Below are 166,645 nucleotides of genomic sequence, written 5' to 3'. Positions count from 1 at the left end.
TCCCGGCCTCCTTGGGAGCGGGACTGGCGCCGGCCAATGCCGCGGCCGCCGCGCCGGCGGCCATGCCCGCCGCGCCGACGGCGCCATCGCTGGCGCTGTCGCGCCCGGCGCCCGCTTGCTTCAAGGCCTCGACGTTCGATTGCAGCGTATCCACCCGCTCGCGGGCATCGGCCAGGGCATGAGCATCCGAGGCCTTGCTATCACGCTTGGCGTCGGCGGCGCTGTCGGCCGGCGCGCCAGACAGGCGCAGGCGGTCCTGGGACGAGGCGGCGCTGGCGCCGGCCGGCGTGTCACCGCTGCCGATCTTGCCCGCGCTGGCCGCGCCGGCGCTCACGCGAGTCCCGCCCGCGGCCTGGCCCAGGCCGGCGCGGTAACGCGCATAGGCCTCGACCTGTTCGATATAGATCCGGCGCGCCTCGGCCGGGTCGATGGCGCGCACGGTGTCCGCATCAGGCAGGGCCAGATCGGCGCCAGCCTTCAGGCGGTTCATGTTGTCGCCGATGAAGGCATTGGGGTTGGCGCGCCACAAGGCCACCAGCATCTGGTGGATATTGGCGCCGGCCACCGGATTGCGCTGGGCGATGTTGTAAAGCGTGTCGCCGCGGCGTACATGCACGCTGGCGCCCGCGGCCTGCCCGGTCGCCGGCCGCGCCGTGCCGAGCTGGGCCGGCTGCACCTTGGGCGCCCCCTTGGGCACGAGCACCGTCACCTGGACCAGGCGCTGTCCGGCGCTGGTGCGCAGATTGAGCAAGACATCGACGGCATCGCCCTGCATGGGCTGGGGCGAGACCATGAGCAGATCGCGGCGTGAGCTGTCGCGCGGGACCTGGGTCTGCAGGCTGAGGGAAGACAGGGGCGCGGGCGGTGTCAGGCCGGCACGCTGCCAATCGGCGGCATCGGCCAGGGATACCTGCAGGCTCTGCGCCTCTTCGGGACTGAGTTCAGTCAGGGGCAGCGCCACGCGCAAGGGCTCGCCGGGGGCGGACACCACCCTGGCATGCCCCAGCCGGGCCGCCTGCGCACTCCACCCCCATGTGGTGCCCAGGGCCATGGCCAGCGCGAGGGCCAGGCCGCGCTGGCGGCAGATCTGCGGAGAAAGGCGGTGCTGCGAATGGCGCGAACTCATATGGTGTGATTTCCGTGTTCTATACCAGGGCAATGCAGGGGAAAAGTGTAATGGATCAAGGACGATTCATAAACCGAACATATTCATTCGACGTATAAGATAGTAAACACCTGTGGCGTCGCGCCCAAAAACAAAGGGCACCCCGGGGTGCCCTTTGCTGCACGGCGAACCCTCGCGGGCTCAGGCCTCGGCCAGCGCGATGCGCAGCATGCGGCGCAGCGGCTCGGCGGCGCCCCACAGCAATTGGTCGCCCACCGTGAAGGCGCCCAGGTACTGCGGGCCCATGGAGAGCTTGCGCAGGCGGCCGACCGGGATATCCAGCGTGCCGGTCACGGCCACCGGGGTCAGTTGCTCGACCGTGGCTTCCTTGGTGTTGGGCACGACTTTGGCCCACTGCGTGCCGGCGGCGATCATGTCCTCGATCTCGTCGAGCGGCACATCGCGCTTGAGCTTGATGGTCAGCGCCTGGCTGTGGCAGCGCATGGCGCCAATACGCACGCACAGGCCGTCGATCGGCGTGGCGGGCGTGCCGAAGGCTTCGCCGCGGCCGAGGATCTTGTTGGTCTCGGCCTCGCCCTTCCATTCTTCGCGCGACATGCCGTTGCCCAGGTCCTTGTCGATCCAGGGAATCAGGTTGCCGCCCAGCGGCACGCCGAAGTGTTCGCGGGGCAGGCTGGCGTCTTTCTGCTTGGCCAGGATGCCGCGGTCGATGTCCAAGATGGCCGAGGCCGGATCGTCGAGCAGCGGCTTGACGGCCTGGTTGAGGATGCCGAACTGATTGAGCAGTTCGCGCATGTGCTGCGCGCCGCCGCCCGAAGCGGCCTGGTAGGTCATGGAGGTCATCCATTCGACCAGGTCGTTGTTGAACAAGCCGGCCAAGCCCATCAGCATGCAGCTGACGGTGCAGTTGCCGCCAATGAAGTTGCGCACGCCACGCTTGAGGGCAGCGTCGATGACGGGACGGTTGACCGGATCCAGCACGATGATGGCGTCGTCGGCCATGCGCAGCGTGCTGGCCGCGTCGATCCAGATGCCCTTCCAGCCCGCGGCGCGCAGCTTGGGATAGACCTCGGTAGTGTAATCGCCACCTTGCGCAGTCACGATGATGGGCAGTTTTTTGAGGGCCTCGATATCGTTTGCGTCTTGCAGCGGGCCGGCGCCTTCGGCCCATTTGGGCGCGGCACCACCGGCGTTGCTGGTGGAGAAGAACACGGGGTCGATCAGTGCGAAGTCGTTCTCCTCACGCATGCGCTGCATGAGAACCGAACCGACCATGCCGCGCCAACCGACGAGGCCTACTGCTTGCGTCATTTCTGGGCTCTTTAGGGGTCTGGAATGAAAAAAACGGGAATGAACTACTGCAATTTATCAGAATGCGAGGCGCAATGCTGCATTGCACCCTCGCAATTCGGGGACGTGTCGCGCCGAACCGACGGCGGCCCGCCGGCCCGGCCGACGGTCAGGCCAGCGCCTTCAGGACGGCATCGCCCATTTGCGCGGTGCTGACCTTGGTGGTGCCCGCCTCGTGGATGTCCGCCGTGCGCAGGCCCTGGGCCAGCACCTTGCGCACCGCCGCCTCGATGCGATCGGCCTGGGCGGCCTGGTCCAGGGAATAGCGCAGCAGCATCGCGGCCGACAGAATGGTCGCCAGCGGATTGGCGATGCCCTTGCCAGCGATGTCGGGCGCCGAACCATGGCTGGGCTCGTACAGGCCTTGGCCGCTGGCGTTCAGCGAGGCCGAAGGCAGCATGCCGATGGAACCGGTGAGCATGGCGGCCTCGTCCGAGAGGATGTCGCCAAACAGATTGCCGGTCACGATGACGTCGAATTGGCGCGGGTTGCGCACCAGCTGCATGGCGGCGTTGTCGACGTACATGTGCGACAGCTCCACGTCCGGATAGTCGCGCGCGGTCTCGATGACCAGGTCACGCCAGAATTGCGAGGTCTCCAGCACATTGGCCTTGTCCACGCTGCACAGCTTCTTGTTGCGCTTGCGGGCCGTCTCGAAGCCGACGCGGGCGATGCGGCGCACTTCGGACTCGGCATAGCGCATGGTGTCGTAGCCTTCGCGCTCGCCGGCGAACTGGCCGTCGGGCGAGCTGCGCACGCCGCGCGGGGTGCCGAAATAGATGTCGCCGGTCAGTTCGCGGATGATGACGATGTCCAGGCCGGCCACGATCTCGGGCTTGAGCGATGAGGCGCTGGCCAGCTCGGGGTAGAGAATGGCCGGACGCAGGTTGGCGAACAGGCCCAGGGCTTTGCGCAGGCCCAGGATGGCCTGCTCGGGGCGGAACTCGCGCGGCAGGCTGTCGTACTTCCAGTCGCCCACGGCGCCGAACAGCACGGCGCGCGAGGTCTTGGCCAGCTCCAGCGTGGCCGGGGGCAGTGGATGCTCGAATTCGTCGAAGGCGGCGCCGCCGACCTTGGCTTCGCTCAGTTCCAGCGGCAGGTCCAGCGCCTTGAGGACGCGCACGGCCTGCTCGACGATTTCCGGGCCGATCCCGTCACCGGGAAGGACTGCGATTTTCTGGGTCATGGGAATTCCTGTAGATAGCAAAAAAAAAACGCCGGGCATCGCGGCGATGCCCGGTCCGCGCGGCAAGGACGGCGCGACGCTCAGGCCACCGGCCGGCTTTCCAGCCAGGGATGGCGGGCCAGGCGCTCGGCCTCGAACGCGCGGATCTTGTCGGATTGGCGCAGGGTCAGCCCGATGTCGTCAAAACCATTGAGCAGGCAATACTTGCGGAAGGCATCGATCTCGAAACCCATTTCGCGGCCATCGGCGCCGATGACCACTTGGCGCTCGAGATCGATCTTCAGCTTGTAGCCCGGGAAGGCCTTGACCTCGTCGAACAGGCGCGCGACCTCCAGCTCCGTCAGGATAATCGGCAGCAGGCCGTTCTTGAAGCTGTTGTTGAAGAAGATATCGGCATACGACGGCGCGATGATGGCGCGAAAACCGTATTGCTGCAGCGCCCAGGGCGCGTGCTCGCGGCTGGAGCCGCAGCCGAAGTTCTTGCGGGCCAGCAGCACCGATGCGCCCTGGTAGCGCGGCTGGTTCAGCACGAAATCCGGATTGAGCGGACGCTTGCTATTGTCCATGCCGGGTTCGCCGTGGTCCAGGTAGCGCAGCTCGTCGAACAGGTTGGGGCCGAAACCCGAGCGCTTGATCGATTTCAAGAACTGCTTCGGGATGATGAGGTCGGTGTCGACGTTCTCGCGATCCAGCGGCGCGACCAACCCTTCGTGAAAAGTGAATGCTTGCATGAATATCCCCGCTCAGCGATAGCTGCGCACGTCAACGAAATGGCCGGCCACCGCGGCAGCCGCGGCCATGGCCGGGCTGACAAGGTGGGTGCGTCCGCCCTGCCCCTGGCGGCCCTCGAAATTGCGGTTGGAGGTCGAGGCGCAGCGCTCGCCCGGCTCCAGGCGGTCCGCGTTCATGGCCAGGCACATGGAGCAGCCCGGTTCGCGCCACTCGAAGCCGGCGTCGGTGAAGATCTTGTCCAGGCCTTCGCGCTCGGCCTGCTGCTTGACCAGGCCCGAGCCGGGCACCACCATGGCCTGGCGCACATTGGCCGCCACGCGCTTGCCGCGGGCCACCGCGGCCGCGGCGCGCAGATCTTCGATGCGCGAGTTCGTGCAGGAGCCGATGAACACGCGGTCGACACGGATATCGACCAGCGGGGTATTGGGCGTCAGGCCCATGTACTGCAGGGCGCGCTCCATGCCACTGCGCTTGACCTCGTCCTTCTCGCGCTCGGGGTCGGGCACGCGGCCATCGACCGGCAGCACCATTTCGGGCGACGTGCCCCAGGTCACCTGTGGCTTGATTTCCTTGGCGTCGATGCGGATGACGCGGTCGAACTTGGCGCCCTCATCGGAATGCAGGGTGCGCCAGTAATTGACGGCCTGGTCCCACAGCACGCCGACCGGCGAAAAGGGCCGATTGCGGAAATATTCGATGGTCTTGTCGTCGACGGCCACCATGCCGGAACGCGCGCCCGCCTCGATGGCCATATTACAGACCGTCATGCGGCCTTCCATGGACAGGCCGCGGATGGCGCTGCCAGCGAATTCGATGGCATGGCCCGTGCCGCCGGCCGTGCCGATGATGCCGATGATGTGCAGCACGACGTCCTTGGCGGTACAGCCGAAGGGCAGCTCGCCGTCCACGCTGATCAGCATGCTCTTGGCTTTTTTCATCAGCAGCGTCTGGGTCGCCAGCACGTGCTCGACCTCGGAGGTGCCAATGCCGAAGGCCAGCGCGCCCATGGCGCCGTGCGTGCTGGTGTGCGAGTCGCCGCAAACCACCGTCATGCCGGGCAGCGTGGCGCCCTGCTCCGGGCCGATCACGTGCACGATGCCCTGGCGCAGGTCATTCATGCGGAATTCGGTGATGCCGTACTTATCGCAATTGGCGTCCAGCGTGTCGACCTGCAGGCGCGACACCGGGTCTTCGATGCCCTGCGCGCGATTCAGCGTGGGCACGTTGTGATCGGCCACCGCGAGGTTGGCGCTGATGCGCCAGGGCTTGCGGCCGGCGAGGGTCAGCCCTTCGAACGCCTGCGGGCTGGTCACCTCGTGCAGGAGATGACGATCGATATAGAGCAGACAGGTGCCGTCTGTTTCCTGGTGGACGACGTGGGCGTCCCAGAGTTTGTCGTAAAGGGTTTGGGCCATGGATCGCTCTGATGAGTAGGCAAACCGCCTCCGGTCGCTGTGACCGCGCGGCATGCAGCGATTATGCCCAGGCTATCAAGCTAGTACAATTCAACCAATTATCCTAGTACAAGCACTACCCCCCTGCCACCGGCGCGCTGTCGGTGCATCATTTAGGAAGATATACTTACGGAAGCATTAATCCGAATCCCGGAAAATATCGCCAGAAACATAATACGCAATTATGCGAAACATTTCGCATATGACGCAATATTATGATTTATTGAGGGATTTTTCGGGCAGGAACATTATCCCCGTGGCATGCTGGCAAAAAATTTCATGCATCCGGCCGAGAGTTTTCAAATAACTTAACAAATCTTGACTCGCGCCTTATGACATTTGCATACAAACTGTTCGCGTTTTGTATCATTTCTTGATCCCGCGAACCTCCCCACGCGACATTGGGCCCGACGTGCCTGGACCGCTCCACGGCCAACCGGAGTCCCCAAGATGAAACGCGCCAGTCCCGGGCAGTGTTTTCGAGACCGGGCGTGGCCTGAAAAGACCGGTGCCGCCCACGCAAGACCCGCAAGGCCTGCGCTGACGCCAAGCACTGAAGGAGCCATGAAACCGACGCCTGTCCTGTTGATCACGCATGACGACCTGCTCTGGCAGCACTGGCGCCAACTGGATCACCGTTGGCTGCCCGCGCGCGGCCGCAATATGGCCGATCTGGCCCGCTGGCGCGAACAGGGCCGTGGCGTGGCCATGATCGACGCGGACCTGCCGCGGCGTCCCGCCTGGCAGGATCCGTGCTGGCCGGAAATGACGCGGGACCTGGCCCTGTTGGTAGCCAGCCTGCATCCCAGCGACGAGCAAGGCACCCAGGCCCTGGGCGCCGGCGCCCAGGGCTATTGCCATGGTTATGCCAGCCCGGCGGCGCTGGGGCAGGCGCTGGGTGTCGTGGCCGAAGGCGGCATCTGGCTGGGCCGCTCGCTGGTGGAGCGCCTGCTGCAGCTGGTCCAGGAGCGTGCCTGCGTACAAGCCGACTGGAGCCGAGGCTTGCTGACCGAACGCGAGGATACAGTGGCCCGCCATGCCTCGGCCGGCCAATCCAATGCCCAGATCGCGGAATTGCTCGGTATCACGGAACGGACGGTCAAGGCCCACCTGTCGGCGGTGTTCGAGAAAGTGGGCGTGGCGGACCGGCTGCAGCTGGCGCTGCTGGTGCATGGCATATCCCAGCCCAAGGCAACCACGACGGGCAACTGATACCCCATCCTCAAGGAACAACACCTCTCGCGCCTTGGCCCACCCCTCGCGGAGAGCCGGCCCGCCAACAGGAAGATCAAATGGCCACCCCCTATCCTGCTGTTGTCACCTCCCTGATCGGCCGCGCCTGGATGCGCGGCGGCGATGGCTCGCTGGCCGAGCTGCGCGCGGGCAGCAAGATTCCCGCGGGGGTAGACGTCATGACCGATGCGGCCAGCACGATCGCGCTGCGCGCCGCGGGGATTCCTGTCGTGATCGGCGCAAGCCGCCTGGTCACGATGAGCGGCGAGGTCGGTGCGCCGGCGCTTGCCGACCCCACCGAAGCCTGCATCCAGCAGCCTGGCAAGGCCGGCTCGGATCCGCTGCGGGCGATGCTGGGCGATGCGCCGGCGCGCGGCGGCGCAGCGGACAGCGGCAGCCAGCGGCTGGCGCGTCTGCTGGGCACGCAACACGAACCCTCTCATGTCACGCGCGCCGGCGCGGCCGAAGAAGGCCCGGGCCACATTCTGGTTTTCCGGCAGCGTGATCAGGCCGCCCGCCAGCCGTCCCGGGCCACCGTCAACCAGTGGCTGCAGGCCGCCGGCGAATGTGTCGCCGCTTCGCTGCGGCAGCCCCATCTGCAATCCACCTTGCTGGCCCGCCTGGGCGGCGCGGATTTCGCCGTCCTGATGCCGTCCACCACGACAGCCCAGGCCATGCTGATCGCCAGGCAGCTGCATGCCGACCTCGGCAAGGCCGGCATCCCGGTCAATGACGGCCGCCTCTATCGCTGGGCGCCTCCGGAGGGGACCGAGGCCCTTGCGCAGGCGGCGGCCCCTGCCGGCCAGGGCATTGCCGACAGCGCCACCGCGCCGGACGGCGAGCAGGGCTGGCAGAAGGCGATTCTCGCGGCGCTGCGGACCCAGGGCTTCAGCCTGCAGACGGAAGTCCTGACCACGGCGGCTGGCGACCCCGTGCGCACCGAGGCCATGCTCATGCTGCAGCATGACGCGGCCCACATCCCTGCTACGCTGTTCATCCCGCCGGCCATACGCCTGGGCCTGGTCTCGGCCTGCGACCGGCAGGCCATCGGCCTGGGCCTGCGCTGGCTCGCCGACCACCCGGGCGAACTCACGATACGCCTGGCCCTGGCCTCGCTGCGCGACGAACGCTTCCTCAGTGAGCTGGCCGCGTCGCTGGCCGGCCATCCTCATCTGGCGCCGCGCCTGCTGTTGGAGGTCGATGCCCACGGCCTGGTGGCCTGCCAGGAGGAGGTCATGGCACTGGCGCGCACCGCGGCCGCCTACGGTGCGCGCATCGGCCTGCGCCGCCTCGCCCAGCAGTTTGACGCCGTGGCCCGTCTGCACACCCTGCCGCTGACCTACGTCAAGCTGGGCGGATGCTTTATCGACGGCATGTCGCGGAACCCGGCCAGCCAGCGGCTCACCGCCTCGGTGCAGCGCACCGCCCGTGCCCTGGACATCGAGGTCTATGCCCAGGATGTGCCGGATGAGCAGACGCGCAGCCTGCTGGCCCGGCTGGGCCTGCGCGTCATGCGGGATTCCGGCCTCATGCCGGCGCTGGGCAGTTAGCCCGCCGCGGCGAAGCCGCGAGATACCTAGCGCCGGGCCTGTTCATAAAGCGGCAGGACGCGCTGCGAAGCCTGCTGCAGGTCGGCGATGCGGGTGCTGGCCGAAGGGTGGGTGGAGAGAAACTCCGGCGGCGCGCTGCCCTGCTGGGCCGCGCCCATCTTCTGCCACAGCGTGACCGCCGCCCTCGGGTCATAGCCCGCGCGCGCAGCCAGTTCCACGCCCATCAGGTCGGCTTCGCTTTCATGGGTGCGGCTGTTGGGCAGGGTGAACATCACTTCGCTCAAGCGCCCGCCCAGGTCGGCCGCCTGCTGCGAGCCGGTGGCGATCGAGAGGATGGACAGGCCGACGCTGGTAGCCATCTGCTGCGAAACGCGCTCTCGCGCATGCTCGCGCAGCGCATGGGCGATTTCATGGCCCAGCACGGCGGCCAATTCAGCGTCGGTGGGCTTGATCTGGTTCAGCAGGCCGGTATAGACGGCGATCTTGCCGCCCGGCATGCACCAGGCGTTGACCTCATCGGAGGTCAGCACATGCACTTCCCAGGCCCACTTGGCGGCGTCCGGACGGAACACCGCGGTCTGGGCGATGAGCCGCTGCGAGATCGCCTTGACGCGGCTCAGCTGCGCGGCATCCTTGTCCAGCAAGCCCTTGGTCCTGGCCTGGGCAATGATGTCGCTGTATTGCTTGTCAGCCTCTTGTTCGAGCTGGGCCTCCGGCACCAGGCTGGACATGTATTGTGTGCGGTTGACGCCCACCGCGCCGGATTGCGTGGTGTTCATGCCGGCACAGCCGGCAAGCAGCGCCACCGCCAGCAGCGCGCAGGATCTCAACAGGGATGTCGGCATGGGGCACCCTCGCAAAGAAAAAGAATCAGCCGCACTGGCCGCGGTGGCGCAGGGCGTGGTCGATCAGCACCAAGGCCAGCAGGGCCTCGGCGATGGGCGTGGCCCGGATGCCGACACAAGGATCGTGACGGCCCAGCGTCTGGACATTGACCGGCTCGCCCGCACGGTTGACCGACCGGCGTTCGACCCGGATGCTGGAGGTCGGCTTGATGGCCAGCGATACCGTCACCGGCTGGCCCGTCGAGATACCGCCCAGCACGCCGCCGGCGTGGTTGGAGAGAAATCCCTCGGGCGTGATCTCGTCGCCATGCTCGGAGCCGCGTTGCGTGATGCTGGCGAAACCCGCGCCCAGGGCAACGCCCTTGACGGCGTTCAAGCCCATCATGGCGTGCGCGATGTCAGCGTCCAGGCGGTCATAGATGGGTTCTCCCCAGCCTGCCGGCAGGTTGTCCGCCACCACTTCGATGCGCGCGCCGATGGAGTCGCCATCGCGGCGCAACTGGTCCATATAGGCCTCAAGCTCGGGCACGATGGCCGCGTTGGGCGCATAGAAAGGATTGTTGGGCACATCGTCCCAGGACACGAAGGGGATCTCGATGGGCCCGAGCTGGCTCATATAGCCGCGCACCCGGGTGCCATGCTCGCGCGCCAGCCATTTCTTGGCGATGGCTCCGGCGGCCACCGTCGGCGCGGTCAAGCGCGCCGAGGACCGGCCGCCGCCGCGCGGATCGCGCTGGCCGAATTTCTTCCAATAGCTGTAGTCGGCATGGCCGGGCCGGAAAGTATCGGCGATGTTGGAGTAGTCTTTGCTGCGCGCATCGGTGTTGCGGATCAGCAGACCGATGGGCGTGCCCGTGGTCACGCCCTCGTAGACGCCGGACAGGATTTCAACCTGGTCGGCCTCCTGGCGCTGCGTCACGTGGCGCGAAGTCCCGGGCCGGCGGCGGTCCAGTTCGAACTGGATATCGGCGGCGTCCAGCGGCAGCCCGGGCGGACAGCCGTCGACGACGCAACCGATGGCCGGGCCATGGGATTCGCCGAAATTGGTAACACGGAACAGGGAGCCAAGAGTATTGCCGGACATAGCGGGTCTGCGAAATGCGGGATTTTGGGGCAGGCTCGATTATGACACCGAAGACGCCAGGACCCGGATCTGGTGGGCGGGGACGGGGCGGCCAAGCAGGAAGCCCTGCATATAGCGGCAACCCAGCCGGCTCAGGATATCGCGCTGGGCCTCGGTCTCTATCCCCTCGGCCACCACCATGAGGCCCAGCGCCCGGCACATGCCCATGAGCGCCGACACCACCTCCTGGCTGACGGCATCCGACTCCAGCTCGGCGATGAAGCCGCGGTCGACCTTGACCCAATCGATGGGCAGGCGGCGCAAATGGGTCAGGCTGGAATAGCCCGCCCCGAAGTCGTCCAGGGCCACTTGCACGCCCCGGGCGCGCAGGCCGTTCAGGGTGGCGACGTGACGCTCGTACTGGAGAATGAAAACGGATTCGGTGATTTCCAGCACCAGCCGGTGAGGCGCCAGGCGGGTGTTGGCCAAGGTGTGCGCCACCTGCATGGGCAGCTCGTCCGCATACATCTGGCGCACCGAGAGATTGACATGCAAACGCCAGTGCGACGGCCAGGTGACGGCGCGCGCGCAAGCCGTGTCCAGCACCCAGGCGCCCAGCGCCACGATCAGGCCCGTGCGCTCGGCCAATTCGATGGCGATGGCCGGCGAGACATTGCCGTGCACCGGATGGTGCCAACGCAGCAGCGCCTCGCAACCCTCGATGTTGCCGGTGCGCGTGTCGAAAACGGGCTGGTAATGGATCTCGAACTGGTCCATCGAAGACGAAGCCAGGGCCACGCGCAGATCGTGTTCCAGGCCCTGGTAATGGCGCTGGCGCTCCAGCATGGCCGGCTCGAAGACATTCCAGTGGGGGCCGTCCTCCTCCATCTGCATGAAGGCGATCTGCACCCCGCGCTCCAGTTCGTCGAAACTGTCGCCATGGTCCGGATACACGGCCGCGGCAATGCGGAAATCGACGATCAGGGGCTGGCCGCGCAGCTCATAGGGCCAGGAGAGCTGCTCAAGGATATGCGGCGCGAATTCCGGGATCTCCCAGGCATGCGCGGCGGGGGCCCAGATCAGGAAGGAATCGGTGGCGTAGCGCGCGACCAGGAAGTCGTCGGATTGCTGCTGCAGCCGATCGGCCACCATGGCGAGCAAGGCCCGGTTGTCCTCGACGGCCAACATGGCGCTCAGGGCGGGATGATGGATGAGCTTGACCAGGAAAACCGCCCCCTGGCCGACACGGCCCATGGAGCTTTGGGCGCGGATGCGCAGGCTGTCGGGCGTCAGGGCGTGGGTGGAAGAATCCCGCGAAAGGCGGCTGCGAAGCCTGCGCTCCCGTATCACGAAAAAAACCACGCAAATGGCGATCAGCACCACTCCCGGCAGCAGACACTGTCTCACCAGGTCATCCAAGCCCACGGAGCCCCCTCGTTTCAGCGAGCACAGCGTCCGTTTCTGTGGCACGGACCCATCCCTAGGGTGACCCCTAGCACCCCTAACGGGTATCAGCGGGATTATGCATGAATTGGCCCAAATAGGACTGCGTATTTGTCCCTAAATCCACATTCTTTCGATGGTGGGAGCGACATTTGCCAATACAATCAGTAATGTTTTGATTCTTGCTGTCCGCCCCCCGGACGGCGGGTCAGGGACCCTCCGGCGGCCACTTATGCGTCTTTCATTGCATCTTTTGTTCAGTATCGTCCTCCTGATGGGCTTGCTGCTGTTCGGCACCCAGCTCGCGGGTCTCTGGGCGGCCAAGGTCGATGCCGAGGCGTACCAGATCGGCCGTGCGCGGGATGCGGCCAGCAGCCTGGCCTGGGCGATCGGCCGCTTTGACGGCACGGCCCGGGATTGGGTCAGCCGGCTGCCGGCGCCCAGCGCCGAGGGGCCGCGCCTGCGCATCGACGAGACCTCCCTGGGCCGCAGCATCCCCTTGTGGCCCGCCGACGCCGAGCCCGCCCCCGACCTGGCCGTGCTGGCCCGCAGCCCCTACCGGAGCGCCGACGGCGCCAGCCACGGCCATGTCGTGGCCTACGCCATCCCCGACGACGCGGCGCCCGATGCCTATATCACGGGCGCCCTTGTCCAGACCGTGCTGTTCGTGCTGGCCACCCTGGCCTGGTGTCTCTATGTGCGGCATCTGATGAGCTGGATGCGCAAGGGTCCGCTGGGCTCGCTGGCGCGAGCCGCGCGCGGCCATGACGATGGCCAGAGCGCCGAGCTCACCGAGCTTGTGCCGGTGCGCGAAGCCCTGGCGCAGAACCGCCTGGAACACGAGCAGGTCGTGGCACGGCTGCAACAACGCATCGCCATGCTCGAGAACGAGACCATGCGGGACGCCGTCACCCGGCTGCCGAACCGCAAGACGTTTTTTGATCGCTTCCGCGACATTCTGCGAGGCGAGGATCCTCAGGCGGCCGGCCATGTGCTCATCTTCCGCCAGCGCGACATGGCGGAGATCAACCGGCGCATGCATCATGAGGCGACCGATCAATGGCTGCGCCTGAGCGCCGCCCAGCTTCAGCAGACCATCCAGGAGCAGGCCGGCCCGCAAGCCATGCTGGCGCGCCTGAACGGCTCGGACTTCGCCGCCCTGCTGCCGGGCCTGGCCGCCCAGCCGGCGCTGGCCTTGAGCGAACGGGTGCGCCGCGAGCTGCGCCTGCGCCGCCTGCCGCTGCGCCAGCAAGAGTGGTGCCGCTGGGCCATTGCGCTGGGACGCTACGAAGCCGGCGAAGAAGTCGGTTCCGTGCTGGCCCGCCTGGACAATGCGCTCATGCGCGCCGAGACCGCCAACAACGACGTGTTGCAAATGGCCGATATCGCCGGAGAACGGCGCATCGAGGGCGAATACCGCTGGCAAGATCTCATCAGCCAGGCCCTGGACGAGCATCGCTTCTACCTTGACGTGCAGCCGCGCAGCGACAGCCAAGGCCGGCCGCTGCACGAGGAGGCCCGGCTGATGCTGCGGGGCAGGGACGCCTTGCCAGCCTCGGTCTTCATGCCTCCCGCCTCGCGCCTGGGACTGGCCGCAGATTGCGACATCCAGGCTCTCCGCCTGGCGCTGGATACGCGCGCGCGGCAGACGGGCACACTGGTGGTCCCGCTGGCCCAGGCCTCCCTGGCTCAGGCGCATTTCCTGGCCCGGGTACAAGCCCTGCTCGAAGACCGCCCGGCCCAGGGCCGGCAACTCATCCTGGAGATCGACGCGCACAGCCTGGTCGATTACTACGAGACCGTGCGCGCCTTGTGCGAGATCGCCGCCGCCGTGGGTGCGCGAGTGGGCGTACAGCGCCTGTCCGAACAATTTTCGGCGATCGAGAAGCTGCACCAATTGCCCCTGGCCTATGTGAAAGTGGGCGGCGGTTTCGTGCACAGCCTGGCCGCCAGCCCGGGCAATCGCCAACTGGCCTCGACCATCGTGCGCACGGCGCATGCGCTGGACATCCCGGCCTACGCCGCCGACGCCAGGGAAGACGCCCAGGCGGCCTTGCTGTCATCGCTCGGCTTCATTGTCTTGCGGCCGCTGCCCTATGAGACCGCCGCGCTGGAGGAGTTCCCCACGCAGGCTGCCCCGTCCATCGAGCCGCCGCCGGTACCCGGGCCAAGCACCTTGCGCAAACGCCAGGAACGCAGCGACCGGCGCCTCACCGAGATGGCCGGGGCGCTGCAATCGCACCGCCAATTGCAGTCCTTGCTCTCGCATGAGCTGCGCACACCGGCGGCCACCATCAGCGCGGCCGCGCAATCGCTGGAAACCATCCTGGCCGGCAGCGGCCAGGAAGTGGACAGCCGCCTGGCGCGGATCCGCCGCGCCGTCGGCCGCATGATAGACATGATCGACCAGATGCTCAGCCCCGAACGCCGAGACGACCAAGCCATGGTGCCGCGGCTGGAAACCGTGGACCTGGGCGAACTGGCCCATGACGTCTGCGCGAGCATGCAGGCCGACAGCGCCCATCCGCTGATCGTGCGCAACGAAGAGGCGGTCCCGGCGCTATGCGACCCGCTGCTGACATCCCTGGTGTTGCGCAACCTGATCCAGAATGCGATCAAGTATTCGCCCGCCGACCAGCCCGTGCTGGTCGATGCCGGGCTGGCGACCACGGGGGCGCAGCATGCCATGGCCTGGCTGGCCGTGTCGGACAATGGCCCCGGCCTGGACGAGGACGAGATCGAGGCGATTTTCGAGCCGCATTTCAGGCGTTCGGCGCACCGCGAGACGCCGGGGTCCGGCCTGGGCCTGCATCTGGCGCGCCAGATCTGCATCAGCCAGGAGGGCAACCTCACGGCCCAGGCCCAGCCGGGCCAGGGCGCGCGCTTTGTCATCACCCTGCCGGCCAGCGGCCTGGCCGCGCTCTCGCCGCAAGGCGAGCCGGTTTGAACCGCCGCCTCAGGCTACGAACACATAGCCCTGCCCGCGCACGGACAGCACGGGCAGCTTGAAACCGGCGGATTGCGCTTTGGCGCGCAGGCGGCTGACCATGACGTCGACCCGGCGCGGCTCGAACTCGCCAGGGTTGTCGGGCTGGATGATCTCGGCCAGCACCTGGCGGGTCACGGCCTCGCCGGCACTTTGCATCAGCGTCATGAGGAAGACGCGCTCCTGGGCGTTGAGGTGCAGCGAACCGCCGTCCGGGCACGCCAGGACCCAGCCGCCCTCCAGCAGCGACCATTGCTGGCCGGGCGCGCGCGCGCTGGGCTCCTGCGCCGCCTGGCCATCCTGCGCCGCGGGCCGCGCCAGCCGCATCCGGCGGGCCAGGCTGCGGATGACGGAGCTGAGCTCGAGAAGATCGACGGGCTTGGTGAGATAGACGTCGGCGCCGCCTTCGAGGCCGCGCACGCGGTCTTCCAGGGCCCCGCGGCCGGTCAGCATCACAATCCCCAGGTGGCTGTGGGCGCGCAGCCGGGTCGCCACGGAAAAGCCGTCTTCGCCCGGCACGTTGGCATCGATGATGACGATATCGCAGGGTTGTGCCTGGACCGCCTCCTGGAAAGACACCGAATCACCACAGCCGAAGGCCACCTTGAAGCCGTAGCCTTCCAGGCCGAGCGTCAGTTCCTCGCGAAAGTCTTCGTCGTCTTCCAGAAGCCCAATACGCAATAAACCGTCCACTGACAGCATGTCTTCCCCCAAACTCCGATAATTGGACGCAACGCCGCCCCGCCCGTCCGGCATCACCCAATGACATAGTGTTGCCAAATTCTACCTGGGACCGAGGGATTTTCCCAAAGAGATTGGTATCGGTCTTCGTGTTATAGGCGCGCCGCGCCTTCAAGAAGAACAGCTGACCGAGAGGTCGGACGCCCAATCGGGAGGCAAGGCGGCGTAGGCTTCGGCGCCGGCCTGGGCGCGACAGGGCTGCCTGAGCAAGGTCAGCAGGCGGTCGATTTCGCTCGCGTCGCCCTGGGCGGCCGCCCGGATGGCCTGCTCGGCCAGATGGTTGCGCAAGACATATAAGGGATTGACCGCATCCATGCCGTCCGCCCGCTCCTGCGCCGCGCGCCCGTCGTCCGCATGGCGCGCCGACAGGCGCTCCCACCAGGCCTGCGCCGCCTCGCGGTCAATGAAGTAATCCAGGAACAGCCCGGCCTGGCCTCGCACCGCTTGTGCCAGGGCGCGGAACGTCAACGTGAAGTCGGAGCGGCTTTCGTGCATCAGCCGCAGCAGGTCATCGACCAGCGCCTCGTCGTCGGCCCGCCAGGCGGCCAGGCCGAGCTTGGCGGCCATGCGCTCATGGAAGGCCTGCGTGAACACGGCCTCATACTCGGCCAGGACGGCGCGTAAGGCCTCGGCGTCAGGCACCAGCGTGTGCAGGCTGCCGGCCAGCCGATACAGGTTCCAGAGGGCCACCGAAGGCTGGCGGTTCCAGGCGTAACGCCCCTCGGCGTCGGAGTGGTTGCAGACATGGCCCAACTGGAAGCCGTCCATGAAGCCATAGGGGCCATAGTCCAGGGTCAGGCCGAGGATGGACATATTGTCGGTGTTCATCACCCCGTGGCAGAAGCCCACCGATTGCCAGTCGGCCATCAGCCGCGCGGTGCGCTGGCTGACCTCGCGCAACAGCGCCAGCAGCTCGCCGTGTTCGCCGGGCGCCTCGCGGCATTGCGGGTAGAACTTGTCGATGACGTAATCGGCCAGTTGGCGCAGACGCTCGGGATCGCGGCGCGCGGACCAGTGCTCGAACGAGCCGAAGCGCACGAAGCTGGGCGACATCCGGGTGACGATGGCGGCGGTCTCGCGCGTCTCGCGCATGACGGGATCGTCGGACACCACCAGCGCCAGCGCGCGCGTGGTCGGAATACCCAGGCCATGCATGGCTTCGCTGGCCAGGTATTCGCGCACGGAGGACCGCAGCACCGCGCGGCCATCACCCATGCGCGAATAAGGCGTCAGGCCTGCCCCTTTGAGCTGCAGTTCCCAGTTGCCCTCGGGGCCGACCACCTCGCCCAGCAGATGGGCTCGGCCGTCGCCCAGCTGGCCGGCCCACACGCCGAACTGGTGGCCGCTGTAGACCGCCGCCAGCGTATCGCCGCCCGGCAGGGGCTGCTGCCCCGAGGCCACCGCCAGAAAGGCCGGCGTCCACAGCTCGGCGGGCGCCAAGCCAATCAGGGCTGCCGCCTCGGCATTGGCGTGCAGCAGGCGCGGATTGCCCGGCGCGCGCGGCAGCAGCCGGGTGTAGAAGGCTTCGGGCAGGGCCGCGAAGCTGTTGTCCAGCGTCAGTTCGTCAAGCTTGCGCAACATCAGGCGCGCTCCTGCCGGGCGGCGCGCTTGGCCGGCCGGACATAAAAAATCGCCGCCAGGAAAAATACGGCCGCCAGCGCCGCCTCCACGGCCCCCAGTCCGGCCGACAGCGGCGCCGGATCGGACATCGCGCGCACCACCCCTTCCATCAGGTAGAGCAGCGACAGCATGCTGGCCCATTGATAGGTATACACATTGCCCCGGATGATGCCTCGCAGCGGAAAGGCCAGCGGCACGGCCTTGAGCAGCAGCCAGGAGCCGCCGGGACGCAGCGGCGCCAGAAACGTTTCCCAGGCCAGGCAGAGGACTATCAGGGCCAGCAGGCTGGCCGTGGCCAGGCGGCGCAGGTTCGGATCGAGTTCGGGGCTCATGCTGCTATTATCACCCGATGGACCCGACCGCCGAAACCGCCGAAGGGGACTCCCCGCCCAGGCCGCGCCGCCGCTCCTGGATACGGCGCGTGGTGCATGCGCTTCGCTTCGCCGCGCACCGCGCCGATGAAGAACGCCTGCTTCAAGTCGCCTCCAGCCTGACCTTCACCACCGTATTGGCCATCGTGCCGATGCTGGCCGTCGTGCTGTCGCTGTTCACCGCCTTTCCGGTATTCCAGGACTTCCGCGTCGCGCTCGAAGACTTCCTGGCAAACAATCTCATGCCGCCGGCGGTCTCCGACAACATCATGAACTATCTCAACCAGTTCGCGCGGCAGGCCACGCGCCTGACAACGATAGGCGGCGCCTTCTTGATCGTGACCTCGCTCTTGCTCATCATGACGATAGACAAGACGTTCAACGATATCTGGCACGTCGGCCGCCAGCGGCCCTGGCCGCAGCGTGCCCTGGTCTACTGGGCCGTCATCACCCTGGGCCCGGTGGCCACCGGCGCCAGTCTCTGGGCAACGTCTTTCGTGGCGCGGGAATCGTTGGGGCTGGTCCGGGACGTGCCGGAAATCATCAGCCTGGCGATCTCTTTCATCCCATTGCTGCTCACCGGCCTGGGCTTTGCCGCCCTGTTCGTCGTGGTGCCCAATTGCCGCGTCTATTGGCGCGACGCCTTGACCGGCGGGTTCTGCACCGCCATCGCGCTCGAAGTCATGAAGTCGGGTTTCGCCCTCTACCTGACCCGGTTTCCCGCCTACACCATCATCTACGGCGCCTTCGCCACCCTGCCCATCTTCCTGCTCTGGATCTATCTCTCCTGGCTGGCCGTACTCTTTGGCGCCAGCATCGCCGCCAGCGCTCCGATGATCCGCCTGGGCCGCTGGGAGATCAACCGCGCGGCGGGCGCGCAGTTCGTCGATGCCGTGGGCGTGCTCCGCCTGCTGCTGGCCGCGCGCGGGCAGCTTCCGCCAGGACGCAGCACCCAAACGCTCTGCCGCCAGCTGCACCTGCACCACGACGAGCTCAATGCGGTCCTGGCGTCCCTGCATGCGATAGGGCTGGTCGCTCCGACCGGCGACGACCGTTGGATCCTGGCCGCCGACCCCCAGTCCACGGCGCTCACGCCGCTTTACGATCAATTTCTGCTCGACAGGCGGCAGCGGCGCGTCCGGCTTGATCCGTCCCTGACCATGCTGGCCGCCCGGCTGGCCGGGCCGGAAACGGCTCCCACGCTGGAAGAACTCGCCGGCCTGTCGCACAATAGAGACATCGGGCCAACGCCAGACGACGATTTCGAGCGCGAAACGCGCCCCATCACCGTGCTGCCGCTGGAAAATGCCAAGAAGCCCAGGTGATACGCCATCCGGACCACAGGCAGACAAAAAACCAGTACGCAATCGGGGCTGGCTTCGCGCCCCAAGGAGGAACACCATGTTGAAAGTCAGCGAAATTCTGCGCGTCAAGGGCGATACGCTGTACACCGCCACGCCGGACACGCTCGTGTCCGTCGCCATCCGCACCATGAGCGAGCAAGACATCGGCTCATTGGTCATCATGGAATCCGGCATGCTCACCGGCATGCTGACGTTCCGCGAAATCATGCGCCATCTGGATCTCAATGGCGGCCAGGTCGGCGAAACCACCATCCGCGCCATCATGGACGATGCCCCGGTCAGCGTCTCGCCCAACACCAGCGCCGACGAGGTCCAGCGCCTCATGCTCGATAAGCACGCGCGCTACATCCCGGTCATGGACGGCCCCACCCTGATGGGCGTGATTTCTTTCTACGACATGGCACAGGCCATCGTGGCGGCCCAGCAGTTCGAAAACAACATGCTCAAGGCCTATATCCGCGACTGGCCCATGGACAGCGCCTCGCCCAACTCCTGAGCACGGCGCGCCAATACAACAAGGGCCACCCTCGGGTGGCCCTTTGCCATGGGCTGGCGGAGTCAGATCGCCGGCTGGGCCAGCTCGGGCCGCGTCCGAGCTGCCGAGCGCAGATTGCGCCAGGCCTCATAGATGAGGCCGGGATCGTTCTCGGCCAGGCGGCCCGGATCGGAAAGCAGGCGGCGCCAGCCGCGCGCGCCGCTCTGGTTGTTCACCAGGCCCAGCATGGGCCGCAGCATCACTCGCAGCGGCACGCCGCGCGCGATCTGGCGGGCGGTGTACTCGGTCATCGCATCGACCACCTGGGCATCGGTCGGCAGGCGCGTAGCCGGCCACAGGCGCAGCGACACTTCGGACAGCACGCGAGGTGTATGCCAGGCCGCCCGGCCCAGCATCACGCCGTCAAAGCGGCCGGCCGCCTCAAGCGCCTGTGCCGCATCGGACAGGCCGCCATTGAGCACGATGGTGCAGTCCGGGAAGTCGCGCTTGAGCTGTTCGGCCACGTCGTAGCGCAAAGGCGGAATCTCGCGGTTGTCCTTGGGCGAAAGCCCCTTGAGCACGGCATTGCGCGCATGCACGATGAAGACGCGGCAGCCCGTGTCGTGGATCTTGCCCACGAAATCCCGCACAAAGGCGTATGACTCGTCGTAGTCCAGACCCAGGCGGTGCTTGACTGTCACAGGGATGTCCACCGCGTCCTGCATGGCCTTCATGCAGTCGGCCACCAGGTCCGGCTCGGCCATGAGGCAGGCGCCGAACGCCCCGCGCTGCACGCGCTCCGACGGGCAACCGCAGTTCAGGTTGATTTCGTCATAGCCCCATTGCCGGCCCAGCCTGGCCGCGGCCGCCAGGGCCTCGGGCTCGCTGCCGCCCAGCTGCAGGGCCACCGGGTGTTCGGCCTCGTCGAAATCCAGATGCCGCGCCACATTGCCGTGCAGCAAGGCGCCGGTCGTGATCATCTCGGTATACAGGCGTGCGTGCGGCGCCAACAGCCGGTGGAAATAGCGGCAATGGCGATCCGTCACATCGATCATGGGCGCGACACACAGTCGCCAGTCGGGCGGGGTCAAGAAAAAACCTTCCGGGCTTGGGAATACGGGAAACAGGTATTTTACGGCCCCGGGGCCGCCTTGGCCCGAAACAGGGGAAGCACTGGTCTAAAATTGCAGCGCCTCGCCCATTCGGCAGGCCCCGCCCCTTTTTTCCACTCCCATCCAACGCTCATCAATGGCCGTTTTCACTCCCGTATCCGACCAAGACGCCCGTGCCCTGCTCGCGACCTATGACATCGGGGAGCTGGTCTCCCTGCGGGGCATTACCGCCGGGATTGAAAACACCAATTTTTTCCTGCATACGACGCGAGGCGAATATGTCCTCACGCTGTTCGAAGTGTTGACCCAGCAGCAGCTGCCCTTCTACATCGAGCTGATGCACCACCTGGCCGAACGCGGCATCCCCGTGCCCCAGCCCCAGACCCTGAGAGACGGCAGCCGCCTGACGACGCTGCACGGCAAGCCCACCGCCATCGTCAGCCGCCTGCCTGGCGGCTATGAGCCGGCGCCGGGCGCCAAGCACTGCGCGCTGGCCGGCGCCACCCTGGCCCGCGTGCACAAGGCCGCCGCCGATTTCCCCATCCGCCAGCCCAATCTGCGCGGCCTGTCATGGTGGCTGGAAACCGCGCCCAAGGTCATGCCTTTCCTGACGCCCGAGCAGGCCGCCCTGCTGACCCGGGAACTGGCCGACCAGCAGGCCGCCGCGGCCCTGCCGGAGCGCGCCGAACTACCCTTTGGACCTTCGCATTGCGACCTCTTCCGCGACAACGTGCTGTTTGCCGGCACGTTCGATAGCCCGCTCATGGGCGGGTTCATCGACTTCTACTTTGCCGGCTGCGACACCTGGCTGTTCGACGTGGCGGTCTCCGTCAATGACTGGTGCATCGACCGCGACAGCGGCGAGTTCATCCCGGAGCTGGTCCAGGCTTGGCTGGGCGCCTATGCCCAGGAGCGCCCCTTCACGGACGCCGAGCGCCGCGCCTGGCCGCTGATGCTGCGTGCCGCGGCCCTGCGCTTTTGGCTGTCACGCCTGTATGACTATTTCCTGCCGCGCCCGGCCCAGACGCTCAAGCCCCACGACCCCCGGCACTTTGAAAGAGTGTTGCAAGCGCGCCACCGCAGCGCGCTGCCGCCCTTGCCCTGACCGCCACGACACGCATAATGGGTGTTGAACAAGCCATCCGTCCCCTGCGAATTTCCACGAGACCTATGCAAGCAGCAACCCTACCCGCGTCCTTTGGCTGGCAATGGGTAAGAGATGGGCTGAAAATTTTTGCCAAACAGCCCTTGCCCATGTTCTTCTGGGCCATGGCGCTCAGCCTTTTCGTGCTGTTCGCCACCCTGACCCCACCAGTCGGGCCGCTATTGTTCGTCGCGCTGATGCCGGTGTTCACCCTGATGACGCTGTCGGCCTGCAAGCACATCGAGGCCGGGCGAGTCATGCTGCCCTCCATGTGGCCCAAACCGCTGCTGCGCCCCGGGGTTTTTCGCAAGCTCTTCCTCATGGGGCTGCTGTATGCCGGCCTGAGCCTGGCCGGCGGCCTGCTTGCCTTCCTGCCCTTCTGGGGTGACCTGACCGAGGGGCTGCGGGCCATCCAGGTCGAGCACGACATCATGCCCTTCGTGGCCGCCGTGCGCATCCCGCTATTCTTGTTTGCCATCCTCTACGTCGTCATCGCCGCGCTCTTCTGGCATGCGCCCGTGCTGGTGGCCTGGCATGGACTGCGCATGGTGCAGGCGCTGTTCTTCTCGGGCGTGGCCTGCTGGCGCAATAAATGGGCCTTCCTGGTCTACGGCGCCGTCTGGGTCATGGTGTTCCTGTTCATCGACCTGTGCGCCGGCCTGCTGGTCGCCGTCGGCATCCCGGCCTCGGTCGCCAACATCGTGCAGATCCCCATCAACGTGGCGGCCGGCGCGGTGCTCTACAGCAGCTTCTACCCGGCCTATACCTCCGTCTTCGGCATCGAGGATTTCCACCCTGGTCTCGACCACGGCGACAGCGCCGCGGCATGAAGCCCAGCGCCAGGGATCCAGGCGCCGCGCCCGCAAGACCCGCCCATCGCGGCCGATGAACCACACCGCGATGGGATAGGCCATCCCCATGGTATGGACCGCATGACAGGGCCTGAGCAAAAGGCCGCTGCGCGGCCCCGGCGCGCGTCGCCTGCCCAACAGGCCGAGCAGCCGGCGATGCCATACGGCCGCCTCCCGCAGGCGCAGGCGGGCCGCCGGCAAGGCCCGCCTCAAGGCTGCCCCTGCGGCAGAAAATCCACCAGCAGCGGAAACGCCAGGATCAGGAAGGTGCACGGGAACATGCAGCTGACCAAGGGAAAGAGCATCTTGACCGGCGCGCGCATGGCGGCCTCCTCGGCGCGTTGAAACGCCTCCTCGCGCAATTGCCCGGCCAAGGCACGCAACATCGTGCCCGTCCCCCCGCCCAGGCGCTCGGCCTGAGACATGGCCGCCACCCAGGCATGCACGCCGTCGACCTCCAGGCTCGCCGCCAAGGCCTGCAAGGCCTCGCGCTGGGTGCGACCGGCACGGACTTCGTTCAGGGCTTGGAGCAAGGCGCGGGTCAACAGCCCCGGGGGGCAATAGCGCGCGGCCAGATACATGGCCTTGGCCATACCCTGGCCGGCCTCGATGCATAGCGTCATCACGTCCAGCAGAAAAGGCAGGTCGGCCGCGACGCGACGGCGATTCTCGTGTATGCGCCGACGCAATGCCCATAGCGGCAGTCCGGCGGCACCCGCCGCCCCAAGGCCCGCCCCGGCCGCTAGCGCCGTGGCGCCCTCCCCCGGGTAGGCCAACCACACCGCCCCCGCGCCCGCCAGGCCGCCCGCGGCCGCGCATAGCACCATGCGGGCAGGCAGCCAAGCTGCCGGCAGCTGGGCCGGCCATCCGGCCAGCAGGGCCAGCCGGCCCAGGCGGTCGCGCGCCCGCCAGCCCAGCATACGCTCCAGGCGGCGCGCCAGGCGCCAGGACAGCGGCCAGGCCCAGGCCTGCAGCCCCGAGAGCTCCGGCATGGGGACGGGCAGATCCGGGCCGCCACGCATCAGTCCCCTGGCGGCAAGGACGAGGCAGATCGCGGCACACGCCGCCAGAACGCTGGCCATGCTCATGACGCCGCAGCCAGAATGCGGCGTATCATCAGCCAGCCCAGCATCTGCAAGCCCGCGATGACAGCCATCAGCGCCCACCCAGTATCGGTCTGCCACAGGCGTGCCATCTGTTGCGGCCGCAGGAAATAAAGCGCCACGCCCAGCATCAATGGCAAGGCACTCAGCACCCAGGCCTGCATCCGCCCCTGCGCGGTCAAGGCTTTCAGGCGGCCCTGGGCGAGCAGCTGGCCGCGCAAGGCCTGGGCAATACCCTCCAACGCCTGGGCGAGATTGCCTCCCGATGTGCCTGCCACCCGGAAAGCCGCCGCCATCAGGCGTATCGCTGGCAGGTCCGCCCGCGTTTCCAGCCGACGCAGCGCATCGTCGAACGACACGCCGATACGCTGCTCGCGCAGCATCAGGCCGAGCTCCTGGGACAGCGGCGCCTGCGCCAGGTCGGCAAGCTGGCGCAGGGCCATGGGCAGGCTGGCGCCGGCTTTCAGGGCGGCCGCGAGACTGAGCAGCCCAGCCGGCAATTGCGCCTGCAGGCGCTGCTGCCGCCGCCGGCGCAAGCGTGCCAGCGACCAGGCCGGCAGGCGCCAGGCGATGCATCCGGCCACCGTGGCCAGCGCGAGATGGGCGCCCGCCGCCAGGACGAGGCCGAACGCCACGCAGGCGCAGGACATCGCCATGCCCCAGAGCTGCCTGGGATCAAGAAAGAGAAACACCTCCTGCAGGCCATGATGGGCGTCCTGCATATAGGTGTCGCGATAGCGCTGCCAGGCCGGCCTCAGGCTGCGCTGAAGCTGCCAGGCCAGCAGCGACGCGGCCAGCAGGGCAAGCAGCACGGCGAGAAAGGCGGCCGCTGTCACAGGCGCTCTCCCGATTGCCAGCAGGCCCATTCGGCGGCGACGAAGCCGCTGGCCGGCTCGTGGCGGAAGTGCTCCTGCAACTGGATGGTGCCGCTTTCGATACCGCAGACTTCGGCGATGGCGGTGATACGCCGCACGCCATCGGCGCCGCGCGCCTGCTGCACGATAAGGTCGATGCAGGAGGCCACGTATTCGCGCAGCGCCGAGACGGGCAGGTCCAGCCCCGCCATGAGCACCATGGACTCCAGCCTGCCCAGCGCATCCCTGGGGGAATTGGCATGCAGGGTGGTGAGCGAACCCTCGTGGCCGGTGTTCATGGCGGTCAACATGTCAAAGGCTTCCTTGCCCCGGCATTCGCCGACCACGATGCGGTCCGGGCGCATGCGCAGCGCATTGCGCACCAGGTCGCGGATCTCGACCGTCCCCCTGCCCTCCATGTTGGCGGGCCTGGCCTCCAGGGCGACCAGATGCTCGTGCGACAGCCGCAGCTCGGCCGCATCTTCGATCGTGATGATGCGCTCGTGCTCAGGAATGGCGCTGGAGAGCACATTGAGCAGGGTCGTCTTGCCCGCGCCGGTGCCGCCGGCAACCAGGATATTGCGGCGCTGCCTGACCGCTTCTTCCAGATAGCGGGCCATCTCGGCGCTCAGCGCCTGGCCTTGCAGCAAATCAGCCATGCTCAGGTGGCGCGCCGGAAACTTGCGTATGGTCAGGCAGGTGCCCCGGGTGGAGATGGGCGGGATGACCGCATTCACGCGCGCGCCATCGGCCAGTCGCGCGTCCACCATGGGCGCGGCCTCGTCGATCCGCCGGCCCAGGGGGGCGACGATGCGCTCCAGCACATGCCGCAAGGCCTGCTCGCTGCTGAAGGAAGAAGGATGGCGCTCCAGGCGCCCCTGCCTTTCGACATAGATGCGCTCGGGACCATTGACCATGATTTCGGAGATGGCCGGATCCTGCAGCAAGGGCTCCAGCGCCCCCAGTCCGACCGCCTCGTCCAGTACGCTCTTGCACAACGACTCCCTGTCCACGTCCTCGGGGACCTCCACCTCCTCGTCGCGCAGCAGGCGCGCCAGCAATGCCGAAGCCTCTTGGCGCAGCATCGCGTCGGGCATGGCGGCGACATCCCGCCGCCGCAGGTCCAGCGCCTGGATCAGGGCTTCGTGCAGCGCCACCCGGCAGGACTGCCATGCCTGTCCGACCGCCATGCGGCCGCCGCCGGAACCGGCGCTGTCGGGCTTCGACGGCACCGGCGCGAGAAGGCGCAGCCGGCAAGGCCCGATGACGATGACATCGGATGGCTGCAGCGGGCCATGCAGCGTCACGCGCACGCCGTTGACGAAGGTGCCGGACAGGCCACCCAGGTCTTCGATGACCCAGCCCTCCGGGCCGCGCTGCAGGCGGGCATGCTCACGCGCCACGCGCCAGTTGGAGATACGCAGATCGCAGTGCGCCGCCCGTCCCAGCAGCATGGGATCGGACAAGGCCAACTGCTCGGTGCGCCCGTCTTCATAGTGCAACTCCAACATCATGGCGTGGGCCCTCCCGGCAGTGCATGGTTCGCCTCCGCCCCCGCGGACGACCACTGGGATCTCGACCAAGCCGGCTTGCGCCCGCCCTGAACCGGTCCGGAAATCTCCGACAGCATGTCCGGCGGCTCGGGAAACGCGCGATGCAGTAACTGCCTGCCGCGCAGCGCCTCGCCCGCCAGGGCGGGATCATCCGGCTTGACGATGGTGGGCGTCACGAAGATGGCCAGTTCGGTATCGCGCGTCTGTTCGCGGCGCCCGCCAAACAAGGCACCGATGACCGGCAGCTCGCTCAGCCAAGGCAGCCCGCGCGTGTGCTGCGTCCGCTCACGGCCGAGAAAGCCGCCAAGCACCAGGGTCTGCCCGGAAGGCAGGTTGAACTCGGTCGCGGCGCGCCGGGTCCGCATGGCCGGCCCCGCGGCGACCGTGAGCGTGGGGTCGATGGAACTGGCTTCGACCTCGATGCGCGAACGTATCGTGCCGCGCGGATCGATCCGAGGCGTGATGGTGAGCCCCACCCCATAGGGCTTGAAGACTGTCGTGCCCTTGCCATCGCTATCAGCGCCGGGATAAGGCACCTCGCCGCCGGCCAGAAAGGAAGCCGATGAGCCGCTGCGCGCCAACAGGCGCGGGCGCGCCAGGAACACCGCCTCGCCGCGCTGCGCCAGCGCCTGCAGGCGGGCGCCCAGCGAGGCGTGCACGCCCAGCCATTGCACCGCGCCCCACGGCCCGGCGTGCGTGACACCGCCGGCGGTGTCGGCGCCCGTCTCCCAGTTCAGGCCGAGCTCCCACAAGCGCGTGCGGGGGATCTCGACCACCTGAACATCCAGCAGGACCATCTGCTCCCAGCCGACGTCTCCGGTGAGATCGAGCACTTCGGGATAGCGGGCGGCCAGCGCGGCGATGCGCTGCTTGTGGTCGTCCGTCAGGCCGCTGCCCTCGATGACGATCTGGTGGCCCACCACGCTGAAACGCAGCTGCGGCATGCTGGCCAGCAACTGTTCCACCTCGGCGCGCATACGGCCAAAGCCGGCCGGCATGACCCGCAAGGTGTAGGCCTTGGCGCCCTGCCTGCCGGTCCATACGTGGACCGAGGACACCCCCTCCTTGCGTGCAAACAGAATGACCTCTTTACCGTCGACAGCCTGCGCCTGCACCACCTGCCCGCTGCCCACGGCGATACGGCTCAAGCCAGGGGCTGGCAGCACATGGGTCTGGCCCACCTCGAGCAGGATGTCCTCGGCCGCGTACCCCGTGGCCGGCAGCGCATGGAGAACGGCCGCCAACAACAGCGAGACAACCCAGCATGCGGCGCGCCTGGCCCGAGCGTTTCGGCGGCCCAGCCGCCACCTGCGACACAGGCTCATGGCGCCTCCAGCACGGATGGCGGCAGTTCTTGCTGCCCGTCGCCATAGAGCACGGGCACGGTGCGATCGACCGGCGCCTGCAATCCCAGGATATCGCCCAGCTCCCCGGCAGGCAGGGCCTCGGACGTCGCGTCTTCGGGGGCACGCAGCGCCAGGGTGAGCGCGCCGGCCTGCCGTGCCGCGATCACCCTGAGGGCGTCAGAGGCGCTTGCCTCGAGCACGACTTGCGCGGCATCCGGGCCTGGGGCGGCAAGCACGCGGCCGTTCTGCAGCAAGGGCAAGGTAAGCCGCTTGTCGTTGTGCATCAGCGAAACATAGATGTCGAGATGATCGCCTTCGTGCATGTCCGGCGGCATCTCCGCCAGCTCGCGCAGGGACAGGGTCAGGGCGCGCTTGCCCGCGCCCAGGCGCGCCGCCGTGCCTGGCGGCGAAAGATCGAGGTCGGCGCGCAAGATGGGCTGCCCGGCCGGCACGGCGGCCTTGAGCCTGGCGCCCAACAGCTCGCCGAGCTGTTCGGGCGCCAAGGACTGGGCGGGCGCCCAATCTTCGGGAATATCGCGTTGCGCCACGTCGTCGGCATCCAGGACGTGGCCGGCCGGCAGATCCGTCCAGGCCACCAGCCGGGACAAAGTGGGGACTTGGCTGCGGCGTTGCATATCCCGCTCTTTGCCCTGGATATGCAACTGCACCGCCCAGGCGGCCCCGGCCCCGCAAGCGATGGCCAGCACCCACACGCCATGGCCGGACCACAGCCGCGCCCATAGCCGCGCGGCCACGCCCAAGGGCTGCTTGAGACGAGCGCGCGCTTCAGTCATGGTGGTGCACCAATACCAAGCCGCTGGCGGCCGCGGCGCCAGCGTCAAGCCGGGCCCAAAAGGTGTCCAGCCTTGCGTCTCCGCGAACCCAGGCCCCATCGGAAAGCGCCGGACGCCATCCGCGCGATTGCAGCTCGCTGTCCAGCCACCGGCTCGCGGCCCTATCAGCCAAGGGCAATGACCAGACCGAGACTGTCACGCGGTCTTCGGCGTGGGCATGCAGCAGCTCCGCCAGCTGGCCCAGCGGCTCCACGCCGGCGGAGGCGGCGGGCCGCGGCGCACACAGGCGTGACTGGCTGCCTGTCGTGCCGCCACCCGGGCGCGGCCGCAGGCTGAGGAGTACATGGCAGGCGTCGTTTTCTAGGACCATGAGCGTATGCCCGGGCCAGACCGCCAGCGCGGGCGACTGGGACTCGGGGCCCCAGGCCTGCGCAAGCACGGCAGCCATGTCCTGCGCGGCATCGAAATGCCGCCACTCGAGCCGGCTGCCCGACGGCAAGATCGCCGACAAGGCCGGCTCGGGCGGCAGCCCATGCACGGAGAGAGGCTCCGGGGCGGGCTGCGCTGCTGCATGGGCCGCGAACGCGGCCAGGCCCTGCAGGGCGAACGCCAGTGCGCATGCCCTCATCGGCGCCCTCTTGGAAGTCGCCGCCCGTCGGGCACGACATCGGCCCAGGGCATCAACCAATCGGTGTGGACGCGCCTTTGCCCCCAGGGCCGATCCAGCCCCCGCAAGGCCAGATCCAGCGCCCGGGCCTGACGCCGTGAATCGTCGGCGGCGTGGCCCCACCCATGCGTGGAGCGGCCCAGGCGCTGCTGCGCCGTCCGCGCATCGCTGGCGTGACCGGCGCCGGCGGCCAGAACGGTCTGTCGCGCCGGCATGCCCCGCCCCGCGTGGGCACGGACGGCCGCCCAGTGCGCCGGCAGGTCCAGCCACTCGGAGACCAGGGCCTGGCCCGAGGGCGACACCGCGCTGTCGCGGGCCTGCGCGGGCTTGAGCACCGACAGGCTGAGCCCCCGATCCGCGGTCGGCGGCGTCTCGGCCCGTGCCAGGGCGAAAGCCCAGCGCCGGCTGGCCTGCGCGGTTTCCAGCACCGCCATCCGCGATTCGGACAGTTGCTGGACGCCCAGCCACAGCAGCGCCAGGGCCCCGGTGATGACGAGCATCTCGGGCAGGGCTTGGCCGCGTTGGCGATGAAGCCGTTGCCAGGGGCGCTCCGCGCGCGCGGGCCATGGCGTATCGCGGCATGTGGGACCGGGCTTGGGCATGTCGGCATCCACTGGCAGTACCTTGCGCTTGTCCGGGGTCTGCAATAGACGCAGCTTGCCGGAACGCGGCTGACTGGGAAGACAAGGACGGCTGCGATATGGCGATCGCTTGGGCTTCATGGTCTGGCTCCGTGAGTGACGTTGTTTGTGGCAACCAGCCTGGCCTGCCAATAAGGGCGGAACAGGGAGGGCAGTTCTGCCTGGCCGCCGGTTGGCGCGGCCGGGGCTGCGAAGTAGGTCTCGGCCGCAGAGACGCGCGCCAGCCGGCGGGCGCGCCACCACGCATCGGCGTCCCCTAGACGGGGGATATGCCAGGCCTGGCCAAGATCGGACACGGCCAAGGACGTCCGCAGGCTGAGCCTGAAACGGGCATTGGGCTGCCGCAGGCCCTGGGCGGACAAGCCCAGGACATCGGGCAGGCCCGCGCCCTCGGGCGCTGCGTAGCGGTCGCGCACCGCATAGGAACTGGCCAGGGGATTGTTGCGCCAGGCACCCGCATGCAGACCCGAGTGCTGGCTGTACCAGCGCCAGAAGTCCTGGGATGAGAATTCGGCCAAGGGGCGTTCGACATAGTGGCGGCCCCGTTTCCAGCGTGTGGCGCCGGTCGTGGCCCAACCCATCGGGTACTCGCGGAAGTAGCAGCCTATCCAGCGATTGCTGCGCAGGGCATGAAAGGACAGGGTGTCGCTGGCCCCCCACCGGCCTTGCGCATCCAGGAAGGTATGCCCGCGCCGCCGCAGCTGGTGCCGGGTATTGGGGCAACGCGGCTGGACGATCCAGGCGCTGGCCCAGGTGAGGTCCCGGGGCCGCAGAAAGGCGAACCGCCGCGTGACCGTCTGCGTCAGCGCCTGCAGCCCTTGCACATCGGAGGGCGATTGCCATGCCAGAAGACGCGGGAAATTGTCGTCGTGCACGTGCATGACGGGAACCCCTGTGCGGCTTGAAGTTGATGAGACGTAGTTGGCCTGCAGCACCCGCGCCATGTGCGCATCGCGCAGCGGCACGGCCCTGCGCCATTGCTGGCGGGCGACCTCGGCCAGGATGCGGTGCACGACTGAATCATGCCGTTTCAGTGAGGCTTGCAAGGCCGCCGGATTGTAGGAATCGGACGAGGAGCCCGAAGGCGAGGCCCCATAGGCCTGGGCGAAGCGCGGCCCGAACAGGCGACCGATGAGGAAGGCGGGCGGATTGCCCATCGCGCGGCGGCGCGACTGTGTCAGGCCCAGCTGCTGCCAGGCGATGAGGGTGGCCAGATGCGCCATGGCGACCTGGTGGGCCAGCTGGGCGCGATGGATATAGGCCAGCAGGTTGAGTTGGCGCGCCTGCATCAGCGCGCCGCTATAGGCCACGGCATCGGCCACATGAGTGAGCCGTGCACTGGCGCCGGCCATGCGTGCCGTCCAGTGCGCGGCAACCCAGCCTCCCAGCAGCAAGACGAGGACGACCAGGCCCAGCGCCAGGGCCTGCCCGCCCTGGGCCGCGCGCCGCTGGAAGGCCGGCCTCATTTGGCCCCCGCGTTGCCGGTGAAGGACTTGAGTGTGCGCCCCTTGGCCTGCGAGGCAGCCTTGCCGGCCGCGCCCTGCGCCTGCTTGACCTGGGCCGTGCCGTCCTCGCCGGAGAGCTCGCGCGCCATAGCGGCGGTCTGGGCGCGCAATACCTGCCCGAAGTACTGGTAGACCGCGATCGCGGCCACGGCGACCAGGGCCACCACGATGATGTACTCGGTCATGGCTTGCCCTGCCTGGCGTCGTTTGTGTTGCATGTTGCACCTCGTCATCAAGATTCACGAGATGCCAGTCTGAAGAGGCCGAGGACAGGCCACAATTCGCATAAGCCGAGGCGCGCATGTTCAGCACGCCAGCCCCTGAAGCGGCCGGGCGACTGGAGTATATTGGTCAGGACGGGCGGCTCCACCGCCGTCCATCGAGTGCTTGAACCCGTGCCCTGCCCGCCCCCGGGCAGTGGCATCGCGAATCCGCCGCGGCCTGGCCCGGCAGAACTTCTTTGGGGCTTCGAGTTCAATGAAATCGCGCGACTTTTCTTCCTGGATCTGGGGCGACGCGCTGGCGCTGCTGCATCACGCCGAGCGCCTGCAACGCCAGGTCCTGCAGTCCGCGCAGGCCGCGGCCCACGCCTGGGAGCCGCCCGTGGACATCATCGAGAGCGAGGCGGCCGTGCTGGTCATCGTGGCGCTGCCCGGCGTCGGCCCCGGGGACGTCGTGGTGCGTTTCGATCCCGAGGGCATCACGGTCTCGGGCCTGCGCCCCATCCCCGCCGCCTACGACACCCGCATCCACCAGCTGGAAATACCCTACGGCCAGTTCCAGCGCCGCATCCGCCTGCCGCTGCATGCGCTTGAGCCGGCCACGCCGCGCCTGGCCGACGGCTGCCTGTTTCTCACCCTGAACAAACTTAGGGAGATCCCATGACTGACTTGCGCACGCTGCCCGAAGATGCGCGCATCATCATCCCCTTGCGCGACGCGGTGCTTTTCCCAGGCGTGCTGACCCCCGTGACGGTCAGCCGGCAGGTTTCGGTGGCCGCCGCCCAGGAGGCGGTCAAGGCGGAGCGCCCGGTGGGCTTTCTGTTGCAGCGGGACCCGCAGAAAGACGAAGTGCGGCCCGATGATCTTTATTGGGTCGGCACGCAGGGCCCTATCGCCCGCTACATCACCGGCCAGGATGGCGCGCATCATCTGCTGGTCCAGGGACAGAGCCGCTTCCGCGTGCTGGAGTTCCTGGAGGGCTGGCCTTTCATGGTGGCGCGCGTGGCCCTGGTCGAGGACGCCGGCCAGACCGACAGCGAGATCGAGGCGCGGTTTCTGCAGCTCAAGCAACAGACGCTGGAAGCCATCGCGCTGCTGCCCAATGTGCCGGACGAGCTGGGCGCCGTGGTGCAAGGCATCGAATCGCCCGCCCTGCTGGCCGACATGGTGACCAATCTCGTGGACATCAAGCCGGTCGAGAAGCAGGAGGTGCTCGAGACCTTCGACCTGGCCCGGCGGCTGGACAGGGTCATCGCCTTGCTGGCCGCGCGCATCGAGGTGCTGCGGCTGTCCAAGGAGATCGGCGAACGTACCCGGGCGCAGTTCGATGAAAGACAGCGCGAGACCGTGCTGCGCGAGCAGCTGCGCCAAATCCAGAAAGAGCTGGGCGACACCGAGGATACGGCAGCCGAACTCGAACAGCTGAAGACCGCGATCGAGTCGGCCAGCATGCCGGAGGACGTCCTGCGCCATGCGCGCAAGGAGTTCGGCCGCCTGCAGCGCATGGGCGAGGCCAGCGGCGAGAACGCCATGCTGCGCACCTATCTGGAATGGCTGACCGAACTGCCCTGGAAACAGGAGCCGCAAAAACCCATCGACCTGAACGAGGCGCGCGCCATCCTGGACGAAGACCACTTCGGCCTGGACAAGATCAAGCGGCGCATTCTCGAATACCTGGCGGTGCGCAAGCTCAACCCCCAGGGGCGCAGCCCCATCCTGTGCTTCGCAGGCCCGCCCGGCGTGGGCAAGACCTCGCTGGGGCAGTCCATCGCGCGGGCGACGGGACGCGCCTTCCAGCGCGTGGCCTTGGGCGGCGTGCACGACGAGGCTGAAATCCGCGGCCATCGCCGCACCTATCTGGGCGCCCTGCCCGGCAACATCATCCAGGCCATGCGCCGCGCCGGCACCAGCAACGTGGTGCTCATGCTCGATGAGATCGACAAGCTGGGCGCGGGCGGTTTCCATGGTGATCCGGGAAGCGCGCTGCTGGAGGTGCTCGACCCCGAGCAGAACCATAGATTCCGCGACAACTACCTCGGCGTGGACTTCGACCTGTCGCATGTCATGTTCATCTGCACGGCCAATGCGCTGGACACCATTCCCGGCCCCCTGCGTGACCGGATGGAGATCATCCAGTTGCCGGGCTACACCGAAGAGGAGAAAGTCCAGATCGCGCGGCGCTATCTGGTGCGGCGCCAATTGGAAGCCAACGGCCTGACGCCTGAGCAGGCCGACATCACCGATGCCGCGCTGGCCGCCATCGTGGGCGACTACACGCGCGAGGCCGGGGTGCGCAACCTGGAGCGCGAAATCGGCTCGACGCTGCGGCACGCCGCCATGCAGATCGCCGAGGGCAAGGCCGAGCATGTCTCGATCGACGTGGGCGACCTGGCCGCCATTCTCGGCCCGCGGCGCTTTGAAAACGAAGTCGCCTTGCGCACGAGCGTGGCCGGCGTGGCCACCGGCCTGGCCTGGACCCCGGTGGGCGGCGACATCCTGTTCATCGAGGCCAGCAAGGTGCCCGGCAGCGGGCGCCTCATTCTGACCGGGCAGCTGGGCGATGTCATGAAGGAGTCGGCCCAGACGGCCTTGACGCTGGCCAAGACCTGGAGCGGCGACTCGCTGGAAAAACTGGACATCCATATCCACGTTCCGGCTGGCGCCACGCCCAAGGACGGCCCGAGCGCGGGGGTGGCGATGTTCGTGGCGCTGGCCTCGCTTTTGAGCGGCAAGCCGGTCAGCGCCGATGTCGCCATGACCGGCGAAGTCAGCCTGCGCGGGCTGGTGCTGCCCATCGGCGGCGTCAAGGAGAAGACCTTGGCGGCGCTGCGGGCGGGCATCAAGATCGTCATGCTGCCCCGGCGCAATGAGCGCGATCTGGAGGACGTGCCCGCCGAAGCGCGCCAGAAGCTGCGCTTCGTGTTGCTAGACCGGGTGGAGGATGCCGTCAAGTGCGCCATCGAGGGCGATGGCGCATGCGCCGGCGAGCCTGCCGCCTAGCGTGATCCGGGCGCCTGAAGCCTGGACAGTTCGGTCTTGAGCTGGACCAGGCTGGGCGTGACGATGGGCAGAAAGGCCGCCTCGCGCCAGCGCCGGGCGAAGCCGCCCTCGCCTTGCAGATAGGCCGTGCCCCCGGTCGCCTGGAGTTCGAGTTCGACGGCCTGCTGGGCAGTCTCGGCCAGCGCGATGCGCAACGCGAAGAGCCGGGCCGGCTGCGTCACGAAACGCTCTTGCCTGACGCCCTGCAGCAGCTCGGCGGTGAGCGTGGCGAGGCGGGCGGCCAGCGCCTCGTGGGCCGGGGCGAGCACATCCGCCCTACCGGCCGAGGCATGCAGACCGGCACGGGCCAGGCCTATGGCAAAGCCGCACTGCAGCCCCACGAGCACCGGGCGCAGGCCGGGCAGGAACTGCCGGGCATCGGGGTGGATGACATCGGCCGGGGCCAGCGGCAGGTCGACGAGATCCAGCGCGGCGGTGCTGCTGGCGCGCAGCCCCATCAGGGGCAGGTCGGGATGGCGGGTCAAACCCTGGACATGGTCGCGCAGCGCCACGATGGCGATGCCGCCCTGGGGCGTCGCCGTGGCCGCGGTGGCCAGGAAACCCGCCGGGCGCAGATTGGTGATCCAGTCCACCCGGCCGGTGAGCGCCCAGCCCCCGGGCCGCTCGGCCGCCTGGATGCGCAGGCGGTCGAAACCACCCAGCGATTTGATGGCATTGGACAAGCCGGAAGCGCCGGCCAGCCGGCCGGCCAGCAGCTCGGGCAAGCAGGCCTCGGCCAACCGGGGATTGGCGCCCCGCAGCAAGGTTTCGATGACCACGCTTTGCCCCCAGCCGACGAAGGCCGCCGTGAGCGAATGGGTGGCAAGCTGGGCGATGGTCTCGATGGCATGACCGATGTCGCCGCTGCCTTGGCCGGCGGCCGTGCCCCGCGCGAACACGCCATCGGCCGCCAAGCGGGGCAGGACTTGCAGGCTGTCTATCGTGCCGCTGTCCAGCGCCTCGGCGTGGTCATGCAACCAGCCGGCCAGCGCCGGGCTCACGTGGGCAGAGGTCGAGGTCATGCATGCTCCTGCATCAGTAGGCCAGGGCGCATTATTGGCCAAAGCCGCCCGGACGGCGGCGAAGGCGAAAAAAAACCCTCCGCCCGGGCGGAGGGTCTGCAACGCGGCGCTGCTTATTTTTCGGCGGCGTTGGTAATGGCGTTGCCCGCCCGTGATACGTCCTTGCCCATGCCGGCCACGGTATTGCAGCCCTGCAGGACAAACCCGAACACCACGAAGGCGGTCAGCACGATCTTGCTACGCATGGGAACTCTCCGGCTCAGGCAATGCGGACACGCAGTTCGCCCAGGCCGTCGACGCCGCCGACCAGCTCGTCGCCCTTGACCACGGCGCCCACGCCTTCCGGCGTGCCGGTGAAGATGATGTCGCCGGGCTGGAGCTCGAACAAGGTGGACAGGTAGGCGATGCTTTCGGGGATGTTCCAGATCATCTGCGAGATGTCGCTGGATTGCTTGCGCTGCCCGTTGACGTCCAGCCAGATAGCGCCGTTTTCGAGGGTGCCGACCACGCTGCGCGGGTGGATGGGGCCCATGGGCGCGGAGAAATCAAAACCCTTGCCGACTTCCCAGGGACGGCCTTGCTTCTTGGCCTCGCCCTGCAAGTCGCGGCGCGTCATGTCCAGGCCGAGGGCATAGCCCCAGACGCACTCATTGGCCTGGTCCACGGGGATATCCTTGCCGCCCTTGGACAGCACCACGACCAGTTCCATCTCGTAGTGCAGGTTGGACGTGCGCGGCGGATAGGGCATGGCGCCGGTTTCGCCGTCGGCCACCGCGACGATGGCATCGGCCGGCTTGTTGAAGAAGAACGGATCTTCACGGCCGGTAAAACCCATCTCCTTGGCGTGCTCGGCGTAATTGCGGCCGACGCAATAGACGCGGCGCACCGGGAAGCGGGCATTGCTGCCGGCCACGGGCACCGAGACGGCCGGCAGGGGGGGGATGACGTATTCCATGATTGTTGGACCTCTATGGACGCATGGCCGGCCGGGCCGGCTGACACTGACAATGCGCGAGTTTATCCGGTTTTACGGAGTTTTTTAGCTCAGCCGGCTGTCAGCTAAAGGGCGGCACGTCACCGTCATAGACCACCAGGCGCTCGATGAAGCCGGCCATATAGGTCTTCATTTCCTGGTGGGCGGGCGAAACCTGGTAACGGTCGTGGGCCGGGCCGTCCTCGAAGGCGGCCACCACGGCATGGCCCAGGCCGTCCGAGCGGCTGGCCTGGTTGACGCCGAAGCTATAGCCCAACACGCCGTCGCACTCGGCCAATATGCGCCGGCAATAGGCCTGCACACGGGCATGGAAGGCGGCATCGGCCGCCCCGGAAAGTTGCAACATCACCACATGCAGAAACATCAAGCCTCCTTTTTCTGCCCGGCCACGGGCCTATGCGCCAGGGCCAGCCAGGCCCGCGCGATCAGGCCCATGATGCCATCACGGAACAACAACACACACAGGATGAAAATCAGGCCTTGCACGATGAGCACCCAGGATCCCAGCGGCGCCAGATAGTTCTGCAGCGACACAAAGGTGAAGGCGCCGGCCAGCGGGCCGAACACTGTGCCGATGCCGCCCAGCAGCGCCATGAGCACCACTTCGCCGTTGGCGTGCCAGTGCACGTCGGTCAGCGAGGCCACGCCGAAGACCAGTACTTTCAGGCCGCCGGCCAAGCCAGCCACCGAGGCCGATATCACAAATGCCATCAGCTTGTAGCGCGAGGTGGAATAGCCCAGCGAGCGGGCGCGCTGCTCATTGTCGCGGACCGAGCGGATGACTTCGCCAAAGGGGGAGTTCAGCACGCGCAGCACGAAGGCATAACCCAGGGCGAAGACCGCCAGCGTGAAGTAGTACATGGTCTTCACATCGGAGAGGTCGAACAGGCCGAAAAGCCTGCCCCTGGGCACGCTTTGCAGCCCGTCCTCGCCGCCCGTGAATCCGGCCTGCACGGCGATGAAATAGACCAGCTGCGACAGCGCCAGGGTGATCATGGCGAAGTAGATCCCCTGCCGGCGGATGGCGATGGCGCCGAAGACCAACCCCAGCAGGCCGCCGGTAAGCACGCCAGCCAGCAGGCCCAGCTCGGGCGTGGCCCCCAGCAGCTTCATCACGATGCCGGTGGCATAGGCGGCCGATCCGAAGAAAGCCGCATGGCCGAAGGACAGCAGGCCGACGTAGCCCACCAGCAGATTGAAGGCCGCCGCGAACAAGGCGAAGCAAAGCACCTTCATCAGGAAGGTCGGGTAGATGAACCAGGGCGCGACCAGGGCCGCGGCGGCCAGGATAAGCATGATGGTGCGCGAGGCATGGCGGCCGAGCTGCACGGGCTGGCGCGTCGCTTCGGCGGCCAGCACGTTCTGGACCTGCAAGGGCCGCCCGAAAAGCCCGGCCGGCTTGACCAGGAGCACCACCACCATGATGATGAAGATCGCCAGGTTGGCCGCCTCGGGATAGAACACCTTGGTCAGGCCCTCGATGATGCCCAGGCCGAAGCCGCTGACGATGGCCCCCATGATGGATCCCATGCCGCCGATCACCACCACGGCAAACACGACGACCACGAGGTTGGAGCCCATCAAGGGGCTGACCTGGTAGATGGGCGCGGCGATCACGCCGGCCACCGAGGCCAGCGCCACGCCCAGCGCGTAGGTCAGCGTGATGAGCAGCGGCACGTTGATGCCGAAGGAGCGCACGATGGTCGGGTTTTCGGTGGCCGCGCGCAGCATGGCGCCCACCCGGGTCTTTTCGATCAGCAGCCACACACCCAGGCAGAGCAGCAGCGAGATCAGCACCGCCCAGCCCCGATACCAGGGCAAGAACATAAAGCCCAGGTTCACGCCGCCACTCAGGGCCTTGGGGATGGTATAGGGCAGCCCGGAGACGCCATAGGCCTGGCGCAGGCCGCCCTCGATGAGCAGCGCGATGCCGAAGGTCAGCAGCAGCCCGTAGAGGTGGTCCATGCGGTAGGTGCGCGAGATCAGCAAGCGCTCCATCACCACGGCAAAGAGCGCCATGATGAGCGGCGCCAGCAGCAAGGCGGCCCAATAACCCACGCCGGCATAGTTCAAGAGCATCCAGGCCAGGAATGCCCCCGCCGTGTACTGCGCGCCATGCGCGAAATTGATGATGTTCAACAGCCCGAAGATCACTGCCAGGCCGATGGACAGCAGCGCGTAGAACGCGCCATTGATCAGGCCGAGCAGGAGCTGGCCGAACAGTGCCGTGGAGGGCACGCCAAAGATTTCAAACACGGTCTTCTCCCCTCAGACACCCAGGTGGCGCGCGATGCGCCGCGGATCCTCGTGCGCCTCTTGCGCGGACAGCCGGTCCACGACGCGGCCATGCTCCATGACGTAGTGGCGGTCGGCCACGCGCGTGGCGAAGCGGAAATTCTGCTCGACCAGCACGATGGTGAATCCCCTGGCCTTCAAGGCACGGATGGCCTGGCCGATCTGCTGCACGATGACCGGCGCCAGCCCCTCGGTCGGTTCGTCGAGCAGGATCAGCTGGGCGCCGGTGCGCAGGATGCGCGCGATCGCCAGCATTTGCTGCTCGCCCCCGGAAAGGTTGCCGCCCGAGCTGGCGCTGCGCTCGCGCAGATTGGGAAAGAGGGTGTAGATCTCTTCCAGCGTCATCCCGCCATCGGCCAGCTTGGGCGGCAGAAGCAGGTTTTCGGTGACGTCCAGGCTGCGAAAGACGGCCCGCTCTTCGGGGCAATAGACCACCCCCAGGCGCGGAATCCGGTGCGGCGCCATGCCGACCGTCTCCTGGCCATTGAGGACGATGGATCCTTGGCGCTTCTCGAGGATGCCCATGATGGCGCGCAGCAGCGTGGTCTTGCCCGCGCCATTGCGGCCCAGGATGGTCACCAGTTCGCCACGCTGCACCTGCAGGTCCACGCCATGCAGGACGTGCGACTCGCCATACCAGGCGTTGAGGTCTTTGATGGCCAGCATCAGTGCGCCTCCTCTTCAGAGCCCATGTAGGCGGCGATCACGCGCGCATCGGCCGAGACGGTGGCGTAATCGCCCTGGGCCAACACCGCGCCGCGCGCCAGCACGGTGATGGTATCGGACAGGTCGGCAACCACCGACAGGTTGTGCTCCACCATCAGGATGCTCCGATTGGCCGACACCCGCCGGATCAGGGCGGCAATGCGCGCCACGTCCTCCTGGCCCAGCCCGGCCATGGGCTCGTCCAGCAGCATGACCTCGGGCTCCAGCGCCAGGGTCATGGCGATTTCGAGCGCGCGCTTGCGGCCATAGGGCAGCAAGGCCGCCGTGGTGTCCGCCCACTCTTGCAAGCCGACATCGCGCAACAGCTCGCGGGCCCGGCCATTGAGCCGGTCCAGGCTGCTGCGATGACGCCAGAAGCGCATGCCGTCGCCATGCTGGCGCATCAGCGCCACGCGCATGTTCTGCAGCACGGTCAGGCCGAGGAAGACCGCGGATATCTGGAAGGACCGCACGATGCCCAGGCGCGCGATCTGCTCGGGCGCGAGCGCGGTGATGTCACGGCCCCGATAGCGGATCTCGCCCGCGTCGGGCGTGAGGAATTTGGTCAGCAGGTTGAAGCAGGTGGTTTTGCCGGCGCCATTGGGCCCGATCAAGGCATGGATGGACCCTTCGCGCAGCGACAGCGACACGCCGTCGACCGCGTTGAATCCACCAAACCGCTTGATCAATCCCTCGGCCGACAGCACGGTCGTCGTCATGGGCGCTCCCTCCTACATGCGGGCCAGCAAGCCGCCGTCGATGGCCAGCACATGGCCATTGACGAAGGCCGCCGCCGGCGAGGCGAGATAGACCACGGCTGGCGCGATGTCCCCGGGGCTGGCCCAGCGGCCGGCGGGCACGGCGGAATCCAGGAAGGACTGGAAATGCGGATTGTCCTGCAGACCCTGGGTGAAATCCGTGCGCACAAAGCCCGGCGCCAGCGCATTGCAGGTCACGCCCTTGCCGCCATATTCCACCGCCAGCGCCCGGGTGAAGGCCGCCAGGGCGCCCTTGGCGGTGGCATAGGCGGCGATATTGGGCATGGTGGCCTGTCCGGCCACCGATGACATCAGCACGATGCGGCCGAAGCCGCGCTCCACCATGCCCGGCAGGACGGCACGCGCGCAATGGAAAGCGCCGTTGACGTGCACATTCTGCAAGGCCAGCCATTCTTCCGGCTGCATGTCCACGATGGGCTTGCGGTTCTGGTTGCCGGCGTTGCTCACCAGGATGTCGATGGACGTCCCGTCGGCGGCCAGCGTGCCCAGCGCGCCGGCGACTGCCTCGGCATCGCCGACGTCGAAGGCGGCCGCCCGGGCGCTGATGCCCTCGGCGGCCAGGCCCTGGCACGCGCCCTCGCAGGCCGCGGCATCCAGATCGTTGATCACCACCCGGGCGCCGGCCCGCCCCAGGGCGGTGGCAATGGCATAGCCCAGACCGCGCGCGGCCCCCGTCACCAGCGCGGTGCGTCCCGCCAGGCCAAAGGTCTGGCCCAGATATTCCAGTTTCACGTTCTTGTCTCCTCGTTCTGTCCTGGACTGCCTGCTTCGTCTTGCGCGAAGGTTTGACATTAATCTCAATATACGCGACAATTCTTAAACACTCAATAACAAGATTATTCGTTTTTCTTTGATAACGACATAAGGAGAGGAGACCATGGCTATCGAAACCCCCGGCTATCCCCCGGCCAACGCCCTGCCGCCGCTGGCCTCGCGTTTCATCAAGGTCGATGAGCTGCCCTGGAAGCCCACCCAGGTCGCCGGCATCGACATGAAAATCCTGATGCAAGACAAGGAGTCCGGCCTGCTGACCGCCCTGTTCCGCTGGCAGCCGGGCACGGAGTTGCCTTTGCACGAGCACGTGGAGGTCGAGCAGACCTATGTGCTGGAGGGCTCCATCGTGGACGCCGAAGGCGAGGTCCGCGCGGGCGACTACGTCTGGCGTCCGCGCGGCAACCAGCACGTGGCGCGCGCGCCGCAAGGCGCGCTGGTGCTTAGCTTTTTCTTGAAACCCAATCTGTTCATCGACGCCTACGCCGGCCAGACGCTGGAATAGGCGCGTTCACGACCGCCCGATAGAGGCACCCCCAAGGAGACATACTCATGAAACTACGCAGCAAGCTTTTGATGGCCTGCCTGCTTGGCGCCTTTTCGACGGCCCAGGCCCAGGTCTCCGATGATGTGGTGAAGATCGGTGTGCTGGGCGACCAGTCCGGGATGATGGCCGACCTGTCCGGCAAGTTCGGCGTCGAGGCCGTCAAGATGGCGGTGGAGGATTTCGGCGGCACGGTGCTGGGCAAGCCCATCGAGGTAATCTCGGCCGACCATCAGAACAAGGTCGATATCGGCGTGTCCATCGCTCGCCGCTGGTATGAGAACGACAAGGTTGATCTCATCCTGGACGTGCCCAACTCGGCCATCGCGCTGGCGGTGCAGGACCTGACGCGCCAGATGAAGCGCGTGGTGATTTTCACCAGCGCCGGTTCGGCCGACCTCACGGGCAAAGCCTGCTCGCCCAATGGCATCCACTGGACCTATGACACTTATGCCTACGCCACCGGCGTGGCCAATGGCATCATGGACGATGGCGGCAAGAGCTGGTTCTTCATTGCCTCTGACTATGCCTTCGGCCATTCGTTGGAACGCGACGCCATGGCGGTGGTGAAGGCGCGCGGCGGCGAAGTCGTGGGCAGCGTGCGCCATCCCATCGCCAGCTCGGATTTCTCGTCCTACCTCTTGCAAGCCCAGGCGTCCAAGGCGCAAGTGATCGGCCTGGCCAACGGCAGCGGCGACACGATCAACAGTATCAAGCAAGCTTTCGAATTCGGCATCATGGGCAGCAAGCAGCGCGTGGCCGCCCTCTTCATGAGTATTGTCGATGTGCGCAGCGTCGGGCTGGAGTACGCCCAGGGCCTGAACCTGGTCGAGCCTTTCTACTGGGATCAGGACGACAAGGCACGCCAGTGGTCGGAACGCTATTTCAAGCGCACCGGCCGCATGCCCTCGATGGTGCAGGCCAGCAACTACAGCGCCGCCCTGCACTATCTGAACGCCGTGAAAGCCGCGGGCACCGACGCTTCGGAGGCCGTACTCAAGAAAATGCACGACATGCCCATCAACGATTTCATGACCGACAATGGCCGGATACGCGAAGACGGCCGCGTCATGCGCGACCTCTACCTCTTCCAGGTGAAAAAGCCCTCCGAATCCAAGCGCGACTGGGACTACTACAAGTTGGTGCGCAAAATTCCGGCCGAGCAGGCCTTCCGCCCGCTCAACCAGGGCAATTGCCCGCTGGTCAAGCCATGATGGGCGGCCTGCTGCAAGGCAAGCGCGTCATCGTCACCGGCGGCGCCAATCCGCGCGGCATCGGGGCGGCCATCGTGACGCGCTTTCTGGACGAAGGCGCCCTGGTCGCCGTGCTCGACCAGGCCTACCCTGACCGCGCGCAGCCGGCGCTGGCCGGCGGCCGGGTGGACCTGCACTGCGACATCTCGGATGCCGCCAGCTGCGAGGCCGCCGTGGGCCGGGCCGTGCAGGCGCTGGGGGGCCTGGACGTGCTGGTCAACAACGCCGGCATTGTCGCGGCCACCCGCCTCGCCGAGCTGTCCGAGGACGAGTTCCGCCGTATGATCGACGTCAACCTGACCGGCACTTACCGCGTCACGCGGGCGGCGCTGCCCGCCCTGCGGGCCAGCAAGCGCCAGCCGGCCATCGTCAACCTGGGCTCGACCGCCGCCTTGCGCGGCGGCGGGTTGCTGGGCGGGTCGCATTACGCGGCCTCCAAGGGCGGCGTCATCAGCTTCACCAAGGGATTGGCCCGTGAACTGGGGCCCATGGGGATACGCGCCAATTGCGTTGCTCCGGGCATCATCGAAACGGACATGACCCTGGGCAAGTTCGGCGAAGATTGGGAGCGGGAACTCAAACAGGGCATTCCCCTGCAACGCTTCGGCCTGCCGGCCGAGGTGGCGCAGGCCGCGCTGTTTCTCGCTTCCGATCTGTCATCCTATTCAACCGGCACCGTCGTGGACGTCAACGGCGGTTTTCACATTCATTAGGCATCACAACACAATGAGCACTCCAGACCGCATGCTGTCCATTCTTGATCTCTTCCGCGACGACACCACCGCCGCGTTCCAGGAAGATGTCATGGCGCATCTGGAGTGCTCGCGCGCCACCGCCTACCGCTATCTGAAATCGCTGACCGAGAGCGGCCTGCTCGCGCCGACCTCCGGCGGCGCCTATGTGCTGGGCTCCCGGATCATTGAACTTGACCGCCATCTGCGCCAGCATGATCCACTGATGCACGCGGCGCGCGAGGTCATGCAGCGCACCGGCGACGAGCTGCATGCCAATCTGATGCTGTGCAGCTATTACGGCGATAAGGTCATGTGCGTGGACCGCTACTGGACCGACCACAGCATCGAATCGAGCTACGCTCGCGGCCGCCCCTTCCCGATGTTCCGGGGCGCCACGGCCAAGCCCATCCTGGCCAACCTGCCGCCCTACCAGCTGCGCAATCTCATGCTCTGGCATGCACAGGAGATCCGCGAGGCGGGCCTGGGCGCCGATTGGGATGAGTTCCGCGGTAATCTCAAGCGCCTGCGCACCGCCGGCGTCTGCGTCTCGCACGGCGAGGTGGACCCGGGGCTGATGGGCATAGGCGCGGCCATCTTCAGCCCCGATGAGAAAGTCGTGGGCAGCCTGGTCTTCATCACCGCGCAAGCGCGCACGCCCGCCGACCGCCTGGAGCTGCTGCAGGCGCGCATCCGCCAGGCCGCCGCCGAGGTGTCGCGCAATCTGCTGACCCCGCAAAACAAAAGCGCGGCGGCGATCGGCATCATGCCGTCGCGGCCGCGCCGCAGTCGGCCGCGCGTGGCCAAGGCCGCGCGCGACTGAAGTCTTACTCGCCCTTGCCGTAGCGCTCCGCGCTGCGCAGGATTTCCTGGTGGGCGGCGTCAACGCCCTTCCAGCCCTTGACCTTGACCCACTTGCCCTTCTCGAGGTCTTTGTAGTGCTCGAAGAAGTGCTGGATGCGGGCGATGTCTTCGGCCGGCAGGTCCTCGTAGGACTTGATATGGCGGTACGGAGGATAGAGCTTGTCCACCGGCACGGCCAGCAGCTTGGCGTCGCCGCCGGACTCGTCGTCCATCTCCAGCACGCCCAGGGCGCGGCAGCGCACGACGGCGCCGACCTGGATGGGGAAAGGCGTGATCACCAGCACATCGGCCGGATCGCCGTCTTCGGACAGGGTCTGCGGGATGTAGCCATAGTTGCACGGGTAGTGCATGGCGGTCAGCATGAAGCGGTCCACGAAGATGGCGTCGCTTTCCTTGTCGACCTCATACTTGACCGGATCGGCATTCATCGGGATTTCGATGATGACGTTGAAATCGTCCGGCAGCTTCTTGCCGGCGGGGACTCGTTCGAAACTCATAGTGCAAACCTTGCTGGATGGTAACTGGGAGGGGAATTAGGACTTTTCGCCGGGCTTGTCCGCCGGCTTGCCGGCATCGCTCTTGAAGCTGCTGACCGGCGCTTCGATGGCGGCCGGAGGAATGGGCGCGCTGTCGAAGTACTCTTCGATATCGATGGCGGACCGCAAGGGCACGGCGGCCTGCGCCTCGGGCGGCGCATCGCGACCGGCCACCCGGGCGTCCGGGTCGAGCACGTAGTCCGCCGCGGCGGCAGCGGGCGGCGCCGCTTCGGCCTGCGGGGCGGCGGCAACGTAAGCGGGCTCTTCGCCATCGGCAAAGGCGCCTTCGGCATCCACGTGCAGCGGGTCGGCCTGGGTATCGGCCGCCGGCAGCGCCGCATCGGCGGCCAGGATGGGCAGCGCCATGCTGGCCGCGGTCGCCAGGCGCCAATGCTTGGCCGCCTCGCCCGGGCGGTTCAGGCGGTCATAGAGGCTGCCCAAGAGCGCATGCGTCTGGGCGTCATTGCGGCGAGACACGCTGCGCTGCAGATAACGTTCGGCTTGGCCCCAGAGCTGACCATTCAGGCACAGCAGGCCGAGCGCGGTCAGCATGCCGGCATCGGCGGGCCGCTGCTGCAGCCAGGTCTCGGCCTTGGCCAGGCGTCGCGGCACCTGGTCGGCCTCGCAGCGCGCATAGGCCGCCACCAGAACGGGATTGAACTTCACGGCGATGGCCGACTCGAGGATGCGGGCCGCCTCGTTGTGCTCGCCCGCCGCCTCGAAGGCCGCGGCGCCGGCCAGGGCGATATTGGGCAGCAGGCGCTCCTCGGTCTTGAGGTCCTTCCAGACGCCGCGCCACTGCTCGTCGGCCATGCCGGCTCGCAGACGGGCCGCGCCGGCGCTGTCGATCAGCTGCTCGGCCTCGGCCTTGTCCATGGCGTTGCGCCGCACCAGGCCGCGCGCCAGCACGAACACGCGCTCCTGGTGGCCGAGGGCTTTCTCGGCGCGCAGCAGCAGCCGCATGGTATGCAGATGGCGCGCGCCGCCGTCTTGCAGCGGCGCGAGCACGTCCAGGGCCTGGGCGGGCTGGCCCTGGTCCAGCAGCATGTCGGCGGCCACCGTGGCGGTCGCCTCGATCAGGCCGGCGTCGTCGCCGGCTTCCTCGCGGGCCTTGGCCAGCATCTGGTCGCGCCGCTCGAATTCACCCAGGCCGTGTTCGGCCCGCGCGGCCGACAAGGCGGCCAGCACGCGGCGGCCGCGCACCTTGGTCTGGTCCAGCAGCTTGACCATGTCTTTCTCGGCATGCGAGAAGCGCCCCTCCAGCAGGCTGATCCAGCCGCGTTCGAGCAGCTCGTGGTCACGCGCCTGGGCGCGGCGGCCGCGCCAGGCCCGCACGCGGTCCGGGATGGCCACCAGCCAGGCGAGCAGCCGCAAGCCGACATAAAGCGCGGCAAAGAGCACGACCAGCAGCAGCACAGCCAGCGCCAGCGACATCTCCAGCCGCCACGGCCAGACCAGGATGAGCACATTGCCGGGATGCGCCCGCAGCACGACCGCGACCGCGACGGCCACGCAGGCCAGAAGAAGAGTCCAGAACCAGGTACGCATGTGCTCAGTCCTGCTCGTCGGGCTTGAAGCCAGCCGCGCGCAACGCGGCGATGCCGTTCAGGCTGTCGGCGACGTCAGGCACGCGCACCGCGATATCGGTCTGGGCCAGCTCACGCGCCAGGGCCAGCGCGGCCTGCGTATCGGGCGAGCGCGCATCGAAATACTTGGACAGCGTGTCGTTGACGTTGTCCAGCTCGCTCTTCCAGACGGCGGGCTGGCGCATCAGCATGGCCAACTGCAGCGAGAGCAGGCGTTGGCGCAACACGGAGCGCAGGTCGGCGGCCTGGTCGGTCGACAGCAGCAGCGCGGCCGGCTGGTCCACCCGCTGCACGCGGATCAGGTCGCCCAGCTCATTGGCCAGGGCGGCGCCGGCGCGGCCCGGCCAGGAGCCGATCTCGGCACGCCAGCGCTGCCACCACGCGGCGTCGGCCGGCAGCGGCTCGGGCGCCGGCGGCGGCACCGCCACCCGGGCCGGGGCCTGCGGGGCCGGGGTGGGCGCGGCGCCATCGGGCACCAGCAAGGGGGCACGGCCCACCAGCGCCACCAGGCGTTCGATGCGGGCTGACAGCGCCGGGATGTCCACCGTGCTGACCGCGCGCAGGCGGTCCAGATCGCCGTTGATGGCCTGCTGCAGGCTGGCAAAGCGCGGCCGGTCGGCGCGGGCCAGCCGGGCCTGCGCGGACTCCAGCGCCACCACGGCGTTGTTGACGTTGCCGGCCAGCCGTAATTGCTGGCTAGCCACGGTGATCAGGCGTTCGACGTCATTGGCCAGCATCTCGTCGCTCGTGCCGTCATTGAGGTCCTGCATTGCCTGTTGCAGCGCGCTGTACTGGCTTTGGGTCTCGCGGACCTTGTTTTCCAGGTCGGCCACACGGCCGCTTTGCGCCTGCGCCAGGGACAGGGCCTCGCGCACATCGTTGCGGGCTTGCAGCAGTTCGCCGGAGAGGCGGTCCAGCCGGGCGGCGACCTCGCGGCCGCTCTTGGCCGATTGCTGGCGCAGGTTCCAGAGGGCCGCGCCCAGCCCGATGGCGATCAACAGGACGATGATGAGCGCCGTGGACAGCACGCCCCCCTTGCGGGCGGGTTTGGGCGGCTTGACGGTTTCCGGCGCGCGCTCGGCGGCGCCGCCCGCCGGCGGGCCCGGCGGAAGAGAAGAGGTATTGTCTGTCATGACGCGATTGTATTCGTTGATGGCATGAAACGACGACTCAAGCAGCACCAAAGGCCTCGAATATCGCCTCATCAGCAGGCATGCATTCTTTTACCATTGCGGCCGCGCCCTCGCCAGCAAGCGCCAGCCGCTGGCGCAATACAGGGTGTGTGATGACGTAACGGCACTGCGGCCACCACGATGGCAGGCCGGCGCGGGCCAGCTGCGCGGCAACGGCATCGATGCTCTCGCCGCTGGTCAGCAGCCAGGTGACTGCCCTGCCCTGCGCGGCCCACAAGCGCAGGGCATCGAGGCGCGAAGCCTCCCATTGCGCGGGCAGGCGGCGATAGACCGCATGCACGCTGACCTCGGCGCCGGCCTGGCGGAGTTGGCTGGCCAGCCAGTCGCGCCCGCGGGTGCCCCGCAGCAGCAGCACCTTGCGCGGCAGGGCGCCGCACGCCTGGATGCGCTGCCACAGGGCTTCGGAATCATGCGTCGGGGCATCGTCGCCGGGATGCAAAACTGTTGTATTCGCGCCAAAAAAGCCCGAACCGGTGAGCGCGCGGGCGCTGGCCGGCCCCACCGTGGCCGCCGTCGTGCCGGGCGGCCAGGCGCCGCCGTCGCCGAAGACCTGGCCCAGGTAGAGCCGGGCGGCATTGCCGGACACGAAGACCACCATGTCGAAATCCTCGGGGCGGGGCAGGCCCGCGCCCGGTGGCGGCAGAGTCTCGATGAGCAGCGCGGGCCAGGCATGGACCTCCCAGCCGGCATCGCGCAGGCGCGCGGCCAGGGCTTCGTTGCGCCCCGCGGGCCGCGTCAGGATGGCCAAAGGCGACATCACGCCCCCCTTGCTAGGCGCCGCGTCAAGGCGCCGGATCGTCTTGCAGCAATTCGGCCAGGATGGCCCCCGCCCCTTTATCGAGCAGGTCTTGCGCCACGGCCAGGCCGAGGCGCTCGGCTTCGGCGGCGGCGCCGGCGCGCGTGGCGCGCAGGATGCGGTTGCCGTCGACCGAGGAGACCAGGGCCTCGATGCGCAGCTCGTCGCCATGCAGCTCGGCATAGGCCGCCAGCGGAACCTGGCAGGAGCCGCCCAGCTTGCGGGACACCGCGCGCTCAGCGCTTACGCAGGCCGTGGTGGCCGGACTGGACAACGGCGCCAGCCAGGCGCGCATATCGTCGCGGTCATCGCGGATCTCGATGCCCAGGGCGCCCTGCCCGGCCGCGGGCAGGCTTTGCGCCGGCGACAGGCGATTGCGGATGCGATCGCCGTAGCCGATGCGCTCCAGGCCCGCGGCGGCCAGCACGATGGCGTCGTATTCGCCGCGATCGAGCTTGTCCAGGCGGGTGTCGAGATTGCCCCTGAGCGGCTTGACCACCAGGTCCGGCCGGGCGGCGCGTATCTGGGCCTCGCGGCGCAAGCTGGACGTGCCCACCACGGCACCGGCCGGCAAGGCCTCCAGTGATTCGTGGTGGTTGGAGACAAAGGCGTCACGCGGGTCGGCCCGCTCCAGCACGGTGCATAGTTCGAAAGGCGGCCGCATATCGACTGGCACGTCCTTCAGGGAATGCACGGCCAGGTCGGCCCGCCCATCGAGCAGAGCCGTCTCGAGCTCTTTGACGAAGAGGCCCTTGCCGCCGACCTTGGACAGCGTGCGATCGAGAATTTGATCGCCGCGCGTGGTCAGGGTGAGGAGTTCGACCGCGCACGCCGGGTAGAGCGCGCGCAGCCTGTCCCGCACATGCTCGGCTTGCCAGACGGCAAGCCGGCTCGCGCGGGTGGCGATGACCAGACGTTGTGGCAGGGACACGTTGTGGCGTCAGAGGAAAGACGACACGATGACCGTGGCCACCACACCGATGATTGCCAGGATGAACAGGCCTTGCAGCAGGCTGAGGCCCGACTCCGATTGTTGCAGATCTTCAGTCTTACGCAGACTCATTAGCGGATTCCTTGGAGGCGTTTTTCTTGCGGCTTGCCAGCCAACGTCCCAAGACTATGACCAACAGCGCGCCGATAACTTCGACGGTGATTTTAACCGCCTGCGGCTGTTCGCCAATTTGATTCACGACAAACACGTCGGTGACCAGCATTCCGCCCGCGATCCAGCCCAGCAAGCCCGCGCCGAAGGTGACCACCAAGGGGAAACGGTCGATCAGCTTGAGCACCAGGGTGCTGCCCCAGATGATGATGGGCACGCTGATGACCAGGCCGAATATCACCAGCCCGATCTGGTGGTCGGCATGGGCGTTCTGGGCCGCGCCGGCGATGGCGATGACGTTGTCCAGGCTCATGACGAAGTCGGCCACGATGATGGTCTTGACCGCCGCCCAGATCGAAACGCCGCCCTTGATGTTGCCATGGCCGTCGTCTTCGGGAATCAGGAGCTTGACGCCGATCCACAGCAGCAGCGCGCCGCCGACGATCTTCAGGAAGGGGATATTGAGCAACGTGAGCGCAAAGGCGATCAGCACGACGCGCAGCAGGATGGCCCCGGCGGTGCCCCACAGAATGCCCTGCATCCGCTGCTTGGGGGGCAGGTTGCGGCAGGCCAGCGCGATCACGACGGCATTATCGCCGCCCAGCAGGATGTCGATCAGGATGATCTGAAAGACGGCGGCCCAACTGAGGGTCTGGAAAAACTCGAGCACTTGTAACTCCCTTTGGCGTTCTTAGAGGTATTTCACCGCCAGCCGCCCCCGAGAACCAAGTCCCGAATATCAAAAGGGGCGGCCTTCCCTCCTTTTTCCGCGCTGCGGAGGGAGCGGCACAACCCCTTATTGTAGTTCAGCTTTCAGTCAGCTTTCTGACGAATCAAGAAAAACTTTCCGATTGCCAAAACCAGTAGCGCGCCCACCGCGCCGCAGAGCAGGGCGAACTGATGCTGCGTCACGCCCAGCATGGCGTCGATGCGCTGGACCGAATCCTGCAGCGCGGGATCGCCCACCAGCAGCTCGCCGGCGATAAAGCCCAGCAGCGCCGCGCCCACCCAGACGATGAGCGGAAAACGCTCGATGACCTTGAGCAGCAACGTGCTGCCGAAGATGACCAGCGGGATGCTGATGGCCAGGCCCACCACCAGCAGCGTGGTGTCGCCCATGGCCGCGGCGGCCACGGCCACCACATTGTCCAGGCTCATGACCAGATCGGCGATCATGATGGTGCGGATGGCCGCGAACAGCCCGCCGTTTTCCTTGCCGGCGCCTTCGTCCTCGCCTTCGGGCAGGAGCAGCGTAACGCCGATATAGACCAGCAGCACGGCGCCGATCAGCTTGAGCCAGGGCAGCAGGAGCAGCTTGGCCGCCACCAGGGTCAGCACGATACGCATGATGATGGCTGCCGCCGAACCGACGACGATGGCCTTCTTTTGCTGATGCGGCGGCAGCGAGCGGGCCGCCAGCGCGATCACCACGGCGTTGTCGCCGGACAGCAGGATATTGACCCAAATGATCTGGAGCAGCGCGATCCAGAATGCAGCAGAACTGAGTTCCATGCCTCTCTTTCCTAGAATGATCCCCTAGGTATTGTGTGTATAAGAGCGAAAAGCGCACCTGCCGTCTCTGTCGGTTGCGAGCCGGGACAGCCTCGTTTTTGAAATGCGCGGATTTGCGGGGTGGAGCCACCCTCGCCTTTCATTATAGTTTCTAAGACCTGTCCGACCGCTTTCCGGATGGCGCGGATACACAAAAAAGCTGTCTCGGAGTTGAAACGCCCCCTCTTGCGGCGCGCAGGGACGAAAAAAAGCCCGCCACAAGGGCGGGCTTTTCGCGCAAGGCGGCGGGATCGGCTTACAGCACCGACTTCAGCAGCTTGCCCATCTCGGAGGGGTTGCGCGTGGTCTTGATGCCGCAAGCTTCCATGACTTCGAGCTTGGCATCGGCCGTGTCGGCGCCGCCGGAGATCAGCGCGCCGGCGTGGCCCATGCGCTTTCCCGGAGGGGCGGTAACGCCCGCGATGAAGCCGACCACCGGCTTCTTCATGTTGTCCTTGGCCCACTGGGCGGCGGCAACTTCGTCCGGACCGCCGATCTCGCCGATCATGATGACGGCGTCGGTGTCGGGATCGTCATTGAACAGCTTGAGCACGTCGACGTGCTTCAGGCCGTTGATGGGGTCGCCGCCGATGCCGACGGCGCTGGATTGGCCCAGGCCCAGTTCGGTGACTTGCGCCACGGCTTCGTACGTCAGCGTGCCCGAGCGGCTGACGATGCCGATGCGGCCCTTGCGGTGGATGTGGCCCGGCATGATGCCGATCTTGATTTCGTCGGGAGTGATCAGGCCGGGGCAGTTCGGGCCCAGCAGCAGGGTCTTGCTGCCCTTTTCGCGCATGCGGTTCTTGACTTCGAGCATGTCGCGCACGGGGATGCCTTCGGTAATGCAGATCACCAGGTCCAGTTCGGCCTCGACGGCTTCCCAGATGGCGGCGGCGGCGCCCGCGGGCGGCACGTAGATCACCGACACGGTGGCGCCGGTGTCTTGCTTGGCGTCCTTGACCGAGGCGTAGATGGGGATGCCTTCGAAGTCTTCACCGGCTTTCTTGGGGTTCACGCCGGCCACGAAGGCGGCTTTGCCATTGGCGTACTCACGGCACATGCGGGTGTGGAACTGGCCCGTCTTGCCCGTGATGCCCTGGGTGATGACTTTGGTGTCCTTGTTGATCAGAATCGACATTTGTGAATCCTTGGCAATTTTTTACTTGGCAGCGGCGACGACCTTGGTCGCGGCTTCGGCCATCGTGTCGGCGCTGATGATGGGCAGGCCGGATTCGGCAAGCATCTTCTTGCCGAGCTCTTCGTTGGTGCCCTTCATGCGCACGACCAGCGGCACGCTGAGGTTGACGGCGCGGCAGGCGGTGATCACGCCTTCGGCGATCACGTCGCAGCGCATGATGCCGCCGAAGATGTTGACCAGAATGGCCTTCACGCCCTTGTTCTTGAGCATGATCTTGAAGGCTTCGGTGACCTTCTCGGCCGTGGCGCCGCCGCCGACGTCCAGGAAGTTGGCCGGTTCGCCGCCAAACAGCTTGATGGTGTCCATCGTGGCCATGGCCAGGCCGGCGCCGTTGACCAGGCAGCCGATATTGCCGTCGAGCTGGATGTAGGCCAGGTCGAACTTGGAGGCTTCGATTTCAGCGGGGTCTTCTTCGTCCAGGTCGCGGTAGGCGACGATTTCCGGATGACGGAACAGGGCGTTGGAGTCGAAGTTGAACTTGGCGTCCAGGGCGATGATGTTGCCCTTGCTGTCGCGGTTCAGGGGGTTGATTTCGACCAGCGAAGCGTCCGTGTCCATGTAGCACTGGTACAGCTTCTTGAAGACATCGACGGCCTGGGCGGTCGAGTCGGCCGGCAGGCCGATGGCGTCAGCCACCTTCTTGGCCTGGGCGTCGGTCAGGCCGGCGATCGGGTCGATGTATTCGGTGATGATCTTCTCGGGCGAGGAATGAGCCACCTCTTCGATGTCCATGCCGCCTTCGCTCGACGCGATCAGGGCCACCTTCTGCGTGGCGCGGTCGGTGACCAGCGACACGTAGTATTCCTTCTGGATGTCGGCGCCGTCTTCGATGTACAGACGGTTGACCTTCTGGCCTTGCGGGCCGGTCTGGTGCGTGACCAGCTGCATGCCCAGGATCTGCGAGGCCAGTTGACGGACTTCGTCCAGCGAGCGGGCGAGCTTGACGCCGCCGCCCTTGCCACGGCCACCCGCGTGGATCTGCGCTTTGACGACCCAGACCGGGCCGCCCAGCTTCTCGGCAGCCGCGACGGCCTCATCTACGGAAAAAGCGGGAATACCGCGCGGCACGGGCACGCCAAATTTCTTCAGCAGTTCCTTGCCTTGATACTCGTGGATTTTCATGTGTTACCTGTCAGGACGAATGAGAAAAAGAAGATGACTCGGATGTCGCGTCGGCCGTGTCTGGCGCCCCCGTGTACCACCGGGGATAGTGCTCAAGCACGACGGGCCCGTCGGTGCGCAATGCATGACAGCCATCCAGCTGGAAGGGACGCTGACCCTCGTTGACGGTTTCGCGCCGGCGATTGGCCATCATCTGCACGGCGGCCGTGGGCAGGACCTGGGACAGCTCGGTCATGTGCGTACAGCCCGCCACACGCCCGAAACGCTCCTTGACCCGGTTACGGAACCCTTTGAGCAGATTCAAGCCAACCAGGCCGCCATACGCCTGATCGATCGCCATACAGGACGCCCCATAGGGCGCCGCGTCATAGGCGGCCCGGGCCGCGACGACGTTGTACTCCTCGTCGATGGTCAGGCGCAGATGCATGTGATGGATGGGATCGCCGGCCTTGAAGATTTCGCCATCGCGTCTGGGGAAATCGTAGGCCTTCACATCGATGAGCTCGGCATCGAGGTCGAACAGGCCGTCTTCGCGCCCATAGCATTGCACGCGTATGGAACGCGTATGCAGGGGCTGACGAGGAACATCGGGCGGTGGCAGAGGCATAGGAAGGCCTGCGGGCGACTTTGGCGCAAGGCAGCAAAACCATCAAAGTATAACGCAGCCGTTCCGGATGACGCGGCAAGGTTTCGCAGTGCAAAAAAGGAACCGATCCCCGTGCCCGGCGCGGGGCCCGCCCGGCTTGCCGGGCCGCGGACAGCAAAAACCCGCGCCGGGGGAACGGCGCGGGCGGGCGGCGGCAGCCGCCGGTCAGCCGGCCTGGCGCAGGTTGCGGGCCGCCTGGACCATGCCGATCAGCGCGGCTTCGGTCTCAGGCCAGGCGCGGGTCTTCAGGCCGCAGTCCGGATTGACCCACAGGCGCTCCTTGGGCAGGCTCTTGGCGGCTTTTTCCATCAGGCCGACCATCCAGTCCACATCGGGCACGTTGGGAGAGTGGATGTCATAGACGCCCGGGCCGATGTCGTTGGGGTAGCGGAAGTCCTCGAAGGCCTTGAGCAGCTCCATATTGGAGCGCGAGGTCTCGATGGTGATCACGTCGGCGTCCATCGCGGCGATGGATTCGATGATGTCGTTGAACTCCGAGTAGCACATATGGGTGTGGATCTGGGTGTCGTCGGCCACGCCGGCCGTGCTCAGGCGGAAACAATCCACCGCCCAGTCCAGGTAGTGCTGCCAATCGGCGCGGCGCAGCGGCAGGCCCTCGCGGATGGCCGGCTCGTCGATCTGGATGACCTTGACGCCGGCCTTCTCCAGGTCGACGACCTCGTCGCGCAGGGCCAGGGCCAGCTGGCGGCAGGTCGCCTCGCGCGGCTGGTCATCGCGCACGAAGGACCACTGCAGGATCGTTACCGGGCCGGTCAGCATGCCCTTGACCGGTTTGTCGGTCAGGGACTGGGCGTAGGAGGACCAGCCCACGGTCATCGGCGCGGGACGCGCCACGTCGCCGAAGATGATGGGCGGCTTGACGCAGCGCGAGCCGTAGCTCTGCACCCAGCCGTTCTTGGTGAAGGCGAAGCCGGCCAGCAGCTCGCCGAAGTACTCCACCATGTCATTGCGCTCGGGTTCGCCGTGCACCAGCACGTCCAGGCCGACCTTCTCCTGGAAGCGGATGACTTCCTCGATCTCCTTGCGGATGGAGGTTTCATAGGCCGAGTCGCTCAGGGCGCCGGCCTTCCAGTCACGGCGCAGAGCGCGGATCTCGGCGGTCTGCGGGAAGGAGCCGATGGTCGTGGTCGGGAAGGCCGGCAGCTTCAGGTGCGCCTGCTGCCGGCTGATGCGCTCGGCAAAGGGCGCGCGGTCGCGCGAGACCTCGGCGGCGCCGGCCATGCGGCGGGCCACGGCAGGGTTGTGGATGCGCGGCGAGGCGCGGCGGGCGGCCAGCGCGGCGCGCTGGGCCGCCAGGCCGGCGCGGACCGAGTCATCGCCGTCCAGGGCGCGGCCCAGCAAGCTCAGTTCTTCGAGTTTCTGGGCGGCAAAGGACAGCCAGCTCTTGAGTTCGGCATCCAGCTCGGTCTCGGCGGCCAGGTCCACCGGCACGTGCAACAGCGAGCACGACGGCGCCAGCCACAGGCGGTCGCCCAGTTGCCGGGCGATGGGTTCGAGCACCTTGAGCGCCTCGTCCAGGTCGGTGCGCCAGATATTGCGGCCGTTGATCACGCCCGCCGACAGGACCTGGTCGGCGCCCAGGGCCTTGACCACATCGGCCAGCTGTTCCGGGGCGCGCACCAGGTCCACGTGCAGGCCAGCCACGGGCAGCGCGGCGGCGGTCGACAGATTGTCCTTCAGGCCATCGAAATAGCTGGCCAGCAGCAGCTTGACGGGGCTATCGGCCAGTTGGGCGTAGGCGTCGCGGAAGGCGTCGCGCCAGGCTTGCGGCAGGTCCAGCACCAGGATGGGCTCGTCGACCTGCACCCATTCCACGCCCAGCGCGGCCAGGCGCTTGAAGACCTCCTGGTAGACGGGCAGCAGATTGGCCAGCAGTGCCAGTTTGCCGGCGTCGGCCGGGCCTTGCTGGAAGGCATCGCCCTTGCCGAGATAGAGCCAGGTCAACGGACCGGGGATGACCGGCTTGACGGCGTGGCCCAGGGCCTGGGCTTCCTTGACCTGGTCAAACAGGTATTCGCGGGCGATGCGATAGGTTTGCCCGGGCACCAGCTCCGGGACGATGTAGTGGTAGTTGGTGTCGAACCACTTGGTCATTTCGCAGGCGGCGGCCGGCTTGCCGCTGGGCGCGCGGCCGCGCCCCATGCGGAACAGGGTGTCCAGGCTCACGGGCTCGGACTCGGGCTGGCCGAAGCGGGCCGGCACCGCGCCCAGCAGCGTGGTCCATTCAAGGATGTGGTCGTACCAGGCGAAGTCGCCCACCGGCACGAAGCGCAGGCCGTTGGCGGCCTGGCGCCGCCAGTGCGTGGCGCGCAGCTGCTGGCCGGTCGCCAGCAGTTCCTCGGCGGTTTGCTTGCCGGCCCAATAGGCTTCGACAGCGCGCTTCAGTTCGCGTTGGGCACCGATGCGCGGAAAACCCAGATTATGAATAATAGTCATATGAATATCCGGTCAAGACAAAAGAATCTCAAGTCAGGCCGCTATTCTGCGTGCAAAGCAAGCTGAGTCAAAATCAATCTCTACATGCATAACTTGAGAGATTTTCATAAACTAAGGTTTTTGGCCACTCGCCATGCTTGAAATCCGCCATCTTGAGACCCTCTCCGCCATCCGGGATGGCGGCAGCCTGCAGGAAGCCGCCGAGCGCCTGCACCTGACGCAGTCGGCGCTATCGCATCAGTTGCGCGACCTCGAAACCCGCCTGGGCACGCCGCTGTTGAACCGGCGCACGCGCCCGGCCCGGCTCACCACGGCCGGGCTGCGGGTGCTGGCGCTGGCCGATGAGGTGCTGCCGCGGCTGCGCGCCACCGAACGGGAATTGCTGCGCCTGGCGGCCGGGCGCACCGGCCGGCTGCATCTGGCCATCGACTGCCATTCCTGCTTTCAGTGGCTGATGCCGGCGCTGGATGCCTTTCGCGCGCAGTGGCCCGATGTGGCGCTGGACCTGTCGGCGGCGTTTTCTTTCGCGCCGCTGCCGGCGCTGGTGCGCGGCGACCTGGACCTGGTGATCACCTCCGACCCCCAGCCGCTGGAGGCCGTCGACTACCTGCCGCTATTTCGCTACGAGCTGGTGCTGGCCGTCTCGCAGAACAACCCGCTGGCCAGCCTGCGTCATGTGATGCCGGAACAACTGGCCGACCAGACGCTGATCACCTATCCGGTGGACCGCCAGCGCCTGGATGTCTTCACGGCCTTTCTGGACCCGGCCGATGTCGAGCCCGCGGCGCTGCGGCGCGCCGAGCTTACGCCCATGATCGTGCAGCTGGTCAACAGCAACCGCGGCGTGGCCGCCCTGCCCAACTGGGCGGTGGCGGAGTATGTGGAACATGCGCCGCTCAAGCTGCTGCACCTGGGGCCCCAAGGCGTCTGGCGGACCTTGTACGCCACCGTGCGCGGCGAGGACCGCGGCGCCTCGTATATTGATGAGTTTCTGACGATAGCCCGCGACGTCAGCTTCAAGACGCTGGCGGGAATCAAGCGCGCCAAGCACTGAACCGGGCTCAGTCCTCGTTGCCGCCCTCGCCCAGGAGGCGGCGGATGACCTCGTGGGCAAAGCCGCGGGAGGCCAGAAAGCGCGCCTGCTTGGCATAGGCGGTGCGATCCTGGGGTTTTTCTCCGTAGCGGCGGCGCCATACCTCCAGGGCCCGCTCGTATTCGGTGGCGCGCAGGGCGTCGCGCAGATCGGCGATGTCGGCATCCTCGACCCCGCTTTGCCTGAGCTCCTGGACGATGCGCGCCGTGCCTTGGCGCGGCGCGCGCCGATGCACCAGGCTTTGCGCAAAGCGGGCGTTGGACTGCCAGCCCTCTTGCTGCAGGGCATCGAGCACCGCTTCGATTTCCTCGGCGCTTTCGGCATGCGGCCGCAGCTTGCGCGCCAGTTCGGCGCGCGAGTGCTCGCGACGCGACAGATAGCCGACTGCGCGCGCCTTCAGGCTGGGGCCTGCGGGGCGCGGCGCATCGGCCGGCGTGGCCAGCGTTTCGAAGTCATCCTCGTGCCGCGGGCGCCGGGTGCCGGAGGGACGCGAAACCATGGGCGGCTGGCAAGAACGGGCGGGCCCGCTCAGTCTTCGGCGCTTTCTTCGGCGGTGGGCGCGAACTCGGCGGCGCGGCTGACGATGCCTTGGTTTTCGCGGATCTTGTTTTCGATCTCGATGGCCATGGCGGGGTGCTCCTTGAGGTACTCGCGCACATTGTCCTTGCCCTGGCCGATGCGGTTGCCGTTATAGCTGTACCAGGCGCCGGATTTTTCGACCACGTTGGCGGCCACGCCGAGGTCGATGATCTCGCCCTCGCGCGAGATGCCCGCGCCATACATGATGTCGAACTCGGCCTGCTTGAACGGCGGCGCCACCTTGTTCTTGACGACCTTGACGCGGGTTTCGTTGCCCACGACCTCGTCGCCCTTCTTGATGGACCCGATGCGGCGGATATCCAGGCGCACGGAGGAATAGAACTTGAGCGCATTGCCGCCGGTGGTGGTCTCCGGATTGCCGAACATCACGCCGATCTTCATGCGGATCTGGTTGATGAAGATCACCATGCAGTTGGTGCGCTTGATGGTGGCGGTCAGCTTGCGCAGCGCCTGGCTCATCAGGCGGGCCTGCAGGCCGGGCAGCGCGTCGCCCATCTCGCCTTCGATTTCGGCCTTGGGCACCAGGGCGGCCACCGAGTCGATGACGATGAGGTCGACCGAGCCGGAACGCACCAGGGCATCGGTGATCTCCAGGGCCTGCTCGCCGGTGTCGGGCTGGGAGATCAGCAGATCGCCCAGGTTGACGCCCAGCTTGGAGGCGTACTGGACGTCCAGCGCATGCTCGGCGTCGACGAAGGCGCAGGTGCCGCCGATCTTTTGCATCTCGGCGATGACCTGCAGCGTCAGCGTGGTCTTGCCCGAGGATTCGGGACCGTAGATCTCGACCACGCGGCCGCGCGGCAGGCCGCCGACGCCCAGCGCGATGTCCAGCCCCAGCGACCCGGTGGAAACGACCTGGATGTCGTGCTCGACCTCATTGTCGCCGTAGCGCATGATCGAGCCCTTGCCGAACTGTTTTTCGATCTGGGAGAGCGCGGCGGCCAGGGCCTTGGCTTTTTCCGATGCGGCCTTGCTGGTTTTGTCGTCCATGGAGAGTCCTATATGCGTGGCCGGACAGGAGCCGGCCAAACGGGTCGAGCGGGTCTATCGTGCCAACCGGCGCGGGCGCGGCCTGCGCGAACCCCGATTGGATGTGCGAACGCGGATTATGGCATCGGAGTATACTGGATAAACAAACAGTATGTACAGGTTTTCCACGTATTCCCTGAGTGGGCAAGGGCCGCGGCCTGTGACAGAATGGCCCGCACCGGGAGGCGGCGCGACAACCGGCAGGCGCGGCCATTGCCTGCCTGCGCCAGGCCGAACCGCCCGCCCGGCAATCCCGCCGGCGCCCGCCGGCCTACCACCGCCGTACCGCATGCGCATCCTGATTGCCGAAGACGACAGCATCCTCGCCGATGGGCTGTCGCGTTCCCTGCGACACAATGGCTATGCCGTGGACGCCGTGCGCGACGGACTGGCCGCCGACTCGGCCCTGGCCGCCCAGCCTTTCGACCTGCTCATCCTGGACCTCGGCCTGCCCCAGCTGACCGGCCTGGAGGTGCTGCGCCGCCTGCGGGCGCGCAATTCGCTGCTGCCGGTGCTCATCCTGACCGCGGCCGACAGCGTCGAGCAGCGCGTCAAGGGCCTGGACCTGGGCGCCGACGATTACATGGCCAAGCCGTTTGCGCTGTCCGAGCTCGAGGCCCGCGTGCGCGCGCTCACCCGCCGCGGCGCCGGCGGCGGCGCCACCGTGATCCGCCATGGCCGCCTGGTCTTCGACCAGACCGGACGGGTGGCCACCGTGGACGACCAGACCCTGGATCTTTCGGCCCGCGAGGTCAGCCTGCTCGAAATCCTGCTGGCGCGCAGCGGCCGCATGGTGAGCAAGACCCAGCTGGTCGACCATCTCTGCGAATGGGGCGAGGAAGTCAGCACCAACGCCATCGAAGTCTACGTCCACCGCCTGCGCAAGAAGCTTGAGCCCAGCGGCGTCAAGATCATCACCGTGCGCGGCCTGGGTTATTGCCTGGAACGTGATCAGGGTGCCGCGGCCTACCCCCTCGCCAGCTGATCCGGCGGCATCCGAAGCGGTCAACCACGAAGCGGTCGAGGCGCTGCGCGGCGGGGCCAAGGGCCCCAGCTTCGCCCCGCCGCAACGATCGCTGCTGGGCGAGATCCTGGACTGGATGCTCGCGCCGCTGTTCCTGCTGTGGCCAATGAGCGTGGCCATCACCTATGTGGTGGCGCAGAACATCGCCAACGCTCCCTACGACCGGGCGCTGGCCAATAATCTGCATGTGCTCACGCGCCAGGTGCAGGCCGAGGATGGCCGCGCCGTGCTGCACATGAGCGACGCGGCGCGCGAAGTGCTGCGCGCCGATGAGACCGACAGCGTCTTCTGGCTGGCCCTGGGCAGCCGGGGCGAATACCTCGGCGGCGACCGCGCCCTGCCCCTGCCGCCCTTGGCCGGCCAGCCGCGGCCCGGCCATGTGCTGTATGCCGATGACAACCTGCGTGGCTTCGACATCCGGCTGGCCTACACCTGGGTGGACCTGGGCCTGCCGGGCACCCAGCCTCCTCTGCTCATCGTGGCCGAGACCGGCGAGAAACGCGCCCAGCTGGCCAACGACATCATCAAGGGCGTGATCATTCCGCAGTTCGTGGTCCTGCCGGTGGCGGTGCTGCTGGTCTGGTTCGGGCTGTCGCGCGGGGTCGCTCCGCTCAATGCCTTGCAACAGCGCCTGCGCGCCCGCCGTCCCGACGACCTGTCGCCCATCGACGAGCACGCCGCGCCGTCGGAGATCGCGCCGCTGGTGGCGGCCATGAACGACCTGCTGGACCGCCTGTCCTCCAACGTCGAGGCCCAGCGCCGTTTCGTGGCCGACGCCGCCCATCAGCTGAAAACGCCGCTGGCCGGCCTGCGCACGCAGGCCGAGCTGGCCTTGCGCGATGCCAGTCCCGACGAAATGCAATCCAGCCTGAGGCAGCTGGTGACCGGGTCGGACCGGGCCACACGCCTGGTCAACCAATTGCTGCTGCTGGCCCGGGCCGAGACGCCGGACGCCGCGGGCATGTCGCGCGTCGACCTCAACGCCATCGCCTCGGAGCAGACCATGCACTGGGTGCCGCAGGCGCTGTCCATGAAGACGGACCTGGGGTTTGAAGGCTGCGACCGGCCGGTGGAAATCCTGGGCAACCCGATTCTGCTGGGTGAGCTGATCAACAATCTGGTCGACAATGCCTTGCGCTATACCCCGCGCGGCGGGCACATCACAGTGCGCGTGCGCCAGGCCGCAGGCCAGGCCGTGCTGGAGGTCGAGGACTCCGGGCCCGGCATTCCGCCCGAGGAGCGCGAGCGCGTGTTCGACCGCTTCTACCGTGTGCTGGGCACAGTGGCCGACGGCAGCGGCCTGGGCCTGGCCATCGTGCGCGAGATCGCGCAGAAGCACCGCGCCGATGTGCGCATCGAGGGCCATCCCAGCGAGCACTCCGACCTGCCGGGCACACGCATCGCCGTGATGTTCGAGCCGTACAACGCCCTGCCCCTCCTGGAGTCCGAAGCCTGACCTAGGGAATGCCCGCAAGCTCCCAAGGAGAGGTTTCAAATAGTTACATAATTAAGATTCAGGTAAGGGTTACGTCAGAACCTCGTCAGTCTTGCTCCTTACCTTGTCGGACAAGCTCAACGCCGCGACGGCCGAGGGTACGGAGCACGGTGGAGGACCACCGGCCAATAACGAGGAGACTTCATGAGCACAACGACGTTACCGGGCCGCGGCCCGCAGGCGGAGCCCCGCCCAATGTCAAAGGACGAGCGCAAGGTGATTTTCGCCTCGTCGCTGGGTACCGTTTTCGAGTGGTATGACTTCTATCTATACGGCTCGCTCGCTGCAATCATTGCGCAACACTTTTTCTCGGGCGTGAACCCGACGGCCGGCTTTATTTTCGCCCTGCTGGCCTTTGCCGCCGGCTTCGCCGTGCGCCCCTTCGGCGCCCTGGTGTTCGGCCGCCTGGGCGACCTGGTGGGCCGCAAATACACCTTCCTCGTCACCATCGTCATCATGGGCCTGTCGACCTTCCTGGTCGGTATCCTGCCCAGCTATGCCTCCATCGGCATCGCCGCTCCCGCCATCCTGATCATCCTGCGCCTGCTGCAAGGCCTGGCCCTGGGCGGCGAGTACGGCGGCGCGGCCACCTACGTGGCCGAACACGCGCCGCATGGCCGCCGCGGCTTCTACACCAGCTGGATCCAGACGACGGCCACCCTGGGCCTGTTCCTGTCGCTGCTGGTGATCCTGGGCGTGCGCAACTACATGGGCGAGGACGCTTTCAAGGAATGGGGCTGGCGCATTCCCTTCCTGATCTCCGTGGTGCTGCTGGGCATCTCCGTCTGGATCCGGATGCAGCTCAACGAATCGCCGACCTTCCAGCGCATGAAGGAAGAAGGCAAGGGCTCCAAGGCCCCGATCGCTGAATCGTTCGGCCAATGGCGCAACCTCAAGGTCGTGATCCTGGCGCTGCTGGGCCTGACCGCCGGCCAGGCCGTGGTGTGGTACACGGGCCAGTTCTACTCCCTGTTCTTCCTGACGCAGACGCTGAAGGTCGACGCCAACACCGCCAACATCATGATCGCGATCGCGCTGCTGATCGGCACGCCCTTCTTCGTGATCTTCGGTTCGCTGTCCGACAAGATCGGCCGCAAGCCCATCATCATGGCCGGCTGCCTGATCGCCGCCCTGACCTACTTCCCGATCTTCAAGGCCATCACCGCCTACGCCAACCCGGCCCTGGCCCAGGCCCAGGCCTCGGCTCCGGTCACCGTGATCGCCGACCCGGCCACCTGCTCCTTCCAGTTCAACCCGGTCGGCACGGCCTCGTTCACCAGCTCCTGCGACGTGGTCAAGTCCTTCATGGCGCGCAACTCGGTGAACTACCAGAACCAGACGGCGCCGGCCGGCTCGGTGGCCAAGGTCAAGATTGGCAATGACGAGTTCGCCTCCTTCGACGGCAAGTCGTTGCCGGCGGCCGAATTCAAGGCCAAGGTCGCGGAACTGGACAAGGCCCTGACCACCGCCATCCGCGCCCACGGCTACCCGGCCAAGGCGGATCCGGCCCAGACCAACAACGTCATGGTCGTGCTGCTGCTGACCATCCTGGTGATCTACGTGACCATGGTGTACGGTCCTATCGCCGCCATGCTGGTGGAGATGTTCCCGACCCGCATCCGCTACACCTCGATGAGCCTGCCGTACCACATCGGCAACGGCTGGTTCGGCGGCTTCCTGCCCCCCGTCGCCTTTGCCGTGGTCGCCGCCACCGGCAATATCTACGACGGCCTGTGGTACCCCATCATCATCGCGGTCATGACCCTGGTGATCGGCACGCTGTTCGTGCGCGAAACCAAGGACAACGACATCAACGCCTGACGCACCGTTCCCCCGCCGGATTGGACCGCTGCGCCAGTCCGGCCCTTCAAAAGCTCCCTCGTGGAGCTTTTTTTTTTCGGCCCCGGGATCCCGGGTTTTCAGGATGTTGTCAGACCACAACAGTAGACTGGTCGCTCAGATTACGGCCTTGCGCTGTACCCACGGACAAACGATCCCCTGGACGTGGGTTGCAGGGTAGTGCTCTGACACCGATGCCGCGTTCCCCGCGAGCCTTTTTTGACGCGGTATCGTGTGCCCCGTATCGGCCCGGCGCTTGCCGGGCCGCCTTTTTTTCCGCGCCGGAAAAAACAGAAGGCCGGCTGAGCCGGCCTCCTTTGGCGACAGCGCCCCGCGGGTTCAGCGGCGCATGCCGACACCGACCGCCAGCACGCCGACGACGATGGCCGCCACGCCGGCCCAGGTCGGGATGGCGACCGACTTCTCGGTCTCGGCGGTGGCCTTGACCGAGCCGACCTGCAGCACGGTTTCCTCCGATTTGTAGTTGAAGCCTTTGTAGATCAGGCCGGCCGCGCCCAGGACTATCAGGATCACACCCACGATGGTGGCAGGTTTCATCGCCTATCCCCTTTCTGCTGTTGACGATGGACGGGACCTTACCCCATGCCCCGCGGCCTGTCAGTGACAGAGCGTGTCATGTCAAACAATCCGGCCGGCAAGCGCCATGGAGCTTGCTGCTCGTATAGAATCTACGCTTTTGCCCGACGCCATGTGGTTCAAGAATCTCAAGATCTACCGACTGTCCGCCCCCTGGACGTTGACCGGCGAGCAGCTTGAAGAAAGCCTTGCGCGGCACGCCTATCAAAGCGGCAACAACCTCGAAATGCAAAGCCTGGGTTGGATCTCGCCGCGCGAGAATGCCAGCCTGGCGCACAGCGTCAACGGCCAGATCCTGCTGTCGCTGCGGGCCGAGAAGAAGCTGCTGCCGACCACGGTCGTCAACCAGGTGGCCCGCGCCCGTGCCCAGGAGATCGAAGAGCAGCAAGGCTACAAGCCCGGCCGCAAGCAGATGAAAGAAATCAAGGAGCGCGTCACCGACGAGCTCCTGCCGCGCGCCTTCAGCATCTATCGCGATACGCGCGTGTGGATCGATACGGTCAATCACTGGCTGGTCATTGACGCCGCCGCCTCGGCCAAGGCCGACGAGGTCATCGGCATGCTGGTCAAGACCGTGGATCCCCTGCCGCTGGAAAACCTCTACGTGGCCCAGTCGCCGGCCGCGGCCATGACCGGCTGGCTGGCCGCCGATGAGGCGCCGGCCAATTTCTCCATCGACCAGGACACTGAATTGCGCGCCTCCGGCGAAAGCCGCGCGGCCATCCGCTACGTCAAGCACAGCATCGACGCCGACGACGTGCGCCGCCACATCCAGTCCGGCAAGCAGTGCACGCGCCTGGCCATGACCTGGGCCGACCGGGTGTCCTTCGTGCTGACCGAGTCCATGGACATCAAGCGCGTGGCGCCGCTGGACGTGCTGAAGGAAAACCCCGACAGCGTGGCCTTCAATGACGACGAGAAGTTCGATTCGGACATGGCGCTCATGACCGGCGAACTGGCGAAAATGCTCGCCGAACTGGTCGAGGCCCTGGGCGGCGAAAAGCGCGACTGAGCGCTCGCGGCAGCGCGCCTTCCGCAGAAACAAGACCGCCCCTCGGGGCGGTCTTGTTTTGCGGGGCTCAATCCAGGCCGTGGAAGGACGAGTCGTCCGGCCCCACATGCGAGGGATGGCGCCAGGTGACGTCGCGCATCGAATGCTGCACCAGGCCCTCGACGCCCAGCAGCACCGCAAAAATCGCCATGCGCACGGGAATGCCGTTGTCGGTCTGGCGGAAGATGGCCAGGCGCGGATCATCATTGAGATCCACGCTCAGGTCATTGGCGCCGGGCCGGCTGTCGCGCGGCAGCGGGTGCATGACGATGGTGTCCGGACCGCAGTAGGTGTCGACGATGGCGCGGTTGACCTGGAATTCGGCCGTATAGCCCTCGCTCGATTCCTCGTTGGCGAAGCGCTCTTTCTGCACGCGGGTGGCGTAGATCACATCGGCGCCGGCCAGTTCGGCCAGCGAGGTCTTCTGTTCGATCACATTGTCGTTGCGGGCCGCCTGCTCCAGCACATAGTCGGGCATCTCCAGGCCGGGCGGCGCGATCAGGGTGAAGCGCAAGCCTTTGTAGAGCGACAGCAGCTTGATGAGCGAATGCACGGTACGGCCGTACTTGAGATCGCCCACCATCGCGATGTGGGCCCCATCGAGCAGCTTGCCCAGGCGCGAGAACTCGGTGAGGATGGTGTAGAGGTCCAGCAAGGCCTGGCTGGGATGTTCGCCGGGGCCGTCGCCGCCGTTGACGACCGGGATATTGGTCGCCGCCGCGAATTCGGCCACCGATCCCTTGTCCGGATGGCGGATCACCATGGCGTCGACATAGCCGCTCATCACGCGGCTGGTGTCGTAGATCGATTCGCCCTTGGCCATGGAAGAAAAGGTAAAGCCGGTGGTGTCGCAGACCGAGCCGCCCAGGCGGCAGAAGGCGGCGCCGAAGCTGACGCGGGTGCGGGTGCTGGCCTCGAAGAACAGATTGCCCAGCACCGCCCCCTCGAGCACGCGCGAGACTTTCTGGCGGCGGGCAATGGGCTGCATCATGTCGGCGACGCGAAACAGGTCTTCAACGGATTCGCGCGTGAACTGGTCCACCGAAATCAGCTGATGTTTGCCGTTGAGCGCGATGCGGTCCCGCAAGGGGCCGCCCTGTACGCTTTGCGTATATTTTTCGAGCAAGTCGCGATTCTGCACGATTTCGCTCACGAAGCGCTCGACCACCTCCGGCATGGCGCGGAACTCCTGCGAGCCCTCCGGCAGCAGCCAGGTATCAAGGGCCCGGCGCTTTACGCCGATGCGCGCGGCAAAGACGTCGCGCGTCAGGTTGAGGCGGCGCATGGCGTCGCGCAGAAAAGCTTGCTGGGAGATGGACATGGCGGGCGCCCCCTGTAAATATACGCATTGCGCATATTATTCCAGAGAAGTCCCCACGTAAAGCGGCTTTTTGCCCGCGCTCAGCTGCGGGTGTACTGGGTGTCGCCGGTGTCGCCGGTATCCCCGAGGGTGAGCCAGCACCCGGCGCCGAAGCCGGCCACGCTCCCTCCGTAGCTGGCCAGCGCCAGAAGCAGGACGGGCCAGAAGAGCCAGGGCCGCCTGCCGGGCGCCAGGGCCCGGGCCAGCGCCATGAGCACAAAGGCCAGGGCCGCGGCGGCGACGCCGGCAAGAAAACAGGCCAACGGCCAGGACAGATCGGGCGGCGCCACATCGCCGCCCACCATGCCCAGGGAAAACGCCATCAGCATCAGGGAGGCGATGCCATTGAGCCAGCCCGCCCAGCGCAGGGCCGAGGCGAGCAACAGGAAGACGCCGCTTACGGCCATATCGGGCATGGGCCGGCCTTATTGAAGCGCGCGGCAGGCCGGCGTGGCGGAGGTGATGGACTGCCTGGCCGCCGCGATTTCGGCCTGGTCCCAGATGCCCTCGCCCAGCACCGTGACCTCGACCTGGGCCTGGTTGGCGCGCTCAGCGGCCTGGGTATGGATGCGCTCCAGGATTTTGGCGGACTCGGTTTCCTTGTGCACCAGGATCTCGTTGGGCAGGCCGCGTTCGCCGACGGAGCGCTTGCCGACGTAGACCGCCCCATAGGGATGGGCGCGCGCCTCGTGACAGACGCGCACATATTCGCTGGCGCGCCGCAGGGCGGCCATCGGGTCCGCGTCCACGACAAAGCTCTGCGTGATCCCCTTGGCGTCCGGCTCCAGCAAGCCCTTGCTCGCGCAACCGCTCAACACGACGGCGACCGCCGCCAAACCCATCCATAGGCGCATGAGACTGCCCTCTGTCACAAAACCATCGAAGGCCCGATTATGCAACAGCCCGCGGCAAGGCCCCAGCCTTGCCGCGGGCCGGGCTTACTTTTTGGCTGCTCCCTGGATGGCTTCGCCGCCACGCTCAATGTCCTTGCCGGCACCGGCAACCGTATTGCAGCCGGCGGAAACCGCGGCCAGCGCCAGCACGATGATCATGAGGGCTTTCTGTTTCATGGGATCTCCTAGTCTTTGATAAGGACAGCAGGTCGCAACACTGGATGCCGACGGCTCCAGGCGCAGCCAGAATACCTCAGCCTTCGGTGCTTGTCGCGCAGGGCCTGGAGGCCTTGCCCAAATATTGAGCAAGGCCTCCAAACCCTTATGCGGAAAGCGCTTTTTGATATTGCGCGGCAGCTGTCCCAAGACTTATCCACCGCGGCGGTGCACAACCGCGCTCAGGCCGCCAGCGCCTGCAAAGGCCCGGTCCATGGCACCGCGTCGATACGAAAGCGCGTCTCCTGGTAGCCGCCTTCGGCGTCCACCAGCAGGCGGTCGGCGATGGCCTGGCCCAATGCGCGGCGGCAGAGGTTTTCCATGTCATCGGAGATCGATTGGAAAACGCCGTCGGGGATGCGCAGCCGCAGATTGGGCTCGGCGGCCGCACCGGGCTTGAAGCGCCCGATATGGATATGCGCGGGATAGCCGTGCGGACACCAGACGCCGATGACGAATTTGCCCTGCACGCCGGTGTCCGCGACAAAACCGGGATGATCGTACTTCGCCGTTCCCATCCTGTTGTTCTCCCTTGTGTGCTGGTTGTCCGTGCATGGTAGCGCAAGCGGGGCGATGGCGGCGATCCAAATGCAAAAGCCCTGATTCCGTAAGAAATCAGGGCTCTCAATTGGTTGCGGGGGCAGGATTTGAACCTACGACCTTCGGGTTATGAGCCCGACGAGCTGCCAGACTGCTCCACCCCGCGTCTGATGAAACGAATCATACACCATTTTGAAATGCGCTGCACGGCGCGCGCCATGCGCTCGCGCCAAACCGGTTGCGCATGCAAATAAACCAGGCGGCTGTCGCGCGCGGCGCTGAGCGTGACGACGCCGGCTTCATGGAAACAATACGCCTCGCCGGCGTAGAGCGCCGACTCGACGCGATGGCATGGATCGAGGCCGCTGGCGCGCGCCTCGCCGACCGCGATCCGGCCCTCCAGGCAGACGACATGGTCGCCCGAGCGGGCATAGAGGCTGTGGCACCCGCCGCCAGGCAGGGACAAAAGGGATGAGGCTGGCATGTCGTGGACTCCGTGTCGCTGATGCCTCCAGACTACGCAGCCTGGCGCGCGCACAACAGGCACACGCAAACCTTATCTGTTCCATAACAGCTCGCTGCCCGGCTTTCTGTTATGGTGGTTTTACCGCTGCTCTGTGCCTGTCCCATCCTTCTTTCGCGCGGCATCATGAAACCCATGCACGCCCAGCCGCTGTACCAACGCCTTGCCCAGTATTACCGCGACGCCATCCAATCCGGCGCGCTGCCGCCGGCCGCGCGCATGCCTTCGGTGCGCGCCATGGTGCGCACCCACCACGTCAGCCTGAGCACGGCCTTGCAGGTCTGCCGGCGGCTGGAAGATGACGGCCTGGTCGAGGCCCGCCCCCGCTCGGGCTATTTCGTGCGCCGCGCCGCCGCGCCACGGCTGGCGCCGGCCACGGAACCCGATATGCGGGCCCCGGCCGACCCGGCCCGCTATGTCGGCATCCATGACCGCGTGTCGAACTTTGTGGCGCGTTGCGAGCAGCATGCGCTGTCGACCAATTTCGCACTGGCCGCGGCCGAGCCCTCGGCCTATCCGCAGCATGCCTTGCGGCAGGCCATGAGCCGCGTGCTGCGCATGAACCCGGCGCTGCTCACCAGCCGCGCGCCGCCGCAGGGCGCCCTGGAATTGCGTACCGTGCTGGCGCGCCGGGCGCTGGATTGCGGCATCCGCGGCACGGCGCAGGATATCGTGGTCACCCATGGCTGCATCGAGGCGCTCAACCTGGCTTTGCGCGCGGTGTCGCAGCCCGGCGACACCATTGCCGTGGAGTCCCCGACCTATTTCGGCCTCCTGCAGATCCTCGAAAGCCTGGGACTGCGGGCGCTGGAGATCCCGACCAGCCCGCAGCGCGGACTGTCGGTCGATGCGCTGGAACTGGCCTTGCGCACCCAGCCTGGCATCCGCGCCGTGGTGGTGGTGCCGAACCTGCAGAACCCGCTGGGCTGCATCATGCCGGACGAGGACAAGCAGCGCCTGCTCGAAGTTTGCGTGGCGCACGGCATCGCGCTGATCGAAGACGACACCTATGGCGCGCTGGCCGATGGCGGACCGCGGCGGGCCATCAAGCATTGGGACCAGGCCGGCGACGTCATCTATTGCTCGTCGCTGCACAAGACGCTGGCGCCGGGCATGCGCCTGGGCTGGATCATGGGCGGGCGCCGGCATGCCCGCGTCGATATGTTCAAGTTCGCGCAGAGCCGGCCCAACGAAGCCGCCGGGCAATTGGCCGCCGCGACCTATATGGCCACCAAGGCCTTCGACCGCCACCTGGCCCGCCTGCGCCGCCAGCTCACGCAGCAGCGCCAGCAAGTCGCCGACGCCATCGCGCGCGAGTTCCCTGCCGGCACGCGCCTGAGCCTGCCCCCGGGCGGCATGCTGCTATGGGTGGAATTGCCGGGCGGCGTGTCCGGCATGGCGGTGTTCGAGGCCGCCTTGAGCGCGGGGATACGGGTGGCGCCGGGGGCGATGTTCTCCAACTCCGGCCGTTATGACCATTACCTGCGCCTGTCCTGCGCCGAGCCGGATCCGGGCCGCATCGAGCAGGCCATCCGCCGCCTGGCCGGGATCGTGGCCTCGCTCCAGAAATGACCCGGCGACACAAGCCTTTGTCGCATAAGGGAAATGCCGATTTATCGGGCAGCTATCCCAAGACTTATCCACAAAAGCAGTGGATAACCCGGGCAGCGGCGGCTTACTTCAGGGCCGCCTGCACCATGTCGCGCACGCTCTCGAAGCCCGCCATGTATTGCGGGTTTTCCGAGCGCGCCAGCAGCGTCGAATAATGCTTCTCGAGCTGGGCCTCGATGGCCTCTTTCAGGCCGGGAGACTCCTTGACCAAGTGCAGGGTGGCCGCCAGCGTGGCGTTCAGCGCGTCGATGCGCCCGCCCTGGTGCGATACCGTGTGCACGATGACGGCGATCTGTTCCTGAATATCCATGGCAAACCTCTGTGTAGAACACCGCGAGCGCGGACGATGGGCCGGATGCTAGCACGGCGCCCCGCGCCGGGACCGCGCCACGCTGGCATAAAATACCGCCATTGCAGCCTTGTTCCGGAAACCGACATGCATCTTCGTCTTGCCCTGCCGCTTTGCCTGCTCGTCCTGCTCACGGCTTGTGGCGTGAGCAGCGAAATCAAGCGTGTGGACAAGGATCGCTACCAGATCCGCTACAACGCCGGCGCCAAAGCCATGACCTGGGTGGAAATCAAGAACCAGGCGCGCCAGCAGGCCGAGGACTATTGCGCTGGCATGAACCGGCGCTACGCGCGGCCGGAAGTCAGCTCCAACCACGCGACCGGCCTCATGCCCAAGGAAGCCGTGGTCACTTTCAGCTGCGAGGACAAGCCGGCGCCCAGCCCGGCCAAGGGCGGCTGAAGCTTCAGCCGGCGTGCAGGCGGGCGGACGCCAGGGCGTGCGCCAGGATGCGCGCGGCCTCGGCCAGCACCCGTTCGCGTCCGGGCAGATCCAGCGGCGATTCGGTCAGATAGACGGAGATCACCACCGGCGTGGTGGGCGTGGGCCAGGCCACGCCGATGTCATTGCAGGTGCCATGGCCGCCAGCGCCGGTGCGATGGCCGAGGGACCAGCCGGCGGGCAGGCCGGCGCGCAGCCGCTGCTGCCCCGTGCGGCATTGCATCAGCCAGTCGCGCAGGCGCTCGCGCTCGGGCGCCGGCAGGGCATCGCCCAGCACCAGCTGCCTCAGGTTGCCCAGCATGGCCGCCGGCGTGGTGGTGTCGCGCTCGTCGCCGGGCCGGGCTTCGTTCAAGGCGGTCTCGAGACGGTCCAGCCGGGTCGCGCCATCGCCCAGGGCGCGGGCATAGGCCGTGACGCCCGGCGGCCCGCCGATGGTGGACAGCAAGAGGTTGGCCGCCGTGTTGTCGCCCCACAGCAGGGCCGCCTCGCACAGCTGGCCCAGCGTCATGCCCTCGTTGAGCCGCTGCTGGGTCACCGGTGAATAGTCCACGATGTCGGCCGCGCTCAGGCGCATCGGCCGGGACAGGTCATCCTCGCCGCGGGCCACGCGGGTGAGCACGGCGCCGACGGCAAGAAGCTTGAAGGTGCTGCACAGGGCGAAGCGCTCATCGGCCCGGTAGGCGATGGCGTAGCCGCTTTGCACATCGAGCAGGCTCACGCCCAGGCGCCCGCCCTCGCGCGCCTCCAGGCGCGCCAGCTGGCGCTGCGCGTCGTCACTGGCCGCGGGCAGGCTGTCGCGCACTCCGGCCAGGGCGGGCAGCCCCGCCGCCGAAGCGCCCAGCCAGGCCAGCACACCCGCGCCAAACGTTCTTCTGTCCATCGTCCAACCTCCAGGCAAACCGCCGCGCGCAAAACGCCATGGTACTGCGAATCAAGTTGACGCCAGCACGCCTAGCGGCGAGCATGGCCGGACATCCAGGAGACCATCCATGTCCGTGCCTATCCGCGCCCTGCAAGCCGACGACCACGCCCGCTGGCTCGAACTCTGGGAGGGCTATAACCGCTTCTATGAGCGCGGGCCCGACCCGGTCCAGGCCGCCCATACTTGGAGGCGCCTGCTGGCGCCGGACTCGCCCGTGCACGGGGTGGTGGCCTGCGACGCTTCGGGCCGGCCCATCGGGCTGGCGCATTACATCCTGCACGAGAACACCAATACCCTCACCCCGGTCTGCTATCTGCAGGACCTCTTCGTCGATCCCGCGGTCCGCGCCGCAGGGGTGGGAGGCCAGATGCTGGACTGGCTGGTCGCCCGGATGAAAGAAAACAACTGGTCGCGCCTTTACTGGAATACGCGCGAGAACAACTACCGGGCGCGGGGCTTGTACGACAAATACACGCCTCATAGCGGATTTCTGCGCTACGTGCTGGCCAACACGTCCCCGTCAGGGAAATGACAGCCCCTCGATTTGACGTTTTTTCGATGCCCGCATGGCTAGCATGCCCCTCGTTTCTCCGCCGGGTTTTGCCATGCAGCGCCACCGACTTCCGATTGACCCCTTCGCCTACGCCGCTATCTACGTCTTCGCCCTGCCGGGCCTGTTCGCCGCGGCCGCCTTCCTCGCCCAGCGCAGCGGCCTGGATATGGCGCTGGCCCGCCGCTTCTATGACGCGGCCAGCCGCGGCTTCCCGCTGCGCACCCTGCCCTCGCTGGAATTGCTCGGCCACAAGGCCATCCTGGGCCTGCCGATCGGCATCGCGGCGCTGGCCTTGATCGCCCTGGCGGTGGCGGCCTTCCGCCCGGCCCTGCGGCCCTGGGTCCTGCCTTGCGCGCTGTTGCTGGCCGCCATGGCCGCCGTGCCGCTGCTGATCGCCGCGCTCAAGAACATCACCGCCCTGCCCCGGCCCTACCGGCTGGCGCTGTTCGGGGGCGACCTGCCCATGCCCACGCACTGGTTCGCCGTGGGCGGCATGCCGGCCGGCGGCGCCCTGCCCAGCCATCATGCCGCGGCGGGCTATTCGGCCGGCCTGCTGTATTTCCTGGGCTGGGCCATGCAGCGCCCCGCGCTGCGCTGGGGCGGATTGGCGCTGGGCATGGTGCTGGGCATCCTGCTCAGCAGCGTGCGCATCATGCAGGGCGCCCATTTCCTGAGCCAGACGCTTTGGTCGGCCGCGCTGGTCTGCCTGGTCGGCGCCCTGTGTTTCCTGCCGCTGGCGGGGGCGCCGCGGACCCTGGCCGCGGCCTGATCCGGCACCGCCGCGGCCTCAGGCCTGGGCGCCGAGGCGGAACACCAGCGTATCAAGCCGGGTCACGCCGCGCGCGGCGAACTTGGGGTCCTTGGCGAGGATGTCGCGCCGGTCGATGAGACGGGCCTGTCCGCCATACAGCGCCAGCACCTCGGCTTCGTCGAGCGAGAACGGCGGGCCATCCATCTCGGCCTGCGGGTAGTCCAGCGTCAACAGCAGGCCGCGATAGGCCGCCGGCAGCTGGCCGTAGACATGCTTGACATAGTCGCGCCGCATCGCCGCCGGCAACGCCACCAGGGCGGCGCGGTCATAGGCGCCCTGGCAGCCGGCCAAGGCGGCCGCGTCCAGCCCGAAGATGTCGCCGCAGATGAGCTCCACGCCCTGGGCGGCATAGTGCTGTCCGTAGGCGCTTTCCCAGCGGCGCGGCGTCCAGCCCTGCTCGGCGAAGAATTGCTCGACCGCCAGTGGCGAGAGTTCCACGCCCAGCACCTCATGGCCTTGCTCGGCCAGCCACACCATGTCCAGTGATTTGCCGGCCAGGGGCACGAGCACGCGCGCCCCCCTCGGCAGGCCCAGCGTGGGCCAGTATTTCTGCAGCAGCGGCGTGACCCGGGTCTGGTGAAATCCCGTTTGTCCCTCGCGCCAGCGTTCCAGCCAGAAATCCGCTTCCATATGTCTCCACCTTGTCGTGCGCCGCCAAGGAGCGGCGGCCGGCCCATTGTAGGACGCGAAAGACCGTGCTGGCGGCAGGGCTGCCATGCGCCGCCGGGCAGCGGCCGCGATATGCTGGCCGCCACCCCCCTCTTCCGGAGACATCGATGGATCTGCAACTCGGCGGCAAGCGTGTCCTCATCACCGGCGCGTCCAAGGGCATAGGCCTGGCCTGCGCGCATTCTTTCGCCCGCGAGGGCGCGCTGCCCATCCTGGTGGCCCGCGATCGCGCGGCCCTGGCCGAGGCGGCCGAGGACATCCGGCGCCAGACCGGCGTGGCGGCCGGGTTCCTGGCCAGCGACCTGGCGCAGGCCGGCGCGGCCGAGGCCCTGGCGCGCGAAGCCGGCAACATCGATATCCTGGTCAATAATGCCGGCGCCATTCCGGGCGGCACGCTGGAGCAGGTCGACGAGGCGCGCTGGCGCGCCGCCTGGGAGCTGAAGGTCTATGGCTACATCAACCTGACCCGCGCCTGCTATCCGGCCATGCGCGAGCGCGGCAGCGGCGTGGTGGCCAACATCATCGGCAAGGCCGGCGTGGCGCCGCGCGCCGACTATATTTGCGGCGCCACCGCCAATGCCGGCCTGATCGCCTTTACGCGCGCGCTGGGCGGCGAGGCCCCCCAGCATGGCTTGCGCGTCTTTGGCGTCAACCCCACGCGCACGCGCACCGATCGCGTCATGACGCTGGCCAGGCAGCGCGCCCAGGCGCGCTGGAACGATCCGGAACGCTGGCAGGAAACGCTGACCGACCTGCCCTTCGGCCGCCTGACCGAACCGGCCGAGATCGCCGACATGATCGTGTTCGGCTGCTCGCCGCGCGCGGGATACCTGAGCGGCACCGTCATCGACCTGGACGGCGGCGAGCAATACACGGGCTAGAGCCTGCGCTGGTGCTGGCCCAGGCGCCGGGCCAGGCGGCGCAAATCGTCGATCACCGGCATGATGGCCAGCACGACCAGCAGCAGCGCCAGCGGCAAGGTGGCGGAAAAGCCGACACGCGCGAACGCCAGCGCGCCGCCCACGCCGCCCAGGAAGAATAGCGCCACCAGGGCGGCCAGCACGCGCAGCTTCTGGCGGTCGGCCGTGACCCTGGGCGCGTCGGCGGCCAGGGCGTTCCAATAAAACAGCTTGCCCAGTTCGATGCCGATGTCGGTGACCATGCCGGTGATGTGGGTGGTGCGTATCTCGGCCCGCGACACCTTGGTGATCATGGCGTTTTGCAGGCCCATGATGTAGCACAGCAGCGTGACGGTCAGGGGCAGGTAGAGCCATTGGTGCCGCTCGACGCTGGCGCCCATCAGGCCGAAGACCAGCAGGAGCCCGGCCTCCAGCAGCAGCGGCAGGGCGTATTCGCTGGCCAGCCGGGCGCGCCGGGCGAAATTGATGAGCCAGGCCGAGGTCGCCGCGCCGCACAGAAAGGCCAGCAGCGCCGCCAGGCCCTGCATGGCCAGCATCACGCTGCCCAGGACGAGGTGATCGGCCATCGCGGAGACGATGCCGGACATGTGCGAGGTGTATTGGGCGACCGCCAGAAAGCCGCCGGCATTGACCGCGCCGGCGATGAAGGTCAGGAAATAGGCCAGTTGCCGATTGGCCTTCGGGGTGCGCTGCGCCGCCGTCAGTTCGCGCAGGTAGGGAAACGCCACGTTGCCACCAAGACCATGACATCAACGCGGGGATTGTACGCCCGACGGGCTCCAGGGCTGGCGGATGGCCTGGGAAAAACCCGGCCCGTCGCCGGCCTGGGCCGCGCGCGCCGTGATATCGGCCTGCCGGCGTAGCTGCGCCAGCGTGCGGTCGTGGCCCAGCCCGCCATGGGCGTAGAGGTATTCGGGCAGATAGCCTGACAGCAGCAGGCGGTAGTCCAGCGGCAGGCCGGGCACGATGGCGCGCACCATTTCGTAGACCAGCGTGGTGCAATTGGCCGTCACCGTGTGGTAGAAGCGCGGTTGCTCGCGCAGGGCGTTGGCGGTGTCCACATAGGCCAGAAACAGGTCGCGCATGGCCTGGCGCGGCATGCTGACGGGATAGACCGAGACCTGCTCGCCCCGCAGCGCGGTGCGCACATAGAGGATGTCGCGCTCGTCGGCGGCCACCACGCTGAGCTCGAACTGCTTGAAGAAGCCGCCAAGCTCGGAGAATTGTTCGTGGCGCTCCTTGCGGATCTCGACCGAGAACACCACGCGCTGGCCGTCCGAGAAGCCGAAGGACACCAGGGTATGCGCGATGGCGGGCATGCCCCAGGTCGAGAGCACCATGTCCACCGACTCCAGCCGGTCGAGGTCGTAGCGGCGGCTTTCCCAGCGCACGGTGTAATCGTTGTCGCCGCGCCATCGGAAGTTGCGCACATTGTCCAGCGTCACCACGGATCCGGCGCGGCTGCCGTGCAGCATGCGGGCCACGTCGTCGGCCCATTGCCTGTCGTTGGAGGGCCGCAGGCCATGCCACCACGCCAGCAGCAGCACGGCCAGCAACAGATAGCCTCCGCCCGCAAGCCGGCGCCAGCCGGGCCGGGCCGCCAGGGCGTGGAGCGCGGCCGCCGCGCCGGCCAGCCAGAGCGTCAGGGCCAGGGCCTTGCCCGGCGCGCCGCCGGGGAACTGGTAGTACAGGGCCAGCGCGCCCCAGGCGCTGAAAAGCGCAACGGCCAGCGCGGCCGGCACCCGCCATGCGATGGACTTCCGCGACACGCCCTGCCTCCCTGTTGACCGATGGGAGACATTCTATGCCTGGCGGCGCAACACCCTGCCCGGCCGTTCGCCCGTGGTTTTGCCGTCCTGCCAGACCGGGCGGCCGTTGGTCCAGACGGCGTCGATGCCGGCGGACGGCGCCACGGGATGGGCAAAGGTGGCGCGGTCTTCGACCCGCAGGGCGTCCAGCAGCACCAGATCCGCATACGCGCCCTCGCGCAGCACGCCGCGGTCGGCCAGGCCGAAGCGCGCCGCCGTCAGCCCGGTCATCTTGTGCACGGCTTTTTCCAGCGGGAACAGCCCCAGGCCGCGGGCGTAGTGGCCCAGCACGCGCGGAAAGCTGCCCCAGAGACGGGGATGCGGCATCTCGTCGTGCGGCAGGCCGTCCGAGCCTATCATCGTGTCGTCAAAGCGCAGGATGCGCGCGACGTCTTCTTCGTGCATGCGGAAATAGATGGCGCCGGCCGGCTGCAGGCGGCGCACGGCCTCGGGGACGGCGCAGCCCATCTCGCGGGCGACATCGTCCAGGTCGCGCCCGGCATACTGGGGACTGGCCTTGGACCAGGTCACGATGACGCGGGCCGCGCCATCGACCAGCTCCTGCTCCAGGATGGTGGACGAGGCGTTGTAGGGATAGCAGTCCAGGCAGATGGGCTGGCGGCGCATCTGCTCGCCGATGCGCGCCAGCGTCTGCGCCGAACGGCCGTAGTTGGGCCGGCCCACCACCTTGTGGTGGGAGATCACCACGGGGACATCGAGTTCGCGGCCGATGCGGAAGGTTTCTTCGAGGCAGTCCATGATGGCGTCGCCCTCGTCGCGCAGATGCGTGGTGAAGATGCCGCCGTGGTCGCGCAGCGGCCGGCACACCTCGATGATCTCTTCGGTGCTGGCCGCCCGCGAAGGCGCATAGGCCAGGCCCGTGGAGACCCCGATGGCCCCGGCCTCCAGCGCCCGCTCCACCTGCTCGCGCATGGCGGCGATTTCGGCCGGCCGCGCCTCGCGCGCCAGGTCGGGGACCGCCGCCACGCGCAGCGTGATGTGGCCCAGCAGCATGGCGCAATTGGTGGCCGCCGGCTGGTCCCGCAAGGCCTGCATATAGTCGGCATAGCGCGCATAGCGGAACCACTGCCCGTCGCTGTCGAGCAGGTCCAGCGGCGGCACCACGCGCGGCGGGCGCGGCGCCAGCGAAATGCCGCAGTTGCCGCCGATGACGGTGGTCACGCCCTGGCTGACCTTGGGCGCCATGTCGCCATCGGAGAGCATGGCGCGGTCATCGTGCGTGTGGGCATCGATGAAGCCCGGCGCCAGCACGCGGCCGGCGGCGTCGATTTCGCGGCGCCCGCTGTGGCCCGACAGATCGCCCAGGCGCGTGATGCGCTCGCCGTCGACCGCCAGGTCGCCCGCAAAGCGCGGCGCGCCGCTGCCATCGATGATCTCGGCGCCGCGGATGAGCAGGTCATGGACTTGGGACATGCTTATTTCTCGCTTTTCTTGAGATTCCAGAACAGGGTGACGGGGGCTTCCAGGATGCCGGACAGCCGCGTGTTGTAAGCCGCCGGAATCTGGAACTGGCCCAGCGGCCCCACCACGCCTTCGTCGATGGCCACCTCCTGGATCTCGGTGGCGATGCGCTTGCGTTCGGCCGGATCGGTGGACTGCGCGTACTTCAGGCGCAGGGCCTCCAGGGCGGGCACGTCGGGCCAGCCGGCCCAGGCCTTGCGGCCATTGGCCTGCAAGGTCGTGTTGCCGAAGGGGTCGCCGCTGGTGGCCAGGATGCTGTAGGTCGAGAAAATGCTCCAGCCGCCTTCGGAGGGCGGATTCTGGTTGCCTTGCTGCGAAACCACGCTTTGCCAGTCCATGGCCTTCATGACCACCTTGAAGCCGGCCTTGCGCAGGGCCGCGCCCAGCACCACGGGCTGGGCCGAGAGCATGGCGATATCCGAGGGCTGCAGGATCACGACCGGCGTGCCGTCGTACTTGGCCTCCTTGAGCAGGGCCTGGGCGCGGTCCAGCCGGCCCGGCACCACCCAGTCCTCGCCCGTGGTGTCGCCCATGGGATTGCCGCAACCCATCACGGCCGCGCAGGTCCGGTAGTACTGGGGATTGCCGACCAGGGCCTTGAGCACATCCTCCTGGCTGACCGCCGCGATGGCGGCCTGGCGGATCAGCTTGTTGTCAAACGGCGGATGGAGGTGGTTCATGCGGAAGTAGGTCCAGGCACCCAGCTTGTCCAGCACCTTGACCTGCAGGCCCGGCTGGCCCTCGACCATGGGCAGCAGGTCGAACGGCACCTGCTGCATATAGTCCACCTCGCCGTTCTGCAAGGCATTGACCGCCGTCATCTGGTCGGGCATGGCGACCCATTCGACCCGGTCGACGTTGACCACCTTGCCGCCGGCCGTCCAGCTGGGCGGCTCGGCGCGCGGGACATAGTCCTTGTTCTTTTCGTAGACCACCTTCAGGCCAGCCTTGAACTCGCTGGGGACGAACTTGAAAGGGCCCGAGCCGATGAACTCCTTGATGGGCTGGGCGCTGGGCGTCTCGGCGATGCGCTTGGGCATCATGAAGGCCGGGCGCGAGCTGAGCTTGGCCAGGCCTTCGAGCAACAGCGTGGTCGGCTGCTTGAGCACCACGCGGAACTGGCGCGCATCGACGGGCTCGATGCCCTGGACCATGGTCATGAGCACCTGGCCGGTCGCGTCCACCTCGGCCCAGCGCTTGATGGAGGCGATGCAGTCCTCGGCCGTGACGGCCTGGCCGTCATGCCACTTCAGGCCTTCGCGCAGCGTGAAGGTGTAGACCTTGCCGTCTTCGCTGGCCGTCCAACTGGCCATCTGCGGCTGGATCTTGAAGTGCTCGTCCGTGCCCAGCAGCGTGTCGTAGATCATGTAGCCGTGGTCGCGCGTCAGGAAGGCCGTGGTCATGACGGGATCCAGCACGCGCAGGCCGGACTGCATGACCACGGACACCGTCTGCGCCGCGGCGCCGGCCGACAGGGCGGCCGACAAGGCCGCGCCCAGCAGCATCTGCCTGGCGCCACGGCGCAGGCTGTGCATCAACATCATGGCATTTCCCCTTTTGACTGGCCGGCGGCGCGGCCTTTTCCGGATGTCGGGCGCGCGGCTTCCAGCGCGCTCAACGGTTGTGATCGCAGCGGCTCGGGCAAGCCCTGCACCATGTCCTGCAGCGCCGCGTACAAGCGGCGCCAGCCTTCATTGCTGCGCAAGGGCACGCCCAGAAAATGGCTTTCCGTCTTGGAGCGCAGCATCAGATACAGTACGCCAGCCAGCATGATGCTGACCTGGGCCGGGACGTCGGCCTCCTCGGTCAGCCCGTCGACGCGGTCGATGAAGGCGCGCGCGGTCCGTTCGCGGCGCTCGGCCAGGCGCGCCGTGACCTCGTTGCGTTCGACCAGTTCCCAGCGGCGGATCTCGCGCAGCGTCTCGTTGCCGGCCAGCGCCTCGATCTGGGCGCGCAGCATGGCGAGGATGAGTTCGGCCGGCGCACGGGCGCTGGATTCGCTGTCGGCCAGCAGCCCGGCATGTCCGGTCCAATAATCCTGCTCCTTCATCCACGTCATCAGCAGGCCGGGCAAGCCATCGAAATAGCGGTAGATCAGCTCCTTGCTGACGCCCGCGCGTTTGGCGATGGCGTTGACGCCGACCCCGGCCATGCCGCTGTCGCGGATCTGGTCTTCGAGGGCCTGCAGGATCTGCTTTTCGGTCTGCTCACGCCGCGACATCCCGCCCCCGCATCAAAAGATGCCCGCCGCCGGGCGCGGGGTGCACGGTGCCGGCGCGCAGATCGGCATAGAGTTCGGTCTGGGCGCGTCCGACCCAGCGCCCGTCGCGCCAGACGCCGGCGCCGAGATAGACGGCGGTGCCGGGCCGGTTCAGGGTGCACAGGCGCGGATCGGCGCTCTCCAGGGCCAGGATGCGGCCTTGCGCGTCGATATGCACCCGGTCGGCCGGGCCGCCCTGGATGGCCACGGGCGCATCCAGCGTCAACAAGTGCAGCGCGCCGGCGCGGCCCGTCAGGCGGGCCCAGGCCAGCTCGGCGAGATCGGGCGCCAGCGGCGCGCGCGTATAGATGCTGTTGTGCAACAGGCCCAGGCTGGCTTCGTGGGTCCGGCGGCGCAGCTCGCCCAGGTCGTCGCGGCGCGTGACGCGCACGCTATTGCCCATGCCCAGGCGTCCGCGGCTGTCCAGGGCGATGAGGCCGGCATCCCACTCGGCATGCGCGGCCAACACCTCGTCGACGGCCTGCTGCGGCGCCTGGCCCTGCGCCATGCGCCCCAAGACCGCCTGGTTCAGCGCCACGCCGTCGGCGCCCGGCTGGTTGGGCAGGCGATGGCCGGTGACCAGCCCCAGGCCGGCCTCGCCGGCCAGGAACTGGACCAGCGGTTCGGGGCGGTCGGGGCCGCTGGAGATGGCCGCCGCCAGGCGGGCGGATTGCCAGTCCGGCGGCAGGTCCAGGGCGGTAATGCCGCCGCGTTGCGTCTCGCGGTAGTGGAGCGCGCCCCCCGCATCCACGACGGCCAGCACGGCGAAGCCGCCGATGGCGCCCCGCCCCAGCAGCTCGGCCCCCAGCACGGCGTCGCGCACCGCCCAGGCGGCCCGTTCGCCGCTTGCCGCCACGCCTATCGTCATATCGCCTCCGCAATGTGACCATGTGGTCACACGCCGATGCTAGAGCGCCGCCGGCCGCAGGGAGAACTAGTGAAAACCCGGCAAGGGAGAAAAGACAGGCCAGGCACGATCGTCATCGTGCCTGGCCATATCGCGCGGCGTCGGCATCAGAAGCGGTAGCGCAGGCCGCCGTTGAAGAGCCAGCCGCTCACGCCGGAGCCGCCCAGGGCCTCCATGCGGGCGACTTCACCGTAAAGCGAGAGCATTTCGCTGACAGTGCCGGTCACGCCCACCGAGTAGCGCATGGCGTCGCCGTACTGGCCGGTGCGGAAGGTGGCATCGCCGACGTCGACGCTGGAGGCGCCGTTGAAGGCGTGCAGCACGTGCACGCCGGCATACGGCGTGATGCGCCCGTTGGCAAGATCCACCGGGCGCGTCAGGCGCGCGCCCAGGCGGGCCATGCCCTGGGTTTGCGAACCGATGTCCACGTCCAGGCCGTCCGCGTCCTGCTTGCGGTCAAAGCGCAGGTGTTGCGCGATCACCTGGACCTGGGGCTCGAGGTTCATGCCGTAGCCGATGTCAAAGGGGTAGCCCGCTTCGACCGAGGCCGCATAACTATTGCCCTTGAGGTCCATGACCTTGCCGCGCGCGTCGGTGCGCACGTCGCCGTTGAACCAGCCCAGCGAGAGGATGCCGTCCACATACCAGCCGGCATTGCTCAGATAGGTGGCATAACCCGAGAGGCGGTAGGTGTCGGCCTTGCTGCGGCTGGCGCCGTCGGCGGCGTCGGGCCGGTAGTTCAGGCGGCCGATGGAACCGGCCGCGCCGAAGCGCCATACGCCGTTGTCCGAAGCCTGCTTGAACAGATTACCGCCCAGCTGCACGGCGCCGTAGTCGCCGCTGGCGTCATAGCCATAGGCGCGAAAGCCGCGGTTGGACCGGTAGCCGAAGTCGCCGCCATAGGCGCGGAAGAAGGCCTCGCCCTTGCCGTTGTCCAGCCCCATGGCGCGGTCATCGCGGATTTCGCCCAGGCGGCGATGCAGGGAGTCCAGGTCCGCATAGGTGGCGTATTGCAGCGCGATGGGCGCGGTCAGATAGGAAGCGACCTGCGGCACCACTTGCGGACGCACATCCGGCTGGGTGGGGTCGGGCGTGACCGGGCCGTCCGGGCTGACATAGGCGCTTTGCAGGCGATAGTCCCAATAGCCGCCGGCATTGCCGACCAGGGATTGGGCCGGGTCGGCCGCACCCAGTTCGGCGTCCGGGCCGTAGCTGAAGAGACGATAGGTATAGGGCGCTTCCGGGGCGTTGACGTAGCCGCCCTTGAGCGTGAAGGCGTTGCTCGTGGAAGCCCCGCCGACCTGCACCAGCGAAATGCCCTCATGGCTGAGATGGCTGCCATCGGGCGAGGTCAGCCCGCCGGGGCTGCCGGAAATGCCGTTGACGTGGACCTGGGTGGTGCCGCTGGCGTCGCCCGCGATCAACAGACGGTCGGTGTGCTGATTCGTCAGTTCGCCGCCGCTGTTCAGATAGGTGTTGACGGCGACGATGCCGTCGGCGCCGCTGTAGTTGCCCCGCACATTGAGCTGGCGATAGGCCGTCGCATCGGTGGGCCGCGAGACCACGTCGCCGGCGGCCTGCAGATCAATCAGGCTGTTGGCGTTGCTCAGCCCGTCCACGGTGGAGTCCTGCGTGACGTTCCAGCGGCTGGCGTCGTTCAGGTTGACATTGACCGTGCTGCCGCTGGCCGCGCCGATGCGGCCGGTGATGAGCGAGCCGCTGGCGTTGACCGTGCCGGTCCCCGGGCCCGCGGCATCCGCGCCCACCCAGACGGCGGCCGGGCCGCCGGTGACCGACGAGTCCGCCAGGTTGAGCACGCCATGGCCGCCGTAGAAATAGACGCCTTCGGATTTCTGGGCGTTGACGGTGCTGCGCGTCAGGTCCACGGTATTGGGCGTGGCTTGGGCGCCGCCATAGATGAACAGGGCGCGCGAGCCCGTGCCTTCGGTCTGCAGCGAAGCGCCATCGGCCGAGAAGCTGCCTTCCTTGAGCACCCCGACCGCGTTGGCATTGGCGCCGGTGGTATGCACCAGCGTGCCCTTGCCGTCATGCGTGCCCAAGGTCACGCTGCCGCCTTGCACCAGCAGGGCGCGCGAGCCATCCTTGGTGCTTTCCACCAGGCTGCCGTTCAGGGCGGTCTGGCCGCCCGTGGTCCAGACGGGGATGGCATTGGCGCCATCGGCCGTGACGGCCGTGCCGTTGAGGGTCACATCGCCGCCGGACACCCACACCGTCTGCGTGCTGTCCTTGGTCGTGCGAATCGACGCATCGGTCAGGTCGACCCAGCTCGTATTGCCGGAGACCACCAGGCCGCGCGACCCTTCGGCCAGGATGCTCACGCGCGAGCCGTCGAACTTGCCGCCGCTGATGGCGACCGCATAGGCGTCGCCCGTGGTGTGCACCGAACTATTGTTGGCCGTGAAATGGGTGCCCTGGTAGGCGTGCACCCCGTTGGACTGGTAGCCGCTGGTGGTGATCGAACCATTGTTCAGCGTGACATGCGTGTCCTTGCTGGCATCGCCCGAGGCGAGATAGACGCCCTGGGATTGGGAGCCCGACGTGCTGATCGCGGTGTGGTCCAGCGTGATTTCGGTGCCGCCCCAGGCGGTCACGCCGCGCGAGCGGTCGCCGCTCGTGGTCAGGGTGGCGTTGTGCAGGCCGACCGTGGCCAGCTTGCCGTAGGAGCGCAGCGCGTCGGAGGCGCTGCCTTGCGTGGTGACGAACACATCGGTGCCGTCGAATTCCGAACGCCCGCTTTCGCCCACGGTGTAGATGCCGCGCGAGTTGATGCTGTCGTCGTTATCGTCGGTGACGACATTGATGTAGGTGCCGCCGCCGTTGACCGTGATCTTGCCCGCGCCGACGAACAGACCGTCGGAGGCATGGCCATGCACATTGATGTGGATGGCGCCCTCATTAGCCTTGAGCGTGGCTTCGGCGCCGGACAGGACTTGCACGCCCGTGCCGCTGTAGTGTTCCGGATAAGGCTCTTGCGGCGTGATGGTGGTGCCGCCTTCGATGATGACGCTATTGCCCGCGCCCTGCACCTTGATGGGCTGGTTGATCGTGCCCGGCCCATAGACCTGCTGGGCCTGCAAGGGCAGGCTGAAAGCCATCGCCAAGGCCACCACCAGGGGGGCGATGCGCCACTGGGCGCGACTGTTGTTGCGGCGGGTCGATCGACCAGGCCGGGACAGACTCCTTACGTTTTTCATGACCACTCCCGTCTCGTTAAAACCGTGCTGACGGAGGGCATAGAGGGCTGTCGTGAAGCTTGCTGCGTCCAGGATGTCGCGCCAACAACTTCATGGTGAGCGCGTTCATACCTAGTGAAAACCCTAGAGATTTGACCCTTTTCAATGCTTGACCATTGAGGGTGCGAATCGTTGCCCGGCACGCACATTCGCCTATTGACGGACTGCCGGACAGCCGTTATGGCGGAATCGTTTTCGCCGTGATACCGGAAAAAAACTCCGGTCTGAATCACGGGGCCGGCCACCCGGCTTGCCCGGCGGGCGCCCCAGAGACCCCGGATCAAATTGCTTTTTAACAATTACAAATGCAATAATCTCCGGCATGGATGCCGCCTCTCTCGCCCCCGCCACCCTGGCCGTCGGTAGCGACCGCTACCTCATCGTCGACCTGCCCGCCCTGGCCTCGCCGCGCCTGCCCGTGGTGCTGCGCCTGCTGCTGGAAAACGTGGCGCGCCACATGCGCGGGGCGGAGCGCGAGGCGGCGATCGCCGCCCTGCACGGCTGGCTGGAGACAGGCAGCAGCCCGGCCGAGATCGCCTTCCAGCCGGGCCGCGTGCTGATGCATGACACCACCAGCACGCCGGCGCTGGTCGATATCGCCGCCATGCGCGACGCGCTGGCCGAAGCCGGCGCCGACCCCGCGCGGCTCAATCCCGTGCTGCCGGTGGATGTCTCGGTCGATCATTCGCTGGCCGTGCAAGCCTACGCCCGGCCCGATGCCGCGCGCCTGAACATCGGCCACGAGATCCGCCGCAATGGCGAGCGCTACCGTTTCCTGCGCTGGGCCCAGTCGGCCCTGTGCGGCGTGCGCATCCATCCGCCGGGCACCGGCATCATGCACACCATCAACCTGGAACAGCTGGCCACGCTGGTGCATGCCGAAACACGCGAGGGCCGGCGCTGGGCCGTGCCCGACATGATGCTGGGCACCGACAGCCACACGCCCATGATCAATGGCATCGGCGTGCTGGGCTGGGGCGTGGGCGGCCTGGAGGCCCAGACCGTGATGTTCGGCATGCCTACCCTGCTGCGCATCCCCGATGTCATCGGCGTGGAGCTGACCGGCGCCCTGCCGCCCGGCGTGCTGGCCACCGACCTGGCGCTGGCGGTCACCGAGCGCCTGCGCGCCCTTGGCGTGTCGGGCGAGTTCGTCGAGTTCTTCGGCCCGGGCGTGGCCGCCCTGCCGGCCGGCGCCCGCGCGGTCGTGGCCAATATGGCGCCCGAGTACGGCGCGACCACGGCCTATTTCCCGCCCGACGAGGCGGCGCTGGACTATCTGCGCCAGACCGGCCGCGACGAGGCCGGCCTGGCCTTGGCACGGGCCTATCTGCAGCGCAACGGCCTGTGGTTCGATCCCCAGGCGCGCCCGCGCTATACGCGCACGCTGGCCATCGCCCTGGACCGCCTGGGCGCGAGCGCGGCCGGCCCGCGCCGCCCGCAGGACAGGCGTGCGCTGGCCGAGGTGCCGGCGACGCTGCCGCCCTTGGCGAGCGGCGCGCAGGGGCTGCCCGCCTATCCCGTGGCCATCGCCGCGATCACCAGCTGCACCAACACCAGCGATCCGGCGCTCCTGATGGCCGCCGGACTCCTGGCGCGCAAGGCGCGCGCGCGCGGCCTGCGCGCCGCCCCCTGGACCAAGACCTCGCTGGCGCCTGGCTCGCCCGCGGCATACAGCTATCTGCGCCGCGCCGGCCTGCTGGACGACCTGGGCGCCGTGGGCTTTGACATCGTGGGATTCGGCTGCAGCACCTGCATCGGCAATTCCGGTCCCCTGCCCGCCGTGATCGACGCCGGCGCGCGCGCCGGCGCCATCAAGCCGGTCGCCATCCTGTCGGGCAACCGTAACTTCCCGGGCCGTGTCCATCCGGATCTGGAGCTGGGCTTTCTGGTGTCGCCGCCCATGGTGATCGCCTATGCCCTGGCTGGCGACGCGCGCCGCGATCTGGTGCATGGCCCGGTCGCCCATGACGCGCAAGGCCGTCCCGTGATGCTGGCCGAGCTATGGCCGCATGAAGAGGAGATCCAGGCCTGTCTGCGGGCCGGCCTGGCGCGCGAGGACTTCGCGCGCGATTTCCGCCAGGCCCAGGCCAATCCCGCCTGGCATGCCCTGCCCGCGCCCGAGGGCGCCCGCTTTGCCTGGGACCCGGCCTCCACCATGCTGCGCCGCCCGCCCTTCGCCACCCGCGACGCCGGCAGCTTGCTGGGCCGCTATACCGCCTACCCGCTGCTGGTGCTGGGCGACGACGTCACGACCGACCATATCTCGCCGGCCAGCGCCATTCCGCCCGACAGCCTGGTGGCCGACTTCCTGGTGGCACGCGGCGAAGACCGCGGCGACCTGAATGTCTTCGCCTCGCGGCGCGGCAACTGGGAAGTCATGCTGCGGGCGGCATTTCACAGCCGCACGCTGCGCAACCAGCTGGCCGAGCAGGCACCGGTGGCCCATACCCTGCATATACCCAGCGGCCGGATCATGCCGATCTGGGAAGCCGCCGCCCGCTACCAGGACGATGGCCATAGCGTGGTGCTGGTGGCCGGCCAGCGGTATGGCACGGGCTCGTCGCGCGACTGGGCGGCCAAGGGCCAGCGGCTGCTGGGCATACGCGCCGTGCTGGCCGCCAGCTTCGAGCGCATCCACCGCTCCAACCTTATCGGCATGGGCATCCTGCCCTTGCGCCTGCCGCCGCAGTGGCCGGGCCTGGCCGCGGGCGACCGCATCGACATCGACGCGGCCGACATCGCCCCGCGCGCGGCCGTGCCGGTGCGCCTGCGCCATGCCGGCGGCGGCACGACCGCGTTCATGGCGCAGGCGGCCGTGGAAACCCAGCTGGAGTGCCAGCTGCTGCGTGCCGGCGGCGTGATACCGGACATTCTGGCGCGGCACCTGGACGGGTGAACCGGGAGGCGCCCCGGCCCGGCCCACGGCCGGCTCGCCGGTGTCCGGGTTAAAGTGAGACGCATGAAACCGCACACCGCCCTTGCCGCGCAGATCATCCAGCTGATCCAGACCGAAGGCCTGGCCCCGGGTTCGCATCTGCCGGCGCAATGGCTGGCCGACCGGCTGCGGGTCTCGCGCACACCGGTCAACCAGGCCTTGCGCGGACTGGCCGGCCAAGGCCTGCTGGACCGGCAGCCCAACCGCGGCTATTTCGTCGCCGAGCCTGCCGGGCGGGCCGACGCCTCGCCACCGCCAGAGCCGGGCGACCAAGCCTATTTCCGCATCGCCGACGATCTGCTGAGCGGCGAACTGCCCGAGGCCGTGACCGAGGCCCAGCTGCGCCAGCGCTACCAGCTGACGGTGGCGCAGCTCAATGCCGTGCTGGACCGCATCGCGGCCGAAGGCTGGATCACGCGCCGCCCCGGCTATGGCTGGGAGTTCTCGTCCATGATGCGCACGCCCGACGCCTTGCTGCAGTCGTACCGCCTGCGCCTGGCGCTGGAGCCGGCCGCCCTGCTCGAACCTGGCTATCGGCTGGATCCCGCCGTGCTGGCCCGTTGCCGCCAGGCCGAGCTGCAGCTGCTGCGAGGCGGCATCGAGACCGCCAGCGCCGACCAGCTGCATGCGCGCGGCGTGCATTTCCACGAATCACTGGTCGAGGCCTCGCACAACGCCTTCTTCGTCGATGCCATCCGCCGCGTGAACCGGGTGCGCCGCCTGCTGTCATACCGCTCCATGCGCGACCGCAAGCGCTATCGCGAGCACTGCGCGCAGCATCTGCATATTCTCGACCTGATCGAAGCCCAGCATCTGGCCGCGGCCTCCCAAGCCCTGCGCGAGCACTTGCAGCACACGCTGCGCAGCATCGAAGCGATCACGCCTCTCCTGCACGCCTGACCCCGGAAACCCGCCCCCATGTTCAATGACGTTCTCGACCTGATCAAACTGACCGGCCTGGGCCTGACGCTGATGCTGCCGCTGGCCAATCCCCTGACGTCCATGACCCTGCTGCTGTCGCTGGGCCAGCAGATCCCCTACCGCGAGCGCCAGAAGCAAATCAGCCAGGCAGCCTGCTATGTCGTGGGCATCATGCTGGTGACCTATTACGCCGGCGCCTGGATCATGAGCACCTTCGGCATCTCCATCCCGGGGCTGCGCATCGCCGGCGGCCTGATCGTGGCGGCCATCGGCTTCAGCATGCTTTTCCCCAAGAGCACGGTGGATGACATCCCGGAAGCCGACAAGGCCGCCGACGCCCTCCCGCAGCGCGCCGCGCCCAACATCGCCTTCGTGCCGCTGGCCATGCCCGGCACGGCCGGCCCCGGCACCATCGCCATGATCGTCAGCGCCACCTCCACCCTGGACCCGGCCGACAACTATGCCCACTGGGTGATCAGCGTGACGCCGCTCATCGTCTTCCTCTTGCTGGGCCTGCTATTCTGGATCTGCCTGCGTTCGGCCGGCCGCATCGTGAAACTCATCGGCCATGATGGCGTGGAAGCCATCTCCCGCGTCATGGGCTTTCTGCTGGTCTGCATGGGCGTGCAGTTCGTCATCAACGGCGTGCTGGAAATCATCACCACCTATCTGGCGAGCGCCCCTCACGCCGCCGCGCCGCGCTAGGGGTGGCCGGCCGCCGGGCGCGGCCGGGCCAGCCAGGAGCTGCCCGGCCGCAGGTGGGCCGCGGCCTCGGCCTGGAGCAGCTCCTGCGCCTGCGCGGCGTCGATGAGCCGCGCATCGCAGTCGGCCAGCGCCGGGTGCAGGCCGTTGAGCAGGTATTGGCGCCTGCCCAGGCCGCTGTCGACGGCCAGCAGCAGCGAGGCCGTCTCGTCATACCAGCGTTGGATGGCGGCCTGCATGGCCACGGCCTTGCCGGGCGGGCATTCCTGCACCGAGCGCGGCGCGCGCAGGCGCAGCAGACGATAGCCGCGCGGCAGCGCATCCGGGTGCGACACCTCGGCCAGGGCCAGGCGCGCGCACAGCGCGCCCAGCGGGGTGGGATCCAGCACGATGATGCGGTCGCCCGCGCTGATCCAGCGTCCGCCGCTGGACCACCCGCGCAGATCGGTTTCATTGCTCAGGCGCCACAGGGTGATCATGCCAGGCCTCCTTCCTCGATCTGCATCAGCCAGCGTTCGATGTTGCGGTATTCGCGCGCGCGCAGCGCGCAGGCCAGGGGCGTCGCCCCGCGCAGGCGCATCTTGGGTTCGCACATCCAGCGCCAGGCCAGCGCCTGGCTGCCGAAAACCACTTCCGCCAGGCAGGCGACATGCACCAGGCGGCGCAGTTCCGCCTCGCTGGCGGCCCGGCAGACAGCCTGGACGGCCCGCGCATCCGCCGCGTCGGCCTGCGCCAGCGGCCAGGGCGGCTGTCCCGGGGCCGGCGGCTCGGCCGCCTCGCGCAGGCGGGCCCGATGCAGGCGCCGCGCATCGCGGCGCGCCTCATTGTCCGGCGCCGATCGCCGCACTGAGTGCCTTGCCATCGATGCTGACGGTCCCGGCATTGAGCAATCCCTCCAGATAGGCCTGCGCCGCCTGTTCCTGGCGGCCGGCGCGCAAGGCCGCCCGCAATTGGGGCTTGACCTGTTCGTAATCGGCCACGCGGGCCTCGCGCAGCTCGGTCAGCTTGAGCAAATGAAACCCGCCCGGCAGCTGGACAGGGGCGCTGACCTCGCCAGGCTTGAGCTTGGCGACCACTGCCCGCAATTCCGGCACCAGCTGGGCCAGGGTCGCGAACCCGTTGTCGCCGCCCTGGGCGGCGCTGGCCGGGTCTTGCGAATACTCGCGCGCCAGCGCGGCGAAGTCGCCACGGGCGGCGCGGCGCGCCAGGTCCTGGATCTGCCGGGAGGCGGCGGCCACTTTGTCCGGCTCGCCAAAGGGCGCGGCAATGAAAATCTGGCTGATGCGATAGCCGGCCGGCTGCGTCAGGCGCTCGCGGGCCTGTTCGTAGGCCGCGCGCAGCTCGTCTTCGCCGGGATAGCTCTGCGGCGGCTCGCTGACCGAATCGAGATAGCTGCGCAGCACTACCTGTTCCTGCGCGGCCTGCATGGCGCGCTTGATCTCTTCCTTGTCGGTCCAGCCCTGGGCGCGGGCCTGGGCCACCAGCGCCTTGTCGGCCAGGCCGCCGCGGATGAGGCGGTCCAGGGCGGCGCGGTCGGCCTTCAGGTTGTCACGCTGCGGCTGCGGCAAGGCGGCCAGCCATTGCGCCAGTTCCTGGGCGCCGATGGATACGGCCCCCAGCGTGGCGACCGGCGTGTCGGCCGGCCCGGCGGGGGGCACGGCCGCCGCCGGGTTTTCCGTCTTGGCCGGCTCGGCCTGCGCCGGCTTGTCCGGCCCGCAGCCGGCCAGCGCCAAGCCCAGGCCGGCGGCCAGGGCGGTGTGCAAGAAGGACCGGGCGATCATGCGGCCACCGACTCGCCGGCGGCTTGGCCCGCCTCGGCCTGTTCGGCGAAGTTGCGCAGGAACATGACCAGCTCCTGCAGCAGACGGTCCCATAGTTCGGTCGTGGCGCGCAGGTGGTCTTCGCTCACCCCGCCTGCGAGGATGACGTCCATTTCCATGACCAGGAAGTCCGCCTGCAGTGCCAGGCGGGCAAAGCGCTTGCTGGTGTTCCAGCTTTCGACGAGGCCGGCCGGCAGGCGGGTCTGCACGCGCAGCACGCAGCTCAGGGTGTAGTCGACGTACTCGCCCGTGTCCGCCGCGGCGTTGCCCAGGCGAACCGCGAAACCGATACCCTGCGCGGCGCTGAGCAGCTGCGCCTGGCCGGCCTGTTCGGACAGCGTCACGCGATACCCCATGTCTTGCAGCAGACCCTGCAAGCGGACAGCATCGATGGCCTGGAGAAGAGAAGCTTGGTTCATGATGTTTCCCATAAAAACACTAAGATCGGCGCGGCCGGCCCTATCTGGCCGGGCCCGCTTGGTACCTGCCGTCGTACAGTTTGTCGCCCAGGGCCTGGGCGCCCTCGTCAAAGGCCACCCGGGCCTGCTGCGAGAAGGGCTGGCGCAAGGCCAGGAGGTCGCCGGTGCTGAAGGACTCATAGGCGGAAAGAATCTCCTTGCCGGCCGCGTAGAGCGCCTCATTGCGGCCGACGCAGGCCTTGAGCTGGCTGTCGCGCTCGGCCAGCGAGCGCGTGGCGGCCTGGCCTTCGGCGCGCGCCAGGGCCAGGAGCTCGTCATAGGCGGCGCGCTGCTTGCCGGCCTGCGCGTGGGCCGCGGCCAGGCGGGCCTCGGCCGAGGCCTGGCGTTCGGCCAACGCCCCTTGCGCGCGCCGGGTATCTTCCAGCAGCGCGCCCAGGCGCTGCACCTCTTTCTGCGCGGTGTCGCGTTGCGCCTCGGCGGCGGCGCGCGCCGCATTGGCCTGCGCCTGCTGGCTCTGCAATTGCTGCAATTGCTGCGTGGTGGTGCGCAGCTGGGCGCGCAGCCGCTCCTCCATGGACTGGGCCGAGGCCGGCGCGGCCAGCCCGGCGATCAAGACCAGCATGGCCGCGCGCATGGGATGGGACGTGATCTTCATGCTAGAACCTGGCGTTGAGCTCGAACTGCAACACGTCGATGGACAGCGGCGGCCCATAGACTTCCTTGGAACTGATCCAGCGCATCTGCGCGAAGACGTTCTTGTCGATGGCATAGCCCGCGCCGAGGTAATAGCCGCGGGCATTGGTGCCGCCGAGATGGAAAGTCGGATCGTTGTAGGCGTCCGGCATGGCGTCGGGCTGGATGTATTTGTAGCCCACGAAAGCCATCCAATCGCCCTTGTCGTTCAGGCCGAAGCCATTGCCCAGCGTGGCCTGCAGCATCCAGGCGTTGGGGCCGCTCTGGATGCCGGTGGCGCGCGGATTGGCCGGGTCGGTGCTGTCGTAGCCGACATTGGACGCGATATTGTTCAGGCCGCCGGCGCGATCCTCCATCTTGCCGCGCTTGTAGGCCAGGTTGCGCACATAATTGCCCGCCAGGCGCAGCCCCAGGCCATTGAAGACACGGGTGTCGTATTGCAGGTTCAGGTCGAGCAGGTTGAACTGGGACGCCAGGCCCAGGTACTGGTATTCGGATACGCCGGCGATGCCGCTGGGCACGATGTCGCGCAGCAAGAAGAGCGTGTTCCCCTTTTGCATGAAGGACGGCCGCGACCAGTCGGTGCTGCACACATCCGACTTGGAATAGACCACGCAGGGCGAAGAACGCTGGCCGGCGATATTGTCGAAGTGATAGTAGGCCAGGGCGCCGCGCAGGCGGTTGCTCTCGTCGATGCGCCAATCCGCGCCCACCTGGGCGCCCAACAGCCACTTGTTCTCGCTCTTGCCTTCGCCCTGGTAATAGGTGCCGCCGTTCTTGGCGTAGTCGAGCACGAACGCGCCCAGCGTGCCGAACAGCGTGACGGGCTTGCCCTCCAGCGGCTTTTTGAATACGGCGGACAGGCCATCGAAATTGAGGTCGCTGGAATACAGCAGGTCGGTGGACACGAAGGGGTTGGCGGCCCGGCCGGCCGTGGCCGTCATCCAGTCGGCGGCGCGCCAGCTCAGATAGGCCTGGTCCAGCCAGAGATTCTTCTTGCCCATGTCATTGCCCAGCGTGTCGGACGTGGAGACGGGGCTGTCGTCCGTGCCACTGGCCAGGCGGATACCGGCGATCCAGTCCTCGCTCAGTTGCGCCTTGATGCCCAGCCGGGCGCGGATGCGCCACAGGTTGCGGCGGTCTTCGCGGGTATTGAGATAGCGGCGGTCGCCGTCCTGGGGCTGGAAAGTGCCATCGGCGGCATAGGTCCCCATGAGGAAGGGGCCGCTGGCGTTCATGCGGGCCAGGTCCAGGATCTCATTGCTATTGCGGCTGTCATAGAAGCGCGATTCATTGCGCACGCGCATATCGCCGTCGATGGTGATGCGCGAGACCCAGTCCGGGAACGTATTCGGCTGGGCCCAGTTCTCGGCCTTGGCCTGGGCCACGACCTCCTGCTTGACCTCCTCGCGGATCTCCGCGCGCACCGAGGCGGGAATATAAGGAACGCGGACATCGCCGGCCTGGGCCTGGGAAGCGCCGGCCGTCGTCCGCGCCGCCTGGGCCTCGGCCTCGGCCTGCTTGAGCAGCGCATCGGCCTGGTCCGGCTTGAGCACGCCTTGCTGCACCAGCAGGCGGATGAGATTGACGGTGGCGTTGTCCGAAGGGGCCTGGGCGGCCGCCGGTCCCGCCGCGAGGGCCAGCGCCAGCGCCAGGGCCGTGCGCGTGTGTACGAACGTCATGGACTTCAACTCCAATAGGATGCAATGAGGGGAGATCACGATGGGCGCCGTCCGCTGAGCGAGGCGCGGATGGGCATGGGCAAGGTGGCGGGCGGACGCTCGTCGACCGCGGGCACGGCGCGCAATGCGGCCAGCACCTTGGCGTCGATCTCGGCGTCGCCGCTGGAACGCTCCACCTCGACCCGCGATACCTGCCCTTGCGGTGTCAGCCAGATGCGCACCTGCATGCGGAACGCCAGTTGGCGCGTGCTGTCGTTCTCGCGCAGGATCTTGCCCAACACATAGGACATGTATTGGCCATAGGTGGCATTGCCCCCGCGTCCGCCGCCGGAGCCCGACATGCCGCCGCCCTGCCCCGCGCCGATGTTGAACGCATCGCTGCCGGCCTGCGCCTGGCCATCGATCTGCATGGGATTGGCCACATCGTTGGCCGGCGTGGGCGGAGCCTCTTCGGCCGGCTTGGGCGGCTCGGCGGGCACGGGATCGGGCTCGACGAGCTTCTCTTCTTCCTTGGGCGGTTCGGGCTCGGGCGGCTTTTCCGGCTCGGGCGGCGGGGGCGGCGGTGGCGGCAAGGGGATGATGGCCGCCACCTTGGGCGCTTCGCGCCGCACCCCGGCCATGTCATGGGCCCATTGCCACAGGAAATAGCCCAGCAGCGCGGCCAGCGCCACGCCCGCTCCCCCGCGCAAGATGCGCTTGAGGCGGAGCCCGCGGCTCGGATCGGGAAACTTGGACGACATGATGGATACGCCTCGCTCAGCCGGCCTTGCCCGTCACCAGGCCCACCTGCGAGAGCTCCAGGCGGCGCAGCAGGTCCAGCACCTCGACGACCTTCTGGTACTGCACCACGGCGTCGCCGCGCACGATCACGGGGACATCGGGATTGAGCGCTTTCTCGGTGCGCAGCCGGTCTTCCAGTTCGGGCAGCGTCACGGGATAGGCGTCCAGGAAGACCTGGCCCGCCTCGTTGATCGAAATGGCCTTGGTCTTGGGCTGCGACAGCGAGACCGAGGAGCTGGCCTTGGGCAGATTCACCTTGATGCCGGCGATCTGCGCCGTGGCCGTCAGGATGAACATGACCAGCACCACCATGAGCACGTCGACCAGCGGCGTGATGTTGATGCCGTCCACGGCCGCGCCGTCGTCATCGTCCAGATTGGAAACGGATGCCATTGCGCCTGCCCCTTCAAGCCGTGGCCGCCACGGCGCGGACCGGCTGGGCCCGCTCCTGGTAATCGGCCTGTCCGTGCACTTCGGCCAATCGGGCGACAAACTCGTCGACGAACACGCGCATGTCGGCGTTGATTTCCTTGTTGCGGCCGACCAGGCGGTTGTAGCCAAACAGCGCGGGAATGGCGACGAACAGGCCGGCGGCCGTGGCCAGCAGCGCGGCCGCCATGCCGGGCGCGATGGCGTTGATATTGACGTCGCCCGCCATGGCCGTGCCCAGGAAGACCACCATGATGCCCAACACCGTGCCCAGCAGGCCGATGTAGGGACCGCCGGCGATGGCGTTGGACAGCGCGCCCAGGCGCGCGCCCAACAACTGCTGTTCCTTGGTGCGCGCGGCGTCCATGGACACGCGGATGGCTTCGATGGTGGCCGCCGAGACCGTGCGGGTGTCGGCGCCCTGCTCGCGGCGCACGCGCAGCTCGTTGACGGCCACGCAGTACAGGCGCCAGAGCGAGGCATCGCCCAGGCGCTGGCCGGCCTGCTCGTCCCCGGCCAGCATTTCCAGCTCCTTGCCCACGCGCGAGAAAGCCTCGCGAAAGCGGGCATTTCCCGCTTCGATGCGGCTGGCGCGGCGGCTCTTGCCTATCATGATGATCCAGGACTGCACCATCATCACAAAGAGCACGGCCAGCACGATCCAGGCGTCCAGCGGCACGGCATTGAGCAGATAGCCCAGGCCGCCGAAGCCGAAGCCCGACTGCTCCTCATCGGGGCCATAGGCGACCAGGCGCGATTCGGCGCCTTGCGCCGTGGCATCGGCCAGGATAAGCGCGGCCGGACGGGCGATCTTGGACAGACGCACCTCGTCGATGGCGCCGACAAAGGGCTGGAACAGCGGCGCGGGCGTCGCGGCTTCGGCGGCCGGCGTGTCGCCGGCGGCCTGGCCGGGCACGTCGCCGCCGAGGGCGCTGACCGTGGCCAGCGGCGGCAGGCTCACGGCCAGGCTGGCCGACGCACGGCCATTGACGTAGAGCACCACCTGGGAGCCGTCAGCCGTCAGGGCCAGATGCTGCCAGGCGCCCGGCGCCAGGGGCTGGCCCGGCGCGCTGCGCTGGCCATTGACGTCCACGAAGGGCACGCCGTTGGCCAGGCCCAGCAAAAGCGCATTGCCGGCGTCGCGGCGCGCGTAGATCAATTGATCGCCGGCGGGCTGGTCGGCGCGGATCCAGGCGCTGAAGGAGAAGGCGCCGGCGGCGGGCAAGGCGAGCGAAGGCGCAGCCGGCAGCATCAGGGGCGCGCCGCCGGCAAACTGCGCGGCGCGGCCGATCACGCCGTCGACCAGGCCGCCCAGCGGCGTCTGCGCGTGGTTGCTGTAGGCGGTGCTGTCGCGCGGCGGAGCCTCGGCCGCGCCATTGAAGTGGTAGACCAGGGTGTAGTTGGGATCGAAGCTCAATTGCCCATTGGCCGAGGACGGAGCCTTGGGATTGCCGTAGTACATCCAGAGGTCCTGGCGCTGGCCGGCGGCGACCTGCGGCACGTCCACCCAGATCAGGGCCATGCCCAGCAGCGGGTCAAAGCTCTCGATCTGGTGATTGAGCACCGTCTTGTCATCGGCGCTCACGAAGCGCAGGTCCGAGCCGTTCTCGGCCACCCCGTCGAAACTGAAGTTGCCCGTATGCAGGCGCACCAGCAGCGGCGTGCGGCCCGGGTTCTCATTGATGGCCGCGCCGGCCTGGGTCGTATCGACCGAGATCTGCTTGCGGTACTTCCAGTCGGCCTGCCACCACGCATGGGCGACGGCAGGAAGGGCGCTGACCAGCAGGGCCAGCAGCAAGGAGAAAAGGCGATGCATGGTGGAGTAGGTCCGGAATGAGGGTTAGAAACTGGCGCGCACGTTGAAATACAGGCGCGGGTCGTGTTTGCGGGTGTTCACGCCATCGACCAGGGGATAGCCCCAGTCCAGGCTGCCGGAGAGCCAGTCCAGCACCTGCAGGCGGGTGCCCAGGCCCACGCTGGCCAGGTCGAAGCGCGCGTCCTGTTCGGGCAGGGGCTCGCGCAGGCGCAGCCCGGCCCATTCGGCGAAGGCGTAGAAGCGCCATTCGTTGACCGCCGGGCCCAGCCAGCGGGCCAGCGAGGGCGTGCGCAACTCCAGCGAAGCGAGCAGGCCGTCGTCGGCCGAGCGCTCGGCGGCCAGGTAACCGCGTATGCTGGTCGCGCCGCTGGCGGAGAATTGTTCGTTGGAGACCAGGGCGCCCGAAGCCAGCTGGAAGGCCGCGCGGCCGAACAGCTGCCAGTCGCGCGGCAGGTTCTGCTGATGCGAGCCGTCGCCCTTGAGCACGGCGAAGCTGGGGCTGGCGCGATAGCGCTTGGCGTCGAACTGGTCGGCATTGCTGCCCAGGTCGAAGAAGCTGCGTGACGCGCCGGTCACGGTCAGGCCGAGCGAGCTCTGCGAATCGTCGGCATAGCGGTAGCCGCTGTAGCGCAGCGAAAGCGGCACATACTTGATCGGCACGGCGTCGCTGTCATTGCCGAACCGCAGCGCTTCGTCGAAATCCTTGTAGTCCAGGCCGAGGCTCAGGCTGTTGTGCCAGGCGCCCTGGCCGGGCAGCGTGTAGATGAGGCTGGCGCCCACCGCATAGCCCTTGCCCAGCACATTGGTGCCGCCGATGGTGGCCACATTGCTGTCGGAACGATAGCCCGCGACCTGCAAGGACCAGCGACCGCCCAGCGGCGCGCTGTAGGAGCCGGACCAGACTTTGGCGTTGTCCATCTCCTGCGGCGCCGTGAAGAAGGTCAGGGACACCGAATGGCCGCGCTGCCAGAGATTGTCGTAGCCCAGGGTGGCCGTGGCGCGCAGCTTGGTGGTATCGGCGCTGTAGTCGTTGTTCAGCCCCAGGCTGGCCGTCCAGGGGCTTCTGTCCTCGACCTTGAGATCCACATCCATGGTGCCCGGCACCCTGCCCTCGCGCACCAGCGGCATGACCTGCCGGCCCGGCGTCTCGTTGAGCGCGGCCAGCTCGGCCTGCGCCTGCGTGAAATCCGGCACCGCGCCTTCCTTCAGCGCGGGCACCTCATCGCGGATGGCCAGCGGCGAATAATGTTTGGCGCCCACCACGCGCACGCGCCCGACCTTGGTTTCCGATACCTGCAGCACGACCACGCCGCCCGTGACCTGCTGTTCGGGCAGGTCGACATAGACCGACTGGAAGCCGCGCTCGTGATAGACCGCCTGCAGGGCGTCGCGCGCGGCCTGGATGTCCTGCATGCCCCGGCCGGGGCCGAGATAGGGCGTGACCGCCTTCTCGATGGCCATGGCGTCGAGCACGGTATTGCCGCGCACGATGTACTCGTTGATATTGACCTTGCGGGCCTCGTGCTCTTGCGCCGCCGCGCCGCCAGCCAGGCCCAGCAATAGCAGCGCGCACAGCGCCAGGCGCGGCCGGGACTTGTCGAAATGCTGCATAGGAATGCGCTCAGTCCTCTGAGAATGCCCCGCGGGCGGGGCGTTGATGTCTGTCAGTTATCTGACGAAGCAGCGCTCGCCTTACCGTCCGATGTCACAAAAGATTCAAGAAAAAGCGGCGTGAACACGCGCCGGCCGCCCAAGGGCGGCGGCCTGCTCCCCGGTGCCGGGGGCAGGCCGCCGCGGCCCGGCCGCGCGCGAGCGCTATGGCAGCTGGACGCCTTGCGTGGCCGGCAGCGGCCCCGCGCCGATGACCTGGACAATGCCCTTGGGGTCATAGACGGAAGGACGGGCGCTGGCGGGCGCCTGGGGCAAGGGCATGGCCGGCGCGGCCGCGCCGCCTTCCCCAAAGCCCAGGATCTGCACGCTGAAGATCGAGGCCTGGTTCTGCTGGGCGGCTGCGCGGCCGCGCGCCACGGCCTCCTGGGCGGCGCTGGCCGCCGTGGCCGACGCGGCGCTGGCATTGGACAGCGCGCCCACGTTCACCGCCGCCATGACGGGGATGCCCTTGGCCTGGCCCTGCACCTGGATGTTGGCGGCATTGACCACATGCAGCGCGGCGATGTTGACGTTGCCCGAGACGCGAATGCCCGCTTCGCCCGCGTCGATGGTGCCCAGCGGCGCGATCAGGTCCACGTCGCCCGGCGGCACTTCGGCGATCGGCGCCAGCGTGGCGATACCCGCGCCGGAGGCAGGCGCGGACGGCGACAGCCGCACATTGCCCACATCGTCGTACTCGCGGCGCGGCGGGGTATAGACCAGGGTGGTCTTGGCCCCGCGGCCGGCGTTGATATCGCCTTCGGCCGACCAGGCCAGGATGCCGCCGCCGAACGTGGTCATGATGCGGCTCTGTCCCAGCAGCACGCTGCCCCGGGCATACAGATTGATGTCGCCCGCGCCCTGGGTGACCACGCCCGCCGACGCCGGCGGCGCCAGCCCCTCGATACCCAGCACCTGGCGTCCGACCGGCGTCAGGATGGAGATGGCGCCGCCGAATTGCGTGCGGATGCCCGAGCCGCCATACAGCGTCAGGTCGCCCTCGCCGCCAGGCCCGGTGACCCGGCCAATGACGCCGCGGCCGCGCACATAGCTGCCGGCGCGCGGGCCCTGGCTATCATTGAACTCCCGGCCGCTGGCGCGCAGCTCGGCAAAATAGACCTGGCGCAGAAAGCTGTCCTGCTCATGGCGCGGCAAGGCGTCGAACGCCGCCAGCGCGTCCGTGTCCCCGCCGGTGTAGCCATGGCGCTCGCCCAGCCAGCGCACCAGCTCCCCGGTATAGACATGGGCGACCTGCTCGGGCTGGCTGGCCAGCGGCCGCGCCGGATCGGCCAGGCGCGAGGCGTCCAGATAGGCCCGCAAGGCCTGGATATCCAGCGCCGCCGCCCCGGCCGTCACCGCCAGGTCCGCGCCCTGCCGCGCATCGCCCTGCACCAGGCCGCCCAGGCTGATGATGCTGGCCTGGTCGTCCATGCGCACATGGCGGCCGGCCTGCACGGCCAGCAGGCCGGGCCCGCCCACGCGCACATCGGTGTAGATCACGTCCCGGCCCGCCTCGACCGTCGAGTAATCCCGCGCGCCCTGGTGCACGGCCAGCGCCTGCAGGCCGTAGATATCGCGGCCGGCGCGCGCGATCACGGGTGAGCCCGCCTCGTACCAGGTCTGGATGGTCCGCGTGTGGCCCGTCACGGCCGAGCTCGCCATACTGCGCGCCGTGCCGGCGTTCACGCTGATGATGTCGCCCTGCGCGGCGTACAGGCGCAGGGGCGCGCGCTCGCCGTCGTTCAGGCCGGTGGGCGTATTGGGACCGAAGGTGAAATAGGTCTTGGCCGCGCCGACCGAATTGGTCAGCGCCTCGCGGGAATAGTTATCCCAGCTGCTCGCGCCATCGGAGGCCACGAAGCCCGGACGGAAAGGCGTGGCGGCCACGCCCGGGCTGGCGCCGGACAGGGCCACGCCGTGCGAGCCGGGCCCGCCGAGCAGGGAATATTGCGCCAGCAGCTCCAGTTGCCCGGTGGGCGACGGCGCGAGCATCAATACCCGGGACTGGGGCGACTCCTGCAGCAGGCGGGCAAGAACGATGTTGCCGCCGGCGGCGACCGCCCGCAGGGTCCCGGGATACATGCTATAGAGCCCCATATCCAGGCTGCCGCCGAAGTGCGTGCCTTCCTGGGCCAGGTTGTTGCCCAGCTCGTAGGTCGTGCCGGCCTGCATGGGCACCAGCGACCCGCCGGCGGAAAACAGATTGATCGCCGAGTTGGCCGTCCACAGCGAGAACCAGCCTTCGCCATTGGTCGCCAGCAGCTCGCCATTGGGCGCGAAGACGTTGGAGGTCTGCTCGCTGCGCACACGGCCCGGGTCCCCCGCGCCGCCCAGCACCAGGTCGCCTCGGCTGTCTATCCAGGCCGTCGAGTCGCCCAGCATCAGCACCGGTCCGCCCATGGCCGTGCCGCCGGTCACGGTATAGGCGTCGGGCAGCGTCAGCATCGCGGCCGGCGAACGGTTGCTCGTCACGCCGCCCACCTGGCCGGCCCGCAGATGCAGCGCGCCGCGCAGGTTCACCAGCACGCCGTTCAGATCCAGGTTGTCCCAGCTCGCCCGGCCCGAGGTCTCCGGCTGTTGGCGCTGCTGCGTCGCCGTCAAGCCCGGATTGAACCCGTCGGCGGCCCGGATGGACAGATCGCCGCCGCCGGTCAGATACAGCTGGCCATCGGCCACGCGGCCGGTCGCCGCCACGGCGGCCACGATGCCCTGGGAGCGGGCCGCCGCGCCATTGAGGAAGGACAGCGAATCGCCGCGCGGCTCGATCACGCCCGCATGGCGGCCGGCCGACAGCGTCACATTGCCGCCGCCCAGCGTGCCATAGCCGGTGAAGCCGATCAGGCGCGGCTGCTCGCCCGGTGTGGTGCTGCTGCTGGTGTAGGTCCCGAAGTTGATCCACCAGCTCGCGGCGATGGGATCGATGCCCGCCGTATCGCCGCTGCCCTGGCGCCAGAGCCATTGGCTGACCGCCGCGCTCGCATGGCGCGAGGCATCCTGACCCGGATAGGCCACGCCGTTCTGCGCCCGCGAACCCATCGAGTCGCCATAGAGGTCACGGCCCGCGTCCACGCGCAGATTGCCGCCGGCCTCCGGATACCAGGCCCGATAGACCGACAGCGCGTCGTCATAACGGTGATCGCCCTGGATGATGCCAAGCACCCCGTCGGGGCCGGCGCCGCGCGCCTGCTCGAAGGGCGCATTGTCCACGCCGCTCAGGCGCGAGGGCGTGCCCGCCGTATAGACGCCATAGAGGGAATGCATGCCGACGTCGCGTCCGGCCAGCAGCGATAGATCGCCGGTGCCGGTGCGCAGCACGCTGAACAGCGGCGTGGAATTGTCCTGGTAGCGATAGCTCTCGGTCACGATGGTCTCGGTGGTGCCGCCGCCGGCGCAGAGCCCGGCCACGGCGCAGAGTTCGTCCACCGACAGGCCATACTGCTCGCTCAGCTCCGTGGCCGGACGCCCGGTCCAGCTCTCGTCGCCCCACCAATAGATCGACCCTTCCTTGGTCAGCGTGCGCGGCGCGGTCTCGCACAGGCTGACCGCGCTGCATAACTCTTCGACCGAGATGCCGTACAGCTCGCCCAGCTCCTTGGCCGGCCGTCCCGCCCAGCTTTCATCGCCCCACCAGTAGATCGACCCCTCGCGGGTGAAGAGCATCTCGCCGGTGAAGACGGTCTGTGTGGTGCGCGTGCCGATGCTGAGCAAGCCCAGGTGGGCGTCGGCCAGGAGCAGGTCGCCGCGCCGCTCGGTGTTGCGCGCCTGCACATCGGCCGACTCCGTCTGCGCGCCGGCCACCGCCGTCAGGGTCCAGGCGCTGGCGCCCTCGGCCAGCATGGGCGCCAGCGCCCAGTTGCGGCCCTGCGTGCCGTCGGCGCGCACCGGACGCAGGTCCACCGGCTGATGACCGGCCAGCACCACATGGGTGAGCGAGGGGATGAGCGCGCCGCGCTTGAGCGTCACCGCTTCGGCGAGCGTCATCTCCGCGGGCAGGGCGACGCCCTTGGGCCATGTCATGGCTTGCGCCCGCAGATCCGCGCGCACGCGGGTGCCGGCGCCCAGCCGGGTGCCCGCGCCCAGCGATAGCGATTCCGACAACACGGTGCCGGCGCGCAGGACCGTGCCGTCGGTCAGCGTGATGTCGCCAGTGAGCACCAGGCCGGCCGGCAGCGTATGCGGCGCGGCCAGCGTCACCGCGACCGGCAGCTCCGTGCCGGCCGGCAGCGTCACCGCGCCCACCATGATGTCGTAGTTCAGCTTGGCGCCGGCGGGGAAGCGGCTGCCGGCCTCCAGCGTCACGCCCTCGACGGGCACCACGATATCGCCGCCGAAAGGCAGCATGCCGGTGCTCGGGTTATAGCGCCCCTCCGTCAGCACCCAGCCCCGGTCATCAGGGCTGTCCGGCGGCGGCGCGAAGCCATCGTTGATGCTGCCGTAGATGCTCAGGTTGCCGCCGGCGCGCAGCCACAGCACGCCCGGCTCGCCAAAGCCGCGCAGGGCCGGCACATCGCGATTGGCCTGCGGCCCATAGCGGTAGCCCGACAGGTCGAGGTCTTCGCTGACGACCAGATTGCCATCGGGGGTGGCGCTGACGATCTCCACGCCGGGACGCAGGCGCGCGCCGCCCAAGGCCTGCAAGCGCGCCTGCACGGCCGGATTGGCCAGCGCCTTGTCCATGAAGGCCGAGCTTTGCACGTCGATGTCGTCGAGGTATTTCTGGGTGATGAGCTGCGGCCGCTTGTTGTCGGTATCGGGCACCGTGGCCAGCGGCGCATCGTCATAGCGGCGGAAGGCGTTGACCGCCACCAGGCGGGCGCCGTCGATGGCCGGCGCGCCCTGCACCCGCAGCGCGATATCGCCGGCGCCGTCGCCCGAGCCCGGCAAGGCGCCCTGCCCGTCGCCGCCGCCCAGGCGGCGCACATTGAGATCCACCGTGCCGCGCGCGCGGCCGTCATGCCGCGCGCCCTCTTCGGTCCCCGCGCGCAGATCCATGCGGCTGGCCGGCCCCAGCTCCAGGTTGCCCTGGCGCGCGGTCAGTTCGATGACGGCGCGGTTGGGGCTGTCGATGACTTGGCCATAGCTGTCGCGCCGCAGCAGCGCGCCGTGGGCATCCAGCGTGCCATGGATCACCAGATCGCGCTGCGCGGCCAGGCGGATGCTGCCGACCTGGGCGCCGCTGGCGTCGATGCGGCCGTTGACGATGATGCTGCCGCCATCGGCTACCAGCTCGACCTGGCGCGCGCGCACTTCGTCGCCCACCACGATGTCGCCCTGCTGGATATGAAAGCGCCTGGCGCCCGTCACGCCTCCCGCGTTCAGCCGCTGGTTCAGGCCGCTGAAGTCGGCCACCGTCTGCGCCCGCAGCGACAGCTGCGCCGCGTCGTAAGGCACGACAGTCCCGCCCGCGTCATAGACGCCCGTCGCGCCGCCCAGGATGCTGCCGGCGAGGTTGACGGCGCCTGCCTGTTCGCCGATTGCGGTGACCTTCAGCGTGCCGGCGCGGTTGTGCCGTGCCGACAGGTCCAGCACGGCATCCCGCGCCATGTCGACATCGCCCTTGCGGCTCTGCATCTCGACATCGCCGCCCCAGCTGTAGCGAGTCTGGTCGAGCAAGGAGACGGCCCGGCCGGCCATATCGATGCGCGCCCCGCTATCGAGCACGATGGCGTTCTCGGCATCGAGCACCAGGCGGCCCGAAGGCAGCGCCACCGCGGTATCGATGCGCAGCTGGCGCGCCGCCAGCGTGAGGCTGGCGCCCAGCGTCGAGGCCCGGGCCGTGCCGGCGGCGCTGCCCGCCAGGGTCAGGTCGCCGCCGGCGCGCACGGCGAGCGATGCGCCCTCGCCGCCATGCACCAAGGGCGCCCGCAGCAGCAGATCACCGCCACGGTAGCGCCAGCCCTCGCCGGTCACATAGCCTTCCTGCGCCTCGTAGACCGACAAACCGCCCTTGCCGCCGAAGAAGATGTCTTGCTCCGCGGCCAGGCGCAGCTGTCCGAAGCCCAGGGCCAGGCGCTGCGCCGACACCAGGCCGGGGGTCATCGCGCCAGGCAAGGTATCCAGATGGATGCGGTCGGCGGCGATTTCCAAGACGCCCTTCCCGAGGCGGTCCAGGACCGCGCCGCCCGGCGCCTGCGGTGTGCCGTTGCCCAGGTCGGGGGCGTTGGAGGCGCCGCGCGCGCCCGCCCACACGAACTCGCCCGTGGCGATGCGCGCCACGTCGCCGGCCGCGCCATAGCCGTAGATGGCCGGCGTGCCGAGCACCAGCCGCTGCAGCGCGCCGCCGTTGGCGCGCGTATCGAGTTCGGCGGCGCCGTATATGTTCACCGATTCGCGCGCGCTGAGCACGAGGCTTTCCAGCGCGGGCGCGCCCGCCACGCCCGAGCGGTCCGCACCGCGCAGCAGGCTGTCCAGCAGATCCTGGTTCAAGGTCATGCCCGGCGGCAAATGCCCCTGGGCGCGCGCCTGCGCCAAGGCCTCGTTGCTGCCCAGATTGATGGCCGACACACTCATCACCAGGTTGCGGGTGCCGTAGGACGCCCCGTCGGCGAGCGTGAACGCGCCATCGGTATGGACCGCCAGCGAGCCCTCGGAATAGAGCCTGGTTTGGCCCGAGCAGACGGCGGACAGGCAGGCGCCGATGTCGATGGCCGTCCTGCCCAGCGAATAAGAGGAGGTGATGTCGACCAGGCTGTTGGACAGCACCAGCATGCCGCTGCCGGAGTCATAGAAGCGCCCCTGGCGGGCGTCCAGCGGCGCGGCGCCCCGGCCCAGGGTATTGAGGATGGCGCCTTGCTCGATGGTGATGCGCCCCGTCGGGCCGGCCGCCAGAATGATGTCGGGCGCGGCCAGCGTCACGCCATCCCGCAGCAGCACATGGCTGGCTTCGCCTTGCATGCCCATGGCGCCGCTCTTGGGACTCGTCGTGCGCCATCCGCCCAGGATGAGCGAGCTGGGGGAGAAGCGGGCGATCTCGTCGGCCCGCAGCGCGACATCCTCGGCGCCCAGCACGGAAGACTGGCCCGGATTCAAGATCTCCAGGCCCGCCCGGTAAGGCAAGAGCGTCAGGCCGCCGCGTATGCCCTGGCCCGCGGCATCGAAACGCGCCTCGCCGCGCATGGTCAGCGCCGACTGGCCGTCCTTGCCCGCCCCGGCCTGGAAGGAGAAACGCAACATGCCGGCATCCTGCGTGGTCATGCCGCGCGGCGCATTCAGGCGCGCCGCGCTGGCCAGCACGAAGGCGTTGTACGACATATCGTTGTACTGCGAGTGCTTGCGCACGGCCGCGCCCGGGGTGAGGATCAGCGCCGTGGGCATCGCCTCGCGCGTGCCCAGCAGGCCATTCTCCATCCGGCCGCTGGCCAGCCAGGAACCGTTGCGGGTGGCCACCGCCCCCTGCGTGGCCTGCATGCCCTGCGCGCCGACCTCGACCCGGAAGCCGCCCGGCATGAGCGCGTAGTTCGCGGGCAGCAAGGTATAGGTGCCTGCCGGCAGGCCGGGCACGCCCGCGCCTACCGTGACCTGGCGCCCGAGCTCGGGCATGCCCGCGCCTGTTTCTCCGCCCGTCGGCGCATAGGCGCCGGCATAGCCCGGCACGATGGCATAGACCGCGTTGCCGCCGCGGCTATAGGCATAGCCGGGATTGGCGTCGGCCAGGGCATGGCGCAGGATGTCGACCGACCCTCCCCGGCCGCTGATGAAGCCCGCGCCCAGCAGGTTGCCGCCGCCGGACACATCCAGCACCGCGCCGGGCTGGATATTGACGGACTTCACATTCTCGAACTTCACCGCGTGCTCGCCGCCGCCCGAGAAATCCGTGCCTCCCACGCCGGAGAGCGAGACATCCCTGCCCTGCTGCTTGTAGTTGATGCCATCGACCGTGCCGCCATACATCATCTCCAGGCCCGCGCCGCTGACCGACAGCAGGCTGCCCGGCAGCAGATCCACATTCACGCCCCTGACCGTCGAGCCGTTCAGGACGATGCGGCCCCAGGGCGCTCGCACCGTGCCGCCGACCTCGATACGCGATCCGGCCAGCTCGATCTGGCCGAAGGCCGAATAGGGCGCCGCGCCCGGGTCGCCCTTGGACACGATGCGCAGCAGACCGTCGGGGTTGTCGATCGTGCCGCCATAGGTCTGGTAGAAACCGGCGGCCAGGCGGCCCGCGCCGTGCGTCTCCGGATAGATCTGCCGCGCGGCGACCGTCAGCCTCAAGGGCGCCGTCACTTCGGTCGGCGCGGAGCTCGCCCTGACGGTATCGGCCAGCAGACGCACATCGCCATCGCTGTCGAGCAGCACGTCCTCGAAGGCGCCCAGGTCCACCAGGCCGCGCAGGTCGATCAGACGGCCGGCGCGCACCGCGAGCTGGTGGCCCAGGCCCGCATAGTCGGCCGGCACCACATCGCCGCGGACGGGATAGACCAGGCTATCGCCGCCCTGCAACAGCGGGTAGGCGGCGCCCTGCAGGCGGACATAGGGCGCGCGCAGCGTCACCATGCTGCCGGCCGGCGCATCCGGCGCCATGCGCAGGCTGCCGGCCAGGCGCAGGCTTTGCGGCAGCGCCAGCGTCAGCGACTCCTGGGCCTGCATATCGGCCAGCACCGACAGGCTGCCGAAGCCGCCGGCCGCGACCGTGTCGGCGCCCAGCCGGGCGTAGCCATAGCGCAAGGCGGGATCGGCCTGCCCCGGCCGCAGGCCGGCGCCCAGGACGCTGGCGCCTTGTTCGCGGGCCAGCGTCAGCCAGCGGGCGGCCAGCACCTCCGGCTGCGCGGCGCCGCGCAGATAGAAAGCGCCGCCCAGGCTCAGGCCCAGGGTGCCGCCGCCGGCGCCTTCGCCGCCCGAGGCGGCGCGCAGGTCGCCGTCCAGGTAAAGACTATTGGCCGAGGCGAGCACGATGGTGCCGCCAGCCGAGGCCACCGTGGCCGCCCCGGCCGGCATATCCAGCGTCACCTGGGTGCCCGAGGCCTGCAGCAGCGAACCCGGCCGCAAGATGATGTGGCGGTCGCTCACCCGCGTGGCATAGGCGGCCTCCTCCCAGCCCATCTGGCCGCCGATCTCGATGTTGCCGCCGGCGCGCACCACGCCATAACGCCGCCCCTGCAGGTCCCGGGCCGTGTAGCCGATGCCGGAGACGTCCAGCACGCCATGTTCGCCCACCCAGATCGAACGCGGCGTCGCGCTGGGGGCATAGACCTGGTCGGGCACGCGCAGGTCCTGGATGCGGATGGCGCCCACCTGCGCGCGCAAGGTGCCCAGCACCGTCATCTGGCCGCCGCCCGCCACCGTGATCGACTGGCCCGGATCCACGCTCACCACCGCGCCTTCGTCCACCAGGATGTCGCCGCCCGCCGTGGCGCGCTCCGAGCGCAGCGCCAGGCTGGCGCCGGCGCGCTGCGTCAGCCTGGCGCGCCGCGCGTCTTCCACGAAAAGCGGCGCCAGCCAGGGCGCGAGCGCCGTCCCGGCGGGCGCGCCGCTGGCCGGCGCCTCGGAAATCGGCCGCGACAGCGTCAACCGCGGCCTGAGCACTTCCAGGCGCGCGCCCGCGGCGACCTCCAGCCCGCCATGGCCGTTGAGGTCGTACTTGGCAAAGCCGGTCTGCAAGACAGCGGACGCCAGCGCCACTTCCTCGGCGCCGGCGGCCGCGCGGCCCAGCACCAGCCGCCCGCCCGTCTCCACCTTGAGCGTGCCGCCGCCATCCACGCCATAGCCGCGCAGCGTGCCGTCCATGCGCAGCCGGCCATCGCTGTTGCCCACCGGCGAATAGGTATCGGCCGCCAATGTCACGCTTCCGCCGGTCCCGCCCGCGAGCGTGCCGTCGACGCCCAGCAGGCCGCCCGAGGACACATCGATGACGCTGCCCGCCCCGACATTCACATCGCCCGAGCCGACGAGAAAAATACTGCCGCCATCGCGCCACGGCGCCAGCCCGGCCGGATCGTCCAGCAGGTTGCTCCAGGCGCCGCTGGCGTCCAGGCGCTTGCCGTCGGCGATCACCACGGCCGGACGGCCGCTGGCGGCCAGCGCCGTATCCTGCAGACGTCCGCCCAAAGGCTGGTTCAGCACATTGCCCAGCCGCATGAGGCCGCCATGGCTGACCACATCGGCGTTGATGGCCACCTGCGGGGCGTACAGCGTGAACTCGCCGCCATCGGCCAGGCGCAGGGCCGAGTCCACGCTGATCTGCCCGGCAGCGGCGATGCGCAGCGCGCCCAGTTGAGCGTCGTTGAGCCTGCCCGCGTCCAGCAGAATGGCGCCCTGGCGCTCGGGCGGCAGCGGCGCGGCGAGATCCGGCACCCCGGCCGGGCCATGATCGCCTACCGATACCTGGCCGGCGCCCGGGCCAAGGGCGTAGCGCAGGCCGCCGGTGGCGGTGTCGAACCAGGCCTGGTAGGTGCCCACCACGAGTTCGGCGCGGCGCGCCTGCGCGCGATGGGATTGCCGCAGGCCATCCAGGCTGCGCGCGGGGGCCTGGGTCTGCATCGGCCCTTGATAGACGTCGCTGACCAGGTCGCCGTCCAGTACCGCGCGGCCGGTGGACACCACCACGGTGCCGGCGTCGCGGCCCACGGTATAGCCAGCCGCGTGGCGCGTGACCGGCGCCAGCAGGGGGTTGTAGTAATACGTCGTCGCGCCCCAGCGCGCCGAGGCCAGTTCATAGCCTTTGTACACGCCCCGGTAGAGCAGATCGGCCGGCGCCTGGTCGGCGGTATAGAGACGGCCGTCGGCGCCGCGCAGCCAGGTCTGGCGCAGCTCGCCGGGCTGCACGTCCAGCGTGCCGCCGGACAGGTTGATCGAAGATCCCTGCTGGGTCACCACCTCCGCGCCCTGAAAGCGCACGACGCCGCCCTGGGCCAGCCAGACACTGGCCGGCAGCGCGCGCGTGGCGAGATAGCCGCCCACCTCGAAGAGCCCGCCGCCCGAATACCAGCGCTCGCTCTCATAGCCGCCCGTGCCGGCCGCCACGCGCAGCAGTTCGCGCACATCGAGCCAGACATCGCTGTTGTTCAGCGTGGCGTCATCGCGCGCGCCCGGGGCGTCGCGCTGTTCATTGCCCTGGATATTGACCTTCAGGTTGTTGACCGACATATCGACCGCCACGCCGATGGCGCCGCTGACATCGATCTGGGCCTCGCGCTCGACCAGGGTGCGCGTGCCCGCCGTGGACACCACCTGCCCGCCCGTGGCCAGCGTGAGCGAGCCCGGCGCGAAGCGCACCGAGCCGGCGCTGTCGATCTCGATGAGCGACAGATCGCGGCGGTAGTCATCGGCCCGCTGCACGGCCTCATTGGAGCCTATCGAGGGCTTGAGCAAAGCGTCGCGCTGGCCGTCGAGCGCGGCCGACTTGCTGGCGTCGACCAGCACGGCGGTCACCGCGCCTTCGCCCAGGGTGATCTCGGCGCCCGCGCCGCGCGCGGTCAAGTGCACCGTGCCGCGCGCGTCGACCGAGGTGGTGGCCGCCACCACGCCGGCCTGCTCCACCTTGTGGCCGGCCAGGGTGACATCGCCCAGGGGCGCCTGGACCAGGCCGGTATTGCGCACCTGTCCCGCGCCGCCCGGTTCGACCACATTGCCGCGCGTGGTCGACGCCTGGTTGCCCACCGTGCCCTGGCCCCGGCGGATCACGAAATTGTCGCCCGCCGCCAGCACGGCCTGTCCCTGCGGCGCATGGATGCTGCCCGCGTTGTCCACCGATTTGCCCGCCAGCAGCACATAGCCCCCGCCGCTGGTCGAACTGTCGGGCTTGCGCGTCCGCAGGCTGGCGCCCGCCGCCACGATCACATCGCCCCGCGCGTCGAGCAGCGCCGGCGCATTGTCATTGCTATAGATGCCGCGCTCGCGGAACTGCGCGTCGCTCAGCGTGGCGGCCGCCGCCACCAGGTTGCGCGTATTGACCTGGCTGCCGGCGTGGAACACCACGCCGTTCTGATTGAGCACCATCACCGTGCCCGCGCCTTCGATGGCGCCCTGGATCTGGCTGGGCCGGGCATCGGCGCCCACCACGCGGTTAAGCACCGCGTCGGTCGGCCGTTGCTGGAAATCGACGGTGGTGTTGCGCCCGACGTCAAAGCGGTCCCAATGGAGGATGGCGCGCTCGGCGGTCTGCTGGACCCGCACCTGGGTGCGGCCGCCGGCCTGGGTTTGCACGGGCGCCAGCGCCCCTTCCCAGTGCGCGCCCTCGCCCTGCGCCACCTCCAGTCCCCCCGGGGCCAGGCCGTCCGGCACGCCGCCGCGGGCCGCCGCCGCCGCGGCCGCCTGCGCGGCCTGGGCCGCGGCGATGGCGTTGACCGAGCGGTTCAGATTGCCGATGGAGCGCGACAATTGCTGGCGCGCCTGGGCCTGCTGCAGGGCCGTGGGAGGCACCGCCACGCCCGGCTGGGGCGCGCGCGGGCCCTTGGCCGCGCCGGCAAACCAGGCGCCATCGGCCCGCTGGGCCTGGGCCGGCAACGTCCACAACAAGGCGGCGACCGCCGCCGCGGCGGGCGTCAGGCCCCACCAGGACCGCGGACGGCGGGTCTTGCGGCGGGACATACCGAACAGGGGCGAGGCAGCGGGGGCGATATGGCGCAGCGGGGCGGAGCGAGGCATGGTGTTCCTTCAGCAAGAATGGGGACATGACCCGGCCTGCGGGTTCTGTCGCGTACTGCTGACCTAGACGCCCGCGCGGCCCCGAGCCCTTGAGGGTTCACGAAAGATTCATATTCCCCGGCGCCCTGCCCGCACTCAGGCCGGCCGCAGCACCACGACCCCGCCCGGCAAATGGGTCACCGAGGCGCCATAGGCATCGCGGATGAGCGCCACCACGTCATCCAGGCGCTCCAGCGGAAAGCTGGCCTGCACCAGATTGCGTCCCAGCGCATCGCCCATCAGCACCAGCCGGCCGCGGCGATAGCGGTTGACCTCATCGACGACCTCCGACAAGGGCACCTTGTTGAACACCAGCAGGCGGCGCTGCCAGGCCAGGGCGGCCGGGCTGGCGGGCTCGACCTGGCCACGCTCGCCCGGACCGAGGGCCAGCTGCTGGTCGGCGCCCAAGCTGACCGTGCGGGCGCCATATTCCACCTCGACTTCTCCGCGCATGCAGGTCACGCACAGGCGATCGCCGAGGCTGCGCACATTGAAGCGGCCCGCCCGCGCCACCACCGTGCCTTGCCCCGCGCGCACCCGCAGCGGCGCCGCCCCCGGCGGCCGGCTGCCCAGGGCGAACTCCGCCTCGCCCGAGTGCAGCGTCAGCGCGCCGGGCGCGGGCGCCGACAGCCGGGTCTGTGTATTCATCAGCACCTGCACATCGCCGGCCAGTTGGATTTCGCGCTGTTCGCCGGTGGCGGTGTGGAAATCGGCGCCCATCTCGGCCAGGCCCGGCCACAGCCCCAGGGGCGGGCGCAGGGCCAGATAGACCGCGCCGGCGGCGGCCGCCGTGCCCAGGAAAGCCCGCCGCGCCAGCGCCGGACGGCCGCGCCCGGCCGGGGCCAGGGTTTCGCGATGGGCCACGCGGCGGGCCGCCGGCTCCAGCTCGCGCCACACCGAGCGCGCCTGGGCGAAAGCCGTGGCGTGCAGGCGGCTCTGGCGGCACCAGCGCGAGAAAGCCTGGCCCTCGCCGGCCGTCACCTGGCCGGAAGCCAGCCGCACCACCCATTGCTGCGCCTCGCGCCACAGCGCGGGCGGTATCGCCGCATCGGCAGGCTTCATACCCGGCCTCCTCGCGCGCGCCGGCCCAGGCGATCGCAGCAATAGGCCAGCCCGACGCGCAACTCGTTCTCCACCGTGCTCATGGACACGCCGAAACGCTCCGCGATTTCGCGGTGGGTGAGGTTTTCCACCCGGGCGGCCATCACAATGGCCCGCCGCCGGCGGGGCAAGGATTCCAGCGCCTCTTCCAGCGCCTGCAATTCCGAACGCGCGGCCACGATGCGCGCGGTGTCGGCCATTTCATCGGCCATGTCATACAGGGCTTCCACCTCATCGAGCGATAGCACGCGCGCCTCCCTGCGCCGGTTGTCCTCGGCGATATTGACCGCGATGCGGAACAGATAGGCCGAGGGGTATTCCACCTTGGCGTCATCGACCAGGGCGTCCACGCGCAGCCAGGCCTCCTGCATCGCGTCATTGGCCTGGTCCTCGCAGCCCAGGCGCAACTGCAGACGCTTGCGCAACGCCCCGTAATGGTTGAGAAACACCTCGCGCAGGCTGACCGACATCCCCGCTCCTCAATGCGCCGCCGCACGGCACACGGCCGCGGGATCGGCATGCTGGGTCAATAGAATGCCGACCGGCTGCTCCAAGCCCGGCGGAGGCGGGCGGTCCATCAACAGGCCGCGCAGCCGGTCGGGCAGGGCCGTGTCGCCCAGGCCGCTGCTGGAGACCAGCTCGGCCCGCTCGATGGCCCCTGCCGGGGTGAACCACAGCCGCAGGCCGGCGCGATAGCGTCCGAACGCCTCTGCCTGCGAATGGCACAAGGCGCGCGTGAGGGTGCGCTGGATGACGCCCGCATAGTTCTTCAAGGCCGCCTGGCCCTGCGGCCCGGGCGCGACCAGGGTGAATGCCGAATCGCTGACATAGCGGGCTTGCAGGGGTGTGCTGGCCAGCAGGCGGTCCAGCGCCTGGCGCGCCGTATAGCGGCCGCGCACCGCGCTGCCGTACTGCCCCTGGCTCAGTCGGCTGGAGACCAGCACCGACAAGCCCGTCGCCCGCGTATAGGCCAGCAGCGCGCCATCGAGCGGCTGGGCCGGGATATCGAACTGGATCAGTCCGCCCTCCGCGCCGGCATGGGCCGGCGCCAGGGCCATCAGCATGCCGGCGCAGGCCAGCATCCGCCCCATCTGGCGCAGCACCGATATGCCCGACCTATCCCCGCCCACCATACGCGCCTTCCCAAGAAGAAAAGGCGCCGCGCCGACACCGTCGCCTCTCGAGGGCCGTATCGTAGCCAGCGCGCATGACCGATCCGTTACAGCTGCTAACGGACCGGGCGGCCGTGGCGGTCAGGCCTGGGGCGCGCGCTCGGCGAGGGCTTCGAGCAGGGTGGCCGAGGGAGCGAAGAACAGGCCGCCGGTCACCGCGCGCGAGAAGTCCAGCAGGCGGTCGTAATTGCCTGGCGGCTTGCCGACGAACATGTTCTCCAGCATCTGCTCGATGGGCCGGGGCGAGCGCGCATAGCCGATGAAGTAGGTGCCGAACTCGCCATGGCCGGGGCGGCCGAAAGGCATGTTGTCGCGCAGGATCTTGACCTCGTTGCCCGCCTCGTCCTCCAGCGTGGTGAGCGCGCTGTGCGACCAGTCGGGCTTGGTCTCTTCGTCCAGTTCGATGTCCGAGAGCTTGCGGCGGCCGATGATGCGCTCCTGCTGCTCGACCGTGAGCGCGTTCCAGGCGGTCATGTCGTGCAGGTATTTCTGCACCAGGACGTAGCTGCCGCCACGGAAGCCGGGATCTTCGTCGCCGACCAGCGTGAAGGCCGGCACGGCCTCGCCCTCGGGATTCTCGGTGCCGTCGACAAAGCCGATCATGGCGCGCATGTCGAAATTGCGGAACCCCTGGACCTCGTCCACCACGTCGACCGCTCCTTGCAGGCGCGTCATGAGCTGGGTCAGCAGTTCAAAGCCCAGGTCTTGGCGGTCGGCGCGCACATGCAGCAGCAGATCGCCGGGGGTGGCGACGGCGCGGCGTTCACCCTCGCCGAATTCCCGGAAGGGATGCAGGCCGGCCGGCGCCGGACCGCCGAACAGGCGCGGCCAGACCTGGGCGCTGAAGGCCAGCACACAGGACAGCTGGCCGTCCGGCACGCGCTTGCCGACCGAGCGCACCAGCGCCGCGATATCGGCGCAGCACTCGCGCACCGTGGCGCAGCTGCGCGCATCGGGCTTGACCGTGGCGACCAGGAAAAAGGCGCTGCGCGTGACCGGCGCACAGACGGCCTGGGACAGGATGGACATGGTGAGGGACTCGCTCGGGAAGGGAAACGGAACGCCTAGAGCTCGGTGGCCTTGGCGCGGTGCATCCAGAAGGTGAAGCGGAATTTGTCGGCCGGATAGGTGCTGACCGTGATGAGGAATTTCTGCTTGGCCTGGTCGAGGTACTGGCGCGTGATTTCGAGCGCCGGCATGTGCGGCGTGGCCCGCAGATAGGGGGCGACCCCTTCGGATAGCGAGGTGGCCGCGATCTCCTGCTTGACGTCCAGCACGGCGCGGCCGGAGTTTTTTTCGATCAGGGTGCACAGCAGGCCGGTGCCATCCTGGATCTGGTCCAGGATGGGCAGGCCCTCCTTGGGATCGAGGTAGGCGTCGGTCCAGCACACCGGCGCGCGCTCGGGCGTTTTTTCGGTGCGCAGCATGCGGATCTTGAGCCACTTCTGGCCCGGGCGGCACTCCAGCGCGGCGGCCAGCTGCTCGTCGGCCACCGCATCGGAGATGTCGATGATGGTGCGTTCGGTGTAGCTGGCGTAGTTGACCAGGTCCTCGATGTTATGGAGCGACTTGGTGTAGCTGTTGCGCGTCTCCTTGGCCACGATCACCGTCCCGGCGCGGCGCTTGCGGCTGATCAGGCCCAGCCCTTCGACGATGTTCAGGGCCGACCGTATCGTGGTGCGGCTGACGCCATGTTCTTCGGCCAGGGCGACTTCGCTGGGCAGTTGGTCGCCGACCTGCAAGGGGCCTTCGGTGATTTGCTTGACCAGCACGCTCGCAAGCTCGGTGTAACGGACATCCATGGTGGGCTTCTTGATGGTGGCGCGGGCCGCCGTATTGTACCGAGCCCGTCCCCCGCCGCCGGCGCGCCGCCATGCCGATTGACGAAGCGGGCCGCCGCTCTCTAGAATAGTACGTACCATTAAATGGTATCTACTATTAAAACCGCGCGCTCACGCCGCTGGGAGGAGACCCCCTCATGTTGCAACGCATCAAATACCTGGCCCTGGGCTGTGCCCTCTTCACCCAGGCTTCGGCCTGGGCCGCCTACCCCGACAAGCCGGTCACCATCATCGTGCCCTTCCCCGGCGGACAGACGGGCGACATCATCGCCCGCACCGTGGGCGAACAGCTGGCCAGGAAGCTCGGGCAGCCTTTCATCATCGAGAACAAGGCCGGCGCCGGCGGCACGCTGGGCACCGGCTATGCGGCCCGCGCCCAGAACGACGGCTACACCTTGCTGTTGACCAGCACCGGGCCCTTCGCGATCGCGCCCTCGCTGTACTCGCGCCTGGCCTACAAGCCGCTGGAAGACTTCGCGGCGGTGGCCGATATCGCCGCCACGCCCCAGATCCTGGCCGTGGGCGCGCAATCCGGCATCCGGTCGGTCGCCCAGCTGGTCGAGGCCGCCAAAAAAGGCGACCTGTCGTATGCCTCGGCCGGCAACGGCTCGACCCAGCACCTGACGATGGAGGTCTTCAATGACGAGACCGGCATCAAGATGGTGCATATTCCCTTCAAGGGCAGCGCCGAAGCCCAGACCCAGGTCATCGGCGGGCTGATCCCGGCCACCTCCGATTCCCTGCCGGCCATCCTGCCGCAGATCAAGGCCAACAAGCTGCGCGCCCTGGCCGTGCTGGACAATGAACGCAGCCCTTACCTGCCCGATCTGCCCACGCTGCATGAACAGGGCTATCCAGCCTTCAGCACCGTGGCCTTCTTCGGCCTGCTGGCGCCCAAGGGCACCGACCCGCGCATCATCGAAACCCTCAACACCCAGGTCAACGAGATCCTGCGCGCGCCCGAGGTGGCACAGCGCTTCCAGACGCTGGCGCTCACCCCGGCCAAGCCCAAGACGGCCCAGCAATTCCAGGACTATCTCCGCGGCGAAGTCGCCAAATGGACGCGCATCGTCAACGACGCCCAGGTCAAGCTGGATTGAGGCCCCCTTCCCTCTTTGAATACGCCATGCGCCAAATACATACCGACCAGATCACCGACTGTATCGCCACCCTCTGCATCGAGGCCTGCCGCAAGCTGCCCGACGATGTACTGGCCGCCTTCGAACGCGCCCGCCAGACGGAAATCTCGCCGCTGGGCAAGTCCGTGCTGGTCAAGCTCATCGACAATGACCGCATCGCGCGCGAGAACGATGTCTCGTACTGCCACGACACGGGCCTGGCCATCGTCTATGTCGATGTGGGCCAGGACGTGCGCATCGTCGGCGGCGACTACCAGCAGGCCGTGCACGCCGGCGTGCGCAAAGGCTATGCCGAAGGCTATCTGCGCAAGTCCGTGGTGGGCGACCCGCTGCTGCGGGTCAATACCAATGACAACACGCCCGCCGTCATCCATACCGACATCGTGCCCGGCGACCAGATACGCATCACCGTGCTGCCCAAGGGCGGCGGCAGCGAAAACTGGAGCACGATGAAGTTCCTGCTGCCCGGCGAGGGCGTCGAAGGCGTCAAGCGCTTCGTGCTCAATGCCATCGAAGCGGCCGGCGGCGCGGCGTGTCCGCCGCTGACCGTGGGCGTGGGCCTGGGCGGCAGTTTCGACAAGGTCACCGAGATCGCCAAGAAGGCCATCCTGCGCGATATCGGCCAGCACCATGAGGCGCCCCATATCGCCGCCCTGGAGACCGAGCTGCTGGAGGCCATCAACCGCAGCGGCATCGGCCCGCAAGGCTACGGCGGCTCCAGCACCGCGCTGTGGGTGGCGGTGGAAACCTATGCCTGCCACATCACCGCCTTGCCGGTCGCCGTCAACATCCAATGCCACGCCTCGCGCCGCAAGACCGCCATCCTCTGAGGACTTCCGCATGGCCATTCATACGCTTTCCACGCCGCTGACTGACGAGGTCATCCGCCAATTGCATGTCGGCGACGAAGTGCTGCTCAGCGGCACGATCTACATGGCGCGCGACGCCGCCCACAAGCGCCTGGTCGATTTGCTCAGCCAGGGCCTGCCGCTGCCGGTGGACCTGCGCGGGCAGACGGTGTTCTACGGCGGGCCCGGCCCCACCATGCCCGGACACGCCATCGGCGTGGTCGCCCCCACGTCGGCCTATCGCATGGACCCCTATGCCACCGTGCTCTTTGACCACGGCGTGAAGGCCGCCATCGGCAAGGGCAACCGCGGCCCGGCCCTGCGCGAGAATTGCCGGCGCAATGTGGCGGTCTGCTTCTCGGCCATCGGCGGCATCTCGGCCACCCTGTTCGCCTGCATCAAGCGCGCCACCGTCGTGGCCTACGAAGACTTGAAGACCGAAGCCATCCAGCGCCTGGAGATCGAGGGTTTCCCGCTGCTGGTCACCAATGACGCGCATGGCCGCGACCTCTACGATGAGGAGGTCGCCAAATACCGTGCCCGGCTGGCCGGCTGATCCCGTCGTCATGTCCCCCCGCTTTGACCTGGCCGACCTGCGCCTGTTCATCCTGGTGGCCGAGGAGAAAAGCCTCACCCGGGCCGCCCGCGCCATGCCGCTGTCGCTGGCCGCCGCCAGCCTGCGCATCAAGGCGCTGGAGGCCCGGCTGGGCCTGCGCCTGCTGTACCGCGAGCCCACCGGCGTGACCCTGGCGCCGGCCGGCCTGACCCTGCTGCGCCACGCCCGGCGCATGATGCGGCATGCCGCGCTGCTGCAAAGCGCCATGGACCGCCACCGCCAGGAGATCACCGGCCATGTGCGCATCTACGCCAACACCACGGCCGTCAGCGAATTCATGCCGGCCGTGCTGCGCGACTTCCTGCGCGGCCATCCGGCCATCAGCGTCACGCTGGAAGAAAAGCTCAACCCGGATATCGCCCAGGGCGTGCGCGACGGCGCGGCCGACCTGGGCGTGGTCGCCGGACCGGTCGCCGTTCGCGGCCTGCGGGTCATCCCCTTCTCGACCGACCGCCTGGTGGTGGCGGTGGCCCACGGGCATGCGCTGGCCGCGCAAAGCGGGGTGCGCTTTGCCGCGACGCTGGACTATCCGCAAGTCGGCATGCACGCCGGCAGCAGCTTGCTGCATTTCCTGGAACAGCAAGCCGCCGAGGCGGGGCGGGCGCCCCAGTGGCGTGTGCAGGTCAGCGGATTCGACGCCCTGTGCCGCATGGTCGAGGCCGGCGTGGGCATCGGCATCCTGCCCGCCTCGGCGGCGCGCCGCCACCAGGCGGGCCTGACGCTGCTGGACCTGGACGAGGCCTGGGCGCGGCGCGAGCGCAGCATCGTCTTGCGCCAACCCGCGCCGCGCTACGTGCAGGCCCTGATCGCCGGCATACGCGCCGCTCAGTAAAAGCGCGGCACCAGCCGCTCATGCAGCCCGCGCAGCGCGGCCGGCCCCTGGAAGCGCCCGTCCTTGACCAGCACCTCTGCGTCGACCGAGAGGGTCTGGTCGAACACGACACCGTCGGGATGGTTTTCGCCGCCGCCCGGTTCCCACCAGGGCAGCCCCATGCCGATGGCGTTGGTCCCCGGCAGGCGGATGTCCTCGATGAAGTTGGTGCCGGTGAAACAGGCCGCCGGATGAAAGCCGAGCGTGAAATGCACGAAATAGCCGTACTCGCCATTGCCCGCGCGGCGCAGGGCCCGCTCCAGGCGCGGCGCGTCCTCCGCGCCCGCGCCCGAGAAACCCCGGATGCGGCCGTCGACCTCCAGCGTGATGGGACGACGCAGCGGCCGGTAGACCTCGTCGAACAGGGCCTGCAGCACGATGCGCCCGCGCACGCTGTCGAGCTGCGGATAGAGGCTCTGCGCGCCCGGCACCGTATGGATGCCGGGCACATTGGCCACGCGGTGGCGCTTGAGCTTGACGGGCTGCAGGATGAACCGGGCGTCGCTGCCCAGCGGGCAGGTGAAATGCGCCTCGGCGCCGGCGCGCGAGTCCAGGTACTCGGCCAGCGCCACCTGGAAATCCATCAGCGCGCCGAAATCCACGCCGCCGTAGACGCGCGCCAGGCTGGCGCCATCGGGCAGGGCCAGCAGGCCGTAGCGCACCCGTCCGGCCTTGATGGCCTCGTCATGCGGCGTCGAGCCGGCCATATAGGGAAAGCTGAAATCCAGCCACACGTCGGCCTGGGCGGCGGCGGCCGCGAAAGCCCGCGGCAGATAGGGGTCGGCCAACGCGCCCTGGAAAGGCAGCTTGGGCAAGGTCGCCAGCAGGGGCGTGGCCCCCGCCTCGCACACCGCCCCGAACACGGCATCGAGCAGTTCGGGGTCGGTGCGCGTATCGGCCGATATCAGCACGCACTCTCCCGCCTGGACGGCGAAATGCCCGCTCACCAGCACCCGGGCGGCGGCGGACAGACGATGATCTTTGATGGCGGACAGGCCCATCGAAACCCCCTTGTCGGCCCTCAGGCGGGCCGGTTCAGTTGAAAGACTTCGCGCGTGACGGCGTAATCCATATAGCCCAGCCGCGAGATGGCTTGCAGCCGCTCGGCCTTGACCATCCCGTCTTCGATCATGGCGTCATCGACATGGATGCCCAGCACGCGGCCGATCACCATGCGGCTGATCCAGCCCTCCTCGCTGCTGGGCAGCTCCAGGATGTCGTGCACCGCGCACTCCAGGTGGACGGGGGATTCCTTGACGCAGGGCGCCTTGACCAGCCGGGCGGGCACGGCGGTCACGCCGGCCAGGCCGAATTCGTCCACATCGCGCTCCACCGAGGCGGACGAGGCGTTGATGGCATCGCGCAAGGCATAGGTCGCGAGATTGACGACGAACTCGCCGGTCTCGCGGGCGTTCAGGACGGAGTCTTTTTCGCCGCCGGCCACGTGGCGGCCGTTGGCGCAGAACGCCACCATGGGCGGGCGCTCATTGACGGCCGAGAAAAAACTGAAGGGGCTCAGGTTGGGCACGCCCGCGCGCGAGCGGGTGGACACCCAGCCGATGGGGCGCGGAATGACGCAGGCCTTGAACGGGTTGTAAGGCAGGCCGTGGTCGTTGCGGTCGCAGTGATAGAACACAGGTCGCTCCTCGCTCAGGCCGCCGCGGTCTGGCGGGCCAGATCGCGCAGGTTGATCGCGTCATTCGCCAGGTCGGCCACCGATACCGGCGTGCGGTTGGCGATGAGCGTGGTCAGCGCCCGGCGCTCGCGTCCCATATTGGCCAGCACCGCGAAGGTCAGGCAGCCTTGATGCAGCGACAGGCTGATGAAGCGCCCGCTGGCCGGATCGCCGCGCACCACGGCCTGGTCCACCGGACCCGGCAGGCCCACGACCTGGAGGTTCATACCGAACTGGTCGGTCCACATCCAGGGGATCTCGTCATAAGCAGTCTCGCGGCCCAGCATGCTGCGGCACACGGCCACCGTCTGTTTCTCGGCGTTCTCCCAGGTTTCGAGCCGGATGCGGCGGCCGTAATGGCGGTTGGGGTGCGATGTCACATCGCCGGTGGCATAGACATCCGGCACGCTGCTGCGGCCGTGGGCATCGACCACGATGCCGTCCTCGCACTCGATGCCGGCCTCGCGCGCCAACTCCACGTTGGGCACCACGCCTATCCCCACCACCAGGGCGTCGGCGCGCCAGGTCTCGCCGGTCTGGCAGCTGACCTCGACGCCGTCGTCATGCGTCCGCACGCCCGTGACCACCCTGCCGGTCTGCAGCTTCACGCCATGGGCGCGATGCACCGACTCGACATAGCGGCCCACTTGCCGGCCGGTCACGCGGGCCAGCGGCACGTCGGCGGATTCCAGCACCGTCACTTCGCAGCCCAGGCCGCGCGCGGTCGCGGCGACCTCCAGGCCGATGAAGCCGCCGCCGATCAGCACGATATGGCGGCCCGGCACCAGCGCCTGGCGCAGCCGCAGCGCATCGTCGGCGCCGCGCAGCACATGCACGCGCGGATGCGCGGCGGGCAGCCCGGGGAAGGCGCGCGCCCGCGCGCCGGTGGCGATGAGCAGCTTGTCGTAGCGCAGCATGCCGGCCGTGGTGGACAGCACATGGCCCTCGGGGTCCAGCGCCAGCGCGCGCTGGCCCAGGAAGAGCTCGACGCCGTCATAGGCGGCGGCCGGATTGATCGCGCACTGCTCCAGCGTGCGCGCGCCGTTCAGATACTCCTTGGACAGCGGCGGACGCTCGTAGGGCAGATGGGTTTCCTCGCCCACCAGCACGATGCGCCCCGTATGGCCCTCCTCGCGCAGGACCCGCACCGCCTTGCCCGCGGCATGTCCCGCGCCCGCGATCACGATGGTTTCCGTCATTTATGCTTCCTTGTCAGCCGATACTCATGGGTGCGTCGGGCACCGCCTTTTGCAACTCGCCGGAAACTCCGGCTTCGCCGCGCGAACGCCCGCGCAGCGCCTGTTCAAGCCAGCCTGCCTCGGTGCGGGGTTCGGCGCCGAACAACAGCCTGGTATAGGGATGGCGCGGCGGCAGCACGTCGTCTCGCCTGCCGCTGTCGACCACCTTTCCGCCACGCATGACCGCGATGTCGTGCGCGATGCTCTGCACGGTGCCCAGGTCGTGGGTGATGAATATGTACGATACCCCGCGCTGGCGTTGCAGGCGGGCCAGCAGGGCAATGATGCCTTGCGCCACCAGAGGGTCCAGGGCCGAAGTGACCTCGTCGCAGATGATGACATCCGGCTGCGCGGCCAGCGCGCGCGCGATGCAGACGCGCTGCTTCTGTCCGCCGGACAACTCGCCCGGATAGCGGCGGGCCACCTCGGCCGGCAGCTCGATCTCGGCCAGCAGCTCATCGACGCGGCGCGCCACGGCCGGGGCCGGCAGGCCATGGTAGAAAGCCACCGGCCGGCCCAGCGATTCGCCGATGGTCAGCCTGGGGTTCAGCGCCGTGTCGGGCGTCTGGAACACCAGCTGGATACGCCGCAGGGTGTCCCGCGAGCGCTCGCGCAAGGCCGCCGGCAGCACCTGGCCATCAAAGCGCAGCGTCTGCCGCGGCCCGGGCACCAGGCCTACGATGGTCTTGGCCAGGGTGGACTTGCCGCTGCCGGACTCGCCCACCACGGCCAGCGTGGTGCCGCGCCGCAGCCGCAGCGAGACATCGTGCAGCACTTGCACCGGCCCGTAGCTGAGCGACAACCCGTCGACCGACAGGATGGCGTCCTCCTGGCTCACGGGCTCGGGCGCGCCGCGGTGGCGGCTGACCGCCAGCAGTTCGCGGGTGTAGCCGCGCGCCGGGTCATCGACCACCTGGCGCGCCGGCCCCGCCTCCACCAGCTCGCCGTGGCGCAAGACCATGATGCGGTCGCAGATCTGCGACACCACGGCCAGGTCGTGGCTGATATAGAGCGCCGCGCTCTGCTGGCCCTGGATGGCCTTCTTGATGGCCGCCAGCACCTCCAGCTGCGTGGTCACGTCCAGCGCGGTGGTGGGCTCGTCGAAGACCACCATCTCCGGCTCGGACACCATGGCCATCACGGTCATGGCGCGCTGCAGCTGTCCGCCCGAGACCTGGTGCGGATAGCGTTCGCCGAAGTGCTCCGGGTCGGGCAGGTCCAGCTTGCGCAGCAAGGCCACCATGCGCTGGCGCGCCGCCTCGCGGGGCATGCCGTCGCGCACCAGGGTTTCGGTCATCTGCCGGCCCAGGGTATAGGCGGGATTGAAGGCGGCCGATGCCGACTGGGCGACATAGGTCAGCTTGCGGCCCAGCAGGCGATTACGCTGGGCCAGCGGCATGGCCAGCAGGTCCTGGCCGCGGTAGAGCACCTGGCCGCCCGCGTGACGCACGCCGGCGCGCAAGTGTCCCAGGGCCGCCAGGCCCAGGGTGGACTTGCCCGCGCCCGATTCGCCGATGATGCCCAGCACCTCTCCGGCGCGCAGCGTCAGGCTCAGGCCCTTGAGCAGTTCGCGCGAGGGCGTGGCGGAGGTGGCCAGGCGCAGATCCCGGATATCGATCAATGGCGAGGTCATCTCAAGCATCCTTGCGGCGCAGCAGGGCGTCCGCCAGCAAATTCACACAGACCGCCACGACGGCGATCATGCCCGCCGGAAACAGCGGCGCGGTCAGGCCGAAGCCGATGGCCGGCGCGTTATCGCGCACCATCCCGCCCCAGTCGGCGGCCGGCGGCGGCACGCCCAGGCCCAGGAAACTGAGCGAACTGATGAACAGCAGGCTGAACATGAAGCGGATGGCCAGCTCGGCAGCCAGCGGCCCCATGGCGTTGGGCAGCAGTTCGCGGCCCAGCAGCCAGCCCAGGCCTTCGCCGCGCAGCCGGGCGGCCACTACATAGTCCTGCACGGCGATATCCATGGCCAGCGAGCGGGTGAGCCGGAAGATGCGCAGGCACTCGAACAGCACCAGCACGGCGATCAGGACCGGAATGGAATTGCCCAGCAGCGAGATCACCAGCAAGGCGAAGATCAGCGGCGGAAACGACATCAGCAAGTCCACCACGCGCGAGAGCACCGCATCGACGGCGCCCGAGCAAAAGGCGGCCACCAGGCCCAGCCCCGTGCCCAGCGCGAAGGCGCCGGCGGCGATCACAGCGGCCAGGGCCAGGCTGTTGCGCCCACCCTCGATCACGCGCGCCAGCATGTCGCGCCCCAACTGGTCGGTGCCGAAGGGATGCGCCCAGCTCATCGGGCTCCAGGGCTCGCCCACCATGTCGTCGGCGCCCACCGGCCAGAGCCAGGGCCCGGCGATCACGGCCAGCACCACCAGCGCCAGCACCAGCAAGGCAATGCGCGTCACCGCGCCCGAACGCCGGAAGGCGGCCAGGGCATTCATCATCGCCGTCATCGCGGGTGCCTCAGTTTGGGGTTGAAAGCCAGGGCCGTGACATCGGCCACCAGGTTCAGGCCGATATAGGCGGCGCCGAAGACCAGGCCGCAGACCTGCACGACCTGGATATCGCGTTTGGACACGGCGTCCACCATCCATTGGCCCATGCCCGGATAGGTGAAGATCACTTCGACCACCACCACCCCCACCACCAGATAGGCCAGGCTGATGGCCACCACATTGATGACCGGTCCGACCGCGTTGATGAAGGCGTGGCGCAGCACGATCTGGCCGGGGCTGCAGCCCTTGAGCCGGGCCATCTCGATATAGGGATGGGACAGCACGTTGATGACGGCCGCGCGGGTCATGCGCATCATGTAGGCCATGACCATGCAGACCAGGGTCAGCGCCGGCAGCACGATGCGCAATACCCGCTCGCCCAGCGCCATATCCGGATTGACGGTGGACAGCACCGGCAGCCAGCCCAGCTGCAGGCCGAACACCAGCAGCAGCACATAGCCCATGAAAAACTCCGGAAAGGAGATCGAGGCCAGCGACACCACCGAGATGACGCGGTCGGCCGCCGTGCCCTGCTTGAGCGCCGACAGCAGGCCCAGGGCCAGCGCCAGCGGCACGGCGACCAGCGCCGCGCTGACGGCCAGAAAAAGGGTATTGCCCAGCCGCTCGCCCAGCACCGGCGCGATGGGCATGCCCGTCACCAGCGACTGGCCGGCATTGCCGGCGGCCATGTCGCCCAGCCACGCCAGATAGCGGGTGGTGGCGGGCTCGTCCAGGCGCAAGGCCCGGCGCAGGTTCTCCACGGCCTGCGGCGTGGCGTCCTTGCCCAGCAGCGCCTCGGCCGCGTCGCCGGGCATGAGTTCGACAGCCATGAAGATGAACACCGATACCAGCCATAAAGTGATCAGGGCCCAGACCAGCCGGCGCCCGATCAATCGCAATAAGGTCATGCGGATTTCCCCCTTGTTATTCCGGACATGGGCGCGTGGGCGCGCCCATGCCTTCAGGCCAGCCAGCAGCGCTCGGCGATGCGGCAGCCGGCCAGTTCCATATTGGGCGCGCCCAGGTTGCCGCGCACCTTGGCGCTGGCCCCGTCCAGGAAGTTGTTGAACAACGGAATGACCGGCCCGCCGTCATCGCGCATCAGCGCCTGCATCTCCGCGTAGATCTGCGCCCGCTTGGCCTGGTCCAGTTCCGTGCGCGCGGCCAGCAGCAGCGCATCGAAGCGGGCGTTGGCCCAGTGCGTGTCGTTCCAGGCGGCCTTGGAAAAATAGGCGGTGGTGAAGATCTGGTCCGGCACGGCGCGGCCGGCCCAATAGGTGATCATGAAATCCTTGGAGCGCCACACGGTCTCCCAGTAGCCGTCCTGCGGCTCGCGCACCACATTGATGTTCATGCCCGCTTTCTCGGCATCCATCTTCAGCAGCACCGCCATGTCGATGGCGCTGGAGAAAGCCGCCGTCGAGGTGCGCAGGTCGATCGCCCCGCTATGGCCGGACTTCTTATAGTGAAAGCGCGCGCGGTCCAGGTCCTGCTCGCGCTGCGCCAGCGTGGCATCGAAGAAGGGCATGTAGCGGCCTACCGCGTGGTCATTGCCCAGCGAGCCATAGCCCATGAGCAGACGGTCCAGCATCTGCTTGCGGTTGATGGCGTACTTCATGGCCAGGCGCAGGTCCGGATTGGCGAAAGGCCCCCGGTCCGACCGCATATTGATGGCATAGAAGGCATTGCCGCTGGCATTGATGACCCGCAGGCTGGGCAAGCGCTCAAGCAGCTTGACCGTCTTGGGATCCAGGCGGTTGACGACCTGCACCTCGCCCGACTGCAGCGCCGCCAGGCGCGCGGCGTCGTCGTTGACCACATTGATCACGATCTCGTCGACGTGCGCGCGGCCTTCCTTCCAGTAGTTGGGATTGCGCTTGGCCAAAAAGCGCACGCCCGGCTCGTACTGCTGCAGGACGTAGGGGCCGGTGCCCACGCCATCTATGGTGGCCTGGCCGTCCGGCACGATGCTCAGGTGGTAGTCCGACAGCAGATAGTGCAGGTCGGCATTGCCGGTGGCGTGCACCACCTTGACCTGCATCGGCCCGGCCTTCTCGATCGTGGTGATTTCCTTGAGCAGGCCGGCGGCGCCCGACTTGGTGTCCGGTCCGGTGTGTCGACGCAGGGAGAACACGACGTCGTCGGCCGTCAGCGGCTTGCCATTGTGGAAAGTCACGCCTTCGCGGATATGGAAGATCCATTCCCGCGCGCCCGGGCCCACGTCCCAGCGCGTGGCGATCTCGGGAATGGCCTGGCCGTCTTCCGTGATCTCGATCAGGGTGTTGTACAGGGTGTAGTTGATGGTGCGCTCGACCGGCGAGCCGAAGCCGCCGCGCGCCGGATCCAGGGTATTGGTGGTCTGGCCGCCGGCCAGGCCCAGTTTCAGGCGGCCGCCCTTGACGGGCGTCTCGGCCGCCCGGGCCTGGCCGAAAGGCAGGACCAGGCCACAGGCCGCGCCCAGGCCCAGGGTGGCCGCTCCCTTGATGAGATCGCGGCGGGTAAGCGAAGAAGACAGATCGGCTTGCTTCATGCGGACTCCAGAACGGTCGTTGACACGGCGGAAAGATGCTGCGACAGCAAGCGGGCCACCTCATCGGGCCGCTCGACATGGGGGATGTGCCGCGTGCGCGGCAAGGCTTCGAAGCGGGCGCGCGGCAGGCGGGCCGCGGCCTGGCGGGCATCGGCGTAGGAGACCGTGACGTCGTCCTCGCCCCAGATCAGCATCAGCGGCAGGCGTTCGCCCAGGGCGGCCAGCCTGTCCGTCTGGATGTCGTCGTTGATGGATCCCAGGTAATAGCGGCCGATGGCCGCGAAGGACTCGGCCGCGCCGGCCGAATTGTTCATGCGCCAGGTTTCCTCGATATAGGCCTCGCTGACCCGCGCCGGGTCGTACACGCCCGCGCGCAGCCGTTCGGCCACCGCGTCCCGGTCCATCCGCGCCAGATAGCCCGCGGTCCACTCGCGCCGCTGCGGCGCCAGCGGCGCCAGGCCAACGGCGCCGATCAGCGCCAGGCTGCGCGCGCGGGCCGGATGCGTGGTGGCGAAAGCCGCGGCATGCAGGCCGCCCAGCGAAGAACCCACGACGTCCACCGCCTGCTGTCCCAGGCTGTCGAGCAGGCGGGCCAGCATGGCGGCATGGCCGGCGGCGCGATAGTCGAAATCCGGGCCTTTATAGGACAGGCCATGGCCCGGCAGGTCGATGGCCAGGCAGACACGGCCCTGGGCGGCCAGGCGGGCGCCCAGCTCGTCCCAGATCTCGGCATGCGAGCCGAGGCCGTGCACGCACAGCACGGCGGGACCGGCATGGCCCCATTGGCGCACGCGCACATTGATGCCGCCGGCATCGGCGAAATACTGGATGGGCCCGCCCATCGTCAAGCCCCGGCGGCGCCGAACAGACGCTCCAGATTGTGCTTGATATAGTGCTGCACCCCTTTCTCCAGGCGCGACATCCGGCCCGGCACGAAGGAGGCCGCCCGCGTGACGTTCTGCAGCGACTCGACCATGGAGAAGTCTTCGGCCAGCACCTTGTCCAGCATTTCCTTGAACTCGCCCACCACGCGGTCGCGCTGCGGGCCGTCCACCGTCTCGGGCATCCATAGCACCATGCCCGACAAGCGCATGGTCTCCGGTCCCGTCGGCCAGCTGGTGTAGACCGAGATGTAGTCGGGACGCACGAAGAAATTGAGGTTGGGGCTCAACAGGCCGGTGGCCGAATAACGGTCGGACTTGCCCTCCAGCGCCGGGATGCGCCGCGACGTCAAGTCGCCCGACTTGGACAGCGTGCCGGCGTCGTATTCATCGATGAAGACCTGCCCGTTGGCGCGCAGGTCATAGGGCAGGTCCACCGTTTTCATGAAGCGGCCGATGGAGTCTTTGTGCAGCACGCCCACGTGGTAGAAGTCGATGAAGTTCTCCACCATCAGCTTCCAGTTGCACTTGAGCTCGGCATCCACGCGCAGGCCCACCTTCAGCTGGCCGGTCTGGATATAGCCGAACTTCTCGTCGAAGTCGCGGATGAAATCGGCAAACGGCACGGGCTCCTTGGCCAGCGACACGAAGATGAAACCGCCCCACAGGCCCACGCTCAGCTCGGGCAGCCGGCAATTCTTGCGGTCGAAGTCCTCGGCGTCGCGCATATACGAAGCGCCCTTGAGCGCGCCGTCCAGGCCATAAAGCCAGCCATGGTAAGGACAGGTGAACTCCTCGGCATTGCCCTTGCCGGTGGCGATCTCCACGCCCCGGTGCAAGCACATATTGGCATAGGCGCGCACGGTGCCGGCCTCATCGCGGCACAGCAGCACCGGGTCGCGCAGCACGCGCAAGGCCATATAGTCGCCCGGCTTGGCCAGCTCGTCCTCGCGCGCCAGGCAGAGCCAGTCGCGGCGGAAGATCTCCGCTTCCTCGCGCGCCAGCACGTCCGGGTCGTGGTAGATAAAGCCCGGCGAATGCGACGCCTGGGTCACCTCGCGGAAGGTCTTGTCGAACATGCGTACCGCTACTTCCTTGACTGCCATGGTGTTCACCCCTTGATTGATGTCAACCCCGCTCCACACGGTGGGCGGCTTCAAAATTCGTCATGAAACTGCGCAGATTGGCGGCGAGGTCTTCGCACATATAGCCGCCCTCCTGCACCAGCACGGTGGGCAGGCCCAGGCCGGCCAGCGCCCGGGCGATGCGCCCGAAGCCGTCGGTGCTGATGGACAGCCAGGCCAGCGGATCGCGCTCATAGCCGTCAAAGCCCAGGGCCACCACCAGGGCCTGGGCGCCCCACTGCGAGGCGCGCTCCAGCGCCGCCGACAGCTGCGCCAGGTAGGCCGCGTCGGCCGTGCCGCGCGCCAGCGGAATATTGAGATTGGCGCCCTCGCCTTCGCCCTGGCCGCGCTCCTCGGAGCTGCCCCAATAGAAGGGGTAGAACTCGGCGGTGTCGCCATGCAGCGAAATGGTCAGCACATCGCCGCGCGCATAGAAGATGTCCTGGGTGCCATTGCCGTGATGCACATCGACGTCGATGATGGCCACGCGGTCGAAGCGCTCGCGCAGCACTTCGGCGGCCACCGCCGTTCCGTTCAGATAGCAGAAGCCGCCCGCGTATTCGGGGCCCGCGTGGTGGCCCGGCGAGCGGCACAGCGCATAGGCCGCGTCCATCCGGCCCTGGGCCACGCCGCGCGCGGCGCTGGCTGCGCTGTTGGCGCCCCAGCGCATGGCCTGCCAGGTGTGCGGGCCGATGGCGCAGGCCAGGTCATACATATGGAAGCCCGCCCGCCCGACGATGCCGCGCGGATAGGGCGCATCGGGCCGGCGGGGATGGGCGTTGGGGACGACTTCCGGGCCGGCATTGGGCAGCCGGGACCACAAGGCATGCGCGTGCTCAAGAAAATCCAGATAGCGCGCCGTATGCACGCGGCTCAGATATTGCAGGCCGAAGTCCGCGGGCGCATGGATGGCGTAACCCATGGCCGCCACGCCTTCGCGCAGCCCGGCCAGGCGCGCCGGGACATCCGGATTGGGCCGCACGCGGCCGGCCACCATGAAATGCTCGGGCTGATGTTGCTGCTGTTGATCGGCGTAAACCACATGCATCGCGACGCTTCCATTGAATCGTTGACCCGATGCGCATGTTCCGGTAGCGTGTCATATAAATCAAATGGATTTTGATTATCCAATCATAAATACCATTTATATCCCTAGAACTCCGATGCAGCCTGTCTCCAAACTCCTGACCGAAAGCTCGCTGGCCCGCAGCCTGGACTGGAACCTGTTACGCACTTTTCTGGTGATCGCCGAAGCGCAGGGCATCTCGGCGGCGGCCGACATCCTGGGGCGCACCCAGCCAGCGGTCAGCGCCGCGCTCAAGCGCCTGGAAGAGACCATGGGCACGCAGCTGGTGCAGCGCAGCTCCACCCGCTTCAGCCTCTCGGAGACAGGGGCGCTGCTGCATCGCGAATGCCGCGAGATCTTCCACACCATCCGCAACATCCCCGGCCTTATCGGCGAAGATCCTTCGGCCATCGCCGGCACGCTGCAGCTGCACATGGCCAGCCACATCGTCAGCGACATCATCGACGACACCCTGGCCACCTTTCACCAGCGCTACCCGCAGGTCGCGCTGGACATCTGCCTGCAGCCCAGTTCGGCGCTGATCGAATCGCTGCTCAACCGGTCCATCAACTTTGGCGTGTCGCTGGCCTGCAGCAAAGTCGCGGAGCTGGAGTATTTCCATCTCTACCAGGAGTACTTCGGCCTGTTCTGCGGCCCGCGCCACCCGCTGTTCGGCAAGCGCGGCCTCAAGCTCGAAGACCTGGCCGGCCACAACGCGGTGTCGTTCAAGGTGGTGGCCGCCTCGGAAGTGCTGCAGACCATCAACGGCATGTACCGCCAGGCCAAGCTGGCCATGCCTTTCCGGGGCATATCGGACCACCTGGAGGAAGTCCGCCGCATGGTGCTGGCCGGCCTGGGCGTGGGCGCCCTGCCCCTGCATGTGGCCGCGCGCGATGTGCGCGATGGCCTGCTGTGGCGGCTGCCGCCCTTCGAGCACCCGACGCCCATCGACGTCTATCTGGTCAGCAACCCCAAGGCGCAGCTCTCGCGCGCCGAACAGGCTTTCGTCCGGGTGATGCAGGAAGTGACGGCGGCCAAGCCCATCGAGGCGCGCATCTACGCCGTCGAACTGTCCGAACCCCGCTGATTTCCCACGTTTTCTTTCTACTCACACACTGGAGAACCGCAACATGACGTGGCATCCCGCCGCATCGGCCGACCTGAACGGCAAAACCATGCTGGGCGTCGAAATCGCCGGACGCGACATCGCCTTGTGCAAAGTGGGCGACGCTGTCTTCGCCACCGGCAACATCTGTACGCACCAGCATGCCTACATGACGGACGGCTACCTTGAAGACGGCTGTATCGAATGTCCCTTGCACCAGGCGGTCTTCGATGTGAAGACCGGCGAGGTGCTCGATGGACCGGCGCGCGAGCCGCTGCCCGTCTATCCGGTCAAGATGGCCGAAGGCCAGGTCTGGGTGGAGCTTCCCGACTGAAGCCCCCAAAACACCCAGCCCTTCGTCCCGGTGCCGGGACGAAGGGCCAGCGACGACAGGCTCGGCTGAGCGGACTGGGGATGGAGCTAGGGAGGTGGCCGCTTTTTTCGCGTCTGTGGCCGGGTAAGACGCCCAGCCCGCTCAGCCGAGCCCGGTCGCGCGGACCGGCGGCAAGCAACGATGCCGTCCGGTCCGGGTCAGGGCTTAGAAGCGATGACGCAGGCCAACGCCGACCACCGTGCTCTTCACCTCATCCTGGAAGGCGAAGTTGGTCGCGTAAGAAACCATGCCGTACAGATTGGTGCGCTTGGACAGGTCGTAGGTATAGCCCAGGCTGTAGACATTCATCGTGGCGTCGTCCTTGGTCAACAGGTCGTTCTTGGGATCGACGCGCTGCCACGAGAACAAGACGTTGCTGGCGCCACCGATCGGCGCGCTCAGGCCCACCAGGTAGGAATTGGCCTTGAAGTCGGCCTTGGCGGTGTTGCTCGGGAAGCCGGAGGCTTCCGGGCTGCCGCTGCCGAAGGCGTTGACCCCCGTGCCGGTGAACCAGCCGTCGCGGGTCTGGCCAAAGGCCAGGGCCAGCTTGACCACTTCGAAGTCATACGAACCGCCCAGGATCCACGACTTGGGCGAGGTGTCGGTCTTGAGCTGGTCCGCCATGTTGAGCTGGTCGTAGGTGAGGGCCACGTTCAGCGGACCGTTCACATAGCGCAGGCCGGCGGTGATGCCGCGCGTATTCTGGTTGGTCTTGAAGCCGGTCTGGGCGGCGGTGGTGTCGGCCACGTTGAACGAATAGCCCACGCCGGCCTGGAAGCCGCTGAACGACGGGGTCTGGTACATGACCATATTGTCGTAGCGGACCGTGTTGGCGGCGCTGAAGGCGGTGCCGACCGTGGCCTGGCCGTAGCTGGCGCCGAAGGGATCGATCGCGCCGAAATACTTTGAGGCGATATTGGTCTGGCGGCCGAACTCCAGCAGGCCCCAGGCGCTGCTCTTGAGGCCCAGGGTCGCCTGGCGGCCGAACAGGCGGGTGCTCTGGCCCGACTGGCCGTTGGCCGAGTTGAAGCCGCTTTCCAGCGTGAACACCGCGCTCAGGCCATCGCCCAGGTCTTCGGTGCCGCGCAGGCCCCAGCGCGAACCGCTGGACACGCCGTTGGTCATGCCGACCTTGGATTCGCGGTAGTCGTTCGGGCCCGAGAGGCGCTGATAGGCCAGGCCGGTATCGATCAGGCCGTAGAGCGTCACGGTGGTTTCGGCTTGGGCGGCGCCCGCCATGGTGGCGAGGACGGCGGCTGCGAGCAAAGTCTTTTTCATGCGATGTTCCTTGGATTTGAAGAGGCAGGCGCCAAGCCGTCCGGAAGACGGCGGCGCCGCGGATGCAAATACTAGAAGTCGCATTTGGACATTCGGTGACAAACCCCGAATCCCCGCCGACCCGCCACGGACTGTGGCGCGACGGGCACGCAATGTAAAAGCGTGCCGCGCTAAAAACGCCCGTCATGGCACTGTGCTATCAAGACCCTGAGCGAGCGGCATCGACACCGCACCGCCGGACTGACCGGCGGCCTTGTTCGCAGCCTGCGCAGGGGAGTGCCTTTTTGATATGATTGGGAATCGTTCTTATTTTCAATCACTATTGCGCGCCATGCCCTCCTCCGATCCCGTCCGCCACGCCGCGCTCCTGACGTGGTATTGCGATCATCACGGCTGGCTGGTCGGTTGGCTGCGCCGCAAACTGGGCTCGGCCTGCGACGCGATGGACTTCGCGCAGGATACGTTCCTGCGCCTGGCCAGCCATGCCGATCTGGAACGGATCCGCACGCCGCGGGCGTTCCTGACCACGACGGCCACGCGGCTCTTGATCGACGATGCCCGGCGCCGCAAGATCGAATCAGCCTGCCTGGAGAGCTGGACCGTGCTGCACGGCGAAGCCCAGGCCCCCTCCCCCGAACAGCTGTTGCAAACCGTCGAGACGCTGGCGCGGCTGGCGCGGCTGCTCGATGACCTGCCGCCCAAGCCACGCACCGCATTCCTGCTGCACCGTCTCGACGGCTGGACCTATCACGAGATCGCCGCCGAACTGGGCGTGTCCGCCAGCATGGTCAAGCAATATGTCGCGCGGGCGCTCGCCCACTGCTACCTGGTCTCGGAGACGCCGTGACGCCCCGCCCCGAAATCGTGGCCCGGGCCGCCGACTGGATGGCGCGGCTGGGCGAGGAATCCGCCACCGAGGCCGAGCGCGAAGCCTGTCTTCAGTGGCGCCAGGCCGACCCCGCGCACGAACGCGCCTATCGCGGCCTGCAGGCCCTATGGGAAGATTTCGAGAAGGCCGCGGCCTGCGCATCGCCCGCCACGGCCCGGCGCCTGCTCGAAGAGGCGACGGCAAAGCGGCGGCGCGCGCCGGCGCGCGCCAAGGCGGGCGCCGCCGCGCTGGCCCTGCTGCTGGGCGCGGCCGTGCTGTGGCAGCTGGCCTCTCCCGGCTGGCTCCTGGCCGACCACCACACCCGCGTGGGCGAATGGCGCGTGATCGAACTGGAGGATCACAGCCGCATCACGCTCAACACCGATTCGGCCATCGACATCCGCTTTGACGATAGCCAACGCCTGGTCGTCTTGCGGCAGGGCGAGGTCCTGGTCGACGTCGCGCGCGGAAAACGCCCCTTTGTGGTCCAGACCGCCGACGGCACGGCGCAGGCGCTGGGCACCCGCTACCTTGTGCGCCGTGAGGCCGAACACACCGATGTCACCGTGGCCGAGTCGCGCGTGCGCGCCTGCGCCGCCCAACCGCCGTGCGCCGAGCTGTCGGCCGGCCAGCGCGTGCGCCTGAGCGGCGGTCGGGTGCAGAACCTGGCCGGGATCGACCCGCAGCGTGCCCTGGCCTGGACGCGGCACAGCCTGGTGGTCGACGACCGGCCGCTGGCCGAGGTACTGGCCGAACTAGGCCGCTACCGGCCTGGCCGCCTGCAGTACGATGCGGCCGCCCTGGCCGACCTGCGCGTCTCGGGTGTCTTCCCGCTGGACGCGCCCGACCGGGCGCTCGACTCGCTGGCCTCCAGCCTGCCGATCATGATCAGGCGCTACACCCCCTGGCTGGTCACGGTTCGCCCGCGCGCCCCCGCTGCGACGGCACCGTAAGGCTTCCTCGCGGCGCGTCCGCGGCGGGAAGGCCGCGGGAAAACCCGGGGCGGACAGTTTTTTTTGTATCCGCGCTGTCCCTCGGGCCGCCTGCTTCGTCATGACTCATGAGAAACCTTCAATCTGGAGAGGCCCCCATGAGTCACCTTGCCCCGCGCGGGCGCGCCCTGGCGCTATGCGCCGCCCTCGCCGCCGCCTGCTCATACCCCGCGGCCCATGCGCAAGCTTTGCTCCAGCCGGCCGCCGCGCCCCGGGTGGATATCCCGGCCGGCCCCCTGACAGCGGCACTGAACACCTATGCGGAACAGGCCCGCCTGACGCTGTCTTTCGACCCGGCGCTCACCGCCGGCCTGCGCAGCCAGGCCCTGTCCGGCAGCCCGAGTCCCGAGCAGGCATTCGCGAGCCTGCTGGCGGGAACGGGCCTCAAGGCGATCCCGTGCGGCCCCGGCAGCTATACCCTGCAGCGGCTGCCCACGGGAGACGTCAGCACGTTGGCGCCGATTGCCGTGCAAGGCGGCGAACAAGCCTGGGGACCGGTCGACGGCTATATCGCTTCCCGCAGCGCCACCGCCACCAAGACCGACACGCCGTTGATCGAGACGCCGCAGTCCGTCAGCGTCATTTCCCAGGCGCAGATGCAGGCCCAGGGGGTCGGCCGGGTGGATGAAGCCTTGCGCTACAGCGCCGGCGTGCGCACCGAGCCCATCTACGACACGCGCCGCGGCACTTACTATGTGCGCGGTTTCAATGTGGCGAACAACGGCCAATATCTGGACGGCCTGAAGCTGGCCTATCCGGGCGGTTATGGCGGCTGGGAAGTCGATCCCTATACGCTGGAGCGGCTGGAAGTCCTGCGCGGACCGTCGTCGGTGCTCTATGGCCAGACCGTGCCCGGCGGGCTTGTCAATCAGGTCAGCAAACGCCCTCAGGACACGCGCGGCGGCGAGCTGGCCGTACAGTATGGCAGCTTCGACCGCAAGCAGATCTCGGGCGACATCACCGGGCCGCTGGATGACGATGGCCATTGGCTCTACCGCCTGACAGCGGTCGGACGCCAGGGCGGCACCCAGACCAACCACGTTGACGACGACCGCGTCCTGCTGGCGCCCTCGCTTACCTGGCGGCCCAACGCTGACACCTCGATCACGCTGCTGGCGCAATACCAGCACGATCGCACCGGCAACACGGCCAACTTCCTGCCCGCCGCCGGCACCCTCTGGCCCGTGGCCAACGGCCATATCCCGGTGGACTTTTTCTCCGGCGACCCCAGTTTCGACAAGACGGACCGGCGCAAGATACAGGTGGGGTACCTGGCCGAACACAGGGTCAACGACACGGTCACGCTGCGGCAAAACCTGCGCTACTCCACCCTGGAGGTCGATTACCGCAGCCTGGGCGCCAATGGAGGCTGGGTGCAGGTTCGCGAACCCTATACGGATCTGCGCCGCATTTCCCTGGTCAGCAAGGAGGGCTTCCATCTTTTCTCGCTCGACAATCAGGCTCAATTCAATCTGCGCCACGGCCCGGCCGAGCATACGCTGCTGCTAGGCGCCGATTACCAGGAGTCGCGCCTTGACCGTCTCTATGGCTTGCGCACGGCGCCCGTAAACCCGATCGATGCCTTTGATCCGGTGTATGGCGCGCCCTTCCCTGGCGCGCGTCCCCAAGCCTCCAACGGTACCGGCCAGGTCCGCCGCCAGTTCGGTCTCTACGCGCAAGAACAGTTGAAACTCTACGACCGCTGGGCTGTGCAGGTGGCCGGCCGCTATGACTGGGCCCGCTCCCGCACCGACGAAACGACGCTGTCCACAGGGGCGGTGCGCAGCACGCGCGCGGATGACGAACAATTCAGCGGCAAGATCGGCCTGGTCTACCTGGCTCCCAATGGCCTCGCTCCCTATGCCTCCTATACGGAGTCCTTCGAGCCCACCAGCGGCACGGACTTTGGCGGCTCGCCCTTCAAGCCCACGCGCGGCAAGCAGTATGAAGTCGGCGTCAAGTACCAGCCGCAGGGCGCGCGCGGCTTCGCCCAGGTTTCGCTGTTCGACCTACGACAGCGCAATGTCCTGACGGCCGACATCGCCCATCCCGGGTTTAGCGTCCAAACCGGCGAGGTGCGCTCCCGCGGCATCGAACTGGAAGGCAGCTGGGAGGTCACGCCAAGGTTCAATCTCATGGCCTCCTACACCTATAACGACGTGAAAGTCACCAAGGCGGCGGCCACGGCGGTCAATCGCGGCAAACGCCCGCCCTATATACCCGACCACATGGCCTCCTTGTGGGCCGACTACCGCCTGGCCTCCAGCGGGCCGCTGGCCGGCCTCTGGCTAGGCGCCGGCGTGCGCTACATGGGCTCGACCAACGACATCCCGGACACCGTCGGCGTGCCCGCCTACACCCTGGTGGACGCGGCCTTGCGCTATGACATCGGCCAATACCAGCTGTCGTTGAACGCAAGCAATCTGTTCGACAAACGCTATGTCGCCGCCTGCGACAGCGCCACCAACTGCTACTACGGCCTGGAACGCACCATCATGGCCAAGCTGGCCTATCGCTGGTAGCGCGCTCCTAGGCAGACAGGCTGGCGATGACGTCACTGCTCCAATCGATGAAGGCGCGGACGGCCGGCGAAAGATGCCGGCTTTGCGGATACAGGATGGAGATTGGCTCCGAAGGCGCCTCGGCGGTGTCCAGCAGCCGGACCAGGCGGCCCTCGGCCAGGTGCTCGCGCACCATGTAGCCGGCCACGCGGATCAGGCCCAGTCCGGCGAGTCCGGCGGCCACATAGGCGTCGGTATCGGTGACGCGGACGGTCTCTTTCATTTCGATGGCGAGCAGGCCGTCGGCGCCGCGGAAAACCCAGGCGGCATAGCGTCCGGGACGACCGCCGATATAGCCCACGGCGGTATGCTGCCGGAGCGCTTGCGGGCTCTCGGGCACACCGTTGCGCGCGAGATAGTCCGGCGAAGCGCACACTTGCCAATCGAATCGGCCGACGCGCCGGGCGACCAGCTGCGAGGGCTGCGGCGGCCCCGTCCTGATGACACAGTCGATCCCTTGCTGGACGAGATCGATGGGAGCATCGGCCAGGTGGAACTCAAGGTCGATCCGGGGATGCCGGCGCGAGAACGCCGGCAGCGCCGGGATGATGAAATGCCTGGCCAGGGATGACGTGGCGCCGATCTTGATAGTGCCGCGCAGGGGCCCCGCCCGCTGCGCGACCGACGCTTCGGCCTCTTGCACGCCGCGCAACAGCGCTTTGCAGCTGTCGTAGTAGCGCAGCCCGGCATCGGTGGCGCTCAGTGCGCGCGTGGTCCGATTCAGCAGCCTTGCGCCCAGGTGGGCCTCCAGCTCCTGGATGGTCCGCGTCACGGTCGAAGGCAACACGCCCAGCGTGTCGGCGGCCTGCCTGAAGCTGCCCGCCTCGATGACCCTCACGAACGTCTGCATGGCCTGCAGTCTATCCATCTTGATGACTCCCCGGGCAGCCGAGACGCCTGCCCGCTGCCGCATGATTATTGTCTTTATTCAAACAGTAAAGTGCTCGTAGAAGGCTTTTTCGCATCCTGGATTTCGCTCATGATGGAAAAAACGGGGTTTTTTTCAGGATAACGCTGGCGACAGCTGGTGATTCTCCGTCGCCCCGCCTCCACTCCATTTGAAATCCGGAAATAATAACCATGTCTCATGACTCGCAACACCAGGCTATTCTCGTGCTCGGGGCCGGCCAGTTGGGCATGGCCGTGCTGCGGGCGCTCGCCCCGCGCGTCCGCCCCCCGCACAGACCCGTCACGGCGCTCGTGTCGCCACACTCGGCCGAGGGGCCGGACGCCGAACTGCGGCAGCTGGGAGTGAACGTCATCGGCTTTGACCTCTCCGCGGACGAAGCCGCCTTGCAGAACCTGTTCCGGCGCTACAAGACCATTATCAATTGCACCGGCTTTGTGGCCGGGCCGGGGACCCAGCTCAAGATCACTCGCGCCGTCCTCGGCGCGGGTGTCGAGCGCTATGTGCCCTGGCAGTTTGGCGTGGACTATGACGTAGTGGGCCGGGGCAGCGGCCAACCGGTCTTCGACGAGCAATACGAGGTGCGTCAATTGCTGCGCGCCCAGCGGCGGACGGAATGGGTGATCGTCTCGACGGGCATGTTCACGAGCTTTCTGTTCGAGCCGGCATTCGGCGTGGTGGACCTGGCCCGCAAAACCGTGCACGGGCTGGGCAGCTGGGACACCAAGGTGACCGTGACTTCGCCGCGGGACATCGGCCAGCTGACCGCGGCCATCTTGATGGCCGAACCGCGCATTGCCAACGAGGTGGTCTTTGTTGCCGGCGACACGCTTTCCTATGGCGAACTGGCGCAGGTGCTGGAACGCTCGACGGGACAGACCTTCGACAAAACCCTATGGACCCTGGACAAGCTGCGCGCCGACCTGCGCGAGGCGCCCGACGATGTCATGCGGCGCTACCGCGTCGCCTTCGCGCGGGGTGATGGAATGTGGTGGGAGAAGTCCGGCACTTTCAATGCCCGCCATGGCCATGACACCGAGGATGTCGCGCATTACCTGTCCACACTGCTGGGCGCGGCCCGAGACGCGCCGGGCCGGCCGCCGGCGTGACGGGCCGCCCCTCAGTATCCCGCTGGGATATGGCGATGCCTGAAAGGCAGCCTGGACAGATCCAGGCAGGCCGGGCCGGGCGCATCGCAATCGATGATCTCCGCGCAGCGTTGCGCGAAGGCGGCGCGGAAGTGGTTCTTGGCCTTGACGCAGAGCAGCCGCAGCCGCGCCGTATCCACGCCGTGCAAGGCATAGAACGCCGGGTCATCGCCGGCCACCACGCGCTCGGTCACGATGACGGACACCTCGGGCAGGTCCGCCAGCTGCAAGAGCGCGCTCGCGCCACAGCTGCGCGCCACCCCATGGTGCATGGGCCCGCTATTGACGAATTCGCCATCGGTCAGGCGCCGCACCACCGCCCGCACGGGCACGCCCGCGCCGAACCGCGGGCCATTGCGCCCGCCCAGCGTCAGCGCGACCGTCTGGCCGACGCCGGCCTGGCGCGCCGCGGCGACGGCCCGCGGATCGGCAAAGCTGGCGAACAGCGTGGGCACCCGCGGCCGGGCGGCCACCAAGGCCGCGAACAGCCCGGGGGTGTCGCCCGCCCCGCCGGACAAGGGGTTGTCGCCGGAGTCCGTCACCGCGATCAGGCCGGGCAGAGGGCTGGCCAGCGCGTGCGCCAGCGCCTGGGCCGGGTCGGGCAGGCTGACGCGGAAGTCGGCCGCCAACGCATGGATGCGGTCCATCACGGCGCGCGCGGCGCGGCGCGCCGCCGCGCCGTCCGGATCGGCGCGCGCATCGCTGATGGCGAACACGGCCGCCCCGGTGGCGGCGGTGTCCGCATAGGGGAAGCCGCCGAAGACGGCGACCTCCAGCACGGGCGCGACGGTGGCCTCGCGGGCGGCCTGCTCCAGCGTGTGCATCGGGCCGCCCGGCGCGGTGCGCATATTGATGCTGGGCAGGATCACGCCCTCGTTGAGCAGGACCCGCGCCGTGCGCAGGCCTTCGGTCGCGCAGCGGACCAGTCCATCGAGCACGCGGGCGGCCGTCTCGGCCATGTCCACATGGGGATGCGTGCGATAGACCGAGGCCACATCCAGCACCTCGGCCCAGGCCGGCGGGAGGTTGCCGTGCAGATCGAAGCTGGCGCCCAGCGGGACATCCGGCAGCCACTCGCGCACCCGGCGCGCGATGTCCAGCTCGGGGGTCTCGCGCCCGGCGGTGATGGCCGCGCCATGCAGGGAAAGATAGACGGCGTCCCAGCGGCCCCGGGCCAGGCCGGCCTCCACCTCGCCCAGAAATCGCTGCAGGACATCCTCGGCGATGGGCCCGGCGGGCAGGGCCGCGGCGCAGCGCAGGACGACCACCTCCCAATCGGGATGTTCATCGGCGAAATGGGCGACCGCGCCCAACTCGGTGGCCGTGCCACGCATGGCCTCGAGCGCCTGGACGCCGGCCTGCCATTCATATTCGTCGAAGCGGGCCTGGGTCGCCGGCACCGGCCCGAAGGCATTGCCCTCGAACCAGAAACGCGCCACGGCAAGTCGCTTGGTGCTCATTGCTGGATATTCCCTTTCATGTCCTTGAGCAGCTCGCCGTAGCGCGCTTGCTCGGCTTTCAGGTGGGCGGCCAGCCGCTCGGGCTTGCCGCCCACGGGCACGGCGCCCAGCGCGCGGAACTTCTCGACGGTGGCCGGCTGGCGCTCGAACGCATCGATGGTGGCGGCGATCCGGTCGACCACGGGCTGGGGCGTGCCGGCCGGCGCCACGATGACGAACCACGACGGCAGCAGATAACCCGGCACGGTCTGGCCGACCGGCCGCACACCGGGCAGCACTTCGATCTCCTGCTGGCTGGCCACGCCCAACGCCACCAGCTTGCCGGCGCGGACATTCTCCAGCGCCGTGGGCACATTGTCGCCGGCCAGCTCGATATGGCCGGCCAACAGATCGGCCGAGGCTTGGGACGCGCCCTTGTAGGGCACATGCGAGATGTCCACCTTGGCCAGCTGTTTGAGCAGCTCCAGCGCGATATGGCCAGTGCTGCCCACCCCCGGCGAGCCCCAGTTCAGTTTGCCGGGCTCGCGGCGCGCGCGCGCCAACAGATCCGGGATGTCCTTGATGCCGCTGGCCGGGTGGGTGAGGATGACATTGGGCACATCGGCCACGTACGACACCGCCGCGAAATCGCGCGCAGGATCGAAACTCATCTTGGGGTAGATATAAGGGTTGATGGCCAAGGGGCCGGGCGTGCCCATGAGCAGGGTATAGCCGTCGGGCGCGGCGCGCGCCACCTCGGCCGCGCCGATATTGGCGCCCGCCCCCGGCTTGTTCTCGACGATGACCGTCTGCTCCAGTCCCTTGGACAAGCCTTCGGCCACGATGCGCGCCAGCAGGTCCGTGGTGCCGCCGGCCGCGAACGGCACCACCAGCTTGACCGGTCCGGCCGGCCATGGCGGCGCGGCCTGCGCCGCGCCCAGCATCGCCAGCATGAGCGGCGCCATCCATACCCTGAAAACCCTGCCCCGGAAACTGCGCATATTTGACCCCTCTGGCGGATCGCGGCCCTGCCGCGGTTGATCATATGATCTAAATTTTGCTAGGATGAATCATATGATCCACTCCCTCCGACCGTCAACAGGCCCGGCCATGACCCACATCTTTCATCGCACGCCCCGCAAACCGCCCGCCCTCGCCCTGCGCGGCCAGGGCAGTTTCTTGATCGACGCCCAGGGCCGGCGCTATTACGATGGCTCGGGCGGCGCGGCCGTCTCCTGCCTGGGCCACGGCCATCCCGAGGTCGCCGAGGCGGTCATCGCCCAGATCCGCCAGCTGGAATACGCCCACACCAGCTTCTTCACCTCCGAACCCGCCGAGGCCCTGGCCGAGCTGCTGGCCAGCCGCTCCCCGGCCGGCCTGTCGCAGGTGTATTTCCTGTCCAGCGGTTCGGAGGCGGTGGAAACCGCGCTCAAGATGGCGCGCCAATACCATGTGGAGCGCGGCCAGCCGCAGCGCCGCCACACCATCGCGCGGTGGCAGAGCTATCACGGCAACACCCTGGGCGCGCTGGCGATCGGCGGGCACCGCGGCCGCCGCGCCCTCTACCAGCCGCTGCTGCCCGAGAGCCACCATGTCTCGGCGTGCTTCGCGCGCCACCATCGCGAGCCGGGCGAGAGCGACGCCGCCTACGGCGACCGCCTGGCCGCCGAGCTGGAACAGAAGATCCTCGCCCTGGGTCCGGACAGCGTCAGCGCCTTCATTGCCGAGACCGTGGTCGGCGCCACCGCCGGCGCGGTCTGCGCCGTGCCCGGCTACTTCCGCAAGATGCGGGCGGTGTGCGACCGCTATGGCGTGCTGCTCATCCTGGATGAGGTCATGTCCGGCCTGGGGCGCACCGGCCATTACCATGCTTTCGAGCATGAAGCGGTCACGCCCGATCTGCTCTGCCTGGCCAAGGGCCTGGGCGGCGGCTATCAGCCGATCGCCGCCGTCATGGCGCATGACAAGGTCGTGCAGACCATCGTGGACGGCAGCGGCGCGTTCCAGCACGGCCACACCTATGTGGGCCATCCGGTAGCCTGCGCGGCGGCCCTGGCCGTGCAGCGCATCGTGGCGCGCGACGGACTGGTCGCGCGCTCGGCCCGCCTGGGCGAGCACCTGGGCGCCCGCCTGCGCGAACGCTTCGGCGATCACCCGCATGTCGGCGACATCCGTGGCCGCGGCCTGTTCCAGGCCATCGAGCTGGTGGCCCGGCGCGACCCCGACACCCCCTTCGACCCGGCCTTGCAGCTGCACGCCCGCCTGAAGCAGGAAGCCCTGGCGCGGGGCCTGCTCTGCTACCCCGGCGGCGGCACGGTGGACGGCGAACGCGGCGATCATGTCCTGCTGGCCCCGCCCTACCTCACGACCGCCGAGGAGCTGGACGCGGCCGTGGAGTGTCTGGGCCAGGCGCTGGACGCCGTCGTCGCATCCGTAAAATAGGCGCTCCGGAACACGAGGATCATCGATGGACAAGCCAGCGGTCGACAAACTGATCGAGCAGCGGTATGCCGAATTGCCGCCCACCCTGCAGCGCGCCGCGCGCTATGCCATCGACAATCCCAAATCGGTCGCCCTGCTGTCCATGCGGGCGGCGGCCGCCGAAGCGGGACTGCAGTCCAGCGCCATGCACCGGCTGGCGCGCGAACTGGGCTTCGAGGGCTACGAGGCCCTGCGCGCCGTCTACCGCGACTGGCTCGCGCAAGGCGGCGCCTCTTTCGCCGAACGCGCCACCGCGCTGCAGACTCGCCCCGGCAAGACCCAGCACCTGGCGCAGGAGCTGGCGCTGGCCGATGGCCGCAATCTGGCGGCGCTGCTGGAGCCGGCCGCCCTGCAGGCCGTGGAGGCCGCCGCCGGGCTGCTGGGCCAGGCGCGCCATATCTACGTGGGCGGCCTGCGCAGCCTTTTTCCGGCGGCCTTTTATTTCAACTATGCCTGCGGCATGTTCAAGCACAACACCACGCTGCTCTCGGGCATCGCGGGCACCTTCGCGGATGATCTGCGCCACGCCGGGCCCGAGGATGCCCTGCTGATCTTCAGCTACGAGCCCTATGCGCGCGACACGGTCTCGGCCGTGCGGTTCGCGCATGGGCGGGGCCTGCGCATCGTCAGCGTGACCGACAGCGCCGTCTCGCCCATCGCCGCGCCGGCCACGGCCCTGATCCTCGTCTCCAACGCCACGCCCTCGCTCTTTCCTTCCGTGGTGCCCGCCCTGGCCGTGGCCCAGACCCTGGTGGCGCTGCTGGTGGCCAGCGGCGGGCGAGCCAACCTGCGCGAGATCGAAAAGAGCGAGGCCCAGCTCAAGGAATTCGCCGTCTATCTCAAGGACAGCCGGCCGCGCTAGCCGCGCAAGGCCAGCAGCTCGCGCGCCTCGTCGGGGCTGGCCACTTCCAGGTGCAACGCCTCTAGCGCCTTGCGTATCTGCCGGACCTGCTCGGCGCTGCTTTCGGCCAGCCGCCCCGGCCCGTTCCAGAGCGAATCCTCCAGGCCCACCCGCACATGCGAGCCCATTGCCGCGCCCATGCTGGCCAAGGGGATCTGCGCGCGCCCCGACCCCAGGATGGACCACTGGTACTGGTCGCCGAACAGGCGGTCGGCCGTGCGCCGCATGTGCATGAGGTCTTCCGGATGCGTGCCGATGCCTCCCAGCACGCCGAAGACGGACTGGATGAAAAGCGGCCCGGACACCAGCCCCCGGTCGACGAAATGACGCAGGTTGTACAGATGGCTGGTGTCGTAGCATTCGAACTCGAAGCGGGTGCCCTGGGCCGCGCCGATCGTGAGGATGCGCTCGATATCGGCATAGGTGTTCTTGAACACCAGATTGCGGCTGTTTTCCAGGTGTTCTCTTTCCCAGGCATGCTTGAGGCCGGGAAAGCGCTCCAGCATCGGATACAGGCCGAAGTTCATCGAGCCCATGTTCAGCGATGCCAGCTCCGGCTGGAAGGCGATGACTGGCCGCAAGCGCTCATCGACCGTCATGTGGGGGCTGCCGCCGGTCGTGATGTTGATGACCGCGTTCGAGGCCGACCGTATAGTGCGCAGAAAGGGCTCGAACAGCGCGGGATCTTGCGAGGGACGGCCATCGGCCGGGTCGCGCGCGTGCAGGTGCAGGATGGCCGCGCCGGCCTCGACCGCCGCCAGCCCCGCCTGGGCGATCTCCCCGGCGGTCACCGGCAGATGCGGCGACATGCTGGGCGTATGGATGGCGCCGGTGGGCGCACAGGTGATGATGACACGTTTCATGCGCGGGCTCCTGGAACGGGGGGACGCTCATTCGCGGATCAGGCCTATGGCCCGCGAGAATAGCGCGCGCTGCTCCTGCAGATAGGCGCCATATTCCCGCGGCCCGAGCACGCTGACCTCCGCGCCTATCGTCCCCAGGGTCTTGCTCACCTCGTCGCCCTGCTCGGCCACCACCTTGCGCGCGGCCTGGTACAGCGTGTCGATGACCTGGGGCGGCGTGCCCTTGGGCGCCATCAGGCCGTAGAGGGTGGGACTGCCCACGTCATAGCCCAGTTCGCGCAACGTCGGCACATCCGGATAGGCGGCCAGCCGCTTGCTGCTGAACACCGCCAGCGGCCGCAAGCCGCCGGACTGGATATGCGCCTGGGCCGGCCCCACCGCCGTTACCGCGATATCCGTGTGCCCGCCCAGCAGGGCCGTGACGGCCGGCGTACTGCCCTGGAACGGAATGTGGCGCAGCTTGATTTGCGCCTCCGAGGCGAAGGTCTCTCCCAGCAGATGGCTGATCCCCATCGCGCCCGAGGTCCCATAGGCAATCCCGTCGGGGCGCGCGCGGGCATCGGCCACGACGTCGGCCAGCGTCTTGTACTTGGACTTGCCCGGCGCGACGATCATCATGCCGCCCAGCGAAATCGCCGCCACGGGCGCGAAGGAATCCGTTGTGTACTTGATCTCCTTGTTGGCCAGCGGCACGACCACCAGCGCGCCCGGCGAACTGCCCACCAGGGTATAGCCGTCGGCCGCCGCCGAGGCCGTATAGGCCGCGCCGATGCCGCCGCCGGCGCCCGGCTTGTAGTTCATGACGATGGGCTGCCCCAGGTACTGGCCCATCTTTTCGGTGATCGGCCGCAGCATCTGGTCCGTATCGCCGGGCGAGAACGGAATGATCAGCTGCACCGGCCGGGCCGGATAGGCGGGGTGCGCCGGGCCGCCGAACACCAGGCTCAGCGCGAGCGCGCCCAGGGCGGCCCTGCATCGGTTGACGCTATGCATGCTTGTCTCCTCATAGGGGGTCTGCCGGCTTTCGAATGAGCCGTTATTCGTGATCGATCTGGATGGCTTCCAGGAAGCGCGACACCATGTTGTAGGCCGCGACCGTGGCGGTGATCTCCACGATCTCCTGGTCGCCGAAGGCGGCGCGCAGCGCCGCGAAGGTCGCGTCCTGCACGCGGATATCGCGCGTCATCTCGTCGCAATAGCGCATCGCGGCGCGCTCGCCGGCGCCAAGCGCTGCGAAGTCGCCGCGCCCGAGGCCCTCCACCTGGGCCTGGCTGCAGCCTTCGCGCAGGGCGATGGGCAGGTGCTGCTCGAATTCATAGTCCGCCTGGTTCAACACCGCCACGCGCAGGATGAGCATTTCGCGCAGACTGGGCGGCAGGCGGCTCTGCTGGCGTATCGCCGTCAGATAGGCCAGCCAGCCCTGCGCCACCGCGGGGCTGTTGAGCAGCATGCGGTAGAGGTTGGGCAGGCTGGACCGCTCCCGCTGGATACGCTCCACCAAGGGCCGCAGCTCCGGCCGGCTGATGTCCGCATAGTCGATTCGCGCCATCGTCTTGCTCCAGAAAGTCAATCGCAACGGGCGCTCATGCCCCCGTCCACCACCAGCTCGGTCCCGGTAATGAAGCGGGCTTCATCCGAGGCCAGAAACAACACCGCATTGGCCGTGTCCCGGCCATCACCCTCCGTGGGCAGGGGAATGCGCCGGCGCCGCCGCTCCAGCAGCGCCTGGACATCGCCCTCGCTCTGCTGCCCGGCGAGAAAGGCATCCACCAAGGGCGTATGCAACTGGCCCGGCAGCACGGTGTTGATGCGCACCCCCTGGGCGGCCAGTTCGACGCCGGCCACCCGGCCGAACTGCATCACGCCCGCCTTGGCCGCCGCGTAGCCCACCTGCGGCGCCCCCGTCCAGCGGATGGCCGAGGTCGACGAGACATTGACCACCGCGCCGCTGCCCTGGGCCTGCATGATGGGCAGCACCTGCCGGCAGGTGGTGAACACCGAGGTCAGGTTCAGGTCCAGTTGCCGCTGCCAGTCCTCGCCGGACAGGGCGGTGGGCCCGCCCGGCACGGGCCCGCCGACGTTGTTGACCAGCACGTCGATGCGTCCGTGGCGCCGCAGCACGCGCGCGACCAGCTCGGCGACCTGGCCGGCGTCGCCGACGTCGCAGATATGGGTCTCGATGCGCTCGCGGCAATCGCCAGCCAGCGCCAGCGTCTCGGGCAGGGATTCGGGCCGTTTGTCCACCGCGATCACGATGGCGCCTTCCTGCGCGAAGCGCACCGCGATGGCGCGCCCGTTGCCCCAGCCCGGGCCGACACAGCCCGCGCCGAAAACCAGCGCCACCTTGTCCGCCAAGCGGCCGCCCGCTTTGTCCGATATCGGCATCGCCGCCCTCCCCGTCAGGCCGTGGCCATGGTGATGCCGCCATCGACCACGATCTGCTGGCCCGTGATGTAGCGGCTTTCATCGCTGGCCAGAAACACGACGGCATGGGCGACATCCCATGCGTCGCCCATGCGCCCCATGGGCACCTGGCCATGCCGGCGGGCCACGAAGCCCTCGTAATCGCCCTGGGCGTATTTCTGCGCCAGGCGCTGCACCAGGGGCGTGAACATCAGCCCCGGAACGACGCAATTCAGCCGCACGCCGTCGCGCGCATGGATGACGGCGGTCGTGGCCGTCATCTGCATCAAGGCCGCCTTGGCCGCCGCATAGCCCACCTGGGGTTTGCCCGCATAACGTAACCCGGCGATGGATGAAATGTTGATAATCGAACCTCCGCCGGCGCGCTTCATGAGGGGAATCACGTGCTTGCAGCACAGAAACGCCGAGGTCAGGTTGACCTGCAGCTGCTCATTCCACGTCTCCTGCGCCATGGAGACCGGATCGCCCGGCTCCGAGCGGCCGACGTTGTTGACCAGGATGTCGATGCGGCCATGCGCCTGCATGCAGGCCTGCACCAGGCCGACGACCTCGTCGGCCCGCGTGACATCGCATTGCCGCACCGAGATACGCCCGCCCTCGGCGGCCACCGCCTCCGCGGTCTGGCGCGCCGCGTCGATGTCTAGGTCGCAGCCGAACACCGCCGCCCCCTGCCTGGCCAGCGCCGCCGCCGTTGCCTTGCCATTGCCCCAGCCCTCGCCCAGGGTGCCGCAACCGGTCACCAGGGCCACCTTGCCATCGAGACGAAACATCCCAGCTCCATAGATAGTCCGTGAAGCACAGGCTAAGCCAAGCGTAGACGCAGGTTAAGTTCCGATTTGAACGTGATTGATAGACAAACAGAATGAATCTGACGCCGAGACAATTGCGCATCTTCGTGCTGCTGGCCGAGACCTTGAGTTTCCAGAAGACCGCGGAACTGCTGCACGTCACCCAGCCCACCCTGAGCAAGCTGCTCAAGGAAACCGAAGAGACACTGGGCGTGCAGCTGTTCGAGCGCACCACGCGCATGGTGCGCCTGTCGCGCGAAGGCCAGAGCATCCTGGAGACCGCGCGCAAGATCACCGCCCTGCACGAGAAAGGCATGCTGGAGCTGGACCAGCGGCTGCGCGACCGCCATAACCGCGTGGCCGTGGCCGCCCTGCCCACCCTGGCGGCCTCGCTCATTCCGCGCCTGATCCAGCGCCTGGCGCATCAGCGGCCCCAGGTCCGCGTCGAAGTCTTCGACCCTATCGCCAACGAGGCGCTGGACCTGCTGCGCGAGCGGCGCGTGGATGTCGCCGTGACGACCATGAGCGAGGAAGGCGCCGCCGACCTGATCTACGAAGAGCTTTTCACCGAGCCCTTCGTGCTCTTTCACAGCGCGCGCATCACGCCAGGCGTGACCCGCTGGCTGCCCGCGGAGCTGGCCACCCTGCCCCTGATCAGCATGCCGGCGGGCACCAGCGTGCGCAGCCTGACCGAACGCGCCTTCCAGGCGGCCGCCCAGCCCTTCAACCCGCTCTATGCCCTGCGCGACCTGAACACCATCGCCCGCTTCGTGCAGCACAATTGCGGCATCGCGTTGCTGCCCGAGTCTTCGCTGGACAACGCCGCCGAACGCGGCGTGGGCAAAACCCGGCTCAAGGGCGCGCTGTCGCGCTCGGTGGGCATGTACGTGCGCCGCGAATGCCAGCCGTCCCGGCTGTTGCGGCAGATCATGGACGAGCTGCAGCGCCTGGGCCGCGGCATCGAGTCCCCGCCCGTGCCGGCCCGCAAGCATTGACCGGCCCCGGCCGCCGTGCGAGGATCGGCCGCTTGCCTGCCCTCGACGCCCCGACATGAAGATCTCGCCCGAAAACGCGCGCACGCCCGACGTCAGCGCGCTCATCGAAGCCCTCGACGCCTACCAGATCCCGCTCTCGCCGCCCGAAAGCCACCACGGCGTGGACCTCGACACCCTGTGCGGCCCCGACGTCGTCTTCCTTGTGGCGCGCGACCAGGCCGGCCAGGCGCTGGGTTGCGGCGGCGTCCTGCTCGCCCGGGGTTATGCCGAGCTCAAGCGCATGTACGTGCGCCCGGCCGCGCGCGGCCAGGGCGTGGCCCAGGCGCTGTTGGCCCGCCTGCAGGCGGCCGCGGCCGACGCCGGCATCCACCGCATCCACCTCGAAACCGGCGCGCGCCAGACCGAGGCCCTGGCCTTCTACCGCCGCCAAGGCTATGCCGAATGCCCGCCCTTCGGCGACTACCGCCCCGACCCGCACAGCGTGTTCATGGTCAAGCTGCTCTGAGGCGTCCCGCGCGCCAGGCCTCGGGCGCCGGCGATTCGGGATCGCAAACGCCTGCCACGGGGTGCCTGACACCGGTGGCGCGCTAGGGCTTCACCCTGTCCTCGTCCGTCAGCGGCGTGCCCAGGTCGCGCTCATCCACTTCCCAGATCAGCAGACGCGGCGGGCTTTGCTTCCAGGCCGGGCTGTTGAAGTAGGCCTGCAAGGCGCCGCCGAACTTGCCGCCGTCGCGGGCGAAGTTGCCGATGGCCACGCCCAGGGCCTGCGACAGCTGGGGCAGGAATTCGGAGGTGCGCGAGAAAGAGGTTCCGACCAGGGCCAGGGTGGGCAGGGCGCTGTCGCCGAAGAGATCGTCGGCGTCCTGGGCCGCGGCCGCGGCCTCGGGCGTATAGCGGTGCAGCGAGACGATCTCCGGGCTGGGCTGCAGCGCCAGCGGCAGCCAGTCCACGCCCGCCAGCCTGACCAGGTCTCCGGGCCGGGGCGCCGGCGGCTCGGCCGTCACACGCCAGCGCTGCGGCGCCTGCAAGGGCACGCCGCTGGCGCGCACCTGGTCGGCGATGGCGCGCGCGGCGGCGCCGGCCCCGGCTTCGTTCCAATGGGTGTCATTGCGATAGAAAGCGCCCTGTTCGACCGCGCCCAGGGCCGCGCTCAAGTCCACGGCGCGCACGCCCTGCGCGCGCAGGACCCCGATCCAGCGCGATTGACGATCCTGGAAGGACGCCGGGCGATGCAGGCCGCAGAGGCGTTCGGCCTCGATACGGCTCTTGTCCGGCACCACGGCCACCAACAATTCGATGCCGCGGGCGGCCAGCGCGTCGCGCGTGGCGGCCACGATGCGGGCCCGCTCGGCCTGGTTCTGTTCGGCGCCGGGATGCGGCTGCAGCTCATCGCCCAGGAAAAGCCAGCCGGCGCAGCCGCGGCGCACGCGCGGCCCCAGGTCGCGCAGCGTGAGCCAGCCCAGCCCGCGCTGCAGGCGGGCGGCTTCCGTGCTGAAGCTCATGTCGGCCAGGCGCAGCGAAAGATCATGCGTCACGCCGCCGTCGAGCACGCGCCCGACCGAGCTGTCCTCCGGCAGCACGTCGTGCCGCATGCTCCACCAGGCGTTGCTCAGGGCCGCGCCGGCCATGAACAGGACCAGCACCACGCCCGCCAGCCGGCTGGCGCGGCGATTGGCGGCCGAGGCATGGGCGACGGGAGGCGCGGCCGGGGTATCGTGAGGGGCGCTCATCGGCTCAGAACTGGAAGTAGAGGAAAGGCACCGCGCCGCGCGCGGCGATCAGGGCATAGGCCAGCAGGAAACCGGCCACCGGCCAGAGCGCGCTCCAGGCCGTGCGCAGCCGGCCGGCGGGCCGGGTGGCCCACCAGGGCTGCAGCGCGGGCAGGATCACGCAGACCACCCCCAGCGCCGCGGCCAGCCAATGCGTGGGCCGCAGCACATAGGCCAGGCTATCGCCCAGGGCGATGCCATTCAGGCCGAACTGGCCGCGATACATGGCCAGCGCGGCGTGGAAATCGGCGGCGCGGAATATCGTCCAGGCCAGCATCACGAAAAGCAACGTCGCCAGCCGCGACAGCCAGCCGGGCGGCGCGGGCAGGCCGGTGCCGTTCCAGGCGCGCGCCAGGGCCAGGGCCAGGCCGTGGGCCAGCCCCCAGAGCAGGAAGTTCCAGCTTTCGCCGCCATGCCACAGGCCGGCGATGCCCATGGTCAGGAGCAGGTTGCGATAGGTTTTCCAGACGCCCAGGCGGTTGCCGCCCATGGGGATGTAGAGGTAGTCGCGTATCCAGCTGGACAAGGACAGGTGCCAGCGCCGCCAGAAGTCCTGGATGCTGCGCGCCAGGTAGGGATGATTGAAGTTCTCCGGCAGGTGAAAGCCCATCATCAGGCCCAGGCCGATGGCCATGGCGCTGTACCCGGCAAAATCGAAGAACAGCTGCAGGGTGTAGGCGCCGCAGCCTATCCAGGCATCGGCCAGCGTCGGCGCGGGCAAGGCGAAGGCGGCGTCGACCACCGGCGCCAGCGTATCGGCCACCAGCACCTTCATGCTCATGCCCACCATGAAGCGGCGCGCGCCCAGGCAGAAGTTCTGCCAGTCCATGCTGCGGTGGGCGATCTCTTTTTCCACCCAGGCCCAGCGGATGATGGGACCGGCGATCAGCTGGCCGAACATGGCCTTGTAGGCCGCGAAATCAATGAAGTTGCGCTCGGCGCGCACATCCCGGCGATAGACGTCGACCAGGTAGGAGATGGCCTGCAGCACGAAGAAGGACAGGCCGGCCGGCAAGGCGACCCGCTCCCAGGACAGGGGCACGGCGCCGGCCATGCCGGCGATGTCATTGAAGGTCGCCACCAGGATGTTGGCATACTTGTACCAGCACAGCGTGGCCGTGTTGGCCGCGAGCAGCAGCACCAGCAGCACCTTGCGGCGATGGCCGGCCTGGAATTGCTCCAGCAGCAGTCCGCCGGCCCAGGCCACCACGGTCACCCCCACCAGCAGCAGCAGGTAGATGGGCTTGAGCCAGCTGTAGAAAATCCAGCTGCCGACCAGCAGCACGAAGTTGCGCGCCCGCTGCGGCGTCAATGCATAGATGGCCAGGAACAGCGGCAGGAACAGCGTCAGGAATTCGAGGGACGCGAAGACCATGGCGAACGGCCGGGTCGGCCGGATGTATTGTTATCGGAGCGGGGAGGTTTTCCCCGCCGGCTCCGCGGCTTAGCGCGCGGTCTGGTCGGCCGCGTGCAGCAGGCGCGGCCCCTGGTCGGAAGGCAAGAGCAAGACGGTATGGCGCTCCCCGGCCTGCAGGGCGCCGAGGTCCAGCTCCGGGCCCGCCGCCTGTCCGCCGCAACGGGCCTGCACGCGCAGCGACACCGGGTTGACCAGGCGGCGCGCGACCCCGCCCTCGGCGACATTCTCGAACATGGCCAGATTGCGCGGCACGGCCAACAGGCCGGCCTGCGCGCAAGCCGGATCCAGGTTGTAGAAACCGACGGACACCTTCAGCGCGTTGAAGTCCTCGGGCTGCTCGCGCACGATGACGGCACGCAGCCCGTCCTTGCCCGGCAGGCCGACCACCGAGGCGAACTCGCCCGGCTGCACCGACACCTCGACCTCGCGCGTCTTGCCGGCGCTTTGCAGCATGCCCTGCATCTTGGCGCCCGCCTTCACGGGCATGAAATCCGAGGCCGGATGGGCGGCATCCAGCTTGATGCGGGCCTGCGAGCCCTTGGCGCCGACCTCCATCGGCTCGCCGCCGCCATTGACGAAACGCACGAAGGAGGCGTCCTCCGCCGGCCCGGTTTCATAGAGCTGGATCTGCGCCGCGCCGGCGCCCACGGCAAACAGGGCGATCGACAGGCCAGCCAGGCCACGCCAGAGAAAAGCAGTCATTCCTGGTCCTTTCAGTGCTGCGCGTCGCCGCGCGTCATTTTTTCTGCAGCGCCTTGACCTGGGGCAGCCCGGCCAGCTGCTTGGCGATGGCGTCGCCCCAGGCCTTGTAGCCCGTGTTGGTGTAGTGCTGGCCGTCCGTGGTCGGCCACTGGCCCGGCGTGGAGAACTGCGTCGAATCGATATAGGCGCAGGGCGCGACATTGCTGCCCAGAAAAGCCGATACCTGCTTGACCCGCGCGAAATTCTTGTTGTACTTGCCGCCTTCGGTGCCCCAGCCCGGACCGATCCAGACGCAGGCCGTGCCGGTGCCGGCGATGGCCTTGGTCAGCGCCGTCGTCTGCTGCCAGGCCCAGGTCTTGGGAAAGGCCGGATTGGTGTAGCCGGCCATGGTGTCGCCCAGCACGATCAGCACCAGATTGGGCTTGTTGGCCGCGATCAGCTCGGTGACCGGCGTGGTGCGGGCCGCGCTGCCTTTCAATTCGATCTTGCCGCTGTTGAGCCGCTCGGCGCCGCCGCAGGTGCTGGGCGCGGCCTTGAGCCAGTCGCCGGCATTGCTGCCGCAAACGCCGATGGTGCGCACGACCGCGCCCTGCTTGACCAGGTCATCCTGCAGGGTCGTGATCAGATAGCCAGGCGCGGCCAGATGGCTGTCGCCGATGAGCAAGATGCTCAAGCCGGCAAAAAGTGAAGTCAGCATGGCGATACTCCTTGATAACGCGCGCTAGCGGGCATACGGCGACTGATAAGGATTGACTGGCAGATCCAGCGGACGGGTCTGCGGATAGAAGGCATAGCGCAGGTACAGGCCGCCGGCGTACTGACGGTAATCGGAAGCATTGTCCATGGCCAGCGTGCCGCCCAGGAACAGCTTGGGCGTGAGCTGGTACTCGGCCGCCGCCGCCAGGTTGTAGCCCACGCCGGTGCGCGACTGTCCGTCATAGACGGCCGGGGTGCCGAACAAGCCCTGGTTGACCGCGTTGGCCGCCGCCTGCAGGCCGCTGTTGGTCGGGAAGTAATCCGCGCTGTCTTCCTTGAAGTGGCGGATACCCACCGAGCCCTGCAGCTTGTAGGTGAAGCGGCCATCGCGCTGCGCCCAGGTGACCGGCACGCTCAGGGCGTAGAACTGCTGCGGACTGAAATAGCCGCCGTGGCCGTAGGTAAAGAAGCGCTGGTTGTTGTCGTAGAAAATGGCTCCCAGGTTCAGGCCGGCCGTCAGCATGCGGTTGGACTCGCGCATCAGGTGCCAATAGATGCCCGTGCCCACCTCGGTGCGCGAGTTGGACTCGACATTGTGGCCGTCCAGGCTGCGCCAGGAGCCGTAGGCATAGACGCCATAATCCGTGTTGTCCATGCCGATCTGGCCTTCCAGGCCGGTGGCCGTCACCGCGCCCCAGCGCTGGCCGGTGCGATTGTCGCGGGTGCCGGCAAAGGACAGCAGGCTGTCGGTCACGGCGCGGCGCGACAGGTCCAGGCTGTACCAGTTGCCGTCCGCGCGGCTGATGGGCCCGTTGAGCCGCAGGCCACCCACCACATTGGAATACTCGAAACCCAGTGGCGTGGTGCCGATGTCGGCCGACAGGCCATTCGCCACATAGCCCGCCGACAAGCCCACGCCGCTATCCCGCTGGCTGCCGGCCGAGCCCACGAGACCCTGCGCCTGGGCAGCCGCGGCCACCGGCCCGCCGCCGAAACGGCTGCTGCTGGAATAGCTGCTGTCCAGGCTCCCGGCGGTCAACGTGACGGGCGTGGCGCGCAGCGAGATCTTGCCGTCGCCGGCTGGGATCAGCGCCTCGATGGGCGCATCGACCTCGGTCAGCTTGCTCATGCCGGATTCGCCGTTGTTCGAACGCACGAAGGCGCCGGCCCGGATTTCGGCGCTGCGCTCCTGCATGACCTCGTCCAGCTCCTGCCTGAGCGAACGCGGCGCGGCATCGGCCCTGGCCCCATACGCGGCCGGCGGCAGGTTGTCGGCGCCCGGCCCGGTGCGCGTGGCGATGCCGCCCGCATAGGCGGCGGCCGCCCCGCCCGCCGGCGCGCCGGCAGGCGCCGCCGGCCGCGTGTCCTGCGGCATCGAGGCGGCAATGGCATAGGGCTCTTCGCGCACCGGGGCCGGCGGAACATCGGCGCCCGCACCATAGGCGGCGATCAGCGGCTCATCCAGCGCCTGGCCCAGCACCTGGGACAGGCTGGTGGCCCGGGCCCGCTGGCCCGGCAGCCCGACGAAGGGATTGCCGTTGGGATTGGCGCCCCCGCTGTCGGCCAGCGCCAGCGTGGCGCCGCGCGACTCCTGCGCCGCGATGGCCTGGCGGTACAGATCGGCGGCGCGCGAGGTCTTGCCGCGCGAGCGGTACAGGCGGGCGGCGCCGGCCAGCACGTCCGGATCGCGCGGCGCCAGCGTCAGAGCGCGGTCGATGGCCGTCTCGGCCGAGCGCCAATCATCGGCCTCGGCGGCGATGCCGGCCACGGCGATCTGCAGCTGGGCATTGTCGGGGTCGCGCGCCTGCAGGCGGCGATAGATCTCCAGCGCCTTGTCGCGGTCGCCGGCAGCGACATACATGCGCGCCAGCGCGCCCTGCGCCGAGGGGTCGTCGGGCCGGCGCTTGAGCACCGGCTGCAAGATGTCGTAGGCGGCCACCAGGTCGCCGCGCTGGCGCATGGCCTCGGCCTGGCGCACCGTGTACAGGCTCACCAGATCCTGGAAGCTGCGGTATTGGTCGGGATCCATCGGCAGCTTCTGCACCTGGCGCAGCACGGCGGCCGTGCCCGGATCATCGCCGCTCTTGAGCAACACGCCGGCATAGGGGATGAGCACATCGGGGCCGGCCGGACGGGATCCGTTGACCAGCGGCCGCATCAAGGCCAGCGCGCGCGGCGTATCGCCGGCATCCACATAGGCCTGGGCGATGGCGCCGAGCAGCTGCGGATCGCCCGCGGCCGTCGTCTCCAGCCCCTCCAGGCGCTTGCGCGCCTGCGCCGTGTCGCCCGCCTGCGCCAGGCGCGCGGCCTGCGAAGCCTGTTCGTGCACCCACACATTGCGCTGGAAGCTCTTCATGTCGGGCGAGCGCCGGCTCTCCGGAATGCGCGCCAGCGTGTCATAGGCGCGGCCCCAGTCGCCGCTCTCGGAAGCCAGCAGCGCGCTGGCGTAGAGGGCGTCGGCCGAGTCCGGCTGGAGGCGCAAGGCCTCGTCCATCAGCTGCTGGGCGCGCGCCGGCTCGCCGCCGCGCAGCATCAGGCGCGCCAGCTCATAGGCGATCCAAGGATTGCGCGGATCGGCGGCGCGCGCATCTTCCAGCAAGCGGCGGGCGCCGGCCGCGTCGCCGCGCTTCTCGGCCTCGCGCGCCTGGCCGGCCGCGACGGAGGCCCGCAGCCGGTCGACGTCGCCCGCCTGGCCGGGCGGCAGCGAAGCGATCAGGCGCCGGGCTTCCTCGGGGCGGTTGGTCCGGGCCAGCACGTCGGCCAGGCCGCGCACCGCCTCGGGATCATTCTTGTGGCGCGCCAGCACGGCGCGATAGGTCTTTTCGGCATTGGCCATGTCGCCCGCGCCCGCATAGAGGCGGCCCATGGCGTTATAAGCACCGGCCGCGCCGCCATCCAGGCGGATGGCCTGCTCCAGGAGGCGGCGCGCGCCGTCGCTGTCGCCGCGCTGGCGCGCGGCCTCGGCCTGGTCGAGCAGGTTCCAGTAGCGCACCCCGCCCAGGGCGCGGCTCCAATTGCGCCCGGCGCCGGGCCGCGCCGCGGCGCGCGACAACAGCTCCTGGGCCTCGACGGTGCGATCCTGCTGCATGCGCACCAGGCCCAGGCCGCCCAGGGCGTCGGGGTCATTGGGCGTGGCGCGCAGTTTTTCCTGGAAGGCCGCCTCGGCGGCCGGCAGGTCACGGTTCTTCAGGGCCGCGAAACCGCGCGCCAGCCGGGGATCCTGGCGCCAGGCCACGGCCGGCGCGCCGCGCTTGGCCGCCGGGTTGTCGTAGACGGCGCGCACTTCCTTATCGTCGGGATGGGCCTTCAGATAGGCCTCGAACAGCGGCTTCTCGGCGGCGCTGGGCGCGCCCAGCCACATCAGGCCGGCACGCCAGCTCTCGGTGGCGTCGGCGCCGACGTCCTTGCGCTGCGCCAGCTGGCCCAGCAGGCGCACGCCTTCGGCGCGGCGGTTCTCGTCGCGGATGAGATGCTTGCCCAAGGCCAGCTGCACATACGGATTGCCCGGCATCTCGCGCGACAGCCGCTGCAGGCCGCTGATGGCCGGCGCCAAGCCCTTGTCCGTATACCCCAGGAAGCTGTAGTACTCCAGGGCGATATTGCCCTGCGGCTCGCGGCCCTGCAGGGCCCGGTCGTAGGCCTGCATGGCCTGGTCGATCTCGCCCGAGGCCGCCAGCATGCGCGCGCGCTCCAGCTCGGCCGCGCCCGGGCCGCTGGCCAGCGCGATGTCCTGCTGCAGGCGCTTGGTGAACGTGCCGGTGGCATTGAGCTGCTGAAGCCGGTTCAGATAGCCCTGGGCGTCGCTGAAGCGCTTTTCGCGCACGGCCGCCAGCCCCAGTCCATAAAGCGCCTCCTGCTGCGCCGGTTCGGACAGCAGGAGTTTTTCCCACGCCTGGGCGGCGCGCTTGGCATCGCCCTGGTTCTGCCAATAACGGCCCTGCTCCAGCAGGGAGGCGGTGGCGGCCGGCTGCGCCCATCCGCTCTGGTGCATCAGGGCGGCCAGAACGCCGATGGCCAGTTTATGGCGGTTCAAGGACATTTCTTCTCCCACTCCAATGACACACGGCCCGTGTTGCCGAACCGGTAACGCTGATCGAACCAGCCGGTGCCGAACAGGCTGAGCACATAATCGTAATAAGGCGGCTGCCGCGCGGACCCGGCCTCGCGGCTAGCGGCCCATTCGGTCCGCACGCGGCGCAACTGGCCCTGCAGCAGGTCTTCCTGCCCCCGGGCCTGGAAATACGGCAGCAAGGCCGCCGAAAAACCGAACGGCCCACGGCCCTGCGCACGGCCGCTGTCCACATCGACCGCCTCGGGCGGCACGCCTTCGGCCGCGACCGAGGCGGCCATGCCCGACAAGGCCGCCAGCAAGGGCCGGGCGACGGGATCGCCGGGCGGCGTCATACCCGCCCACAGATAGGTACGGATCGCATCGTAACTGCCTTTGGCGCCGTGCACGGGATCATTCTCGTAATGCCCCACCATCGCCGCGGGTGCGGCGTCCGCCGGCACGCCGCGGTAGGCCACCCAGTCGGCCGCATAGCCCTTGGGCGCGGTGGCCTGGATGACCCGCAATGTATTGGCGGCAACGGCGTTCCAGGGCCCTTGCGGCGAAGCCTGCGCCAGCCGCCGCAGCACCGGCACGGGCATATAGCTCGGGTTCAGCCGCCACAGGCCGGGCTGGACAAAGCCCTGCGGCGCGGGCAGCAGCATGCTGCCCAGCCCCGGCAGATCGGCGATCTCGCCGGCCTCGACCTGCGCCAGCAGCGCCAGCGCATCGCGGGTATAGCCGGGCTGGCGCCACAAGCGCCCCGCCTCCAGCAAGGCATAGACGAACCACAAATCGGCATCGGAAGCCGAATTGGCGTCCAGCACGCCCCAGGCGCCGTCATCGCGCCTGCCCCAGGACCACGCCGGCAGATGCCGGGCCGCATCGCCCCGGGCCAGGTTGGAGACGCTCCAGCGCCACAGGCGCCCGAAGGTCTCGCGGTCATTGGCCACCAGGGCGAAGAACATGGCATACGACTGTCCTTCCGAAGTGCTTATCTGGCGCGGTGTGCTGCCGTCGGCCACCCGCCCGTCGGCCTGGACGAAATGCGTCACGAAAGCCGACCATTCCGGCCAGCTGACCGCCGTGCATCGGGGCGCGGCGGCCGCCTGGCCGGCCAGCCCGAGCGCGAGCGCCGCCAGCATGGCGCGCGGGCGCCATGCGGGAGACCGCGCTCGGGCCGGCCCGGGCATCACTCCGCCTTCTTGCGCAAGCGGCGGGCCAGCGCGCGCAGCACGGCCAGCGCCACGGCGATGCCGGCCAGCCAGATCAGCGCCATCACCGCCAGGCGCAGCAAGGTATAACCGGGCAGCAGCGAGGAAATCGACCAATCGATGCGCTTGAGCAGCGGCAGGCTGCCCAGCGTATAGGTCTGGTCGGCGACCAGCGCATCGACCTGCTTGCCGCGTATCACCGCCAGGCTGCCTTGCACCGCCTTGTCATAGCCCTCGCCGCCGCGCAGCGCGGCCACGGCCGCGGCCAGGCCCTCGGGCTGGCTGCTGGCCAGCAGCACCACGCTGCGGCGCGCGGCCAGCGGCGACTCGAAGCCCGCCACGACGGCGCTGACGCCCTCGCTGGTATAGCTCATGGCCGCGCGCGGCGCGCGCCGGTCCAGGCGCGGGTCGGCATGGAACCAGTCCGTCACGCGATAGACCAGGTCCGACAGGGTGAAATGCGCGCCCGCCTCATAGCTGCCCGGGATGCGGGCGGCCCAGCTCTTGAGCAGGGGGTGCGAGGATCCGGCGGCGATCACCAGCAGGTCCTTGCCGGCCTGGGCATCGAGCTGCTGCGGGCGGGCCACGGTCACGCCCGTGGCCGGGTAGCCGGTGGCGTCGCCCATGCGGCCCAGCACGTTCAGATAGGCCGAATAGACTTCGGCGCCCGCGCGCTCATCCAGCACCACCGCCGTCTCCGACAGGTCCGCCAGGCGCGTGAAGGGAAAGCCCGATTCGCTGAAGGCGCGCAGATCCGGCATCAGGATGAAATGCGGATAGCCCGTCAGGTCGATGGTCGACTCGGGTTCGATCATGCCGCGCACATTGTCGACGATGATGTCCCGGCACTCGCCCTGCTTGATGTAGTCGTACATATAGCGGAACTGCAGCTGTCCGCGCGACTTCAGCAATTCCAGCGGCACATCCAGCCGGGCGCGCATGGGCAGGCTCTCATCGGGCAGCACCTCGGCGCGCAGTTTGTCGCCGCCCTCGATGCGCTCCAGCGCGAACAAGGGCATGGACTTGACGAACTCATCGCCCACGCTGAACAGCAACGAGGAGTTCAGCGACGTGGGCTGCGGGGTATAGCGGTAGCGCAGGTCGATGGGCACCTTCTTTTCCTGCCAGCCGAACAGGTCGGGCGGCACGCGCACGTCGATGCGTATGGTGTCGGGGCTGAAACCCGAGACGTTCAGGCGCTTGGGATCGATCAGGTCGCCGAAACTCACCGGGCGGTCCGTGCGCAGCCAGCGCGGCGCGTCGTAGGGCTGGCGCGGCTTGAGGTCGGCCAGCCGGGTAATGGCCGCCGACGGCCCGGCCAGCGTCTGGCTGCCCAGCGCCAGCGCGGCAGCGGCCTGCTTGAGGTCCTTGCCGTCGCGGCCCATCACCAGCAGCAGCTTGCCGTCCGGGTCGTTGGGATGGGTGACGACCGCCACGGCGGGGCCATTCACCGGCGTCTGGCCCAGGCCGGAGACGGCGTTGCCCATGGCGAACACCACCGCATTGCCGCGCTCGGGCAACTGCGTGACGGCCGCGGGGAACTCCGCGCCCCGGTAGCCGGCCAGCGCGCCGAACCACGACGACATCGTGCCGGCGGCTTCCAGCATGGCCGCGTCGGGCTCGGTCTGGAACACAAAGGGCAGGACCAGCTTGCGCATGTCGCGCCGGTCAAAGAACGGCAGCGGCAGGTTGGCCAGGTCATTGGGCAGCGGCAGGGCCGCCGTCGCCAGGTCCAGCGTGCTCAGGTTGCTGATATTGGCCCACAGGCTGGAGTGCAGCGGATCTTCGCAGTCCAGCGTGTAGTGGCCGATCAGCTGCAGGCGCAGGTCGTTATAGGCCGTGATCAGGTACGGCGGGATCTCGATGGTCTGGCGCAGATTGCTGCCGGCCGTCTCGCGCGGCACCGGGATAGTGGCGGCGACCTCGTCGTTGAGCAGCACATTGATGTGCGACAGGTCGGCCAGCAGCGCCGGGGAATAGGCATAGCGCAGGTCCACCCGCGCGCCGGTCACCACGCGGTCGTTGCGCACGCTGAAGTTCAGCGTATTGCTGCCGTCCACGCCGCGCAGGTTGAGCGGATATTGCGCGCCCAGCTGCTTGAAGGTGTAACGCTGGTCGGCCTTGAAAGGCGGCGGTGCCGGCGCCGGCTCGGGGGCCGGCGCCGGCGTCTCGGCCGCCTGGGCCAGCAGCGAGCAACTGGTCAGCAGCACCAGCGACAGCCGCGACAGCGCGCGGCGGCGCGGCCACACGCGGGCTTGCGGCGTTTGGGTCGAAAGACTGTTCTTTTTCATGATCACGATCCCAGGCGGCGTTGCGCGCGGGCGCGCAGCGACAGGTAAAGCAACACGGCGATGACGAGCGCGCTGAGCAGCAAGGCGCCCACGAGCGTGAGCGGATGACGCGCGAAGAACCATTGCAGGCCCAGCCAGGCGGGCAGCGAACCTACGTAATAGCTTTGCTCGTCCTGCAAGGTGTAGGCCTGCTTTTCGTTGATCACCGTCAGACTGCCTCCAATGCGGTCCTGCGGATTGTCGGCCCGGCTCTCGTTGTCACGGTTGGCCTGCAGGGCCTGCACGGCCGTGGCCAGCCCGTCGGCGCTGGTGCCCGAGACCACGACCACGCTGCGGCCCGCCCTCAGCGGCGACTCCATGCCGGCCAGCGTGGCCAGCACGCCGCTGCCGGCGTAGTCCAGCTGGAGATCGGCGCGGCGCTTGCGGTCGCGCGGATCCGGGCCGAACCAGGCGGCCAGGTTGTCTATCCAGTCCGACAGGCTGAAGCGCCGCTCGCGGCCCTCGAAGCCGCTGGGCATCAAACCCTGCCATTGCTTGAGCAGGGGCTGGTTGTCGCCCGACGCCAGCACCAGCAGATCCTTGTCGCGCAAGGCCTCGGCCTGCGCGGCCTGCCCGACGGTCACGCCGATGGCCGGATAGCCCGAGGCCTGCCCCATCACGCCCAGCAGCGTCAGATAGGCGGCGTAGTCGGCCGTGCCGGCGCCCTCCGGCATCACGACCGCCGTCTCGGAAAGATCGGCCATGCGGGTAAACGGAAAGCCCGCGTCGGCGAACAGCGACAGGTCCGGCATGGGCGCATACTTCGGCAGGCCCGACACATCGATGGTCGAGCCCGGGTCGATGGCGCTGCGCACGTTGTCCAGGATGCTGTTCTGGCATTCGCCCAACTTGGCGTATTCATAGACATAGCGGAATTGCAGCGCGGTCAACGGCGGCAGCAGATAGGTCGGCACCATCACCTTGGCCTGTCCTTCCGATGCCGGCATGCCATTGAGGCGGCTGAAAACGCCCGTGCCTTCATGCAGCGAAAAACTGCGCACCAGCTGCTCGCCGGCCATCATCTCCATGACCGACTGCTTGGCGCCGGGGCGCGGCGAATAACGGTAGATCAGGTTGACGGGCACGCCGTCGCTATGCCAGCCGAACAAGCCCGGCGGCATGCGCAGGCTGATATGCACGGGTGGCGGGCGGTGGCCCGACACATTCAGGTCGCGCGTGGAGACCAGTTCGCCGAAAGCCACCGGCCGGTCGCTGCGCAGCCAATTGGGCGCATCGAAAGGCTTGCGCGGCGGGGGCGGCGTCAGGCGCGTAAAACGCGCCTGCGGGCCGGAGAGCGTTTCGCTGCCCAGCGCCAGGGCGGTGGCGGCCTGCTTCAGTTCCTTGGCGTCGCGCCCCATGACCAGCAGCAGCTTGCCGTGAGGGTCCCGCGGATGCGTGGCCATGGCCACCGAAGGACCGTCGATGGGCGGCGTCTGCACGCCGGCCACGGTATCGCCCGGCTGCAGCAGCACCACCGCGTTGCCCGAGGCGGGCAGGTCCTGGATGCGGGCGCTGAAACGCGCGCCGCGATAACCGGCCAGCGCGCCGAACCAGGAAGTCAGGATGCCCGCGCTCTCCAGACGCGCCGCATCCGGCTGGCGGCCCAGCACGACGGGCAGCTCCAGCGGACGGATATCGCGGCTATCGAAGAAGGGCACGGGCAGCAACGCCAGGTCATTGGGCAGCTCCACCGGCATGACGGTCAGGTCCAGCGTGCTCCTGCCGGCGACATCGGCCCACAGGCTGGAGTGCACCGGATCCTCGCAGCCCAGCGTGTAGTGGCCGATCAATTGCACGTCCAGCCGGTTGTAATCGGCCAGCGCCGGCAGGGGCAGCTCGACCGTCTGGCGCGTGGGCGTGGCGGCCGCCTCCTTGGGCAGGGCCACGCTGCCGGCCACCTCGCCATTGAGCAGCACTTTCAGGTGCGACAGGTCGGGCAGCAGCGCCGGCGAATAGCTGTAATCGAGATTGACGCGCGCGCCGATGATGCGCTGGTCGCGGCGGGCCGAAAAGCCCAGCCCGTTGACGCCGTCCACGCCGCGCAAGGGCAACGCGCTCTGTCCGCTCAAGCGCGACAGCGGCACGGAGTAGACCTGCGCGCCGGGCGGCAGGGTCTGGGCGGGCGCGCCATGGGCGGCAGGCGGCGCGGCGGTCTCCTGCTGGGCCGCGGCCGGCAGCCCCAGGGCCAGCAGGGCCGACATCAGGGCCAGCCGCAAGGCGGGCAGCGCGGGGGACGGGCAAGGCCTGGGCGGCCAAGCATCAAGCCTGGAAGTCATCGGTCTATCGTCCTCTAGTTTTTCGTAGGCATGGGACGGCGCACGGCCGCAAGGCTGCGGTCGCGCAGCTGGCGCAGCAACAAGGTGAAACCCCGCATTCCTATCGTGCTGATCTGTCCCAGGGCGGCCAGCGGAGAATCGGGCGTGTTATTGCCCCAATTGGCGGCCCAGGTATCGGCCCGGCCGAAGGTCATTTCCGCCAGCTCGCGCTCCTGCTCCAGCGTCAGCGACTGGAAGCTCACGCCCAGGCGGTCGCCCCGGCTGAAGGTCACCAGCGCCGGGAACATGGCCTCTTCGTCATTGCGGAACAGGGAAACGCTCAGCGGCATGCCATTGGGCACCACCACGCCGGCCGGCAGCACCAGGCCCAGGCCGCCCTGCGAATAATCGCTGGTACGGCAGGCCACGGTGCGCCCGTCGGGCAGCACCAGCATGGCCGGCAGCGAGATCGCCACCCGCGGCGCATTGCGCAGCTGCCTGACCTCGCCGGCCACGGCCACGCTGGCACTGGTCATGATGATGTTGTAGACGGTCCAGACCAGGTTCAGGATGATGGTCAGGCGCGCGCCCACGCCCCCATAGCCGGCGGCCAGGCTCACCACGCCGACGATGAAACCGATCAGGTTCAGCCCCAGCAGGATGACGTAGGGACGCGCCAGCGTCCAGTCGAAATAGGCTTCGCGGATGATGCCGCCCTTGGCCGTCACATTGAACTGCGCGGTCCTGGGGCTGATCAGCGTCACCAGCGCCGGGCGCATGATGTACCAGGCCAGCACCGACTCGTAGACCTCGTTCCAGAACGAATGGCGGAACCGCCCCTGGATGCGCGAACCGGTCAGGCTGGACAGGATGATGTGCGGCAAGGCGTAAGCCGCCACCATGATGGCCGACGCCTGGAACACATTGGCATGGAAGAATAGATAGGCCAGCGGCGCGGTCAGGAAGACCACGCGCGGCAAGCCGAAGAAAAAGTGCAGCATCGCGCTCAGGTAGCACAGCCGCTGCCCCAGCTTCAGGCCCTTGCCCAAGAGCGGGTTGTTGATCCGGATGATCTGCGCCATGCCGCGCGCCCAGCGCGTGCGCTGGCCGATGTGGCGCGACAGGTTTTCGGTCGCCAGCCCGGCGGCCTGCGGCACCGCCAGATAGGCCGTGTTGAAACCCTGGCGGTTCATCTTCAGCGCGGTCAGGGCGTCCTCGGTCACGCTCTCGGTCGCCACCCCGCCCACCGCGTCCAGCGCGCTGCGCCGCATCACCGCGCAGGAACCGCAGAAAAAGGTCGCGTTCCATAGGTCGTTGCCATCCTGCACCACGCCGTAGAACAGCTCGCCCTCATTGGGCACATTGCGGAAGATCCCCAGGTTGCGTTCGAAAGGATCGGGCGAGAAAAAGACGTGCGGCGTCTGCAGCAGCGCCAGCCGCTTGTCCTTGATGAACCATCCCATGCAGATCTGCAGGAAAGAGCGCACCGCCACGTGGTCGCAATCGAACACCGCCACGAATTCGCCGTCGGTCCTGGCCAGGGCGGCATTGATGTTGCCCGCCTTGGCGTGCCGGTTGTCCGGGCGGGTCAGATAGCCCACGCCCGCCCGTTCGCAGAACTCGCGGAACTCCGCCCGCCGGCCGTCATCCAGCACATACACGCGCAGCTTGTCGGCGGGCCAGTCCAGCGATTGCGCGGCCAACACCGACTGGCGCACCACCTCCAGCGGCTCGTTATAGGTCGGCACATAGACATCCACCGTCGGCCAGCTGTCGCGGTCGGCGGGCAGCGGCGCGGGTTTGCGCCGCAGGGGCCAGGCCGACTGGAAATAGCTCAACAGCATGACCGTCAGCGCATAGATTTCCGCCAACAGCAGTCCATAGCCGAAAAAGGCGTCCAGCACATTGTCGAAACCTATGGTGTCCGTGATGCGCCAATACATATAGCGCAGCGAGGTGATGACCGAGAGCATCACCATGGTCAGCGTGGCCAGGCGGCCGCCCACGCGATGCAGCAGCAAGGCCACGATCACGCAGAACGCCGCGAACACCATCTGCTGGAACAGCCCCATCTCCACGGCGACCGCCAGCACCGACAGCGCGCCGGCCAGCACCAGCGACAGGACGCGCACCCAGCCCATCTTCCAGATGCGCCAGGACAGCAGCTCGTTGCCCAGGCGCGCAAGACGCGGATTGCGCGCCGCGGTCTCTCGGCTCGACGATCTCATGGACGATCCTTTTTGGCGTCGGTCAGCTGCTGGCGCAGCCATTGCGCGCTGGCGAGGATATCGCTGCATGCCTGGCTTTGCGGCGCATGGTCGATCACGGTCTTGCCGAAAGCCAGCGCTTCGCTGACCGTGGCGTCGCGATGGACCACGCCGCCCATCCGTTCGCCCAGGATGCTGCGCATGACACGCAGCGTGTCCTTGGCCAGCGCCGACATGCTGTCGACCTGGTTGACGATGAAGGCATGGCCCAGATAACCCTCGCGGCCCTGGGCATATTGCGCGATCAGGCTTTCGACCTGGGGCAATGTGGCGTAAGAGGCCGCGTCGGGCAGCGTCACGACGAGCACCAGATCGGCGCAGCGCAGCGCCTGGGTCACATAGACGGAAGGCCCGGGCGGCGTGTCGATCAGCACCAGCGTGCCCGGCGCCAAGTCCAGTTCGCGCAGATGGCGGGCCAGCCAGTCCGGCTCCCGCAGCATCTGCTGCTCCAGCGCCAGGCGGTCGGTTTCGTTCAACTGCCCAAAGGGCACCAGGTGCAGGCCGGCATCACCCTGCACGGCCGCGTCGCGCCAGCGCATGCCGGCCAGGCTGGCGCGCGCCAGCCCGGACTCGGCGGCCTCGGTGTCGGCGCCCAGGTGAAAACGCAGCGCATTCTGCGGGTCGAGGTCCAGCACCAGCGCGGGATGTCCCGCGCGGCTGAGGGCCAGCCCCAGGGTGGCCGCGATGGTTGTCTTTCCTACCCCGCCCTTGGCGGAGACGATGGCTATGGTTTTCATTCTTTCGCCGTGCTGGGTGAGGGTGGAGCCTGGCCCGCGCCCGGCGCCTTGGCCAGGCGCGCGAACACGCTCTGCAAAGAGGTCGCGGCGGTGGCGACAGGCGCCGGCTCGGCCGCGGGCGTGACGGCCGCCACGGGCTCGGCGGGCGGCAAGGCCGCAAGCGCGGCCTCGGCGGCCGCGGAGGCAAAAGGAGGCGGCGGCGGGTCGGCCGGGGCCAGGCTGGGCTCAAGGCGCGGCGCGGCCTGGACGACGGCC

At 68.2% G+C, this 166,645-nt stretch carries 143 protein-coding genes, 1 tRNA gene and 2 pseudogenes; 40 read left to right on the top strand and 106 right to left on the bottom strand.

Annotated elements, in window-relative coordinates; all coding sequences use genetic code 11:
- The 5 genes from AXA74_RS08740 to leuC form a co-directional block, all read right to left on the bottom strand.
- Positions 1–1,126: type IV pilus assembly protein FimV (locus tag AXA74_RS08740; protein WP_060833151.1), on the bottom strand; the 1,126-nt coding region annotated here is incomplete at its 3' end.
- 180 nt (positions 1,127–1,306) lie between these two features.
- Positions 1,307–2,437, bottom strand: a complete 1,131-nt coding sequence (gene asd, locus AXA74_RS08735; protein WP_029580399.1) for an aspartate-semialdehyde dehydrogenase — start codon at positions 2,435–2,437, stop codon at positions 1,307–1,309.
- 148 nt (positions 2,438–2,585) lie between these two features.
- Positions 2,586–3,662, bottom strand: a complete 1,077-nt coding sequence (gene leuB / locus AXA74_RS08730; RefSeq protein ID WP_029580398.1) for a 3-isopropylmalate dehydrogenase — start codon at positions 3,660–3,662, stop codon at positions 2,586–2,588.
- 80 nt (positions 3,663–3,742) lie between these two features.
- The gene (leuD, locus tag AXA74_RS08725) at positions 3,743–4,393 is read right to left on the bottom strand and encodes a 3-isopropylmalate dehydratase small subunit (protein WP_029580397.1); all 651 of its coding nucleotides are present in this window, start codon (positions 4,391–4,393) and stop codon (positions 3,743–3,745) included.
- Between the two features lie 12 nt (positions 4,394–4,405).
- On the bottom strand, positions 4,406–5,809 hold the full coding sequence (gene leuC / locus AXA74_RS08720; protein ID WP_032957765.1) for a 3-isopropylmalate dehydratase large subunit: 1,404 nt from the start codon (positions 5,807–5,809) through the stop codon (positions 4,406–4,408).
- Positions 5,810–6,412: 603 nt separating this feature from the next.
- Between leuC and AXA74_RS24475 the strand changes: the two genes are divergently transcribed.
- Both AXA74_RS24475 and AXA74_RS08710 read left to right on the top strand, forming a co-directional pair.
- On the top strand, positions 6,413–7,060 hold the full coding sequence (locus tag AXA74_RS24475; RefSeq protein WP_029580395.1) for a response regulator transcription factor: 648 nt from the start codon (positions 6,413–6,415) through the stop codon (positions 7,058–7,060).
- 80 nt (positions 7,061–7,140) lie between these two features.
- Positions 7,141–8,631: an EAL domain-containing protein gene (locus AXA74_RS08710; protein WP_051593978.1), complete on the top strand. Its 1,491-nt coding sequence runs from the start codon at positions 7,141–7,143 to the stop codon at positions 8,629–8,631.
- A gap of 26 nt (positions 8,632–8,657) precedes the next feature.
- Here AXA74_RS08710 and AXA74_RS08705 read toward each other — a convergent pair whose 3' ends face one another.
- Genes AXA74_RS08705 through AXA74_RS08695 form a run of 3 tightly spaced genes read right to left on the bottom strand, consistent with a single transcriptional unit; the run spans position 8,658 to position 11,964 of the window.
- Entirely contained in the window at positions 8,658–9,476 is an 819-nt protein-coding gene (locus AXA74_RS08705) for a M48 family metallopeptidase (protein WP_029580393.1), read from the bottom strand.
- Between the two features lie 25 nt (positions 9,477–9,501).
- Positions 9,502–10,560, bottom strand: a complete 1,059-nt coding sequence (aroC, locus tag AXA74_RS08700; RefSeq protein WP_029580392.1) for a chorismate synthase — start codon at positions 10,558–10,560, stop codon at positions 9,502–9,504.
- 39 nt (positions 10,561–10,599) lie between these two features.
- Positions 10,600–11,964 carry a putative bifunctional diguanylate cyclase/phosphodiesterase gene (locus AXA74_RS08695; protein ID WP_029580391.1) on the bottom strand — a complete coding sequence of 455 codons (1,365 nt, stop codon included), beginning with the start codon at positions 11,962–11,964 and terminating at the stop codon, positions 10,600–10,602.
- A 250-nt stretch (positions 11,965–12,214) separates the two neighbouring features.
- Here AXA74_RS08695 and AXA74_RS08690 point away from each other — a divergent pair, with 250 nt between their 5' ends.
- The gene (locus AXA74_RS08690; protein ID WP_032962352.1) at positions 12,215–14,929 is read left to right on the top strand and encodes an EAL domain-containing protein; all 2,715 of its coding nucleotides are present in this window, start codon (positions 12,215–12,217) and stop codon (positions 14,927–14,929) included.
- 9 nt (positions 14,930–14,938) lie between these two features.
- On the opposite strand, the gene AXA74_RS08685 is transcribed toward AXA74_RS08690, so the two are convergent.
- From AXA74_RS08685 to AXA74_RS08675, 3 genes are all read right to left on the bottom strand, one after another.
- The gene (locus tag AXA74_RS08685; RefSeq protein WP_029580389.1) at positions 14,939–15,670 is read right to left on the bottom strand and encodes a response regulator transcription factor; all 732 of its coding nucleotides are present in this window, start codon (positions 15,668–15,670) and stop codon (positions 14,939–14,941) included.
- A gap of 150 nt (positions 15,671–15,820) precedes the next feature.
- Positions 15,821–17,290: a protein adenylyltransferase SelO gene (locus AXA74_RS08680; RefSeq protein ID WP_032957771.1), complete on the bottom strand. Its 1,470-nt coding sequence runs from the start codon at positions 17,288–17,290 to the stop codon at positions 15,821–15,823.
- Entirely contained in the window at positions 17,290–17,661 is a 372-nt protein-coding gene (locus AXA74_RS08675) for a DUF2069 domain-containing protein (RefSeq protein ID WP_029580387.1), read from the bottom strand. Before AXA74_RS08675 ends, AXA74_RS08680 begins: the two co-directional genes overlap by 1 nt.
- Positions 17,662–17,678: 17 nt before the next feature.
- Between AXA74_RS08675 and AXA74_RS08670 the strand changes: the two genes are divergently transcribed.
- The gene (locus AXA74_RS08670; protein ID WP_032979368.1) at positions 17,679–19,025 is read left to right on the top strand and encodes a YihY family inner membrane protein; all 1,347 of its coding nucleotides are present in this window, start codon (positions 17,679–17,681) and stop codon (positions 19,023–19,025) included.
- A 76-nt stretch (positions 19,026–19,101) separates the two neighbouring features.
- Entirely contained in the window at positions 19,102–19,560 is a 459-nt protein-coding gene (locus AXA74_RS08665; protein ID WP_029580385.1) for a CBS domain-containing protein, read from the top strand.
- Between the two features lie 62 nt (positions 19,561–19,622).
- Here the strand turns inward: AXA74_RS08665 and dusA are convergent, their stop codons facing one another.
- Complete coding sequence (gene dusA / locus AXA74_RS08660; protein ID WP_029580384.1) at positions 19,623–20,630, bottom strand: tRNA dihydrouridine(20/20a) synthase DusA; 1,008 nt, start codon at positions 20,628–20,630, stop codon at positions 19,623–19,625.
- 157 nt (positions 20,631–20,787) lie between these two features.
- On the opposite strand from dusA, the gene AXA74_RS08655 reads away from it, so the two are divergent.
- The gene (locus AXA74_RS08655) at positions 20,788–21,756 is read left to right on the top strand and encodes a homoserine kinase (protein WP_029580383.1); all 969 of its coding nucleotides are present in this window, start codon (positions 20,788–20,790) and stop codon (positions 21,754–21,756) included.
- Positions 21,757–21,821: 65 nt separating this feature from the next.
- Positions 21,822–22,625 (top strand): BPSS1780 family membrane protein, encoded by an 804-nt coding sequence (locus AXA74_RS24660; RefSeq protein ID WP_029580382.1) that lies wholly within the window; start codon positions 21,822–21,824, stop codon positions 22,623–22,625.
- 230 nt (positions 22,626–22,855) lie between these two features.
- On the opposite strand, the gene AXA74_RS08645 is transcribed toward AXA74_RS24660, so the two are convergent.
- The 9 genes from AXA74_RS08645 to AXA74_RS08605 all read right to left on the bottom strand — a co-directional run bounded on the left by AXA74_RS08645 (position 22,856) and on the right by AXA74_RS08605 (position 31,327).
- Positions 22,856–23,728 (bottom strand): type II secretion system F family protein, encoded by an 873-nt coding sequence (locus AXA74_RS08645; RefSeq protein WP_223850520.1) that lies wholly within the window; start codon positions 23,726–23,728, stop codon positions 22,856–22,858.
- Between the two features lie 2 nt (positions 23,729–23,730).
- Positions 23,731–24,585 (bottom strand): type II secretion system F family protein, encoded by an 855-nt coding sequence (locus tag AXA74_RS08640; RefSeq protein WP_029580380.1) that lies wholly within the window; start codon positions 24,583–24,585, stop codon positions 23,731–23,733.
- Complete coding sequence (locus AXA74_RS08635) at positions 24,582–26,114, bottom strand: ATPase, T2SS/T4P/T4SS family (protein WP_032957775.1); 1,533 nt, start codon at positions 26,112–26,114, stop codon at positions 24,582–24,584. The genes AXA74_RS08640 and AXA74_RS08635 overlap by 4 nt, the downstream gene beginning before the upstream one ends.
- Positions 26,114–27,481, bottom strand: a complete 1,368-nt coding sequence (locus AXA74_RS08630) for a type II and III secretion system protein family protein (RefSeq protein ID WP_080700969.1) — start codon at positions 27,479–27,481, stop codon at positions 26,114–26,116. The genes AXA74_RS08635 and AXA74_RS08630 overlap by 1 nt, the downstream gene beginning before the upstream one ends.
- Positions 27,478–28,296 carry a Flp pilus assembly protein CpaB gene (gene cpaB / locus AXA74_RS08625; RefSeq protein WP_230588848.1) on the bottom strand — a complete coding sequence of 273 codons (819 nt, stop codon included), beginning with the start codon at positions 28,294–28,296 and terminating at the stop codon, positions 27,478–27,480. Before cpaB ends, AXA74_RS08630 begins: the two co-directional genes overlap by 4 nt.
- The gene (locus AXA74_RS24650; RefSeq protein WP_230588849.1) at positions 28,289–28,924 is read right to left on the bottom strand and encodes a hypothetical protein; all 636 of its coding nucleotides are present in this window, start codon (positions 28,922–28,924) and stop codon (positions 28,289–28,291) included. The genes cpaB and AXA74_RS24650 overlap by 8 nt, the downstream gene beginning before the upstream one ends.
- The gene (locus AXA74_RS08615; protein WP_232019805.1) at positions 28,921–29,565 is read right to left on the bottom strand and encodes a pilus assembly protein; all 645 of its coding nucleotides are present in this window, start codon (positions 29,563–29,565) and stop codon (positions 28,921–28,923) included. The genes AXA74_RS24650 and AXA74_RS08615 overlap by 4 nt, the downstream gene beginning before the upstream one ends.
- 116 nt (positions 29,566–29,681) lie before the next feature.
- The gene (locus tag AXA74_RS08610) at positions 29,682–31,070 is read right to left on the bottom strand and encodes a pilus assembly protein (protein WP_230588850.1); all 1,389 of its coding nucleotides are present in this window, start codon (positions 31,068–31,070) and stop codon (positions 29,682–29,684) included.
- Positions 31,067–31,327: a hypothetical protein gene (locus tag AXA74_RS08605; RefSeq protein WP_032962347.1), complete on the bottom strand. Its 261-nt coding sequence runs from the start codon at positions 31,325–31,327 to the stop codon at positions 31,067–31,069. The genes AXA74_RS08610 and AXA74_RS08605 overlap by 4 nt, the downstream gene beginning before the upstream one ends.
- 259 nt (positions 31,328–31,586) lie before the next feature.
- Here AXA74_RS08605 and AXA74_RS08600 point away from each other — a divergent pair, with 259 nt between their 5' ends.
- Both AXA74_RS08600 and lon read left to right on the top strand, forming a co-directional pair.
- Positions 31,587–31,994 carry an Hsp20/alpha crystallin family protein gene (locus AXA74_RS08600; protein WP_029580372.1) on the top strand — a complete coding sequence of 136 codons (408 nt, stop codon included), beginning with the start codon at positions 31,587–31,589 and terminating at the stop codon, positions 31,992–31,994.
- Positions 31,991–34,330, top strand: coding sequence for an endopeptidase La (gene lon / locus AXA74_RS08595; protein ID WP_029580371.1), 2,340 nt, complete (start codon positions 31,991–31,993; stop codon positions 34,328–34,330). Before AXA74_RS08600 ends, lon begins: the two co-directional genes overlap by 4 nt.
- On the opposite strand, the gene AXA74_RS08590 is transcribed toward lon, so the two are convergent.
- From AXA74_RS08590 to AXA74_RS08555, 8 genes are all read right to left on the bottom strand, one after another.
- Positions 34,327–35,391, bottom strand: coding sequence for an acyl-CoA dehydrogenase family protein (locus AXA74_RS08590; protein ID WP_032979369.1), 1,065 nt, complete (start codon positions 35,389–35,391; stop codon positions 34,327–34,329). The genes lon and AXA74_RS08590 overlap by 4 nt on opposite strands.
- A gap of 113 nt (positions 35,392–35,504) precedes the next feature.
- Positions 35,505–35,636, bottom strand: a complete 132-nt coding sequence (locus AXA74_RS08585) for an entericidin A/B family lipoprotein (RefSeq protein WP_029580369.1) — start codon at positions 35,634–35,636, stop codon at positions 35,505–35,507.
- A gap of 14 nt (positions 35,637–35,650) precedes the next feature.
- Complete coding sequence (locus AXA74_RS08580) at positions 35,651–36,346, bottom strand: fumarylacetoacetate hydrolase family protein (protein ID WP_029580368.1); 696 nt, start codon at positions 36,344–36,346, stop codon at positions 35,651–35,653.
- Between the two features lie 100 nt (positions 36,347–36,446).
- Positions 36,447–36,749, bottom strand: coding sequence for a Dabb family protein (locus AXA74_RS08575; protein WP_029580367.1), 303 nt, complete (start codon positions 36,747–36,749; stop codon positions 36,447–36,449).
- Positions 36,749–38,641: an ABC transporter permease gene (locus tag AXA74_RS08570; protein WP_029580366.1), complete on the bottom strand. Its 1,893-nt coding sequence runs from the start codon at positions 38,639–38,641 to the stop codon at positions 36,749–36,751. Before AXA74_RS08570 ends, AXA74_RS08575 begins: the two co-directional genes overlap by 1 nt.
- Positions 38,642–38,653: 12 nt before the next feature.
- Positions 38,654–39,346, bottom strand: coding sequence for an ABC transporter ATP-binding protein (locus AXA74_RS08565; protein WP_029580365.1), 693 nt, complete (start codon positions 39,344–39,346; stop codon positions 38,654–38,656).
- Entirely contained in the window at positions 39,346–40,104 is a 759-nt protein-coding gene (locus tag AXA74_RS08560; RefSeq protein ID WP_029580364.1) for an ABC transporter ATP-binding protein, read from the bottom strand. The genes AXA74_RS08565 and AXA74_RS08560 overlap by 1 nt, the downstream gene beginning before the upstream one ends.
- 12 nt (positions 40,105–40,116) lie before the next feature.
- Positions 40,117–40,896 (bottom strand): SDR family NAD(P)-dependent oxidoreductase, encoded by a 780-nt coding sequence (locus AXA74_RS08555; protein ID WP_032957780.1) that lies wholly within the window; start codon positions 40,894–40,896, stop codon positions 40,117–40,119.
- A 145-nt stretch (positions 40,897–41,041) separates the two neighbouring features.
- Between AXA74_RS08555 and AXA74_RS08550 the strand changes: the two genes are divergently transcribed.
- From AXA74_RS08550 to AXA74_RS08535, 4 genes are read left to right on the top strand one after another with little or no spacing between them, the layout of a single operon-like run.
- Entirely contained in the window at positions 41,042–41,440 is a 399-nt protein-coding gene (locus tag AXA74_RS08550; protein ID WP_029580362.1) for a cupin domain-containing protein, read from the top strand.
- Between the two features lie 47 nt (positions 41,441–41,487).
- Positions 41,488–42,693 (top strand): ABC transporter substrate-binding protein, encoded by a 1,206-nt coding sequence (locus AXA74_RS08545; protein WP_032958065.1) that lies wholly within the window; start codon positions 41,488–41,490, stop codon positions 42,691–42,693.
- Positions 42,690–43,445 (top strand): SDR family NAD(P)-dependent oxidoreductase, encoded by a 756-nt coding sequence (locus AXA74_RS08540; protein ID WP_032979370.1) that lies wholly within the window; start codon positions 42,690–42,692, stop codon positions 43,443–43,445. Before AXA74_RS08545 ends, AXA74_RS08540 begins: the two co-directional genes overlap by 4 nt.
- Before the next feature lie 13 nt (positions 43,446–43,458).
- Complete coding sequence (locus tag AXA74_RS08535) at positions 43,459–44,286, top strand: IclR family transcriptional regulator (RefSeq protein WP_029580359.1); 828 nt, start codon at positions 43,459–43,461, stop codon at positions 44,284–44,286.
- A gap of 4 nt (positions 44,287–44,290) precedes the next feature.
- Here the strand turns inward: AXA74_RS08535 and ppa are convergent, their stop codons facing one another.
- The 12 genes from ppa to metE form a co-directional block, all read right to left on the bottom strand.
- Entirely contained in the window at positions 44,291–44,824 is a 534-nt protein-coding gene (ppa, locus tag AXA74_RS08530; RefSeq protein WP_029580358.1) for an inorganic diphosphatase, read from the bottom strand.
- 36 nt (positions 44,825–44,860) lie between these two features.
- Complete coding sequence (locus tag AXA74_RS08525) at positions 44,861–46,411, bottom strand: heme biosynthesis HemY N-terminal domain-containing protein (protein WP_032958069.1); 1,551 nt, start codon at positions 46,409–46,411, stop codon at positions 44,861–44,863.
- Between the two features lie 4 nt (positions 46,412–46,415).
- Positions 46,416–47,582 (bottom strand): uroporphyrinogen-III C-methyltransferase, encoded by a 1,167-nt coding sequence (locus tag AXA74_RS08520; RefSeq protein WP_126623561.1) that lies wholly within the window; start codon positions 47,580–47,582, stop codon positions 46,416–46,418.
- Between the two features lie 37 nt (positions 47,583–47,619).
- Positions 47,620–48,399, bottom strand: coding sequence for a uroporphyrinogen-III synthase (locus AXA74_RS08515; protein WP_029580355.1), 780 nt, complete (start codon positions 48,397–48,399; stop codon positions 47,620–47,622).
- A gap of 25 nt (positions 48,400–48,424) precedes the next feature.
- Entirely contained in the window at positions 48,425–49,369 is a 945-nt protein-coding gene (gene hemC / locus AXA74_RS08510) for a hydroxymethylbilane synthase (protein WP_032956485.1), read from the bottom strand.
- Between the two features lie 9 nt (positions 49,370–49,378).
- Entirely contained in the window at positions 49,379–49,501 is a 123-nt protein-coding gene (locus AXA74_RS24780; RefSeq protein ID WP_029580353.1) for a hypothetical protein, read from the bottom strand.
- The gene (locus AXA74_RS08505) at positions 49,488–50,210 is read right to left on the bottom strand and encodes a TerC family protein (RefSeq protein WP_029580352.1); all 723 of its coding nucleotides are present in this window, start codon (positions 50,208–50,210) and stop codon (positions 49,488–49,490) included. Before AXA74_RS08505 ends, AXA74_RS24780 begins: the two co-directional genes overlap by 14 nt.
- A 143-nt stretch (positions 50,211–50,353) precedes the next feature.
- Positions 50,354–51,052, bottom strand: a complete 699-nt coding sequence (locus AXA74_RS08500) for a TerC family protein (protein ID WP_029580351.1) — start codon at positions 51,050–51,052, stop codon at positions 50,354–50,356.
- Positions 51,053–51,347: 295 nt separating this feature from the next.
- On the bottom strand, positions 51,348–52,229 hold the full coding sequence (gene sucD, locus AXA74_RS08495) for a succinate--CoA ligase subunit alpha (protein ID WP_029580350.1): 882 nt from the start codon (positions 52,227–52,229) through the stop codon (positions 51,348–51,350).
- Between the two features lie 21 nt (positions 52,230–52,250).
- Complete coding sequence (gene sucC / locus AXA74_RS08490; protein WP_029580349.1) at positions 52,251–53,411, bottom strand: ADP-forming succinate--CoA ligase subunit beta; 1,161 nt, start codon at positions 53,409–53,411, stop codon at positions 52,251–52,253.
- A 10-nt stretch (positions 53,412–53,421) separates the two neighbouring features.
- Positions 53,422–54,018 (bottom strand): DUF2889 domain-containing protein, encoded by a 597-nt coding sequence (locus AXA74_RS08485; RefSeq protein ID WP_029580348.1) that lies wholly within the window; start codon positions 54,016–54,018, stop codon positions 53,422–53,424.
- Positions 54,019–54,222: 204 nt separating this feature from the next.
- Positions 54,223–56,514, bottom strand: a complete 2,292-nt coding sequence (metE, locus tag AXA74_RS08480) for a 5-methyltetrahydropteroyltriglutamate--homocysteine S-methyltransferase (protein WP_032979372.1) — start codon at positions 56,512–56,514, stop codon at positions 54,223–54,225.
- A gap of 133 nt (positions 56,515–56,647) precedes the next feature.
- Between metE and AXA74_RS08475 the strand changes: the two genes are divergently transcribed.
- Positions 56,648–57,568, top strand: a complete 921-nt coding sequence (locus AXA74_RS08475; RefSeq protein ID WP_029580346.1) for a LysR family transcriptional regulator — start codon at positions 56,648–56,650, stop codon at positions 57,566–57,568.
- 7 nt (positions 57,569–57,575) lie between these two features.
- Here AXA74_RS08475 and recX read toward each other — a convergent pair whose 3' ends face one another.
- Both recX and recA read right to left on the bottom strand, forming a co-directional pair.
- The gene (gene recX / locus AXA74_RS08470) at positions 57,576–58,106 is read right to left on the bottom strand and encodes a recombination regulator RecX (RefSeq protein WP_029580345.1); all 531 of its coding nucleotides are present in this window, start codon (positions 58,104–58,106) and stop codon (positions 57,576–57,578) included.
- Between the two features lie 29 nt (positions 58,107–58,135).
- A complete protein-coding gene (gene recA, locus AXA74_RS08465) occupies positions 58,136–59,197 on the bottom strand; it encodes a recombinase RecA (protein ID WP_032956477.1) in 1,062 nt (353 codons plus the stop codon).
- Positions 59,198–59,525: 328 nt separating this feature from the next.
- Between recA and AXA74_RS08460 the strand changes: the two genes are divergently transcribed.
- From AXA74_RS08460 to AXA74_RS08450, 3 genes are all read left to right on the top strand, one after another.
- Entirely contained in the window at positions 59,526–60,221 is a 696-nt protein-coding gene (locus AXA74_RS08460; protein WP_029580343.1) for a response regulator transcription factor, read from the top strand.
- Between the two features lie 115 nt (positions 60,222–60,336).
- Positions 60,337–61,716 carry a sensor histidine kinase gene (locus AXA74_RS08455; protein WP_029580342.1) on the top strand — a complete coding sequence of 460 codons (1,380 nt, stop codon included), beginning with the start codon at positions 60,337–60,339 and terminating at the stop codon, positions 61,714–61,716.
- Between the two features lie 183 nt (positions 61,717–61,899).
- A complete protein-coding gene (locus AXA74_RS08450; RefSeq protein ID WP_029580341.1) occupies positions 61,900–63,576 on the top strand; it encodes an MFS transporter in 1,677 nt (558 codons plus the stop codon).
- A gap of 357 nt (positions 63,577–63,933) precedes the next feature.
- On the opposite strand, the gene AXA74_RS08445 is transcribed toward AXA74_RS08450, so the two are convergent.
- On the bottom strand, positions 63,934–64,152 hold the full coding sequence (locus AXA74_RS08445; protein ID WP_029580340.1) for a hypothetical protein: 219 nt from the start codon (positions 64,150–64,152) through the stop codon (positions 63,934–63,936).
- 151 nt (positions 64,153–64,303) lie between these two features.
- Between AXA74_RS08445 and AXA74_RS08440 the strand changes: the two genes are divergently transcribed.
- Positions 64,304–65,203 carry a recombination-associated protein RdgC gene (locus tag AXA74_RS08440; protein ID WP_029580339.1) on the top strand — a complete coding sequence of 300 codons (900 nt, stop codon included), beginning with the start codon at positions 64,304–64,306 and terminating at the stop codon, positions 65,201–65,203.
- A 67-nt stretch (positions 65,204–65,270) separates the two neighbouring features.
- Here AXA74_RS08440 and AXA74_RS08435 read toward each other — a convergent pair whose 3' ends face one another.
- The 6 genes from AXA74_RS08435 to AXA74_RS08410 form a co-directional block, all read right to left on the bottom strand.
- Entirely contained in the window at positions 65,271–66,563 is a 1,293-nt protein-coding gene (locus AXA74_RS08435; RefSeq protein ID WP_029580338.1) for an aspartate carbamoyltransferase, read from the bottom strand.
- Between the two features lie 80 nt (positions 66,564–66,643).
- Entirely contained in the window at positions 66,644–67,018 is a 375-nt protein-coding gene (locus AXA74_RS08430) for a hypothetical protein (protein WP_029580337.1), read from the bottom strand.
- Positions 67,019–67,027: 9 nt separating this feature from the next.
- A complete protein-coding gene (locus AXA74_RS08425) occupies positions 67,028–67,456 on the bottom strand; it encodes a BPTD_2524 family lipoprotein (RefSeq protein WP_029580336.1) in 429 nt (142 codons plus the stop codon).
- Positions 67,457–67,540: 84 nt separating this feature from the next.
- Entirely contained in the window at positions 67,541–67,672 is a 132-nt protein-coding gene (locus AXA74_RS08420; RefSeq protein WP_029580335.1) for an entericidin A/B family lipoprotein, read from the bottom strand.
- 221 nt (positions 67,673–67,893) lie between these two features.
- Positions 67,894–68,229, bottom strand: coding sequence for a hypothetical protein (locus tag AXA74_RS08415; RefSeq protein ID WP_029580334.1), 336 nt, complete (start codon positions 68,227–68,229; stop codon positions 67,894–67,896).
- A gap of 111 nt (positions 68,230–68,340) precedes the next feature.
- Positions 68,341–68,417, bottom strand: a tRNA-Met gene (locus AXA74_RS08410).
- Positions 68,418–68,909: 492 nt separating this feature from the next.
- Between AXA74_RS08410 and AXA74_RS08400 the strand changes: the two genes are divergently transcribed.
- The gene (locus tag AXA74_RS08400) at positions 68,910–70,346 is read left to right on the top strand and encodes an aminotransferase-like domain-containing protein (protein WP_376740417.1); all 1,437 of its coding nucleotides are present in this window, start codon (positions 68,910–68,912) and stop codon (positions 70,344–70,346) included.
- Positions 70,347–70,449: 103 nt separating this feature from the next.
- Here the strand turns inward: AXA74_RS08400 and AXA74_RS08395 are convergent, their stop codons facing one another.
- Complete coding sequence (locus AXA74_RS08395; protein WP_029580331.1) at positions 70,450–70,695, bottom strand: hypothetical protein; 246 nt, start codon at positions 70,693–70,695, stop codon at positions 70,450–70,452.
- A 126-nt stretch (positions 70,696–70,821) separates the two neighbouring features.
- On the opposite strand from AXA74_RS08395, the gene AXA74_RS08390 reads away from it, so the two are divergent.
- On the top strand, positions 70,822–71,133 hold the full coding sequence (locus AXA74_RS08390; RefSeq protein WP_185843214.1) for a hypothetical protein: 312 nt from the start codon (positions 70,822–70,824) through the stop codon (positions 71,131–71,133).
- A gap of 4 nt (positions 71,134–71,137) precedes the next feature.
- Here AXA74_RS08390 and AXA74_RS08385 read toward each other — a convergent pair whose 3' ends face one another.
- Entirely contained in the window at positions 71,138–72,052 is a 915-nt protein-coding gene (locus AXA74_RS08385; RefSeq protein WP_080700357.1) for a class A beta-lactamase HBL-1, read from the bottom strand.
- 109 nt (positions 72,053–72,161) lie between these two features.
- Here AXA74_RS08385 and AXA74_RS08380 point away from each other — a divergent pair, with 109 nt between their 5' ends.
- Together AXA74_RS08380 and AXA74_RS08375 are read left to right on the top strand one after the other, a co-directional pair.
- On the top strand, positions 72,162–72,626 hold the full coding sequence (locus AXA74_RS08380; protein WP_029580328.1) for a GNAT family N-acetyltransferase: 465 nt from the start codon (positions 72,162–72,164) through the stop codon (positions 72,624–72,626).
- Positions 72,627–72,669: 43 nt separating this feature from the next.
- On the top strand, positions 72,670–73,416 hold the full coding sequence (locus tag AXA74_RS08375) for a phosphatase PAP2 family protein (RefSeq protein ID WP_032962325.1): 747 nt from the start codon (positions 72,670–72,672) through the stop codon (positions 73,414–73,416).
- A gap of 18 nt (positions 73,417–73,434) precedes the next feature.
- Here the strand turns inward: AXA74_RS08375 and AXA74_RS08370 are convergent, their stop codons facing one another.
- A complete protein-coding gene (locus tag AXA74_RS08370) occupies positions 73,435–74,088 on the bottom strand; it encodes a thiopurine S-methyltransferase (RefSeq protein ID WP_032962324.1) in 654 nt (217 codons plus the stop codon).
- Positions 74,089–74,234: 146 nt separating this feature from the next.
- Here AXA74_RS08370 and AXA74_RS08365 point away from each other — a divergent pair, with 146 nt between their 5' ends.
- Complete coding sequence (locus AXA74_RS08365; RefSeq protein ID WP_029580325.1) at positions 74,235–75,008, top strand: SDR family oxidoreductase; 774 nt, start codon at positions 74,235–74,237, stop codon at positions 75,006–75,008.
- A gap of 38 nt (positions 75,009–75,046) precedes the next feature.
- Here AXA74_RS08365 and AXA74_RS08360 read toward each other — a convergent pair.
- From AXA74_RS08360 to AXA74_RS08330, 7 genes and pseudogenes are all read right to left on the bottom strand, one after another.
- Positions 75,047–75,775, bottom strand: a pseudogene (locus tag AXA74_RS08360) (YoaK family protein); the annotation flags it as partial.
- 21 nt (positions 75,776–75,796) lie between these two features.
- Entirely contained in the window at positions 75,797–76,816 is a 1,020-nt protein-coding gene (locus AXA74_RS08355; protein ID WP_029580323.1) for an Lnb N-terminal periplasmic domain-containing protein, read from the bottom strand.
- A 33-nt stretch (positions 76,817–76,849) separates the two neighbouring features.
- Complete coding sequence (locus tag AXA74_RS08350; RefSeq protein ID WP_032962320.1) at positions 76,850–78,289, bottom strand: N-acyl-D-amino-acid deacylase family protein; 1,440 nt, start codon at positions 78,287–78,289, stop codon at positions 76,850–76,852.
- 2 nt (positions 78,290–78,291) lie between these two features.
- Positions 78,292–79,881: an ABC transporter substrate-binding protein gene (locus tag AXA74_RS08345; RefSeq protein WP_032979374.1), complete on the bottom strand. Its 1,590-nt coding sequence runs from the start codon at positions 79,879–79,881 to the stop codon at positions 78,292–78,294.
- A complete protein-coding gene (locus AXA74_RS08340; protein WP_029580320.1) occupies positions 79,878–80,558 on the bottom strand; it encodes a TetR/AcrR family transcriptional regulator in 681 nt (226 codons plus the stop codon). Before AXA74_RS08340 ends, AXA74_RS08345 begins: the two co-directional genes overlap by 4 nt.
- Positions 80,545–81,465 carry a DUF6963 family protein gene (locus AXA74_RS08335; RefSeq protein ID WP_029580319.1) on the bottom strand — a complete coding sequence of 307 codons (921 nt, stop codon included), beginning with the start codon at positions 81,463–81,465 and terminating at the stop codon, positions 80,545–80,547. The genes AXA74_RS08340 and AXA74_RS08335 overlap by 14 nt, the downstream gene beginning before the upstream one ends.
- A 146-nt stretch (positions 81,466–81,611) precedes the next feature.
- Positions 81,612–84,719, bottom strand: a complete 3,108-nt coding sequence (locus AXA74_RS08330) for an autotransporter family protein (protein ID WP_080700460.1) — start codon at positions 84,717–84,719, stop codon at positions 81,612–81,614.
- 361 nt (positions 84,720–85,080) lie between these two features.
- Between AXA74_RS08330 and acnA the strand changes: the two genes are divergently transcribed.
- From acnA to AXA74_RS08315, 3 genes are all read left to right on the top strand, one after another.
- A complete protein-coding gene (acnA, locus tag AXA74_RS08325; RefSeq protein ID WP_051593980.1) occupies positions 85,081–87,654 on the top strand; it encodes an aconitate hydratase AcnA in 2,574 nt (857 codons plus the stop codon).
- A gap of 63 nt (positions 87,655–87,717) precedes the next feature.
- Entirely contained in the window at positions 87,718–88,593 is an 876-nt protein-coding gene (locus AXA74_RS08320; protein ID WP_032979375.1) for a GntR family transcriptional regulator, read from the top strand.
- Between the two features lie 18 nt (positions 88,594–88,611).
- Positions 88,612–89,319 (top strand): MarC family NAAT transporter, encoded by a 708-nt coding sequence (locus tag AXA74_RS08315; protein WP_029580315.1) that lies wholly within the window; start codon positions 88,612–88,614, stop codon positions 89,317–89,319.
- Here the strand turns inward: AXA74_RS08315 and AXA74_RS08310 are convergent.
- From AXA74_RS08310 to AXA74_RS08235, 16 genes are all read right to left on the bottom strand, one after another.
- Positions 89,316–89,795 (bottom strand): hypothetical protein, encoded by a 480-nt coding sequence (locus AXA74_RS08310; RefSeq protein WP_029580314.1) that lies wholly within the window; start codon positions 89,793–89,795, stop codon positions 89,316–89,318. The genes AXA74_RS08315 and AXA74_RS08310 overlap by 4 nt on opposite strands.
- On the bottom strand, positions 89,792–90,163 hold the full coding sequence (locus AXA74_RS08305; protein WP_048939979.1) for an MbcA/ParS/Xre antitoxin family protein: 372 nt from the start codon (positions 90,161–90,163) through the stop codon (positions 89,792–89,794). Before AXA74_RS08305 ends, AXA74_RS08310 begins: the two co-directional genes overlap by 4 nt.
- Positions 90,138–91,097 carry a peptidylprolyl isomerase gene (locus AXA74_RS08300; protein WP_032979376.1) on the bottom strand — a complete coding sequence of 320 codons (960 nt, stop codon included), beginning with the start codon at positions 91,095–91,097 and terminating at the stop codon, positions 90,138–90,140. Before AXA74_RS08300 ends, AXA74_RS08305 begins: the two co-directional genes overlap by 26 nt.
- Positions 91,094–91,555 (bottom strand): YbjN domain-containing protein, encoded by a 462-nt coding sequence (locus AXA74_RS08295; protein ID WP_032979378.1) that lies wholly within the window; start codon positions 91,553–91,555, stop codon positions 91,094–91,096. The genes AXA74_RS08300 and AXA74_RS08295 overlap by 4 nt, the downstream gene beginning before the upstream one ends.
- 40 nt (positions 91,556–91,595) lie before the next feature.
- Complete coding sequence (locus AXA74_RS08290) at positions 91,596–92,210, bottom strand: hypothetical protein (protein ID WP_029580310.1); 615 nt, start codon at positions 92,208–92,210, stop codon at positions 91,596–91,598.
- A 1-nt stretch (position 92,211) separates the two neighbouring features.
- Positions 92,212–93,930 carry a putative porin gene (locus AXA74_RS08285; protein WP_032979379.1) on the bottom strand — a complete coding sequence of 573 codons (1,719 nt, stop codon included), beginning with the start codon at positions 93,928–93,930 and terminating at the stop codon, positions 92,212–92,214.
- Between the two features lie 35 nt (positions 93,931–93,965).
- Positions 93,966–94,670 carry an energy transducer TonB family protein gene (locus AXA74_RS08280; RefSeq protein ID WP_029577344.1) on the bottom strand — a complete coding sequence of 235 codons (705 nt, stop codon included), beginning with the start codon at positions 94,668–94,670 and terminating at the stop codon, positions 93,966–93,968.
- Between the two features lie 16 nt (positions 94,671–94,686).
- Complete coding sequence (locus AXA74_RS08275; RefSeq protein ID WP_029577345.1) at positions 94,687–95,103, bottom strand: ExbD/TolR family protein; 417 nt, start codon at positions 95,101–95,103, stop codon at positions 94,687–94,689.
- Between the two features lie 13 nt (positions 95,104–95,116).
- A complete protein-coding gene (locus tag AXA74_RS08270; protein WP_032979380.1) occupies positions 95,117–96,955 on the bottom strand; it encodes a DUF2341 domain-containing protein in 1,839 nt (612 codons plus the stop codon).
- Positions 96,956–96,979: 24 nt separating this feature from the next.
- Entirely contained in the window at positions 96,980–98,566 is a 1,587-nt protein-coding gene (locus AXA74_RS08265) for a ShlB/FhaC/HecB family hemolysin secretion/activation protein (RefSeq protein WP_060833150.1), read from the bottom strand.
- A 204-nt stretch (positions 98,567–98,770) separates the two neighbouring features.
- The gene (locus AXA74_RS08260; RefSeq protein ID WP_060833149.1) at positions 98,771–111,187 is read right to left on the bottom strand and encodes a filamentous haemagglutinin family protein; all 12,417 of its coding nucleotides are present in this window, start codon (positions 111,185–111,187) and stop codon (positions 98,771–98,773) included.
- Positions 111,188–111,322: 135 nt separating this feature from the next.
- The gene (locus tag AXA74_RS08255) at positions 111,323–112,288 is read right to left on the bottom strand and encodes a FecR family protein (protein ID WP_032979381.1); all 966 of its coding nucleotides are present in this window, start codon (positions 112,286–112,288) and stop codon (positions 111,323–111,325) included.
- Positions 112,285–112,797, bottom strand: coding sequence for an RNA polymerase sigma factor (locus AXA74_RS08250; RefSeq protein ID WP_032962303.1), 513 nt, complete (start codon positions 112,795–112,797; stop codon positions 112,285–112,287). Before AXA74_RS08250 ends, AXA74_RS08255 begins: the two co-directional genes overlap by 4 nt.
- A 9-nt stretch (positions 112,798–112,806) precedes the next feature.
- Positions 112,807–113,460 carry an STN domain-containing protein gene (locus AXA74_RS08245; protein ID WP_048939976.1) on the bottom strand — a complete coding sequence of 218 codons (654 nt, stop codon included), beginning with the start codon at positions 113,458–113,460 and terminating at the stop codon, positions 112,807–112,809.
- Positions 113,461–113,580: 120 nt separating this feature from the next.
- A complete protein-coding gene (locus AXA74_RS08240; protein WP_032979382.1) occupies positions 113,581–114,528 on the bottom strand; it encodes a Dyp-type peroxidase in 948 nt (315 codons plus the stop codon).
- A gap of 35 nt (positions 114,529–114,563) precedes the next feature.
- A complete protein-coding gene (locus AXA74_RS08235) occupies positions 114,564–115,301 on the bottom strand; it encodes a GntR family transcriptional regulator (protein ID WP_032979383.1) in 738 nt (245 codons plus the stop codon).
- 176 nt (positions 115,302–115,477) lie between these two features.
- Here AXA74_RS08235 and AXA74_RS08230 point away from each other — a divergent pair, with 176 nt between their 5' ends.
- The 4 genes from AXA74_RS08230 to AXA74_RS08215 are packed head-to-tail and all read left to right on the top strand — an operon-like array spanning position 115,478 to position 118,775.
- Positions 115,478–116,440: a Bug family tripartite tricarboxylate transporter substrate binding protein gene (locus AXA74_RS08230; protein WP_032979384.1), complete on the top strand. Its 963-nt coding sequence runs from the start codon at positions 115,478–115,480 to the stop codon at positions 116,438–116,440.
- A 26-nt stretch (positions 116,441–116,466) separates the two neighbouring features.
- Entirely contained in the window at positions 116,467–117,309 is an 843-nt protein-coding gene (locus AXA74_RS08225) for a fumarate hydratase (protein ID WP_029577355.1), read from the top strand.
- 10 nt (positions 117,310–117,319) lie between these two features.
- Positions 117,320–117,883, top strand: a complete 564-nt coding sequence (locus AXA74_RS08220; protein ID WP_029577356.1) for a fumarate hydratase C-terminal domain-containing protein — start codon at positions 117,320–117,322, stop codon at positions 117,881–117,883.
- Positions 117,884–117,893: 10 nt separating this feature from the next.
- Complete coding sequence (locus AXA74_RS08215) at positions 117,894–118,775, top strand: LysR substrate-binding domain-containing protein (RefSeq protein WP_032956246.1); 882 nt, start codon at positions 117,894–117,896, stop codon at positions 118,773–118,775.
- On the opposite strand, the gene AXA74_RS08210 is transcribed toward AXA74_RS08215, so the two are convergent.
- The 10 genes from AXA74_RS08210 to AXA74_RS08165 are packed head-to-tail and all read right to left on the bottom strand — an operon-like array spanning position 118,769 to position 129,814.
- Positions 118,769–119,815: a M29 family metallopeptidase gene (locus tag AXA74_RS08210; protein ID WP_029577358.1), complete on the bottom strand. Its 1,047-nt coding sequence runs from the start codon at positions 119,813–119,815 to the stop codon at positions 118,769–118,771. The genes AXA74_RS08215 and AXA74_RS08210 overlap by 7 nt on opposite strands.
- 20 nt (positions 119,816–119,835) lie before the next feature.
- The gene (locus AXA74_RS08205; RefSeq protein ID WP_032979385.1) at positions 119,836–120,450 is read right to left on the bottom strand and encodes a flavin reductase family protein; all 615 of its coding nucleotides are present in this window, start codon (positions 120,448–120,450) and stop codon (positions 119,836–119,838) included.
- A gap of 14 nt (positions 120,451–120,464) precedes the next feature.
- On the bottom strand, positions 120,465–121,688 hold the full coding sequence (locus tag AXA74_RS08200; RefSeq protein ID WP_032979386.1) for an NAD(P)/FAD-dependent oxidoreductase: 1,224 nt from the start codon (positions 121,686–121,688) through the stop codon (positions 120,465–120,467).
- Positions 121,689–121,701: 13 nt separating this feature from the next.
- Positions 121,702–123,360: an ABC transporter ATP-binding protein gene (locus AXA74_RS08195; RefSeq protein WP_032979387.1), complete on the bottom strand. Its 1,659-nt coding sequence runs from the start codon at positions 123,358–123,360 to the stop codon at positions 121,702–121,704.
- A 1-nt stretch (position 123,361) separates the two neighbouring features.
- Positions 123,362–124,189 carry an ABC transporter permease gene (locus AXA74_RS08190; RefSeq protein WP_230584588.1) on the bottom strand — a complete coding sequence of 276 codons (828 nt, stop codon included), beginning with the start codon at positions 124,187–124,189 and terminating at the stop codon, positions 123,362–123,364.
- A complete protein-coding gene (locus AXA74_RS08185; protein ID WP_032956205.1) occupies positions 124,186–125,139 on the bottom strand; it encodes an ABC transporter permease in 954 nt (317 codons plus the stop codon). The genes AXA74_RS08190 and AXA74_RS08185 overlap by 4 nt, the downstream gene beginning before the upstream one ends.
- Positions 125,140–125,192: 53 nt before the next feature.
- Positions 125,193–126,761: an ABC transporter substrate-binding protein gene (locus tag AXA74_RS08180; RefSeq protein ID WP_029577364.1), complete on the bottom strand. Its 1,569-nt coding sequence runs from the start codon at positions 126,759–126,761 to the stop codon at positions 125,193–125,195.
- A complete protein-coding gene (locus tag AXA74_RS08175) occupies positions 126,758–127,603 on the bottom strand; it encodes an alpha/beta fold hydrolase (protein ID WP_029577365.1) in 846 nt (281 codons plus the stop codon). The genes AXA74_RS08180 and AXA74_RS08175 overlap by 4 nt, the downstream gene beginning before the upstream one ends.
- A gap of 2 nt (positions 127,604–127,605) precedes the next feature.
- Positions 127,606–128,748: an aromatic ring-hydroxylating oxygenase subunit alpha gene (locus AXA74_RS08170; RefSeq protein WP_080666473.1), complete on the bottom strand. Its 1,143-nt coding sequence runs from the start codon at positions 128,746–128,748 to the stop codon at positions 127,606–127,608.
- Positions 128,749–128,770: 22 nt separating this feature from the next.
- Positions 128,771–129,814, bottom strand: coding sequence for a histone deacetylase family protein (locus AXA74_RS08165; RefSeq protein ID WP_032979388.1), 1,044 nt, complete (start codon positions 129,812–129,814; stop codon positions 128,771–128,773).
- A gap of 115 nt (positions 129,815–129,929) precedes the next feature.
- Between AXA74_RS08165 and AXA74_RS08160 the strand changes: the two genes are divergently transcribed.
- Together AXA74_RS08160 and AXA74_RS08155 are read left to right on the top strand one after the other, a co-directional pair.
- Complete coding sequence (locus AXA74_RS08160; protein ID WP_029577368.1) at positions 129,930–130,919, top strand: LysR family transcriptional regulator; 990 nt, start codon at positions 129,930–129,932, stop codon at positions 130,917–130,919.
- 43 nt (positions 130,920–130,962) lie between these two features.
- Entirely contained in the window at positions 130,963–131,271 is a 309-nt protein-coding gene (locus AXA74_RS08155) for a Rieske (2Fe-2S) protein (protein ID WP_029577369.1), read from the top strand.
- Between the two features lie 204 nt (positions 131,272–131,475).
- Here AXA74_RS08155 and AXA74_RS08150 read toward each other — a convergent pair whose 3' ends face one another.
- Entirely contained in the window at positions 131,476–132,588 is a 1,113-nt protein-coding gene (locus AXA74_RS08150; RefSeq protein WP_029577370.1) for a porin, read from the bottom strand.
- A 331-nt stretch (positions 132,589–132,919) separates the two neighbouring features.
- Here AXA74_RS08150 and AXA74_RS08145 point away from each other — a divergent pair, with 331 nt between their 5' ends.
- From AXA74_RS08145 to AXA74_RS08135, 3 genes are all read left to right on the top strand, one after another.
- Positions 132,920–133,435 carry a sigma-70 family RNA polymerase sigma factor gene (locus AXA74_RS08145; RefSeq protein WP_029577371.1) on the top strand — a complete coding sequence of 172 codons (516 nt, stop codon included), beginning with the start codon at positions 132,920–132,922 and terminating at the stop codon, positions 133,433–133,435.
- Positions 133,432–134,409 carry a FecR family protein gene (locus tag AXA74_RS08140; RefSeq protein WP_032979389.1) on the top strand — a complete coding sequence of 326 codons (978 nt, stop codon included), beginning with the start codon at positions 133,432–133,434 and terminating at the stop codon, positions 134,407–134,409. Before AXA74_RS08145 ends, AXA74_RS08140 begins: the two co-directional genes overlap by 4 nt.
- 137 nt (positions 134,410–134,546) lie before the next feature.
- Positions 134,547–136,970, top strand: a complete 2,424-nt coding sequence (locus tag AXA74_RS08135) for a TonB-dependent siderophore receptor (RefSeq protein WP_032979390.1) — start codon at positions 134,547–134,549, stop codon at positions 136,968–136,970.
- A 7-nt stretch (positions 136,971–136,977) separates the two neighbouring features.
- Here AXA74_RS08135 and AXA74_RS08130 read toward each other — a convergent pair whose 3' ends face one another.
- Positions 136,978–137,877: a LysR family transcriptional regulator gene (locus AXA74_RS08130; protein WP_032962283.1), complete on the bottom strand. Its 900-nt coding sequence runs from the start codon at positions 137,875–137,877 to the stop codon at positions 136,978–136,980.
- Positions 137,878–138,089: 212 nt separating this feature from the next.
- Here AXA74_RS08130 and AXA74_RS08125 point away from each other — a divergent pair, with 212 nt between their 5' ends.
- Positions 138,090–139,025: an aromatic alcohol reductase gene (locus AXA74_RS08125; protein WP_048940605.1), complete on the top strand. Its 936-nt coding sequence runs from the start codon at positions 138,090–138,092 to the stop codon at positions 139,023–139,025.
- A gap of 11 nt (positions 139,026–139,036) precedes the next feature.
- Here the strand turns inward: AXA74_RS08125 and AXA74_RS08120 are convergent, their stop codons facing one another.
- Positions 139,037–140,524 (bottom strand): M81 family metallopeptidase, encoded by a 1,488-nt coding sequence (locus tag AXA74_RS08120; RefSeq protein ID WP_032979391.1) that lies wholly within the window; start codon positions 140,522–140,524, stop codon positions 139,037–139,039.
- Positions 140,521–141,468 carry a Bug family tripartite tricarboxylate transporter substrate binding protein gene (locus AXA74_RS08115; RefSeq protein WP_029577377.1) on the bottom strand — a complete coding sequence of 316 codons (948 nt, stop codon included), beginning with the start codon at positions 141,466–141,468 and terminating at the stop codon, positions 140,521–140,523. The genes AXA74_RS08120 and AXA74_RS08115 overlap by 4 nt, the downstream gene beginning before the upstream one ends.
- Positions 141,469–141,613: 145 nt before the next feature.
- On the opposite strand from AXA74_RS08115, the gene AXA74_RS08110 reads away from it, so the two are divergent.
- Positions 141,614–142,945 (top strand): aspartate aminotransferase family protein, encoded by a 1,332-nt coding sequence (locus AXA74_RS08110; protein WP_029577378.1) that lies wholly within the window; start codon positions 141,614–141,616, stop codon positions 142,943–142,945.
- Positions 142,946–142,970: 25 nt separating this feature from the next.
- The gene (locus AXA74_RS08105) at positions 142,971–143,846 is read left to right on the top strand and encodes a MurR/RpiR family transcriptional regulator (protein ID WP_032956202.1); all 876 of its coding nucleotides are present in this window, start codon (positions 142,971–142,973) and stop codon (positions 143,844–143,846) included.
- Here the strand turns inward: AXA74_RS08105 and AXA74_RS08100 are convergent.
- From AXA74_RS08100 to AXA74_RS08080, 5 genes are read right to left on the bottom strand one after another with little or no spacing between them, the layout of a single operon-like run.
- Positions 143,843–144,748 (bottom strand): BKACE family enzyme, encoded by a 906-nt coding sequence (locus tag AXA74_RS08100; RefSeq protein ID WP_032956200.1) that lies wholly within the window; start codon positions 144,746–144,748, stop codon positions 143,843–143,845. The two genes, AXA74_RS08105 and AXA74_RS08100, sit on opposite strands and share 4 nt — an antisense overlap.
- Before the next feature lie 27 nt (positions 144,749–144,775).
- A complete protein-coding gene (locus AXA74_RS08095; RefSeq protein ID WP_032979392.1) occupies positions 144,776–145,741 on the bottom strand; it encodes a tripartite tricarboxylate transporter substrate binding protein in 966 nt (321 codons plus the stop codon).
- A 43-nt stretch (positions 145,742–145,784) separates the two neighbouring features.
- A complete protein-coding gene (locus tag AXA74_RS08090) occupies positions 145,785–146,297 on the bottom strand; it encodes a carboxymuconolactone decarboxylase family protein (protein ID WP_032962278.1) in 513 nt (170 codons plus the stop codon).
- 17 nt (positions 146,298–146,314) lie between these two features.
- On the bottom strand, positions 146,315–147,133 hold the full coding sequence (locus AXA74_RS08085; protein ID WP_029577381.1) for an SDR family NAD(P)-dependent oxidoreductase: 819 nt from the start codon (positions 147,131–147,133) through the stop codon (positions 146,315–146,317).
- Positions 147,134–147,147: 14 nt separating this feature from the next.
- Positions 147,148–147,942: an SDR family NAD(P)-dependent oxidoreductase gene (locus tag AXA74_RS08080; protein ID WP_032979393.1), complete on the bottom strand. Its 795-nt coding sequence runs from the start codon at positions 147,940–147,942 to the stop codon at positions 147,148–147,150.
- A 92-nt stretch (positions 147,943–148,034) separates the two neighbouring features.
- On the opposite strand from AXA74_RS08080, the gene AXA74_RS08075 reads away from it, so the two are divergent.
- Positions 148,035–148,955, top strand: a complete 921-nt coding sequence (locus AXA74_RS08075; RefSeq protein WP_029577383.1) for a LysR family transcriptional regulator — start codon at positions 148,035–148,037, stop codon at positions 148,953–148,955.
- Between the two features lie 55 nt (positions 148,956–149,010).
- Positions 149,011–149,460, top strand: a complete 450-nt coding sequence (locus AXA74_RS08070) for a GNAT family N-acetyltransferase (protein WP_032979394.1) — start codon at positions 149,011–149,013, stop codon at positions 149,458–149,460.
- 82 nt (positions 149,461–149,542) lie between these two features.
- Here AXA74_RS08070 and AXA74_RS08065 read toward each other — a convergent pair whose 3' ends face one another.
- From AXA74_RS08065 to AXA74_RS24350, 11 genes and pseudogenes are all read right to left on the bottom strand, one after another.
- Positions 149,543–150,685 carry an alginate O-acetyltransferase AlgX-related protein gene (locus AXA74_RS08065; protein ID WP_032979395.1) on the bottom strand — a complete coding sequence of 381 codons (1,143 nt, stop codon included), beginning with the start codon at positions 150,683–150,685 and terminating at the stop codon, positions 149,543–149,545.
- 4 nt (positions 150,686–150,689) lie between these two features.
- Positions 150,690–152,099, bottom strand: coding sequence for an MBOAT family O-acyltransferase (locus AXA74_RS08060; RefSeq protein WP_029577386.1), 1,410 nt, complete (start codon positions 152,097–152,099; stop codon positions 150,690–150,692).
- Between the two features lie 69 nt (positions 152,100–152,168).
- A complete protein-coding gene (locus AXA74_RS08055) occupies positions 152,169–152,843 on the bottom strand; it encodes a cell division protein FtsQ (RefSeq protein WP_029577387.1) in 675 nt (224 codons plus the stop codon).
- A 34-nt stretch (positions 152,844–152,877) separates the two neighbouring features.
- Positions 152,878–153,540, bottom strand: coding sequence for an SGNH/GDSL hydrolase family protein (locus AXA74_RS08050; RefSeq protein ID WP_080666475.1), 663 nt, complete (start codon positions 153,538–153,540; stop codon positions 152,878–152,880).
- Between the two features lie 24 nt (positions 153,541–153,564).
- Positions 153,565–157,578: a cellulose biosynthesis protein BcsC gene (locus tag AXA74_RS08045; protein ID WP_232019803.1), complete on the bottom strand. Its 4,014-nt coding sequence runs from the start codon at positions 157,576–157,578 to the stop codon at positions 153,565–153,567.
- On the bottom strand, positions 157,569–158,732 hold the full coding sequence (gene bcsZ, locus AXA74_RS08040; protein WP_048939963.1) for a cellulose synthase complex periplasmic endoglucanase BcsZ: 1,164 nt from the start codon (positions 158,730–158,732) through the stop codon (positions 157,569–157,571). The genes AXA74_RS08045 and bcsZ overlap by 10 nt, the downstream gene beginning before the upstream one ends.
- A gap of 47 nt (positions 158,733–158,779) precedes the next feature.
- A complete protein-coding gene (bcsB, locus tag AXA74_RS08035; RefSeq protein ID WP_029577391.1) occupies positions 158,780–161,092 on the bottom strand; it encodes a cellulose biosynthesis cyclic di-GMP-binding regulatory protein BcsB in 2,313 nt (770 codons plus the stop codon).
- A 2-nt stretch (positions 161,093–161,094) separates the two neighbouring features.
- On the bottom strand, positions 161,095–163,407 hold the full coding sequence (gene bcsB / locus AXA74_RS08030) for a cellulose biosynthesis cyclic di-GMP-binding regulatory protein BcsB (RefSeq protein ID WP_080700971.1): 2,313 nt from the start codon (positions 163,405–163,407) through the stop codon (positions 161,095–161,097).
- 14 nt (positions 163,408–163,421) lie between these two features.
- Positions 163,422–165,614 carry a UDP-forming cellulose synthase catalytic subunit gene (bcsA, locus tag AXA74_RS08025; RefSeq protein ID WP_032979397.1) on the bottom strand — a complete coding sequence of 731 codons (2,193 nt, stop codon included), beginning with the start codon at positions 165,612–165,614 and terminating at the stop codon, positions 163,422–163,424.
- Positions 165,611–166,390 (bottom strand): cellulose biosynthesis protein BcsQ, encoded by a 780-nt coding sequence (bcsQ, locus tag AXA74_RS08020; protein WP_029577394.1) that lies wholly within the window; start codon positions 166,388–166,390, stop codon positions 165,611–165,613. Before bcsQ ends, bcsA begins: the two co-directional genes overlap by 4 nt.
- Positions 166,387–166,645 (bottom strand): annotated as a pseudogene (locus AXA74_RS24350) (hypothetical protein); the annotation flags it as partial. The gene bcsQ and the pseudogene AXA74_RS24350, both read right to left, overlap by 4 nt.

This window comes from Bordetella hinzii LMG 13501 (genome assembly GCF_001548475.1).
Classification (GTDB): Bacteria; Pseudomonadota; Gammaproteobacteria; order Burkholderiales; family Burkholderiaceae_B; genus Bordetella; species Bordetella hinzii.
The sequence above is the reverse complement of the archived record's forward strand: the minus strand, read 5'-3'. Positions and strand labels throughout refer to the sequence as shown.

Coding starts and splice junctions, on each gene's coding strand:
- AXA74_RS08500 (WP_029580351.1), bottom strand. CDS start 51,052: ATGGAACTCAGTTCTGCTGCATTCTGGATCGCGCTGCTCCAGATCATT.
- AXA74_RS08515 (WP_029580355.1), bottom strand. CDS start 48,399: ATGTCGCCTTTGGCCATCCTGACGCGGCCCGCGGGGCGCAACGAAGCC.
- AXA74_RS08100 (WP_032956200.1), bottom strand. CDS start 144,748: ATGAAACGTGTCATCATCACCTGTGCGCCCACCGGCGCCATCCATACG.
- bcsB (WP_080700971.1), bottom strand. CDS start 163,407: ATGACTTCCAGGCTTGATGCTTGGCCGCCCAGGCCTTGCCCGTCCCCC.
- AXA74_RS08575 (WP_029580367.1), bottom strand. CDS start 36,749: ATGTTTCTGCATGTGGTGATGTTGCAACTTTCCGGGGCGGCCGATGCC.
- AXA74_RS08400 (WP_376740417.1), top strand. CDS start 68,910: ATGCACGCCCAGCCGCTGTACCAACGCCTTGCCCAGTATTACCGCGAC.
- AXA74_RS08250 (WP_032962303.1), bottom strand. CDS start 112,797: ATGTCGGTCAGCCTGCGCGAGGTGTTTCTCAACCATTACGGGGCGTTG.
- bcsB (WP_029577391.1), bottom strand. CDS start 161,092: ATGAAAAAGAACAGTCTTTCGACCCAAACGCCGCAAGCCCGCGTGTGG.
- AXA74_RS08320 (WP_032979375.1), top strand. CDS start 87,718: ATGAAACCGCACACCGCCCTTGCCGCGCAGATCATCCAGCTGATCCAG.
- AXA74_RS08260 (WP_060833149.1), bottom strand. CDS start 111,187: ATGCCTCGCTCCGCCCCGCTGCGCCATATCGCCCCCGCTGCCTCGCCC.
- AXA74_RS08380 (WP_029580328.1), top strand. CDS start 72,162: ATGTCCGTGCCTATCCGCGCCCTGCAAGCCGACGACCACGCCCGCTGG.
- AXA74_RS08105 (WP_032956202.1), top strand. CDS start 142,971: ATGGACAAGCCAGCGGTCGACAAACTGATCGAGCAGCGGTATGCCGAA.
- AXA74_RS08610 (WP_230588850.1), bottom strand. CDS start 31,070: ATGAGGCCGGCCTTCCAGCGGCGCGCGGCCCAGGGCGGGCAGGCCCTG.
- AXA74_RS08315 (WP_029580315.1), top strand. CDS start 88,612: ATGTTCAATGACGTTCTCGACCTGATCAAACTGACCGGCCTGGGCCTG.
- AXA74_RS08055 (WP_029577387.1), bottom strand. CDS start 152,843: ATGACTGCTTTTCTCTGGCGTGGCCTGGCTGGCCTGTCGATCGCCCTG.
- AXA74_RS08375 (WP_032962325.1), top strand. CDS start 72,670: ATGCCCCTCGTTTCTCCGCCGGGTTTTGCCATGCAGCGCCACCGACTT.
- asd (WP_029580399.1), bottom strand. CDS start 2,437: ATGACGCAAGCAGTAGGCCTCGTCGGTTGGCGCGGCATGGTCGGTTCG.
- AXA74_RS08200 (WP_032979386.1), bottom strand. CDS start 121,688: ATGACGGAAACCATCGTGATCGCGGGCGCGGGACATGCCGCGGGCAAG.
- AXA74_RS08265 (WP_060833150.1), bottom strand. CDS start 98,566: ATGCAGCATTTCGACAAGTCCCGGCCGCGCCTGGCGCTGTGCGCGCTG.
- acnA (WP_051593980.1), top strand. CDS start 85,081: ATGGATGCCGCCTCTCTCGCCCCCGCCACCCTGGCCGTCGGTAGCGAC.
- AXA74_RS08125 (WP_048940605.1), top strand. CDS start 138,090: ATGTCTCATGACTCGCAACACCAGGCTATTCTCGTGCTCGGGGCCGGC.
- AXA74_RS08045 (WP_232019803.1), bottom strand. CDS start 157,578: ATGTCCTTGAACCGCCATAAACTGGCCATCGGCGTTCTGGCCGCCCTG.
- AXA74_RS08290 (WP_029580310.1), bottom strand. CDS start 92,210: ATGAAGATCACGTCCCATCCCATGCGCGCGGCCATGCTGGTCTTGATC.
- AXA74_RS08270 (WP_032979380.1), bottom strand. CDS start 96,955: ATGCATCGCCTTTTCTCCTTGCTGCTGGCCCTGCTGGTCAGCGCCCTT.
- bcsA (WP_032979397.1), bottom strand. CDS start 165,614: ATGAGATCGTCGAGCCGAGAGACCGCGGCGCGCAATCCGCGTCTTGCG.
- AXA74_RS24475 (WP_029580395.1), top strand. CDS start 6,413: ATGAAACCGACGCCTGTCCTGTTGATCACGCATGACGACCTGCTCTGG.
- AXA74_RS08285 (WP_032979379.1), bottom strand. CDS start 93,930: ATGACGTTCGTACACACGCGCACGGCCCTGGCGCTGGCGCTGGCCCTC.
- AXA74_RS08115 (WP_029577377.1), bottom strand. CDS start 141,468: ATGGCGCCGCTCATGCTGGCGATGCTGGGCGCGGCGCAGGCCGCGCCG.
- AXA74_RS08280 (WP_029577344.1), bottom strand. CDS start 94,670: ATGTCGTCCAAGTTTCCCGATCCGAGCCGCGGGCTCCGCCTCAAGCGC.
- AXA74_RS08485 (WP_029580348.1), bottom strand. CDS start 54,018: ATGCCTCTGCCACCGCCCGATGTTCCTCGTCAGCCCCTGCATACGCGT.
- AXA74_RS08195 (WP_032979387.1), bottom strand. CDS start 123,360: ATGACCTCGCCATTGATCGATATCCGGGATCTGCGCCTGGCCACCTCC.
- AXA74_RS08295 (WP_032979378.1), bottom strand. CDS start 91,555: ATGAACCAAGCTTCTCTTCTCCAGGCCATCGATGCTGTCCGCTTGCAG.
- AXA74_RS08300 (WP_032979376.1), bottom strand. CDS start 91,097: ATGATCGCCCGGTCCTTCTTGCACACCGCCCTGGCCGCCGGCCTGGGC.
- aroC (WP_029580392.1), bottom strand. CDS start 10,560: ATGTCCGGCAATACTCTTGGCTCCCTGTTCCGTGTTACCAATTTCGGC.
- AXA74_RS08425 (WP_029580336.1), bottom strand. CDS start 67,456: ATGCGCCTATGGATGGGTTTGGCGGCGGTCGCCGTCGTGTTGAGCGGT.
- AXA74_RS08345 (WP_032979374.1), bottom strand. CDS start 79,881: ATGATGTTGATGCACAGCCTGCGCCGTGGCGCCAGGCAGATGCTGCTG.
- AXA74_RS08585 (WP_029580369.1), bottom strand. CDS start 35,636: ATGCGTAGCAAGATCGTGCTGACCGCCTTCGTGGTGTTCGGGTTTGTC.
- AXA74_RS08665 (WP_029580385.1), top strand. CDS start 19,102: ATGTTGAAAGTCAGCGAAATTCTGCGCGTCAAGGGCGATACGCTGTAC.
- AXA74_RS08645 (WP_223850520.1), bottom strand. CDS start 23,728: ATGGCCAGCGTTCTGGCGGCGTGTGCCGCGATCTGCCTCGTCCTTGCC.
- AXA74_RS08095 (WP_032979392.1), bottom strand. CDS start 145,741: ATGCATAGCGTCAACCGATGCAGGGCCGCCCTGGGCGCGCTCGCGCTG.
- AXA74_RS08075 (WP_029577383.1), top strand. CDS start 148,035: ATGAATCTGACGCCGAGACAATTGCGCATCTTCGTGCTGCTGGCCGAG.
- AXA74_RS08710 (WP_051593978.1), top strand. CDS start 7,141: ATGGCCACCCCCTATCCTGCTGTTGTCACCTCCCTGATCGGCCGCGCC.
- AXA74_RS08165 (WP_032979388.1), bottom strand. CDS start 129,814: ATGCATGTGGTTTACGCCGATCAACAGCAGCAACATCAGCCCGAGCAT.
- AXA74_RS08155 (WP_029577369.1), top strand. CDS start 130,963: ATGACGTGGCATCCCGCCGCATCGGCCGACCTGAACGGCAAAACCATG.
- AXA74_RS08065 (WP_032979395.1), bottom strand. CDS start 150,685: ATGAGCGCCCCTCACGATACCCCGGCCGCGCCTCCCGTCGCCCATGCC.
- AXA74_RS08330 (WP_080700460.1), bottom strand. CDS start 84,719: ATGAAAAACGTAAGGAGTCTGTCCCGGCCTGGTCGATCGACCCGCCGC.
- AXA74_RS08130 (WP_032962283.1), bottom strand. CDS start 137,877: ATGGATAGACTGCAGGCCATGCAGACGTTCGTGAGGGTCATCGAGGCG.
- AXA74_RS08085 (WP_029577381.1), bottom strand. CDS start 147,133: ATGCCGATATCGGACAAAGCGGGCGGCCGCTTGGCGGACAAGGTGGCG.
- AXA74_RS08070 (WP_032979394.1), top strand. CDS start 149,011: ATGAAGATCTCGCCCGAAAACGCGCGCACGCCCGACGTCAGCGCGCTC.
- AXA74_RS08445 (WP_029580340.1), bottom strand. CDS start 64,152: ATGAAACCTGCCACCATCGTGGGTGTGATCCTGATAGTCCTGGGCGCG.
- AXA74_RS08120 (WP_032979391.1), bottom strand. CDS start 140,524: ATGAGCACCAAGCGACTTGCCGTGGCGCGTTTCTGGTTCGAGGGCAAT.
- AXA74_RS08110 (WP_029577378.1), top strand. CDS start 141,614: ATGACCCACATCTTTCATCGCACGCCCCGCAAACCGCCCGCCCTCGCC.
- AXA74_RS08545 (WP_032958065.1), top strand. CDS start 41,488: ATGAAACTACGCAGCAAGCTTTTGATGGCCTGCCTGCTTGGCGCCTTT.
- leuD (WP_029580397.1), bottom strand. CDS start 4,393: ATGCAAGCATTCACTTTTCACGAAGGGTTGGTCGCGCCGCTGGATCGC.
- AXA74_RS08440 (WP_029580339.1), top strand. CDS start 64,304: ATGTGGTTCAAGAATCTCAAGATCTACCGACTGTCCGCCCCCTGGACG.
- AXA74_RS24780 (WP_029580353.1), bottom strand. CDS start 49,501: ATGAGTCTGCGTAAGACTGAAGATCTGCAACAATCGGAGTCGGGCCTC.
- AXA74_RS08385 (WP_080700357.1), bottom strand. CDS start 72,052: ATGGACAGAAGAACGTTTGGCGCGGGTGTGCTGGCCTGGCTGGGCGCT.
- AXA74_RS08560 (WP_029580364.1), bottom strand. CDS start 40,104: ATGACGACGACCGTGCTGTCGGCCGAGGGATTGATCAAGCGGTTTGGT.
- AXA74_RS08240 (WP_032979382.1), bottom strand. CDS start 114,528: ATGTCCATCCTGTCCCAGGCCGTCTGTGCGCCGGTCACGCGCAGCGCC.
- AXA74_RS08415 (WP_029580334.1), bottom strand. CDS start 68,229: ATGGGAACGGCGAAGTACGATCATCCCGGTTTTGTCGCGGACACCGGC.
- AXA74_RS08050 (WP_080666475.1), bottom strand. CDS start 153,540: ATGCTGACTTCACTTTTTGCCGGCTTGAGCATCTTGCTCATCGGCGAC.
- AXA74_RS08600 (WP_029580372.1), top strand. CDS start 31,587: ATGAAATCGCGCGACTTTTCTTCCTGGATCTGGGGCGACGCGCTGGCG.
- AXA74_RS08685 (WP_029580389.1), bottom strand. CDS start 15,670: ATGCTGTCAGTGGACGGTTTATTGCGTATTGGGCTTCTGGAAGACGAC.
- AXA74_RS08370 (WP_032962324.1), bottom strand. CDS start 74,088: ATGGAAGCGGATTTCTGGCTGGAACGCTGGCGCGAGGGACAAACGGGA.
- AXA74_RS08635 (WP_032957775.1), bottom strand. CDS start 26,114: ATGTTGGAGTTGCACTATGAAGACGGGCGCACCGAGCAGTTGGCCTTG.
- recA (WP_032956477.1), bottom strand. CDS start 59,197: ATGGACGACAAAACCAGCAAGGCCGCATCGGAAAAAGCCAAGGCCCTG.
- AXA74_RS24650 (WP_230588849.1), bottom strand. CDS start 28,924: ATGAGGGCATGCGCACTGGCGTTCGCCCTGCAGGGCCTGGCCGCGTTC.
- AXA74_RS08605 (WP_032962347.1), bottom strand. CDS start 31,327: ATGCAACACAAACGACGCCAGGCAGGGCAAGCCATGACCGAGTACATC.
- AXA74_RS08080 (WP_032979393.1), bottom strand. CDS start 147,942: ATGTTTCGTCTCGATGGCAAGGTGGCCCTGGTGACCGGTTGCGGCACC.
- AXA74_RS08615 (WP_232019805.1), bottom strand. CDS start 29,565: ATGCCCAAGCCCGGTCCCACATGCCGCGATACGCCATGGCCCGCGCGC.
- AXA74_RS08690 (WP_032962352.1), top strand. CDS start 12,215: ATGCGTCTTTCATTGCATCTTTTGTTCAGTATCGTCCTCCTGATGGGC.
- AXA74_RS08390 (WP_185843214.1), top strand. CDS start 70,822: ATGCATCTTCGTCTTGCCCTGCCGCTTTGCCTGCTCGTCCTGCTCACG.
- bcsQ (WP_029577394.1), bottom strand. CDS start 166,390: ATGAAAACCATAGCCATCGTCTCCGCCAAGGGCGGGGTAGGAAAGACA.
- AXA74_RS08395 (WP_029580331.1), bottom strand. CDS start 70,695: ATGGATATTCAGGAACAGATCGCCGTCATCGTGCACACGGTATCGCAC.
- AXA74_RS08430 (WP_029580337.1), bottom strand. CDS start 67,018: ATGCCCGATATGGCCGTAAGCGGCGTCTTCCTGTTGCTCGCCTCGGCC.
- AXA74_RS08475 (WP_029580346.1), top strand. CDS start 56,648: ATGCTTGAAATCCGCCATCTTGAGACCCTCTCCGCCATCCGGGATGGC.
- AXA74_RS08090 (WP_032962278.1), bottom strand. CDS start 146,297: ATGGCGCGAATCGACTATGCGGACATCAGCCGGCCGGAGCTGCGGCCC.
- bcsZ (WP_048939963.1), bottom strand. CDS start 158,732: ATGCTGGCGGCGCTCGCGCTCGGGCTGGCCGGCCAGGCGGCCGCCGCG.
- AXA74_RS08705 (WP_029580393.1), bottom strand. CDS start 9,476: ATGCCGACATCCCTGTTGAGATCCTGCGCGCTGCTGGCGGTGGCGCTG.
- AXA74_RS08060 (WP_029577386.1), bottom strand. CDS start 152,099: ATGGTCTTCGCGTCCCTCGAATTCCTGACGCTGTTCCTGCCGCTGTTC.
- AXA74_RS08190 (WP_230584588.1), bottom strand. CDS start 124,189: ATGACGGCGATGATGAATGCCCTGGCCGCCTTCCGGCGTTCGGGCGCG.
- AXA74_RS08680 (WP_032957771.1), bottom strand. CDS start 17,290: ATGTTGCGCAAGCTTGACGAACTGACGCTGGACAACAGCTTCGCGGCC.
- AXA74_RS08220 (WP_029577356.1), top strand. CDS start 117,320: ATGGCCATTCATACGCTTTCCACGCCGCTGACTGACGAGGTCATCCGC.
- AXA74_RS08435 (WP_029580338.1), bottom strand. CDS start 66,563: ATGTCCATCTCCCAGCAAGCTTTTCTGCGCGACGCCATGCGCCGCCTC.
- AXA74_RS08150 (WP_029577370.1), bottom strand. CDS start 132,588: ATGAAAAAGACTTTGCTCGCAGCCGCCGTCCTCGCCACCATGGCGGGC.
- leuB (WP_029580398.1), bottom strand. CDS start 3,662: ATGACCCAGAAAATCGCAGTCCTTCCCGGTGACGGGATCGGCCCGGAA.
- AXA74_RS08255 (WP_032979381.1), bottom strand. CDS start 112,288: ATGAAGCCTGCCGATGCGGCGATACCGCCCGCGCTGTGGCGCGAGGCG.
- AXA74_RS08160 (WP_029577368.1), top strand. CDS start 129,930: ATGCAGCCTGTCTCCAAACTCCTGACCGAAAGCTCGCTGGCCCGCAGC.
- AXA74_RS08275 (WP_029577345.1), bottom strand. CDS start 95,103: ATGGCATCCGTTTCCAATCTGGACGATGACGACGGCGCGGCCGTGGAC.
- AXA74_RS08245 (WP_048939976.1), bottom strand. CDS start 113,460: ATGGTGGGCGGGGATAGGTCGGGCATATCGGTGCTGCGCCAGATGGGG.
- AXA74_RS08580 (WP_029580368.1), bottom strand. CDS start 36,346: ATGGAATACGTCATCCCCCCCCTGCCGGCCGTCTCGGTGCCCGTGGCC.
- AXA74_RS08145 (WP_029577371.1), top strand. CDS start 132,920: ATGCCCTCCTCCGATCCCGTCCGCCACGCCGCGCTCCTGACGTGGTAT.
- AXA74_RS08450 (WP_029580341.1), top strand. CDS start 61,900: ATGAGCACAACGACGTTACCGGGCCGCGGCCCGCAGGCGGAGCCCCGC.
- AXA74_RS08230 (WP_032979384.1), top strand. CDS start 115,478: ATGTTGCAACGCATCAAATACCTGGCCCTGGGCTGTGCCCTCTTCACC.
- AXA74_RS08535 (WP_029580359.1), top strand. CDS start 43,459: ATGAGCACTCCAGACCGCATGCTGTCCATTCTTGATCTCTTCCGCGAC.
- AXA74_RS08340 (WP_029580320.1), bottom strand. CDS start 80,558: ATGTCGCGGCGTGAGCAGACCGAAAAGCAGATCCTGCAGGCCCTCGAA.
- AXA74_RS08365 (WP_029580325.1), top strand. CDS start 74,235: ATGGATCTGCAACTCGGCGGCAAGCGTGTCCTCATCACCGGCGCGTCC.
- AXA74_RS08215 (WP_032956246.1), top strand. CDS start 117,894: ATGTCCCCCCGCTTTGACCTGGCCGACCTGCGCCTGTTCATCCTGGTG.
- recX (WP_029580345.1), bottom strand. CDS start 58,106: ATGGTTTCGCGTCCCTCCGGCACCCGGCGCCCGCGGCACGAGGATGAC.
- AXA74_RS08225 (WP_029577355.1), top strand. CDS start 116,467: ATGCGCCAAATACATACCGACCAGATCACCGACTGTATCGCCACCCTC.
- leuC (WP_032957765.1), bottom strand. CDS start 5,809: ATGGCCCAAACCCTTTACGACAAACTCTGGGACGCCCACGTCGTCCAC.
- AXA74_RS24660 (WP_029580382.1), top strand. CDS start 21,822: ATGCAAGCAGCAACCCTACCCGCGTCCTTTGGCTGGCAATGGGTAAGA.
- AXA74_RS08185 (WP_032956205.1), bottom strand. CDS start 125,139: ATGACCTTATTGCGATTGATCGGGCGCCGGCTGGTCTGGGCCCTGATC.
- AXA74_RS08590 (WP_032979369.1), bottom strand. CDS start 35,391: ATGACCTCGACCTCTGCCCACGTGAGCCCGGCGCTGGCCGGCTGGTTG.
- AXA74_RS08175 (WP_029577365.1), bottom strand. CDS start 127,603: ATGGGCGGGCCCATCCAGTATTTCGCCGATGCCGGCGGCATCAATGTG.
- lon (WP_029580371.1), top strand. CDS start 31,991: ATGACTGACTTGCGCACGCTGCCCGAAGATGCGCGCATCATCATCCCC.
- AXA74_RS08550 (WP_029580362.1), top strand. CDS start 41,042: ATGGCTATCGAAACCCCCGGCTATCCCCCGGCCAACGCCCTGCCGCCG.
- AXA74_RS08630 (WP_080700969.1), bottom strand. CDS start 27,481: ATGAGCCTGTGTCGCAGGTGGCGGCTGGGCCGCCGAAACGCTCGGGCC.
- AXA74_RS08420 (WP_029580335.1), bottom strand. CDS start 67,672: ATGAAACAGAAAGCCCTCATGATCATCGTGCTGGCGCTGGCCGCGGTT.
- AXA74_RS08135 (WP_032979390.1), top strand. CDS start 134,547: ATGAGTCACCTTGCCCCGCGCGGGCGCGCCCTGGCGCTATGCGCCGCC.
- AXA74_RS08235 (WP_032979383.1), bottom strand. CDS start 115,301: ATGGATGTCCGTTACACCGAGCTTGCGAGCGTGCTGGTCAAGCAAATC.
- AXA74_RS08540 (WP_032979370.1), top strand. CDS start 42,690: ATGATGGGCGGCCTGCTGCAAGGCAAGCGCGTCATCGTCACCGGCGGC.
- AXA74_RS08335 (WP_029580319.1), bottom strand. CDS start 81,465: ATGACGATAGGCGTGGCGGCAAGCGGCGAACGGGCCGCCTGGGCGGTG.
- cpaB (WP_230588848.1), bottom strand. CDS start 28,296: ATGACTGAAGCGCGCGCTCGTCTCAAGCAGCCCTTGGGCGTGGCCGCG.
- AXA74_RS08525 (WP_032958069.1), bottom strand. CDS start 46,411: ATGCGTACCTGGTTCTGGACTCTTCTTCTGGCCTGCGTGGCCGTCGCG.
- AXA74_RS08565 (WP_029580365.1), bottom strand. CDS start 39,346: ATGCTGGCCATCAAAGACCTCAACGCCTGGTATGGCGAGTCGCACGTC.
- sucC (WP_029580349.1), bottom strand. CDS start 53,411: ATGAAAATCCACGAGTATCAAGGCAAGGAACTGCTGAAGAAATTTGGC.
- AXA74_RS08460 (WP_029580343.1), top strand. CDS start 59,526: ATGCGCATCCTGATTGCCGAAGACGACAGCATCCTCGCCGATGGGCTG.
- AXA74_RS08455 (WP_029580342.1), top strand. CDS start 60,337: ATGCTCGCGCCGCTGTTCCTGCTGTGGCCAATGAGCGTGGCCATCACC.
- AXA74_RS08170 (WP_080666473.1), bottom strand. CDS start 128,748: ATGGCAGTCAAGGAAGTAGCGGTACGCATGTTCGACAAGACCTTCCGC.
- AXA74_RS08520 (WP_126623561.1), bottom strand. CDS start 47,582: ATGACAGACAATACCTCTTCTCTTCCGCCGGGCCCGCCGGCGGGCGGC.
- sucD (WP_029580350.1), bottom strand. CDS start 52,229: ATGTCGATTCTGATCAACAAGGACACCAAAGTCATCACCCAGGGCATC.
- AXA74_RS08655 (WP_029580383.1), top strand. CDS start 20,788: ATGGCCGTTTTCACTCCCGTATCCGACCAAGACGCCCGTGCCCTGCTC.
- metE (WP_032979372.1), bottom strand. CDS start 56,514: ATGACTATTATTCATAATCTGGGTTTTCCGCGCATCGGTGCCCAACGC.
- AXA74_RS08210 (WP_029577358.1), bottom strand. CDS start 119,815: ATGGGCCTGTCCGCCATCAAAGATCATCGTCTGTCCGCCGCCGCCCGG.
- AXA74_RS08350 (WP_032962320.1), bottom strand. CDS start 78,289: ATGTCCCAAGTCCATGACCTGCTCATCCGCGGCGCCGAGATCATCGAT.
- ppa (WP_029580358.1), bottom strand. CDS start 44,824: ATGAGTTTCGAACGAGTCCCCGCCGGCAAGAAGCTGCCGGACGATTTC.
- AXA74_RS08180 (WP_029577364.1), bottom strand. CDS start 126,761: ATGAAGCAAGCCGATCTGTCTTCTTCGCTTACCCGCCGCGATCTCATC.
- AXA74_RS08310 (WP_029580314.1), bottom strand. CDS start 89,795: ATGATCACCCTGTGGCGCCTGAGCAATGAAACCGATCTGCGCGGGTGG.
- AXA74_RS08670 (WP_032979368.1), top strand. CDS start 17,679: ATGGACCCGACCGCCGAAACCGCCGAAGGGGACTCCCCGCCCAGGCCG.
- AXA74_RS08675 (WP_029580387.1), bottom strand. CDS start 17,661: ATGAGCCCCGAACTCGATCCGAACCTGCGCCGCCTGGCCACGGCCAGC.